This is a genomic window from Enterococcus sp. AZ141 (genome assembly GCF_051714385.1).
Classification (GTDB): domain Bacteria; phylum Bacillota; class Bacilli; order Lactobacillales; family Enterococcaceae; genus Enterococcus_D; species Enterococcus_D entomosocium.
On record NZ_JBIORT010000001.1, the window covers coordinates 410,001 to 640,686 of the forward strand.

A 230,686-nucleotide genomic window follows, 5' to 3' on the forward strand; every position below is an offset into this window, starting at 1 on the left:
CTGAGAGAAGCTTTAAGAGATTAGCTTAGCCTCGCGACTTCGCAACTCGTTGTACTTCCCATTGTAGCACGTGTGTAGCCCAGGTCATAAGGGGCATGATGATTTGACGTCATCCCCACCTTCCTCCGGTTTGTCACCGGCAGTCTCGCTAGAGTGCCCAACTAAATGATGGCAACTAACAATAAGGGTTGCGCTCGTTGCGGGACTTAACCCAACATCTCACGACACGAGCTGACGACAACCATGCACCACCTGTCACTTTGCCCCCGAAGGGGAAGCTCTATCTCTAGAGTGGTCAAAGGATGTCAAGACCTGGTAAGGTTCTTCGCGTTGCTTCGAATTAAACCACATGCTCCACCGCTTGTGCGGGCCCCCGTCAATTCCTTTGAGTTTCAACCTTGCGGTCGTACTCCCCAGGCGGAGTGCTTAATGCGTTTGCTGCAGCACTGAAGGGCGGAAACCCTCCAACACTTAGCACTCATCGTTTACGGCGTGGACTACCAGGGTATCTAATCCTGTTCGCTCCCCACGCTTTCGAGCCTCAGCGTCAGTTACAGACCAGAGAGCCGCCTTCGCCACTGGTGTTCCTCCATATATCTACGCATTTCACCGCTACACATGGAATTCCACTCTCCTCTTCTGCACTCAAGTCTCCCAGTTTCCAATGACCCTCCCCGGTTGAGCCGGGGGCTTTCACATCAGACTTAAGAAACCGCCTGCGCTCGCTTTACGCCCAATAAATCCGGACAACGCTTGCCACCTACGTATTACCGCGGCTGCTGGCACGTAGTTAGCCGTGGCTTTCTGGTTAGATACCGTCAAGGGATGAACGTTTTACTCTCATCCTTGTTCTTCTCTAACAACAGAGTTTTACGATCCGAAAACCTTCTTCACTCACGCGGCGTTGCTCGGTCAGACTTTCGTCCATTGCCGAAGATTCCCTACTGCTGCCTCCCGTAGGAGTCTGGGCCGTGTCTCAGTCCCAGTGTGGCCGATCACCCTCTCAGGTCGGCTATGCATCGTTGCCTTGGTGAGCCGTTACCTCACCAACTAGCTAATGCACCGCGGGTCCATCCATCAGTGACGCAAAAGCGCCTTTCAACTTTCTTCCATGCGGAAAATAGTGTTATACGGTATTAGCACCTGTTTCCAAGTGTTATCCCCTTCTGATGGGCAGGTTACCCACGTGTTACTCACCCGTTCGCCACTCTTTTTCTTTCGGTGGAGCAAGCTCCGGTGAAAGAAAAAGCGTTCGACTTGCATGTATTAGGCACGCCGCCAGCGTTCGTCCTGAGCCAGGATCAAACTCTCATAATGATTTGTTTGAATGACCATACGGTCATTAAGCTCATAAAAACTAACTTTGCTAGCTATTGCTTGCATGTATTTGTTTCAATAAATTGAAACGTCCTACACATTGGTTCGTTTGCTTGCTTTGTTCAGTTTTCAAAGGTCTACAGTGCTGTGTTAGCAACTTTTATATCATATCAGAGCGACAATTGATTGTCAACTCTTTTTTAAAAGTTTTTTTCGCTCGTTGTTTTTCAACTTCGCAGCGGCTGTCTCAGCGACTTCATTAGAATAACAAATGATTTGTTATTTGTCAACAACTTTTTTTAATTAATTTTGTTGATGTATCAACATCGATTAACTATTTTATTATTGCGACTTCGTTATAATATCATCTGTTTCATTTTTGGTCAAGCTTTTTTTTGAAGTTTTTTCAAACGCTCTTTTGACCCGCTGACTCAATTGCCAACGTTGACTAATTTACCATTCTTCTTGACTTAGGTCAAGGAAATATTTCATTTTATTTACAAAAAGTTTTCAATAAAAAAAGACCGTTGTAACGGTCTTCAGTCTTTTCGCTAGTATTCAGGTGCTAAAAGAACGGAACGCCTTCGATCTTATAGTCTTCAATGATCTTACGAAAGATATTGGGCTCTTCCCACGCATACCCCTCTGGCAGCTGTTGCGTTTGTCCTGCTTCTTGTGTTTCAAAAACAAATAAAGGAATATTTTGCGTATCAATATTTCCGTTTGTGAGTTCAACGAGTTCGATCGCTGTCACATCAAGGTGAATACGGTCTTTAAACAATTGTAAGATCGTAGCCAAGCCGGTTTTATCTTCAGAAAAATCCGTTGACGCTAATTCCGCAGTGCCTTCGTGTATTTGCATCAAAAATCGTTTCGAACCATTTGTTAAGTGCATCATAACTGTACCCGCTACTTTTTTGGATCCCAAAATACCCACCTCAGTTATTCATCTGTTTGTAAACTAATTTTAGCACATTTTCAGAAAATATGCACGATTATCTGTTGCTGTTTTCTTTTTCTAACATTTCTTTAGCTTCTTTCACCCACACTGGTAAAGCTTCTCCAACCGTACGGAAACCAATCCGCTTATTCTTATTTGTAAAGTAGCGTTTACGCTTAAAGGGTGGCTGAACAAAACTTGTTTCCAATGTACGGCGGGACAAACTGATCTTTTGGCTGTATTCGTCAATATCAATGATTTGTACACGGATTTTTTGGCCGATCTGTAAGACTTCATGGATATTTTTAGTAAACCCGGATTGGATCTCTGAAACATGGATCAAGCCTTGCGTTTCTTTATCTAACGAAACAAATGCACCATAGGGTTGAATCCCAGTGACTGTTCCTTCTATAATGTTCCCGATTTGATAATTCATAGTCTTTCCTCTCTTTTCCACTTTCATTATACTTGAACTAGTGGTAGATTTGAAGCATCAGAAACAACGTTACACAATATAGGAGGGAAACGCATGATCAATTTTGACAAAGTTCATCCGCGCTTAAATACCAATAGCGTCAAATGGGATACAATTGCAAAAACCTATAAGGAAGAAAACTTATTGCCGCTTTGGGTAGCCGACATGGATTTTCTGGCACCAGAACCAGTGAAAAAAGCTTTAGAAAAAGCAGTTGCCCAAGGGATCTATGGGTACTCCACCATCCCTGATTCGCTGCTTGAATCCATCATCGATTGGCAACAAAGACGTCATGGTTATACCATCAATAAAGAAGCGATCCTTTTTAATAGCGGTGTCGTTCCTAGTATTGCACTAGCGATCCAAAGTTACACCCAAGAAGGAGATGCCGTATTGATCCACGATCCGGTTTACCATCCCTTTGCCCATGTTGTCAAAAACAATCAGCGTACCTTAATTCAAGAACCCTTATTGGAAAAAGATGGACGCTTCGTCATCGATTTTGATGCGATGGAACGAACGATCATCGAAAAGAAGGTAAAATTGTTTCTTCTATGTAATCCGCATAATCCTGGTGGCCGGGTATGGTCCAAAGAAGAACTACTGGCGATCGGCCGTATTTGTCAAAAACATCAAGTGATCGTTGTCAGTGATGAGATTCATCAAGACATCGTTTTTGCGCCAAATCACTTTGTTTCTTTCCAAACAGTTGAGCCAAACTTTGCCGATTTTTCAATCATCTTGACTTCAGCAACCAAGACCTTTAATTTAGCTGGGATCAAAAATTCGATGGTATTCATCAAAGATAAAACCTTGCGCAGCCAATTTGCAAAAACACAGGAGCGTAACGTTCAAGGGGAGATCAATACGTTTGGATTGATCGCTACTGAAGCAGCGTATCGTGAATCTGAAGAATGGTTAGAAGAACTATTGTCCTACTTAGAGGCAAATCGCACCTTTGTCTGTGACTTTTTGACTGACCAACTGCCAACCGTGTCGTTTCAAAAGCCTGAAGGAACTTACTTGATCTGGCTAGATTTTTCTGCCTATGGCCTAACGGACAATCAGCTACATAGAAAACTGATCAAAGAAGCCAGCGTCGTGTTGAATCAAGGAAGTATCTTTGGTCCCCACGGGAGTCACCATATGCGGCTAAACTTTGCCTGCCCTAAAGAGCTATTAGAAAAAGCACTCAATCAAATCGCCGCCGCGTTTAAAGACCAACCGATCGATTAACGCTTACGTGTAAAAAAAGAACCCTAAAGCTGCCATTTCAACGGTCTCCTGAGGATGACCGTTGAAACTGCTTTGGGTTCTTTTGTTTTATTCGCTGATTTCGATCGTTTCGATCACTACATCATGCACTGGACGATCTTGTGGTCCCCGTTGCACGCCAGAGATTTCATCAACAACTGACATTCCTTCGATCACATGACCGAAGACTGTGTGACGGAAATCTAACCAAGGAGTACCACCTGCTTGATAGGCTTCGATGATTTCAGCTGGATAACCAGCACCTTCTAATTGACCTAACATGTTGCTAGGAACATTTTGATTGTTGACGATGAAAAACTGACTGCCGTTAGTATTCGGACCAGCGTTTGCCATGGATAAAGCGCCACGAAGATTGAACAATTCTTTTGAAAATTCATCTTCAAAGCTGCCGCCATAGATGCTTTCGCCGCCCATTCCTGTACCAGTTGGGTCACCGCCTTGAATCATAAAATCAGGAATGACACGGTGGAAGATGATCCCATCGTAATACCCTTTTTTCGCTAATTCAACGAAGTTTTTGACTGTTTTTGGTGCCAATTCTGGGAACAATTGTACAACTACATCCCCACGATTGGTTTTGATGACTGCTTTATGGCCAGTTTGTTTTTCTAATGCTAACTGTGGAAATTCAGACACATTAACTCCTCCTTCTCTCTCATAAATCCATGATAGCAGAAAATTGAAAAAATGCTAGTTTGGATAATTTTTGCTATAATGAAGCTATTCGTACAACACGAACATGCTTCACCCCAACGTGCTTAGAAAAGAGGAATAACATGGATATTTTTGATATAACGATTATCGGCGCCGGACCTAGCGGGATGTTTTCTGCCTTCTATGCCGGTATGCGTAACGCCAAAACCAAGATCATCGACAGCTTGCCGCAATTAGGCGGTCAGCTTGCTACTTTATACCCAGAAAAATACATCTACGATATCCCAGGTTATCCGAAAATCAAAGCGGGCGATCTTGTCCAAAACCTGGAAAAACAGTTGACGACCTTCAATCACCAATATTGTTTAGAAGAAACCGTCTTGTCGGTCGAAAAACAAGAAGACTATATCGAAGTCACTACCGACAAAGGAATCCATTACTCGAAAGCCGTGATTTTGGCTTTAGGAAACGGCTCCTTCCAGCCGCGCAAACTGACTTTGCCAGAAAGCGAGCGGTTTGAAGGATACGGCTTAGACTATTTTGTCACCGATTTGATGAAGTATGCCGGACGCAAAGTAGCGATCGCCGGTGGCGGCGATTCTGCCATCGATTGGGCATTGATGCTGGAGCCGATCGCTAGTGAAGTCTACTTGATCCATCGCCGTCCTGAATTTCGTGCTCATGAACATAGCGTCAGCAAATTACAAGCTTCTGCCGTCAACATTCTGACTCCTTATGTGATTCAAGAGCTCCAAGGAGAGCAACGTTTGACTGGTGTCTCGTTGCAGCAAGTCAAGGGTGATGAAACGGTCAGCCTTTCATTGGATGCTTTGATCGTCAATTACGGTTTTTCTTCCACATTGAACATCAAGGATTGGGGCATGAAAAGCAGCCGCCAAGGAGTCTTCGTCTCTTCAGATATGAGCACGTCTGTTCCTGGGATCTATGGCTGTGGGGATGTCGTTTTATACGATGGAAAAGTCGACCTGATCGCTACTGGTTTCGGGGAAGCCCCAACTGCGGTGAACAATGCACTCCATTACATTGATCCCAAAACGCGGACGCAACCCGCCCACAGTACGAGTCTTTTTAAGGAGTAGCTGAGATGAAACAAGTTGGTCTTGCCACCTATACTCTCCCTTTACAGGGGAAGACCCTCACTGAGCAAATGGTTCAGTATCTGGAAGCCTTCGATCATGCCGAAACGGCGGTCCACAATCTAGCCGTTGCCCAAGAAGCCAAAGGATTGGCAGAACGGTTTCAAGTCAACGCGGACAAAGCTTACTCAGCAGGACTGCTGCACGATGTCAGCGTCGTCATCCCTAATGACCAGCGAATCGCCTTGCAGATAGCGGTAGGCGAACCGATCTTAGACGCGGAGCGGCAAGCACCTTTTTTGCTGCATCAGCAGCAATCCGCTTTGTTGGCAAAAACGGTTTTTCAGGTGTCTGACCCAGAGATTCTGTCCGCCATCAGCTGTCATACCACCTTAAAGGCCCAATATAGTCGTCTCGATCTGATCGTTTTTTTAGCCGACAAAATCAAATGGGATCGCAAAGATCAAGCACCTTTCTTAACCGGTTTATTAGAGCGCCTCGATGATTCCTTGGAATCTGCCGCTGGCTATTATATGGACTGGCTCTTTGCCGGTGACTTAGTGGTCCCCCATCCTTGGGCAGTGGCAGCCAAAGCAAAATTAGCAAACACCTAAATGTCAGAAGGGACTAAACCCAAACGGCATGGGCTGCAACTGGAATAGGGCACTACTTATGATTGCAATCCATCAGTCGCACGTTGACTTTTGAATAAACTATTTTTACATGGAGGGGAACTATATGGTATTAGAAAGCAAAACACTTGAAGACAAAGCAAGAGAATTGTTGGCCGACCGCGGTGTCTCACTGCAAGACATCGGCGAATTGGTGATGTTCTTGCAAAAAGATTACATTGAAGGCATCACATTGGAGATGTGTATCGAAAGCGTCAACGCTGTCTTAAGCAAGCGGGAAGTCCACAACACGATTTTGACGGGTGTCCAATTGGATATTTTGGCAGAAGAAAATCAACTGCTGCATCCACTGCAAGAAATCGTCAAAGAAGACGAAGGGCTTTATGGGATCGATGAGATCCTCGCACTATCCATCGTCAATGTGTACGGCTCCATCGGTTTTACTAACTACGGATACATTGATAAAGTCAAACCGGGCATTTTGAAAGAACTGAATAAGCACGACGGTCCCCGCGTTCACACCTTTTTAGATGATATCGTAGGTGCCATTGCCGCTTCTGCCGCAAGTCGCTTAGCCCATCAACACCCAAGTAAATCTCATTACATTACGCAATAAAAAAAGACCGACGATCCGCCTCCTTCAAAGGAAGTGGATCGTTGGTCTTTTTTTCATTACGCTGTTTTTTTCAAGCCTCGTTTGCCCCACCAATAGAAAGCAAAAAAGAAGACTTCAATCAAGACAAAAAAGAGAATAAAGCAATGCATGAAAAACGTTTCTGGCAATACGTTGATGATCGGATCGGTGGCTGGATTAAATAGCCAATCGTCGTTACTGAAGAAAATCTCATGGAACGTAACGAAAAAGCGATCAAAGCCGACTGCCATCAAAAACCCGAAAATCAGCGGCAATATCATCCCCCATTGAAAAGGACGAATCAAGCGCCATTGCTGTTGGTTTTGTCGTAGCCGATTGACGAACCAGATACTGGGCAGCACCGTGACGATCATCACGGCATAATTTAATAGAAACAACTGCTTCACATCGTAAAAATGCCCAGCGCCAGCTTCAGACATTGGAAAATCGGGCAAGGCGAGCGTACTTGCAAAGGGATTGTTTAGAAAATCTAGCAATAAGCCATAGTTCTTCAACAACTCTTCTCTTGTTAGCGAGGTATAATCCAGCAGATTTAAGTGATCGACATCAAACCAATATAACGGTCGAAAATTGATCGTTAGGGTGATCGCTAGACTGACCAAAAACAAAAACAAGCAGACAAATCCTAAGCGTTCAAGCCACACTTGTTTTTTCATTGTTCAAAATCCCACTCATCTAAAGAATCAACCACATAGGTTGGTGCTACTGGTAATGTCGGAACTGCCGCTTTCGGGGTAAAGCCAGATAATACGAGCAAAGAATCGATCCCGTTTTGGATCCCCGAACGGATATCCGTTTCATAATTGTCCCCCACCATCAAGACCTCTTCTTTTGATAAGCCGATGTGTGCCACCGCTTTTTCCATAATGATCGCTTCTGGTTTGCCAATAAAAATCGGTTGCATTTGGGTGGCAGTCTCCACCATTGCAATCAGTGAACCCGCACCTGGCAACAAGCCTCTTTCCGTCGGGATATTTTTGTCTGGATTGGTCCCGATAAAGGTAGCTCCTTTTTGGATCGCTAACGTTGCTAAAACAAATTTTTCATACGTCACGTGGTTGTCTAAACCAACCACGACATAATCCGGATTGGTTTCTTCCCACTCAAACCCAGCAGCTAAGATCAAATCGATCAACCCCGCTTCGCCGATCACAAACACTTTGCGGCCTTTGCCATGGTCTTTCATAAAATCGATCGTTGCCAAGCTTGCGGTATAGATCGTTTCTGGTGCCACGTGAATCGAAAATTCATCCGCCAATCGCTGTGCCACGACTTCGGGACTGCGGGTCGTATTGTTGGTCACAAATAAATAAGGCAGTCCTTCTTCTTGTAAGGATTCTATGAAGCGTTTCCCAGCAGGGATCGGCGCTTTTCCTAAATAAATCGTGCCGTCTAGATCAATCAAATAGCCTTTATATTTCATCTTATTCTTCCCTTTGTCGAATCGTAAACTCTTTTTTGCCTTTTTTCACCGTAGTTGTTTCGGTTTTTTTGACGTTTTTTTCTTTTGGTTTACGATTTTTAATCGTTGGTTTGCTTTTCTTCTGCGGAATTGCTTCACGCTTTTCTTCTATATGTGCGTTTTGTTGTGTAGTTTGATTTTGATTCGTTTGAGCTGGCTTTTTCTTACGTCTTCGGGAGGTACTTTTTTCTTTCTTGCCGCCAACCCTCTGGATCACGAAATAGGCACAACCGAAGTTGCAATACTCATACAAATAGTCTTCCAGCATGTCAATGCGCTGATCGGGTAATGCTTTGCGGTTATCCTTTTCAAAAAAGCCTTTCAAGCGTAGCTGTTCATAACCCCAATCACCTACGATATAATCATAGCGTGCCAAAACTTCACTGTAACGCTCACCAAGTTTTTCAGGATCGAAGCCTTCACGATAATCCATGACCAATTTGTATTGTCGATTGCCAATCATTAATTCTTCATCATTCAACAAAGTCACCAACTCGCCTTTTTGCGGTTGTTTCGCTGGTTCTTCAATAATTTCTTCTAGTACAGATGTCATTTCATCTGTGATCGTTTGTTTTTCGGTCATTTTTTCACCACCTGCTGTTTATTATACCTTGTTTTATTCCTCAATGATAGTCGCGGTTTTCCTCAAAAAACCACTGGAGGAGTACCAACTACTGAATAGGGTATTTCTGACTCAAGTAATCACCGACCACCGTCCGAATAAAGTCTGGAAAAAGAAACTCAACAGTTCCAGCAATCTCGATCGTCGGGAAAAACGGAATAAACAAGTAGTGATCCACAAGAGTCAACGTGTAGCTTTGAGCAGGATCGACGGGCTCTTGTTTCCACAATACTTGGTGGTTTTTTTCATCAAAGCGAATGCCTTCATAAACCAGTTCGCCAAAAATCTTCCCTCGAAAGCCCATTCCCATAATTGGGAAATTGCGCAAAAAGTTGCGATTTTTTTCCATTTCTAAGACCAGTCGAATGACATCTGCGCCTTGCAGCGTCACCCGAATCAAATGCATCGGATGGGGTAAAATCGTGTGCAGTTGATCTTGATCGACCCGTCCTTGCGGCAAATCATCTAAAAATAGCCCCGTATTTAAGATGGCGGCATCCGTCTGTCCTTTGGCACATAATGCCAAAAGTGCCTCCCGAACCAAGGAATGTTGACTTTGCCAATCCCTCGTAAACGCTGCTGGAATTTCTGCCACCTGATTTGCCCGCAACAAGCGATGACCGATCGATAGATATTCGGCGATCTCTTCCTCATCTTGCGGAAAAGCCACCAGCGAATCAGTCGGAATCACACGTGCACGATGCTTGATCGGGCGGTGGTGTTCATCTAAGACCACTTCGACTTCGCCAATGTTAAAACCAAACTTGCCAGCTGCACCAATTTGAACCCCATTGATGACTTCGCCCTTTTCAAACAAATGGTGCGTGTGGGAACCTAAAATAACATCTAGTTCTGGAAAGTCCCTCGCAATCTGACGGTCAGCATTGATGCCTAGATGGCTCATCAAGACCAGCAGATCGACCTCGGGGCGCAAATGCTGCACCAATGAAGGCAAAATCTCCAAGGGTTCGCGAATGTCCCAACCGTTGGGGGCATATGTTAGCGGAAACGGTGCCGTAAAAGCGATCAAGCCGATTTTGGCTCCTTGATTGCTTTCCATGATTTTGTATTCTTGTGCCCACTTTGGCGGACGCAAATCCTTTTTATCAAATAAGTTGCCTAAAATGACCGGAAATGCTGCTTGGTCATACAGATGCTGCAAGACCTCTTTGGGATTGCCGACTCCCTCATTGTTCCCAATCGTCACCGCATCATAATGCCCTTGATTCATCAAGTCGACATTCGCCTTGCCGTCAGTTGCTTCTGTCAAAGGATGCCAGCGATCGACAAAGTCGCCTAAGTCGACCGCGATCACTGTCTCTTCGGTCGTATCCGCTTCTCGTTTTCTTTGATCCAAATAACGCCGCATCTTCGGCCAATGTTCTAGGTGGGAATGCAGATCGTTGGTATGGATAATCGTAATTTTTTCCATTGTGCGCCTCTTTTCAAATACGTCGCCTGAAATCACTATCCGTTTCTCTTGGCATCAAGGGTTGCCAGTAGAAAGACGACGGAATTCTCTACAAAATAAGCATAGCATAAAATCTCTGGGAAACCATTGGAATGCTTGGAAAAGAATGGTGACTTTTTGTAAAAAAGAAACAGTTACAGTGACAGTTGTTCAAAAGAAAAAATCACTTTTCTGACTGTAAAAAGGAAAGTGATTTTTTCTGGTTATTTGGGGGAATTGCAACCGATAACACGGCGGCGGCAATTTGTTGAAGCGAAAATAAAGAGTTCTTGAAACGACGATTCTATCGAATATCGAGAGCAGGTATTCCATGTTTCAGTTCGTCAGAACTACTGATTCTTTGAGAGTACAAAAATCGCCAACGGAAAAGTTATCAGAGTAAGGTTCTAAACAGGAATAAAGCCTTTGTATCAAAAATACAACTTACCCCTCTGAGAGCTGCTATCGATTGCCTAGATTTAAAGCAGAATACAATTAGAACAGCCCTTGGTGTCACAAAGACTTTCAGACAATAAAAAAACCTAAGACAGTCTGTCTCAGGGTTGAATGATCATCGATTCAATTAGTACTACTGCTTTCTTCAAAAGCAGGCAGTTTTTCAATCAGACACATGGAGAATCCTGCTTAGTGCTGCTTCCTTCCGGATCTGACACGCTTCACAAGACCTCCATTGTCCTAGCCTTTCGGCAAAACTTAGTATAACGTATTTCGTTAGAGATTGCCAGCCTTTTTTTGTTTTTTCTTTTCTCGTAATGCTCGGAAAAAATCTGTTAGCAGCTGGCCGCATGCTTCTTCTAAAATGCCGCCTTCCACATAGGACCAATGGTTGAAGCGCTCATCTTCCAATAAATTCATCAATGTACCAGCAGTGCCGCCTTTGGGATCGTAGGCACCAAAATACACTTCTTCCACCCGTGCCAATAACATCGCCCCACTGCACATCGGGCATGGTTCCAAGGTCACAAACAGCTGCGCTTGTTCTAAGCGCCAACTTCCGACAGTGCGACAGGCTTCCTCGATCGCAAACATCTCCGCATGCGCTGCGGCTTGTTGCTGCGTTTCTCGTAGATTGTGCCCACGCCCAATGATTTTGCCATCCAAGACGACGACAGCACCGATCGGTACTTCTGCCACACCTTCTGCTTTTCGGGCTTCTTTGATTGCTTCTTCCATAAAGAACGCTTTTTCCTCGGCAGTCAAGGTACTTGTTTTTTCCACGACTTCACTTTCACTCCTCTACCTCGCACCATTTCGTGCATTTCCTTGTTAGTATAACGAAAAACGCTTAGAAAGACGAGAAAAACTCGCAAAGACCGATGTCCCTGCGAGTTTCAAATGGAATGATTGGCTTAAAAGACGGAATCAACAAAGCTCGTCAACTTGTCTTTGACATGTTCTGTCGAATCTTTGATGTTGTCTCCGTAAACAGAGATTTTGTTGCGGCCCTCATTGACTTTTTTCATCACACCTAACAACGAATCCAATTCATTGTCAGACAAGCCGTCTACGACATCCAACAATTTTTCATTGCCGTTGAATTTGTCATCGACAAATTTCTTTACTTTGTGTCGGTTGCAAGCGAAGCGTACTTTATTGAATACTTTGTCTGATACAACGACGGCAGTAGTGATCCCAGCGATCGCTGCAATGCTTAATCCAATCGTTACTTTTGATGATGTTTTCATATCGATCAGCTCCCTTATTTTGCTACTTCCATCATAGCACGAGGACTGAAATAAAAACACTATTTCGTTTAAATCGCTTTGAATCTTAATCCTTTTGGAAAGAAGTTTTTCACAGTTCCTTGGACTTGTTTTCCAAAACCGACGGGGATCTCATCGACTGTCAAAATCACCCATCCAGCATTTCCTGGCACGCTCATGGTTTCACCTGCCACATACTGCTGCCATTGCGGCAAAGTGATCGGCACTGTCGGTGCCCCTTCTTCTGCATGGATCGCCAATGCCAACGCATAACTAGGTTCGATCCGATTCTTCTTAACGACGCCGACATGCAAACCTGGGCGCATAAACTTGATCCCTTTTAAAGAAGGCATTTCTTCAGGAACGAGCCAGAGGTTTTCTCCTAGCAGCTGAGGTGTCGCATTCAGTGCCTGTAAAAAAGGAAACTCCTTGTGAAAGGCTTGCCACAACTTTTGAGTCGTTGCATCCAATGGGCTCTTGGCTGTCGCTCCTTTGCCTTTTTTCTTCTTTTTCACTGGCGCTGCTTCTGCTTGGGAGGTCAATTTCGCAGCGAAATGACCTTCTCCTTGGTTTAAATGCGGCCATAAGCGGATGGTTTTCTCGATCCCAGATGCAGCTCCCCACTCGCTGCGCCCATGAGATACATTGGCCAAGTCGATCGCTTCTATTGTGAAGGGATACTCCTCCATTAACCAAGCCATCATCGCTTCGTTTTCTTCAGGGGCAAAGGTACAGGTGGAATAGATCAGCTGGCCCCCCGGTTTTAGCATCGCAACGGCTTGTGCCAAAATGTCTTTTTGCCTGATCGCACACTGATCAGGTGTTTCTGCCTGCCATTCTTCTAAGGCGACGGGATCTTTACGAAACATCCCTTCACCAGAACATGGGGCGTCCACCACGATCTTGTCAAAAAACTGAGGAAAATGGCGGCTCAATTCTTGTGGAGCCTGATTGGTGACGACTACATTCGGAAATCCCCAACGCTCCACATTTTCTGATAGGATTTTGGCACGCTTCGGGAAAATCTCATTTGCTACAAGCAGCCCTTTTCCTTGTAATTGGCTTGCCAGCTGCGTTGTTTTGCCTCCCGGTGCCGCACATAAATCTAAGACCCGCTCCCCTGGTTGAGCGGCTGCGATCGTTGCCACGATCATCGCACTAGGTTCTTGGCTGTAGACATAGCCAGCTTGATGGAGCAACGAACGGCCTTTGACTTCGCCAATATAAGCCGCTTCTGCATAGGGGGCGGGTACAGCAGCTGGTCCATATTTTGCCAGCATCGCTTGTGCGTGCGGCTTAGCAACATTCAAGCGAAAGCCTTTGACTGGCTGATTATCGGTTAAAGCGGTAAAAAAAGCTGGTGCTTCTTCTCCTAGCAACCGTTGGTATTTTTCAATAAATGGTGTTGGTAATTGCATACTACCCCTCCTCGGCTTTTTTATTCTAGCGACTGAGAAGCAATTATGCAAGAATTCCTTGAGCAAATGGCAAAAAAACTGCAGCTGAGTGAAGTGGGCGACTAAATCGCTTCGACTTCTCTTTGCTGCAGACCTTTTTTTATTTAAAAATCGCTTTTTTGACACTGCTTTCGATAAATGGCTGAGAGACACGGTTGTCCCAGAATTTGATCAGTGGGCCCACTAAAAAGGCACTGATGAAGGTTCCGATCCCGATTGGCCCGCCTGTGAAGAGCCCAATCAAGGCAAAGGCAACGTCTTGAATCACCCGCACCACTCGATAGTTGGCTTTCGTCTGATCGACGATGGTTGGGGCGATCGCGTCGTAGGGGGCGCTACCCAAATTCGCTGACATATAAAACGAAGCACCGAAGGTAAAGAAGATGATCCCGATCAACAAGAACAAGCCTTGCTGCCACCAGTTATTTGGACCGACGGATAACCAATCAAAAACGTTGGTATAAAAGTCGATGAAAAATCCTGTCAGCACCATATTGATGACCGTCCCGATGCCGATATGGCGACGGCCAAAGATAAAAATCAATACTAGGACAGCGATATTGATCATCAATTGATAGACCCCAAGGGATAACCCTAGCAGCTCGCCGACACCGATATTGGCTGCTGTGTATGGGTCTAGCCCTACTCCGCCAACCCGCAGCAATGCCGCCCCGAATCCTAAAATGGCGACACCAATCAACGCATAAAGCGAGCGTATTCCTGTTTCTTTTTTCATTAAAATTTCCCCTTTTTTCTCATCTGTTCTTTCAAGTATAACGAGAAAAAAGCAAAATGGGAATTTCAACGCTTCACAGGGCTTTTTGTATGGAAGGGATCTGGCTTAGTCATCTCCTTTGCTTCTATATGAAAAGCCAGCGGCAATAATCATTGCTATTGCGTATCTTAGTTTTCGTTTCTTACTGATACGCGTGCCTCGTACATTACTCGGGCTTCACTGGAACCATCACTTCAAATATCTGCAATTCTTTTTGTGTGGTAAAGACTTCATCTTGCCATAACAATTCCCAAACATCGCCATCGATTTTCAACTGCTTCTCTTTTAGAAAGGCTTGGATGCGGTGGGTAAAAGCGGCAATTTGTTCTTCTCCCTCACTGACAAATCCAGAAACATACGTACCAGCGGGACGTGTGATGATCAGCTTTTCCGGATAGAGATGTAGCCGATCTTGGGGAATCAAGATCAATGCCCGATAAGGCGATGCGTGAAAAGTCTGATCCTCCAACGTCGTTCCTGCACTTAAAAAGCCGATGGGATAGCCACTGAAGGCATCTTTATAATCCACTAGCGGATAAAAACGGGCGTACACTTGATAAGCAGATTCTGGATCATCGCCAGCGATCTCTTCGGAAACGATAAACGCCTCTGCTTCGTGCTGCGCTATCGTAAAGGTCTCAAAATCGGCTTTCTGTACTTTTTCATAGCGCTGGATGTAGCGATCGAAGGTTCGTTCCAATTCTTGTAGCGCAGCGATTTTGTCACGGACTTGTCCTCGCCGTTCCACAAGTTCCTTTTGCGTGTATTCCGGGTTGCGGTTTTTCAAAAATTGGCGAATGTCTTGCAAGGGCATGTCTAAAGAACGCAACATCAAAATCACGTCTAACTCAAGGCATTGTTCAAAGCCGTAATAGCGATAGCTGTTTTCACCAATCGATTGCGGTTTGAACAAATCGATTTGATCATAATAAATCAATGTGCGCCGACTCACGCCAGCATAAGCGGACATCTCACTGATGGTCAATTGTTTTTTCAAAAAAATTTCACTCCTTGCTTGACTGTAACGTAACGTTACAGTTTATTCTACCATAGAACGACATTTTTGGAGGGAAATCATGAAACAATTACAGTTATTTTATAAAGAAGAAAGACGCTTCTTTTTCAGTTTATTTCTTTTGATGCTAGTCCAATCCTTCGGCACACTCTTGTTGCCGTATTTTTTGGCAAAAATCATTGATGAAGGGATCTTAAAAGTCGACACGACGGCCATTTGGCACAATGGCTGGTGGATGTTTGCCATTGCCATCGGCACCGTGATCGTCTCGGTAGGCGGTAGTTATTTATCTGCCCACCTTTCAGGAAAATTCGGGCATTTTTTGCGGATGCGCTTTTTCAAAAAAACACAAGAACTCTCTGTATCCGCTGTTGATGGCTATGGTACACCCACTTTGCTGGCACGTACCACCAGCGACATCAACAATATCCAACAAATTTTGATGATGGCGCTGCAAATGATTTTGCCAGCCCCAATGATCGTCGCAGCTTCGATTTTTCTAACCGGCACCGTCTCTTTACGGATGATTTGGGTCCCAATCGTAGCGATCCTATGTTTTTCAATGATCGCTTATGGGGTGATTCGCAAAGCGATCCCATTATCACAAATCACGCAAAAACTAGTCGATAACATGATGCGGATCTTACGAGAAACCTTTACCGGCGCTCGGGTGATTCGGGCATTTGACAAAGCGGCTTACGAAAAAGAACGGACAGATCAAACCTTATCCGAATATGCGAAAACCATGATTAAAGTCAATCGCCTCTTTGCTGTCTTGAATCCGACCGTCAACTTAGTAATGGGACTCTCGATTTCGACCATCCTAGTCTACGGCGGCTATCAAAGTCTTCAGGGCCACCTAGCTATTGGTAGTATTACTGCCATTATCGAATACACGATTTTGAGCCTTTGGTTTTTGACCATGGCAGCGATGGTGATCGTGATGGTGCCTAAAGGCTTGACTTCCTTACAACGAATCGAAGAAGTCTTAGAAGAACCAATTGATTTGATTGACGGTGACCAAACCTTAAACAAATCCGCCTTGTCAGAAACGATCGCCGCTTTCAATCACGTGCAATTTACGTATGAAGGCGCCGAAGAACCTGTCTTAGAAGATATCAGCTTCGAGATCCACCGAGGCAAAACGACAGCGATCGTTGGCGGAACCGGCTCTGGAAAAAGCACCATTGCCAAAGCCTTGCTGCGTTTCAAAGATGTGACTGCTGGTTCGATTACGCTTTTCGGCCGCAACATCAAAGAGATCTCTCAAGCCGAATTACGGGACCAAATTAGTTATGTCCCGCAAAAAGCGCTCTTGCTTAGCGGCACGATTCAAGAAACCCTGCGTTTCGGCAATCGTCCGGCAACCCATGAGGCGATGGCAAAAGCCGCTGAAGTTGCCCAAGCCAAGTCATTTATCGAAGGCTTGCCTGAAGGTTATGGAAGTCTAGTTGCTCAAAAAGGCAGCAATTTCTCCGGCGGTCAAAAGCAACGGCTGAGTATTGCCCGAGCGCTGACAAAGCCCGCAGAAATCTACTTCTTTGACGACAGCTTTTCTGCTTTGGATTATCAAACAGACGCCAACTTGCGGCGTGCATTGAAAGAATACACGAAAGATGCCGCCGTCATTATCGTGGCTCAACGGGTATCGACCGTCAAAAATGCCGATCAAATCATTGTCTTGGATAACGGCAAAATGGTCGGTAATGGAACCCACGAAGAATTATTACGCACTTGCCAAACTTATCAAGAGTTTGCCTCATCTCAAGGAATGGGAGGAATGAAGGATGAGTAAACAAACAATGGATACACCAAAAAACATGAAACATACAAGCCGGCGCCTACTTCGATTACTAATGGAACAAAAAGCCCGCTTTCTGCTGATCATCGTCTCTGCCTTGTTCTTTTCCTTACTAATGTCCATCGCCCCTTTGATCTTGGGACGTGGACTGGATAATCTGATCGCCTTGTTTCAACAAGAAGGCTGGCAAATCAATGATTTTTGGCAAAGTATTTTAGGCCCGGTCGTCCTATTAGCGGGAACATGGCTTTTGATCAGTCTCTTTTCCTTGCTGCAAGAGTATACGATGGCCAGTGTCAGTGAAACCCTGACCTTGACTTTACGCAAACAAATCAGTGACAAATTCAATCGCCTGCCTATCAGTTTTTACGACAAACATCATACTGGCGATATTTTAAGCCGAGTGATTCTCGATTTAGATAAAGTATCTGAAGTCTTGCAAGTCGGTTTGATGCAGTTGATCACCGCAACCATCAGCATTACCTTCGGCTTGATTGCCATGCTTTATCTCAGCCCATTACTGACGATCGGCGTGGTCCTGATTTTGCTTTTGAGTGCTTTTGTGACCACCGTTCTCGCACGAAAAAACTTGAGCTACTTTACCAAAAACCAAGAAACATTAGGTGCAGTCAGCAGTCGTGCGGAAGAGTTTTATACCGCAAATCCGCTGATCAAATCCTACAACCAGCAAATTGCCGTTGAAGCGGAAATGGCGGAATTGAGCGAAGCTCAATTTAAAGCTTTTCGGAAAGCACAGTTCGTCAGTGCAGCTATCAATCCTTTCGTGCGCTTTATCAATCAAATCGGCTTTATCTTAAGCGCCGTCGTTGGTGGTCTGATGGTGTTGCAAGGGCAATTATCCATTGGTCTTGTACAAGCCTATCTGCAATACATCAACCAAGTGTCTGAACCGATCACGCAAGCTTCTTATATTATGAACACCTTGCAAAGTGCCTTAGCATCTCTCGAACGAATTTTTGAGATCCTTGATTATCCTGAAGAAGAAACAGCGACCCAGCAACTGCCAGTTCCACAAACCATCAAAGGAAAAATCGATTTTCAACACGTCTCCTTTGGTTACAACAAGGAAAAACTCCTGATGGAAAACGTCGAATTTTCCGTCAAACCAAAACAAACGGTTGCGATCGTCGGACCAACAGGCGCTGGAAAAACCACCATGATCAATCTTTTGATGCGCTTTTATCCTTTGAACGGTGGAAAGATTTTGCTGGACGATCAAGACATGATGTCCTTTTCGGCACCGGCAGTACGGAAAAAATTCGGTATGGTGCTGCAGGATACATGGCTGTTCGAAGGAACCATTGCTGAAAATATCGCATATGGCAATCCCGATGCCACTCGGGAAGACATCTTGGCTGCAGCCAAAGCCGCCCAATGCGACCACTTCGTGCGGACCCTGCCCAACGGTTACGATACCGTCATTGGCTCCGAAAGCGAACTGTCTCAAGGACAACAACAATTATTGACGATCGCCCGGGCGATTTTAGCGGACCCAACGATCCTGATCCTTGATGAAGCCACCTCCAGTGTCGACACTCGGACGGAACAAATGATCCAAACGGCAATGGATCGTTTGACCCAAGGAAGGACCAGTTTTATCATCGCCCATCGTCTTTCTACCATCAAAAATGCCGACTTGATTCTAGTGATGAAAGACGGCTCCGTCGTCGAAAAAGGCTCCCATACTCAATTGCTGGCACAAGATTCCCTTTACGCCCAACTATATAACAGCCAGTTTGCAACAGCTTGATGAAAAAGCCGAAAGGTCCAACGATGTCTATGACGAATCGTTGGACTTTTCGGTTATTTGCTTTTCATCCCTGAGTAGCACAAGTGTTCCTGTACAAGAAACACTTGTTACCTACTAAAAACCTTTCCCTTGCCTTGCCAGTATCCATATTCCATAATCAGACGTGAGAGACGATCCACCAAACAGACCATATGGGAGTGTTATGAATGAAAAATTTTCAGATGACGTTTATTACTTCTACTACCACCATTCGTTGGTTGAAACTATTGAATCTCTTGGAACGGCATAAGACCCTTTCGAATCGTGAGTTATCAAAAGCTGTCCAGAGTTCGCGGCGCACGATCATTTATGATATGGAGGGGCTACGGAGCTACTTTGGAAGTACTTTAATGATCGAATCCACGTCGAATGGCTATTCTCTTCACGAATTACTACCGAAGGAATATCTTGAACGAAAACGAGCGCTCCTTCAGAATGAACCATTATTCGTTATTCTTGAGCATCTGTTTAAGGGAGAATATCGGACAGTTTCCGAATGGGCAGACTATTTTTATCTTTCTGAAAGTTCCCTTTTACGCTATTTAACGCTTTTTGAAAAAGCCCTGAGGCCCTTTCAGTTATCTGTTGATCACAAGAATTTCCGTCTGATCGGATCAGAAGCGGATATTCGCAAATTTTTTCATACCTTTTATTATGAGTCAGACGCTACGCCTCATACGGTACGTCCAACGATCGCTGTGCAAAACATCGTCTTAGATTTTTTTCGAAATATACGCGGCAAAACCAATAATACGGCTTCATTTTGGTATATCAGTTATTGGTTGTATATTGTCCTTGAGCGTACTCAAGCAGGAGAAACTGTCATTGTCTCCGATCAATTAAAAAAGATCGTCTTGGCAGATGAGCTCTTCCAAGAAATCCAGCCCCTCAATCAACGACTCCAAACGGCTTTTTCCTTGTCTTTACCGTCAGAGGAGCTGGTCTACCTTTTCGCTCTACTAGCAAGTAACCGTGGGATAAACAACTATCTCAGGGAAATATCATTTGTTAACCGCTTTGACCATTGGCCTGAGCTAAAAGAACTGACTGCCAATTTTTGCCAGTTTCAGCAAATATCCGATCATGATCAGTCCCGAGAGTTTATTTTTCTCCATTCTTTCTTTATAACAGAAAAAATAAAACAGCTGATTTCCCCTACCTATAATCTAAGTATGGAAGAAATTTCCAGTTACGCACAAACGCAATACCCTAAAGAGTATGAGGAAAATACAGAGTTTCTTTTTAGGCAGCCCCTCTTTGAAGCAACCGCTCTGTCAGCAATCAGTGCCCGCTTCACTTTATACTTTGAAGGATTAAAAGAAAAATACTGGGGCAATCCACGCCGAATCGCTTTTCTTTTAGAGGGGGATGCGCATATTTGTCTTCACATCAATGCTTTTGCCGTAAAATATTTTGGTCGATATCATATTTTGCAATTTCCTGATTCCAGTGAGTTTTCTTTAGATTATGTTGAACGAAACAAGATTGATCTAGTCGTGACGAATTACGCAGAGTATTTGGAAGAGTATATTTTAGATGTTGAATGCCTCCTGATAAAATCGATCCCAGATGCAGATGATTGGAACAATTTCTTGAAAATCATCAACCCAAAAATCATCCATAATTTTGCGTTGCGAAACATCGAAAAAAGCACCTTTTATAAGTGAAAAGACGTGTGCGGCACTTGAACGCCGCACACGTCTTTTCCATTCGTTTCTTATTGCCGACTAGTATTCTTTCTTCACTCTGGCACACTACTTAACGACCATTCAATCGTTGCACGGTACCATCCCAACTTGGGATTTGCACCAGCAGGCACTTCCAAGGCGACACTGGTGGCTGCCGTCTCTTGATCACCAAAACGATAGACCCATGTTCCCGTACTCTGACTGTCGCCAGTTAGTAGAGGCTGCGCTTCACCTGGCGTCAAAGTTACACTATCATTCACCGTGGAAAGCTCTGGCATACTGGCATTGGAATTTGCTGAGGTCGTCATAAGCCGTTGATTGGCTAAGCTGATTTGAGCACCGATCAAGGGCTCATTGTCTTCATTTTGGAAGCCCTGCGAATCAAGAGTCGCCGATAAACGCCAACTCGTCTCTTCTGCATCGTTACGCTGATCCGTGATTTGCACATAATTCGGACGTTCCTTAGTTTCGGTTGCCCCTTCGGCAAGATTCATATGCTGAGGCAGTGCGTGATACGTTCCTTTGGCACTGCGGATCGGCACCTGACCAAATCGGAACTGGGAAACAAAATCAAGACTGAGCAACCCTTGGTTCTCAGGAATGACCGACGGATTTTCTGGATTCACTTCTACATCCGGTTCTAATGGATCAACCGGTGGCAGTGGTCCAGTCTGGGCGATTCGCAGGGTAGTTGCAGCGGGAAACACAGCGTCCCGAAAAACAACTTCTGAGGCTGGATTCTGATTGCCGTGTTCGTCATTCGTTGTCGGCGGATTGATCACTCCAGCTTCTTTTGCCGAACCAGCAGAATCTCTCAGAAAGACTTGGATCTCATCCCCCGCTTTTAACTGCCGATCACTTACATCAATCGTAAATGTTCCATCTTCATCGATAACCACCGCCTCTGTATCAAACCAGGCACCATTATGTGCAGCACTTAGCTCAACCTCTTTGTCTTCCGTGTGGCCATGGATCTCAGTTGTTTCTTCAAGAAGTACGTAGGAAGCAAAAGCTGCGGGCGTTGGCGGCAAAATAGGGAAAACCTGCACAGACTCGGTCCGTATTTGATGTTGGGCACCTTCTGTCAGTTCGCCGCTGGTTAATTCGACAGCGACGACTCGGACGATGGTTCCTGCTTCCAAAGGAGCCTCAAGAGGAATCTCAAAAATCCCTCCTTGCGGCTCTTCTCCATAGATACTGATCCCCGGTGTTTCTTCTGTATGTCCGACGGTTTTCGCAGTGACTTCTTCCTTCTCACCATCTGCTGTTTCAATTTCAACGGTCACTTTCGCTTCATCATCCCAAGCAGGGCGAGTGCCATCAAAACCAACAGGCAAGCTGACTCGCCCATGAATTTTTTTGTCCGCATTCGTCGGCACCCGTAACTCATCGACGATCGCCCAACGCGCATTGTTTGAACTTACGCGAGAATACGCTGTCAGTCCCTGATTGCCAAATGTCTCCGTATTCAATATCTCTGGCTTATTCGTCAAACCTAACGTGCCAAAATCAGCTCCTGAAAAAGCAAAATCGAGGGTTGGGAAATTTAGATCGGGATCTCCTAAGAGATTTGACCCGTTTTTCCAAACAGCTAAGTCACTATTCGTCGCTGTTAAAGTTGAAAGATTAGAAACACTAAAGATGTTTCCTCCATCAAGCCGCTCATTACGAAAATCAAAAAAGACTGGATCGTTCAAGAAGACAGATAGTTTACCTGAACGAAACACGCCACCATTCGGGGTACTTGTCCGCCCTTCCACTTGGAAATATCCTTGTTCAACGTAGATCGTTGAATTGAAGTAGGTATGCATGTCAATCCCCGGACCACTATCTGCTACACACATAAATTTACTATCGACACCTACGATTGAAAAATTATTCTCTGTCCCGTTATCATGGATGCCTCTCGCATAAAAAATTCCTTGATTTCCTCCAGCGACATTCCCATCATGCGCGCTGCCGTTTCCCGGATTATAAAGGTCAACGATGCCGCCTTCTGTGATCTCAAAAGAATTTCCTCCACTAGGAATTCGGATCAAGGGTGCGCTCCCCCCTATTTTACGAACTTTTACTATTCCACCATCCGTTACATGAAAGGTCACCAAACCAAAGTATAAAAATCGAATCACTGCATGGTCCCCGTCAGCCTCATGGCTGCTAGCTATTAATTGCCCATTGCTTTTAACTTTAAAAGTAAAGTTCAGACTAGTGATATTGATCGCACTAGCAGTGATGCTTTCGACCTCTAAGACTGCTGATTCACTTAAAGTAAGAGCCCCAGCTTCTGCCGCATTCGACGGTGTCGATAAAACAAAGGATGCTGCTCCTTCTGCCGCTGCAATCTCACTGAAAATCCGTACATGTGTCTCTTCGCCACTAATGGTGACGTCGGCATTTTTCCCGTTGACCCGTAAAGCATTCGCATTTTCGGCGGTCAAGCGTACTTTTGAGCCGTTCTGGATCGTCAACTTAGGATTCTCACCAGTCAGAAATACGCCGCGCCTTCTTTGTGTCGTTTCAATCTGCAATAAGGCAGCATCCCCCACAACCATTGTTGGATCCGCCCCCTTCATAAATAGTGCAATATTTTGTTCCTCCGACATTGCTGTGGCTGCTCCCTGACTTTCTACAATGAGCGTACCACCGTCAAAAAGATAAAAATTGCTGTTGTCTCCTACTAGTTCGATCGCATTGGCATCTGCCGCCGTCTCATTGTTCACCCGTACTTGTGTTTCATCTCCTGCGATCGTAGCAGAAGGAAAGAAACCATTTAAGAGAATGGCGCTCGCATTCATTGTGTTTATCGTTACGTTTGCACCAGATTGGATCGTCAATTCTGGCTGCTCTCCAGTCAGAACAAGCCCGCGTTTTCTTTCTGTAACCTCGATTGAAAAAACTGAATTCTCTGCTGCGATAAAGCGAGGATTTCTCCCAGACAGAATAACGGCATTATTATTACCATTGGTCGGAGCAGCAGTCGTTCCTGGACTGCGAATAGTTAAACGAGCACCATGATTGAGTTCCATTTGACCATTATCGCCACGTAAATCGATTGTATTCGCATCCCCTAGTCGCGTAGTAATGCTCACTTGCGCACCCTCATCGATCAACAACCTAGGATCTTGAATATCTGGTGCTGTATAAAAAATCCACATATTCGGCTTATTAATAATCACTTGCGCTTGATTTCCGACCTCCACTTCTTTCAGATTGAACAAGGTATCGGAAGCCATCGTCATTGCTTCGAAGCGATTGATCCCACCAGTAAAGTGAACCTTCGCTTCTCGTGCTAAAATAAAAGGTGACCGATTCTCCGAGGCTTCTTCTACTTCCTCTAGTTCAACGACCCAGTTTTTACTCAACGCATTGGTGGTCTGGATCAAAGCAGTATTGCCTGTTTTTTGGTATGTGAGATTTTCGATACGAAAAATCGTTTCTTCGTTAACGGTTAATAATTGAAAATAAGCACTATTGTTATTGAGGGTCAATGCATGACCATTTCCTTGAATCATTATCGGACGATCGATGGTCATTATGCTGGAAGTAGATTGGACAAGGTCCGCTTGTAAGGAAAGAATGGATACGGCTGGATCTTGTAAAGCACTAATAAACTCCGCCATGGTCGTTACGTAAGCTGTGCCACCATCAAAGGCGCTTGGTACGATCTCACTAGCCGCCTGTACCGCTGACTCCTCCTGCGGACGCTCAATGTCTGCTACTTTTTCAGCAGGATCACTATCCGTTTCTTGCGATTCTAAGGACTCATTTTCCAAGTCTTTCGGTGTTTCCTCAGTGTCTGTCTCTGCAGCAGCTATTTCAACGATCGCTTCGCTCCCTGCACTGGCTATAACAAAACTTCCAGGAAGTTCGGCAACGATCAAAACAGAAAATGTCTGCCGTGCTTGACTTGCTTTGATCTGCCAGCATTGATCGCTTTGTTTTGCTGCTGTTTGTCCGGGTGCCAATACATCAGTCATCAGCTTGACTTCTGCTGGTAATTCTAGGAAGATTTCTGCCACCGCTTGGTCGCTGACCAAATCGATCGTAAGCGGTTGACCTACCGTACCAGCAAATTTAGGCTCTTTGAACTGCACCGTCCCTTCAGGCTCAGATGTTCCTGTGGCAAACTCCCCCAGAACTCCCTCATTCGCTAGCGGTTGTGCGAGGTATGGCGGCTCGGTTTCAGCAAAAACAACGATGAGGGGGACACTCATCAAGCGTAATCCCATAAAAACAAGCAGCAAGCGAATCCAATATTTCAAGTTTTGCTTTTTCATTCCATGCTCTCCTTTACTTCTTACGTATCCATGGTCGGCTTTTTGTTCTTCCATAACAGCCAAATGATTATTCCAAGAAGGAAGATCACTAGTCCTAATGCGCTGATCAACCACCAGTTTTGCCCCTCTTCAATGGTGACATCCTCACGATTCAACTGTTGTGCTGTGTCTGCTTCCACAGTAAACGGATATTCCCATGTCCACTCCTCACCTTCAGCTCGAGCTGTTAAGCTCATTACATATTCTCCGCTGTAAAAACGATCCCCCTGTAATGAAACGGGAAAATGAAAATGTGAATTTGGCGCCATTTGCATCCCTTCACGCTGCGCCTCATATAAGACTTCTTCCTGATCCGCTCGTCGAACAGTTGCCTCTACCTCTAGTCGATTGACAAAACGCGGCAACGGATTTTGTAGCGTTGCCCGAAACGCATTGCGATAATTGACTTGACCGGCAAACACATCCAATAACGCAAGCTCTGGTTCAATAATAGACGCTTCATTGCGGACAACAACGCCTAGGATATAAGCAAACCGATTTTGGATCGCAACACCTTCTTCCTCTGATCCAGTCGTTTCTGCGATGACCTCTCGAATACGTAAACCGCCGACTAGACTACCAGTAAAGGCTTCTTCAGGCATATGTATGGGTAACTCGATCGTCTTTTTTTCCTTAGCTGACAAAATGATCTCTCCAGGTAATTCGATTAGATCAGCTATCGAATAAGGCAAAGTCGGATCAGGTTCTGCGGCATCTTTGCCATATTCCACGACGCCATTTCCGTTAGTGAACGCCGTATGTGCGGAAACTTCGATCGTGATTTCCTTTTCCGCGCGATTTTGAATCGTCACCCCCAGAACATCATCGGTCCCTGGTGCTAGTTCTAGATCAAAATAGCCACTATTCCCATCTGGCAATTGGCTTTTCGGCAAATTGGGGACCACATGAAATGGCAATTCTGATTGTGTTTCTGCCCAACCTGTCATCGGCAATCCAACGAGTACCATCACCAGTAAAACAAAACCAGCTACTAGCCTATTCTTGATTGATCTCTTGCTTTGTGTCTTCATAATGAATCATTCCTTTCAAAATAGGCAGGAACAACTCGTCTCCTGCCTATTCCCTATATCCCTTGCCCACTTCCTGATTCGTTTTTCCCTAATCGCAACACGCGTATCATTCGCTATCGTGCTCACTGGTAAAATGATCCGTTAAACCGATGTGTTTTTATTCGTGCTTTTGAGCCAAGCTAAAAGACTGGCTTCTTTGCTGTGTTCTTCCAAAAAACTTATCCCTTAATTCCCAGGAGTGGCACTTAAATGCCAAGTCAGAGTAGCCGTATAAGCAGTTGCTTGCGGATTCGCTCCTGTCGGTATATGGAGCCAAATCGCTTCATTGAGAATATCCTCTTCCCCAGCTGCATGCTGTTGATTTAGCAGGGTTTGATTGCCCCATTGAACCGTTGAAAGTCCCGCCCCTTGGCCAGGAGCCGCAGACATCAAGGTGTTGCCTTCCGTTCCAACATCGATGGTTTGATGGTTAAATTGATCGCTAGGTGCTGTTGGGAAAGTCGCCGAATCTAATGCATTCGAACGAATCTGTGGATTTTGAAATTCGATATAAGCCCCACGTAATACATGATTCGAAGTGGCATCTGTACTTGTAAATTGATCCAAATCGACATTTAACGTCCAGCCGTTGTGTCCACCACGGGTATCCAATACTTGAGCAAAAGAGACATATGGCGCGGTTCCTGACCCATCAGACAGTCGTTCCAGCTCCGCAAGCATTGCGGATTTTCCAGGGCCTGTGCTGATCACTTGGGTTCCAAAATCGAAGCGCTTTGGCACATGCACCAAAGTGAACGGACCGGTTACCTCTGGATCGATCGGATCAATTTCTACCTCTGGCTCTTTTTCAGGTAACTCAACATCGATCTCTTCCTCCTCCCCAGGGATGAAATCTACTTCATTTTCGGTATTTCCTTCCAGGATGGGGGTTGCTGCTGCGGTCACTCCCCCAGATAACACAGCGATACTCATGACACCGATTGTTGCTAAATAAATACGTTTCATAAAAAATTACTCCTTTTACTATTATTATTCGCAGAAAGAATCTACGATGATTACTATTGATTGATGCGTAAACCTTTTTTCGCTAGAACTGATTGCCAGTTGGCTTACTAATCCTCTCACTTCTTCAAAAACCACAACAGTCGTTTCCTAAAACAAGCGTGCGACCGTATTGCCTAAAGGCTATTTTTCTCACGATCTGATCGTCGTGTGCTTAATTTCAAGTAAGCGACCACACTCAAGAGGACGAGCAGCAGACCTATCCAGCGAATAAGCAGTCGTTGGTGACTGTTCGTTTGCGGAAAACGATCATTTTTTGCGTGACCAGATGAATCATCTTCAGGTACTGGCCATTTTCCTGTCGGCGGTTTTGGCTCTGGCTTTGCAGGTTCCTGACCACCAACAAAACGGATGACCCCTTCTGTTCTAGCGGTGGACACTTCTTTGGCTTCTACGAAATCAGCGACTAGCAGACAACTTAAAACCAACATCGCTACAATGAAATACCTCAATTTATGAAGCGGCATGTATTCCCCCTCATTTTCCTTTCGCCCCTTTTTCTCTTTCAAAAAACATACTTCAGACACAGACGAAGTCCTCCAATCCTTCATTTAAGATGGAGACAACCATTTTAATCGCTTCTTTATACCCAATGTATTTAGGCAAAAAAAATACCTGCGGTTGCTTTTCTATGGAGTAATCAAATGGAATGATATTGGTGATCAAAATATCACAGTCAAGCTGGTTGATCTGTTCCGATGTTAATTGTTCTTCATAGAGCACAGCCATTCGACCACTAAAATGATGTTCAAAAATACTGTAGACCCATTCATCGATCACATAATTATTGGCAAGCAACACCACGATTTTTTGTGAAACCCGGATCAATTGATTGCCAAAAAGATAGAGAACGAAGGAACAACAAAAGTCCCTCAAAAATTGATTTTTGAAACATTGCGGAATCTCATTCACTTCCATAAACCTAATCAAAGGCTCATATAGATCAAAAGGCAAAGAAAACACAAATTGATTCGTACTATCCGGATTTTTTAAGTAGATAGGTGCTAAGCCAACTTTTGCATATTGCCGGACTAAAAAATCTTCCACAACCTGTTGAATTCCACAAGGCTCGTCAAGGTAAGTATTGTGCTGTTCAAAAAAAGCAACAAAGAGTTCAACGAATCGCTTACTCGTTTTTGAAAAGGTATTGAGAGGAATCCTCGTTTTCCCTCGAAGCGCCCACTGCGCATAAAGCATTAAGTAAATAAAGCACGCTTCCTGAACGAGCCGTTTTTTCGCAATGGGTTGGAGACTGCTGCTTTCTTGAAGTGTTTCACTGATCGTCAAAAAAAGCGGATCTTGCTGGATCAATGCTAGGATCTCAGGATCAAATATCAAGGTTCCAAAAGTGGCACGCTGAACAGACAAACGAATAATATTGATGACCTTTTTTCTTGAAACGATCCCCACGTTTTGCTCAATTCTTCTTAAAAGCGTTTCTTGAAGCTGATGTTCAATGACCGGCAACTCAAAATAGTGCGTTTCGCAATAAAAATCCCAGAAGAACTTTCGCTGATTGATCTCTTCTCCCATCAGCCCAATCGGTGCTTTGGTTACCACCAAACCGTATTCATCAAGAATCAGCTGTAATTTTTTTATGAGTCGATTTGCCGTTGATTCTGAAATATGCATGGCTCGAATCCAAGCTAAAAAAGGAAACGTTTGTCCCGCATAAAAAGCTTGTACTAATAAAATAAGTGGTTCTCGCTCATAGAAGGAGCGTCGTTTTTTATAGTATTCACCATGATCATTGATTACCAACTTCATCCCGTGATGGGTCCCTTCAAGAGAGATCGCATCACCAAAAAATGTGCGTAGTGCTTTTAAGTCCGTTAAGATCGTCCGCCGAGAAATACTCGCTTTTTCTGAGAGCTGTTTGACACTCAAAATCTGTTCGTTTTCCATGTACGCCAATAGTATAAGGCTTCTTCGATTCACTGAGTTCGTTACCAATTGGAATGTAAGACTGTTCACGGGCGTAATCTCCTTTAGCAAATTTCCTATAAATTTTTCATCAAATCGTAGGTCCCTCCTTTAGTGCTGCCTTCGAGTCATTGCAATGTTTCTTGTTTGATTCTAACAAAATTACCACCTATTTTTTATCCAGCATTTGCACACGAGGGTGCAAAAATATTGACTTTCCGCAAAGAATCATTTGTTCTGCGGGCTCTCAACGGTAAATATTAGGTGTTATTTTAAATAGTTCAGACACATTTTTGTTTATTGTTTCTCTTTTATAAATTGCTAGCTGTACTCACCAATAAGCCGCAGCTTTTTTAGTAACAGCGCCGATTTCAACTGCCTAAAGCACAAAAAAACAGCTAGACACTTGTCTAGCTGACTTTATAGAATTATAAGTTAGAGCTAACTCCTATTTCCTTTTCAGTACTCTTGTAAACACACCGCCTACCATGATTGCGCCTAGAATCACCAGCCATGCAGCTCGTTGCTCATTCGTTTGAGGAAGAGCCTTTGCTTTTTCTTGACTGGAAGATTTCGTGGTTTCGCTACTAGCACTTGTTTCAGTAGACTGGCTCTCATGGGGATTTACTAGCGTGGCACCGTCATGGTTTGTGGTCGTTGTACTTGGTTCTGCTATACTTGGCTCGGTCGTACTTGGTTCTGGGGTACTTGGCTCCGTGATACTTGGCTCTGTGGTACTTGGCTCCGTCGTACTCGGTTCTGTGGTACTTGGTTCCGTGGTACTCGGCTCCGTCGTACTTGGTTCCGTTGTACTTGGTTCGGTAATGCTTGGTTCTGTGGTACTTGGCTCCGTTGTACTTGGCTCCGTCGTACTTGGTTCCGTTGTACTTGGTTCCGTTGTACTTGGTTCGGTAATGCTTGGTTCGGTTGTGCTTGGTTCTGGGGTACTTGGCTCCGTTGTGCTTGGTTCCGTTGTACTTGGTTCGGTAATGCTTGGCTCCGTTGTGCTCGGTTCGGTTGTGCTTGGTTCCGTGGTACTTGGCTCGGTTGTACTTGGCTCCGTCGTACTTGGTTCCGTTGTACTTGGCTCCGTTGTACTTGGTTCGGTTTCTTTTTTTGTATTGGTGATTACAAGGGTATCTCCCTCAGTCGTCACACTGCTTTCGAAGCCGTCGGGGATATTGACTTCTTCAACCTGATACACGAAGTCTTCCCCTTGATTGTTGTATTTTGGTAAGTCTGCCATTTGACCAGCAACGGGTATCTTTGTTAATGATGCTTGAAAATCATTGGCTTTTTCAAGGGTCAAACGGTCTGACTGCTGCCAACTGTCTGCTGCCGTAGTGGTGGTTCTTTTGACTTGATAATCGATTTGGTCTGGAATCTCAGCTGCTGAGACATTGACCCACTTTTTGAGAACAGCAAGGGAAACATTGGGTGCCTTGATGGAAGGTATCGGAAAATCCAACGCTTCATCATCGCTTGCTGGTGTTAAGGTCGTACGGCCATTGCACAACACCCACGCCTCTCCTTTAAAATCTGGGGCTTCCGTATTCAAGCGAACTTGGTAGATCAAGGTCAATTTTTCATTTTCACCTAAGGCTATCCCACTGACGGTAATAGTCTGATCCTTTTCAGAAACGGTTACTCCAGTTGCAACTTCCGGCGCCTCGACCCACTCTCCTTGCGCATTTTTGCGCCATCCGACTAACTGATACTGATCAGCATCAAAATTACCTGCCCCTTGCAAAAGAATGCCCTCTCCCATCGGATCTGTAATCGTCCCGTCAGGGATGGTTTTATCGATATGATTGGCGATTTCTGTCAATGCTGAACCCAATCCGCTCAGGTTTTCATCCGTTGTTAAGTAATTGCTCGGTGCAGACGCCAGATTGCGCCCAATGTATTCCCCTCGTGCGGAAGGCGCCGTTGCTACCGAATAATAGGTAAAACCAGATTTTTTAAGCGCGACGATCGTGCCAAGGGTCTCGTCTGTCACCACAGTGTTGCTAACAGGAATGGCTTGCGAATCTGATGGATTTTTACTTGTCGTATGGTAAGCAGTGGCTGACGTTTGAAATTCTTCAATATAGCTTTCCGTGTGATAACCGTTATAGTCACTGATTGCGCCGGTATTTTGATAAACCGCTGCCTCATCTACTGGCAAATAACTACGATTAGCACTGTCGTCACCGATATGAATAAACAGCTTTTCCGCTTCTGGACGACTTTCTTCCAGTAACAGTTGTTGTCCAGCCAATAAGCCTTTTTGCATAAAAGTTCCAGAATGGGATTCGGCCGTCTCACGCAGAAATTGTTCCAAGTAGGCGATATCGGTAGAAAAACCGTTGGTAGTGTAAACTTCTCGATTGTAGGCAACGATCCCGATCCGAATGGAGCCATTCGCTAGCGAATCAGCTAATTCATTTCCAAACTGTTGCAGCCCCAACAAGGCGTTGGTTAATTTTTCTCCAGTCATGGAGGAAGAATAATCGATCACCATGACCAGATCAACAGGGGTACTGGTCTGATTGCCTTTGACAGCTAACGTTACATCAAATAGTCCTTGGTCCGCAGCTTCTTTGACACTTTTTTTCAGATACGCTTCATCTGCATAATTGACATAGTTCTCTTCATCAAAAGCAACCCCCGGCGCCTGTCCATACTTGTAGTTGTACGTATCTCCTTGCGCCGTTCCATTTGTCAAATACTGTCCGGTCGCATCAGTTTGATAGTCAAAATCATACGTGGTGGTTTCACTGTTTACAGTCAGACTGCCCATGAGAACCCCCATCAACAATAGGAAAAAAATCCCTGCATACTTTTGCCAACCTCTTTTGTGTTTCATCACTTTCGCTCCTTTATTTCCGCACTGCTTTCCTCAGCATTCATGGATCTGCTGAGGAAAGCGAGTCTTTGTCAGAAAACAGTATAGAAGGTTTTGCTGCGAAAAGGAGACAAAAAATTGCTGATTTCATTTACAAAAAAATCACGTTTTTTGTGCTATCATAAGAGAATCGAGTACATAGAGAAACCTTTAGAACGGAGCTTGAATTATGGAACGGTTTTATCCATTTTTTGGACACACTCTCAAGAGAGATATCGACCTGTTGCGGTTTTTGTATCTTCAAAAACGTTTTGTTCCCATTGAAGAGATCAGTCAAGCGTTGGCTTTGGATCGCCGCTCCATCCAAAAAAGCTTCGACACTTTAAGCAAACGCTCGCTTTCCTTACAAGACGATCCCTCACCGCTTTTGGTTGCCAAACACGGCTTTGGGTTATCCTTCATTGGGACTAAGCGAGACTACAAGCGATTGAGTCGGCAGTTGCTGGAAGCGAATCCCTTTTTTTATTTACTGGAAACCCTTTTGCTGCAAAATGAGATCAATTTGATCCAATTCGCCGCTGACCATTACTTCTCCGAATCAACCGTTCGTAAACGAATCTATGCGTTGCAAAAACTGCTTGCTCCATTGGGATTTCAGCTGCAAAAGCAAAAAGGGACGGTTCGACTCGTAGGCAGCGAAGCCCGTATCCGCTACTTTATGATGGTCTTCTTTTGGCGAACATTTGCCGGTCTGCATTGGCCCTTTACTGGTCTTTCCCAGAAAAAATGTGAAACCATCGCACAAGACTTCTACCAAAACAATCAGATTCCCTTTAACCCGATCGAATTGAAAATGACCACATACATTTTGGCTGTCACTATTTTGCGGTTTCGCAAAGGACAACGGATTTCAGCAGAAGCAGTAGCGATCGAAGCCCCTTTGATTGGGGAAGATCTTTCCCTGTTTCAATCCCTGATTGATGAAGAGACCGCCATCTACAACCATTTATCGTCAGAACTAGCGGAACACTTCTTTCTTGATGAGAATGAACGCCGCTTTTGTTTTCTATGGCTAGCATCGAATCTCGATCGAACGTTTGCCGATGCGCAACTGGACGCTGCGTTTTCCCCAAAAAAACCAACGACGAGCATCCAAAAACTTCTCTGGTCGATGACCGCGTTCGCACCAAAATCCGAGTTGACCCGCCCTTGCAAAAGTAGGATCGTGAATACTCTCTTGAATGGGCTTTTGACTGTCGAATTGTTTGGACCGGTCGACCATACATTAGCCGGCTATAATACTGCACAGTTTTTAACAGAACATTTTCCTGATTTGCAAAAGCAAGCCGAAAAGCTAGTGACAAAAACTTCGTTATACCAAAAAGAGCCGCTGAAACGAAGCGGATTTTCTCTTCATGTCGCTATGGCGTGGACGCTGATTTTACCGCCAGCTACTTTTCAGCAGAAAATCAAGATCAAACTGGAAACAGACTTGCCGCTGGCGATTTCGCTGACCATCAGAGAACTGATCAAAGCGCCCTTTCAAGGGTTCTACAACCTTGATATTCGTGATCAGTTTGTCGACGACGACTACGATCTCTGTCTAAGCACCACTCCATTGTCTGAAACCTATGAAAAAGCACCGGTCCTATTGATCAATGCACAAGTCACCGTCCCTGATTTGTTAGCAATTCATCAGGCGATTGAAGTATTCCAATCGCAAAAATAATGATTGCTCTGCTCAAATCACTCCAACAAAACGAGACGACGAAGTAATGAAAGCAGGTACTTCGTCGTCTCGTTTTGTTTCATTCATTCAATACAGTATTACTTTTATACAACCAATAGTTAAATCTGTTGCTAGTTCCTTTAACGAAAAGGAACACTCGAGTGTTGCAACTGGATTCGAACGTTGCCGTCTTCATCCAACATATACCCAAATGTATATTCGACCTTTACCTCTTCTCCGGTCTCACCGGATGTAAAATAATAATTTCCTGAAGAAAGTGCTGTATCACCATTTAGAATCGTATCGTGATTGTCAAAGCGTACATTTGTCCACGGCTCTAAAGCAAACCCGCTGTCTTCTTCAATATCACCACCAACGAAATAAGACAAAGCTTCTTCCTTTGTTGAGCGGAAAGGAATTTCAGCAGCTTTCGTTGGTTTAAAAAGGACTGTTCCTTCATCAAATGCATACAACGTATCAAGGGTTTCTTTAGCTTGTTCTTCTGCAGCTTCCTCACTCTGCGTACTTGCTTCCCCAATAGCTACGATGCTCTCAGCCCAAGCTTCTTGTGCTTCTTCGATTGCAGCGAGGGTGATCGTTGGCACTTCAACCGTATCTGCTTGTGCTGTGTCGTCTTCATTTTGAGCCCCACACCCTGTTAAAGTAACTAAGATTATTGGTAAAACCAGTGTTTTTTTATTCATTTTATTCCTCCTTCTTTATCAATCAGTCTAATAAAGAATAGGTTTAATTGAAATAATAATCATAAAATCTTAACAAAAATAGAAAAATACTCGTATTTTGATTATTAAATGCATTTATCGCAGCTGATAATGAGAGCTCATTTTTCAATCCGTTGTCTGCTTTTCTGCATATGACAAAAAATACTGTTTATACGGACGCCCAATTTTTGTATACACATTTTCGCTGCGAATGGCTTTGGTCTTTTCTAAGTGGGCGACATACTTTCTTACCGACACATGGGAAAATGCGCAAGCTTGCGCCAATTCTTGGACTGTAAATGGCTGTTTAATGGTACGAATCGTTTCTTGGATCAGCTGAAGCGTGTCTTCTGTCAACCCTTTTTCTAGTTCGATCCACGGACCTTTTTGGTTTCCCTGCAGCAGCAGATCGATTTGTTGCTGAGCGATCCGCGGATGTTTGAGGCTTTCGCGTCGTTGCTGAAATACTTGGATACTTTGGGCAAATCGTTCGAAGGAAAACGGCTTGATCAAATAATCCAGCATCCCCAAATGTAGGCTTTGGCTGATCAATCGTGTTTCATCGGCAGCCGTGATCATGATCACATCCACAGCCTGTTGTTGTTCCCGTAATGTTTGCAACAGCTCCAAGCCATTGCCATCTTTCAAATGGATATCCAACAAGAGCAGCTCAATGGTTTCTTTTTGCAGCATTTCTTGTGCTTCTTCCACTGTTTCCACCGAAAAAATTCGCTCAAAAACCGCTAAACGTTCTAAATAGCTGCGATGAATAAATTGAACCATCGGATCGTCTTCAACAATCAAAATATTGGCTTTCATAGCTGCTCCTTCCGATAATCATTCGTGATCGTCACTTCTAGGACGCCTTGCGCTTCCTGAAAAGTGATGGTCCCATTGACTTCATGCAGTAATTGCTGAAAATAGCCTACTTGTTGTAAAGTCACTTGTTCCGCGGGTGTCAACATTTCTTCCGCTAGCTGCCAACTCGTTTGCAACTGATTTTCTTGGTACTCGATTTTCATAAATACCTCTTGAGTCAAATGCTTTTGCAGCAAAAGATGATGAATATATTGATAAAGGTTTAATAAGACTTTGGTTTCATGTGCAACGGCCCCTTGGGGAATCTCTGGAAAAATTTCTAACAACAGCTGGCATTTCTTTTCTAAAAATTTTTGCCGCTCGCCAATCAAAAACCCTGCCAACAAAGGGTTTTTAATAAGAATCGCTAGCCGATGAGCAAATTCTTTCTCTGGTTTCAAAATATCATCCAAATAGATCGTCAACTCTTCATAGGCTTCTAAATCCACCAAACCATAGATGACATGCAGCTTGTTCATAAATTCGTGGGCTTGACTTTGCAGTGCCGTCGCATAGGCTGTCGTATTTGCCAACTGATCCGCAATAAATAAAGACTCTGTCGCATTTCTTAGAAAAATAATATGCCCTATCTGCTGATTTCTCACGATGATCGGCGCCGATGAAAAGACATAGTCCTGCCCTTCTTGCTGTACTAACCGCTCTTGCTTCTTGTCAAAATCGACGTGCTGCAAAGCAGGCAAGATCGTTAGCAGGGATTGGCCAACCAAGCCATCTTCTGATGCAGTAGCAAGCGGCAATGCCGTGGCAGCTCGATTTGCCAGCAAGATATTCTTCGCTAAGTCTAAGACAAAAACAACATCCTTGGTTTCTTCCAGCATACTATTGCGTTCTTCTAACAAACGTGAGATTTCTTGCGGTTCCAGATTATGCAGTTGTCGTTTCAAATAAAATGCCACGAATAATGCAATCCCCCCGCCTAATAGCAAACTGATGAACAATGCTTTCCGATAGCCTTTTTGCGATAGTAAGATTAGCGATTGCAGTGAAGTCATTTTAATCCCTAATGCCACGACGCCAAGTTGTTCTCCATCTTCTTTCACTGGAACGAACCCACGTAAGGACTGTCCTAAGGTGCCGTTGCCAATGGAGAGAGACTCCTTGCCTTCAATTGCCGGTGTTTCATCGCCACCTGTAAAAGGTTGACCAATCTTTTCAGGGTCTGGGTGCGTGATCCGAATAGCGTCTTGATCCATCAAAACAATAAAATCCAACCCATAATTTTTTGCTAATTCATTGGTATATGATTGCAACTGGGGACTGGCTTTCTTTTCCCGCAGTGCTTGCTTGACCTCCGCTTCTGATGCTAACTGACGACCGATCGATAGCAGCAGCGTTTCTTCATCCCGGTGCATTTGCTCTTTTTGTTCCATCATCATCAGTACATAAAATAATGTTAGAACGATACATAAGGTACTGGTAAAAATTCCTACTAACAGCACCCACAGCCGAACTGGCCGCTCTCGCATAGTCGTTCCTCCTCAATTGCTAATAAGCGTTCATTACACGCTCATTTTAACATAGGAATCTTTTTCCGAAGGTCTTTTTTTAAGTTGTATTTAATTAAATTAGTTAAATAATCTTCTTTGTTTGTGAGCGCTTCCTTATACTGGAAACATCCAAAGGAGGTATTTGAATGAAACAAGTCGTCGCAAAACAACCCGTTGTTGAAAAAAAGCAAACCAAAGCAAAGTGGTGGTCTTTCTATGTTGGTTCCGTTCCTTTGCCCGTCTATCTGGTAATGTCTGCCATTATCTTGATCACTGCTTTTCTACAGCAACTGCCTGTCAATATGTTGGGAGGGTTCGCCGTTATCCTAAGTTTAGGCTGGTTATTAGGAACGATTGGTGCCAACATCCCCATCATCAAGAATTTTGGTGGTCCCGCTATTTTTTCTTTGTTGATTCCGTCAATCCTGGTCTTTTTTAATCTCATCAATCAAAACGTATTGGAATCAACTAATATCTTAATGAAGCAAGCAAACTTCCTTTATTTCTATATCGCCTGTCTGGTTTGCGGCAGCATTTTAGGTATGAATCGCAAAATCTTAGTCCAAGGGTTGATGCGAATGATCATTCCTATGATGTTAGGCATGGTCTTAGCGATGGGCGTAGGTACCCTTGTCGGTGTACTGTTAGGGCTAGATTGGAAACACACTTTGTTCTTTATTGTGACTCCTGTTTTAGCCGGCGGTATTGGAGAAGGAATCTTACCGCTTTCCTTAGGCTATAGTGCCATCACTGGTTTAGGTAGCGAGCAATTGGTCGGTCAGTTGATTCCAGCCACTATCATCGGCAACTTTTTCGCGATCGTTTGTACTGGCTTGTTGACTCGCTTAGGGGAACAAAAACCGCAGCTTTCAGGAAAAGGCCAACTCGTCAAAATGAGTGATGGGGATGATTTGAAAGATGCGTTGGTTGAAGATCAATCACCGATCGACGTCAAATTGATGGGTGCCGGTGTGCTGACCGCTTGTACGCTCTTTATTCTCGGCGGTTTGCTGGAACACGTCACTGGGTTTCCTGGACCTGTTCTCATGATCGTAGCAGCCGCTTTCTTGAAATACTTGAATGTCGTACCAAAAGAAACACAAAAAGGATCAAAACAGCTTTACAAATTCATCTCTGGTAACTTTACATTTCCACTCATGGCAGGATTAGGACTGCTTTATATTCCTTTGAAAGATGTCGTCGGTATGCTGACCTGGCAATACTTTTTAGTCGTTATTAGCGTCGTTTTCACTGTGATTGCCACGGGATTTATCGTTTCTCGCTTTATGAACATGTACCCTATCGAAGCAGCCATCGTTTCTGCTTGTCAAAGCGGAATGGGTGGAACCGGCGATGTCGCGATCTTAAGTACCGCCGACCGCATGAATTTGATGCCATTTGCCCAAGTAGCTACACGTTTGGGTGGCGCGATCACGGTTATCTCAATGACCGCACTTTTACGACTATTATTTTAATTGTTTGAAATCGGAAGGGAGAAATCAAGAATGTCAACGATGAATGTCAAAGAAGCAGCTATGAAACAAGCCGAGGAAAATGGGGGCAAATTAGCCGTCGTTTCTAAAGTCACTATTGATTCAAAAGAAGATTTAAGTATCGCCTACACCCCAGGAGTCGCAGCTGTTTCATCAGCAATTGCTGAAAACGAAGAACTCGCCTACACCTTGACCACCAAGAAAAATACTGTCGCCGTGATCAGCGATGGCTCAGCGGTGTTAGGTTTGGGCAATATCGGTGCCAAAGCAGCTATGCCGGTCATGGAAGGCAAAGCGGCCTTGTTCCAGCGCTTTGCCGGAATCGATTCGATTCCGATCGTCCTAGATACGCAAGACACCGAAGAAATCATTCAAACGATCAAAGCGATCGCACCAACCTTTGGTGGGATCAACCTAGAAGATATCAGCGCCCCTCGCTGCTTTGAGATCGAACGACGCTTGATTGAAGAATTACCGATCCCCGTGTTCCACGATGACCAGCACGGAACTGCCATCGTGGTATTAGCCGCTTTGATCAATAGCCTGAAGCTGATCGAAAAATCCTTTGAAGAGGTCAAAATCGTGATCAACGGCGGTGGTTCTGCTGGCCTTGCCATTACCCGAAAATTTTTGGCTGCTGGCATCAGACACATCACTGTTGTCGACAAAGCAGGGATCATTTCAGAAACGAACCATGAACTTGCGCCCCATCACGCAGAAATTGCCAAAGTCACCAATCGTCAACATCTAACAGGAACACTAGAAGATGCCCTCAAAGGAGCAGATGTCTTCGTAGGCGTTTCAGCTCCCGGTGTGCTGCACCCTGAGTGGATCAAAACGATGGCAGAAAAACCAGTGATTTTTGCTATGGCGAATCCAACGCCAGAGATTTTCCCTGATGAAGCACTGGCAGCTGGCGCCTTTATCGTCGGTACTGGTCGCAGTGATTTCCCTAACCAGATCAATAATGTCTTGGCCTTTCCGGGAATCTTCCGAGGCGCATTAGACGCTCGAGCAAGAGACATCACGATCGAGATGCAGATCGCAGCAGCACAAGGGATCGCTAGTTTGATCCCCGAATCAGCTTTGACTCCAACCACTATCATTCCAGATGCGTTTCAGCCTGATGTCGCTAAAGTCGTGGCAGAAAGCGTGAAGAATGCGGGGAAAAAAGATTAAATAGATTGGTATCATTAGTGACTGCAGCGCTAGTTGTTTGATACCAATAAAATGAAAAATAGCTACAAAAATGTACCGACTATGAAAACTAGTCGGTACATTTTTGTGTCGGATTTTACAGATAATCGAAAGTTTCCTCCCAGAAGACAGTCCGAAAAAATCCTCCCTAACTTCCCATTCACTATTGCTTCACTTGGTTCACTTCACAGAGGGCACTCTTTAGTTTGAGGATACAATCGACAAATCACACGCTCCCAATCTTTCTTCGTTGGTATGCTACTTAACAAGATATAATCATCCGTCAAACCATAATCCAGGATATAGGGACGATAATTTGTGACGATCAAAACCTTCTGGTCCGCTTTTAATCGTTCTTCTGTTAATTCGTGCAATGAAAGAAAAATGACTTGATACTTGTTTGCAAAGAGCCGAATTGCTTGTAGTCGAATCATTTGAACGACCATTGAGTCCCCTTCTATAAGAAACAAAATATTTTTTTTCGGCTGATAATAGTCGCGCAGTAAATCACTTACCGTTGTAAAACTGATAGCAATATCTTCCATAAATTCTGTCGCAAAAGCTAACTCTTCTTTGTACTTTTCCAAAAATGCTTTATTTTTGTAGTAAGACTCTCGATGGTATGTTTTTATTGAGGCGACTTCTTCAGCTTGTCGCTTGTTCAAAGATGGACAAATCACTTCATTAAGTTTTCTAGACACCAGAAAGGAGGTTAGATAATCTTCTAGCAGTGACTGATCCCAGCCCTTAAATTCGGCACCAGCAAAATACGCTTTTACGATCGGCTTCACTTCTGGCCAGAAATTAAATCGAGCTAGAAAAGTTTTTTCTCGATCGTATTGATTGATTGTCCGCGTACATATAATCATGTAGTGAAGCCAAGCAAGTTCTTCTTTGGGTAAAGATACCCCATACTCTTTGAAAATGACTTCTTTCAGAATCTCTAGCAATTTAAAATCATTTTCTTGATAGACAAGCTCTTTTGCCCAGTCAGGAATCGAAACATAGTGCTCCTTTTGCGCCCGTACAATCGTTATATACAGCAGTGAATAAAAAGCCGAGATCGTCAAGCCAGTCCCTACTTCATATTTTCCCAATTTATCAGAAAGTCCCTTTAGAATTACATGATGCAGGCCTTCTGGTGGTCTGATCGTATAGGGGGTGGGCTCACCTACATAGTAAAAATCAAAAAAGAATTTACGAATATTTGCTTCATCGCCTACCAAAGTAACCGGTGTGAAACTTAGAGAAAGTCCATACTCTTTTAAGGCTGGTTGCACACGTGCAATAAACCTTCGTAATGTTGTTTCCGCATAATTGTATCGATAAGCCAATTCATTCAGATCAACTACTTCTCCATAAAAAATGTTCCCAATGATTTCAAATAAAACTTCCTGATTTAATAGCTGCTCTTTTTTTTCTTTAAAGAGAACACGATTTCGTTCTTCGAAATGAAATCCGCTATTACCTGATACCAATTCAATACATTCGCCAAAATGCTCTTTGATCAAGCGTAGGTCTTTCACCAATGTCCGCTGAGAAATAGCCAATCGCTCAGAAAGAATCCCAACTTTAAAAACTTGTTCTCGTTCAATAATCGTTAATATCTGCATCCAACGCTTTGTACTCGGACTTGTAATAAAAGACATCTGAAGTTCCCTCATGCCATTTCTTCACTCATTTCCTTTTCTGACTTGGCTCTATTCATTCTACCATACAACAGAAACCCCTTTCTTCGCTACGTCAAATGAACTTCTTTCTAAAAACATAAGATGTGGCACGAAACATCCATTGTCAGAAAAGTTCGCTTTCGCTTTTTTGAACTTGCTGCGGGCTTTCTTTCAATCCATAGCAAGGCAAGCACCATTCTTTTCCTGGATCAAATGATAGCACTGCGACACGCGACAAATAAGAAAAGTGCTGACACCCATGTATACACACAACCTTTTGCCTGTGCGCAACAGATTTTCTATTGCAGATTCAAATAAAAAAGCTTAACACCTCGTAGATGTTAAGCAGAATCAGCTATCATTCTATGTTTGTTCAATACTCGGTGCCCGATTTTCATTTGGCATTCTTCTCTGGATCGGATTTAAAACCTCATAACCGCTTTGACCAACGGATCATCTTCTAACGTTTGGCGTTCTAGCGCCTCTTGCAGTTTTTCCAATGGGTATTCATCCGTGATATATTTTGTGGGATCGATCATGCCACTAGCAATCAAATCGATCGTTTCTTCAAACTCTTGGCGGGTGCATGAAACGCTGCCGATGAGCTTGATTTCTTGCAAGACCAACCGATTTAATGAAAAAGGAATTTCGGGAGCAACGGAATTTCCGATCGCCACGATCGTTGCGCCAGGACGAGCAGCCTCAATGCATGTCGCTAAGGAACTGCTGGAACCGACCGCTTCAAAAATCAAATCGAACCCACCAGCAGACGCGTCTTTCAATACTTCCCCGCGGTTTGAATCCTTAGCGTCAAAGTAATCGTCAAAGATTCCCAATTCCTTGGCTTTCTCAATTTTTGTATCGTTGATTTTGGACATGGCCACATAAGAAGCCCCAGCTTTTTTTGCCAATTCGCCAATCAATTGCCCGATGATCCCACTTCCAGAAACCAAGACTTTGTCATTTAACTTAATATTGGATTTACGGATGGCATGATAGGCAACCATCAAGGGATCAATCAAGCTAGCTGCTGTATCTGAAACTGTATCTGGCAATTTATAAGCATTGGACGCTTTTCCGACAAACCGTTCGGCATAGGCGCCATTGCAGACAAAGCCGATATAATTGGTGCCGTTTACTTCCCGACACAAATGCTCTTGCCCTTTTTGGCACATCTCACATTTTCCACAATAAAGATTTGCCCAAAAAGCGACGCGATCGCCGATTTTAAAGGAACTATCGCCTGCATCCGTCACGACACCGCAAAACTCGTGACCCATGATAAAATCGGACTCCCCTGTTTTGCCCCAACCTTTCCCTGCTTGCCACATATGCACGTCACTGCCGCAGACGCCGCAAGCTGAAACTTGGATCTCGATCAGTCCTTCTTCCACTTTCGGCACAGGTACTTGTTTGACCTCGATCGTTTCTGGTCCTTTTAATACAGCAGCTTTCATGTTTTTTTCTGTCATCTCTGTTTCCTCCTCATTGCTTTTTCCTTTGCTTACTGTCATACTAACATTAAAGTTAACTTTAAAGTCAACGTTAAGGAGTGAAAAAAATGACCTATACGATATCCCAAGTTGCGAAAGCCTTAAATATCCCCACGTCAACCATCCGCTATTACGACAAAGAAGGCCTTTTGCCGACGTTAGCGCGCAAAGAATCTGGCTACCGTTTATTTTCAGATACCGAAATTGAGATGCTGGAATTGATCGAATGTCTGAAGGAAACAGGCATGACCATTAAAGAGATCAAAGATTATGCACAATTGACACGCCTTGGTGATGACTCGCTGCAAGAACGCCATAAAATGTTTCTTGAACAAAAAAAAGCGCTGCAAGCGCAGATAGACGCTTTGCAGCAATCAATGGCGTTGATCGACCATAAGTGCTGGTATTATGAATCAGCGATCGCAGCCGGTACAGAACAAATCCATTTCCCAATCAAAATGTCGTTGAGAAACAAAGAAAAGTTTCAAGCGATCACCGCCCAAAGCGAAGATCGCTAACGTTATGTAACGTTCACAGTACTATCTGCCTGCTTCTAGTGATCCGAAGCAAACCTATTCTTGGTACTTTTCAAATACTTGCTTGTCTGCTAGTGAATAGACTTGTTCATACAAATAATCAAAGAGAGTATTCATGTTCTCTTTCGTATCGCTCACTTCATCAAGGATCTCTTTTGCCGTACGATGGGCGATATTCAAGCGCATTTCGGCGTTGTAGATCATCCGTTCTGCTTCAACCTGCGCTTCTTCAAGTGTCCGGTCTGCTTTCTTTCTAGCAAACAGCAAGATCTCTCGCATCTCCGCTTGAAACTGCTGATTTTCTTTTTGTAACTCTTGGTTTTCTTTTTGCAGCTCATTGACCGCTTTGCGAAGCGCAGCGGCTTCTTCTTCCTGAGGGCCTCGATCCTGCTCCTCCAGCTGTGCTTCTTTTTCAGCGAGTTGGTTCGCCAAATTTGTGATGACCTCTTCTTTTTGGAGCAGCAGCTGTTTTTGTTCTTGGGCTTTGCTTTCATACCATTGTTTTTCTCTTGCCCAATCCAAGCGTTCAAAAATCGCTTTTTCTTTCACTTGCTGGATATCCGACTGTGAGCGATGCAAGGTTTCTGCATGGAGCCGCTTTTCAAGTTCTGTGATTCTCGTTCGTGCCAACACTAACTCTTGATGGGTTTGTTCAAAGCTCATATCTGCTGGTGAGACAGGCGCCAGCTCCATCTGCTCCTCGTTCGCTTCCGCGGTAAACGCTTCAAAAGAGCGTTTTTCTTGATAGCTAGGCAAGGGCGCATTGACAGTTTCATTACGCTTTTTGGTGCTTTTACGCTTTCTCTTCCCTTTACTGCTTACTGGATGTGGCATGCCAGTTTCTGAGGACCAGGGTTGCATCGAGTGCTTAGGCGATCCTTCTGGCTCCAATCGTTCCTCTAGTTCCGCTTGTACTGAAGGAGACGGTGCCGGCGCCTGTCCACTTCGTTGCCCTTGTTTTTTGCCTTTTTGGGGTTTACTACTGGTACCCGTCATTTCTTGATCATTGCTAGTAGCTTTCTTTTTTGCGGTATCGGCGAAGGCTTCTTTCGCCGGTCCATTGGCAACAGCTGTCTCAGCGGTTCTGTTTTCTTTCTCATACGTTTCTTCAAATCCTTTTAATTCTTTCAATGACACTTGGTTCATTTCGTCGAATAGCGTCTGAGCAGAAAACCACCCACGTCCCTTCTTCTTACTCATCCCTTGAATCCCTCCCTTTCGTCAATAACTCTTTTGATTGTTTCATTCTAAGTTCCCGTGTCTGAAGCTTGGACAAGCTCTTTTCGGTTGAGTACTTGCCACTGTCCCTGAGCATTGCGGACGATCGTTTGTTCAAATGACGTATCGGGCGTATCTGCTACTTGCAACACGAAATGGCACCGTTTCACGCCTTGCGCCTGCGATAGATCATCGATGATTCGCTGCAAATTAGCTTCCCAAGCAGGAAAGTCCGCAGAAGAGTTCAAATGACTTGAACTCGTTAGGGTGATTTCTTGCAGCGGTTGGTCAATATGGATCAGCACGACTGTCGGTCCTAAAAAAGGCGTCACTTGCGTCCCAAATTCTTCTTCTAGCTGAAAACGCGCTTCTCGATCATCCGCCATCAGCAGCGTCTGCCAAGCAAGATTTTCAAAAGGGAGACCTGCAGACGGGTACACCGATAACGGTCGTTGCGTCCCTTCAATCTGTTCTTTTTGTAAATGTAAGATTTCCTGTTTCATCTGCTCCCTTTCCTCTGCTACCCTGCAGCTTTGCGCATGTATGGAAACATGAGTAAAAGTCAAAAGCAGCAAACTCATAAGAAACAGACCACTCACCATCAGTAACGCTAACGGATGTTCATTACGAATCTTATGCTTAAAAAAAGCCAGTTTTCTTTTTTCCAACTCCGTCATATTTGTTCGTCGCTCAAGTCTTCGAACAAAGATTTCGAGGTATCCCCGTTGAGCAAGCACCCCGATCGCCACAAAACAAAGCAGCAGTATGCTGACATAAACAATCTTCACGGACATCCCCCTTTCCATCTTTTGTCCATAATTGAGCCTCGATTTTCAAACAGACACGCTGACTGACCACGTTGAATCCTTAAAAGAAATTCAAGACGACCCCACGAAGCGCCTCGCTCGTCACCATACCAAATTCACGACTATCGATCGAGTGCATGATCGCATCCCCAACGACGAAATACTCTCCTGGCTGCAAGATGCCTCCGACCGGCAATTCCCTCGCCGTTTCTTGCGTCAGTGTAAAGGTATAGGAAAAATCATAATAGGACCCTGATGCCCCCAATAGCAAACGATTGCCACTGCGCGCATAGGAATCCCCAGGAACCCCGATCACTCGTTTTACGATCAGCAGCCCTTCATGCTCAAAAGCGACGAGATCATAACGATGCGGCAACTGATTCTTTTGAATAACGACTAACTCGTTGTTTTGAATAATGGGGGCCATCGAATCACCGCTGACACGAGCCATTTTGTAGTTTGAAAAGAAATAGAACAGCAGCAGTAGCAGACAACTTATCCCCAACACACGAAGTACCAATTGCTTTTGGAATCGACCCATGATACCTGTTGCTCCTCTACCATAATTTTACGTCGTACGTAGCGTTTGACTGATTCTACCGTTGGCTCTACCGTTTTTAGCGAGAGGCAGACGCTGCTTGAAGCTCTTCACTAGGAACAGAGCCTTTACATTGACCAAGAAAATCGGCTAAAATCGCCTTGCCGAGACGTTCAATGGAATTTGGCTCAATCGGTCGTTCCAACCGATAGATGGGCTGTTCCAATTCCAGCAAAAAGAGCGGTTGATCAGTGACTACCACCTGGCGGGCGGTGAAAATCGACAGCTCACTCGTAGTCTCGACGACGACATCCACTCCTTGGGCAGCCAGCCAATCACTCAGACGTTGTTTGATCCAGCCTTTGATTTTCTCATTTCCACACAAATGATAGGTGATCATCAGCTGGTTGTTTTTTAACTGCTGGTTCTTTAGATAGGACTCGCCTATTGTCAGCAAATAGTGAGAAGCAGCGCTAGAAAGTGCCTTCGTCTTTCCAATACCAGACACTTCTGGCTTTCGACGATCCCGCAGCAAAGGAGGTGGCACATGGAAGAGCCGATCCAGTAACATGACTGCTAACGTCACTTGCACGAATACGCGATCTTCTCTCAATGTCTCTGCTTGCTTGGGAAACGTCTCTCGCAAGCTATCGATTGGATCAAAGGGCACCGTTTCTTCGACCCACGGATGTTTCAATAAAAACGAAAGTACCCCTTCATCTGCCATCATCAAAAACAATAGGACACACCGTTCTTGCTGCGACAAGGACCTGCAGACCTCCAAGCCTTCGATGACAAAACCCGTTTTTTCTAGAAACAACCGACAAAAGTCAGCCATTTCCCAATTTTCTTCCAAGCGTCCACCTTGTTGCGCCCGTAAAAGAAAGACCTTCGTCCACTGCAACGAAACCACTGGATCGATCGGCAAGGACGGACGATACCGCAGTGTCAACGTTTCAGCCAGCTGCTCAAAGATTTGGTAGGGCTGTTCCTCTTCTTCAAAATAAAAGGCTTTATAAAAATACCGTATGTTTCCTTCTGCCCCTTCTAGGCACCACTGCTTTTTATTCAAGGTCAGTTCATAAGCAGCGAACAAGGTCTGAAGCTGACGACATTGTTTCAAAAAGGTTTGATTGCCTAATCCGGTGATTGCAACAAGTTTTTCCGGTATCGCCGTTTCTTGCTGACACAAGAAATGCAGAAACAACAGATTCGGGTCATCCGCCAACAATGCTCGCTTTTTTTCCTGATACTCTGCCAATTCTTGGATCATCAATTCATAACCATTGCTGGCAGATGCGAGGATCGTCGAAGCCCCAAAGAGTTGGCGCAGTTCCTCAATGTCTGAAATAATCGTCCGCCGAGAAGCGCCGCAAGCATGTGCCAGCTGTTGCCCACTTAAAGGACCGCAACATTCCAACTGCCGCAAAATCGTCAATTGCCGCTTGCACGTCATTGAAAATAAACTGTTCATCAATAAAGACGGCTTGTTTCTCATCGTTTCACCTCCCCACACATTCGAAAGAAGAGAAGCTGCAGGCGACTTCCAGCAGCTTCTGCTTCCTTCTTATTCAAACTTTTATGACTCAGGTCTCGGAACAAAGCTTAATTCCCAATAAATCGTGCCGCGATAAGCAGTTGCTTGGGGGTTGGCACCAATCGGGACTTCCAGTTCCACACTGTTTTCCATTGTTTCACTTGAGCCATAATGTTGGATCCACGTCCCTCCACCATGATTCTCTTGAGCCGAAGCCAAGGTTTTACTTTGACCTGCAATAAGTTCAATGGCTTCTTGATAGTCTGGCGTCTCCGACTCATTCGAACCAGTGGTTACCATATGGATATTTGACAAATAAACGCTTGCCCCTCTTAGTCGTTGCCTTTCATCATGCGTACCCACAAAACCCTCTTCAGATAAGCGAGCACTCAGTGTCCAACCAGTAGTAGCGATCCTCCGATCCGATACTTGGATATAATTGGGACGGTCCCCTTCATGCACATCCTCATAAACTTCCCGCAACGCCTGCGGCTTTGCTGGATATCGAGTGGTACTTGAAAGAATTGGTACTTCTCCAAAATCGAATTGAGAAATAAAGTCGATGCTGACAAATCCCTGGTTTTCTGGCAAAACAGGAGGATTCACAGGATCGACCGTTTCATCCGGGCGAAAAGGATCCCGCGGGTCCACAATGTCGATTTTCTCTACAATCACCGAATCCTTTCCCCATCTCCCATTCAAAAACGCCTCGGCTGTCACTAGCTCTTCGTGACGAAAATGTTGGAAGTTTGGAAATTCGGATAAATCAAACTGAAAGTTTCCCTCTTCATCAGCTTGGACGTGAAAGAATTCTCTGCGTCCATCTGGATCCGTTACAGTACCAAGGGAAGGATTTGGTTCGGGCATAAATGCTTCCCGCTCAAAACGAATATAGCTATTGGGATTTGCTCTTCCAGAGATGATCCGAGAATTTGATAAGGTCGGATCTTCCGTTAATGGATTCAACTCTATTTCAACTTCAGAAACTTGCTCGAAAAGCAATCGTTGGCTATGAGTCGAAAAATGACTACGTACCCCTTGTTCCACTGTTGGATCCAAAGTTACGACACTGTTGATTGTTGGATTGATCCAAGTAAAGTTGGTACTCATATGAATCAAAGGCATCCACTCATGGGTAGGCTGCACCTCATCAAACTCACCGTATTGCCATTGTTTGATTCCTTGAAATTCGATTTCCAGTTCATTGGTTCCATTTAAGTTGATCAAACTTCCGTTATTAAAAGAAAGCGGCGCCGTTCGTTCTAAATTGACCTTTCGGGCCTCATTGAACGTCAACTTCGAAAGATTTCCAAAAAAGATCAAATTTTGAGAATCATTGCGACTGTCCGAACGAATATCTAAAACAGCATCTTTACCAACAGTGATACTGTTTTGAGGTTCCCAGAAGCCAACAACATGTGCCGATAAGTTGGGTTGATTTTCCGCATCAATTTTTAACATACTACGTTCCTTTAGATTGATATGGGTGTTGCCTCCTTGAAATGAAAGAATATTCCAATTCCATCCATTCGTGTGGCTTCGATTCTCTAAGGATTGGATATGCACTTTGCTGTCTTCCAAGAGATCGATGGTATGGTTTCCATGAAGTGTGGAAATCGCAGAGGCGTTGATCTGAGTGTCAAGTTTTAATTCTGCTCCCTTGCCAACAGTCAGATTCCCACCACCATTTCCAAAATAGACATTCACACCATCGGCTTCCCCTCTAGTCCCTTCAAAATTTGCTTTCATGGAAACTTTGGCATTCTCTCCAATAATCAGTTCTGGATGATTCAAACCATGATAAAATAAATTTCCTGAACTGATGGTCGACAATTCTACTTCTGCATTGGGACTGATCAAAAGTCGATGGACTTCAAAATTTGCTTGATTCCAAGCATTGATCTGCCAATTTTCATTAAAAGTCGAACGGTAGCTTCGTGCTTGATGTGAGGTAACCTTTCCTGAAAGCACTGCGGTTGTACCAACGGAATGCAAAAGCTGATTCCCAATGTTTTCAACATTATGGTACCGCATGGTCGATATGGCTTGATTGTTAACACCCAAAGTAGTAACGTTCATAGGTCCGTAATAATTCCCATGATAAAGGGTAATATTTTGATACGAAATATCCCAAGGAGATTCTGGTACCATCGTACTATCCAAGAAGCCAACAGCAACCGCACGAAAATCAATTTGGTATTTTCCTTGTCCATCAATAATAAGAGTTCTTGAGATTCCCGGTTGGCTGATATAGACATAAGAGTCTCCACTCGAAATATTAATTGTACTTCCTGATACGCCTGAAGCTATACCTTCAATCGGATTATCACTAGATTCAAAGCTGTCGATCAACTTTATATGATTCACCTCTGGGTCCATGACAGCTTCTAAAAATTCTAGCCAGGAGCCTACTTCTTGTTCTCTTCGCCTATCTTCCAAAAGATCAAGATTGCCTTCATCCATCTCGATGTCATCAAAAAATGAACCATCTGATGTGACAGGATCCGCTGCTAAGTTAGTGCCAATCGGGTGGTCGTCCGTTTCCATAGGGGGCCTCTCCCCCTCATCTCCGGATTTTCTTTCTTCCACGTTCAAGGTAAGCACTGTCTCTGCCACCGTTATTTCATAAGTACCTACGGATTCTATCGTCAGTGGTAGACTAAACGACGTCAACGGCACTTCGGAGTTCAGAAGCCATTGCTCGGGATCCTCGGTTTGGGTGATCACTATTTCTTCCATTAAAAATGTTTCTTCTATGATCGTGGCTGCAGGCAGCTGGATGTCGATGCTTGTTAGTGGGCGGTTTGTTAAAAACATGATCGGAAACACTTCTCCAACATATGCTTGCTGGATTTCTTCCAGAAAAGAAACCACCAACTCCTCTTGATCCTCTAAAGATTCTTCAAAAGAAGATCCAGTGAACACCTCGCCTAACGTACCTTCTCTTCCTTGCCATGCATGTAGTGGTTCAAAAAAGAACACACGAATAGACGAAAAAAACAAGTAAACACTAAATAGTCCTACCATAAGTGATAGTACTATCTTTAGTGTTTTCTTTTTCATTTTACTGATCCCCACCTTCCTTTGTCTTTTTTTTCTTGTTAATGATTAAAACAACAACGATGATCAATAACAAAACAAGTGCGGCAATTCCGCCAATCAGCCACCAATTGGTTTCTGGTTCCAATGTCACGTCTTCCTCATTTAAACGTCTCGCATCAGCAGCCGCAATCGTGAAGGGCTCTTCCCAATGCCATTCCTCCCCTTGTGAACGGGCCGTCAGAGTCAGGACATAGTCTCCCGGACGGAAACGCTCGCCATTTAGCGGGATCGGAAAATCCATCTGCGAATTTGGTGCCATCTGCATACTTGTGCGCTGTGTTTCATACAAGACGGTGTCGCTGCCGCTGGCACGAATCTCAGCATCAATTTCTATGTGGTTGACGAAAGTCGGTGTGTAATTTTGAATCTTGGCACTGATCACGTTCCGATAATTGACTTGACTGGCAAAAACATCCAGCAATTCAAGTCCTGGATCCGTTGACGAGCGGTTGTTGCTTACGACGACTCCTAAAATAAAGGCAAACTCATTACGAATCCCGATGCCTTCTGTTTCCGACTCTGCTGCCGTAGCATCGCGAACCTCTTCAACTCGGATCGATCCTGCCAGTACCCCATCAAATTCTTCCTCAGGCATCGTCAGAGGAAGTGTAAGGATCCGTTCTTCTTGGGCTTCTAAAGTGATGACCCCAGGTGTTTCAATCAATTCGGCAATCGAGGCAGGCAATGTCGGGTCAGGAGCTTCGGCATCACGACCGTATTCTACTACTCCGTTGACGTTGGTGAAGGCAGTATGAGCCGATACTTCGACATCAATGGTTTCTTCCGATGTATTTTGGATGCGTAACTGCAATTCCTCTTGTTCCCCTGCGCCTAAATTCAGATCAAAATAACCGCTAGCACCGCCTTCGATCTGACTGTCAGGGAATATCGGGGTTACAAAAAAATTCAACTCTGATTCAATGTCATCATTTGCTCGTACTGGTGTCGGCCAAGCAATCAATGAGCATAGCACGATCATTGCAGTCAAAAGCCGCAGCCAGCGTTGGTTTGTTGGTTGTTCAATCACTGTTGTTTCTCCTTCCAAAAAAGGCAGGAATAACGGTCTACTCCTGCCAGTTGTTTCACATTATTGTTGCGTTGCTTTGAAGATTAATCTTCTGGATTTAAAACGTTGTCGTCTCCATCGCCGCCATTACCACCATTTTCACCATCTACACTAACTGTGGTAGCTAGTGTCCAGGTCAAGGTTGCTGTATAGGTGTCTTGTTGCGGCGTCGCAGCTGATGGAAGATGCAGCTGAATACGATCATTCAGAATCGTTCCGGTAAAATCATTACCCTCAAACTCATCCATCATTTTGTCTTGGTCTCCCCAGAAGACAGAGGAGCGTCCTTGTCCTTGATTGGGTCCTGCGGTCATGACTGGAATGCTCGATGCTATATTCGTATTAGCATTTAAAATCACACGATCACCATCAGTTATTGATGCTTCAGGCGCTTCTTCAGCAGGCCCGGTACCATCATTGTGTTTGATCTGCGGATCAATAAAGTGAAGTTGGGCGCCATAAAGGATATCCCCTGTATCTTGACCGACAAACTCTGTCAAAGCAAGACTTAATGTCCAATCTGCCGCACTGTTTCCTCGTGTATCACTGACTTGTGCCAAGGAAACGTAAGGAACTGTGTCTGGAAGTCCGACCGCAAGAGGATGGTTTTCATCTACGTTTTGCATTTCAGCAATCACAGAATATTCAGCTGCAGATGAAGTAATGGCTTGTTGACCAAAATCGAATTTTTCTGGCACGTAAACGATCGTTAATGGACCTTTTACTGGAAGCGGATCAATGATAACGGGTGGGTAAGGAACTGGATTTTCAACGTCATCCACGTCTTCTTCCCCTTCGATAAAGTTAACCTCATTTGGTGTCTCTACTTCAAAAAGTGGTGTTTTTGGTTGATTATTTTCTTCCTCTGCTGCTACTACTTGTACACCGCCTGCGAAGATCGTAGAGGTCAGTGTTGCGACTGTTGCTAATCGAATCCATTTCATTTTTATTCCTTCTTTCTTTTCTTTTAGTTTGTTTCATCGGCTTGCGCCGTTGGAACTGTTTCTCCTGATTGCGAGGTAGTGGTCGTCAATTGCCACTTCAAAGTCGCCACATACAAGGCTGCATCTTTAGCAGTCGCTCCCGGGACGAACAATTGGATCGCCTCATTGCGAACCACCGGCGCCTGGGCTTGGACTTGCGCATTCAACTCATCTTGGTAGCCCCAAACGACGGATGAAGTGCCTGCCCCTTTGCCGGCATCAGCAGTCAGAACAGCTTGTGCTGAACCATTGGCATCCAAACGCAAGCCGGCTTCATGTGCGTCCGGTGCGTTTTCTTGATTGTGGCTATTGTAGTCAACTTCTCGTGAGGCAAAGATGATTTGTGCCCCTCGCAGTTCGTTGTGTTGCGTCCCTGATTCAAACGCACTTAGTGCTACAGTCAAACGCCAGCCAGCATTTGACCCACGGGTATCTTGTACTTGGGCGAAGGAAACATACGGTACTTGGTTTTCTTCCCCTTGGGTATCCGCTAATTGTTGCTTTTCTGCCACCATCGAATAGACGGCATCTCGGTTGGAGATTTCTTGGGTACCAAAATCCAAAGTCGGCGCATAAGCGATCGTCAATGGTCCTGTTTGTCCATCTGGTCCGATCGGCGGTATCTCCACATCGGGGCCATCGGGGCCTGGATCAGGCGGTAACACTTCCGTCGGGTCTCGATCATTGGGCACAAAACTGACTTGCCCATCGGTTTCAGCGACTCTTACTTCAGCGGCGGTCCCTTGGATCCCGCCAGTCAAAAGGGTTGCGGCAAGTACGGTGCTCGTTGCAAATCGCAAAAATCTCATAAGATCATTCCCTTATTCTCTATTACTCAACTTTTCTTGTGTTCTTGAGGTTGTTCGTTCTTTTTGGTACCTGCGTGTCTTCTTCACTGTTGAATAGCCAGCGATCAATAGCAGCAATGATCCGAGTGCCGTGGCACTGGAACTTTTTCGGGTATTCGTCTGCGGCAAACGTCCCCCATCCCCGCCAGGTTGTGTCGGTCCGGTCGGTGGTGAAGGTTCTGGTTTGTCTGGTTCATAGACACCCGTGAACTGGACTGAGCCTTCTGTATCGACGGAACGCTCCTCTTGTGCCGAAACTAAAATCGTCGAAGCACTGATCACTTGAAAAAAAGCAGCGAAGATCATCAGTTTGACCCAAAAATTCCCCCTCGCTCTTTTCATTCTCCCTCCCCCTTTTTGACATCATCAAGCCTAAAAACCACCCTTTTTTAGACACCTTTACTTAGACGGTAACCTTGAACAAAGTCGATTGGTCTTTGTTTCAGTTGGCTTCCAAAAACGCTGGGTTTTATCCTCGATATACTTCATTATAGCTATCTTTGTGATGCGGGAAAAATCAATAAATTCACTGGCTGATGAAATCTATGCCTAAATAAAAAAACAAACCCCCGTTTTAAATAAATTATTCACCATAGAATCTGGCTAAAACGAGAAATCCTTAACATACACCAAAACGCTTGTTACCATAGAAAAATCATATATCAATCTCCAAAGCACTTGCAGTTCTCCATTCTATAAAAGCCACAATAAAATAACGGTAAAAAAAGAGGGGGGGACTATCCTTATTAAGAACGTTCCTCTCTTTTCATCTGATCCCCCAAGCTACGTTTGGCGGGTATTCTTTCTTATATGTTGTTTTTCTTAGAATCACTAAACTGATAAGAACATGAAGCATGCCTGTCAGTGATCATCTCCTGCTCGTTTGGTATTTCTCTACGGAAAACAGTTGGGTGGTTCCTCGACGATTGGCGGATCGTCAGCTATGGTTCTTCTTTTGGAGCGCCACCTTTCCCATTCATTTTCACTTATCCAGCCCTTTCCCGGTACTCTGTTGTTGCCAATACAGATGCAGGCAAACCAACGCATACTCCAATAGCTATTGCAGCGCTAAAAACTTTGGCGTCTCTGTCCATTGCTTTATCTTCTCTATCTAATATCCTTCGGTACTCCCTTGAAATGCCGCTTGGTTAAATCAGCCATTCCTCCATGAAGCATTTTATTGACTCTCTCGTATGTAGTTCTTCGGTCATCCATTTTTTGATTACTATTTACAGAACGAATCGATTCTTCCAGCCTCCCCCTTAAGAATTTTTCATTTCCTTGAAAAAAGCTCTCCACTGGATATTTGAAAACAGGCCTATTTGTTAGCACAAAAAAACAGCAAACGATCCCTTCTTGGTTTCACCAAAAGAAGCAAACGTTTGCTGCAGATTTTTTTATGTTAAGTAAGAGCCCGCGAAAGGCTCGTCTCGGTCGTACTATTTATGTATACTTTTGCTTACAAACAAGCGATTTCTTCCTATGAAAAAACGCTTCTTTACTGATCATTGCTGTTTAATTCTTGATCATTCTCCTAAAGATTGCTTCTCTTTCCTTGTTCTGCCACGCTGGACCCAAAAATACATAACCAGCAGAAAGAAATAGCCAAGCAAAAGAATGGTTTGCCCCAATTGAAACCAGCTGCGAAGGATCGCAGATATGCTGAGAAGAAATCATACATGCCGTATTGTGCCACCGATATGCCTACCGACAAGGAGGCAAAAATAATAAAAAGTTTCATTCCGTTCATGTCCTACCTTCAAGCGCTTTTTGCTTTTTTTCACGTCTTACACAGTAATTATTTTAATGAAGAGAAAAAAACATTCGTCTTTGTCGTTGACTTTAGCGGTCAATCTGTTGTTTCTTAAAAACAACTCTTACTCAAGCAAGGAAGACCAACCAATTGCCTTCCCCACTGCGTTGTTTGAGTAGTCCATCTGCTCTCTGTCATTCTCAAGGGTACGTTCCACCTGAAAATCATCCTTTTAGCCCCACTACTACTCTCCATTTATTTCTCCAAAAAACTATCTATAAAACTTCCCCAATAGTCTATTGAACATCATCGTTTCCCATTTATCTCAATTTTTTTCCTAACTCTCAGGTCTACTCGACGTATTAGACATAAAACTTCAGGACTCCGCTAAGTGTTCACTCAAATAAATCAAGCCCATTTTGGGTTTTTGCGTTAACTTTGCCCCCGTGATCTCACGGTAAAAATACTTATGGTCATTTTCTATCATTTCAATGACTTCTTCCTCACTCATCCCAAGGTCATCTAGCAATCCCTCTTTGCGATTGTTGCTGATTTCCATCAATATTTGCAATTGTGCATCAATCGCCAATAAGTGGCCCCACTGAACAAACAGGTTTTCTTCCTTGCTATGAAAAATCGTTAAAAACTCTTTTGCTAACCGATGATAAAAGGCATTTATTTTTGGAAAAAAGCGTAACACCCCTTGTTTTTCTAGCTCTGTTTGAAAATGCGCCAAATATTCTTCTGCTCCCGCTATCTTTTCTGCCAGCATATTAGCCTCCTCGTAATCTATCTGCATGTTCGTTTCCAGTTTACACTTTCTGGTAACCGTAGATGTTCTTCAACCAATCAATGTCTTCTATTTTCTTTCTCTCTCATTCGTGGATACCCCTCAAGTACACTGCATTTCTAGGTATTGATGGCACATTCACTCATTTGCTAGTTACATTTACTGTTTATTTTCTCCCTTTTGATCCAACCAACAGTTCACAGGTTTCCTCTTGAGAAAAAACAAATACTCCTAAGCATCGGACTATGGTCTCACTATAGCGTCAAATATCCTTAAAAAAAAATAGCAATTTTCACCTGTCGGTGAAAAAACCTACATTGTATCAATTCGTTTCAACCGTTTACATCCACCAGAATAATAAAAAATCGAATATTTAGTCAAATAAAATAAAATTAAACATAAAAATTGAAGTTTTTTAACCAATTGTTTATAATGTGTTTAATTCTTTTTTAAATTCAACGGGGGCAACTATGAAAAATTTTCAGCTAAAATTTATCAAAAATCGTTCTTTAATCCGACGATTGCAATTATTAAATGAATTTGAGAAGAATCCATCTGCAACATTGGGCGATTTATCAGAAGTAACAAAAAGCAGTACCCGTACGATCATTGCGGATATTGCCATGATTCGCGAACATTTTAATGATGCGATCGAAATCTATTCCTCTAAGTTTGGGTATTTATTTGAAGAACTTGATCCCGAGGGGTATATCAAACAAAAACAAAATTTAGTTAAAGACGAGCCATTTTTTATGATTTTGGAGAGTATTTTTTTTGATGAATTACAATCTGCTCTGGATTGGAGCTTGACCCTTAATCTTTCTGAACAAGCATTGCTCAGTTACTTAAAAAAAATGAACGAATTATTAAAGCCCTTCAAACTTCGTCTATCAACAAACCCTGTCACATTGATAGGTTCCGAAATCGATATTCGCCGCTTTTTTTGTCTGTTTTATTATGAGTCAGATATCAATGTCAATACGATCTTCCCATCGCTGGATGTCCAAGATGCTGTCATTGAGATCACCAATCTTTTGCATTCAAAAAAGCAACCGGCTTCTACTTTTTCTTACTTTTCCTATATTCTCTACATTACACTGGAACGCAGCAAGAAAGGGTTACAAGTCGAACTTTCACCTGAACTAAAGGACATCTTTTATGCTTATCATTCATTGATTGCTCCAGATACGTTAAGAGAGATCCTTTATTCCTATTTTCATTACCATCTGCCAGAGGACGAAATCATTTATTTGTTACTTTGTCTCATCTGTCGCCGAAAAATCAATCATCCTTCGATCGAAGAATTTTGCCGAAAGTATAATCGCTGGCCTGAGATCCAACAAGTGACAAAAGATTTCTATGCCCTAAATCAAGGCAATTCCTATGATGAACAAAAAGATTTACACTGGTTAGAATCATTTTTTACGATTGTGAAAATACGCGATATGCTCTCGCCCATCATGAATGTCAATATTGACGATCTTACGCAATTCGTCAAAGAGAAGTTTTCCTACGAATATAAGAGAAACTATGCATTTTTGGCAAAACACAAGCTAGTCAAAAAGCTGTATTCATCCTCCTATCTTGACGATTTCTGTGCCAGCTTAACGATTCATATGGAAGCGATCAAAGAAGAAAATTGGGGATCACAACGGACGATCGCCGTGATTTTTGAAGGAAACGAATATGTTTGTGAATATGCCGAAAGTATCGTGCGAAAATATTTGGGTCGCTTCCATACATTGTATTATCCTAATGCCAGTGAACTCTCTCCAACCTATTTAAAAGAAAAGCAAATTGATCTATTAGTCACCAATTATTCGGAGTATACGACAGAATACTTACTGGAAGTAGAATGCGTTCTTCTAAAATCGTTTCCAGATGCGACAGATTGGAATCGATTACTTAATCAAATCAATCCACGGATCTTGCGTCTGGTTGTGTTGGACAATGCGTAAGTCAACTTGCTAGACACTATCTTGTGGAATCATTACGGTCACAAAGCATTTCGAAGTGTTATTTTATAAAAACCATTCTTACCCAACGAGTGGTTGACACTCTGATTTATCTCAGCGATCACAGTGTTCATTTCTCGCTGAGATAAATCAAGCCATGGGGCGCTTTCTGGTTTGTGCCGATCCCTGCCATTTGTCGGTAATAGACATTTTTGTCCTTTTTGATCATTTCGACGATCTCTTCTTCTGCTAATTCGATTTCTTTAAAAAAGTCGTGTCGGAAAAAATCTAAAAACATTTGCAGTTGGGCATCGATTTCTAGCAAATCCGCCATTTGTTGTAGCACATTATCGTACTCGGTATAGCAAATTTCTTTGAATCGTGTTTGCAACTCTGTACATACTTGTTTGATTAAGGGAAATTCCTGCAAGTAACAAAGTTCGCTGTAATTTTTTAAATAGGCTTCTGGTGTCATATGTCCTTTTTTCATCATGATTGCATCATTCCTATCTTTCATCTGAGAATTATTTTGCACCTGGACCATTGTTAAAGTTTAAAGTCGATCAATGACATGAGTCTGCGCCAATCGGTTGAGTTCGGGATTTTATTGAACAATAAATACACGCCAGAACAAGAAAAATTCGACATATGCTCATTATAATTTGTGACGACGATATCAAATTGGTTCGCCTCAAAATAGCCGGGATTGATATCTAATACATTCGGAAAAAAGAGTTTCTGATAACTGCCTAGATACTTACGAGCAGTGACCTGAATTCGTTGCGAGATAAATTGATTCCCTTCTAACAGGAACGCAATTTTTTTAGGCTTCCCCCAGTACAATTCTTTCACACAGTCCATATGAATGGTAAACACTGCGCTGATATCTACGATCATGTCTAAAGACAGACACTTCAGTTGTTTGAATTGTTTTTGTAAGAACGCTGTGTTTTGTGCCATTTCCTCTGGAAAATGTTTTTTTACAAATGAGATCAAATCGGGAATCACTTTGTTCAAGACCGGTGAAAGTTTATTTTTTAGTAAGATCGTCGCAAAAAAAGACTGGATCAAAACCGTACTATATTCCAGCGCATACGGCGGTACGCCTGCCTCCTTTAGATAACGTTGGGTTAGTTGCAGGATCTGCGAGTCTTTGCCTAACTTGTTGCAAAAGTCCCTTTCCATATCAATATCAAACACCGTCCGTTTTCCCATCGATAACGCATAAAAGTAGATGATTTCTTTTTCGGCGATCGTCGTTTGCAAATGGTTCGATAGCATCGTCTTTAATTTTTTCAGCTCAAGATAATACTCTTTACGAAACTGCTTGACGATGGCTGGATCGATCGTGACGTAATGGCCATGAGAGGTTCGCTCTAAAATGATATAAAGCATGTAACTGATTTCCTCAAAGGCAAGATTAGAGAAATTGCTATCGAATTCTTCTTTTTTCAAGTTTAAACCGATCTCATGAATGATCAACGGCGGAAATACGGTATGCGGCGTACTATCGGATTCATAATAAAAGTTCAGAAAAAAATGGCGAATATTGACTTCCTCACCAATAAGATCAACGGTGGTTTTGTTTAATGTCAGTTGGTACTGTGCTAAAATTGGGTCGATCTTTCGAAAATACCGCATCAACGTGGCAGGGGAAATAAACAAAATGTCTGACCACTCATTGATGGTCAATATTTCCCCTAAAAAAATGCTCTCAAAGATGCGAAACAACGGCTCGTTACTGATCAAATTCCGTTTTTTTTCTAAGTAGCTTTCTGTATCGATGACTTGTAGCTGATAGCCACTATTTGACGTTTCCATTTCGATAGCATCTTCGAAATACTCTTTAATGTTTTGTAAATCTTCAATGATGGTTCGGCTAGAGCTTTTGATCACTTTTGACAACCCACGGATCGGTGTATGAGAAGCGTGCTCCATATGTTCTAGCAAATGTAGCCACCTTAGCGTCGTTTTACTAATGACAAAAGATGATTGGAATTGTCTCATAGATTCGCCTTCCTCTACTCGAAATAACTTTTTAATTCAGCCACGATTCGCTCACTGGCTTGTCCATCTCCATAGGGATTTTTGGCTTGCGCCATCTGTTTGTATGCTGCCTCATCAGACAATAAATGAACGATTTCTGAATACACATGCTCCTCATGGGTACCAATAAGTTTCAAAGTCCCTGCTGCCACCCCTTCTGGGCGTTCCGTCGTTTCACGTACGATCAAGACAGGAATCCCCAAGGAGGGTGCTTCTTCTTGAATCCCTCCTGAATCGGTCAAAACAAGGTAGCTGCCTGCCAGTAACTGATAGAATGCAGGGGCATCCAATGGTTCGATCAGCTCAATATTTTGCTGCCCTTCTAAATAGCGCTTGGCTAGTGTACGGACACGAGGGTTTTTATGCATCGGAAAGACCATCGTCAGTGCGGGATAAGCAATAGCGATGCGTTTTAGTGCACGAAACACTTGTTCCATGGGTTGCCCAATATTTTCTCGCCGGTGCATCGTAACTAAAAGGATTTTTTTCTCACTGATTGGTTTTCGGTCTTTTTTTTGTGCCAAGGTGTGGTACAAAGCATCAATAGACGTATTGCCAGTAACGACGATGCGGTCTTGTGGATGATTTTCTTTTAGCAGATTTGCCTGGCTTTGATCTGTAGGGGCAAAGAGAAAATCTGCTAGTTGATCAATCAACCGGCGATTCATTTCTTCTGGAAACGGATCATTCTTGTTACCTGTTCGTAGCCCAGCCTCCACATGACCAATCAAGATCTGCTGATAAAAAGCGGCCAGCGCAGCTGCCACTGCCGTCGTCGTATCGCCATGGACCAACACTACGTCTGGTTCTTCTGATTGAAAAATACCTTCGAGTCCTTCTAAAATACGACTGGTGATACTAGACAAGGTTTGATTTTCTCGCATGATAGCCAAGTCGTAATCAGGGGTCAGCTCAAACGCCGCTAATGTTTGCTCAAGCATTTCTCGATGCTGCCCTGTCACGACGATCTTTGATAGAAAGCGTGGATCATTTGCTAGTTTTTTTATGACCGGTGCCATCTTGATGGCTTCTGGTCGTGTACCAAAAATAGATAATACCTTTATTTTTTGCATCGTACTTCTCCTTTTTTTCAGCAATTTGAGCATTAATCAAGTTGCTTTTTGTAAATCTTCTGCCAGCGCTTCATATACGACGTTAAGGCATACTGTTGCTCAATCGTTGCTCTGGCTTGTTGGCTGCTTTTGATTCGTTCTTCCTCGTTAGCTAACAGACCGCTCAACGTCTCGATCATTGCTTGAATATCACCGGCAGATACTAGGTAGCCGTTTTCACCCGATTGGATCAACTCTGGGATTCCCCCAACCTTCGTCGTTACATTGGGGATACCTGCCGCCATGGTTTCTAAGATCGCCATCGGCAAGCCTTCGTGATAAGAAGGGAGAAAATGGATGGCTGCCTTACGAAAAACAGCTGGTAACGCATCGGTTGCTACCCACTCATTTAAGAACACATTGGTGAGAGCCTCTTCTTGGAGCTGTTGGGCAACCTGTTGATTTTCTTGATCGCCAAATAACATAAAGCGAATCTCGGGAAAGGAAACAGCCATTGCTTTTGCAACTGCCAACAGATCAAAACTGCCTTTTCTTTGCCCGATCCTGCCAAGAGTGATGATCCATTTTGCGGTGGGGTCATAAAAGGATTCCTCCGGCACCGCTACGGCATTTGGCAAGACCTCGATTGAGGTATCGGTAATCGTTTGGTAAAATGCTGACCAGCTACTACTTAGCACTACGAGCTGATCCACCCGAGCTAAGGTAAAACGGACCCACCACTTTGCCCACGAAGGACTGTTTTGATAAAACTGGTCAAATTGCGAAGCATGCATATGAAAAATCGTCTTGCAATGTTTTGGTGCTAGCAACAACAGCAAACTCTTGCGATAGAAACTGCCCTTTTGCGCAACGTGGAAATGAAGGATCTGGCACCTTTCTTTTTTGATGTGCCGACGAAACGTAAGAAACGCTTTGATCTGCGTCCAATATTTTCCTTTTTCCGACCAAGTCTTATGGACGACGAAACGCACGTCCTCTGGCGCTTTTGCTTTTTGGAAATTATGAATGACCGTTGCGATCCCCCCTTTTGCTGCTGGATCTGGACCGATAAGTAAGATATTCATGCTTTGTTGATTTTCCTTTCTTGTACAAATCTAGTTACCTGCTTTAGTTCCTTGCGATAAAGAACAACGACGAAGAGCATCAGCAGCAAAACGAGGCTCTTTTCCAGCCAAAGAGTCCGATTGAATGCCGTAAACAGCGCAAAGCAATACAGCATGATCGAAAGGCTGATTTGGCGTTTGACTGAGAACCCCTGCCAATAGGTCATCGAAAAATATGTACGGGCAAAAAAGAAGACCAAGTACCCTAATGCCGTAGCACAAGCCGCTCCTGTGGCGCCAATTGTCGGTACGAGTAGGAGATGACCAAGGGATGCGGCTAAGACCGCCAGCAAAGAGGCAGCAATATTCAAATGACTTTTCTTATAAAAAACGATCCCGAGATTGGTCGTTTCACTGATCGTCATCATCAAGGGATAAAAACATAACAAGGGAAACAAGTACTGGGCCTCTAAGTAGTCTTGCGACAATAAGATGACGATCGTTTCTTTGAAAAAGACCATCAGTAAAAAGAAAATCGACAAGACGAACATGATAAAGTGACTGACTCGTTCGTAATAAATCAATGGTTTGCCTTTTTTGAACCATTCATAGGAGGTGGGAATCCAAAAATTGGCAAAACTAACTTGTAGAATCATCAAGGCACTTGCCACTTTGAATGCAGCCGTGTAGATGCCCAAAGCGGCAAAATCAGCAAAATAGCGCAGCATCATTTTGTCGATAATCATTAACAGGCTATAGAGGAACGTTCCCACCACCGTCGGCAAGCCAAAACGACTCAGCTTTTTGATCAGGTTGCGATCGATTTGGCGAATGAGCGGCATAAAAAGCGCCAGGTTTGCCAGAATCAACAGACAATCACCGATAATCTGACCGAAGAGCATGCCATAGACCACCGTAATAAACGTCGGCGGACCAAAAAAGAGAAACAGCAACGTGATGAACAAGACCATTAATTTCACCAAAATACTGTAAACGGAGAACTGGATCGCTTTGTTTTGCATTCGAACCGTTAACAAAAGAAACCGTTCAAAAATCAGCAGTCCCGACGAAAGAGCAAATAAATAAATCGCACGGGTGTACTGTGGAGATTCAAATAAAAGCTGCGAAAAATCTGCCGCAAAAACCACTAGGATCAGCTGAAAGAAAAATGAACCGAGCAACGGGACGAGCATCGCTTGTTGCAATAACTCGCGTTTGTTTTCGTGGTCATGGTATTCCCTCGTAAAGGCTTGGTCGAAACCGAGATAGATCACGTATATCAAAAAGGTCTGTGCAAGGAAAAACATACTGGTCTTCCCATATTCTTCGGGTGTCAAAAAGCTGGTCGTTACGGGCAAAAGCACCAAGTTTAAGACCGCCGAACCTAACGAACCGAGGGAGAAAAAGCCCAGCCTCAAAAGTAATTTTTTCAATCAGTTGTTCACTCTTTCTCTGTTAAAATAATGCCTCCACAAATCAATCCTAAAAAGGTGGAAGACAATGCCGAATACAAAACATGCCCGGCAAAAAAACTATAAAAAAGCACCACGATCAAGGCAAAACTATAAACCGATCGTTTTCGTGGCTGAAAGGCCAAATAGACAAAATAGGCGAGCATTAGCAGCAATAACGCTATTCCCAGTAGGCCTTGCCCGAAAAGGGTGTCGAAGAAGTCCATTTCAATTAAGCCAAGACGACCAAAGTGTGCCAAACGGTATTCAAAGCCTTGGCCAAAGATCATGGTAAAGTGTCGGGCCTCATCATTTAAGAAGGCGTTCATCCCACCAATCAAAAAATCACTTCTTGAACTAGAAAATAGCCGGATCAAGTCCCCGTCGAAAAGATGATAAAAATACACCATGCGAAGATAGGTTCCTTCGACGGCTTGGATCAGCAATGGTAGTCCTTGAATAAGCAGCCAAGCAATCGTAATAAAACTCATAAACCAGATAAACAATTGTTGCAGAAATGCTTTACGTTCAATGCCTAGCACCAATCGGATTAAAAGATAGAACAACACACCGACACCATAAAACACGCCGGTTTTCGTACCGACCAAGACCAAACAGACGAAATTTCCAGCGAATAAACTAGCCAAAAACAGTGAAAACTTATGGGTCTGTTCTTTGATCGAAACAATTAGTGCCTGGACTGTAAAGGTGATTGAAACAATAAAGGCAAAGCTCGTATCATTATTGGCAAAGAAATAGCCTTTATACCCAGCATCAGAATTGTCATAAGTTTGGTAGCCTAGCCCTAAAAAATAAGGAATCAGTAGCCCCAAGGTGAAGCAGACACTGATAACAATAAACAAGCTGTCGTAGTGCAGTTTGGAGAAGTCGTTTTTTCGTTGATAGACATAATAAGGAATCAGTACCCATAAGAGGTATTTGATATACACCGATAGATCCTCGATCACCCACTGCCAGCTGTACCCTAGAAAAAGTGCTTGTAACAGAAAAATCGTAAGCGTCACAGCGATAAAACCATACGTTAAATATGTATAGTAGCTATGGGGAATCTTTTCTGTCACGATCATAATCACTAAGAACAAAAAGAACAGCAAACGGTAGAACACGCCAATGGGAAAAGGAATGCCCAGACTTAGAAATAAGCCGTTTAAGACGTCGATTATCGGAAAAATGGCCACAATCCCCAGGAAGAAGCGGTGATGGCTTTGCTGTTTTGATTTCATGCGTTTCTTCTTTTTTCTCCCCACACATACTGTAAAAAGCGTAAATTTCCTATGATATAGCGATCAAACATCCTGACTGGCTCTTGCGCAAAGCGATAAAACCATTCCAAACCTGCCCGCTGCATCCACAAAGGCGCTCGTTTGGTTTTGCCTGCGACGATATCAAAGCTGCCGCCAACGCCCATCGCAAATGGCACTTGCAACACTTCGCTGAATGTATCGAGCCAAATCTCTTTTTGCGGGCTAGAAAAAGCGACAAACAGCAAGTCTGGTTGCGTCCGTGCAATCTCTTTTGCCACGTCCAATGATTCGACTTCGGAAAAATAGCCATGGTGAAAACCCGCTATGTTCAGGTCGGGATAGAGCTGTTGGTCATGTTTGACGACGGCTTCTACGACTTCGGCAGTTGCTCCTAAATAATAAGGACGCCAGCCTTTTTCTGCTGCCAATTTGACCAGCTCGCGAAAAAGATCGATGCCTGTTACCCTTTCTGGTACCGGGCACCCTAAATATTTCGCTGCCCAGACAATCGACTGCCCATCAGCCGTGATCAAAGCTGCCCGATTGACGATCGATCGCAACGAGGGATCTTTTCGCATCAAGTTTATTTTTCCCGCGTTAATTGAAACATGCTGTGCGGGCATCCCCTGTTCGATCATTGCCTCGATCTTAGTAATGGTTTCCTGAAAGTTTAAGGAATCGAGATTGCTGCCTAAAAGTGATACACGTACTTGTTGCTCCATTAGAATGCTCCTTTGGGTAAGAAAACAACGCCAATCGTTTTCATAATTATTTTCAAGTCCAATAACCAGCTCAGGTTATTGATGTAATAGAGATCCAATGCGACCATCTCTTGAAAGCTCAATTCGTTTCGTCCACTGACTTGCCACAACCCTGTGCACCCGGGTGTGACACACAATCGTTGCTTGTCTTTTTCTGAATAACTGACGACTTCTCTTTCTAAAGGAGGACGGGGGCCGACCAGTGCCATCTCCCCTTTCAAGACATTGATCAATTGGGGCAGTTCATCAAGACTCGTTTTTCTTAAAAAACGGCCTAAGCGCGTCACTCGCGGATCTTTCTTCAGCTTGAACATGGCCCCTTCAATTTCGTTTTTATCAAGGTATCGCCCTAATAATTGATCGGCATCAGGCACCATCGTTCGAAATTTGTACATCACAAACGTGGCCTCATTTTTGCCAACACGAACTTGCTTAAAAATAATCGGTGCCTGCCAGTTAGAAAATTTGATCCCTATACAAATCAGCAGTAACAGCGGGCTAAGGACGACTAATAAGCCCAAGCTAAAGATAGCTTCTATCGTGCGTTTCCAACGTAAATAGCTAGTCGCTTGAACCCTTGACTGCTTGTCTAAAGCGGGTCTTTCCACAAAGTTCCCCTCCTTAATAATAGTAATTTTCACCCGTGTCCGTGCCATTCGCAACGACACCTAAGATGTTTGCGTTAACTAGGCGTAGCTTTTTGACGGCATTTTTTGCGGATTGTTTGTTCGTTTTATCCGCATGAACGACTAAAAGTACACCGTCGACTTTCTTGGCTAGGATCAAGGCATCCGAAACGACATTGACTGGTGGCGTATCAATAATGACCACATCGTATAGTTGTTTGACCTCTTGCAAGGCTGCGGTCATTTTCGAAGAAGCGAGCAGATCATTAGGGTTTGACATAATGGCTCCACTAGTGATGATTGAAAATTCGCAATCTTCTAAAATCACTTGTTGGACACAGCTTTCGATCGAGATGTCCCGTCGGATATAGTTGGACAAGCCCACGTGCATTTCTTGTGAAAACAAATAATGTTGGGTGGGTTTACGCAGATCCGCATCGATCAATAAGGTTCGGTTCCCTTTTTGGGCATAGGCGACCGCCAAATTTGCCGAGACCGTGGATTTTCCCGTACCGCTTTCTCCTGAAGTAATCAAAATCGTTTGAGCATCTTGTTGTTGGCATAAATAGTCGACATTTTCGCGAATCAACTTGACTTGTTCGCTGATGATGGAATAATTTTCCTTCATGCTACGCATCACACACGCTTCCTTCCTCTAAAGCTTCTCGACTGGATGGTTTTAAACGAAGCAACTCGTTTTTCTTTGCTTATCTCTCCGATGACCTTTACCCCTAAGACCTCTTCGATTTCCGTATTCGAAGCAAAACTGCGCTCAAAAACCAACAGGAGGAACACATACGTAAAAGCGAAAAGAAGACTTAAAAAAGTGGTCAAACTGTACAACAAAAACTTGTTTGGACGAGCAGGCGTTTCTTGTGGCAAAACGGTTCCTTCTGCTAAGATCGTGACATTATCAATGTTCATGATTTTAGGGATCTCTTCACTAAAAACGCTGGCGGTCGTATTGGCGATTTCGGCTGCGATCTTCGGACTTTGATGGTAAGCGTTGATTTCGATGATCTGCGAGTTGGTGGCATTGGTAACACTCAAAATCTCCGACAATTCAGACACATCGTAGCTTTCCTCTAGCGCCTCACTGACTTCATTTAAGATGCGAGGACTCATGATGATGGTGCTATAGGTACTGACGAGTTGAAGGTCTGCCTGAATCGTCTGGTTTTCCAGACGATTGCCAGCTATCGTTTCTGACTGACTAATCAGCAACTGTGCACTTTTTTGATAAATGGGTTCAGCAAACAGGGTTAGATAAAGCAACATCGCTAGTAAGGGAATACTAATGATCATGAGGATCCAGCCTATTCGTTGCTGAAGGACTTGCTTCAATTTTTTCATATTTATTTCTTTATTCATTGGTTTTCCCTTTCAATAACAGAAATAGCAATCAAACCATTTACTGGGCGCTTGGTAATGACCCAAGAGAATAGGCAGCCTCGAACCTCGTTTTACCTGTCACAATATTTTTCGTGTCAAAAACGATTTTTTGTTTCATCGCTTGAATGGCTGCCGGCGCTATGTCTTTAAAGGCATCATGGTCACAGAGGATCAATGCCAGATCACTGTCTGTTAGTGCTGCTTCAATTTGTGCAACATCAGAAGTGGCGACATAAGGATCATAGATAGTGACTTGCAGAGCTTTCTTTTGTTTCAATCTTTTGGCGATCTCAACAGCCGGACTTTCTCTGGCATCGTCAATGTTGCCCTTATACGCCAACCCTAGGACCGCGATTTTGTTTCCACCATGAATCGCTAAGATCTCTTCGACTTTTTTTATAATGAATTCAGGCATCTCTGTATTGATCATCCGCCCCAATTGAATTAACTTCGCGTCATCAGGTGCTGCCGCGACAACAAAATACGGATCGACTGCTAAGCAATGACCGCCGACACCAGGTCCCGGTTGATGGATATTGACCCGTGGATGCTGATTGGCTAACTCAATCACTTGGAGTGCATCAATGTTTAGGCGATCCCCAATTTGGACCAATTCATTGGCTAGTGCAATGTTCAAGTCGCGATAGGTGTTTTCCATCAATTTCGATAGCTCAGCGATACTTGCAGAAGTCTCCAGCACGTTTCCTTTGACGAAGGTCTTATAAATGCGTTTGCCTTGTTGGGTGCAAGCGCTCGTCATGCCACCAATGATTCGATTGTTCATCACCAGCTCTTCAAAGATTTTCCCTGGCAAAACTCGCTCTGGGCAATGCAACAAATAGAGATCTTCTCCAATGGTATAACCTGCTTTTTCAAAAAATGGTCCAACGATGTCTTCCATCGTGCGGGGTTGAATGGTCGATTCAACAATGACTGTGTTGCCTTTTTCAAGATAGGGTAAGATAGCAGCCATCGCCGCTTTCACGTAGGACAAGTCGCAACTACCAAATTGATCGGCGATATTTGGCGTTGGTACGGCAATAATAAAGACATCCGCTTTTTCTGGAACCAACTGTGCATTGAATGTCTTTTTCGCTAAAGCTTGTGCTAGATAGCGATCAATGTCGGGTTCTTCGATTGGTGCCTGACCTGCTTGAAGTGATTGAACGACTGTTTCTGACACATCAACCCCAACGACTTCAATCCCATGGTTTGCAAAAGTAAGTGCTGTGGGCAGCCCGATATACCCCAATCCAATAACGTTTACCTTCATTCGCTCTTAACATCCCATTCTGCTAATTGTTCTTCACCGGGTTTATAAATCAGTTTTTTCGCCACTTGTCCTTCTTCTAAAGCAAAGGAAACTTGTCCAGTGATGGTTTCACCTACAGCGATCTCATTGCCAAACATCGCCATGGTATGATCAAGTTCAAGAAATTCTCCCTCTTCAGTTTCTAAAAGAAAATCAATCGAACCTAATCCAGCGGCAACTGACCCCATATTTTCTGCTGTGATGGTAAATGTATGTAATACTTGTTCCCCATCTTCTGTTTTCTTTTGATTGATTTCTTGTTTGTCGATGATGATCTTTAATCCACCAATGATCGATTGCGGCTCGGCATTGCTTTGATCCGTGATTTGTTCGATTGGTTCGCTGCCTTGGGTAGTATCCGTCTTTGCTTGGTCATCCGTCGAGCAAGCCGCTAAAAAACTCCCCATGAGGGCAAGGCTAAAGAGGCTAACGATTTTTTTCTTCATGTTCATTTGCTTTCTCTCTTTCTATCAATGAAGAGCCCCTTGCAACAGGCAAGGTACAAGGGTCTCTCATAGTTTTTGTTTCTTATTCTGTGATCGAAACGGTTGCTTGTGCGATTTCTCGTGTGCTTAAGTCAGCAAAGCGATGCAATGCATGGATCGTCATCTTGCTGTCTTTCGTCACGCTGTTGGCTTGTTCTTGGTTCAAATAAGCGGTAAACGTGCCATCCGCAAAACCACTTACCCACAGAATCATGCCATCAATTTCAAGTCGTCCAAAGTTGATGTCATCTCCTGTATAGGTTCCCGTAATGGTTCTGTCACCCAGCTTGTATGGGTCTGGTGTAATCGTACCAATAAATTCTTTATCGATAGTGACTACACTGCGATCCAATTCGGTGTCCACTGGACGGCCATTAACAACCTCCCGATGGTAAGCAACCAATTCAACTGTTTCCGCATCGCGAATTAAATTACGTGTATCTTGATTGACAAAGTAAGTAAAGGTTTGGTCTGTTGTGTTAAAGGTACCACCCCATGAAACTGAACGCCCATCAACGATCAAGTTGGCGAAATTCACATTACCAGTAAAGGTTCCGGTAATTTCACTCTCTGTCACTTTGAAGGCTGCTGGTTGAATCGAACCTGTTGCTTTGACAATTTCTACCGGCTGCAACACCAGCTTATGATCAATCGTTTGTCCATCGACTGTTTCACGATGGTAAGTTTGTAATTCAACTTTCGCTGCTGTTCTGATCTGGTCTCTAAATTGTGCGTGAACAAAGAATTCAAAGCGACCCGTCTCTTTATTGAAGGTACCACCCCAGTTACCTACCGATTGTCCATCAATCACCAAGTTGGCAAAATTGATATCCCCCGTAAAGGTTCCCGTAATCGTGGTATCAGTGTAATTGTATTTATCTGGTGTGATCGTCCCTTGAAGTTGATCAATCACTGTTACTTCTTTGGTTTCTAGCACTTCGATGGCTTCCGTGTTGCCATTGATTTGACGATTCAACGCTTGGATCTCAACTTTGTCGCCCGCTTTGATCCCAAGGTTCGCTACATAAAACGAGAAGGTGCCATCGGCATTGAAGGTACCACCCCATGCATTAGAAGGCGTGCCATTGATCACTAAACGTGCAAAGTTGACATCACCCGTAAAGGTCCCTGTAATCATGGTTTCACCAACTCGATATTGATCCGGTGTGATCGAACCAGCCAAATCTCTAGTTAATTCAACGGTTGTCCGATCAAGTACTTTGCCATATTGATCCAAGGCTTCGATTTCTACGACATCATCTACGGATTGGATGCGATTGCCGATAAAGAATTCAAACGAACCATCAGCAAAATTCCCACCACGAACGGATGATCCATTTACATACACACGGGCAGATACAACATCACCGGTATACGACCCTCTCAGGAACTGATCGGCCGAAGAAACATTGTAGCTTGCTGGTGTAATCGTGCCTTCGGTGTTTGCTGGATCAGTGACAACGATCGTTGAAGCAATATTTGATTGCAATCCATCGATGCTTGCTTGAGCAGTAATAATTGTTCCCGCTGCTTGCGGATCAATCTCTACTTCAAAATTGCCATCACTGTCAACAGTGGCATTTTTCGTTTCAGAATCGCCTATAGTAATTTCCACATGTGCATCTGGTTCGGCTGTTCCGCTAACGGTAGTGGATGTGGTTGTCACCTCATTCAATGTTGTTTCGGCGATCGTTGCTCGATCAACCATGGTTTCTGCAATATTTGATGAAATGCCATTTAAGGTTGCTTGGGCGGTAACTACCGTACCAGCTTGTTGTTTCTCAATCGTCAATGCATAGATGCCATCACTACCCACTCGTCCATTCGCAATGATCGTGTCACCGGCTTTGATCGTAATCTCAGCATTCGGCTCAGCCGTTCCCGTCACACTTGTGGAGTCAGTATTTAGCTCGGAAATCGTTGTTTCGGCAATCGTTTCTTTTTCACTATCCTCTACAACTGTTTCTGCAACCGATTGAATACCATTGGACGTTGCGGTAACAGTCACTTTTGTTCCAACTGCTAATGGTGCGTTCGGAATCGCAAATTGATAAGTTCCATCACTTGCAACGCGTCCCGTTAAACTTCCTTGTCCTTCAATAGTGACTGCTAAATCGGCATTTGGCTCAGCTCGCCCCGTAATGTGCGTTGAGCTTGTGGTTAAGTCGTCAATGGTCGTTTGTTGAATCGTTGCGGTATCCACAAAGTCACCAAAAGCGATTTTTCCGATTTGAGAACTATTGAATGTTGCGTTGAAGATTGAGTCATTGGATTCAATCCGCGAAGTAACTTGTTTGTTCGTATAAGTATTTAGTGAGAAAGAACCTTGTCTAAACTCTGGATAATTAAAGCTGGGCTCTCCTGAAAAATCAGCTGATCTTCTCCAAGTTTGCATTCCTGTCGATGAGTGGATCGTGTAGTTCGTTGTTCCTGGATAGGACCCAATTGCGGTTCCATTCGTATGATTGTTTTGGATTCGAACATTTGATCCTTCGTGGAAAGTGCTTGATTGTCCAACGTTTACCGTTGAATACGTGCTTCTTCCCACGACATCCAGTGTTCCCCCAGATAATACGGTCAAAGCACCTCGCAACCCCAATGCTTCTTGTGTTTTTTGCGTATTTGGCGCACTTGTGATCTTAAACGTTGCATTCGAATTAACTACTACGCTTGAGGCACTTCCTTCGATCAAGACTGCTTTTGCTGTATTTGAAGGATTGTTTTGAGTAACGTCTAATAAACTGCCTTCACCTAAATCAATTCGACCACCACTTGCAAGATAAATCGCACGAGCTGTTCCATTGTTATTTGCAACTACAGAAGCACCACTGCCGATATTCATTCGGACATTCGAAGTAGCCCAAATCAAGGAACCTGCATTTAATCGGTTTTCGCCAAAGAAATTAGCTGAAGAATTGCTAGCGGCTAAATAGAGTAAGCGCCCCGTTGCATGACTATTTTCATGAGTAACGTTTGTGAAGGAAACACTGGACGTTCTATTTTGATAGATCGTATTTGTTGCATGAGCCACGATTCTCACATTTCTGATACTTAATCCTTGATTTACCGTATTTCCATACAACCGAACATTATTCCCGAAGGTTAACGTATGACCATTACCTTCAATCGTTTTGGTCGTCCCTGTCCATGTCACACTACTGGTCATCGTGATGTTATTGGCTAAGCTGATTTGTGTAACCGTCGCATTGGCTAACGCTGTCCGTAATTCAGCATCAGATGTTACTTGGACACTTGCCCTTGTTGAACGGGTTTCAGCAGCGTCTTCTGATGATTCGTTAGAATTACTTTCTGAGGTTTCTTCATTTGGTGCATCCGCTTGTTCATCATTTTCTGCGACTTCATTATTTTCTGAAGAGTTCTCAGTAGAAACTTCTGTTTGAGCTTCTTCACTTTCAGTAGGAGAACCCTCTGTTTCCTGAACTGCTTGCTCATTGGTTGCTGTATGGTCATTTTCTGTGCTTTGAGTTGCTTCACTATCTGATAATAAATTTGGAGCTTCTATTCTCTCTTGTGTCACTCCTGAAGAATTATCAGTTTTTTCTGTCGCCATCGCATTTATTGGCAACGCCGATAAAGTTAAATGACTAATCAACAATAAACCTGTGACTTTTTTACTAAATTTGTTATTCATAAGTAACTCCTTTTTCTCTATTCTTTCTCTTGTACTTTAAAGATTCATTTCACGTTTTTATCAGTCACCCTTTCTTACTCCCTCGAAAAAAATCAGTTATAGCTCTTATCGGAACAACCTATTCGATACAAACTCTCTAAAAACCTAAATTAGAGCTATAAAATAATGCTTTTTTGACGAAATTTTATCGTTTTTAACGAGATTAAATTTACCATGGTTGATCATCAATCGATAAATCAAGATTTGCAAACCTGTATGAATAAATTGATTTTCATTTTCTTTTTAAATAAGGCATTTTAAAAGTTTGTGCAAAAAAAAGTGTTATAAAAAAAAGACGATTCCTTATCATTTAAAAAGGATCGTCCATTTTTGTTATTACCTGTAACCACTTGACTCAATACGATGGATACAAGGTTTCTGCCTACTAATTCTTAGTATTATCACAAACATTTTTAACAACAGTTCCTTTCAACAGAACGCTTCTTTTCTTCAAAAAAGGTCCCAAAAAAAGCAAAATAAAAGAAATTGTATGTAATTTTACACATCTTCTAAAAAAATTCATTTTTCTTTGGTATACTAAACATAGATCTGCATATCATTAGATTTACGTTGCCCGTTAGTGAAGTTTCAGGCAACGTTTCTTTATGGGGGATAGATAAAAATGGAAGAGAAAAAGATTTTTGAGAAGCGGTGGTTATTAGCTACCAGTGAACAACGAGAGAAATACCATGCCTTGATTGCCTCTTACCCTTCGATCGAATGGACATTCAAAGAAAAAAGCTACCTTTTATGGCTTTGTCAGTTAGATAGTGATACGTTCAAAACCTTTGAAGCAATTTTTGATAAACTAGTAAATGCCAACTAACTGTTTCAACGTAGGCTGTTCTTTCACCAAAATAACCCAATCTTTTGGTATTCAGGAACAGTGGGCCTATTTTCAGATAACTCCCTTTTTTATTAGATGAACGAATAAAAGCCGCAACCGTCGATCGCAACGGTTGCGGCTTTTCTCTTTGATTTATCCACACATGTCCTCGTCATGCTCTTTTTCAACACGTATATTAGGCTGTGGGAGCGTTTAACGCTTGCCCTAACTGAGGATCGATTTTTTCAATCACTCTTTGCCAATCTTGATAATCGGGGATTGCTTTGAGCAAAAGATAATCTGTCGATAAGATGAACTCTGATAAATATTCGCTATAATTTGTAACCACAAGATCAATGGCATTTCCCTTCAAATAATCGGTCGTCAATTCATTGATTTTTGGAAAAAATACCAGATGATCATTGCCGACATAACGCAAAAAGCGCGCACGAATCGTGTGACAGGCATAGAGATCGCCTTCTATTATCAATGCGATCCGTCTGACTTTTTGAGCATAGAGCTCCCTGATTGCTTCACTGTAAAGGGTCAGTGCCGCACAAATATCTACCAGATACTCCTGCTTGATCCCAAGAATCGCTTGGTGCTGCTTCATAAATGCCAGATTCCTTTGATAAGCGGCAGAACGATGCTTCTGCGCTTCATTTTTCACTTCTGTTAGCAAGTGATTTAAAACGGGCGCCAGTTGCTCATTGATTTTCTTTGACAGGAAAAAGGCGTGGATCATCGTCTTGACCCGTTGGGGCTCTTGAAAGGAAATGCCCCATTCTTGAACGAAGCGCTGACTCAGTTCTTCGAGTTCAGGATACAGTCCAAACGATGCAACGAATTGCTGCTCTTTTTCAGGCTCGGTTAAAGTCCGTTTCATCACGGTCACTAAATAAAGCCACATAATTTCTTGTTGCGGCAGTCTTACTCGGTATAGCGCTTCGATTTTAGGTGCTAAGTCATTCATTACGGCAAATGCCTCATGGGTTTCGATGATTTTTGCCAACGATTGAGGAATCTGAACCGTCTTTCCCAATTGGTAACGCTTGATCGCAATATACAAACTATAATAAAAATCACTCGGAGAAACGCCTGTATTCACCAGCTCTGCGGGAATTTCTGAGAAAACATCACTGACTAGTGCAATCAGTTCTTTGGGGGGCAAGAGCGTATGAGGGGTGACATCTGATTCATAATAAAAATCTTTAAAGAACTTGCGAATATTGGCTTCGGAGCCACTCAAATTAACCGGTTGCAAGATCCACTCCACATGATACTTTCGCAACGTCACAGAAGCAGTATTCAAATAACGACGCATCGTACTTTCTGATACATACAAGCGCTGCGCCCACTCTTCAACCGAACAGAATTCACCGTGGAAAATGGCTTCCACGATTTGATACATTCCTTCTTCTGCAACAAGCTCCTTTTTTTGGGACAAGTATTTTTTCGGATTCGTTTCCCTAAAATGATAGCCATTGGCTACAAGCGAAAATTCGGCTGCCTCTTGTAGATAGGTTTTCAATTCTTTGATATCCGAGCTGATCGTCCGTTGGGTCACATCAAGTTTGTTTGCTAAACTTGCGATGGAACAAGTCCGTTCTCGCTCAAAAGTATTTAACATTTGAAGCCAGCGAACGGTCGTCTTATTTAGCATAAAATTTAACTGCAATTCTCTCATTTTCCCCTCCGTGTTTCTTCCTCACCGACTAGTGTCTTTACTATAGTACAATATTTAGGTGCATAAAAAAACCTTCCTATTTCCCAAATTCACATTAAGAAGCTTCTTGAATGTGTACTTAAGTGAACAAACAAGGTATTCTCTATGTAGACTTATTTTTGTGCAACTGGAGGAATTCGTATGACAAATATGGTTTATGGGTACGCACGTGTCTCCACAAGACAACAGGATCTCTCGCGTCAGTTAGATTTACTTGACCGGTATGAGTGCAATAAAATTTATACGGAAAAGATCAGTGGTGTTCGTGCGAATCGTCCTGAATTAAATAAATTAAAAAAACGAGTGAAAGAAAACGATAAAATCATCATTGAAAGTTTCTCGCGACTAGGAAGAAGTACCAAAGATCTCATTGATCTTGTCTACTTTTTTGAAAAAAAAGGAGTAAAGCTTATCAGTATCAAAGAAAATTTTGATACGCAAACCCCACAAGGGAAATTGATGATGACTGTTTTCCAAGCCTTTAGCCAATTCGAACGAGACATCATCGTCGAACGGACCAAAGAAGGCTTAGAATCCGCTCGTGCTAGAGGAAATATCGGTGGTCGCCCACGAATCGATCCTGGACTGATCCAACACGCATTGAACCTTTATCAAAAAGAAGGAAAAACCGTTGTGGATATCTGTGCCCAAACAGGGTTAAAACGATCAACTTTTTATCGTTATCTTAGTCTGGAAAAAGAAGAGATCGTTTCTTGAAGGAATAGGTTCTTCTAGATTTTTAGTTCAAAATCAGGGTAGATCAGAAAATTTATTTAAATATGGGTAGCAAAAAATCACAGGAAGAGAACTATCTCCTAACTCTTCCTGTGATTTTTTCGATTATTTATTGTTCTTTCCTTTATTTGGAATGAAAATTGTTAAATGATCGTACTCTTTATCGTTATGATCATAGGCTTTCACATTCGTTAGTCCAAAGGTGATGATTGTCTTAAATCAGCGAGAATCTCATCGTATCGCTCGCTATTCAAAAACTCATCTACTGACTGAAAATGCGCAGACGGTGCAGCTTTTTTTGCTCTTTCTTGAAGCTCTTTTTGAGTAATCACTAATGACGTTTCATCTGCTGATAAATCACGAATAGCAACATTTGTAACCTCAATATCATAACCTAGTTCTTGAACTTTTTTTCTAACAATCGCTGCCCCCATTGCTGAAGAGCCCATTCCTGCATCACAAGCAAATATAATTTTTTTAATTGAAAAATCTTTGCTAATTTTCCCTTTTCGCTTCATTTCCTTGGTCTTTTCTTCTGCTAGGAGAAATTCTTCATTGTTCTTATCCGACGTTCGATTTGTTAATTTATGAACAAGGGAAGCACCAATAAATGTGACCGCAGTTGCAACAGTGATTGCCAATAAAATACCAAAGTGGCTCCCCCGAGGAGTCACAGCCATGAAGGCAAAGATAGAGCCGGGCGAAGCTGGGGAAATCATTCCTGCTCCAGTAATCATTAGTGTTGCAACGCCACTCATTCCTCCTAATATAGCTGGAATCAGCAATAACGGATTCATCAGTACATAAGGAAAGAAAATTTCTGCTATTCCTCCAAAAAAATGGATAACGATGGCCCCAGGAGCGGTTTTCTTAGCTGTTCCTTTTCCAAAAACCATATATGATAACAAAATACCTAGCCCAACACCTGGATTATCAATTGCAAACATCATGGAACGACCATTTTCAGCTACTTGCTCTAAACCGATTGGTGCAAAAACACCAAAGTTAATGGCATTGTTCAAAAACAAGACTTTTGCTGGCTCCATAAAGATGCTTACTAAGGGCAAAAGATGGTTTTCAACGAGTACATTGACTGCATCAGTCATCATATAGTTCAATGTATTGAATATTGGACCTACTAATACATAGCCAATAACTGTCAAAATAGCAGCATAAATGCCCCCACTAAAGTTTTTAACAAGCATTTCAAACCCAGTTTTTACCTTTTCTTCATAAAGGGAATCGATTTTTTTCATCCCCCAGGCAGTACTCGGTCCTACTATCATTGCGCCTAAAAACATCGTAACATCAGCACCTACGATCAACCCCATAGTCACCATTGAGGCTACTACTGCCCCTCGAGTGCCATACACTTGTTTCCCACCTGTATACGCTACCAGCAATGGTAGCAAATAGTTTAGCGTAGGTGGCACGATTTCATTAAATTTTTCATTAGGAAGCCAACCCGTGGGAATAAACAATGCCGCTAATAGTCCCCAAGCTATAAAAGCTAGTATGTTCGGCATGATCATACCGCTTAAAAATGAGCCCATTTTTTGCAGTTTTACCCGGATCCCAGCACTTGACACCATATTTGTCCTATTCATCTTCTTCTCCTCTATCCTTAATTTTTAGTGACTTCGTCTTCCGCTATATCTTGATAACTAAAATATTCAAAAGTAGCTTCTTGCCTCATCCCTGTTAAATCATTGCAGTGAACGCCTACAAAAGCACCCGTAAATGCACTTCCTGTAGGTCCCAAGAATGGTTTTGCAATGTAATCATCTGAAAGTTTGTAAGTATCAAACATGAAAGAAAGTTCTTTCCAATTCTTCCTATCCAATGAATAAAAAAACTGATAAAAACGAGCATTGACCTTAACTCTCAGATACACATTCCCTTCTTCAGTTAAAACGATCGGAACTCTCAAGGGCCAACTAAGTTTTGCTCCTTCACATTTTAAAATTGTCAAAACTTTCCCTAATTGCTCGTTAGCCGTTACCTGTAGTGAGGTCCAATTCTTACTGTTGTAGTAACAGACCAAACCAGCACTTTGTTGAAAATACGAAGGGGAAAAATCAACCGCCGTTTCAGCTATAAAATTTACAGATTCAAATCTACGGGCAAGTAAGGATTGTTCGAAAACTGAATACAAGGATTCCTGTCCGTATAAAATCAATCCTTTCTTTGTTATCTGCCCCATTTTTTGGCTAAACGGAATTCTTAGGGTTTGAAACTCAGAAGGAATCCCCGAAGCGAAATAATTCTTTTTAGGTTTGCTGGACCAAGGGCACTCTGGTAAGTTTGGTTTGGGTACATACTTTTGCGCAACTTTTCCACCAGTCACGATCGGCCAATCGTCTGGTGTCCATTCAATTTTTGCTAATGCCGATTCACGCCCTAAGGTACAAAATCCTCTTTCTTCAAATAAGCCTTTTCCTTTTCGTTTAATTGGACGGCTTGCTAAGTATGCGATATACCATTCCTCACTATCCGTTTTAATTAATGACGCATGTCCCGTTTTTTGCAAATCATTTTCGGGAGAATACCAAGCGGTCAGGATAGGATTATCAGGGTGTACTTCATACGGTCCATACAATGATTTCGAGCGGGCCACAGTAACTGAATGCCCCCACTGGGATCCTCCCTCCGCTGTGAAAAGATAATAATAACCATTGATAAAATAAATATGTGGCCCCTCTGTTTTCTCTAAATGGGTTCCTTTAAAAATAATTTCTGGTTTTCCTACCAATTGTTCTTTTCCCTCATCAAATTCCTGAATAGCGATTCCGTAATTCCAAGGATGATCATTTCTAAAATCATAGATCATATTCAATAGATACTTTTTCCCGTCATTATCGTGGAAAAGCGATGGATCAAAACCACTCGCATTTAGAAAGATTGGTTCACTCCATGGACCTTCTATATCATCAGCGGTTACTAAATAGTTGCGGACATCTTTAAAGGCACGGTGTTCACGCATAATTGAATACACCAACCAAAATTTTCCGTCTTCGTATGTCAAACAAGGAGCCCAGACGCCACCACTATCTGGAACACCAACCATATCCAGCTGACTTATTCTATTTAACGGACGAACAAGTAAACGCCAGTTCTTTAAATCTTTCGACTCGTATATCTGTACACCGGGAAACCACTCGAATGTCGATGTGGCAATATAATAAGTATCCCCCCTTTTACAAATTGATGGATCTGGGTTAAAGCCTTTTAATATTGGATTTTGAATCATAAAATCATCCCCTTTTTTTGAAACCACTTTCATTCAGTTCCTATCTAAAGTATACTTTTATTAATAAATTTAGAAATGGTTTTTACCACGTTAAACTTACCAAAAACCACGGAGATCAAACTATGAAAAAGAGCTTATATAATCATCTAGCGTTTCTACCGAATTTAGATACTAGTGTCCGTTTCTTTTCTGCGCATACACAAAAAGTTCCTTATGGCTGGACTAGCTACTTAGACTCTCATAATGCTTTTGAAATCCTACTTATTTTATCTGGGAAGCAGAAAACCACGATCAACCAAAAGGAGTATTTATTGGATGCAGGAGATATCTTGATTATCCCTCCGGGTATGCTCCACTTAAATGCCTGTTACTCAGAAAATGGCTTACGCTACTTTACCGCACATTTCGATATCGATGAACCCGTTTTACGCTATGTACTAATGAAGAATATTCCCTTGATCTTCGAAAAAAACACAGCTGAGAACACTACACTCCAAGTAATCATCAATGAATGGATCGATCTCTATGATAAAGCACCTAGTTTTTCACTTTCTGATAAAATCTTAACCATTCAAATTTTAACAAAACTGATTTTTGAACTTATAAGATTCACTGAACTGGATCCTAAAAAAAATGCCAACATTCAAACGCTTAGTATCGCTAGAAGTATTGCAGAAGTTATCAATCACAATTTTCATCACTTTTTTGAAAGAAAAAATACTGAAAAGATCGATATCTTGATTAAAAAAATTTATGCTGAAGCGAATGTGTCTCCAAGTTATGGTCTTGAAGCTTTTAAAAAAATTTACGGTATTTCACCAAAAAATTATTTGGACTCACTTAAATTAAAAGAAGCCAAACGACTGTTAACTATCCCTGATATTACGATAGAAAGTATCTCGGAAAGACTTGGCTATTCGCACCCCGCACACTTTAGTCGACAATTCAAAAATTGGGTAGGCGTTTCACCAAACAGCTATCGCAAAACGAATATTGCCAATTTTGTATCCTGAATCATTTGTTACTAACAAATAAGGAATAGCGTAACAGCACCTTTATCTGCTGTCACTCTATTCCTTTAATATGCTTTACTATCGAAGTTGTCATTCCTCTAAACTATCTACCCAAATGCGTGTTGAAAATATTTTTCAACAATCCCTTTATTAGAAAACTATCATAGCAGATAAATGAACAAGTTAAAATTCAGTAGCCATTTGGATTACACTTTTATCTAGTTCTAATTTAGCAAGTTGTTTTGTTGATCCAACTGCTATTTTTTCTGTGATTTTTTCGATAAAAAAGGATCACCCCACCGATTAAAAATACAATCCCGGTAACGCTTAGGAAGACACTACTTATTTCTCCTGTTTTCGGCAGTTGCTTAGCTGTTGAGTACTTTCTTTCTTTCAGTGGTGGTTTACGGCCGGTAGCTGAGAATTCATTTGATTGTTCTGATGGACCATTTTCATTTTTTCCCACACCCGCTGTTTCTGATTCCCCGGTCTCAGGTCCCAACTGTATTGGCTCTTCAGTCGCTGAATTAGATTCTTCCGTCTCAGGTATTTCTGTCTCAGGACACTCCTCTTCTGGAAGATCCGTTTCTGGTGCTTCGGTTGGTGGTGTTTCGTTAGGCGCTTCGCTGACTTTTGCTTGTACAGTAATGACAGCACGGGCGGTCACTGCTCCGTAATGGTAGGAAACCATGTATTGACCAATTTTATCGGTGTTCACTTTGCCCTGAACTTCTACTTCTGAGTACGCTACTTCTTCGCCATCACGATCAGTGGCAGAATCAAAGTTTGTTTCTGGCTGCCATTCATCACCTTGATCCATCGTTGAATCGTGAACGTTCAGGGACGTTTGATCCGCCTTGACGGTAATAAGGGCTTTGCTTTCTATTCCGTGATAGCTGTAAGTGACCTCGTACTTGCCAGCTTTCGTTGTATCGACTGTTCCCGTGGCAGTGATATCCTCAAAAGCAACAGGTTTACCATCCCGATCTGTTGCGCTGTCGAAGTTGTCTTTGGCTGTCCAGTTTTCCCCTGTGTACAACTCGCTATCGTGGACTTTGACTGTAGTTTGATCGGCTTTGACGGTGATAAGGGCTTTGCTTTCTAAGTCATGATAGCTGTATATAACTTCATACTCGCCTACTTTCGTCGTATCGACAATCCCTGTGACAGTGATATCCCCAAAATCAACAGATGAACCGTCTCTATCTGTTGCATTATCGAAATTATCCTTAGCTGTCCAGTTATCCCCTGTGTACAACTCACTATCGTGGACTTTGAATGCCGTTTGGTTGGCTTTGACGGTGATAGTGGCTTTGCTTTCTACGCCGTGATAGCTGTAAGTGACCTCGTACTTTCCTGCTTGCGTTGTATCGACAGTCCCCGTGACAGTGATATCCCCAAAATCAACAGATGAACCATCTCTATCTGTTGCACTATCGAAATTATCCTTAGCTTTCCAGTTGTCCCCTGTGTACAACTCGCTGTCATGGGCAGTCACCTTGGTTTGGTCGGCTTTGACGGTGATCACAGCTTTTGATGCTACTCCATCATAACGATAAACTACCTCATATGACCCCGGTTTTTTAGTATCTACGCTTCCTTCAACGTTCACATCCGCAAACGAAACTGGGCTGTTATCCCGATCTACGGCTTGATCAAAGTTATCTTCTGCGGCCCAGTCATCGCCGACGTATATCGAAGAATCATGAACCTTAATCGCAGTGAATCGTGGTTTTACGAGTATCGTTACTTCTTTACTCACCTGATTCAATTGATAACTGATTTTATACGTAGCGGCTTTGTTAGTATCTACTTGTCCGGAAACACGACCACCCTCAGCAATAAATTCCTCATAAGTCAAAGTTTTGCCTTCTTTTGAAATAGCTTGCTCAAAATTATCCGCCGCTGTCCATGTATCCTGTTCATAAATCGTGGTATCTTTCACGGTCAGATCGGTATAGTCAGTCGGTGCTTTTTGATAGACGTACGTCACCGTTACTTCGCCACGAGGAAGAACACCTTTTGCATTCGTTGGCAGTTGACTGGTATCAAGGATGTACCCCGGAATTTGTGGAATAAACGCACTTGTAGAGACATCATAAGGCTCATTGGTACTATCATTGATCGTTTGGGAAGGATAGATTTCCATACCAGTCTCATCCACATATTTAATGGTCAGATGGCTATTTGTAAAGCGAATATTATATGTTGCTGTAAACAAAAGGTTACCGTTAGCGTCGGTATATTCTAAAACCGCTGTTAAACCGTAGTAGTTGATCGTAAAACCTGTGAAGCTTGTCCAAGATATATTTAATTGATTGGTACCAGTCACTTCATTTGTATACCATAGTCCCACCAGCATGTATACCTTATCCGTTTTGTAGACATAAAAATCTTCTGTCAGCTGCGGGTCTTGGTATAGTGTTTGGTGTGCGTATTTTTCCGGGATTGGCAAATCCAAAACCAGTGCTTTATACTTGATCGGATCATATTCTACAGTCAGATCGTAGTTGAAACTCTCGATACTCTTCGTTGATTCTGCAGCGAGAGGTTGACTATCCGTAGATTCTACATTGGTTTCAGCAGATGGGGCAGTAACTGAAATTTGAGTTTTTTCTGCAGCATCAGCTGCGTTAGATTGATTTGTTTCTGAGTTTGAAGTGGTGGTCACCACTTCACTTTCGATTGTTTCAGAAGATATGACGTCAGCATTTCCTTCTTGGGTATCTGTCTTTTCTCCTGTGTTCATGCTTCCTGTTGAATCTGCCAGCAAGGGAACCGATGAGTCTATGAATGGTGTTTGCTGCTCTGTTTGTTGTGTTTCTGTTGCCTGAGCGATCGGCCATGTGCTTGGAAAGGTTGTCCCTAAAATCAGCATCCCTATTAAACCGCTCTTAATTATAACTACGCGTTTTTTCATTTTTACTTTTTCTCCTTTTTCTTTTTCCAAACTTTATTCACACTTACTTCCGTTCCAATCTGTCCAAATTTTGGTTGACTGCAACTGGCAGGGGTGTTTTCTATAAAATAACTCCCTTAAATGACTGTCCTTCGCAAAAATATGTGGGCGCCGCATCTTTAACATGAATTCCTTCAATTTTCAAGGGATAAGACTTCTTGAATGGCCCAGAGTATTATATAATTTACTTAAAACGAATGGTTTTTATATTCGATCGCTGATCGCTCCCACAGGGTCTTGAAAGAGGTGGTGACATCAATGTTAGAAAATTTATCCATCAACTTACATCGAGATAAGGCATTTTCTCGTCAAGTAAAAATTCTGCAAGTGCTAAATGCAGCACCCGCAGGATATCACCCGCAAGAGTTGGCGACATTATTGGGACTTTCCTTGCCTACAGTCTCTAAAGAATTAAGTATTTTAAGCGACAGTTTGCCGAAAGATCTGGTCAAGATCAAACTTTCTGGATCCAACATCGTTTCGATTGAGTATGCACCAAATGCTTCAATCAATTCTGCCATTCAGCTTTTGGGCATGGAAACGTTGGAGTTTAAAATCATGTCTAGTATCATTGATAATAAAAAATACTCTATTCACCGAGCAACGATCGAATTTGGCTATTCCCGCAGTCATCTGTTGCGAACGATCAGTTATATGAACAAATCTTTACAAACCTATTCTGTGACCATCGCAACGAATCATCTTGATTTTATCGGTACCGAAGCCGATATTCGCTTTTGTCTGTTTGTCTTTTTCTCCGCTTATGGCGATAGCACGATCTTAGATAAAGACAGCCCTGCAGATGCGCGTCTTCTGGTCCAAAAAGCAAAAGAAGCCAACAAAAAAGATTTGCATTACAGTCATTATCGACTTGCCCTATGGCTAAGTATTGCCAAGCGTAGGTGGCGCTATTCTTACTTTTTGACATTGCCACCGTCTTTAGAACGCAATCTATTAGAGAAAGAACGCTTCGCTGTTTTCTCAAAAATATTAAACGAACATTATTTAAAAAAATACCGGATCATCCACTTGCCGCAACAAGAACTCCTTTGGATCTTCCTCAATGCTCTCCACTGCATTTCGTATAGTACGATGGATATTAATGGGGAAAGCGAGGCGGATTACATTTTTCACCATACAGAGAAACCAGAAATTCTCGCAGAAGTTGCTGCCTTTTTAAAGAAACCTGGAATAGCTATCCTTCCTGCAGCATCACACAAAATCATCGCATATCTCGTAAATCTCCGCTTGTTAACGATGATTTCTGCGAATTACGAATTTGCCGATCCCCAGATCAAAACCTTTGTTGAAGCGACATTCAAGACGGACTACCTTGCTTGGAATAAATGGTTGAAACAGTTTAATGAACAAAGTCGTTTCTTTTCGTTTACTCACTTAGAGCATGTCGCAGTTACGTTGACCTTGTTAAGCGAACTTTCTTCTAGCAATCAGTTGAAAAAACATCTCAAAGTGGCCTTTGCTTTTCAAGGTGGTGCTGGATTAGATGCCTTTTTAGCCGCATCAACAGAGCTATTCAAAAATGACCATACAGAAATCAGTTATTTTTTTGAAGTGGCTCCTGATGAACAAGAATTGATCCATCGAGAAATTGATTTGATCGTTAGCAATTTTGACTTGCATCTGAAAAGTAACCCCAAATTTCAGCAACTACGAATTTCCAATGTTCCTACCCTTTCGGACTGGACGATCATCCACAAAACGATTGAACAGCTGATTCAGCCAAGAATCACACCGATTCATTGACCTAAGGAAACTGTCGGCCTTCTTGAAGGAAGCGCCGTCAGTTTTTTCATTGCATGGTTTGCTATTTTAGTCCTTTCCTAAGTATCCATTTTTCATTTCTCTTAGCGTGTCTATTTTTTTCACATCAGAAAAAAATCAGACCTTTTTTCAAGATTCCTCTCCTAACAAATGCTTTTCTTTTCAAGCGCAGCGTAAAAATTCATTGTCTTGTTTTCGTGTGCTGCTCGTAATCCCTGAAAAGTTGGGATGTTTGGTGTATTTTTTTATGATAGAAATTTTAGCAGCTACTCTTAGCACCAAATGTGAAAAGCGTTATTTTAAAAGCAAAGAAACATACGATCAAAACAGACTGCATGTTTTAAATAACTTTTGTATCTATTTTTTTTATTTACTAGAAAAAAAAGAAATCTTCTCCCCGCTCCTTTTTTGTATAATAGGTAAAAAGAGAGGGGGACCAATGTGGATTTTATCAAAGAGCTGCACTCCTTTAAAACGATCGTTGAAGAAGGTACGTTTACGAAAGCTGCTGCTAAATTAAACTATGCCCAATCGACGGTTACGAACCATATCAAAAAGTTAGAAGAAGAGTTAGAAGTAGCGTTATTTTTGGAAGGAAAAAGCAATGTACTCACGTTGGAAGGTGAATTGTTGAAACAGGCGGTTCCTGGTCTGATCGCTCAGTGGGAGGAGGTCAAAGAACAGTTGCTCAATGCTTCGAACACAGTCGAATATTCTTTACGGATGGGCATCGTCCCCCCTTATGACATGTTGATTTTACCGGAGCTTCTCCATGTATTTTCCCACCAATACCCAAAAATAAAATTCGAGATCATGGTGGGATCCACGCTGGCATTAGCCGATGCATTAAAAGAAAATCGTATTGATTTTGCGTTATGCTCACTTCCTCACGAAGATTCCTTTGTCTATGAAGAACTTTTCCAAGAAGAAATCTGCTGCATCACTTCGATCACGAACCCATTGATCATTAAGGAATTAGCCGACCTTACAGGAATCCATCTATACAGTTCCGGCGGTGACTGTCCTGCACTTAGAAATATCGAGGGCTACCTTGACCAGTGTGTACCTTCGCTCCAATGGGAATATGTCAGCAGCAGCACGACGATTCCTTATTTGATTGAACAAACAGGCTTCTGCGGTCTAGTCCCGCGTTCGATCATTGATCAAACATGCGCTCAAGTAAAAATTTTATCACTGCCTTTACCGAATCTCCGCATGACGATTGGCTTACTGTCAAAGCAATCATTGACACTTTTCCCGAATATTACAAAAAAGTTTGTCTTTGAGTTAAAAATGCGCTTACTGTCATTGTGATAAAATCAGTTTGATCACGATCGATTTTTATGCAGTTATTCTTCAAAAAAAAATGATAGTATTTATTCTAGCAGCAAAGAAGCAGCGTGAAAACAAATAGCCGCACAACCTCTTTCTGTTCTACAGACGTTGTGCAGCATAGCTTTTCATTTCGCTTATTATTATTCAATCAGATGATTACCTTTTGTTTCGCCACTCACTTTTTGTTATCATTTTACTTTTTTTATGCAAACTGGTACGATTATTCATGCTATCCGCAGGAGATAAAAAAGCCACTGTTGTTCTTTACATTTCAGAATTTTTTACCGATTATAAAAAATAGAAACGTTCTTTCATCCTTTCCAATGTATACTCTACTTTGGAAAAGAACAATCACCAAAAAAGGCTGGACTTGAAAACCGTTCGATCATGTTTTTAGTAGCAGGCAGTTATTGCTCAAGGAGCCTATTTTTGCAATTGTCAGAAAAAATAGACGATGAGAAAAGGAGGAAAAACTATGTTTATCATTGAAGCGATCTTCAGCTTTCTAAGAGACACATTAGGTGTGATCCTGGCCATTCTCTTAGGGACGCTTTGTTTGTCGATGGTGATCAATCTGATCGTTATCGTTGTAAAAAACACCTATTCAAAATTTAAAAAGAATTATTAACGAATCGCTGTCTTCTAATAGATAGCTTTTTTAGATAGTTTTTTCAACCTCTCAGGTCTCTTTTTTGCCTTTGTAATATCTTTTTTCAAACTCAATCCAAGATTTGCTGAATTCATGGTTGGAAAAGGCACTTTTTAAGCCTGAGCGCTGCTTAAAGCGAAAGACCTCTTCGCGGTCCATCCCCAATTCCTTGGCAATTCGTTCATCCGACCACTCGTTAGCAACCAACTGCTGCACGATGTTTCCCATCTTCTCGATGCCATGGGTACCACGTGCTCGATTGTGGCGAATCGTTGAAGCGATGCGATTCTCAAAAGGCTTATCGATCACTGTGACCGGAACGCTTGGCAATTCTAAGCGATCTTTTGCTACGACATACCGATGAAACCCATCGATCAAAATATACTTGTCCTGCTCCTTATCGTGGTAACAAACCAGTGGCTGCGTAAAGCCATCTTCCCGAATCGACAGTTCCAGCAAATCCATCTCTGGAGCAGCCACGGTGTTGGGATTATACGTATTCGCGTGAATCTTGCTGACTGGGATCAGCTTCGCCGCTAACACTGGAAAATCGATATCGCTCATGAGGTACTACACTCCTTTTTAGAAATGAATAATTTTTTGTTTGTCGATAGACCGCAAACCCTTTTGACTCCAAAAGTGCAATTTCACTAGGCTGGTTACTAGAAGCGAGAATCTCTGCTTCTGGGTAGTTGCGGCTGATATCCACCAACATTTTCCGTAAAAGAAACTTTTTAAATTGAGCAGTTGGATCTTTTTCATAAAATTCCCCTAGCTCCACTTTATTGACGCCTTTTTCATAATAAGAAAAAGCGGTCACCCGTTTTTCGTCATCAAGAATCACATACCAGTAGCAGTTCTCATCATTGACTAAGTACGGAAATTGCTGCTGATACACCCGTTCCGCAAAAAATGCCCCCATCAATTGATAGAATTGGCTTTTCTTATACGGTGGAAAAAATAAAACCAATCGTTCGTTCACAAAACCCTTCCTCTCTAGGGACACATTCGTCCATCGTTAGGTGATTTTTTTCGTTAAATACTCATATTTGGCATTCAATTTTTTTAACTGATACTTGGGTAAATGCTCGATTCCCAACGCCGCCCCAAAATCGACCGCCAACTCATACAATTCCGTCTCATCTTTTTTCGTCAGACTGTATTGTCGCGTGCTCAAAGAAAAATCATTTTTTTCTAACGCACGAGCGATCCCTTTCCAGTCATGCCAGAGTACTTCGTTTTTCAGCCACTCCTTACGTTTGGTCACATCGGGAATGTCTTCCACTTCGATCCCGTGCTTTTCTCGATAATGATCAATCAAGATTGTGATTTTGCGGTAATAATGGTCCTGTAATTTCTTTGAATAAAGTCCAATTGATTCCAGTAAAAAGACCGCATACTCTTGCCAAGTCATATGACTTGGCTTTCTCGTATTGTAATGCGCCAATAATCCCGTCTGGGCATACAATCGACCAAAATTGGCTCCTGACACGCGGTTGACGACGCGTTCCCACGTTTCCGGTTCCACCAGAGCATATTGGTATAAGCCTTTTCGTTGTTGCATACCATAAGGCTGACAGATTCGCATTTGATGAATCGGAACGCCATGATCATATAATTTTTCATAAAAGCCATTGATCGGCCAGTCAAAATGGGCATAGGCGCCCCAGACATCTTCTGTCTTCCAATCATAGATGGGGTAAAAATTGACGACCATGGAATCTGCTACTTGCCGTTTGATCCAGCATTGCTTCCGAAAGTTATACTTTGGCGAAGTTATCGACCGATATCGGTATAGACTTTCCTGTGTTCGGATGCCAACGCCACAAGCAACGGGTTCACACTGATGATAGTTTGCGTACCAGTGAGCAAAGTTTCGTAAGAACTTATCTGGATTCATATTTGCACTCTGATAGATTTCCATCAATGATTCATCTAAATCAGCAAGTGAAATTGCATCTTTTGGCATCATCTGTACCCACTTCTCACGTTCTTGTTCATCCCACATCAGCCATTGTGGCTGAAATACGCTAGTGTTGTTGTCCTCGTAAAAGGGCAAACAGAAGTGAAAGGTTTGATTGATAGTTGGTAACGCTTTGATTTTTTCCATGAACGTTCTCGTAGCATCATAATTTGCCTCGATATCTAAAATCAGCAGATCAAAAGTTTTCTTTTTTTGTCGGGCGACTTGGTCAGCCAACTGAATCATGGCACCGCTATCTTTTCCACCACTGAAAGAGAAATAAACATGGGGAAAGGTATCAAAAATATATTCCAGGCGCGTCATCGCCGCTTCCAGCACATTATCCTTACAATATTTCTTCATAAAAGCTCATGTCCTCATTTTATTTGTCCTTTTTTTGAATAAGTATTACATTCTAGTATAAAGTTTCACTTAGCTTCTTACAAGGACTTAAGGGAGATTTTGCATTCGATACATGCAAATAATTGTTAGCTATCATTGCAATGTGTTCCCCATTGCTCACTACTATTCCTAGTAATCAAGAAAAATAGTAGAAAAATTCCTTCTGAAACAAGTTTTATTGCTTTTCTTGATTCATTCAGCCAAAAGGGTTTGAAGGACTTTTTCAATACGCTTCACTTGTTTTTCATTGAAGTGGGACAGCCATTCTTGATCCGCAAGTAAACGCTGAATCTCTTGCTGAAGGTCTTTGTATCGACTGGCTTCCTGGATGTTTTCAGTCATTTTCAAGAAATTACTAATTTTTTCTCCTTTAGGCAGCAGTACATACTCTTGCTTGATCCCTTCAAACTTGTCTTCATGATCAATCACCAAAAGTTGAGTGATCAAATCATGAGCGATCCACCGATGATAGGAGTTTTTATGGGTATGCAATGCCCAGATCCGTTCCCATTCATCATAAATCAGCTCAGGGTTTTTAACGGCTACTTCTTTAATGATCAAATAACTATTAAAATACTCATTGATATGATTTTGACCATCAACGATATTCTCCACTAGCCTCTCTCTTACCTTTCGATCATCGATCGCCGTTTGCACAAACGGTTGGGGATCAAAGGATGTTGTCTGGAAATGACCTGCGATTTCTGGGTAGTCCATGCTTTCACCTTCTTTAAAAATTATAAGATTATTTTACAGGTTTGAACCTCTAAGTTTATTTTAACAGAATCTATGTGCGAAAAAAGTGGCTTTTATATTCCCCTTCTTTTATCAATCATCCATTCTGATAATGTAGGTAGACTAACGCCACTTTGAATATCATACTTTTTGGAAAACCCAATTTAAAATTGAAAACAGCTGGAAAGAATCCTTTCGATCCTTTATCCACTAACACTGCTATCTATTGATTTCTTCCGTTCGTCTATTGAGCGCTAGGAAAAGTGCAAGCTTCCTTTTATATCCTTTTCTGAAAGGAGCCCTTCACAAGAGAACCTGCTGGCAACTACTTTCTCGTTAAATTCCCAATGTCACTGACACAAAAAAGGAAGTCCCGCGTTCGGGACTTCCTAACGTTCTTTTCTCTTCAAATACTATTTCACGCATAGCTGCGAGATGCTGGATCACGCGTCCTTTCTCCGAATACCTCGGTCGGTAGGCATTTTGATCCATTGTTCTGGTGGACGCTTTCTGATTTTTTTTGGTGCAAACATCAGTTGAATAGTTCTTTTGACAAAGTTATTTCGGTATACGTTTTCCATAACTTCCACGCCCTTTTCAATTGATTTAGGAAGCGGTGACGTCGATCCTTCTTCCTATTTTTATTATAAGCCCCAATCCGGTACAAAACAAACAATTCAGCTGCTGTTTTCTCCCATTCGTTTAGATGAAATCTGTGGTTGCTGCTAAAAAAAGAGGCACATATTCTTGAATAAAGTTCAATAAGCCACCGCATATTTATTGAAAAAAATAATGAAAAATTGCAGAAAAAGATCGAAACTACTCGAGACAAACGCCAAAGGGCTGTGTTTTTGAATGAAAAATCGTTTCACTTTACTTTTTCTTAAATTTTAATTATTATTCTTTTGAAATAAGAATAATGAAGGAGATAAAAACATGGAAAAATACCAAGTGTTCCCTGGTCAAAACTATCAGGCAAATGTTATTGGCTTTACCGGTTTACAAGAAGTTAGTGTGATTCATGTTTACGAGAATACTGCAACTGTTCTAATCAAAGAAACAGCTGAAACAGGTGTTGCTAAGCTATGTAATTTTCTAGTTGGTGCCACACAATTAGTTAGTTGATCCTCTTTTATTAACCAAAACATGAGGAGCCATTTGCCATCCAACATGTTGTAGGAAAACGATTTGAAAGTAGTCCTTTGTGAGCTTGCTCTTTTCCTATTCATCAATTACAGCAGTATTTTTATTTATCTACTCAATATCTCTCTACTTTATATATAAATAGTGTTAGAATGAACAAAAGGAAACGTATCAGGCTTCCCCCAAGAGAATCTTCCCCAAGTACTCTTGTCTGATACGTTTCCTATTTTTGTGGCGAAAAAGCCACAGACCAATGGTAGCCCTTTACTCTGTGAAAAGCAAGCATTCAAAATTGATTTTTTCTTTATTTTTTTATTTTATCTCCTCAAATTCCCTTTAAAAATCAGGCAAAAACACACCTCTCGTAATAAGGTGTGTTCTTTTTTTGACAATGATTATTCACGAATAATAAGTTCATAAGGCAGAATGATCTGTTCTTGTTTTCTTTCTTGAAACAAGCGAAAGGCTTCTTTGCCGCACTGATTCAGATGAAACTCAACGGAAGAAAAATGCAGCATTTGACTGATAAGCAGGTTTTCTTGTCCAATCACGATGGGTGCTGTCCCGTGGGAGTATTGATTCAAAATCATTGCTGCGATTTCGTCTCCATTTGTGATCACCCCATCGATTCCTCGTTCTTTAAAAAAGGCTGCTGCGGAAATCCCGTCTTGTGCTTTGATACAATCCCAATAAATATCGGCTTCCGAAAAAGCAGGAAACAGCTCCTTGGCTTTTGCGATGGTATTGACTGAATTGCAGCTAAGACGTTTGCTGCGCCCGAGCGTCAGTCCCAAACGTTTTACGCCTTGTTCTTTTAAATAATTGATACTAGCTGTCACAGAGCCGACCAAGTCGATCGCAACGAAAGGAACAGCAGTACCGGTCGAATTTTCACAAAAAACGATCGGTCCTTTTTCCATGTAGGGATAAAACGTCTCGATATGATTTGCGCGGGTAATGACGATCAATCCGTCAAACCCTTTTGCAGCGAATTCTTCTAGATATTCTAGTTCCAATTTCCGATCAAAATTGGTCGGCAATAACGTCACTTTGTATTTTTTAGCAAAGGCTTCTTCCATAATGCCATTTAGAATCCCATCAAAAAAGGCGTGATTGACAAACGGCACGATGACCCCAATATTATAGGTTTTCCCCGAGCTGAGCTTTTGGGCGATCTTATTCGGTTTGTAATCCAGTTCTTCCATCACCGCCAAAATCGCTGCTCGCTTTTGCTCATCGACATAAGGATGGCCATTGATCACACGAGAGACTGTCGTGATCGAAAAACCAGTGATTTTTGCTATATCGCGTATCGTTGCCATTTCCTTCATTCCTATCTGTTTGTTTTACGATTGACCTAAGTCTACCATAGAAAATTTACTGATTCACTTTCGATAAATTTTCTGAAAAGGTCCCTTGGTTGATTGTACGGTATGAAACGAGTTTCATAGCAAGACTTAGACTCCTTGAAAATAAAAGAAATTTATTTATAAACAAAAACTGATTGCTTAGCAAGCTACAAGCGCTACTTAAGCAATCAGTTTTTCTACTGTTTACTGAATCATTTCTTTTGATAAGCTTTTACGTTTCTTCGTATACCTTCGCATCAGTAACTCGATGCCCTTATCCGCAAAGCGTTGCATATAGGCGGAAAAATTCAACAAGGCAATCAAGAGAATGAGGTTGAGATAGCTGGTATTGCCTAGGTTAAAGAGGTCACGACCGACGATCAAGGCAACAAAGTACAAGATCTGGGTGCTGAAAAAAATCATCGTTCGATAGCTGTTGATAGCTGGATAGACCTTTTTCTGGATCAAGCGATAGTTCCAAGCGGTAAAAATAATGCTCATGATCGATAGAGCTTTGCTGCTACTGTTGAACCAATAGCCAAAGTTGATGATCAGCAGAGTTCCTACCGTAATCGTCAATGCTGTTGGAAAAGCATTTTTGAAAATCGTTGTCATAAATTCCCCTTTGATCCGATTGAAGTCTGGTTCAAAGTTTAAAAAGAAGGTCGGAATGCCGACAAAGCAGGCATTGATGATCGTTAATTGGATCGGCTCAAAAGGATATGTCGTTCCTGATAACAACGTCCCCATAGTGATCATGATGGAGAATAAGACTTGCACTAGCACCAATGAACCTGAGCGAGTAATGTTATTGATTACTCGGCGGCCTTCATCCATGACCGATGGCAAAGCATCGAATTGATTTTCCAAAAGCACCAAATTTGATACTTGACGCGCAGCATCGACACCGGAAGCCATCGCGATGGAACAGTCGGCTTCTTTCAGCGCCAAAACATCGTTGACGCCATCGCCAGTCATCGCGACAGTATGCCCTTGTTCTTTCAAGTAGAGTACCATTTCTTTCTTTTGTTGCGGCGTCACTCGACCAAAAATCTGATAGTTGCTGACAGCTTCTTTTAATTCGGCTGCAGTTAATTTTGATACATCGATAAAATCAGCAGCCCCTGGTAGATTGACTTTTTTCGCGATTTGACTGACTGTCACTGGATCATCGCCAGAGATGATCTTGCATTGGATTGCTTGTGAACGAAAATACTCCAAGGTCTCTTTGGCATCTTCACGGATCGTGTCTGACAGTAAATAAAATCCTAACGGTTCAATATCCGTCGGCAGTCCTGCCTCCTCATAGCCTTGCGCACTGTGCGCCAAAACGATCACCCGATAGCCTTCTTCTGCCAGCTGTCTTTCCTGTTTTAAGACAGCTTCATGGTTGGTTCCCAGTAAAATCGACGCAGCTCCGATGAAATAAGTGCCTTGCCCTTCAAACGTGACACAACTGAATTTGCGGTCAGATGAAAAGGGGATGACTTGCTGCATCTGGTAAGTCGTTTTTTCTGAAAAAAAGGTTCGTAGCGCCATTGCCGTTGGGTTCTGATCGGGTAGCTGAGCCATTAAGTTGCCGGTGATTTCTGCCAACGGTGTTTCCGATTGTAAGGAAATCGTCTTTTCCACCGTCATCTTGCCTTCGGTGATCGTGCCGGTTTTGTCTAAGCAAAGAACATCGACCCGTGCCAAAGCATCAATGCAGTTCAATTCCTGCACCATCACTTTTTTGCGCGCCAGATAGACGGCACTGATGGTCAATGTGACACTGGTCAATAAAAACAAACCTTCGGGGAACATCCCTACAGCTGCCGCCACCGTCCGTAAGATGGCGGTGTTGAAAGCCGCATGAGAGAAATAGAACTGTTTGACAAACAAGAGGGTACATAACGGTACCAAAATCAAGCTGATCCAACGAATGATTTTATTCAAACTGCCTTGGATCAAGTATTTTTGTCGTTTGATGGTCTTGGCTTCTTTGTTGATTTTTGCGATATAGTTATCAGCGCCTATGTGGATCACTTGGCACAACGCTTCACCAGCAGTGATAAAACTGCCAGAAAACAACTCGTCTGCTGGCTGTTTGTGGATCGTATCCATTTCACCAGTCAGCAAGGATTCATTGACTTCTAAAGATCCTTGAATGACTTTGGCATCCGTCGGCACTTGATCCCCGCTTTTCAGTCGTAACACATCATCCATTACGAGTTTGTGGATCGGCAAATTCTCCAGCTTACCATCTCGATAGACATCGGCTTTGGCCACTTTTAGCAGTGCCAGCTTATCCAGGGTTCGTTTAGAACGAACTTCTTGAAAGAGATTGATGATCACATTGCTGAAGACAACAAAGACAAACAAGCCGTTTTGATAAGAACCCGTCAAACAGACGAGAAAGAATAAGACACAGTTGATTAAATTAAAAAAGGTAAAGATATTGGTAAAAAGGATTTTCGGGTACGTATTCGTTGTATCCTTTTTTGTCTTATTGACTTGACCGCGCTGCACCCGCGCCTTGACTTCTCCTGACGTCAAGCCAATGGTTTGGTTGTTTTCGATGATCCTCACCCTTTCTATTCATAGTCATTTACTTTTCGTTTGCTGAATATTCTGCAAACGTGCATTGGACTTGGGAATGGTTATGTGTTTTTTCTATAAAACCAATTGGCGGCGATTGCGTAAGTTACGCCATCATCTATCGGCTTTTTTCCGTAAAAAAACAAGTACTGTCTAAAATATAGCATACCCTTTTAAGTAATGGCGTTTCATTTTTGTCACCTTCGCGTCACTTTAGCAATTAAAATAACAGTTTATTTTGTTAACTCAACCCACTACACATCAAGCGATCACAGGCTTCATCGGTTGTTTCTTACGATGACACAAAACAAAAAAACAGCTGATCTTCACAGATCAACTGTTTAACAATTCTTTAAGTCAGCTTTTTCTAGCAGCTATTAGCAGCATCATTGGTCGGCGCATTTCGTCTTTCATTCCCGGTACTTCCAGTAATTCTTCTGGCGGCTGCGGCTCAATCACTTTTTCTAAAATGAAGCCGTTTTGCAATAAGGTCATTAAATAGGTTGTCAGGGTACGATGGTATTTGGTCACCGTTTCACCTAAAAATTGCGCTTCCCGCTTGCCTTCATAATAGTAATGATCGACTGGGAAATGCTGGATTCCCCCCTGCCTATCATACTGCCAATCTTGCGATCCTTCCGCAGTATAAACCGGATGCTCCACCGAAAATACGAGTACACCACCAGGTTTCAGCCAGACCGATATGCTTTTGATCAATGTTTCGAACGTTGCCACATAGTGAAACGCCAATGAACTTAAAACAACGTCTATTGTGGCTGGAGGAAGTGTCACTTCTTCCATTGCGACACATTGATACGTTATTTTCGGATCAGGGTGCCTTTTCTTGGCCTCCTCGAGCATCCGTTGAGATATGTCAGTTCCTAGTACTGCTGCCGCTCCATGGTTTACAGCATATTGGCAATGCCATCCATACCCGCAGCCTAAATCAAGTACCTGCTTTTTTTCGAAATCAGGCAACATTTTTTCTAGCGTCTGCCATTCCCCAGCTCCTTGCAGGCCTTTTTGCGAACGAGTCATTTCACTGTATTTCGTAAAAAACGTTTGGTCATCATATTTGTTTTCTTTCATCATTTGTTCCTCCCATGTAAATCGTTTTTTGCTGGTCTTGATCTACATGGGCTTAGGCAATTTTTTGGGAAATAATGCCACCACACATCAGCTTTTTCCTCCTTGCTCTGATTAACGCCATCATAGCACGATTTTCAGTCTCTCACAATTGATAGCAAGTCGCTGGCGCTTCTTTGCCATTGTTTCTCAATAAACCGTTTTTTTATGTACAGCAAAAAATCACACTATGAAAAGGGTGTGATTTTCCTGTTCGATTCATTCATTTCTCTATTAATCAATGCAGTGCTTCCTTTTTCCATTTTCGGATTTTCGTTCGGAAATTGGTAAAGGGTGCTACTGTATTGATATGGATCCATTTATAGACTGGCCACTGTGCTTTGGTGGTTGCCCAATCCCGTTGCCCTGCTTCAAACAATTCCTGATCGGATAAGCCTTCGATCCACTGGCAAAGTGCCGTCACCTTTTGGTCTAAGAGCTCTTGCTGCTGTGCTAAGGTCAAACTGCCATATGTCTGATAAAAGGATTGATACAATCCACCAAGGTTGTTCCATTTATACCCTTCAGCAGGTGTGTGAACGCTCATCCCTTGTTGTTCCTGTGTTTCCCATGACAATAACAAACTGACCCAGCCGATTTGGTAAGACAAATTTTCTGAAGGGGTCTTGTCGACACTTGCTATCCGTTGATTTCGTAACGCTTCGGGAATTTCAACAAATTCTTGGCGAAATTTTTGGTAACGTTCTGTGATCTCTTGGATCAAGTCTGCTTTGCTTTCGTACTGTCTCATTGACTGTCCTCCTATTCAGGAAAATGGTTACTCTTTGTCGCTTTCTTCAATGGCGATAAAAATCGTTACTTCGCCGTCTGGCGCATACTGTTCGAAATCAAAGGAATACCTGCGCTGCAACTGCTGGTTTTCTTCCTCTGACCAGACTTGACGCCAAGTAGTCAGAATGCCCTGCGCATCGCGCCGATCGACCGGATACTTTTTCCAAGTATATTTTTCTGTATCAAAGTCTGCTTGCTCCGTTTCTTCGAAACAAAGCGAAACGGCATAGTCTCCTTGATAGTTTGACTCATACTCGTGGTAAACGCAAGCGATGACCGTTCCTTTTTCTGCGGCTTTCTTGACCGCCTCGCTGTTTTTCTCCCATAAGCCAGTGATTTTTGCTTGAATCGCTGGATCAGTAAAATTATTGGTTCTTTCCGTTTCTATTATCGAAAATTTCATTAGTGTTCCTCCTTCTTTGTCTTTATGATACGATAGAAACCTAGACACCTTCTGTCAGTGTTTTATCATCTTTTTATAAAAGGAGTAAACCAAGTGAGCACGACACGCCTGTTCGGCCTTATCTACCACCTGTTGAATCATGAAAAAGCAACCACTTCTGAATTAGCCAAACAATTTGAAGTCTCGACTCGCACCATCACCAGAGATATCAATACCTTAAGCAGTATTGGCGTACCCATCTATACCGAAACGGGTCGAAATGGCGGCGTCTATTTGTTAAGCAGTTTTGTGTTGGATAAAGTGTTATTATCAGAGGAAGAACGGAAAAACCTGCTTTTGGCGTTGAAAGGGATTCGCCAGCTGACGCCACAGATCAGCGGAGAATCATTGGCAAAACTGCAATCCTTATTCCAGCAAAACGATGCAGACTGGCTAGAAGTTGATTTTTCCACTTGGCATCGGCGAGAAAACGGCAACGACACGTTTGATTTATTAAAAAAGAGTATTTTAAGGAACCACGTGATCACCTTTGACTATATCAGTAAACAGGGACCGCAAAAACGCGTCTGTCAGCCTTACAAACTGCTTTTTCGTTCGCAAGCATGGTATCTGCAAGCCTTCGACCAGCAAAAGAATGCCTTTCGGACATTTAAAATCAGCCGTATGAGTCAGGTCCACGTCACTGAACAGCATTTTTTTCCGGTCACTGCGCCTAATTCTGCCATTGAATTGACTGTTGACACCTATCCCGCTCGTCTATTCTTTCAAGCCGACGTTCTTTATCGGGTATATGATGAGTTCGATCATCAGGATATTACTTTGACGGAGGAAGGCACTGCTGTGGTTACCGTTGATTTACCCGAGGAAAGCTGGGTGGTGCCCTATTTGTTCTCTTTTGGAAAAAGCCTACGCATTTTAAGTCCCCCTCGACTAAAGAATCGTTACCAAGAAGAAGTTGCTGCGATTTATGCCAATTTGACTGAGAACGAGGGTGCGAACTGATTTTTCAAGAAATGGATCCCTATTGAAAGGAGTGTTTGATTTGAAAGAAGTGATCGTAGACTATGGCGGGGTTTCGCTAGCCCGCCTTTGCCAGCAGTTGGAAGAACAGCAGATTCACTTAAACGCGTATGCCAACCAGCTCTTGCGCCATCCCCACCTCTCCCTCAGTGCCGATAAACAGCGTACTACTTGTGTGATTGTTTCCCTTAAAGAACTGGGACTCACACAAGGTGGCTCGTTGACGGAGATTTTTGCAGCTGCACCTTCTTATGGACTGACCGATTGTACATTGGAAATGGCCTTACACTTTCGCCTCAGTTATCATCAACTGGCAAATAGCACCGGACTGAAATCCCAAGGAAAAGCGCCAGCTGCCGCAATCACGATCGCTTCTATGCCTTTGGAGAAAACCGATGATTTCCCCAAAGGATTCTACGTTCGCCGCATCGATGGTTGTGACTGGTTGCGAGGCTATACTTGCGATGCACGCCACCAGTTTGCACCGGATGACCTGTTTTTGTTTCAACGACGAGACCCGCTGTCAGAGACCTTCAACTGAAGGGGGAACAAATAGTTACCAATCAAGCGTCCCCATTTCCCCTTACTGCAATCATTCTGCAAGATAGGGAGAATCCAAAAGGACGAAAGGAGAAATAGATGAACTTAATACCAATGAAAGACAGCGACTACGCTGCCTACTTAGCCAATGCTGTTTTCGAATACGCCAATGACAAAATCCAAGCAGGCACATGGGCCAAAGACGAGGCCCTCTCCCTCGCCAAAGAAAGCTTTGCTTCTTTACTTCCTCAAGGGACTGCCACTGAAAACAATCACTTGTTTTCTTTATTTGCAGCTGATTTTAGTGAACCGATCGGGGTGATTTGGATCAACACAGCTGCCCAGAAAGCCTTCATCTATGACTTTATCATCGAGGAAGACCAGCGAGGAAAAGGCTATGGAACCAAAGCATTACAAGCTTTGGAAAAGTGGGCGATCCAGCAAGGCATCACTGAGATCGGCTTGCACGTTTTTGCCCATAATCAATCTGCGTATCAGCTATACAAAAAAATGGGCTATTTGGAAACAGATATTACGATGGTTCGACGTTTCGCTGAATGAGTAGTGTTGAATAGGCCCGATCATTAGTACGAAAAAATTGATCGATCAGTTCCGAGCCAAACAAAAAGAAACGACGAAAAATCATCGTTTCTTTTTGTTTCTATTTACAGAAAACTACTCTTTCAGTTGTGGCTTCTTCAAAAGTATCGCCATTGTTGAATCTTCTTCGCTATAAGGACTGCCTTTAGCATCGCCAAATACCTCACAGATATCAAAGCCTGCAGCCTGAACTTCCCTCAGCAATGCATCTTTTGTAAAATAGGTCGTCCATAAGTAATAATTTGTGGTCTCACCTTCTGCTAAAATCGTTGTTTGCTCCAGCAAGACGTGATCAGGATATTTCCATCGTTGATATAGCACAAGATGGGGCTCCCCCCTCCAAAACCCTTCTGATTCGTGACTTTCCCAGGTCTGCTCTTCATTAAGCGTTAAAAACTGTGCAATCGTAAATACATCGAACAAAAATTTGCCACCCGGTTTTAGATGCGCCAGCACATTTTTTAGCAGTAGTTTGCGTTCCTCTGGATTTAAGGCACCATAGTCGCAATAAATCAAGGTAATAAAATCAAATTGCTGAGGCAATGCCATCTCCAAATAGTTATCAAATAGATAGGTAATATTTAGTTCCCGCTTATTCGCAGAATCTCTCGCATAGGTAAGGGATCTTCTGGAGTAATCAACGCCTGTCACTTCATAGCCCAGCGCTGCAAATTTTTCCGCGTAGATCCCTGGTCCGCAGCCGATATCAAGAAGTTGCGTCTGTTTTTCTGGCGGAACAAGGCGACTGATCCATCGAACGGATTCGTTGATAAAGTCAACCTTTCTACTCGCTCCCTCAAAATCAGGATCCAAATGAGCCTTTAACATTTGCTTGGAAATATACGCATCGTCCCAAAACGCCTCTGCCATTTTTTTATAGAGCGGTGGCCGCTCGATTGCCTTTCTCAATTCTTGGTACATCTTATTTTCCCCTTTCAAAATAATTGAAAAACAAAAAAGACCGCAGATTTCACTCTGCGGTCAACCTTCAAACGATGAAGATCAAAAAGCGAAGAGTAAAATAAAATCAATGATAGGCACTTCAAATAAAACTGCATGCAGTCAATTTTTTGCCTATGAAATTGATTTTATTTACTCTTTTCCAGTCCTACCCCTGTTAACGAAGGAATAACAGCAGATAGGCCGGAGCCATCACCTTTTTCTCTTGTTTTTCTGCTTTTAGTTTAGAAGGCGCCAGTCGATTTGTCAATGGGAATCGCCTGCTTTCCTTCGATAAAAGAAGTTCTTACTGCAATTCACACCTTGCCTAACAAAAAAACTGCATCAAACTACGTCTCTGCTTACTGTCGCCTGCTGATTTTTTCAACAGGAAGATGGATCTCAGTCAGCCATTCCTCTTCACTTTCTTTCTTCCAAATGCCATCAATATAGCTTTCACGAAAAGGCCTTGTGATTCGTTAGCCGTTGTTTTCAACAAACTGGATAACTGCAGCATAGGCTTTCGGAAATTCTGCATAGGCTCCTCTATGGACCGTACAAACTGCTTCTGGTACTTCTTCTATCTGCCACTATCTTGTGATGTATAAGAAACAGCCCCCCTCACTTTATCTCCACCAATCCTATTGGTCAAAAATAGTACGACCAGCGGTATTCCAATACCAAAAAGGTCAGTTGATCAATTGTTTTGCGTCCATTGATTTCTTTTGACAGCCCAGCAACCTCGATCATTTTCTACAGAAATCGCCCTATTCTACTAAAGCATACTGGCTCCTCTTGAGGGAGAGTCAATAGCAGATTCGCTTTTTTCATGACGAACAAACTCATGCTCATTGGTTAGCCAAACGTGTCTTTTTCTTTTTTGTACCTATTCGCATCAATATTTAAATCACAATTAACTATTTTTAATTCCTGACCTTGTTTTTTTCTTCTATCTCCACTATATTTGTGGGTAACCCTATTTATTTCTATGTAGAGAGGATGTTTCCCTTGAATTATCCCTTATTAAATGAACAAATGCCTCAAACCATCATTCGTGTTTGGCGGTTGCGAAGGATTACGTCACTGATTATTTTCAGCCTGATTTTCGCTGCTTCTTTTTGGTTTCTAGCCACGCAAAACTGGCTGCATTTCTGGGTGATCACCCTTTGGTCAAGCTTATTGGCGCTGACTTTGATCAGCCATCTGCTTTCTTTTGTGCTAATGAGCTACCGTTACACATTCCATCGCTACGAGATCCAAGAAAATGATATCGCCATTCAACACGGCTATCTATTCCGCAGCACCACGTATATTCCGATCCGCCGAATCCAGCATATCGAAACAGACCAAGGGATCTTTTTGCGAAAATACTCCTTAGTCTCCTTACAGATCCATACGGCTGCCACCAACCACACCATTGAAGGCCTACCAGTGGCGCAAGCCGAACGCTTGCGAGAAACCATTATGACTTTAGTCGAGGTGGTCAAAGATGATCTATGAAAAACAACGACTGCCGTTGCTGTGTATCGGTCTTTATTGGTTCAAAAATTGCAAAAATTTTCTGGTACTAGCGTTTCTGCTTGTATTCAAATTATTCAACGACGCCCCTTCTTTGCCAATGATTCTGGGCGGCATTCTGCTATTTTTACTGGTCTGTTTGATTTTTGCGGTACTGTCATACACCCGCTTTACCTTTCAAATCGATCAAACGAGTGTGCTAGTCAACAAAGGACTCTTTATCCAAAAACAAACGATTTTGCCGTTTGAACGCATCCAAACGATTCAAGAGAATCATTACTTTTATTTACGTCCGTTTAAACTAGCTGAAGTGAAGTTGGAAAGCGCCGCAAGTTCGAGTGGCGAAGCCGAAATTCTTTTCCCAGCGTTGCCGCTGGCTCTCATTGCCTCCATCGAAGCGTCAAAAAAAGCGGCTGCGACACCACAAGAGCTGACTGCCCAAGCAGCTAGTGGAGAAGAACCAACCAATAATTACGCTACTGTTTTTTCGGGTGAGGAAACAGCAAATCCGCCGTTAGAAACATTCACTTTGAAATTCAAGGAGATTTTCTTGTTTTCTCTCACTGATTTTTCTGTTTTCACCTTGGTTCTAGTCATCGGCTACAACGTGATCGACAACATTCCCAATCTCTTTACCTATGCATCGGATTTGCAGCAACTCGGCCTTTTATTAGGTGCTGCGCTTTTGCTAGGACTGCTGATTTTGTTTTTCTTTCTTGCGATCGCTAGAAATCTTTTCCGCTATTATGGCTTTACGGTGGAAACGAACCAACAACAGCTGCTGATCACGCAAGGCTTGTTTTCTAAACGACACCAAACGATTCCCCTCGCTAGGATCCAAGGGCTAAGTGTCGAACAAAATCTTTATCGCCGAATCTTTCATCTAAGCTCCGTCAAGTTACTGCTGGCTGCTGGCAGTTCTTCAGAAAGCGATGATACGGTCTATCTGTTCCCCATTTTGAAAGAGGCGCAGCTGACCGAAACATTGGCCCGCTTTTTACCTGAATGGTCGTTTCAACAAACCGCTCTAGTGAAAAATCCGCGACCCAACTTTTGGTACTTTTGCCGTTGGCCACTGCTTATCGGGCTGCTTGTTGTAGGAATCTCCGCCTTCTTTTTCTGGTGGTTAGCGCTGATTTTCTTCGTGTCCTTTGGCTCCTTCGTGTTATCAAGCATCTGGCGGGGCAAAATACAAGGGTATCAATTTTTAGATAACCATGTATTGTTGTGTCAAACGATTCGCGGCTTAACAAAGGTGACCGCTTATCTGAAGAAAAATAAAATCCAAGATTTCACCGTCACCACGACGTATTGGCAGCACAAAAAAGGTCTGGGCAAGTCACAGTTGACCATCAAAACCGAAGATACCTTCACCGAAAGTAAGCTGTTCTACTTCCCATTAACCGAAGCAGAAAAGTTACGGCGCTGGTTTTTGTCGTAGTTCATAAAAAAACGTCAAACAGCAGAACTGACGCGTTGTTTGACGTTTTTCGCAAGACCTGAAATAAATGAGAAGGAAGCACCAACCATTGATTCGTTGATGCTTCCTTTTTCTATCCCCTGACCTTCCCCTCGACGATTTGCTGCTTTATTGAAGCAGCATCTAAGCCATATTCTTTTTGCAGGAAATCGGGTGTGCCGACTTGGCCAAATCGTTCGTTGACACCAATACGTTTTAAGGGAACAGCACTGCCAGTTTCAGCAAGCACTTCGGCGACGGCACTCCCTAGTCCACCGGTGATAGAATGATTTTCGATGGTGATGACTTGCCGTTTTCCCTGAACTTCGCGGATGATCAATTCTTTATCGATCGGTTTGATGGTGAACATGTCGATCACTTCGCAGCTGATTCCTATTTCTGCAAATTCTTCTGCCACTTGCAGTGTTTCAGAAACCAGTTGGCCACTGGCAATCAACAACAGTTCATCGCCTGGTCTTAAAACATTGCCTTTCCCTAGTTCAAAGGTCGAGCCTTTTTCATAAATCGTCGGAACCGCTTTCCGATTGCCTCGTACGTAATGAACGCCGGATAATTGGCTAAAGGTTTTTATGATCCACGCCATTTGGACTTCATCCGCTGCATCGCAGACGATCGATTGGGGAATCATTCGCATCAAAGCCACATCTTCCCATGTCGTATGGGTGCCGCCGTTGTGTCCGACTGCAAACCCCGGATCAGAACCGTAAATATTGATCGTATTGCCGCCATAGCCGCCAGAAATAAACAGCTGATCGAATACCCGGCGCGTTGCAAATGGCCCAAAAGTGTGGATAAAAGGTGTATAGCCAGTTAAACTCAAGCCAGCAGCGACGCCAACCATATTGGCTTCCGCGATCCCCATGTTGATAAAGCGTTGGGGATGTTTGTTGGCAATCGCTGTCCAGCCGCTGGCAGAGCCAAGGTCGGCATCCAACGCAACTAGCTGGTTATTTTCATCCATGAGTTCCACCAATGTGTCAACGACACATGTTCGCAGCTCTTTACCAGCAGCAGTGGTTTTGCTTAATGTAAACATGCCTTAGCGTCCTCCTTCGATTTTTATCGTCAACTCTTTGATTGCCGCTTCTGCCGCTTGATTGATTTCATCCGTGGTAAACTTCACGGAGTGATTGGCATCTAATTCTTCAAAGAAAGGAATGCCTTGTCCTTTCACGCTGTCCAAGACAATGCAAACTGCTTGGTCTTCGATCGCTTTGCAGCGCTCGATTGCCTCATCAATGGCTTGCATGTCTGCTCCTGGAACTTTTTCTGTATAAAAGCCAAATGCAGTCATCTTCTGCTGGATGTCAAAGGGATCAAGAATGTCTTTGGTTGGCCCATCTAGCTGTTTTTTATTGTCATCAATAATGACGATACAGTGATTCAGTTTGAAGTGGGCAATGTATTGGAAGGCTTCCCAGCACTGTCCTTCATTTAGTTCGCCGTCCCCGACGATCAAATAAACAAAATTGTCCTTCCCTGCCAAGCGCAGACCCGTCGCGATCCCGGCAGCCATGGAAGTCCCCTGCCCCAGTGAACCTGTGGTGGCATCAACCCCCGGCGTTTTCCAGCGATCCGGATGGGAAGGCAGTCTCGTGCCGCCCTCATTGATCGTCCATAACCACGACCGATCAAAATAGCCCGTATTTGCTAATGCACTGTACAGTGCGGCGCCAGCATGTCCTTTTGATAAAACGAGTCGGTCACGATCCGTCCACTGTGGATCTTGTGGATTGACCCGCAGCTGTTTGCCGTACAAAACGGCTAATAATTCAACAATTGAAAAGGAACCGCCCAGATGGCCTTGCCCCATTTTCTTGATGCTGCAAAGGGTATCTAAACGAATCTTTGCCGCTAAACTTTCGAGTTCGTGGTATTCTTGTTCACTGATTGCCACTATTTATCCCTCCATCCTCTATTTATTCAGAAACAGATTTTGCTCGGCTGTTTTTCTTTAAAATCGTCAATCCGATCAAGACCGCGACTACCGCAATTATCCCTGAGAAGATGGCGATTTGACCGCCCATATTGGCTAAGTTTCCTAGGAAGATCCCTGCAACTCCATAGTCGGTATCAGAGAAAGTTGATCCTTGGAACCCAAGATCCCCCATGACTGGCATCAACAAGATCGGCATGAAGCTGATAATGATCCCATGAATAAAGGAACCAATCACGGCGCCTCGCACACCACCCGTTGCATTGCCGTAAACACCTGCCGTTGCGCCACAGAAGAAATGGGGCACGACACCTGGAATAATAACGGTTGTTCCTGTGAAGACCATGATGATCAAACTAACGATTCCACCGACAAAGCTGGTTAGAAAACCAATCAGAACAGCATTTGGCGCATAAGGAAAGACGATAGGGCAATCCAATGCAGGAATTGCATTAGGAACAAGCTTTTCGGAAATCCCTTTAAAGGCTGGTACGATTTCTGCCAAAATCAGACGGACACCAGCTAAAATCACAAAGACACCAGCGGCAAACGAACCGGCTTGCTGCAACGAATAAATGATCGAGTTCGTGCCATTGCTAAGATTTTCTGTAATAAATTCACTCCCAGCAAAAATTGCTACGATCACGTATACAACAGCCATCGTAATCGTGATACTAACAGTAGAGTCCCGCAAGAAAGACAGGCCTTTCGGAAAATTAATGTCTTCTGTGGATTTTTCCTTATTGCCGACGTATTTCCCAATCAACCCGCTCAATGCGTAGCCGAAGTTCCCCGTATGCCCCAATGCGACGGAATCATTTTTAGTAATTTCTCGAGTAAACGGTTGTGCGATCGCTGGGAAAATCGTGTTACAGATCCCTAACGCTAAGCCGCCAAATAAAACTAGATTAAAAGTATTCATTCCAGTAACGCTCAAAATCACCGCAATCATGCAAGCCATATACAACGTGGCATGCCCAGTCAAATAAATGTATTTAAAGCGAGTGATACGGGCAATCAAAATATTGAAGGCCATTCCGGCTAACATAATAAGTGCGGTATAGGTGCCGTAAGTCGTCAACGCCAGCGCAACGATCGCTTCGTTATTTGGGACGACCCCTTGCATGTTAAAGGCTGCTTGGAACATCTCCCCAAATGGCGCCAGAGAGCTTTCGATCACCCCAGCCCCGGCAGTGACCACGAGAAACCCAACAAAGGTTTTGATGCCCCCTTTGACGATCGTGGCAATGTCTTTTTTCTGCAGCACATTCCCCAAAACGGCGATCAGCGCAACTAAGATCGCTGGGGTACTCGCGATATCAACAAGAATATCTAAAAATTCGTTCATGACTGTCTACTCCTTTTTATAGTAATCCTTTTTCCTGACAAACGGCTTGAACCTTTTGCTTCAATTCATCGAGATCGATAATACTGTCTAACACCACGATCTCACCTAGATGCTGCGCACTATCGGCTAAATCGCCACCAACAAAGAAAACATCCGCCATATCGGGTGCGGCACTTCCTAAATCATAATGGGACACTTCCACACCTGAGACACCCAATTCATTTAAAACAGAATTGATATTCATCTCCACCATAAAACTTGATCCTAATCCTGACCCACACACTGCTGCAAATTTCATTTTTCATCTTCTCCTTCTCTGATCACTTCAATTATTTGATCCGCATTGGTTGCGGAAAGTAACGCAGTTAGTTTTTCATTATTCGACAAAATTTTTGTTAAACTCGCTAACGCTTTTAGATGGAGCTCATTGTCAACTGCTGCCAAACATATAAACACTTGAATGGGGTGTTGCGGATCATCATTTAAAAGCACTGGCTCTTTGACTTTTAATAACGACATCCCGATCGCATTGACCCCATCTTCTGGACGCGCATGAGGCAAAGCGATGCCTTTTCCAATATGGATAAAAGGCCCATGATCCACCACTTTATTGATCATGGCGGTTATATACTGTTCCTCAATTTTATTGGTCTTTTTTAATGGCGCAGCAGCTTCTCGAATGGCTTCTTGCCAAGCCAGCGGCACCTCAGTAAATTGGATGGTTTCTGCTGTTAATAAATCTGATAACATCGGACGTTGGTCTTCCCTTCTATTCAATTCTCGATTGATTTTTCTTTGCAAAATTTTTCTCAGCTTTTGCTTACTGATGCCTGCTTTTAAATCAACATAGGGCAAAATCACTTCTAACACATCGTCAATGGAATGCAAACCAGTTTTTGAAGGAAAGAATGCCGCTTGTACGTTTCTAAACAGTTCATCCTTCTCAATGGGGGTCATAATCGGATTGATCACATAACATGGTCGTTTGGTTTTGATCGGGGCACTGGAAAAAATCAGATCAATCTCTTCATTGAAACGAACATTTTCATACTCTTCGATCGAACGAGCCGGCAAAAAATGGATCTGGGGAAACAGTTCCTTTAATTCTGATTCCAAAATCAAGGATGAACTGATGCCGCTTGGGCAGACAACTAATGCATTCAATTGGAAGTAATCGCGTTTGGCCTTTTGTTTACTGATTTCCCCACCAAACAAAATCGTAAAATAACCGATTTCTTCATCAGGGATCGTACCGACTAGGTCTTCTAAAGAACCCAGTGCTCGTCTCGTCAGTTCAAACAACTCATTGTATTGCAGCTTGATTTCTTCAATCAGTACATTCTCCAGTGGAAAACCGTAGCGGATTCGAAAATACGCCGGGACAAGATGATAGAATGTGTTCATCAAAAGGGTGCGATAGTCCACAAACTCGATAGCTGCCAGCCGTTCCATTTCATGAATGATCTTACTGGCACATTCCAATAAAAACTCTAATGAAGTATCTTCGATATCTCCTTGCAGAATCGTTTTCAACAGGATCGTTACATAAAGTTCTTCTGTTTTCCGATTTTTGATGGCAGGAAATTCTGCTAAAAACTGCTGACTAACTTGATGGACATGCAGCGACTGTAGCAGCGATGTTTCTGTCTCCGCTAAAGAAACAGCCGTTTCTGCCATCCGAAAGGATAAATAATTAAGAAAATAAAGCATTTCTTCGAAGCGGCTCGGTACGATCACCAGATTGAAGGCAGTCAATGTTGCGGACAAACGATCTCTTATTTGAATATATATCGTTTTATTCTGCTCATAGATTCCCTCAAATAAAAGCAAATTCCCATTTTTCGTATTGGATAACGCACTGACTTTTCGAAAAGCAAGAGCGCGAATCTGATATTCCTCTCCCTCTAGATAAAAGCCATATTTTCGAGAGTACAATAGTTGAATCTTGAAAGCTGCAAGTTCCTCTCTGATCCCCTTTAAATCCTTCAAAATCGTATTTTTACTGACATAGAACAGCTCTTGAAACTGGTAGACGGATAAGTCTTTCACTGCTGAAAAAGTCAGAAGATAAATCATGGACCGCCGCTCTTCTTCCGAAAAAAACAACGTGTTCTTCTGGACATCGAAAAGAATTTCCGGCCATTTTCGTTGAATCAACGAAGGAATCAAAACTTCTCCCTCATGCATCGTGATTCGTTGATTCAACCGCTGTTCAGTGATTTGATTGATCTTGGCAATCTCCGCCAGAAATTCCTCATCCCTCCACTTCGTCAACTGAAGAAACGCCTCAATATTTGGTTCTGAAAACAGATACGTCAATTTGAAATGAATCATATTTGCTACCCCCACCTAAACTATAGCTTGCACAAAATGAAATCGCCATCATTTATCGGTACAACTGAAGCTCCGTTTTTTTTAAACGATGGACCGAAGAGGAGATTTCAAGGATTACCATAACATTTTTAACATAAAAAGAGGATGTGCGATGACCATTATTTGTTTTTTAACGCAAAAAAGGCGAATCAGCTTGATGATTCGCCTTTCAAAAGTGATAAGTAATAGAAACAGATGGAAAAAGTGGACCAATCGTTAGGAAAATGAAATCTAGATTGCTTATAAGAAACAGGTTCCCTTCGCATAAAGCACGCCTTTTCCGCCAATGATTACCCGCTCATCTGCTAAGGTACACTCAAGAAATCCTCCTCGTGCTGAGAGTTGCTGAGCCGTCATTTTGATCTTATTCAATCGGCTGCTCCAATAAGGGATCAAATTCGAATGGGCCGATCCGCAAACAGGATCTTCGTCAATCGTCAATTTTGGAAAGAAGGTTCGAGAAACAAAATCGACCGTTTCCCCAGGAGCTGTCACGATCACGCCAACCCCTTGCTCAAAGGTTTTTATTAAAGAAAAATTAGGTGTTAACTGTTGAATCTGGGTTTCATTATCCAATACAAAGAAAAGATCTCTTGCCAAGTAAGCCTCGTTGATTTTGGCACCGATCGCTTCTTCATATATAGGCAATGTCGGCGTTTTTTCTGGGAGAATCGTTGGAAAATCCAGTGATAAAAGCTCCCCTTCCTTCGTCACCCGCAGCTGTCCGCTGTATTTTGTCTGAAAAACGAGAGAAGTTCGTTTAGGTTCATAATAATGAAACAGCACAAAGGCAGTTGCCAACGTTGCATGTCCGCAAAGATCAATTTCACGATCCGGCGTAAACCAGCGAAGGCTATAAGAATCTGTTTCTTTTACGGCGAAGGCCGTTTCCGATAAATTGTTTTCGATCGCGATTTTCTGCATCAGATCTTCTGGCAGCCATTCTGGCAAAATAAAAACGGCCGCTGGATTTCCTTCAAAAACCTTTGTAGCAAAAGCATCTACTACATAATACTCTAAGTTCATTTTTCTACACCCTTTCGTTTATTGTATACGTACTCTGCGCAATAGAGATCTTCTACTGCGAGTCCCACCGCATCAAAAATCGTGTATTCTTGTTCTGTTTCTCGTCCGTGACATTTCTGAGTAACCAATTCTCCTAACGAACCTTTGATAGCAGAAGGATGAAAGGATTGTTCTGCAATTGGAATCAGAAGATCGCCACTTTCTTGCAGCGCTGCTTGATAGTCATCCACATATACACTGGCCGCAGCCACTAAATCACTGGTGAGTTCACGTGTTTCTGGGGTAAAGGTTCCGATCGCATTGATATGAGTGCCAGGTGAAACCATATCTTTATCCAAAAACGCCTGCTTGCTAGGTGTTAAGGTACAAATGATATCGGTCTCACGTGTTGCTTCCATCAGATGGTTACAGGCAATAACCTGCAGCTGCGGATAAGTTTTTTGGACTGCTTCAACAAAGTTCACTAGTTTTCTTTTATCTAGATCATAAACAAATACAGTGTGGATCGGACGAATAGTCAGTATCGCTTGTAGATGGGAGGAGGCTTGATGTCCTGCACCAATTAGTGACAATTTGGTCGCTTCTTTCTTTGCTAAATAATTCGTTGCTACAGCTGATACCGCTGCCGTGCGAATCCAAGTAATACTATTTGCATCCATTAACGTAAGTGGCGCCCCATTTTGGCTATCAAGCAAAAGAATTTGTCCTAAATGAGTCGGCAGCTGTAACGTTCCGTTCTCTGGGAAAAAGGACATGATTTTTGCGCCATACACCCGGTTCGGACCTAAGTAAGCGGGCATTAAAGCAAAGAGATTTCCTTGCTTTTGATCTGGCAACGGCAATACCGCTCTTTGCCATTGAGAAACAGCTTGCTGCTCAAAATCACGAAAGCAATTTGTCATAGCTGTAATGGCTTCAGGAAATGTCAGTTCACGTAAAATTTCTTGCTCTGTTATAATCTCCATAAAAATTCCTCCTTTTTTCATTATCCTACCCTCAGCAATTCATACAATCAATGATATAATTGTATGGAATACAATTTAGGAGGTGTTTTTATGCCTATTAATTCTTATGAAGATTATGCCCTTAGTTGGCGTCCAGATAAAACGCAGCTTACCCGTCCCTATTATCGTTCCTTGATCAAGCGCTTAGAAGAAGATATCCTCTCTGGCAAGCTCGCCAAAAATACCCGCTTACCCTCCCAAAGAGAGTTAGCGGATTTCTTAGATCTTAATTTCACTACGATTGGTCAGGCCTATAGATATGGTGTCGAAAAAGGAATTCTCTATAGCCAGATTGGCAGCGGTACTTATGTTTCTGCCAATGCATTCGACTCGATCTCTATTTCTACCAGCAATGTGGCTACGCACATCATTGATCTGGGACTCGTCAGTTCCTTTGAAGAATGCAATTCCTTGATACTGCCCACGATTCAAAAAGTCGTCAATCATTCAAATATTGTTGGGATCATGAATTATCGAGAACCTCAAGGATCCGATTATCAATTGACGACCGCCAGCAACTGGTTAAAGACGCAAGGAGTCATCACAGACAAAGACACGACTGCGATTGTTTCTGGTGTACAAAACGGCTTAGCGATTGCCTTGGCAGCCTTATTTTCTCCCGGAGATCGGATCGCAGTTGATCGTTACACGTACTCAAATTTTATTGAATTGGCACACCTCTTCCATTTAGAAATTGTTCCTATTGATTACGATCAGGAAGGAATGCGTCCGGAAGTACTTGCACAAGAATGCCGCAAGAAAAAAATACACGGACTCTTCGTGATGCCTTCTTGCAACAATCCGATTGGTTTTCAAATCACCGAATCCAGACGAAAAGCGCTCGCAACAATTATCGAAGAAGAATCCTTGTGGGTGATCGAAGATGATATTCATTCTTTTTTAACGACGTATCAACAAAATAAAGTGATTGCTCCCTTTCAAGCACTGCTCCCTCAACAAGTCATTTATCTTGCTGGAATGACTAAATTTATCTGTTCGGGGCTGCGGGTCGCTTATCTTGTTTTTCCAGAAGCGGTCCGAGGAAAAATCGAACAAGCCATTTTCACGATCAATGTAAAAACCTCTCCCTTGGAGGCAGAGATCGTTACCGAGGTTTTGAACAGTGAAGTGGCGCAAACCATCCTTCAACAAAAATTTGCTCTTACGAAACAAGCGAATGCACTTTTTGACGCGATCTTTGACTGCCAATCAAAACCAGCAGTCTATCCCTATTACCGTCATTTACCGATCCGCTCAGATGTTGCTCAATTCGACATTGAACAAGACTACTTGGCAAAAGGCGTGCGCATCTATCATTCCAATCGTTTCACGACCCAAAAGCAAAGTGACCCGTTTATTCGATTGTCCCTGTCATCGAATCACTTAGAGGTGTTAGAAAAAGGATTGCGTATTGTAAAGGGCTCCTTAAAGACCTACCAGTAGCTGTCTAAAAATCAGCAATCCATTGTACAGCTCCTATTTATTTTTTATAATACTCATGTAAAGAGGAGTTGTTGCCACGACTCCTCTGCAGCTCCGGTTAAAACGGTGACAGTTTTTTCGTCTTTTTTTCTGCGTTGATGATGTCAAAGATCAGTATTTCATCAACTAGATTGGAGTTATGTATGTAAATGGTAGATTCGATATGTTTTTTACTTTGATGCAACTAAAGATTCGGGCATCACTAGAAAGTGATACCCGAACCTGCTTTTCATTTTCTTACTTCCCCAATTCATTCCTTACAATATGACTCGTTCTTAGCGGTCCATTTTATTCAAGGCAGGAACTTTTCTTAGTATAAAGGTTCCTGCAATGGTCACGCCGATACTGATTCCCATACCGATAAATACGAAAGCCCACTTATCAAATGGAAAAGATAAAAATCCAGGTAAACCACCGACACCAACGCTCAATGCTTGAGTATTAGTGACCGTAATAAACATTGATGCACAAGCTGAACCAATCATCGCTGCTACAAAAGGATACAAATATTTCAAATTGATCCCAAACATTGCAGGTTCTGTTACACCCAGATAGGCAGAAATCGTAGCTGGAATGGAGATTTGTTCTTCCTTTTTATCTCCCCTGTGTAATATATAGATTGCTAAAACAGCGGAACCTTGAGCAATATTTGACATCAGTACCATCGGCCACCAACTGGTTGTGCCAAAATCTGCAATTAATTGATAGTCAATAGCGATTGCTGCATGGTGTAATCCTGTGATAACCAGTGGTGCATATAAGCCGCCAAAAAGAAAGCTGAAGAGCCAATTAAAACTAGAACTCAACCCGTAATTGACCACTAACGAGATCCAACCACCAATGACCCAGCCGACAGGTCCCAAGATAACATGCGCTGCTAAAATCGTTGGTAATAAAGAAAACAATGGCACAAAGATCATCGATACTGCTTCTGGAATCCGTTTACGGAAAAACTTTTCTAAATAGACGAGCATAAATCCTGCGAGCATCGCCGGAATCACTTGTGCTTGGTAACCGATCATATCGATTTGGACAAAACCAAAATCCCATACTGGGATATCCGAAGCAGCTGTCCCAGAAACTGCATAAGCATTTAGCAATTGCGGAGAAACAAGGGTGATTCCTAAAATAATCCCCAAAATTTGGGTTGTTCCCATTTTACGGGTGATGCTCCACGTAATGCCAACCGGTAAGAAATGGAAAATGGCTTCTGCCGGTAACCACAGAAAGTCATTTACTCCACTCCAAAAAACTGAATTAGAAACAATCGTGCCACCACCAAAGTCAACATCACCTAAAACATTTCGAAACCCTAGAATCAATCCTCCGACAATGATTGCTGGCAATAAAGGGGAAAAGATTTCTGCTAGAATACCTACAATTCGCTGAATCATATTCTGCTGTTGGTTGGCGATCGCTTTACCTTGCTCTTTCGATACCCCTTCTACTCCTGAAATTGCTACAAAATCATTGTAAAAAGTTGGCACTTCGTTTCCAATAATTACTTGAAATTGACCGGCGTTGGTAAACATCCCTTTCACACTAGGTAACTCAGCGATTTTCTCTTCTTGTGCTTTTGCAGGATCACTTAATACAAATCGCATACGCGTAGCACAATGAGACACTGCTGCTATATTTTCTTTCCCGCCAATATAACTTAAAAGCTTCTTCGCTTCTTCATGATATTTTCCCAAAATGAAAACTCCTATCTCTACTCATTTAATTTTTATTGATAGGGATTCACAGTCAATTCTGACTGATCCGCCATCTTATAGGTACGTTCAAAATACTGACCGGCTTTTGTACCGTGATAAACAATACTGCAATTTTTTAGGCCTTTGGTTTGGACAATCATTTCAGTTCCAGAGTAAGAAACTGTGACACCACCAATCTTTTCCCCAGAAAGGCTATATACCGTCTCTTCAAGACTCCTATTTTCTGAGAGCTCATACACATGAATCGTCAAATTTTTTGAGTAATCATAGACAGCTTGCCTTCCTTCTCCTGTGATCAAAAGGGAATCTTGGCGAATGAACATTGGTAAATGAAAATAGTCATAGACACGATGAATCCACCGATTACCTTCAACAACCTCATTATCCAAATAATTGAACCAACGTCCTTCCGGAAGATAGATCCACACGTTTCCTTCTTTATTGAAAATCGGGGCAATCAAAATGCGTTCTCCAAACATGTATTGTGTATCAATGTTTTTTACACCTGGGTCTTTTTCAAATTCCAAAATCATTGGCCTAAGAAAGGGGAGTCCTTGTTGCACACATAGACATGCTTCTTTCCATATATAAGGCATCAGCTCTATCTTCAATTTTGAAAAACGCCGTGTAACCGCCACTGCTTCTTCCCCATATAACCAAGGTACCTTGTATTCTTTACTGCCATGGTATCTCGAATGGGAAGACAATAGACCAAATTGTGTCCATCGCTTATAAATATCTGGATCACATCCAGATTCAAACCCGCCGATGTCATGACTCCAAAATTGAAAACCGCTCAGTCCAAAAGAAAGCCCTGCTCGTAAGCTATCGTGCATTGAATAATAATCTGGAGTACAATCCCCGCCCCAATGTACTGGAAACTTTTGACAACCACTTGTTGCCGAGCGAGCAAAAACCACAGCTTCGCTTTCTCCCAATTCTTCTTGCAGCACTTCAAAAACTGCTTCATTGTACAAATACGTATAATAATTGTGCATTGCCTTTGGTGATGAACCATCAAAATATCGAACATCTGTCGGTATCCGCTCTCCGAAATCTGTTTTAAATGAGTCAATCCCCATCTGAATAAGTTTCCGCAAATAACTTTGATACCACTCTTTTGCTGCAGGATTGGTAAAATCAACAATCCCTTGTCCTGCTTGCCACTTGTCACACTGCCAAGTATTCCCTTGCAAATTTTTTAATAAGAATCCCTTTTGATCCCCTTCGACAAATAAAGGTGATTTTTGTGCAATGTAAGGATTAATCCATAAACAAACTTTTAGGTTGCGCTGCTTAATCTTTTGAATCAATCCAGCTGGATCTGGAAACATTTGTTTATCCCAAGTAAAATTACACCATTCAAAAGGTTTCATCCACATACAATCAAAATGAAAGACATCGAATGGCAGATCTTGTTCAATCATTTTATCAATAAATGTTAAAACCGTCGTTTCATCATACTTAGTCAGAAAAGAAGTACTTAGCCACAAGCCAAACGTCCATGCCGGCGGCAAGACGCCTCCTCCAACTAATTGTGTATATTTTCTCAGTACATCTTTAATTTGTGTCCCAGGAACAAAGTAATACTCTAGTACTTCTCCTTCTACTGAAAATTGAACATTTGCGGCTTTTTCACTGCCGACTTCAAATTCAACATTTTCTGGGTGATTCACAAATACGCCATATTGCTTACTTGTCACATAGAAAGGAATGTTTTTATAGGCCTGTTCGGTTCCTGTACCGCCATCTTCATTCCATATTTTTATCGATTGTCCGTTTTTAACGAATTCTGTAAACTGCTCACCAAAGCCATAAATTTTCTCGTCGATCCCGATACTCAACTGTTCTGCTACATATGATTTTTGACTCGTCGTCTCCTCCACGTAAAGTTTACTCTTACTGCGGCTTTCAGTTTTCAAATTTCCATCATAATAATATTTTATTGTAAGATCTTCTTTAATGATTTCAATCTTTGTCCGTTGGTTTCTCAAAATCAACATGGAATCTGTTTCCTCGAAATCCAGAGTCGCATGCTTTTGAACTAACGGAAATTTCTTTCTTTGTTCAATTCCCGATTGATGGTGAAACATTCTGATTCCGATAATTTCGTCTTGATAAGCACAAAACTCAATTGTCATCATTCCCGTATTCAACGTTTTTCCTTTATCAACGATGTGGCGAAACGGACAATAAATCATAAGCTGGTCATGATCAAACGTCCAGTCAAAAACTTCAACAGGAAAATCCGCTTTCATTTTTTCTTTGATTCCCCAGTTTCCTTCAAAAAATTTCACAATATACCCTCGCTTTTTCAAAAAAATCTCTATATAATGAAGCAATAATTGTTTCCCATAAGGAGTGTTGACAATAAATCGATTGCCAAGGATCACCAATACTATTCTCATTTTTGGTGCCCGAAAAACAACATTTGATTTTGGTTGGTCTATTCCAGACGAATCTCATACAGCATTTGAACTTCTTTTTGTTCTTGATGGCTGTCAAGAAAGTACAGTAGATGGAAAAAAATACTTCGTCCATGCCAACGAACTTATTTTTATTCCTCCAAGTTATCGGCATTCCAATCGTTGTGTTTCTAAAGAAGGAATGACCGTTTTTGTCATACATTTCGATATCAATGACCTAAACTTGCAGCAGCGTTTAATTCAACATGTCCCTACTTTTATTGATGCTCATGCAAACCAACATGGAGCAATCTCAGCAATCATGCAAGAATTTTTAGCCTATAGCCAATTTGAAACATTTTCTACGGAGGATAAATTATCCATTGAAATTTTATTGTTTCAGTTAGTCCAAAAACTTTTGACGTTTACACCACCTGAAGATGATACAGTCATTCAAGATAAAACTGCCCTAGTCTTAGCAAAAAAAATCGCTGATTTGATCGAGGCAAATTTTACACAATACACATTGAATCCATTTGAATTCGAGCCAAATATTTTATCAATTAAAATGATTGCTCAACAGCTAAATATTAGCAACAGCTATGCAACAAACGTTTTCAAAAAAGTATATGATAAAACGCCAAGCCAATTTCTCAATGAATTGCGCTTTAATCATTCAAAATACTTGTTACGTCAACCTGATTTGACCATTCAGCATGTCGCCTATCTTGTCGGTTATGAAAATGCCACTCACTTTAGCCGTCAGTTCAAAAAGATGTCTGGTCTAACGCCAAAAGAATACAGAAGATAAATTAAGTTCGAACCATTTTTTTAGAAGATCTTCGCTTCTGTAAATCAATAGTATCATGGCTTCTACTCGGTAAAAACTCAGTAAATATTCAATTCTGACCATTTTTTTCTACACAAACCAGAAAATGCATACGTTTTCAAACACATGCATGATTTCACTTCTACTTTTCTGATAATCTCACGATAACGGATAACTTTACTAAGAGCAGAATCGTGGTCATAAAAAACTTGCACCTCCCTTACCAAGAATAGTCTGAATAACGAGCTTCACATACTTTATTTAAAATGCTTAAATGAGAGAATTTTGCATCTTGTTTAACAATCTATCTAGAAGTGTTATTCTCTTATGATGATCCGCTATGCCAGCCCCCCGTTGAACAGATCCTGCAATTTTGTTACACGCTCCATATAAAAAGGAGTTGCGTCAACAACTCCTCTTTCGCACCTTTTAAGAAGGCGACAGGGTTTTATTAGTAAAAAAATAACCGTTTCCTTGCTAAAGTCGACGGTTATTTTTTTGTTATTTTTCACTGTGGCTAGGATACGAAAGAGCAGCACGGCAATAAATGTACCAGAATTTATCTGGAACTTATTAGCCGCTAGTTTCGATAATAATGCTTCCCTTTTCTTTAAACATTGCATTCGTTTTTAGATGTTCGAACACTTTTCAAAAATGACTACATCGAACACCTTATTCCAATTGAGAATAAGGTTTTGCCTATGTCGCTTATCGATTTTGTTTGAAAATATCCTTGTTAAAGTTGAAAAATCACTCTCTTCTTGCTATACTAACTATGTAAAGAGGAGTTGTTGCCACAACCCCTCTGCAGCGCCATTTAAGACGGCGACAGGTTTTTTAACTTAAAAGATAACCGTTTCCCTGTTAAAGTCGACGGTTATTTTTTTTTGTCATTTTTCACTGCGGCTAGGATACCAAAGATCAGCATGGCGGTAAATGTACCAAAACTGATCATTAGCCCGATTGCTTCCGCTGTGGACAAAAAGGCTTCTCCTTTCTGAAGAGTTAGTACTTACATTCATAAGCACCACCACCTTTCAAAGATAGCCACCGTCACAAACTTTACTGCAGTCAAATGGTACCATACTTCCATCAATAAAACTTTCAAATGCCAAGGATTTATCGTTATTTTTTTCACGGTGCATGGTCTATTTGCTTTGATTCATTCCATAGAATCGTCAAAATAACCTGCTGTTCTTTCTTCAAGGCTGATCCGCTCTTTCCCGACATTCTCCAGTCTCTTTTCTCAGTCCCAATCAAGGGCCTCCATCAAGAAAAATAGTCAAAAGTCAATATCATTCTATTCACCAAAAACCACTTTTGTTATAGTAACAAAAAGGAGAATGCAGATGAGAAATGAACGAAAAATCATTCAAGATAGCACCCTTGGTGTAGAGGCTTTATTATTTAACGGCATCCAGCAGGAGTTTCCCAACCATTGGCACGAATATTATGTGATTGGCTTGATGGAAGCTGGGACGCGTCAATTCACCTGTCAAAATACCTGCTATATCGTTGAAGCAGGCGACTTGATTTTGATTCCGCCAAAGGCTGCCCACCGCTGCCAGCAACTCACAGAGGAAAAGCTGGTTTACCGCAATATCCACTTAACCCCGGAGAACATGGCGGTACAAGTACAAAAAATTTTTAACACTCAATTGACGCCCCACTTTCCTGAACCGGTCATTCGCCAAGTGAAAGAAAAAGAGGAATTTCATGCAGTGCACCAGCTGTTGCTGTCGGATCGCGGCGATGAGTTTGAAAAACAAGAACGCTTTACTTGTCTCCTTCACGACCTGCTTGTTCAGTATGCGGATTTCACCCACGAACAAACAGATCCGGTTTCAAATAAAGCCGCAGCGGCAAAAGCCTATATCGATCAACATTATGCCGAAAAATTGTCCTTGAGTGAATTAAGTGACGTTCTTGGAATGAATCAGTACGTCTTGATTCGACAATTTACCAAAGCGTATGGGCTGTCGCCGTTTCAATATTTAAGTACGGTGCGCATCAGTGCTGCCAAGAAAAGACTAGAATCACAAGAAGCAATTGCAGAAGTCGCTTTTCTGACAGGTTTTAGTGACCAAAGTCATTTTACCCGTATCTTTAAAAGCTTGATTGGGGTCACCCCGAAAGCTTACCAAACAATTTACCAAGAAGATGGAGTGAGAACGTATGAATAACCAAGAAAAATGTGTCATGATTATCGATGAACAATTACCGATTGGCTTAGTTGCAAATACTGCTGCAATTTTAGGCGCAACCTTGGGCAAATTGTTTCCCGAAGGAATCGGAGAAGATATTTACGATTCGACAGGCAGAAAACACCTTGGCATTGTCAACTTTCCCATTCCTATCTTAAAAACGAACAAGGAGCAGTTGCAGACCATTCGTGAATCGATCAGTCAGCAAGCAGATCCAGAAGTAACCATCATTGATTTTTCCGATGTTGCTCAGACCACCAATTCTTACGAGCAATACCGTCAGACGCTTGAGACAATTCCCACAGAAACACTGGCTTATTTTGGTCTTTGTTTAAAAGGCAAGAAAAAGAGTATCAATAAAGTCGCTGGCAGCTTACCGTTGTATCGGTAAAGCGCTAGTAAGAAAACGGTCGTTTAAAACAAGTTTTCTTTTTGTCGGCCGAACAGTCTTCTTGCTATATACGTTTTTTATAAACAGTCTTACAAAAAAACAAACACTTTTGAGGTGTTTGTTTTTTTGTAAGAGATTTTCTAGCATACATTTTCTTGCTCTTTGATTTTGCCAAGATCAATTGAAAAAATGACTTACTCTCCTTGATAAATATTCAACCCCACTTCAGTATCTTCTACACAACTGTTCGCTGGTGCTTTAACAATCAGAAAAAGAAAGTAAAAGTCTCCCACACAAGAAGCGGCATGTGCGGCAGCAATCAAGGTGAAAAGAGATGCCGTCAACCAGCCAAATAAATAAAATAGAAAGAGACCCACAGAAATGCCAAGGAATGGCGCCAATAAAATGATGGCAAATTTCCCTTTTGAATAAAAGGAATGGGGACTCGTGGCATACGCTACCCCATTTTTGAACCCAAACTTTACCTTCCCTTTAGGGTCAAAAAGCTTGAAGAAGGCACCATGGATCAATTCATGAATAATGATGAGAATAAAATACGCAACCATTAAGAGCAAAAGATCGAAAATAAACGAAGTTTCAGCATTTGACCCATGACCACCTAAGACAAAGAGTGTAAAGAACACATAGAAAAAAATAAAACTAGGGATCGCCGCGAGATTCAATCTCTTTATTGTTTTTTTATCATCCATTAAATTAATTTGTTTGAGTAATTTCATCGCTGTTCTCCTTTTCTTTTCGACATTCTTCTTAGTACTTAATTTCTATGAATTCCCTTTACCCAACCAACAAGAGCAGCAAACACAAAACCAGTGCCGTTAAAACGAAGAGGAAATTGATCGTTTCTGGCGCACCTTCGATCCTTCTCTTTAATGGCGGAGGACGAAAACTTGGATTCATGCTTTTCGTTTGGTAGTCCACACTGCTTGATAAAAAGCTGTCGGAAGGGATCATAAACACCAAAAGAACGCCATAAATAATGGATGCAGGAATCAGGAGTGAGCATTTGGCTAAGTAGCCAATCAGTAGACTCACGATCAAAGGAATAGCTACGTACAAAACACTTTGGTACAGTATTCGCCGAATTGGTTTCATAGGGAAGTCTCCTTAGTCAATCTTCGTTACACACAGGCACAAAATAATTTTATTTACTTATCAAATAAATATACCATTGCTTTTAAAGACTGTAAACACGCCAGAAAAACAAGTCGATGCTGCCAAGTGCGGCTACCCAATGCTTGGTGCAAAAAAAGGAGTGGTTTCTTCCCATTTCTTAAAAAGCACTCTCCTTGCCTTTCTATCCTCGCTTAACCTCTCAAGATAATCGGAAACCGTTTAGTAAACCGTTATACTTACCAGATTGCTTCCCCTCTTCCTTTTGAAAAAGCTACGACGCTGGACAAAGAAGCCTGCGAACATTGTCTCTTTATTAAAACTTCTTCTGAAAAGCATTCGTCTAAAAAAATCATACGGCCTTGTCTCTCCTTTTGGCTTCCTACAACACCTATCCACTTGAGAAAAGACTGCTGAACCTTCTTTAGAAAAGAAAACGTCTCAAGAAAATATAATCGTGCGGTTTCTGCCCTTCCTTTTGGCTTCGTACAATGCTTGATCCGCTTGATAAAAGATTTCTGAAATGTCTAACGTAGGACCTGCTTCTGAAATCCCTGCTGAAAAGTAAAGGGTCAGTTGTGTTCCCTCTAGTTTCAACTGTTCATTGCTTAAGAACAAATGAAATTCTTCAATAATTTTTTTCACTGACACGGAAGTATTCTCTTTAAATAGGACTAAAAATTCTTCGCCACCATACCGATAGACTTCGATTAAATGGGAAGGACTTTTTTGATAGAGAAATGTCGTCAGTTTATCCGAAAAGAAGGTTAAGGCTTGATTGCCGATTTGATGTCCATGGTGATCATTGATCTGCTTAAAATGATCTAAATCCATCATCACCACGACCAGCTGATCCTTCTCGTTTATCACCAATTTTGAAATATCTTCGTTCAAACTACGGAAATTTTTTACCTTCGTCAACTCATCATAATTGCGCTCAATGATCTTCGTATTGATTTTTTCGAGAAAGTTTTTTTGATTCTGCAGATAATACTTCCATAAAGAAACGATTGCCACTGATCCAATCCCTAAAGTGACAGCATCCCAAAGACCAACTTCACGGCGATGAAAAAGCAATGCATTGACCATCGGCGAGACAACCGTAACCACAATCGAAAATAGATAAAAGACAGTATGATTTGTCTGTCCGTAAAATCTTTTCTTTAATAAGCAAGTAATGATTAAAATGATGTAATTTAATCCGATAATAAAGAGCATGGCTCCCCATTCGAATTTATTGATCAATGCAAAAAAAGTTAGCAAGATGACGGGGACCAGCCCAATCAGATATATTTTTTCTTTGAGGATACCAAAATAATAAATAAAGATTGGAATCGTATATTCATACGCAACATAACCGATACTGTTCAAAGAAAATGATATAATAAAGTAGACTTGCGAAATGAACAGAACGACACCGATAAGAATTTTAAATGACAAGCGTAAATTCAATTCTTTGAAGTTCTTGATAAACAGATCATACGAAATGAGCAAGCTTACAACTAAAACAGAATAGATCGCAGCATAAATCAGATGGACAAACACACTATTCCTTCTTTCTTTCATAGATTTTTCTTTAAAATCCTTCGCCCATGATTTTGAAAGGCTCGATTCTTTAACAATGCAGGTAAAGAACTCGATCTTCCTTTCCTGCACTTCATGAAACCAAAAATAAAACTACCCCAGAAAGGAGCAGAAACCAATGTCTGAGAAAATAGAACAAGAACTCTTATCGATATTTCCTCAATTATATTTTGATGCCCAGCCTATCTTTCAAATGAAAGCAGATAGTCAGAAAGTGATTGGCTACGAATTATTATTGAGAAGTACCGAAAGAAATAGGTTTCCCCTTTCCTTCTTCCAGCAAGTGATCAAATACAAAAAGCTACACACTCGCTTACTGCAATGGTACCGAAATGAAATTTTCAGCTTACTTCACCCGAATGAAGAAACAAAAATCAGTCTTAATATCCACCCGCAACAACTCAGCTACCCAGAAACCTTTCTGATGTTAGCTGACTTAGCACCCTACCATGATCGTATTTTGATTGAGATCACCGAAGACGATACGGAACCTTCTATCGCCTGTGATCCCAAGTCTTTTCTTATGAACAAAATCAACCAAATAAAAAAGATGCGCTTTTCTGTCGCATTGGATGATGTAGGGACAGGCATTCATTCACTGACAAATATTGCACCGATGCTGGATAAAATCGATGTGATCAAATTTTCGCCTATCTCGTTGCGAGTGCTGTCCCAAAAGGAGATTTTCTTTTTGATCGACTTCTGGCGAAATATCGCCAGCAATCGTAAAATCCAATTTATTGTCGAAGGGGTCGAAACCTCGGATATCCATGAGTACTTGCTTGAAGAAGAGATTTTTCTTCAACAAGGGTTTTATTTGGACAAACCTTCCCCAGCTAATCAATTAAAGCGAAAAAAATAGCCATCGCGTCGTTTATTTTTCTCACTATACGCGATTAAAAATAAACGAATATTAAAAAAATGAACAGATGCCCTTCAAATATAACACAAATAATTTTATTTGCAGAATTTTTACTGATTCGGCATCGTTTTAACGGTGATTTTACATGAGAGGGAGTAGAAACCAAAGCAAAGACCTTTTTCAGATAGATGAATAGACAAAAAGCATTCAAGAAACCAATTCCTGAATGCTTTTTGTCTATTCACCCTTTTTTTCGATACAAACCTTCTATTTCAATCGCTCACCTTTACTAATTGCAGAAACATTAAAAATACTCATCACTTCTTACCAAATCGTTTTGCTAGAAGTGATTCCGACTATTCCCCTCCTTGATTTATCTCACGTTGAAAACCAGAGAATGCTTCGTTTCCATTCCTAGATTGTAACCGCACAATTCTTTCAGATAAAAGCGATAATCTTTTTCGACGATTCGGATGATCTCGTCATCGGAAAAATCGTCAAATCGCATCATTTCTGTGACTAAAACCAGTTTGGCATCGATTCCCAGAATATCTGGGGTGATCGCCCAAAATGTTTCTGGAGAAATCCCTGCTACCAATTGATCAAGTAACGTTAATTGCTTTTCTACATAAGAGGCTAAGGCACCATTTTCACGATTGGAATCCGTAAATTTCTTTTGAAATCCATCAAGATATTCTATCTTTGAAGTAAATACAGTCAAGCTTCTTTGCTCCTTTCTTTGAGGGGAACAAGCCCCCTTATTTTCTTCCTAAGTCTCAGCCTATTCTTTCTCGTTATCTATTCACTACTTTTTCTAGCTACTGAAAAACACCAAGGTCCAGTAGTCAATGAAGAATATCCAGCAACCCTCTGACCAGCTGCCTGTAATGCTCTTTTTGATCCTTCGCCTCATCTTCTGCCTTGATTGAAAGACTTTGCTCAATTGCTTCTTGAGGCATCAACAAATGGGTGTTCAAATTTGAGATGTACGAGACGCATTCTTCCAACAACTGATACTCTTTTTGTAGGACACTAGGTACTTTATACGTACGAAAAATGAACAAATAGCGAGCATTCGCTTTTATTTCTTCTATGTGATTATTTTCTAATAAGTAACGCATCTTATCTATTTGTTCCCCTTGGGGATAGGGGCTAGAATCTGCAGTCAGCAGATGATAATAGTAGCCAATATATTCACTATTTATGATGGTTCTTTCAAACGCTTCTTTCCTGATCTTCATCTTCTGTATCCTTTCAAAACTATCACTGACCTCACTTATACAGCGTTTGTGGTATCACTAAGGACTGCTTACCTTTTTGATTCATTTTTTATCCGCTCTACTCTTTCATTAAAAAAGAGAAACTGTAAGTTTTCCTCACAGTTTCTCCTTTACGCTTCTAGCGATGACGATAGTTAAGGAGCGACGCTTTCACCGTGCTTCTTTTTTCTTGTCGTTGCAATGACAAACAGTACTAAGAGTGCATACCCAAGGATGATCAAACGAGTGGTGTTTGAAGAACCTGTTTGCGGTAATTTCCCTTGTCCGATTTGAGAAGCATCTGCGACGATCGTTTTCTTATTGTCATCGTCTGCTTCTTCCTCTTCCTTCGCTGTTTCACCAATTCGACCAGTCACAGTGACCTGCCCTGTTGTCGCCTCTGCGACAACGGTTTCTGATAGCTCCCAGACAGTCAGAGCCAGTAATGCAGCGATGAAAAAAATGATTCTTTTTCGTTTTTTCATACGATAGATCCCTTCTTTACTGGGATTTCAGTTTTTAGTCTTCCTCTACATCCGGCGCAAAACTCAAGACCAATTTGAAACTTGGGTTTGATTCTTCTGATGCATTGACAGGAGTTGCTTCACCAGTGAACGCAAACGTCCCTTCATTCGTTCCTTGGTTGCCTTCAAGGGTAAACAATTCTGTTTCTGTTACAGTTGGTGTGCCGTTTTCAAACAACTCAATCCCGTTTACGTTTAACAAGTCTACTTCAGACATATTCAATGGTGTATCAACACCTGCAACAGAAGCGATCACACCAACTGCTGAGTTATTTGTCACCGTGTACGTAGGCGAAACGATCTCTGTATGACTTGACGCTTCTGTCGTATAGAACAAAGCAGTCGTTGGAATCGTTACATTGATCCATTGGTTCAAATCATCGGGATTTGGTCCAGGTGTTGTATTCTCGAATTCACCGATGATCCCGTTTACTTGGACATCTCCTGACGTATCGCCTTCACGTCCGTCAATAGTTTGTGTCGCAAAAGCGGTGGTGCCGCTTGCGATTACTCCTGCGATCGTTGCTGTACTTAGAATAGCTGCTACAAATTTTTTCATTTTTATTTCCTCACTTTTCCTTTTTTTAATTCTTAACGATAATCGTTAATTCAGCTTCAGTGACCCCTTGTTTTTCTTTGCTTTCAGGGTCGTAAATATTGATGGTGGCTTTGGCAGGATACTCGCCTTTTGCCAATGGTGTCGCTAAGGCGACATTTTCAACAAATTGATTTGGATAGATCGCACCGGAAGAATAGATGACTTCCCCGCTCGACAGTAAAGAGATATCCACGGCGATTGGGTACACATTGGTGCCTGGATTAACGATTTCGATGGATCCCGTGCTTTGACCATCTTCAAAAATGGCTTCTGGATTGATTTGCAGGGTGAAATAATTCGCATCTGCAATTTCCTGCGCCCGTTCAGATAATCGCTGATCGGTGGCATCGCCAGATTCAGGCAAAAGGTCTGCACTGATCAACGGAACTGCTTCTTTTGATTGATAGAAATAGTACCCGAGTCCACCGGCAAGTACTGCCAATAGCAACAACCACCAGAGCCATTTCCGTCGTTTTTTATTTTCGGTTTGATTCGTTTGCTCCAATGGATTCACCTCCTTCACGTTTGGTACGATCTTTTTTTCTTAGTCTCGTGGAACAAAGCGTAAGACGATGCGATAATTCGGTACAAGCAAGTCTTCATAATACCCGCCTTGATCGGCTTCTGAATCAACGACCCACTGGGGATAGTCCCCATAGAAATCCCCCGTTAAGGAAATCGGCACGCGGCTTCTTTCTTCTAAGCGAACCAAGTGTTGTTCTTCCATCGCTTCATAGAGTTGAATCTGGGTTTCTTCCGTTTTTAGGTTCAGTCGCAACAGCGGGGTTGAGATATCGTCATAAGTAAGGGTTGGGTCTTCCTCTTCGCTTTCACTTTCAGCGTAATCGAGGGGATCTTCTCCCTCTTCTAACAAGACGATTCCGGCATGATCATCGATCGCCAATTGATTGATATAGGTATCCACAGCAAGTGGCGATTGATTGCGGATCTCATACGTTTGGCTTTCAAAATTACGATTCGATTCCGCTGTGTTGTACAAGGATTCGAAGACCATTTTGGTTGGGATCGTCACCCGCATATGCTCCAGTTTCGATGTCACATCGATACCGACTGTCAGCTGGTAGGCTTTATTCCCCACCTCAAGAACAGCAAAGTAGCTGCCGTCTTCGTCCACTTCTCGTGTAAGATCCGTTTCTACGATGCGAAAGTCATCCGTCATATCCGCTTCCGTCAATACATTTGCGGCTTGCGCGCGACTTTCTTGAAGGATCAAAGCATCTAATTCTTCTTGCGTGCTTAATTCATTAATTTTATAGCGATCTAAGGTGATATTGTATGCTTCAAAATTCACACCTTTAATCACGGTTTGACGAGCGGTCACATCGACATAGGTCTCAATCGAAGGTTTCGATAAGAAAATCGACACTTCTGTCTCTGTTTCCAATCGCTCATTTTCTCTTAAGGGAATGCGGAAATAGCGATACAGCTGATTTTCATCCCGATAGTCGCCCCATTCGATTCGTTCAGAGTTTTTGTCCAATTCGACGATTTCTCCATCGGTATTTGTATAGGAGATCAAGGTGATATCGGTATCCTCGTACATGGAACCAGTGATTTCAGTCGACTGATCACTCAATGCATCGATTCGGGCAATGAGGCCTTCTGGTTCTGAAAAACGAATCTTATTGAAGTTATTCTTAGCAATCACTTGGTAAATGTCCGTTTGTTTTTCCAGACTTTCCAAAGAACCCTCTAATTGCTCGCCACTCAGTAATCTGGAACGCGCTTCGCCATTTCCTGTGCCGCCATAAGGGAATGTATTCCCCCCATTTCGATTGATTCGCATCGTTCCGGAAATATTGATAAATTCTTCTGTTGGTTCATCTAAAGAAGCATTTTCCCAAACTGCTAATTTTTGACTCGCAACATTGATTCTCAAACCGTTCGCAACCGTATTTTGTGCAGATCGGATCAAACGCTGCAATTGTGCATTGGCTTGACCAGTTCTTGTCGTAGGATGACTAATTTCAAACAAATTCACATTGTTTATATTCAATCGTGCATTGGCAAGTCTGAAATAAAGAACTTCAGATTTATTTCTTATGGTTTCCAATACAACCGTAGAATCTTCTCCTGCCGAAAATGAATTCCGCACATTGACTAACGGGCGATTGATAAATTCCGCCGATGTTCCCATACCTGTCCGATTATCGGTCATGGAAAAATTAGCTCTGGCCCCTACTGTGATATTCGCAAATGAATTCGAATGATTGCTTGAGGCATTGCCTCCCGCCTGAGTATTTAAACCTCTCGCAACACCTTTAAATGTTGCCTCATCATTGAGAATGAAATTAGAGGAAGTCGTTACTCTAAAGATTCCTCCAGATTGATCCACGTCGAGGGTAGCCCCTTTACCAATCCGAACAAATGAATTACTAGCAGTCAACCAAATAAATCGGGAATCTGAAGTCGTTCGATCTCTTCTTGACGTCATGGTAGCATTGTCTTGCAACTCCACTCTTTGTGATACTCGGATTCTGGAATAATTTTGACTTGTTGCTGAATTTTGAATCGCCGTCGTTGTTGGCTCTGTCAAATGCACTTCAGCATGTTGCGCAAGCGTAACTGAACGAACAGTGGTGTCTCCTGTCATTCCTCTAGCAGCGTTTATTCTCGTATAGGAATTTTCGCCGAATAACAGATCTGTTGTTCCGACTCCCTGTAGAAATCGTCCACCAGTATCAAGTTCGACTTTACTTCCTTCTTCCATCGTAAATTTCGAATTCGCCAAGGTTAAACGAAAAACGGCTCGTGCAGCTTGTCGCGTTGTATGATTGACCGTTACTTCCGCTTCACGACCTAGTTTGATTTCTTCTCTAAACCGGAAAAAATCAACATTTGCATTGCTTCGTCCAGAAACGGTGATTTCGGAGTGATCGCCCACATGCAACCGGCGAATGGTTGAAGAAGCAGCAGATGAGGTACCACCGGTAAAGCCTTGTGCGGTTTGTAGGCTGATCGTATTTGCTTCACCAATATAGATATCTGTTGTGCTGCGACCAGTCACCAATGGTCCTACTTGATTGAGGGTGATGGTTGCATTTGCTTCTGACAAAAATTGTGAAGCCGTCGACGTTGAACCCAGTGCAATGAAAGGATTGGCTGCTGATGATGTGCGAGAATAATTGATCGCTGCTTTTTCTCCTAGGAAGAAACGTCGTTGCACGGAAAAAGAATTGGCTGCTGTGCTCGTTGAATGCTCAGCAACATTGATTTCAGCCCCTTCAAGCAGCTCAAATTGATCGACCATCGTTCCAGCGGTAAAGCCATTCCCTAATACGCCCGTTAGTTTTGAGTATTTCCCTAAAGTGACATGGGACAAACTTGCGTTGACAAACGCCCCTCGCTGGTTCACGGCTATTTCAGAATAGTCACCAATGGTGATTTTCCCGTTGCTTGATGCTAAGCCGATGACGACATTCGATGTACTTGCTGAAGAGGTCGTTCGCGTTCTCGGCACGTCAATTGTTGTATGACTTCCGATTTGAACCGAAGACGTTGCGAAAAAGGTTCGATACGCTTGACCAACAGTGGCATTACTAGGTTCACTTATGGTTATATCCACCTGATCACCAATCGCAATACTGTTGACTGCTACGTTGCCATTAAACCCGTTGCTATGCTGATTGTTCATTTTCACGTGGTCTTGAATCACTATCGTGGTACTAGCCACACCCGTAAACATCGGTCCATGCTGCGATATTCGCGTTTGTGTATTCTCCCCAAAATCGATGGAGGAATTTGCACTTTGGAGCTGGATAAAAGCTCCGGTCGTTGTGCCCGTCCGCGTTCCTTCAATAATGGTAGGTTGGTCCGCGGTACTATTTTCAACGATGAAGCGGTGTCCGACATTGATGGCGGGCGTCCCGCTGACCGTCCCGTACTCAGATAGTTTTAACTGACTCCCTGCTTGTAACCTTACTTCGCCTAGCGTGCTGGTGGAATTACCAGAAAGCCCCTGTCCCGTGCCAACATCTAGTGTTGCCCCGGTTGCTAGCGTCAACCGACTATCTTGATTGGCATTTGGTAGGGAAACCATTGCGCCAGATTGGCGAATCGTGGTCATACTTCCTTGACCAAAATCAAGGCTTGCTGCGGTACCTGTCATGTGAAAGACAGTGCCAGTATTGCTGTTGGTACTTCGGGTGACAGAAATTTCAGCTTGGCTAGCGACTGCTACTTGATTCATTTCAAAGATTGGTGTGGCATTTGATGAGCGATGATTGATCGTCAATTGGCCTTCGACCAAGAGTCCTTCAGCCGTGAATAACGTTGGAATGGAAGACGTCGCTGTCGTCACCACATTGGTTCCTTTGAAATGAAGATGTGCTTGGTTGTTATTCACCACGCGTCCTGCGGTAGTGGTCAGCTCCAGTTGGGTATCTTCAAAGGTAATCGTTGAAGCCCCAGTTGTTTGAGCCAGCCCTTGCGCCGACTGAATGCCTTGTTGTTGCACCCCTTGCCAAGTCAGTTGAACAGGTGTCGCAAACTGCATCAGGTTCTCTGCCACCGTCTGCGAAACGATCACAGGTGTATCTTGACTACGAAAAGTAACGTCTGCCCGTTGGATACCACTGATTGGCTCAGTTAATGCCAAGTTGTTGGCAAAAGTAAGCACCAAGGATTGATCATTGGCGATTTCTTCGTAATGATACTCCGTGCCATCTTCATCGGTGAAGGATTCCCCAAGTAAAATTGCCCGCAATTGCGCCTCACTTGCTACAGTCAATGCGACCGCTGAAGCTTCAGCATCAAACCTTTCGACTTGCTCATTCTCAGCTTCTGTTTCCGCTTCATCTTCTGAGCTATCTGGCGTTTCTGCTTCGGGCAGTGCTTCATTTTCCTCTGCTTCTTCTTGGCTAGCTGTCGTGGAATCATCCGTGGCTTCCGAAGAAGATTGTTCTTCACTGCTTTCTTCGGTTGTTTCTTGGTCTTCCGATAGATCAGCAGAATTAGTGGTTTCCTCAGTTGAGGAGTGTTGCGTCTCTTCAGAAAGTGACTCTGTTTCTGCATAAGCAACTTGCTGGAACGCCAGCGTCGTGTTGACCGCCGTGCTGCTTAGTAGGAATACTGCAGAAAACAATGTAAGTAGTTTCATCATATCCTCCTTTCTTCAAGTCTTTGGTGCGTCAAGAAGGTTGAAGCTAAGAAACAGCCTCCTCCTTTTCACACAAAGTTGTCTCAATATTCTTCGTTTTTGGGGGAACGACAAAAAAAGACATTTGGACGAATCAAATGTCTGAAGAAAGTTGTTAGATTGGGTTTTTGTAAAATAATATCTACATACGAGTTCCTATTTCTTAAAAACGAAGGTTATTGAGACGAAAAAAACTGTAAGTGTATCACGCGTGGTCCTTACTAAACTAAGAATAGCGTGGTCCTTTAGCAAAAGAAAATCATTATTTTCATAAACACCTGAAATAGATGAATAAATAACCTACCTCTTTCACTGTGTGAAAGGTACGGGAATGGGTTTAAAAAAGCGGTTTTTGATACGGGTTTATTTTCCGTTCAAGATGTTCCCAATCTCGATCATCTGGAAGAGATTTTAATAATAAATAATCTGTTTTGACTTTGTAATCGACGAGATAGCGATTGTAATTGGTCACGATCAAATCAATATGTGATCCATTTAGCGTCTTCTTTGTTAAATATTGCAGCTGCACAAAGGTCAACTCGTGCTTGCTGCCAAACCGCTGGATTGCTCGAGTTTGAATGTGCTGGCACACAAAATGATCTCCTTCTAGGAGAAAATAAATGGTTTTTGCTGGTGCGTAATAATCGAAAATCAACTCGCTATAAATTGTTAAACTGACACAGATGTCTTCTAAGTAAGCACTAGACAAAGAGAGCTTTTTGCTCTGCTCCTTAAGAAATTGTAAGTTCTTTTGATAATTCTCGCTGTTGGAACGCATGATCACTTCTTTGATATCATCCATTTCCTTGTTCAAAACCGGCGCAATCGCATGGTTTATTTTCCTCGATAAAAAGAAAGAACGTAAAAACGTCGCCACCGTAATGGCTTGCTCTTTGGGCACATCATGGTTCTGCAGAAACAATTCGGCCACGTTTGCAATCGCTGTACCTTGATGAAACTGACGGTAAAATTTTTGCTCTCGTTCTTCTTGATCCAAGGTTCGCTTACACAGGGTGACCAAGTAAATCCAAGCAAATTCTTCTTTGGGCAACTGGGTCTGATAGATTTCTTCAATGCCTTTTTTCAAGGAATAAAGTTTGGCGAAACTATTCCCTTTATACGCTTGCCTGACCAGTTCTTTGGGCACAGTGATATGATAGCCAAGGCTCGCGCGTTTGATGGCAATATAAAACGTATAGTAAAACGCTGCGGGGGTCGCCCCAGATCCGATTTCATAATAGCCGAACTTGTCATCCAATTGCCCTAAAATCAAGTCATGCAATGCTTGGTCTGGGACCAATGTATAGATCGTTTCGACCCCTTCATAGTAAAAATCTTTGAAAAACTTACGTAAGTTGGCTTCGCTTCCTTCAATCGTTAAAGGATTGGAGGTCCATTGTAAGCCATAGCTTTTCAAAATAGGGTTGCGCTGATTGAGTAAGCGCCGAAATGTACTCTCTGAAAAATGGTAATGATGTGCTAGCTCATCCACCTTAGCTAACTTGCCATGAAAGATATTCCCGATAATTTCAAATAAGCATTCATTTTTTAACAAACTTTGTTTTCTTTTTTGATATTCTGTAGGCTTTTTCTCTTCGAAAACAAACCCGCTATTGCCGGAAACAAGGACTATACTGTCCCCAAAATATTCTTTCATGTATTTGATATCATTGGCAATCGTCCGCTGAGTTACTTGATTGCGCTCAGCTAAGTCGCCAATCGTAAACACCCGATCTCGCTCAATCGTACTCAACAGCCGAAACAACCGCGCGGTTGTGCGGTTGCTGATGAAGGCCAATTGCAGCTCTCTCATCCACTCCACTCCTTTTTTCAAGAGATTCTTTTCTATACTATTACATAAATAGACCACTATTTGGTAATTATATACTCAAATTTACAGTATTTTTATCAAAAAACCTACTAATAATGAAAAAAATAGCGTTCTGAATTTTATTTTCTAACTTGTAATCGCTTCTTCGATGGAATGAAAAAAAGCCGCAAGCAACACTCGATGAAAAGAGCTGCTTACGGCTAGTCTTGGTTTTTTCGTTAAAATAAATACTGCGCAGTAATCGACGATTGACAATTGATCAGTTGTTCTGGGGTTCCTTCGTACAAGATTTCACCACCGCGAATCCCACCATCAACACCGACATCGATCAGCCAATCCGCTGCTTTCATGACCTCAAGATTGTGTTCGATCACGATCACCGTGTTGCCTTTTTCTACTAATCGTTCGATGATCGCCAAGATGCTTTTGATGTCGGCCATGTGCAATCCGGTCGTTGGTTCATCCATAATGTAGATATTGCCTTTTTTGCTTAATTCTTTTGCTAACTTCAGTCGTTGGCATTCACCGCCAGACAAGGTATTTAATGGCTGTCCGAGGGTCATGTATCCTAGACCTACAGCCAAGATCTGTTTTAGTTTTCTTTGAATCGCTTTTTCCTCAAAAAACTCCACCGCTTCCGTGATACTCATGGCAAGGACTTCATCGATCGACTTGCCTTTCAAGCGATACTGGTAGACTTCTTCTTTAAACCGTTTGCCGCCGCAGGCCTGACACAAAACCTCGACGGAATCCATAAAGGACAGCTCCATCTTGATGGTCCCGTGGCCCTTACATGTTTCACAAGCACCTTCGGAATTGTAGGAAAAAAGACCTGCTGAAACCTTGTTTTCTTGCGAAAACAACTTGCGAATGTCATTCATGATTCCTGAATAGGTTGCAGGATTAGAGCGAATATTCCCCGCCACCGCTGATTGATCGATCGTAATGGCTTCAGGGTATTCTTTGGCAAAAACACCATTTACCAAACTGCTCTTTCCAGAACCAGCGACACCGGTCACCACCGTAAATACCCCTAATGGCACCCGCAGTGCTGTATTTTTCAAGTTATGCAGCGTCGATTTTTTCGTTTCGATAAACTGTTGGCTTCTGCGAGGGGCTTCTTTGAAATCCAGCATCTGTCCAAAGGCTTTGCCAGTCAGTGTATCTGAGCGCAGCAATCCTTCAAAGGTTCCTTCGTAAGTAATATAGCCGCCATTTTTTCCAGCTTTAGGACCAACATCGATAATATGGTCGGCTGCTTTAATGACATCTGGATCATGCTCCACTACGATGACGGTGTTCCCTTTGTCCCGTAGTTTGACTAACAATTCATTCAATCGGTGGACATCCCTTGGATGCAGCCCAATACTCGGTTCATCAAAAATGTAGATCACATCGTTCAAGCTAGAAGACAAGTGTTTGACCATTTTTACCCGCTGACTTTCCCCACCAGAAAGCGTCGTTGTTTCACGGTCTAAGGAAACATAATCCAACCCGATATTGATCAGATCAGTGATTCTCGCTTGGATGTTTTGAAGCAGGGGTTGGACACTCTCCTCCGAGATTTCTTGAAGAACCGTCAATAGTTCATCCACTTGCATCGCCAAAACGTCCGCAATCGAATAGCCCGCGATTTTACACGCGAGTACTTGTGGATTGAATCGTTTTCCCTGACAGTCAGGACACTTCTGCTCATTCATGAAAGAAGCGATTTTCTTCTGCGTAGCAGCGGAGCTTTCATTGCCGCCTTTGATATTGGAGCGATTAAAACGAGCGACTAAGCCTTCATAGGTGGAACTCATGCCTTCCATATACAAGGAATCGATTTTTTCTCCTTGGACATACAAAAAGCGGTTCATTTCTTCTTCGCTATATTCTTTCAACGGCTTGTCATTGTCAAAAAAGCCCGTATTGGTGAAGGACTTCAGTAGCCAAGAGCCGACTTTGTAGCCAGGAAGCAGGATCGCCCCTTCGTTCAAGGACTTTTCAAGATCCAGTGCCTTTTCTAAATCTAACCCGACGATCCGCCCAATCCCTTCGCAAGTGGGACACATCCCATGAGGGTCATTGAAGGAAAAATTCCATGCAGGACCTAAATACGGTTGACCAAGACGAGAAAAAAGCAAGCGGATCAAGGGGTTGATATCCGTGATCGTCCCTAATGTAGAGCGGGAATTGCCGCCTAAACGGCTTTGATCAACTACTACCGCCATCGAAAGATTGTCGATGGCATCCGCATCGGGCTGGCTGTATTTTGGCAAAAAGTTGCGGACAAATTTCGAAAAGTTCTCATTCAGCTGTCGACCTGCTTCTTGTGCGATCGTGTCAAAGACGATCGATGACTTGCCAGAACCAGAGACACCCGTGAAAATCGTGATTTTTCTTTTGGGAATCTTCAAGTCAAAGCCCTTCAAATTGTTCTGCCTGGCGTTGTGGATCGTAATGTATTCCTGCATGCTATACCCTCCCAGATTCTATTGAATTTTTACAGTGAGCGATCATTATAGCACAAACATTCTCGCTGTTTCTCGGAATTTTGCAAAAAAACTATGTTTATTTTTTGTTTTGTTCTCAATGTTGGAATAGCAATGGTGGGGGCTTATGCGATTTTTCGATAACTGTTGCATAGGAAGGAATTTAGCGTGCGAACGAAGTTAGAAGATAGAGCGAAGAAGGAGTATTTTGAATGACCTTAAATTGCTAAAAGGTAAAAAACAGTCCATTTCCCCTTGCTTGCAAAGTGAAATGGACTGTTTTCATGAAACAACCTTTAATCGTTTGAAGCCGAATGTTAGAGATCAGCCAGATCAGCTCACTACAGTTGACGGAAACGTTTTGATCAATGTCACCGTTTCTTCTGCCCCATAATCCCCTTCGGCATATAAAGCAAGATACTCTTCCAACAAATAGTCAGCAAGGTCTTGGGTAGATTGCGTAAAACCAGCCTTTTCGTAAGATCTGACTGCAGGGATATTTTTTCTCGACGGCCGCATCATCAATTTTTGAATGCCGAATGTTTCATGTAAATGATCACCGAGGGTGACGATCGCATCGGTACCAAATCCTTTGCCGCAATGAACTTCCCGATTCAACCAGATATCCAGTTCTGCTATGCCGTCTGTTAGATGAAACGAGGAGTAACTAATAAAGCCAATCGGTTCACCTGCATGTAGAATCAAAAAGCCTCTGCCATTTTGCGGTTGAGCACCAGTAAAATAATACTCTTGATAGTCCTCAAAAAACTCTGCTTCTGTGGCGATCGGTGCATTAGGATAAGAAGGTGGTCCAGAATGATATTTTGTGGTTTCAGAGTGAAAACACCATTGATAGACCGCTTCTTTATCTTTGATTTCCGCAGGGTTTAAAGTGATTTTATTGCCTGTTAGCATGTGGTATACTCCTTTCGCTCTTCCTAATGTTCCCCCCAATTATAGCGGAGGATGTCCCTTAAAAACAAACCGCGTTTTTTCTTTACTTGAATCGAACATCGACATTGCTTAAATTTTCATTGTTGCGCCAACAATCTTCCGATTGATTCCTCTATTTTTTCATCCTCTAAAAATTAAATTCATTTTCCCAATTAAAATCAGCAGATTCTTCTAAACTGTTCGGCCAATGATGGCACCAGGAAGGAACTCTGGGCACTTCTACTCGATCCAAACTTGGTGTGTACGGTTTGATATCTATTAGTGGCGTTTGGTCGTTTGCATCAATATAAGGAATAGAAAGAATTCCTTTCTCAACATCGACTGATAATACTTGAACAACACTTAATTCAATTGGATTTGGTCGGATGGGTGATCTCGTAGCAAAAATCCCCATTTTTTCAGGCGCATGTTTATAGGGTTGCTCAGCATCCAAAATCATTCGATACTTTGCATCCGCAAAATCACTGAACCACCATACTAATTGTAGGTGACTAAATCCTTCAATCCCTGCCAAAGCTGGAACATATTCTTTCTTTAGCTTGAGCAAGCATCCGTCCTCATTGTTTTGAATGATTCCGATCGGTTGTAGTTTATATTCTGTCATTTTCTTTCCTCCATTTCCTCTTTGTGCTCTTAGAATAGTGTCTGACACAATGTGAGAGTCAAGAAAAAATAGAAAAAATCTGCTACTCATCGTTTTATGAGTGGTATTTGTATTTCAGTCAAATAACTGCTTTCCTCCTGCTCATTCCAAGGACCGCGATGCACGATTTGCCTGTCTGGTCCGTCCATTTGGTAATAAGGATGTTCTTGTAGCCACTCAGCCAAGGACAAATAGACGTTGGCTATGTTGGAGAATGCACCGTACACCATCGTGCACGCCATAATTGGCACTGCTTCCGTTTCGTAGATGGAAAATACTTTGGAATCTACTTGCAGGCCTGCTTTCACTTGCACACACAATTCAACATCGACATTTTTTTCTTTAAACTCTTGGTCGTGATAAATCGAAAATGATTGTCCGAAATTCTTTATTTTATGAAGCTCCATAAAAGTGGCTAGTTCTCTCCACAGTTCCTCTTCAGCAAAATAATTTGGTATGACTTTGCGAAGGGAGAGCACATGATAACTCGGGACTGCTTTCATTGTGACCTGATAATGGCGCTCTGTTCGTTCCTTCGTCAATACTAATTTAGCCACTTCTAGTTTGATTAATTTTTGTTTTTCCGCCTCTATAGTTGTCTCAATTTCATCTTTTTTTCTTTCTAATTGTTCTGCAAGGAAGTCCTGCTCTTGGTTTTTCAGTAACACCGCAATTTCTGCTACACTAAAGCCGCTATCACGTAAATAGAGTATTTTATTGAGTTCAGGCAATTGAACAGCCGAATACAGTCGATAACCAGTAAACATATCAATCCTATTGGGCTTTAATAGACCCATCTCATCATAGTAACGCAATATTCTGATACTCACTTGAGAGAGCTTTGAAAATTCACCTATCTTAAACATACGCACCTCCGATAGATTTATTATAAAAACACTTTATCCACACTTCAATGCTACTCACTATAAAAAACCGAAACAAAGAGTTCACTCTCTGTTTCGGTCTTGCTTCATTATTCAACACTCAACGAAAAATTCTTCTAACAATTCTTGCCTTTCATAGGCATGTGACCATTTGTTCCACCTAACGGTTCACTGAGACGGCCATTCGGTGATAGGTATGGCGCTTGCCTCTGATGGCGATCGATAGTTGCAAGATGTTCTCGGGATCAGCGGTCCCAGAAAAACCCGCATCTCCGATATGATGAAGGTCGCAGCCGGCACGTTTGCTAGTCAATGCCAAGGCACGGATCGTGCCTATATCTGCACCTTCTTGTGTAGTACCGATGGTGCCCATGACCAACTTCCCTTTTTGGTGGATAAAGGCTACAAGATCACTCATGCGGTGTTCACTCAGACCAGGAATCGTGCCTGCAATGGGTACAAGAATAACATCGGCTCCCGCTTGAATGAATGCAGACGCAATTTCTTCATCCAACACAGGTTCATTGACACCAGCTCCGTGCATTTTTCCAGCAATAATGATCCCAGAGAAAACGGCTCTTGCTTGTTGGATTGCCGCTGTGATTTCCTTATTTGAAACGCCAGTGGAAGGATTTCCTGTCAGACAGATAAAATCAAATCCAAGTGCTTCTGCGCGTGCCATGTTTTTCTTTGTTGCCAAACGCCCAGTAGCGATAGTTGTCAACTGTTCCATCTGTTCCGCACAATCGTCGACAGGTTCAAGATTGACCCCAACAGGCCGCCCCGTTAAGCACTGCAAAAAGCGAATGGGGTCATCCGTTGTCGGTAATCCTTTGATAGCGCCGTTTTCGAAATCAAATAGGTTCAGCAAAATCAAATCCGCCCCAAATGCAGCGACGAATTCAGCATTGGTGATTCCTCTAGACATTGGATCGATCTGGACGTCATTTTCTGCTACGATCGTCCGACCGGCACTTCCTCGAATACTTTCCAATAGCTGGTCTTTATCAAATGATTTAAAATCAGCTGCCGTGCAATTCAATAATCGTTTTGTCTTCATTTTACGCCCCACTTTCTGAACCGAGTTCACTGGCTAATGTCCGATTATCCAGCATTTTGAAGAATGGATAATAGATGGCGATAGAAACCGTCAGATTCACCAGCTGTAAGATTGCCCCCGAAATATGTCCGCCTGTGGCTAGATAACCGCCGATGATTGGCGGCATCGACCAGGGCACCAAAACGACGGCAGGTCGAACGATCCCCATGGCAACTGTCGTATAAGAGATGATATAGCAAACGACCGGCGTCAGAATATATGGGAACAAAATCAATGGATTCATGACAACGGGCAACCCAAACATGATGGGTTCATTGACATTAAAAACCGTTGATGGAAATCCGAGTTTCCCCAACTCTTTTAAATACTTGCTTTTACTTCTGACTAAGAGTAAGATCGCCAAGCCCAAAATCACGCCACTACCGCCAATCCAGACAAAGGTATTCATAAAGGTATAATTGATGATATGCGGAATCGTTTCGCCGTTTTGAAAAGCGATCCGATTTTCATCGATCATTTGAATCCATGTCGGCTGCAGGACGCTCAAGACCAAGTCCCAACCGTGGATGCCCACTGACCAAAACAATGACGTAAACATAATGGCAAATAGACCACCTATAAAGCCTCCGCCAATGATCGATAAAGGTTGTCCCACAAGGCTGTACAGCAGATCATGAACATTCGTATTGCCGAATGATTCCACTAATAAACGAATCACCCAGAAAAGCGAGAGGCAAAAGAATGAGGGGATCAATGCAATAAAGGAGCGACTGACCGCCGGGGGAACGTTTTCTGGCATGCGAATCACGATATTCTTTTGTACGAATAATCGGAAAATCTCCGCCGTGATCAAACTGGTGATGATTGCTACGATCAGCCCGCGGCTACCAAGATAAGACATTTGAATGCCGCCGTCTTCAATCGGAGTGACTAAAAGAAAAACCGACGCTGCCAATACACCGGCAGATAAACCGCTGACGCGGTATGTGGTTGCTAAACTATACGCAATAGCAAAGGAATTGAACAGCGCCATCACACCAAAGGTCACTTGGACGACAAAGTCTAATTTGCTGCGCCATTCCCCGCCAAAAATACTCGTAACAAATAGGTTAAAGCCTTCCCATGGAACGTTAGATAAAATAACAAAAATGGAGCCGATAATAATCAAAGGCATCGTGGTGACAAGTCCATCACGGATGGCAACCAGATGCTTTTCACCGCCAATTTTCATTCCCCATGGCAGCATTTTTTCTTCCATAAATTTCTTTAACGAATCCTTCATAAGCTTCCTCCTTAACCTTAAAAGATCGCTGAAAGAGTGCGTTCAGGTATCTTTTCGAAGTGTGAATAGAAACCAAGGCTTGCCACCTTCAAGAACCTAGGATTGAAGTGCTGATCGCCAAAACGCTATTGCTATGAACACAGTAAGAACGCAAGGCATTGGATTTCTCAACTATGACTGCCTATTTTCCATGCAACTGTTCTCAACTGATCTTCACACCTTTTATTTGCCGCAAACGATCCTGCGCATGAACCGTTTCAAACGACAAAAAAGGCATTGGACAAGATTGTCCAATGCCTTTGGCATAGCAAAATAAGCGTCCAGCATCCCACGGTTTTTGCCCAAAAACCTGCCTGAATCTACTAGAAATCGACAAGGAAATCGGGTACAATAAACACGTTGATGCCTTTGGCGATCAACTATGGCAACTTGATTGGTCATCTGTCTAAAGGTTGTGACTGATCAGGGCCTCGTAAATCTGTTGGCGCAGAGATACGAGGTGCCTATTTTTTTGGTTTCTATTCGCTTACATTTTATAGAATGTTTTTGGGAAAAGCAAGCGAACATGGCAACAAAATTGTAAATAATGGTCAAAAAAATAAAAAACTATTGTGATTTGTTCGATTTAAACAGAAAATAGTAATTACTTTGCGTATTTATAAAAAAAGGAGGACCGAATCATCCATGATTCAGTCCTCCTTTTCGCGTTAGACAAATACAAACAAAATTCCAGAGCAGATCGTGCCTACCAATAGCCCACGAATACTGCCTTCCCCTTCATTGGGTAACTCAAATTTGATGATATTCACCAGCAAAGCGCCGGTGATCAAGGCTTCAATGATGACCACCAAATAGTAGGGCAATGAAACAAAGAGGGAGAACGCAGCTCCCGCGAAAATACTGAAGGAAAGCACAAAACGACCATATTTGTTATAAAGGGCACCATGATGGTGATAGAGCAGCCAATCGTTCATGAGAAAGTGCAAACCAAAAGCAATAAAGTAGGTCAAAATGTAGAAACGCTCTGATAGCGTATTGGCAATCACGATATAACCGATCATAATATTATAAATCACATGAAAAGCGATATCCGACCAAAAAAAGGCGTTTTTGGCACTGGTGATGTCTTTCTTTTCTAACACCATAAACGTGCGCTCATCGATTTTGTAGATCACGTAACTGAAGACTAAGCCAAACAAAACGATGCCATAGACCCCATGACTATAAAAAATCCCCGAATCCCAGCCAAATTCATCGATCAACACCGTTTGAAAATAAGCCAAATGGGGCAATAGATGAACGATCGCATAGGAGATTCCTACCCCAGCGGCAAAGGAGCTCATGTATTGCACGTTTAGTTTTCTGGATGAGATAACATTTGAAAATAGATGGATGAAGATAAACCCTAAAGTGATCATGCAATTCACAAAATTGTTTGTTAAATACGTCATTGTTTTCTCCTTCTTACATTCCGTTTACAGCATCGTTTAATCGCAATTTTCAATAACAAAGTCTTTTTAATTAGTTATTTTTGGTTATTTTCATGAAATATTCTTGTTTACTATACAGTAAGTGGGCTTGGGGGGCAATAGGTTTTTTAGGTTTTTGGGGGAGAAATATTTTTGATAGAAAACGACCTTCATTGTTGCCGATTTTTTACCGATGATCTTGTCTTCATTTTCGGATAGGATAATCTTGTTTTTGCTCTAGCAGATACTAGGTCTAACTTCATTTTTTATCAAAAATTGCGCTTATTTGAAGTTAACTTCAAATTTCCGAAAAATTGTAACCAATTTGAAGTTATCTTCAACTTTCTCAATTATGACAGATTTTTGACGTTCGTAACCAATCGCAGATGAATTCAGAAAGCCGTTGCTGCTCCTATTCCATCAAAAAAAGAAGCAAGAACCTGCAGCGTCCTTGCTTCTTTTTGTTACAATTCATTATACTTCTTTTTCGAATCTTTACTTTCTTTCACCGGATACTTCATGTTGTTTTTTTCCAGCTTTTCTTTGATGATCTCATCAATATCAAGACCCAAATTGTCTGCCAGCATATAGGAATAAATCAGAACATCGGCAATTTCTTCTTTTAGATGTTCGAAATCTTGAGTGGCTTCTTCAGGTGTTTTCCATTGAAAAATCTCCAACAATTCGGCGGCTTCGATGGAGATAGAAATAGCTAGATCTTTTTCATTATGAAATTGTCGCCAATTGCGATCATCTCGGAATTTATTGATCCGTTCCATTGAAGAGGGTTGGTTTTGCATGGTAGGCCTGGCTCCTTTCGTTTTGTAGGGTTAAGAGTTTTTGGCGCAGATTGGGATTGATTGCATAGATGTAAAGCCCTTTGATTGCTCGTTTCATTAATACATTCAATGAATTAAGGATGATCGTTTCTTTGGCTTTCTTCGTCAATTCTTGGTTCATATCGTCACGTCCCGTAAACGCCCCTTTGTCCTCATATTTATCGATATCGATGACAAGCTGGTCGGTCTCTGGATCGTAATCAACGGAAGGGCCAATGACGACTCCTACATTGTTTAAATCAAACCCTTGGACGGTGTAGATTGAACCGACTTCACTGATTGTATCTGGTCGCTCCGCCCATGTTCGCTTCGTATCGGTCGTATTCCATGGCAGGTTGATCCCACCAGGATCTACAAGATATGAAGCTCCGTCTTTCTTATGAACATAATCGAATGTTGAGATGATCCGTGACAGACCTTCCTTTTTATCGAGAGAAAAGATTTTGTTCTTCAACGCATCATGGGTTTCCATAATCTGAAGCTCAAAAGATGCTGTCGATTCTGGAATCGGTGTTACACGTTTTTCTACGATATCATCGATCCATTGAATAATTTGTGGACTACTTTTCATTCTTAATTGATCTTTTAGCTTAAAGCGAGAAGCATTGTACCTTTTCTGAAACTGATCCAATTTGTCCTGATCCCAATAACTTTTGATTTTCAATACTTGCTTCGGATCAAAGATACAAATCGTGATTTTTGCTCGCTTGATAATCTCTTCTAGTTGGTTTTCATAGTGAAAACTGTTATAGCTGTCTTTCTTCGTTAAAAGCAAATGGGCCTCATCCACAATAACGATGTCTGGGTGCAACTTCTGATTATCTGTTTTATTAATAAAGGAAGTTGGCTTTAGCATATGATTCTTTTTTAAATTTGGCAAACTTTCTGCCATTGTATGATAGGTTTTTAACATTTCTGAATGGTTGACCAACAAATAGTTATCGGTGCCTTTTAATACAGGCTCTGACTTTGTATAGTCTTGAAGGGTGTTATAGAGAGATGCCAAAAGGACGCTCTTTCCCGTTCCAGCTTCTCCTTCGATCATCAAGACTTTTTGTGTCTCATCCTGCTGAATCGCTTGTTTACAGTACTCAATGATTTCAAGTTTTATATCTAACTGTTCTGGCGTCAGTTCTTTAAAAGGGGATAATTTATATACATCTTTGTTGCGAATCGTATCGATTGAGTGCTTCGCCAATTGACGCCTTTGCAATTCTTCCCATAACTCTTGGAAGACCACTTCATCATAATACTCTTTTTCATAATACTGATGCATCTGCACCTGTCTTGTTTGACTGACATTTTGTAACTGAAACTGCTCATCCCCAATGAAGTGATTGATCAAATTGGTTTCGATATTGTAGGTCGCTGATTGATTGAATTTTTCATGTCCAATCAGCAAGACTTCTTTAATTTCTCTGCGCTTAGAGTTATTCAAGTGCTGCTTCAATCGTTTGTTCACTTGAACCGTTTGACCAATGTACGCAACAGGCCTTTTCTTTTCATTTCGGTTGTAGAGTATGTAAACGACTGGGTACTGATCGATATAAGCCGTCGTTATGCTAGATAGCTCACCTTTCTTGAAATGATGATCTTCTATGATTAGTTGGTTGGTCATATTTTAGAGTCTCCGTTTAGTGTCTATTCCATTAAGTTTATTTATTTTAGTATATCATTGCATATTTTGCTCTTAAAGCATTAAAGACAAAATTGGTAATTTTTTGTTTTAGCAAAATAACCATTATCTAAAAAAATCGCTGTTGATTAATCTACTAATTTCGTCCAACGTGCATACTTTGCTAATGATTTAATAGACTAACTTATTATCCTGAAACTCTTTTCAAACGAATCCTCTCTAAGACGTTCTAAAATAAATAGCTGAAAATCCCATTTGACAATTCATTAAACATCCTCTGTTTAGGATATTTATAAATTGTTTAGTAAATTAAAAGAATTTATTTTTCAATATTAATATAAATAAATATTTTATAATTTTAATTTAACCAAATCATTCAATATGAGATAATCATTTACGAAAGGATGATTTGATGAACTATACAGTTACCAGCCTAAGACATCTGCGGATCGCTCAAATTTCTTTGTTAACATACTATATTTATTTAGCCTTCCATGACAATATTTTCAAAGCAATTCCATTACTGTTTATCAGTGGTATTTTAGATTCCGTATATCCGCCAGACTATGCAAACCAGTCATTTTGGTTTCCTTATAAAAACAAAACGATATTTTTAAAAAACAACAATTTATTTCTGGAAGGAGCATTAGAAATCTTAATCATAATTATTCTTGGTATTTTCCTATCTCTTGTTTTTTAAAGTAAAGGAACAACTTGTGATTGCTGGTTCCCTTCTACCCAACAACTGATTTATTTTTCTATTACTCACTACTTTTTTATCCATGTGTCTATTAAAATGGATTTACCAGATAAATAACGAATTCTTGACTGTTGAGATGACGCTAGTATCTAATCGAAAGGAAAGATGATTTTTTATGAAAAGAATTTGTTTTGTCTTAGTGTTGAGCAACGGATTATCTTACACACCATTAACTCCAGGTGTTCTTTATCAAAGAGACACAAGCCTCAAAGACTATTTTTCACCGTTTTACGATGTTTCAATCAATTATCTGAGAGATAAAGATACTGTTGATTACTTGGTACTTCCTGAGCCATTTGCTCCTTTTGATAATGAAAATAACCTCCCTATCATAAAAGTTCCTTCAAAATTTTTTCTGACTAAGGACTTTGAAAAAATTAAGGATTACATTGATGACTACTTTAAAGAAAACGATGCTAAGTAATACTAATCTTCGATCGTTTTAAGCTCTTACTGATTGATACCGTTACCAATCAGTTTTTTCGTCGGATTGTCAACTTATTTTGGGATGAGAAAACAGTCCGAATATTCTAAATTTATTCTTTTGCGATAAAATTATTCCAATATAAATAATAAGGTAATATTTATTTGGTGGCTCTCAATTATTCTTATACTTACTGAGGGCATCACTTGCTTGACCAAAAAATTCAATGATCGAATACGGGCTAACGGTTTTAATCTTACTTAAAGGGGTTTTAGTTTTGACAGACGAAAGATGGTTCCAAATAAGAAAAAGACGAAAAATAGAATTATATGTTTGTTTTTTAGTCGTTTTCCCAATGGTCTATGGGCTATGGTTCAACATAGTTTTTCTTGTACAATATACTGCACTACTTTTTTGTATCGCAGTTTTAACAGCAATTTATGAACTCGGAAAACTATTAATTGATAAAACTCTAAGAAAAAGGTAGTAATGTTCAATCTATATTTTGTAGGTTGGACATTACTACCTTTTTCTTGAAGGAATTTAATAACAATAAGCCTAAAGAAGATACAAAAAGGAGCACTCCTTAGAGTACTCCTTTTTTATTATTTAATGGAAAACAGTAAGATACTAGTCAAGTCAACAGAGCTCTGAAAGTAGTGGTATACACCTATTACCCCACAGACCCTTCCATCTCATAACTAATCAACCGGTTCAATTCGACTGCGTATTCCATCGGTAATTCTTTGGTGAATGGTTCGACGAATCCCATGACGATCATTTCGGTTGCTTCGCTTTCGGAGAGGCCGCGGCTCATTAGGTAGTACAGTTGTTCTTCTGAGATTTTGGAGACTTTGGCTTCGTGTTCTAGGGACACTTGGCTGTTGTGAATCTCATTGAATGGGATGGTATCGGATTTCGATAGGTCATCCATGATGATAGTGTCACACTCGATATGGGAGATAGAGCCTGCGCTCTTCTTGCCGAAGGTGACTTGTCCACGATAGTTTACTGCACCGCCGTCTTTAGAAATTGATTTTGAGACGATGGAGCTGGAGGTATTTGGTGCGTTATGGATCATTTTTGCACCAGTATCTTGGATTTGGTTGGCACCTGCAAAGGCAATGGAAAGCATCGTGCCTCGTGCGCCTTTGCCATCAAGATACACACTTGGGTATTTCATGGTTGTTTTGGCACCTAGGTTGCCATCGATCCATTCAACGGTAGCACCTTCTAAAGCTTTGGCACGTTTGGTTACTAGATTGTAGACGTTGTCTGACCAGTTTTGAATGGTGGTGTAGCGGCAGTAAGCGTCTTTTAGGGTGAAAATTTCAACGATGGCTGCGTGCAAACTATTGCTTGAATAGGTTGGGGCAGTACAGCCTTCAACGTAATGGACGCTGGCGCCTTCGTCAACGATGATCAATGTTCGTTCAAACTGACCGGTATTTTCGGCATTGATCCGGAAATAGGTTTGTAATGGCACATCGACACGAACGCCTTTTGGTACATAGATAAAGGTACCACCTGACCAAACGGCTGAGTTTAAAGCAGCAAGCTTGTTATCGGTTGGTGGGACTAATTTTGAAAAGTATTGTTTGAACAGCTCAGGGTATTCCTTCAAGGCTGAATCGGTATCGGTAAAGACGATGCCAAGTTTTTCAAACTCTTCTTTCATGTTGTGGTAAACGACTTCTGATTCGTATTGGGCAGAAGCGCCAGCCAGGTATGCCCGCTCGGCTTCTGGAATGCCAATGCGTTCAAAGGTCTCTTTGATTTTTTCTGGTACGTCATCCCAATCACGGGCAGGACGATCACTTGGTTTTTGGTAATATTTGATGGCATCAAAATCGATGTCAGACAGATCCGGGCCCCAGTTTTGCATTGGCATCTTGTTGAAGGCTTCAAGAGACTTCAAGCGGAACTCAAGCATCCATTCTGGCTCTTGCTTGACCCGTGAGATTTCACGGACGATGTCTTCGGTCAATCCTTCGCCGGTACTAAAAACAGGCTGCACGTCATCGTGGAAGCCAAATTTATATTCTTCTAATTCGGGTACACCCATGGTTCTCACTCCTTTTGTAGTGCGGTTTCTTCAGTGTCAGATTCATTGGCGTGGCTGTGACTGACAGATGCTTGTGTACTGTCGGCAGCAATGGCTTTTTCTAATGCTTTCCAAGCTAAAGTCGCACACTTGATGCGTGCAGGAAACTTCGCCACACCTCCAAGCATGGAAGCATCGCCTAAGCGATCGCTTTGGGGAATGTCGTTTCCTTGGACGAGCTCAGAAAACAAGCCTGATAGTTCGCCAGCTTCTGCTAGTGTCTTACCGATGATCGCATCCCCCATCATGGATGCACTGGCGGTACTGATGGAACAGCCTTCGCCAGTAAAGGCGATGTCTTTGATGGTGTCTCCTTCGACAGCGAGCTCCAAGTGGATCACGTCGCCACAGGTAGGGTTATTCAATTCGACTTTGTACGTTGAATCATCCAAGGTGCCCCGATGATGTGGGTGGCTGGAATGATCCAGAATGACTTGTCGATACAAATTATCTAATTTCGTTAGTGCCATGTTGGAAAAACTCCTTCGTCAGCTTGATGGCGTCAACCAGTCGATCGGCGTCCTCTCTTGTATTATACAGGTAAAAGCTGGCCCGTGCAGTCGCTGGGACTTGCAAATAGGTCAAGAGGGGTTGGGCACAATGATGACCTGCCCGTACCGCGATGCCTTCCATGTCTAAAGCGGTGGCAACATCATGAGGATGGATGCCTGCTAGATTAAAGGCGATCACTCCCGTGCGTTTTGCTGCTTCTTGGGGACCATAGATGGTCAAGCCTTCAATGGCTTGCAGTTTTGGCAAAACGTAGGCAGCTAAGTCTGCTTCATGGGCGTGGATGTTTTCTAAGCCGATTTCTGTTAAGTAATCGACCGCTGCACCTAAGCCGATCGCGCCGGCAATATTTGGTGTGCCCGCTTCAAATTTCCACGGCAGTTCTTTCCACGTGCTTTCTTGCAGATGGACAAAATCGATCATTTCACCGCCAAATTCGACGGGCTCCATTTGATCCAGCCATTGCCGTTTGCCGTATAAGACACCGATGCCAGTTGGTCCGCACATTTTATGGCCAGAAAAGGCATAGAAATCACAATCCAGTGCTTGGACATCAACTGCCATATGTGGAACAGCCTGAGCACCATCCACCACCATGACGGCTTGGTGCTGATGCGCCAATTTGGTTAGCTCTGCAATCGGATTGATCACGCCTAAAACATTGGAAACATGAGCGATCGAAACGATGGCGGTTTTGTCTGTGATCTGTTTCTTGGCATCTTCCATGTCCAAGGTGCCTTCTGGTGTCAACTGGATATATTTCAAGATAGCTTTTTTCCGAGCAGCTAATTGCTGCCAAGGGATGATATTGGAGTGATGTTCCATATAAGAAATCACGATTTCATCGCCTTCATTGACAAAACGGTCGCCGTAGCTGCGGGAGACCCAATTTAAACCAGTGGTCGTCCCTCGAGTAAACAGCACTTCCGCCGTTTCATTCGCATGGATAAAACGGCGAACTTTTTCTCGTGCGCCTTCATAGGAATGGGTCGCCCGTTCTGCGAGGGTATGGACCCCACGATGAACGTTGGCATTATCTTGATGGTAATAATCGGTGATCGCCTGCAGCACCGCCTCTGGCTTTTGCGTAGTGGCGGCATTGTCGAGGTAGATCAATGGTTCGTCATTTACGAGCTGATCCAAGATGGGAAACGCTTGTTTCACTTTTTGGGCATCGATCATGCGAGCAACTTCCCTTCGATAACGGCAACCAATTCTTGTTGCACTTCTTTGACTGGGATCGCGGTCAAGACGGATCCTAAGAAACCACGAATCACCAAACGTTCCGCTTCTGCTTTGCGCAACCCACGACTCATCAAGTAGTACATTTCTTCTGGATCGACCCGTCCCACACTGGCTGCGTGTCCGGCTGTTACTTCGTGCTCATCGATCAAAAGGATTGGGTTAGCATCGCCACGAGCCTGGTCAGAAAGCATTAAGACTCGGCTTTCTTGTTGCGCGTCCGCCCCTTTGGCTCCTTTTAAAATGTGTCCGATACCGTTAAAGGTTAAGACGCCGCGTTCTCTGATAACACCGTGTTGCAGGATATGACCAATAGAATGCGGTGCTTTGTTGGTTACGCGGGTATCGATCCCTTGTGTTTGGCGTCCAGCACTGATTGCGACCGCTTTGACTTCCGAATGCGCGCCTTCGCCTACAAGATCAGAATCAAAGTCTGCCACGACGTCGCCGTCATTCATGACTCCGATCGCCCAATCTACCATCGCATCTCGTAATACGTAGCCGCGACGATTCATATACGTAGTAATGTTGACACCTAACTGATCAATCGCAGAGAATTTGACCTTCGCGCCTGCTTTGGCAATTACTTCCACTACGATATTGCCTGACAGTTTTTTCGCTTGGTCGCCTTTGGTTTGGAAACGTTCCAAATAGCTGAACTCACTGTGCTCATCAGCAACGATCAAAATGTGTTTGAAGAAATGCGCTTGGCTATTGCCATTGTGGTAGAAAATCGCTTCAAGGGGTTCTTCGATCACCACGTTTTTTGGTACATACAAGAACATGCCGCTATTCATAAACGCCGCATGTGCTGCGGTCATTTTGTCTTCGTCCATTGGCACTGCTTTGGTCATATAGTATTGATTAACCAACTCTGGTACTTCTTTCATTGCTGTAAACAAGTCGGTAAAGATCACGCCTTTGTCGATCAACTCTTGCGGTAATTGCTCAAAGATCGTAGTGTCATCGAACTGAACGAGGGTCGGATGGTTATCCATCGCGTCAAAGGCGGGAACTGCGCCTGCCACTTCTTCTTCTGACAAAGCGTACTCACCAGCAAGTGCTTGTTCGTCGATATTGAACAATGGCCAACGCTCGTAACGCACCCGCTCGATTTTTGGAAACGCAAGTTCATCCACTTTCGCAAGGGCTGCTTGGCGTAATTCCAACATCCATTCAGGCTCTTCTTTTAACGCTGAAAAAACGTTGACTTGTTCAAGATAATCCTGTAATTTTGCCATTTACCTTGCCTCCTTACGCTTCTTCTTCTTTGTAGTCGATCCCTAACTCTTTACTGATCCCAGCATAGCCTTCTGCTTCTAGGCGTTTGGCTAAGTCTGCCGAACCGGTCATCACGACACGGCCTTCCATCATGATATGAACCACGTCTGGTGTGATGTAGTTTAACAGACGTTGGTAATGGGTGATGATCAAAGCGCCAAAGCCTTCGCCGCGCATTTCATTGACGCCTTTTGCTACGACTTTCAAGGCATCAATATCTAGACCAGAGTCGATCTCATCCAAAATCGCAAAGGTTGGATCTAGCATCAACAATTGTAAGATTTCATTTCGTTTCTTTTCTCCACCAGAGAAGCCTTCATTCAAATAGCGTTCCGCCATTTCTTCTGGCATATTCAATAAATCCATTTTTTCATCTAATTTTTTCAAGAAATCCATGACAGAGATTTTGTCGTCTTCGTCACGTTTGGCATTGATCGCTGCCCGCATAAATTCCGCATTGGTGATGCCTGGAATTTCACTTGGGTATTGCATCGCCAAGAACAGACCTAAACGAGCCCGCTCATCCACTTCCATTTCCAAGACATTTTCGCCGTCGAACAAAATTTCCCCTTCTGTCACTTCATAATTCGGGTTACCCATGATGGCAGCGGACAAGGTTGATTTCCCTGTACCGTTTGGTCCCATGATGGCATGGATCTCTCCAGTTTTTAACACTAAGTCAACGCCTTTTAAGATCTTTTTATCTTCGATTTGGACGTGTAGATTTTTGATTTCTAAAACTGACATTTCTTTCCCTCCAGTATCTTTTCTTTCTCACTATTTTAGACTAATTGAGAATGAACTTCAAACGCTATTCCCGACTTTTTTAAAATATTTCTAATCTGTACATTGGAATTATTATAAAGTATTACATAGAGATAGTACATGGTTATTGTCTGTAATGCTAGAAATTTTTTTGATTTGTTGTAAAAAAGAAAAAGGAATACGACATTGGCTGCCGTATCCCCTACCTTCACTTCTGCTGTGCCCATTCTTCTCGCAAGATGCCATACTTGATGGAATCATAATAGGTGCCTTCCCAGAAACGGACTTTGCGGATCTGGGCTTCTTTGGTCATCCCTAGCTTTTCTCCTAGTTTCATCATGCGGTGATTGCCGGACCATGTGGTATAACCGACACGCTGGATATGAGGCTGTGCATCAAACAACTCATTGATCCACTGGCGAATTGCTTGGCTGCCAATGCCTTGATTCCAAAGGGAAGCATCATAGATGGCTATCCCGAATTCCAACCACTGCTGCAAGGTATTGTCTTCCCAATAAGCGGTCGCGATCCCCACGATTCTACCTTGATAGCTGATCGCTTTACGTAACGGGTTGTCGATACAGCTAGCGCCAAACCCCGTTCGAAATTCTTCCCACGTCAACTCGGGGTCTTGGAAATACGGTCCGTCCCATTTTTTCCATTCTAAATCCGCCTTTGGTCCATAGCTGATCGACCAAAGTTCAGCAAGCATTTCTTCGGTAATCGGTTGAAGTGTGACTGTTTCTGCCATCTTCAAACACCCCTTTCTCCTAAAGAAAGTCGTCTCCTTAAACGGTTCTTCACACATTGTGAAGTGCCGTTTTTTTTGTACAAGTGATCCATGTTTTGATCGACGATCAGTGCTTATTTCCCAAAAAGCTTTTGGAGAAACCCTTTTTTCTCAGGGACTTCCTTTGTTTCAGTCACCTGAAGCGGTCCAGTTTCCTTCACGACTTGCTGAAAGCCACGATTGTCTTGCAGCAACAGACCGTTTAGTTCCAGGATCCCAGACAGACTGCCAATCATCCGCCGCACTTCTCCCGCACTTTTGCCAAAAAAGCGCTGGTCGTCGTTTGCTTCGGCTTCTTCCAAAATAACCAACAGCTGCTGGATGCTTTGATTTTGTTCACCTAAGACGTACGACAACTGGTCAACCTCCACTGTTGTAGTGGCCGCTGACGGTACTAAATCCGTTACGAGCTTTAAGCTATCTAAATAATCCTTTAAGTCAAAAATGAACGTTTGTGCCGCTTCATTATTCATTAATTGGCTTTGACTCAATTTTCTTTGTAGCGCTTCCAATTCACTTGAACGTTTAGAAAGTTCGCTTACGATCGTTTCTGTATCCATATGCCACCTCCTAATGACATTGTCCCGTTTTCTCTTTCATCCGTCAAGAATTCGTCGGACTTTTTTCTGCGTTTTTACCGATAAGACCTGCCTATTGCTCCTGTTGGTACTTTGTCGGTGCACAGCCATAGCGCTTCGCAAAGAGCCGATTAAAATGGTTGATGTTTTGGAACCCAGATTGAAACGCCGCCTCTCGAATCGTCAGTGTTTCGTTGCTGCGTAAATAAAAAAACTTTTGAAACCGAGCTTGCAATAAATCTTCTTTGGGCGTGGTATGAAAAAATTGTTGATAGAGCTTATAGAATTGGCTTTTACCGATGGAAAGCTCTCGGCTAAACTGGTAAAAATCCCATTGCTGTTCGCAATTGACTAACATTTTCAACCGCATCGCTTGAAACAGTTGATAGTGTTCGTTTTGTGGTTGCGGGATGCTTTCTTCAAAATTGCGTTCAAGTAAGACCAATAGGTTTGTCATATACGCCGCGATCAATTCTTCCGTGTGCCGTTGTGGCAACAAGGATTCATGATTGATCTTTTGGATCAATTTGTTGATTTGTTGAATATTTTTCGGCTGGAACAGTTGGTTACAAGGGATCGCATAGGTTTCTTCGATCACTTGATCCGTTTGAAACTCAACAAAGCTATTAAAAAAATCTTCTTTGCCACGATAATCTTGATAGACGGTTGGAGGAAAAAGAATGCAGCTACCTTTTTCACTAGTTTCTTGATGACCATCTTCAAAAGTGAAAACCATTGGAGACAACGTCAACACGAAAAGATAATGCTTTAAGCCAGAGGGTCGATAAATATGATCGGAAACAGCATTGTGCATTTGAAATCCTGAATAGGTTACGTTCAACTTCTCACTCCTTCCTACTTGCCTTTAGTATAAAGAAAACGGACAAAACGTCAATAGAATAAGACAGAATGTAGTGTTTATTTTCATGGACTATCGCTACAATGAAAGAAAAGAAAGGGGTTGCAACATTGAAGAAAACTACGATGTATTTAGACAAACACTTTATTTTGGCACCAGTCGACGAACGGATCTACGGCTCTTTTGTGGAGCACTTAGGGCGCTGTGTGTACGAAGGGATCTATCAACCAGAAAGTCCTTTTGCCGATGATCAAGGCTTTCGTCAAGATGTCGCTGCCTTGATCAAGCAGTTGAATGTGCCGATCGTCCGTTACCCAGGAGGCAATTTCGTCTCTGGGTATAAATGGGAAGATAGCGTCGGCCCTAAAGAGCAACGGCCAGCAAAAATCGATTTGGCCTGGCGGGTAATCGAAAGCAATCAGTTCGGCTTAAACGAATTTATGGATTGGACCAAACAAGTCAATACGGCACCGATGATGGCGATCAATCTTGGGACACGAGGAATCGAAGCAGCGAAAAACTTGATCGAATACACCAATTTAAAAGGCGGCAGCTATTATAGTGACCTCCGTCGTGCCCATGGGGTGTCCGATCCTCATGACATCAAACTTTGGTGTCTAGGCAATGAAATGGACGGTCCTTGGCAAGAAGGACATAAGACAGCCGATGAATATGGCCGTCTCGCAGAAGAAGCTGGCAAAGCGATGCGTCTGGTGGACCCAATGATCGAAACCGTCGCTTGTGGTAGTTCTTCTCTCACGATGCCGACCTTTGGCATGTGGGAAGATACAGTATTAAGTCATTGTTACGATCAAGTCGACTACATTTCCATGCACCAATATTATGGCAACCGTAACGGCGATAGCCAAGATTATCTAGCAAGCAATGTCGCAATGGATCAGTTCATCAGTCAAGTCGCAGCAATCTGTGATGCAGTGAAAGCCAAACGCCGAAGCAAGAAGACGATCAATATTTCCTTCGACGAATGGAACGTCTGGTATCACTCAAATGAACAGGATCAAAAAATTGAACCTTGGAGTCAACACCCACCACAATTAGAAGACGTCTATCACTTTGAAGATGCGTTACTCGTCGCAAGCATGATGATCACGATGCTTCATCACGCAGATCGCGTTAAAATCGCCTGCATGGCACAGCTGGTCAACGTGATCGCACCGATCATGACTTCCGATACTGCCGCTTGGAAACAAACGATTTTTTATCCCTATGAAATGATCAGCAACTATGGTCGCGGTCACGTGTTGCATAGCATCCTTCGAGGGGCTGATTTCGATAGCAGCCACGGAAAAGCTTCTTATGTGGATGCCATTGCGATCGAAAACGAAGATGACTATTTGACCTTTTTCTTGGTAAATAAGGATTTGCAGGATGCCAATGAATTCACTTGCGACTTGCGTCAATATGATTCATTGCAAATCGCTACCCACCAAGTCTTGCACCACCCAGACTTGCATGCCGTCAATACCGAAGCAACCCCGAACAACGTTGTGCCCGTCAATGGAAAAACAGCGGAATTGAATGACGGCATTTTGCGTGTCGGCTTGGAAAAACAAAGCTTCCAGATGCTACGCTTGAAGAAAAACGTCAGCAAGTAACGAGCGTATCTGTTTGAGCAAGAAAGCAGCCGCCTTGGCGATATCCTGAAAAAACGAGACTTTTACGGAGTGGAGAAATCCACTCCTTTTTTTATGATCCCCCCTGTTCAATTGTTATTTTTCGCATTCTTAACTGATCTGGGCAAAAAGGCGGCAACTGCCAGCTTGTTTTTCAAAAAAAGAGACGACAAAAGAACACCCTGCGGCAGCTAAGATACCGCAGGGTGTTCTTGATTCATTGTTTAGCCGTTATAGGCATCAACGATGATTTGTTTCAATTCAGAGATTAGTGGTTCTTTTGGATTTGCTGTTGTACATTGGTCTTCGTAAGCCAATTCAGCCATGCGATCAACTGTTGTATCTAGTGTTTGTTGAGTGACGCCTTGCGCTTTCAAGCTCATGTCGATACCAACAGATTGTCCTAATTCGTAAACAGCTGTTGCCAACGCTTCAACCAATTCAGCCGTTGTTTTGCCTTTAAGGCCTAAGAATTTCGCAATGTCTGCGTAATCTGTATCGGCACGGAAGAAGTCATATTTAGGGAACATTGCATGTTTTTGTGGGTCTTTGGCATTGTAACGGATGATGTGCGGTAAAAGAATCGCATTTGTACGTCCGTGAGGAATACCATATTCACCACCGATTTTGTGGGCTACTGAGTGACAAATACCTAGGAATGCATTGGCGAAGGCCATACCTGCCATTGTTGAGGCATTATGCATTTTTTCGCGAGATTCCATATCAGGTGTTTTCACTGATTTTTCTAAGTAGTCAAAGACTAACTTGATTGCTTGTAAGCTCAATCCACGAGTGTAATCAGATGCCATTACGGACACATAAGATTCGATCGCATGAGTCAAAACATCCATTCCAGTATCTGCTGTAACAGAAGCAGGTACTGACATTACGAATTGAGGGTCAACGATTGCAACATCTGGTGTCAATGCGTAATCAGCTAATGGGTACTTCACGTGTGTTTCACTGTCAGTGATAACCGCAAATGGTGTTACTTCAGAACCAGTACCAGACGTTGTTGGGATACAAACGAATTGCGTTTTTTCTGGTTTGTCGATCTTGTATGTCCGTTTACGGATATCTAAGAATTTTTGTTTCGCGCCGAAGAATGAAGTATCTGGGTGCTCATAGAACATCCACATGCCTTTGGCAGCATCCATTGCTGATCCACCACCAAGAGCGATCACTGTATCTGGTTTGAAATCAACCATCATTTTTGTTCCAGCGTAAACGGTGTTTGTTGATGGGTTTGGTTCTACATCAGAGAAGACTTCGATTTTCACGTCATTTTTACGACGAGCAAGTACTTCACGGACCGTATCGCAATAGCCGAATTGAACCATACCAGGGTCACAAACGATCATGACACGTTCAACGTTTTCCATTTTCTCCAAGTACATTAGAGAGTTCTTTTCAAAGAAGATTTTTGGTGGCAATTTAAACCATTGCATATTATTTCTCCGTTTCGCTACAGTTTTCACGTTGATCAAGTTCACGGCAGAAACATTTCGTGATACAGAGTTTTTCCCGTATGAACCACAACCAAGTGTCAATGATGGAATCATTTCGTTGTAGATATTTCCGATACCACCTTCTGCAGATGGTGTGTTAACTAAGATACGGCAAGCTTTCATGCGTAGGCCGAAGGCTAATTGCAAGTCTTCGTTTTCAGTGTGGATCACCGCTGTATGGCCTAATCCGCCTAAATCAAGCATTGCTTCACATTTTTCGAACGCGTCTTCTGTGTTGTTTGCTTTGATCATTGCTAAAACTGGAGAAAGTTTTTCTCTTGATAGTGGGTAATCAGCACCGACACCGTCAAGTTCAGCGATCAATAATTTTGTTCCTTCTGGTACGTTGATGCCTGCTAATTTCGCGATTTCCATTGCTGAATGTCCAACGATTGCTGGATTTACGGCATATTTTCCTTCGTTCATCACGGCATCTTCAAGTTTTTGTAATTCTTTTGCTTTTACAACATATACTTGATGTGCTTCAAATTCTGCTTTCACAGAGGCATAGACTTCTTTATCAACGATCACTGCTTGTTCAGAGGCACAGATCATTCCGTTATCAAAGGTTTTTGATACGATCAAGTCATTGACTGCTCGTTTCACTTTCGCTGTTTTTTCGATATAGGCAGGTACGTTCCCTGGTCCAACACCTAATGCAGGTTTACCAGTTGAGTATGCTGCTTTGACCATGCCAGCGCCACCAGTTGCTAATACGATCGCAATTCCTGGGTGGTTCATCAATAAGCCAGTCGCTTCGATTGATGGATGTTCGATCCATTGCACACAGTTTTCAGGTGCCCCAGCAGCGATGGCCGCATCACGAACGATACGTGCAGCTTCTGCTGAACATTTTTGTGCAGATGGGTGGAAAGCAAAAACGATCGGGTTACGTGTTTTCAAAGCGATCATTGCTTTAAAGATCGTTGTAGATGTTGGGTTGGTTGTTGGTGTTACCCCACAAACGACACCAACTGGTTCAGCGATTTCGATCAAGCCTTTTTGTTTGTCTTCATTGATCACGCCGACTGTTTTGTCATGTTTGATACTGTTCCAAATATATTCTGAAGCGTACATGTTTTTGATTGCTTTATCTTCATAGATACCACGGCCAGTTTCTTCTACTGCCATTTTAGCTAAAGGCATGTGTTTGTCTAATGCTGCCATTGCCATTTCATGAACAATGTGGTCCACTTTTTCTTGATCAAAGCTTTCCATTTCTTTTAACGCCACATTTGCCTTCGTTGCTAAATCGTCGATCATTGCTTGTACGTCGATTGTCACTTCTTTTTCCAATGTCTTAGCCATTGTTTGTCCTCCTAGTTTTTAAACATGTTTTGTTTGTTAACTACTTCACATACAAATCATACAACATCTTTTTTTGTTTGTAAATAGTTTTTGTGATTTTTTTCACAGTTTTATTAAACTCCTTTTAAATTAAGCGTTTTCAAGAGCTTTTAAGGAAAAGAAGTGGACAAAAGTTTCGGTTTTTATTAAGAAAAATGTCATGTGCTAAGTTGAACAATGGAGGGATTTACGAAAACACCTTATCCCTACTAAATATGATCATCTGCTCTTTTCACTTTTTCTGTCAAACGTCATATGATCTGAAAGGATTATTCATAAGAAGGGTCCTCTAATACATCCCATTTCATTAGGCGTTGGCTTCTTGCCGTAAATGCCTTCTGTTTAAACACCTCACAAGCTTTTATTACAAGAGGTGATGCATTTTGTTCATTTAGCTGCTCGATGGGGAAAAAAACTGCTCCCAATGAATCTTGGCCTGTAAATTGAGGAACATTCTTCTCAAGACTTCCAACGGTTGTTTGAATCTCATAAAAGACACAGATGTGATTATTCATAGATGTTCCTTGATAGTGTCAGGGGTAAAGAAAATTAATTGCCCCTAATTGATGATAGCTAGTGACGGTCATGCCGGTTTCTTCTTTAAATTCTCGGCACAGCGTGTCTTCCAGCAATTCACCTGCCTCCATGCTGCCGCCTGGCAAATCATAGCGGTTTTGATAAGGTCCCGCCTTCTTTTTGATGACGGCCAAGCAGTTGCCTTGAAACAAAATTCCATATACTCCAAATGCGGTATGGTACAACCGAATCCCTCCTAACTTGTATCTATTCTACGTAAATCAAAATAAATCATCAACAGGCTTAGTCGATTTATGTCTTACATCGAACATGCTTGGCTTGATTCATAAAAAAACGACCAGCCAGCGCTGATCGTCTTTCTCTTTAAAACAAATCTTCTTGGTCTGCTTCTGTTAGAGGCTTCCCGTGGGCAAGCTGGGAAACAACATGCGCCATCTTTTTGTAGGAATCATTCAATCCGATTCCGCCTTTTTTCGGCATCTTCAAGATATAGATATCTTTGGCATAGATTGCCACTGCTGGGTTTTCCTCTGACATCGCTGCAGCCCCTGGAATTCCTTGTGCATTGAATACTTTCGTCAATCCTGCTGCCATTTCGCCAAAATTAGGATAATGCATCGCAGGTCCGCAAAGAACGGCATCGGCGTCAAATTTTTTAGCAAACCCCACAAATTTTTTATTCACTTCTTCTTGATGCTCGTGATAATATTGGTCACCACAATAAAGCGTTGCAACGATTTGTGCGTCTTGCTCTTGAAAAAGTGGATTCAAGGTTCGACCTGGACCAAGGGCAGCTTTTTTGCCGCTTGGCGGCAACTGAGCATTTTCATCACTTCCCATCCCTGCAGTGACATGATTGAGAATCAAAATTATTTTTTTCATGAGCGGTGCCTCTTTTCTTACAGATCATCAAAATCGAAATCATCAAAATTGATTTCCTCTTCTTCTTGTTCAACGGCATCCGCTTCTTCTTTTAGATATTGATTATCTAAGACTTTGATAAACGGGTAATAAATAGCCATTCCTAAGAGGATCAACAAGACTTGTAACACGGCCGCTTGCCAACCACTGACTAAGAAACCAGAAATAATCGGTGGCGTGGTCCATGGCAGCTGAATTCCATTGGTATAGTTGACTAACCCAAGATCCATACAGAAGTAAGAGATAATAATATTGATCGTTGGCACTAAAGCAAAAGGAATCAGCAGAACTGGATTCAAGACGATTGGTAACCCAAAGATGATTGGTTCATTGATCCCGAAAATACCTGGGATTAACGATAACTGTGATAGTTTTTTGACCCTTTGGCTTTTACAGACTAAGATCATGACTAAAATCAAAGATAATGTCGAACCGCCCCCGCCAAAGGTCGCGAACATGTCTTGAAATTGACCGGTGATGATGTTAGGAATTTCTGCGCCATTCTTGAAAGCATCTAAGTTTTCAATAGATAATGCCCGTAAGATAGGGTTGAAGACGGCACCGACCACACTGGAACCATTGATCCCAAAGAACCAGAAAAAATGCAAAAATAGGTAAGCTATGATCATGGCACCTAAAGTATTTCCTAAACTTAACAACGGTGTCTGTAAGAACTTAAAGAGGATCTCTTGGAGATTGCCATAAGACGTCAAGTTGGCTAACCAGTTGGCGATCATAAAAACCGTCACGATCACAAAACTAGGAATCAATGCCTCAAAGGATTTCACCACGGTTGGGGGAACACCGTCAGGCATTTTGATCGTCCACCCTTTGCGTAATAACGCAACGAACATTCTGGTGGAAATCAAGGCAACGACCATCCCTAAGAACAAACCGCTGGAACCCATCCACCGTAATGGCAGGCTGCCAACTTCATACACTTCCGTAGAGCCTTCTGGTGTGAAAACGGTCGTAAATGGTGTCACGATAAAAAAAGAAACGAGTGAAATAATGGCTGCTTGCATGGCATCAACTTTAAACTGTTTTGCCAAACTATACCCGATCCCACCAACGGCTAAAATCGTCATAATGTCAAAGCTGGCTGTTGCCGGCATATTCAACATCGTTGCCCAGTTGTCTCCCAGCAAACTGCTCATCATCTCGTTCCAATTTGGAATCGGAAAATTGGTCAAGACTAAAAAGAGTGACCCCACGATCAACAACGGTGTGGATAATAAGAAACCATCACGAATCGCAATCAAGTATTTGTTTTCACCGATCGTCTTTGCCATCGGTGTTAACACTTTTTCTAACCAGTTTAAAAATTTCTGCATTTTTCTTCCTCCCATCTGCGTGCTATCTGGCAGATAACACGTAGTCCCCTGTTACTCCAACACTTTTATTACTTTGCTTTGGCTTTTTTGATCAAGCTTAAGGCATCTTTCAATGCTCGTTCGCCATCCATCATGCCGTATGCTTCTGTTGCGATCGTGCCGACTGGAATCCCCATTGGCTCGAAAGTTGCTTTCATTTTGCTATCTAAGTGTCGTACTTGTGGACCTAACAAAATAGCAACTGGTTTTTCTTGTTCGACTTTTTCTTCTGCATGGATTGCAGGGAATGCTTCGATCGTCAAAGGCATGTTGTGCTTTTTGACGACTTCCATCATTTTATTGACCATGATACTCGTTGACATTCCAGCTTCACAAAACAAATAGATTTTTTTCGTTGCCATATCCATTCCTCCAATGTTTGTTTTTCTCAATCGCGGTTGTTAGACCGGCGCTTTGATTCGTTCTTCATACGCTTCCAACCATTCTTTCGTAATAGGCTCGATCATGGTTGTCTGCTCAGGTCCTGGCGTTGCCATAAAAATAGCTGGCGCTTGATTGGTGGTTGCGACACTAAAGGTAAATTCTACATTGGTTGCCACGCCCCAGCGCCCCTGTTTATCTAAGGCGATCAGCGAGAAGGCGCCGGCTTTGCCGTAGCGCTTCTTCAATCGCGCTTCAAAGTCGTAAACGGCTTGATCACATGCTTCTTGCGGTGCTAGCCCTTCTCCCATCAAACGGACGATTTCGTAGGAAAGGCAGCCTTTCATCAAGTCTTCCCCTAACCCTGTGGCAGCGGCACCGCCGATTTCACTATCCACATAAAAACCAGAACCAGATAAAGGTGAATCGCCGACACGACCGCTTTTTTTCATAAATAAACCAGAGCTCGAGGTTCCTGCTGCCATGCTTTGGTGTTCATCCAGCGCAACTACTCCCACTGTATCATGGCCGTCATAGGGATCGAGGTTGTTGGCAGCGATCTCTGCTTTGCGCTTTTCCCAAATGGTTTTGGCTCGCGGTGTCAGCATCTCTTTGGGCTGGAATCCTTCGGCAAGCGCATAAGCGACCGCTCCTTGGCCGATTCGAAAACTATTGAATTTTTCCTCACTTAGGCGGCGTGCCACGGAAATAGGATTTTCCACATCGACGATCCCAGCGACGGCACCAATTTTGAAGGTATCACCATCCATGAAGGCAGCGTCCATTTCCAACACGCCTTCTTCGTTGGGCAGCCCGCCATACCCCACCGATTTATAAAATGGATAATCTTCCACTGCTTTAATGGCTGTTTCTACTGCATCTTGGCAGGAGCCTTGTTGCTCTAATAGTGCTTTAGCAGCGAGCACGCCATCGTGTGCCATCCGCCATGTAGCAATCATTCCCCACATAAATATCCCTCCATTTTTCATAGCGCTTTCAAGTATATTCTATACGGTATATACTACTATGTCTATACTAAAAAAAGAGTTTCTCAAAAAAAATGGAAAAACTCTTCTTCGTTCGTGTCTTCGCTTATTTTGTCAGTGCTTGTAAACTGCGCAAATAAATTTCAAGATTCATCCGCAGATCGGCAACCGCCATGTACTCATCTTGGTTATGAGCGATCCCTTTTTGCCCTGGAAAAGACGGACCAAAAGCAAGGATGTTTGGCATTTTGCGGGCGTAGGTTGCTCCTGTGGTGGTCACGGGAGTTGGATCATTGCCCGTTACTTGGTGATAGATCGTCGATAGCGTTTGGATTTCGGGGGCATCTTTTGATCGGCAGAACCCCGGAATGCTGCGAAGGATCGTAAGGCTTGCCCCTTCTGGCAATGCCTTTTGCACCCCGGCGAGCACTTGTTCCTCCGTTACCGATACAGGATAGCGAAAGGCCACTTCTAACACTAGTCCACTGGCGGATTTTTGGAGAACCACAGGTGTCAAGATCAATTTTCCTGAGTCGGCATCTTCTAGTACCAAATCAATGCCTTCGCCATAGTGCTGCTGGTGAAAACTTTGGGCGATCCACTGCAAAGCTGCTTGCACGGACGGTGTCGCCGCTAGTTGCGGTGCTGCTTGCTGCGCAAGTTTTGTAATGGCGTTGTCCCCTAGCTCAGGGGCATTGCTAGGGGAGCGTTTGCCTAGTGCTTCAAAGGACTGGCTGCCTATGGTTACCGATAGGTGGTCTGGCACATGATCGCGGAATTGATCGCCAGAAAACGCCGCTAACAGCTACTGTTCTTGGGAGGGCAATGGAAAATCAAGTTGCACATTGACGACACCTCGTTCGCCGTAAACTACTGGATACTTGCAGTCTGGCGTAAAACCAAAACGCGGTGGCTGCTCAACCGCTAGATAATGCGGGATATCCGACATGCCGCTTTCTTCATCTGTACCGAAAATGATCCGCAGCGGTAATTGCGGTTGATGCCCAAGGTCTTTCAACAATTTCATGGCAAACAAACAGCTGATGATCGGGCCTTTGTTGTCTAAGATCCCTCGGCCATAAAAGTTGCCGTCCTTTTCAGTTAGTGCAAACGGTGGGTAGCTCCAGCCAGAACCTGCCGGGACGACATCCAAGTGTCCTAACACACCGATATAGTCGGTATCCGTTGGTCCCCAATGGGCATAGCCGATCGCATCATCAATGACCGTTGTTTGAAACCCGTATACTGCGCTTTTTTCCATGATGTATGCTAACACTTCTCGTGGTCCCTTGCCATAAGGCGCATGGGGCCACGGCTCACCTTTGACGCTTGCGATCTGCATCACTTCGTCCAAAAGCGTGAGAAATTCTGGCCAATTGGCTTCAATACTTGCTGTGAGTGGATCCATTGTCTTCACCTCTAAAGGATTGATTTTATTTTTGACGCACTAATATATTTTTGAAGGTATATTTGTCTGCTCGGTAATAGGATGTATCGTATAAGATCGGTTTGGCTGATGCGGAATAGGTCATCGAATGGACCAAAAGCATCGGTTCCTCTTGAGGCACCTGTAAAAGTTTCGCAATATCGGCAGGACTTTTCACAGCTTCCACCTCTTGATGGGAATAACCAATCTCGATGTTGGCTTCAATGACTTGATATAAAGACGACTCTAATTGAGCTTTCGTGAGTTCTGCGGTGCCTTCTTGCAGATAGCGTTTCAGTACGTAAAGATTTTCCACCGTCATCGGCTCATCATCAAAGTAACGCAAGCGCACCAAATAAACGATCGGTTCCTTGGCGTAATCACCAAACAACTGACCAATCTCTATCGGGAGCTCTTTGACGGTTTCGATATGCAAAACTTCCGTACGGGTCTTTTTCCCTTGGATCTTGGCGGTCTCGGTAAAACTTTGGAGGCCGCCAGAGCCGCTTTGGATCTTGGGCTGTTTCATGACATAGGTTCCTTTGCCTTTTTCTTTCACTAACAAATTCTGGGCAATCAATAAATCGATGGCTTTGCGCACCGTTAAACGGCTGCACTGAAATTCCTCTGCTAAATCATAATCGGAAGGAAGTTTTTGGCTCGTCACGTACGTACCTTCATGAACCCGTTGCGCAATCTGCTGGGCAACTTCTTGAAATACTGCTTGTTTTTTCAACGTCTCTCCTACTTTCTTTCACTTTGCTACCATTCATAAAACGATCGATTGGCACTGACGCCAGAAGAAACACTGACAAACGCTTGTTCATCGATTCCTTGGATCATGCCTTCGACGGTCTTGAGTTCTCTATGGGAAATGACAAGTAATAATAGTTTTTTCTGTTGATGATCAAATCCACCTTCGACATCGTTGATGACCGTGATGCCTCGCTGCAAGGCACATTGCAGCGTCGTAATGACGGATTCTGCTTTTTCTGTAACGACCAGCAGCTGCACACGCCGCTGCTTCAGGTTGACGTAGTCGACCATCCGCCCACTGATGAAGAAGGAAATGGCACTATAAAAAGCATAGGGCCAGCCAAAGATCAGCCCGGCTGCTAGCTGCAAACTAACATTGAAGCCGATAAAGAAACTACCGATACTTCTACCAGTGGCTTTTTTCACTAAAATCCCTAAAATATCAAGCCCACCCGTTGAAAAATCGTCGTTCAATGTCAAGCCCACCGACACCCCGTGCAGCAATCCGCCGAACACGGCACAGATCACCGGATCGGTCGTTAAAGCAATGACCGGTACCACCTTCATCATAACAGAAGACAGGACGACGGTACAAACCGTCATGATGGTAAATTCTCGATCGATTTTGACCCAAGCAACCGCTAACAATGGCGCATTAAAAAAAAGCACCAAAAGCGGGATCGAAAGCTGCAGATTCAACTGCTCGTCTAAAAGCTGCGACAACAATTGCGACAAACCAGTGATCCCACTCGCATAAATATTTCCCGGCAGCCAAAAGAGATTTAAGGCAATCGACGACAACAATGCATAGATCAAAGCAACAAGCATTCGTTTTCTATAACGTGCCATGTTTTTCCTCCTCCACTTCACTTTTAGTATATATCATTAAGTATATACTGTCACGCGAAAAAAGCAGGCGAAATGAGGGGGGGAACGGAAACGAAGCAATGTAAAAACACGCTAAAATTAAGGAGTAAAATGTTGGTATCAAAGGTTTTTAAAGATTTTTTTAAAGTGAGTAAATCACTTGAGATTCTCTGAAAAATGAATAAAATAAAAAGTGTAAAAACAAAAGAACAAAGAAAGGATGATTCTTATGACACATGAGATTGTGCCACGCCGCTCAGATTCATACAGTATGACACCTTTTGATTTCTTTGAAGATTTTGGCCGCAGTTTTTTTGATGGGTTTCCATCGAACCTGATCAAAACCGATATTCACGAGAATGACAATGAATTTCTCGTTGAAGCAGAACTGCCTGGCATCCCTAAGGAAAATATTCAAGTAACCTATGAGAATGGGGTTTTAACGATTACGGGACAACACCAGACGGATCATGCGACCGAAGATGAAAAAGGACGTCTGGTTCGCAGCGAACGCAGCTTGACAAGCGTTCGGCGGCAGTACCTGTTAGAAAACGTCAAAGAGGATGAAATCAAAGCCTCTTACGCTGAAGGAATCTTGAAATTGACGTTGCCAAAAGACCAAGGCAAACAAGCGTCAAAGAAACTGATTCCGATCGAGTAGCGAAGGCAATCAAAACACCGCAGCAAAACGAGCGATCTCTGTTTTGCTGCGGTGCTTGTTTTATTTTAGAAACTGTCCGACTACTAAAAAACGCACCATCGCTTCTGAGAAAGCGACGGTGCGTTTGTGCTTATTCTTTGGTTTCGTCTTGGATGCTCGTTGCGTCTTCGACATCAGCTGGTTCGATTTGTGTTTCAACGGATGCAACAGTTCCAGGTTTCACTGTGCGGATCGCTGAACGATCAAACTCTAAGAAAATTCCTTCACAGTCGATGATCACGGTGCTTTTTTCTGTGTTGACTTCAGAAAGAACGCCGTGGAGTCCGCCGATGGTTACGACTTCATCGCCAGCTTTCATATTTTCTAAAAGATTTTTACGCTCTTGCTGTTGTTTCTTTTGTGAACGACTCATAAAGAACCACATTGCCACTAAAGCAACCAGCATAAAGAGCATTGGTAAAGATTGTGCCATTTTTTTCACCTCGATTTATTTTCTTTCCTATAAGATACTTTATCAGAATTCCTCTATTATTCCCACCATTTTAGTAGAGAATGTTAGAAATTCCTCGCATTTTCCTTGTTGAACCCATACTCTTCAATAAAATGCTCACGGAACTCCAACAAGTTGTCGTCCATGATGGCTTGACGGACATTTTTCATTAGATTCAATAAGAAGTAGACATTGTGGTAAGACGTCAAACGCATACCAAAGGTTTCATCACATTTGATCAAGTGACGAATATACGCACGAGAATAGTTTTTACATGTATAGCAATCACACTTCTCGTCGATTGGTCGAAAGTCACGGGCATATTGCGCATTTTTCACGACTAAACGACCTTTTGAAGTCATACAGGTACCGTTTCTTGCGATCCGTGTTGGTAAAACGCAGTCGAACATATCGACACCGCGAATCACGCCATCGATCAAGGAGTCGGCTGCCCCAACGCCCATCAGGTAACGTGGTTTGTTTTCTGGAATCCAAGGGGTCGTAAATTCCAACACGCGATTCATTTCCGCTTTTGGTTCGCCAACTGACAGGCCGCCGATAGAATAACCTGGGAAGTCCATACTAATCAAGTCTTGGGCACTTTGCTTGCGCAAGTCTTCAAAGCCTGCACCTTGAATGATCCCAAACAAGCCTTGACGATCTGGATTGGCATGAGCTTTCAAGCCACGTTCTGCCCAACGAGATGTCCGTTCCACCGATTTTTTGACGTAGTCATAGCTTTCATCAAATGGCGGACACTCATCAAAACTCATCATGATATCTGATCCTAATTTGTTTTGGATATCAATCGCTTTTTCAGGAGATAAAAACATTTTCGACCCATTCAAATGGTTTTTGAAATGGACACCTTCTTCGACGATGTTGCGCATTTCGGCTAATGAAAAGACTTGGAAACCACCTGAATCTGTTAAGATCGGTTGATCCCAATTCATAAATTTATGTAAGCCGCCTGCTTCTGCAACAATGTCTTCTCCTGGACGCAACCACAAGTGATAGGTATTGCTTAAAATGACGCCTGCACCCATTTCTTTCAACTCTTCAGGGGCAAGGGTTTTGACCGTTGCTAATGTGCCGACTGGCATGAACATTGGCGTTGGAAAGGTTCCGTGAGGCGTGATCAGTTCGCCTAAACGGGCACCGGTATGCTTTTCTTTCTTTATCAGACGATAACGAATGGCTGGTTCCGTCATTCATTTCCCTACTTTCTCTCTAAACTCAATTAACTGTGCAACCCTATCTATGATAAGGGTTGCCCTTACATTTTGCAAGGAAGTTTAAAGAAACTAAGAGTATTTTCTCCTAGTTATGCGAAACATCTATTACTTTTTTTTGAAGATTTAGCGAAAGTTTGCTATCATGTTATTTATATTGAAGGGAGGTTTTTTGAAATGAAATCAAATAGAGAACTAAAAGCAGAAGCAAAAGCAATCCTGCGAGGACGCTGGAAAGACAGTGTTTTGATGTGTATTGTACCGACTTTGATCTCGATCGCTATCGCACTCGTCATTATCGTTCTTGCTGTTATTCCATTGTATCAAAGCGGTATGTTTAATGATCTTGGTTCTACCGATGCAGTCAATTCCGCAGGAGGAAGTGGCAGCGGCAGTGGTGGCGGTTTGATCAGCGGTCTATTTTCTGCCTTATTCGGTGCTGGGATCTCTTGGACTTTCCTTGACATTTTACGCGGTAAGAAGCAATCGATCCAGCCTTTTTCTGATGTCTTTCGTGGCTTCAGTGGCGCTTTCGTGTTAGGGATCATCGTCATCTATATTCTGTCGACTATTTTCACGACACTGTGGACATTCCTGTTTATCATTCCAGGGATCATTAAAGCTTATTCTTATTCTCAAGCGTATTTTGTCTTTTATGATACCTATGAAGAAACCGGCATGCGGCCAGATTTTCTCAGCTGCATCACAGGTAGCCGTCATTTAATGAGAGGCTACAAAGGTCAACTGTTCATCCTTGATCTGAGCTTCATCGGCTGGCACATTTTGGCCATCATGACTGCAGGAATCGGCTACTTATGGCTGACACCTTACATCAGTGCAACCAAAGCAGCTTTTTATGACAATCTGCCTAAACGAGCACTTGCTTAAAAGATCGGTTCGCCGGTCTTTTTTTTTGAGGAAAAGAATCGTTTTCTTTTGCAAACGCTTCCGTTTCGTGTTATAGTATAAGTGTAAGGAAGGTAGCAACTCTGTTGGTGGTTTTCGTAAATATCGCAAACTCAATCTACTAAAAGTTGTTGAACGTACAAGTTTCACCTAGTACCAAACGTGTAAAGTAACAAGAAGAAAAACGTAACAAGGATCGAACATTTCCATATCGAAAAATGATACGTCTCATTTTGTATCGGAATACACGAAACATGTGTAAGTTTGTAAATGAAAACAAATTTTCGAGAAACATTGCTTTGCATGGACCACAAAAAGCGACCACCACTTATACCTTCCTCTAGTAGTAAGCTGGGCGACAAAAAAAGCAGTTCTAAAAGTTGAGAAATTGATTCAACTTAAAGAGCCGCTTACGTCGCTCAGTTTTTTTGTTTATTTTAAGAACATCGCATCGCCAAAGCTAAAGAAGCGATATCGCTCATCGATGGCATGCTGGTAGGCAGAAAGTGTTAGGTCGCGTCCTGCAAAGGCACTGACTAACATCACTAAGGTTGATTTTGGTAGGTGGAAGTTGGTAGAAAAAGCTTCCACGATTTTAAACTGATAGCCTGGCGTGATAAAAATACTCGTCCACCCACTATCGGCTTTGATTTGCCCATCAAACTTGGTCCCAATGGTTTCTAATGTACGGATCGAAGTCGTTCCGACTGCAACGATCTTGCCACCATTTGCCCGAACATCGTTCAATTGTGCGGCAGCTTCTTCTGTCAAACGGTAAAATTCGCTGTGCATCTCATGATCAGCGATATTATCGACACTGACTGGACGAAACGTTCCTAAACCAACGTGCAAAGTCAGATAAACCAGCTTGACGCCTTTCGCTGCAATCTGCTCTAGCAATTCTGGGGTAAAATGCAAGCCGGCAGTTGGTGCGGCCGCTGAGCCGTTTTCTTTGGCATAAACCGTTTGATAGCGGTCTGGGTCTTCTAGCCGTTCTTTGATGTAAGGCGGTAACGGCATTTCGCCAAGTGATTCCAGAATCTCTAAAAAGATTCCTTTGTATTGAAAACGAATGATCCGGCCGCCGTGATCGAGCTCTTCTTCCACCACTGCCTCTAATCGTCCGTCACCGAAGGTGATCTTCGTGCCGACTTTGGCTCTTTTGGCTGGCTTGATCAAGGTTTCCCACGTATCCCCTTCAATATTGTTCAGTAAAAGGATTTCCAGATGGGCACCTGTTTCTTGTTTTTCGCCATAGATACGAGCTGGTAATACCCGCGTATCATTCATCACCAAGGCATCCCCTGGTTCCAATTCATCAATGATGTTATAGAAGTGCTTGTCCTCAAATTTGCCAGTCTCGCGGTCAACCACTAATAAACGGGAACTTGAGCGATCGCTTAATGGCGTTTGGGCGATCAGTTCTTCCGGTAATTCAAAATCAAAATCTTCAGTTGTAAGCATGTTGTTCCTCTCTTTCCCTAAATTCTTCTCTATTCTAGCATGTTTTTATAAAAATTGAAAAAACAGCTTTTAATTCTGCCCTTTCTTAGAAAAAAATAAAGAGACTGCTGCCAAGGCGTTCAGCAAAAAAGCCCCCTTTTTCCCAATGAAAAATAACGACATATTTCCGCTGCTTCTTTTCTCTATGCATCGCTCCTTAATTTGGACTTGCTTATGGCGCTATTTTCAGTTTTGTCTATACAATTATGAAAAAAATGGGCAGATTATTTGAATAACACGTGACTTTTCGGCATACTTAGTACAGATTATAAGCCATTATTCAGATTGCTTAAATAAAAATAGAGGTGACATCATGATTGAGTTTCAGCAGGTATCCAAAATTTACAAAGGTGGTAAAGTCGCTGTTGAAGATGTGAATCTTTCCTTTGAAAAAGGCGAATTCATTTGCTTCATCGGGACAAGTGGTAGTGGAAAGACGACTTGTATGCGGATGATCAACCGTATGACGGATCCTTCTAAAGGAAAAATCTTGATCAATGGAAAAAGCGTTACAGAGATCAACCCCGTGGAATTACGCCGTCAAATCGGCTATGTGATCCAAAGCATCGGTTTGATGCCTCACATGACGATTCGGGAAAACATCACATTGGTTCAAAAATTGTTAAAAGTCAGCCAAGAAGAACGCAACAAAACTGCCGAGCGCATGATCGACTTGGTGGAATTGCCGCGAGAAATGCTCGACCGTTACCCCAACGAATTGTCTGGGGGGCAACAGCAACGGATCGGTGTTGTCCGTGCCTTGGCAGCTGACCAAGATGTTATTTTAATGGATGAGCCTTTTGGCGCACTAGACCCAATCACTCGTGACTCCTTACAAGATTTGGTTAAAGACTTGCAAGAACGGCTTGGAAAAACCGTCGTCTTCGTTACCCATGATATGGACGAAGCATTGAAGCTTGCTAGCCGTATCGTGATCATGAGTGAAGGAAAAGTCATTCAATTTGATACACCAGAAAATATTCTGCAACACCCAGCAACACCGTTTGTGGAAGAATTGATCGGTGAAGACCGCTTGTTACAAGCAAAACCTGACACAACGCCAGTCAAAGACGTAATGTTAAATACCCCGATCGCTATCACACCAGAAAAATCCATACAAGAAGCGATTCACTTGATGCGGGAAAAACGGGTCGATACCTTGCTTGTTACCGACAATAGCAACGTGCTAAAAGGCTACATCGATGTCGAATCCATCGACCGCAACCGTGGCAAAGTTACTAGTGTCGGCGATATCTTGAACAAAGATGTCTTTTTCGTTCGCGAAACCGCCTTGTTGCGGGATACCTTGCAACGCATCTTAAAACGCGGCTTAAAATATGTCCCAGTAGTAGATGCCGACAAACATTTAGTTGGGATTTTGACCCGTGCTTCCTTAGTTGATATCGTTTATGACGTGATTTGGGGCGATGAACCATCGATCATGGAAGCCATTGAGTCGGCGAAACCTGAAGAAACTGAGGAGGTCTAGCGCATGCAAAGCTTCTTTAATGAATATGGCGGCCAATTGGTCACCAAAAGTCTTGAACATTTGTATATTTCCTTTGCGGCTTTGCTCTTAGGGATTCTTGTTGCCGTACCGATCGGTGTGATCTTGACCCGTTTCCCCAAAGCAGCAACGATCGTGATCGGCATCACCAGTGCGTTGCAAACCGTGCCTTCTTTGGCACTATTGGCATTGATGATCCCGATTTTAGGTGTCGGAAAAGTCCCTGCTATCGTCGCTCTTTTCATTTATTCCTTGTTGCCGATTTTGCGAAATACCTACATTGGAATGAAAAAAGTCGATTGGAATTACCGCGATGTTGCCAAAGGGATGGGGATGACCAACTTGCAGTCGATCATCAGTGTGGAATTACCCCTAGCGATCCCAACGATCATGGCAGGGATCCGCTTATCGGCCGTGTATGTTTTAGCCTGGGCTACCTTGGCTTCTTACATCGGTGCCGGTGGACTTGGTGATTTGATCTTTAGCGGACTAAACAACTACCAACCGCCTTTGATTTTTGCTGGGACGATTCCAGTGACGATCTTTGCTTTATTAGCTGACTGGTTACTGGGTTTGTTAGAAAACAAACTGACACCAGCTGCCTTAAGGGGGGATGCGTAATGAAAAAAACTTCAAAATTAGCGCTGTTGTTTTCCTTAAGTGTCGCTTTACTGTCCGGCTGTTCCTTTCCCGGTTTAGCATCGACTTCTGATGAGAATACCGTGGCGATCACAGGCGGGATCACTTCCGAAGCCCAAATTCTTGGCGCGGTGGTTGCCGGTATGGTCGAACACTATACGGATAAAAACACAACCGTCATTAACAACTTAGCAACAACGACCATCAATCACCAAGCGATGATGAATGGCGATGCGTCGATCTCAGCTGCCCGCTACACAGGAACTGACTTGACCACGACGTTAGGGTTGGAGCCAGAATCTGATCCGCAAGCCGCCTTTGACAAAGTCAAATCAGAATTTGAGAAACGATACCAACAGACTTGGTTCCCATCTTACGGCTTTGATAACACATATGTCTTTCTTGTCAGGAAAGACACTGCCGAAAAATACGGATTGGAAAAAGTCAGTGACTTGAAAGATGTCGCAGATCAATTGGTCGCAGGGGTCGATACCGCGTGGATCACACGGGTCGGTGATGGGTACGATGGCTTCCAGAAAGCCTATGGATTCTCTTTCCAAAATATCCTACCGATGCAGATCGGTCTTGTCTATGATGCTGTTGATAACGGAAAAATGGATATCGTTTTAGGGTACTCAACCGACGGCCGGATCGGCAGTTACGATCTCGTGATGCTGGAAGATGATCTAAACTTCTTCCCGCCTTATGATGCCGCACCGATCGTCGATGACAAATTATTGAAAGAAACACCTGAAATCGGCGATGCTCTGAACAAATTAGCAGGCAAAATCGATACCGAAAAAATGCAAGAATTGAATTACCAAGTGGATAATGACCTTCTAGAACCAACGGTAGTTGCCGAACGTTTCTTAGAAGAAAATAATTACTTCGAAGGAGAGTGACGAAATGGCAGACATGAATTTATTCCAACAATTTCTTTTCTATTTTCAAGAAAATGGCGGCTATGTTTTTGCCCAGTTCATTCGTCACTTCTTGATTTCAATCTACGGGGTACTTTTTGCCTCGATCGTCGGGATTCCAATCGGGATCTTGATTTCTAAAAAACTGCGTTTGGCAGATTGGGTGATTCGTTTCGCCAATATCATCCAGACGATTCCATCTTTAGCGATGATCTCGATTTTAATGATCGGCATGGGCTTAGGTGTGAATGTCGTGATTTTAACGATTTCCCTTTATTCTTTGTTACCGATCATCAAAAATACCTATACCGGCATGCGCCAAGTCGACCGCAATACGTTAGATGTCGGCAAAGGGATGGGGATGACTAGCTGGCAACGATTGTATATGATCGAATTGCCATTGTCTGTTTCGGTGATCATGGCAGGGATTCGAAACGCCTTAGTCGTGGCGATCGGTATCACCGCTATTGGGGCTTTCGTTGGTGCTGGTGGACTGGGGGACATCATCATCCGTGGAACCAATGCGACGGATGGTGCATCGATCATCTTAGCCGGTGCTTTACCAACTGCCTTGATGGCGATCATTACGGATCTTGGATTGAGCTTTATTGAACGCCGCTTAGATCCAGCCAGCCGTACGTCACGCTAAACTTATTTGCAAAAAGCAAAAGCCGTTGTGACCATTTATTGGTCGCAACGGCTTTTTGGGTTTGGTCATTTTTCAGAAAAGCATGCTTCAGACGCTTCCCTTCTTAGGTTTAACGCCCTGCTCTTTTTCGCTATTTATCCATTCCGTATACTTCGACTTCATAGATTCGGGCTGCCGAATCTGCTCCTTGTGTTGGTTTATCGATACTGATTTTTACATATTGCACCTTCTGGACGGCAAACGTATTGGTGCTATTGCCGGCTTCATTTTTCAACGTTCGTGAAACTGGCTCATAGTCTTTGCCATCTTCACTGACGAGCACCGTATACGCCCGCGTATTCATGTCTGGACCTTCTCCACCAGCCTCCGCATGAGCGAGGCGTACTTCACTGACCGTTTGTGGTCGACCGAGATCGATCATCAACTCATGAGGCGCATTGCCTGTCGCACACCACTTCGTACTCAAATCACCATCGAGGGCAAAAGCCGGTGCTTCGGCATCATTGACAAACGATGAAGCAGTTGCTTCGGCATCTTTTGAAAGCAGCAGCAACTCTTTCGGCGCATCAGCAGAAATCGTGATCAATCCCGCCATTTCCAGAGGGGTCTCTCCTGCTTCATTTTTGGCAACAAGCGTGACTTTGTAGGTACCTGGTTCCGAATAGGTCACTTGGGGATTTTCTTCTGTACTGCTCGTGATATCGCCGCCTTCAAACGTCCATTCGAATGCTTCAGCATTCGCAGATGAGGTATTCGTGAAGGTGATCGTTTCACCCGGTGCCGCCAAGGTTTTAGAGGCTGTAAAGGCCGCTTTTGGCAGCTGATTGTTCGGCCAAGTGATCTCCACCGTATCTGATAGCTTGCCACGATTGCCATAGCGATCCACTGCCACCACCGCGAACTTGGTTTTCGTCCCTTTTGGACGTTCAACGGCATTCAAATAGTGGTTGGTTGCTGGCGTAGCTGCTAAGAAAGAGCGTGAGCCGTCATCGTTCAATTGGTAGATCTCATAAACCGCAGCTGTCTTGTCCTTGGCAGCTTCCCACATTAAACGGACACCCGCATAGTTGCCCTCTTCCTCATCAAAGAGCACATCCTCAACCGTCAATGCTTCGGCAGCGAATTTCTCCGCTTTCTGATCTCCGATCGTTAATTGCCCTAGATTCAACTCATAGACATCACTGGTCTCTTCAGTGGTTATGTCATAACCGATCGCTGTCACTTCCCCTTTGATGTCTTTCAATGAGTAAGTAATCGTCGTCCAGTCTGCTACGACCTCTTTGTCTCCTTTGATTGTTTGTGTCGAACCATCGGCTAAGGTCACGACCAAATCAAGAGTTGTCGGTACCGTTGCTTTGACAGTCGTCGTCAGCTTCGTCTTTTTCGTCACAGGAAATGCTGTCTGATACAATGCCATGTGACTGGTACTGCCTTTTGTCATCTGTCCACGTAGTTTCAGTGCATTTCCGCCATTATAGGCATCCGCATAATTGATTGATACAGCCAAATCATTGTCTTTTCCATGGTCAAAGACCCAACGATAGGTCGGCAAAACAGCTTGCAAGCTTCGGTTGTTCCAATTGCGGCTGGACACTTTTTCTCCCTCGATAAAATAGTTGTAGCCATTCCCCAGACTAAAATTCGTCACAAAAGGCAGCTCTGTGATAGCGGTCTGTTCTAGGGCATAGGTGGAGATCCCAGGCCACTCTGTCGCTTCTGGCAGCTGGCTTTCCCGAGGATCACCCGTGTTATTGACCCAAAAAGCATTCTCTTTGCTTTGGAAATCATCCGGCGTACTAGCAGAAGAATAGGTCCAGCTAGGTACATACAGGCCCAATGAGGTATAAGGAACGCCTTTTTCATCCGTAAACAGATCCCAGCGCACAGGCGTTGAATAGCCATTTTCTTGCACATCGATCCCAGCAAAAAGATCGTAAGGATCGACACCGATTTCACGGGCTTTTTCATTGGAGGCCTTCAACAGCTCTTTGTCCGCCAGTTTGTCAGTGGTCCACCAGAAATTCAAGAACATACTATCTGCCAATGGGTTCATCTCTGCATCCACTAAATAGGCTTTGTTCTTATCCGTCAAAGCGTTTTGCCAATCCATTTTCCCATCACTCGTCATGGAATCATACCACATGATCTCTAAATGCTCGTCGGTTTGTTCTTTGAATTGGGCGATCAGTTCTTGCATCGCTTTGGCGTGGCTTTCATTTAGTCCTTTACCATCAGTCCCCGATTGTTCAACACCTTCCGCTGCATCATCAAAACTAGTGACCGCCGTATCGGTTTCTTGGTTGATGAACCAGCCATCAAAGCCATACGTATTGGCAACTTCGATCATTTTTTCTACGATCGGAAAATTGCCGTCCTCATCCTTAGCTAAAAACGTATCTAGCCATTCCAGCTTCCCACCATGGGCAGTTTGCGGAAAGAAGATCGTTCCTAAAACCGGCACGCCATTCCTATGAGCAGCATCTGTCACATCAGGACTTGGTGGTACGATGATCCCTTCGCCAGAAGAGCCGCCCCAATAAACCAATTGATCAATGTATTGCCAATAAGAAAAGACATTGGCATCAAAGGTATTGATCCCACGTGGTGCATTGCCGCTCGTACTGCTATTCATGATCGAAAGCGCCACGACTTTGGTTTCTGCCGTTTGCGTGTCATTCATCTTCGGCAACGTCTCTTTAGCTGCCCGCTGCGCTAATGGAACAACGCTGGTATTGTATTTCGCATCTGGATCTTTTTCAAAAGACCATGCCAACAAATCCTCTGGGAACCAATAAGACGACTCCGGCTGATTGTCCATCGCTTTTTCCAACGTACTTTTGGCTGTTTCCTGGTAAACGACTTTTCCAGTTGTCTTCGCCTCACTTTGGGTGCAGCCGCCGATTGCCGTTGCCGCTGCCAACACCAACAAAGATGCGCCAACTTTACTGATTTTCCTTGTCACACTTCTTCCTCCTTGTTTTACATAAACCCGCCAACATTCCTACACTAAAACGATAACGCTTTCAAAGGTAGGAATATAGGAACAAATTAAAGAAATCATGCAACAAATCCAAGAAGGTTGAGTTTAGAAAAAAAAGAGCCTCCTTTTTGGGAAGCTCTTTGGCCCTGCTTACTTCTTACTCCTTTCCAACGAGCGGCAGCCAAACGCGCATTTCGCCTATGCCCCGATTGCCCCATAAATGGTATGGGATCAGTTGCCACGTACGAGGTATGACCGTTTCCGCTCGTTCTTCGTAAAGGGTTGTTCCCGACCATTCTTCGCTTTGGTAGCCTTTGATCGCCAAACGTAAAGTAGTTGGCAACAACGTATCCTCTTTCGCAAAGGTCGCCTCCAGCGCCTGTGGGTCGATGCGGCAACGCCAGAGTGCTTGACCATTGTCGGCTTCTTCTATGCAATACACGAAGGGGCCACGTTGCAATGCGACTTGATTGATGTCTTGAATAACTTGAGGATTCGCACGCAAGATTTGCAATGGTTGTTCAAAACGGATATTGACCGTCACGTTTTCGACTGCCTCAAAGATGATTGCCTCGTTCGTCTCCTGCCATTCGTGTTCACTATCGATTTGAAACTTACTTAGTCCGTTAGGTTTGTGGATGATGAGCGTCTTTGGAATGCCTTGATAGCGAATCGTGAGGTCCTCTGTAAAAGGAAACCCGCCCGTTTGTTCAAACGTAAATTGGTCAGGTTCTTCTAAACGGCTTGCTACAAATAAATTCACGTAAAGCTTCTCTTGATCGCAAGTGTAAACCAAGCGCTGCAGCGAAGCGACCATCCGTGCAAAATTGGGCGGACAACACGCACAACCGAGCCAATCGGGTCGTTGGGCTTTGACGTGGCCTTTGTCAGGATTTTCTTGATCTCGTTGGGGATTGACCTCCAAAGGATTCACGTAGAAAAAGTGTTTGCCGTCAATTGCCGCACCAGAAAGGACGCTATTATACAACGCTCGTTCCATCGTCGCTAAATATTTTGGTTCATTGGTTAGTTTGAATAGCTCAAAAGAAAATTGGACCAATGCAATGGCTGCACAGGTTTCACAATACATCGTATCATTTGGCAAATCATAGGGACCGACAAAGGCTTCCCCGTGAACGGTTGAGCCGACGCCACCGGTCACATACATTTTCTTACAGGCGATGTCTTCCCAGATCGCTTCGCAAGCATCGATCAATTCTTGATCTTGGGTATGCTGGGCGACTTTTGCCATCCCGCTTGCCATATACAGCATTCGTACCGCATGACCTTTGGCTTCATGCTGCTTTTTAGGTTGATCGTAGGCTTGTAAATAGGTGAGGTCTACCCTTGGCGTTTCATCTGATAAGCCATCCGCTTGGTTTTTCAAAATTTCTTTTTCGTAAAAGGCAGGATCTTCCCCACGTACTTCAAGAAAAAAATCAGCTAATGTCAAATAGGTTTGTTTACCAGTGTATTCATACAAACGCACCAGCACCAATTCGATCTCTTGATGGCCATCAGCACCTTGAATTTTTCCAGACTCCCGCCCAAAATACGTGCAAATATTGGCGATATTTTTCTCTGCCACGGTCAGTAATTTATCCTTGCCTGTTGCTTGATCATAAGCGATAGCCGCTTCGACTAGATGCCCGGCACAATAAAGTTCATGACTGAAATACAGCTGACGGTATTTTAACTTCGGTCGGGTCAATTGAAAGAAGGTATTTAAGTAGCCGTCCGCTTCTTGCGCAGCAGCAACTAAGTCAATCACTTCATCTACTGTCTTTTCCAATTGCGGATCGCTAGTATTCAACAAGCTATACCCAGCCGACTCGATCCATTTGTAGACATCACTATCTTGGAAAAACCAGCCAAAATGTTCCCCTTCTATTTGCCCTGCAGCGATGCGAAAATTCGCCAATGCATGGCTTTTCCCAGCTGGCAAATTGGGATCTTCCCGTTCTGCTTGAACATCTACATCGATTTCATCATTTAGGACTTGGTATTGGTAAGGAATCGTTTCTTTGCGAACAAGCTCTTGGTATCCTTGCCAAAACTCGTCCGTGAGCTGGATCTTGTTTAATGCGAATTCTTTCATTTCGTTCTCCTGTTCTTTTATTTTTTTATGTTTGATCATTCGTTCTATATTCACTTCATTAATAGAAAGGCCGAATCATCTCCTGTGATATGTTGCCCTGCCTCCTCTTTGATCGTTTGCTTATATAAGAGCTGGTAGGCTTTAGGACTCATGCCTTTTTTCTGTTTAAAGGTATTGGTAAAGTGCTGCCTACTGTTGAATCCTGCTTGAGCGGCAATTTCGACGATTGGTAGCTGACTATTGCTTAGTAAAAATGCTGCCTGCTTCAGACGCTCACTGGTGAGAAAATGGTTGACCGTCACTCCCAGTTGCTCATGAAAGAGTTTATGCAAGTAGGCTTTCGTAATCCCCACCGCCGTTGCGATTTGGGAGACTTGAATATCTTCATCAAAATGCTGTTGAATATAGTCGATCGCAGCGTTCACATAGCAATTGCCCCGTTTGGTTTCTTTCGTACGTAATGAAAAGGCTAATTCCATCAGCATCCGCTTAAACAAGAGCTCGATCGTAAATTGCCGTTCAGCAGACGGTTGCTCCTGAGTATCATCGATCATTAGCAGTTGTAGCAATGACTTGATCGCTTGTCCAAATTGGCGGACATCGCGACTTTTCGCGTAAGGCTCATTCCATTGTAAATTTCCTTTGATGTATGCAAAAACATCACGAACACAAAGGGCGGACGGCGTCTCACTCAGAAGAAATTCAATATTCAGTAATGTGCAGGAATCTCCTTCAACGAATAAGGCGTGTTCCACAAACGTATTTATGAAAACGAAATCATTTCTTTCCAGAACAATCACTTGATCTTGAACCTTTATCTTACACTTTCCTTTGGTCACAAACATGATTTCACACGCTGGGTGTTGATGTGGATCCATGGAAAAACGCTCAAGGGCAACACTATAGTATGCTGTAATCTTCGCATAATTTGTTTCTTGTGGAAACACCATTGAACAACTCCTTTTTCATTCGTTGACGATTTCTTTCTTTTTTATTTCTAGTAGACAAAACTTTCCCTCTCTTTTTTATTGCTTACTATACTATAAGAAAAACGTACTAGGAGGAAATCGATGTCTTTTTTACATTTTGCACAAACACCCCCAATGGGATGGAATTCTTGGGACTGCTATGGCGCTTCTGTGACCGAAGCAGAAGTGATCGCCCATGCTGATTTTATGGCAGAGCATTTGAAAGCTTATGGTTGGGAGTATGTCGTCGTGGATATTCAATGGAGCGAACCAGAAGCAAAGTCTACAAGGTACAATGATTTTCATCCATTGTGTATGGACGACTATTCTCGCTTGATTCCTGCTGAGAACCGTTTCCCTTCAGCAAAAGATGGCGCTGGTTTCAAAAAACTTGGTGACTATCTGCATCAAAAAGGGCTGAAGTTTGGTATCCATATCATGCGCGGCATTCCACGACAAGCAGTTCATCAAAATACGCCGATCAAAGGAACGGATAAACGGGCACGGTACATTGCTATGAATTCAATCTGCCCTTGGAATTCCGATATGTATGGGGTCGATGTTTCATTGCCTGAAGGACAGCTTTATTATGATTCTTTGCTCGAATTATATGCTTCTTGGGGTGTTGACTTTATAAAGGTGGATGATATCGGCGATTCGAAAATTTACGGTGATGCCCATAAAGCAGAAATCAAAGCGATTCGCCGTGCAATCGATCGATCCGGTCGAGAGATCGTCCTTTCTTTGTCTCCCGGACCCGCTGCCCTCAAAAATGGTAGTTTCTTTCAAAATCATGCCAATATGTGGCGCTTGACGGATGACTTTTGGGATCATTGGGACGCCCTTTACGCCATGTTTGACCGAGCAGCAGAGTGGGCACCTTTCGTTCGTCCAGGTAACTGGCCTGACTGTGATATGCTACCGTTGGGTCATATCGGCATTCGAGCAGTTGATGGAGGCGGTGGTGACAGCTGGACACGTTTTACGGAAGACGAGCAATACTTATTGATGAGTTTATGGACGATCTTCCAATCTCCATTGATGTTTGGTGGTACTTTACCAGACATCGATCTCTTTACCTTAAGTTTATTGACGAATACTGAAGTCTTAGAAATGTATCGAAGAATTTATACGAAAAAAGAGTTCTATCGTGATCAAGAGTGGATCATTTGGGAGGCGTTGAGCGACACAGCAGTCTACTATGCCATTTTCAATGTTTCTGATCAAACGCAAACCATCCCAAAATCGATCGCTGCTTTACTACCAATTAAAAGCGGCACTGAGTTATGGCAACAAAAAGAACAAACAATTGCCAATGCTGAGGTTCCTACTCATGGTGTCCGATTATTCAAAGGCAGTATTTAGTAAAACCGGCAGCAGTATACGTTTATAAGCAGCACAATGCAACCTGCCCATTGTGCTGCTTATTTTTTATTCTTCGTACACTTTTCGACCAAGAAACGCAACGCCTTGATCATTGATTCCAGATAAAAACAACCTTTCTTTTTGGTCGATGTACTCATAATATGGGACAAATTCATTTTCTCCCCACAAGTAACTTCGTCCTTCTTTTTTTAATGCTGTTATTTCTTGCTGTTGAGAAGATATAACTTGAGCCTCGTGATCAAATTGGATGATTTCCCACTTTCCTAACAGAGTTTCCTGCTCTGGCATTCGTGAAACACTTCCCTGATAGATTGAAGCAGAGATTACTGGCCAACCTGATTCTAGCCAATAGAGTTTACGTATTTGTAAATAGAATTGGTCACTGAAGGGTTTTCTCCGTACATGATGCACAACGAAGCTTTCTTTATTGGATTGCGTAAAGATCGAATTATGACCAGGAGCGTATACAACTGGTTCTTCTGAGAACTGATAACTGCCCAACAGTTTGGTTCCTACTTCGGTTGGCGTCTTCTCTTGATCCGTCATGGCCGTACCATGCCAGTCCAGATATGGCCCCGTAATTTCTTTTGCTCGGGCGACACGGATATTATACGAATCGTTAAGGGAATCGAAAGAAACAAACAAATAATAATAATCGGTTTCAGGATGATAATAGACAAATGGGCCTTCAATAGCAGTATCAACTGTTTTCGGACGAAAAGCAATCCGTTGGCCATAGCTCTTTTCTTGAAGTTTGCCAGTTTCTTTGTTCAATGGAGCAATATAGATTCCGCCAAAGAAAGAACCATAGACAAACCACTGTTCACCCGAGCGGTCAAAAGCAATATTGGCATCGATCGCGTTATGCTGTGCAAGAGTAGCATTGGTTTTAATAACCTCTCCTTGATCTTCCCAAGGGCCCAAAGGATCTGTTGCTGTAGCTAAGCCAATAAAAGAAGTGGTACTGCCGAATGTCGAAGCAGAATAATACATACGGAATTCGTCCTTATAGCGAATAACTTCCGGTGCCCATAGTCCTTGAGCCTTGCTCCATTTTACTGCTGGTTCAGGCATTTCTGACAATGCCTGTTTCTCAAATTGCCAATGGATCAAATCTTTTGAACGACGAATTGGTACACCAGCCGTTTTGGGCTGTTGTGTGTCCGTTGAATATAAATAAAAGGTGCCTTCATGTTCAATAATCGTAGGATCATGAACCCCATTGATCGCTGTCATGTCTTCCCTCATCTCCTAATTGATTTATTCTATTTTATAAAAACAGGACAGCTACTTGACGAGCTGCCCTGTTTGTTCCCACATTCCTGCAGGACAGTTTTTCTTAGCTAAATTTGCGCGAAACCGATAAAAGCAGCCGCATTTGGTACAGGTATGATTCAATCGCAATGGACAAGTCTCACAAACAACGATTCTCCTACTGACGATCTCCGGCGAAGCCAAGTCGCTTTCTAAAGAAAGTTGTTCTGCAATCAAGGATTCAATGTCTTCCTGTGCTGCTGCCGCAGCATCTTTCACTTCGCATCCTTTACAAGTCATGGGTTCAGACTGTCAATGAGATCGTGAGAACACTCATTGCTGGCACCCGCAAGCTGACTTTGTTCTCTTCAACATCGTAAGCGGTGAAGTCTTGGATCACCACATCTTCAGGATGATCAAAATCATTGTGTGCGTTCATTTTGTCCCCCACGATATAACGAGCTTCTTTCACTTCATTGACCGCTGTTTCAAGGGAGAAAGATAATTCTTCCATGCCTTGGGTAGCAAAATTACAAACCGATAGATGGATCGTATCTTCTTTTTTCGAAATCGTATACGTAATGGTATCGCTGCTAGTTCCATGGCTATCAATGGTTTCAGCATCTTGATGGACTTTGTACAAATCAAAGACATGATAGCTTGGGGTTTTCACCATTTGTTCGCCATCTGTCAAAATCATCGCCTGCAGGACGTTGACGGTTTGTGCGATATTTGCCATATGCACTCGCTTGGCATGTTTATGGAAAATATTCAAGGTGATCGCTGCGACCATGGCATCACGGATCGTATTTTGTTGGTATAAGAAGCCTGGATTCGTACCAGGTTCTGCTGAGAACCAAGTGCCCCATTCATCAACAATGATTCCCACACGCTGTTCTGGGTCATACTGGTCCATAATCGCGCTGTGGCGGGTCAATAATTCATCCATGTAGGCTGCTTTTTCACAGGTCACTTGCCACTCTGCCTCATCAAATTCCAAGGCACTACCTTTTTCTTCCCAGCCTTGCGGATGAACGTAGTAGTGCAAGCTTAGGCCGTCCATCAACCAATGCGCGTTTTTCATCAGCGTTTCTGTCCAATGATAGTCTGCGACATTCGCTCCGCCGGCGACTTTGTAGATTTTTTTGTCGCCGTATTGGCGGACATAGGTTTGATAACGGCGATACAGATCCGCATAATACTCTGGCCGCATATTGCCGCCGCAGCCCCAGTTTTCGTTTCCTACGCCAAAAAATTTCATTTCCCACGCTTCTTCATGGCCATTTTCTCTGCGAAGATCAGCCATCGGAGAAATGCCATCCATCGTGATGTATTCCACCCATTCCGACATTTCTTGTACCGTTCCGCTGCCGACATTGCCGTTGACATACGCATCACATTCCAGTTGCTTGATCAATTCAAAAAATTCATGGGTCCCGAAATGATTGTTTTCAGTCACGCCGCCCCAGTGGGTGTTGACCATCGTTTTGCGGTTTTCTTTAGGACCAATCCCGTCTTTCCAATGGTATTCATCGGCGAAGCAGCCGCCTGGCCAACGTAGCACAGGGATTTGAATGTTTTTCAGTGCTTCAACCACATCAATCCGCATCCCATTTTTATTTGGGATCGGCGAATCTTCTCCAACGTATAATCCTTCATAGATACAACGGCCTAGATGCTCTGCAAAATGACCGTAGATATATTTACTGATCGTTGTTCCTGATTTTGTGTTTTGAATGTTAATCGTCAATCAGTTCACCTTCATCTCTAATTTATTGTTTGCGACCGGCTCACCAAAGACTGGGAATCCTTTTTCATCCCAAGTGAATGGTTGTGCAACTGCATGTCGATTCGGGTTTGCCAGAGGATCGCCTGCCTGATTTTTTTCTGGTCTTGCATGATAAACTAAAATGTCCTCACCATCTGCCCCTTTTGTAAAAGAGTTATGCCCCGGTCCATATTGAGAATTCCGTTCTGACGTTTGAAAGACTGGATCTTGGGATTTTTGCCAAGAAAACCCATTTAATAAATCACTATTTTCGTCTGTCCACAATAATCCCATAGCGTAATTTTCATCTGTAGCACTGCCCGAATAAGTGATAAAAATCTTACCATTTCGTTTAAGCACGGCCGGTCCCTCATTCACCATGAAACCAATCTGTTCCCAAGGGTATTCAGGGATCGATAGTAAAAGCTGCTTCCCTTTTAGTGTCCATGGATTTTCCATTTCTGATAGATAAAGATTAGAGTTTCCTGGAATTCTTGGATCTTGTTGCGCCCAAACATAATAAAGTTTCTCCTGATGTTCAAACACAGTTGCATCTAAACTAAAACTTTCAAATTGCGTGATGACTTGTCCTTTTTCTTCCCATTCCCCTTCAAAAGGGTCACTTGAATTATTTTCGATCACGAACATTCGATGATGATGATTTTCATTTCTGATCTCTTCATTATCACTAGCGGCAAAATAGATATACCACTTATCAGCGATGAAATGAATTTCTGGTGCCCAAATCAATTCACTCATTGGTCCCGATTCATGTGCCTGCCAAACCGTCTTTCTCTCTGCATCTTCCAGTTCATTGAGGCTTTTCGCTCGTCTAAGTTCAATCGACTGATATCCAGGAACTGAACCTGTAAAATAATAGTAACCATCGGAATGTAAATATACCCAAGGGTCTGCTCGTTCATACACGATTGGATTTTGTATTGTCTCTGCATTTGCTTTTGCCATACCTTACTCCTCATTCCTAACAATAAATAATGGTACTCCTGCTTCTGAGGTACCTGTAAATGTCATTACTTGCTTTTGCTGATTTTCATCCCAGCCGGAAAGAAACTTCCCTTTATAAACAGTGCCATCGATAACCACACTTGAATCTTCTTGACTATTCTTTTCCGCTAGTTCCCATGTTCCAGTGCGATCACCATTGATCGGGCCATTTTTTTCAACTGTAATTTCCTGTGGTTCTTTCAAATCATCCGTTAAAAACTTGTCAAAGGAAATCAGCGTATAGGCACCCGTAACTTGATTCTTTGTATAATCAGCAATCGTTTCTTCGCTGTATCTCAATGGAGAAACAACCGGCCACCCTGCTTCTGTGAAAAACATTTGATGGATTCTCACAGAATGATATTCTCCGCTATTTGGAAAACGTGTATGGAAAATCAAGTAATATTGATTGGTTTCTTCATCATAATAGGTCGAGTTGTGACCTGGCGAAACATAGCCAACCCCTTCATTGCTCGTATTTTCGGTATATAGGAAGTTCCCCATAATCTTAGTTCCGAAGTCTTGAATACTTGCGTCATCAAAAACCGTTCCAAATTTCCCTTTGACCTCAGCCATTGGATTTCCTTGGCTGTCTTCATAAGGACCATCGGGATTCTTTGACCGCGCGACTCGAAGGTTGTATCCACCGTCTGCATCTAGCCCACCAAATGAAGTGAACAAGTAATAGTAGCCATTTTCTTGATTATATTGAATGTATGGTGCTTCGATGCGACTGTGATTTCCGCCCATCAAATGTGTTCCGTAAGAATTGCGATCTTTAGGCAAACCCGTTTCATCATCCATTTCTAGGATAAAAATCCCGCCTGAGTATGATCCATAGACCATCCATAATTTCCCTTCATTGTCATAAAAAACATGAGGATCGATCGCATTTGGATGAATCGCTGCATTGTACGCTTCACCAAACTGCGGAGAAGTTCCTGAATAAAGAAAAGATTCGACTTTTTCATAAGGACCTTCAATAGAGTCAGATACCGCCACTCCCATTACGGATAGCGGTGAAGTTCCTTGACACAAACAATAGTACAAATAGTATTTTCCATTCTTAAACTGTTGGATATCACTAGCCCATAACGTATCTGTCTGTGCGTACTCAAATTCTTCCGCCAATTCTTCTCGAATATTCTCAAATAGAGTATCTTCAGATACTGAATTAGATATCTGCTCCCACTTCAACAAATCCTGAGACTTGGCAAATTGCATATGTGAACCAATAATATAAAACGTATCATCCGCTTTGATCACCGATGGGTCATGGACACTAACATCGGCAAACTCAGGAGGGGATAAGACTTCTTCAACTGCAGAAGCAGTACAGCCAGATAAAAGAATCATTAGAGGAACACACGAGAAAAGAAATTTTTTGATCATGATTTTAACAATCCTTTCTTGCTATAGCCTGACAACAAGCACTTGCTGGCACTGTACAAAAAGATTGAAATTGCGACAAAAAAGAACCAATGATACGCCATGCTAACAATTGAAAATGTAAGAACCATCAAAAGACAAAGAAAAGATTCTTTTGGTAACAAGAATGGACTCGTCAATGAAAAAACGGCTTTTTTCCGCCACTTATCTTTACTCAATCGAGTAACTAAGGATAAATTGATCAATACTAAAATCACATAACTGAACAAAAACAAAAGTGGCCATTGGAAAAATGCTCTCATTAGATCACTTTGCTGCACAATCAGCAATTCCAAATAGAGAATGCCTAGAATAAGTGGAAATATAAAGACCCGCCATTTGTATAAGCGAATAGCTGACACATAGTTTTTCCAAAATAAAGTCAATACTTCTATATAAGAGTAATAGCCTGTAAATAGATCCTCTTTATTTAGAATCGTTAAGACAGCAACAGTACTTGGAACAAAGCCGACCACAAAAAAACCAGCTAAAATACCTAGAAGCCACAAAATATTTAGTTCTATCAGAAGTACGAATGCATTTAGCCAGTTCATTGCTTTTAGAAACATCTACTCACCCTTTCATTCCAGAAAGTGCAACTGATTCGATAATTTGCTTTTGGAAAATAATAAATACGATCAAAACCGGAAGTAATGAAACAACGGAAGCTGCCATAATCAACGGATAATCCGTTTGAATAGCATAGGCGGCATTTAGGTTTGCGATCACTACTTGCAATGTTTGTTTTTCTGGACTATTCAAGTAGATCAATGGTGCTAAGTAGTCATTCCAAGCGCCCATAAACCATAAAATAAATTGAGCAGCAACTGCTGGACGAATCAACGGGAAAATCAATTGGATAAAGGTTTGTAAATAGCCCGCACCATCAATTTTTGCCGCCTCAACGATCGAATCAGGAATATTAGATAAATATTGTCGCAAAAAGAAAATCATCGTGATATTTCCAAACATTCCCGGAATGATCAATGGTAATAACGTATCAACCCAGCCAATTTGGGAGAACATCATAAATTGCGGGATCATCACCGCTGGATAGGGAATCATCAAAGCGGCTAAAAGGATTAGAAATAGCGCATCTTTATGCGGCATCCGTAATTTGGCAAATGAGAAGGCAGCTAAACTGGATGTCAGAGTACCTACAACAGTTACAGAAAGTGAAACGATCACTGTATTTTTAATCCCTGAGAACAAAGTGTCCAGCTCAGATAAACGTTTGTACGCATCAAATTGTACTGGGTCTGGAATCCATTGAGGTGGCAGCTGGAAGACGCCAGCTCGGTCTTTTAGCGATGTTGAGATCATCCAAAGTAACGGCCCCACCATAATAACTGCTCCAAGGGAGAGAATTAAAATAATGAGTACGTTGCTTATTTTCAGTTTTTTCATTCTTTTCCCTCCTAATCTAATTTATAGCTTGAACGATTGTTCATATAGAATTGGAATGCTGTTATCACAAAAACCAATACTGCTAGAATCAACGCCATACTGCTTGCATAACCCATTTGCCAATTTCTGAAAGCTTTTTGCCAGATATACCAAACGACCGTAGCACTGCTATATTGTGGTCCGCCAGTTGGTGTCATAATGTTTATTTCCGTAAAGATTTGTGAGCCGCCGATAATATTCGTAACGACTAAAAAGAAAGTGACTGGTCTAACCATCGGCCAAGTGATATTGCGAAACTTTTGAAAAGAAGAAGCACCATCTAATTCTGCTGCTTCATAAAAGGTTTTTGGTACACTTTGAATCGCTGCCAAGTACAAGAGCATAGAATAGCCCAAGCCCTTCCAAACAGACATAATAATAATTGCCGGTTTGACTGTTGATGGGTTTTGCAACCAGTTAGGGCCGCTGATACCGAAGATATCCAAGACCTGATTGACTAAACCAAAATCACCATTGTAAGCCCATTGCCACAAAATCGAAATGGCTGCTAATGATGAGATGACTGGAATATAATAGATTGTTCGAAAAATCGTCGTTCCTTTAATTCCTCTGCTCAGTGCTGATGCTAGCATAAATGACAAAATCAAACCGATTGGAATCCCTAACATCAAAAAGACGGTATTAAACATCGTCTTATAGAAGTACTCATCTCTAAAAAGCTTCTGAAAGTTCTCAAGACCGATAAAATTCATTTGCCCTAGACCGTTCCAATCTGTAAAGGCAGCATAAACCGAATAGCCTAAAGGTATCAATGAAAACAAAATAAATCCTAAAACTGGAAGTAGAACGAACAAGAAAGCAACTTTGTGCTCTTTTGCATAAAGACTATTTTTATTTTTTGTTTTTTTTATTTCCACTTGTTCCATTACGCGTCCCTCCATAAAAATCTTTGGGGTCACATAGATATGTGACCCCAGTGAGTCTATCTTGCTGTTTCTTGTTGGCGAATTGCTGAGTCTAGTTTTTCTTGCATCTTAGGTTGAACTTCTTTCAAATAATCCGCTGCCGTTTGATCTCCATCTAACACAGGTTGGATATTGATAAAGAATTCATCGTACCATTCTGCATTGTAGGTGGTTGCCACTGGCAATGCGCGACCATAATCTTGGACGATATCAATAAATTCCTGTTTATTATTAGGTACACTGTCCTTATCAGAAGCCCATTCTTCAGCCATATCAATCAGGTTAGGAATTTGAATCTGTGCGTCTACTAATTGTTGTTGACCTTCTTCAGATGCACTTAAATATTCAACTAATTTCACTGCTTCTTCTGGATGTTTGGTTTTGCTAGCAACACCAATACCTAAAGAACCGATATACGTTGCAGATTCACCTGTAGAGCCTGCTGGCCAAGGCATCAAGTCATACTCAAAATCCAATCCTGCATACGTACTCATATCCCAAGGTCCTACAGGGAAGAAAGCAATCTCACCATTCATCCATCTTTGATACGTATCCAATGTTTGTGCATCAGAAATTGAAGGGGTGAGTTCATGCACATTTTGCAGATCCGCAAACCATTGCAATGCTTCCGCAAATTCTGGTGTATCTACAGTAACGGTATCTTTGGCTTCGTTGATCCAATCTGCTCCGTTACTCCAAACAAAAGCTTGTAAACTCCAGTTTACGTTAAATCCTGTTGCCCATTGGTCAAGATTTCCATCTCCATCAGAATCCTTCGTTAACTGTTTAGATACTTCAACGAATTCATCCCATGTATAAGGCGTATCTGTATCAGGCAAATCAATACCAGCTTCCTTAAACATGTCTTTGTTATATCCTAAAGCAAATGGTCCAACATCTTTTGGTAATCCATACAAAGCACCGCTACCAACTTTTTCACCATCATACCGATAACTATTTACCCCATATTCCCAGATGTTTGAAAGATCAAAATCTGAATTCTCAATTTCATCCGTAATATCTAGCAAAACACCATTATCAACGTAAGCCATTAGATTGCTTTGTTCTACATAGAAAACATCGGGCATATTACCGCCTGAGATTGCCGCTTGTAGCTTTGTTGCATATTGATCAGCATCTGTAGCAATAATCTTAACGCTTACATCATTTTCTTCCTCAAATTGTTTAATTGCTGTTTCATAGGCTTTCTTCTCGTCCTCGCCGCCTCGAAACATAAACGTAATTTCTTTACTTCCGCTATCATCACCAGAACTATTATTACTGTTTCCGCAGGCCCCTAATACCAAACTACTTAAACCTAGAACTGCTCCCGAAAAAATAACCTTTTTGATGTTCATCTTTTCCATCCTCTCAAGTTTTATAGATATTTGCAGGTACGTTATCACATTTGTTCATTGACCTCTCTAAAAAAAGACCTTACTAACTGCTCATAATAATTCCTAACACCTAAGATATTTCCTATAAAGAAGCCTATAAACAATTCACAAAAACAAAACATAGAAATTGATGTTTGCAAACACTTTCAATTTACAAATAAATCATAACTTGATTTGTAATCGCTGTCAACAATATTTTGATTAATTTATCAAGGATAATATCTATATTAATTAATAAATATATTAATAACTAGCGAAATAAACAACGCTATTTACACAAATTAGCAAATATGTTAACATTCAAGTAAATCAAACAGTTTAAGCGGAGGTGACACGATGCAATTAGAAATCAATCAAGAAGCATTGCCTGTCTATGAGGCACTTGCCAGTAACGTGCGAATCAAAATCATTCAATTGCTGGCTAAAAACAAGATGAATGTCAAAGAGTTGGCACAAGAGTTAGGCTTAAGCAGCGCTATCATTACGATGCATATCAAAAAATTAGAAGAAGCCAAAATCATCAAAACAGAGCGTGTAGGGCAAAAAAAGATTTCCAGTTTGAGAGTGGATCATATCGATATCAACTTTCCTGAGAAAATCTTTAATGCCTTTGATACGAAAGAAACGGCGATACCGATCGGTCATTATACAAATTATTCGGTAGAACCAACGTGCGGGCTTGCTACTTCAGCTGATTTTGTGGGAATGGTAGATGAACCGAAGTTTTTCATGGATCCCCGACGAATGGATGCCCGCATCTTGTGGTTTACGAAAGGATTTGTCGAATACCAATCGCCAAACTTCTTAGCAAAAGAAGAAAAACTCGAAATGATGGAGATCTCAATGGAGGTGTCGTCTGAATTTCCTTTTTCCAATAACAACTGGCCTTCAGACATCACCTTCAGCTTAAATGGTGTGGAGCTTGGTACATGGACTAGCCCAGGGGATTTTGCAGACATTCGTGGAAAGTATACACCGGATTGGTATCCAGACAATCTTAATCAGTACGGGTTATTGAAGACGATCCGCATCATGGATCATGGAACCTACATGGAAGGTGTTCCTCTTTCCGACATTACGATCAAGGATATACCTGCCTACGAAGATACGTGGCATTTAAAAGTGGAAGTCAAAGAAGATGCCGAGCATGTCGGCGGTTGTACCCTCTTTGGCAAGGGGTTTGGGAATTACGATCAAGATATCAAACTAAAAATGTTTTATAGCTAAAAAAAAACGCTAGTCTTAGCGGCTGACCCAAACATTTCTTTTGGGAATCAGGTCGCTAAACTAGCGTTTTTGTTATTTCTTCAAATGGTAACTGTACGTACTTACAATGATGTTTTCACGCCAAGAGAGTCTGAAACGCAAGCGCAGACTTGTTTGGTTGTGCAAAATATTTTGCCAGCGACGTCTTGGGACAAACTGTGGAATGATGACGGTCGTTGTGTAATTGTGTTTGGCTGCATTGCGGCTGACTAGATCCACATAACGTAAGATGGGATTTTCAATCGAACGATAAGAAGAATGAACGACGGAGAAACGCACGTCTGGGAATTTTTGCTTAAATTCTTGTTCGATTTCTTTTTCTTTCTTCACATCTTCATCCAACGATACGTGCATCGCTACGACATAATCACCAATCGATTGGGCATAGTTCAATGCGCCGATATTTACTCGGGTAACATTTCCGACTAAAACGATCACAGTATTTCCTTCATAAACATGTAGTGCTTCTTGTTTTTCCAACCGCAGCTGTTCTGCGACTTTCTTATAATGATCATGGATCTTGTAAAAGATATACAAGAGGATCGGCATGATAATAAAGAATGGCCAAATATCGCCTAAGCGATACACGAACAAGATGGCAATGATCGCAAAGGAAATCAAAGCCCCAACGATGTTGGCGATCGATTTAAAGAACCAGCCTTTGCCTTCTTTTCTCCATTTGATCACCATTCCGCTTTGGGACAAGGCAAAAGGAATAAATACCCCAATGGAATACAAAGGAATCAAACGCTCGGTCGATCCTTGGAAGATAAACAATAATACGATGGAACCAGCAGCCAAGGTGATGATTCCGTTCGAATAGCCAAGACGGTCCCCACGGTCTTGATACATATGCGGCATATATTTGTCTTTCGCTAGGTTATACGCCAACACGGGGAAAGCTGAAAATCCGGTATTTGCGGCAACTGCTAAAATCAGTGCCGTAGCAAATTGCAAAACGTAGTACATAAACCCATGACCAAAAACGGCAGTACCGATTTGAGATAGGACGGTCACTTCTGTTTCTGGTACGATACCATACCAATAGTTGATAAAAGTGATGCCGACAAAGAAGAATCCTAAAATCGACGCCATGATTGTCAAGGTCGCAGCTGCATTTTTCGCCCGTGGTTTTTTGAAAAACGGCACCGCGTTACTGATCGCTTCGACCCCTGTCAAAGAAGAGGAACCTGATGAGAAAGCCCGTAAAATCAAGGCCACGGATACCCCAGGTACGACCGCTCCCGGTAGTGCGGTTGCATTTAACGGTTGCGCACCCGTTACGATATTGTACAAACCGACCACGATCAAGACTGTGATCACTGCGATAAAGGTGTAGACAGGAATCATCAAGAAGCTAGCTGATTCTCGCAACCCTCGCAGATTCATCATCATGATCAAGATTACGATCACGACAGAAATGGCCACTTGATGACCGAACAACGCCGGCACAGCTGAAGTGATGGCTTCTGCCCCTGCTGAGACGGATACTGCCACTGTCAGCATATAATCGATCAATAGAGAGCCGCCGGCAATCAGGCCCGCATTTTTCCCTAAATTTTCACTACTTACTACATATGCCCCACCGCCGTGAGGGTAAGCATGAATGATCTGGCGGTAAGACAAGGTCAATGAAATCAAAAGAATAATAACAAAAGCAGCGATCGGCAATGAATACCAGATAGCAGCAGCGGAAAGTGCCACTAATACGACAACGATCTGCTCTGTCCCATAAGCAATCGAAGACAAAGCATCAGAAGATAGCAACGCAAGGGCCGCCGTCCGGCTCAGTTTTTGTTCATCATTCTCTGCGGATTTCAATGGACGTCCGACCAACAAACGTTTCAAATACTCCACTTTTTCTACACTCCTTTTCATGAAAAAATCCTTCGTTAAACTTGTAACGATATCCTCACAAATATTGAATTATCAAGACTGTATGCTACTCTTGTAACCGCGAAAAGTCAATGAAAATCAGATGAAAAAACGACCCTTTTTCCCTCTTTTGATTATTAGAAATTTCACGTGATGGCACAAAAGCAGAAAGAACAAATGCTCTTTCTGCTTTAAGATTTTAGTGGAAGAAATGACTTTCTTTGGAAATGTCACTTAGTTTCTTCGTAGAGTTGACTAGATAAGGATACGCGTACGTACCGACGATCCCAAAGACTAGGAACAAAATCGTTAAAATGATCAACTGCGGGATAGCATTTGGCCAATAGATCCCACCGGCTGATTCTCTTAACAGATTGACCGCATGAGTAAACGGCAGTAGCGGATTAATGAATTGGAAGAACTTCCCAGAGACTTGGATTGGGTAGTTTCCTCCCCCACCTGAAATGGAGAGAACCAAAATAATGATGGCGATCCCTTTCCCGAGGTTGCCGAACAGTCCCGCCAGTACGTAGACGATCATCATAAAGGCGAGTCCGACGAGTAATGCGAAGAAGACACTGTACACAGGGTTGTGGACATCGACGCCTAATAAAAACATATTTCCTAGGGTCACGATCAAACTTTGGGCGACTGCCATCGTCAAGAACGTCAGCATCCGTGCCACAAAGGTTTCACGTTGTGTAAAGCGTTTTTTGTCTTTCTTCTCTAAATGATACTCCGTTGTAGCGACACTTGACAACAATAATGCCCCTACCCACAAACACAATGCGGTATAAAATGGTGTGCTAGCTGAACCATTGTTGGCGATTGGGTAGATTTCATTGCTTTTTAATTCCACTGGTTGTTTGAAGAAGTCGGCTTCATCCGTGGCATCAAGTTTCAATAATTTGATGACCTCCCCAAGATCGACTTCATTTTCTCCTGCTCGGATCGCATCAGCGGCTTTGTGGATGCCTGCTTTGATACTTGGCCAATCGTTATTGATTAAATCAACAGCCGCATCCAAGGCTTTTTCAACTTCTGGCAGTTTTTCATCCACCATCGCCATCGTAGAACTGATTTCTGATTTGATGGTTGGCCAATCGTTTTGCAAGAAGTCTACGGCCAACCCTAATTTTTCTTCGACAACTGGCAATTCGTTGTTGTACAGGTCGGCTCCTTTATTGATGGCATTGACGATTTCATCCATATGACCATTCAGCATCGTATTGGCATCGTGCAATTCTTGCTTGATGGCAGGCAATTCTTTTTGGTATTTTTCCAAAATCGTCACGGCATTGCTGACCACTGATTTGGTGGAAGACAGCAACGAGTCAAAATCGATTTCTTGGGCTTTTTTCAAGACATCTTCGGCTGTGGTGATGGTTTCGATTAGTTTGGTTAGGATGTCGTTGATGGTTGCAGTGATTGAATCAACATTGATGCTGTTCATAAGATCAGCGATGTTTTGAGCAGCTGCGGTAACTTGATCGAGGTACGCTGTAATTTCATCAACAGACCCATTTTGAACAAGGTTATTCAATTGCGATAAGCGGTCAGATAAAACTCCTAGCGATGTTTTAGCATTGCTTAGTTGCGTAATGATACCTTCTAAATCGGCGTTACTACCGGAATTCTGAATATTGGTTAAAAAGGCAATCAAGGAATCCAAGGCTGCTTGTTGTTGCTGGATGTTCTTTTGAAAGTCAGTGATCGTTGCACTGATTGCTTGACGCTCTTCATCCGTTAGTTCATTGTCAGCTAGTGCTTGACGAATCGTACTTGTCAGCCCAGCGGTAGTTGTTGCCACTTGACTGATCGACTCAATCGTCACCTTCACACTGCTAGAAATACTTGGCAGGGCATCTTGCAACTGTTGGGCCCCATCTTTGGTCGCTGTGGCGAAGCTGGCGGCTTGGTCGCCTAGTTGTTCGATCTGTGGTAACGCGGCTTGAACTTGTTCGATGACTTGCAGTCCTTGTTTGGCGGTATCGATGCCGTCCGTCATGGTGCTGGCAATGTCATCAAAATCATCATCGATCATCTTCAATTGTTTGCCGGCATTTTGGATCTCTGGGATCTTCTCTTGCAAGGTCAAAATGATGCTGGCTTCTTTCTTCAATGTCGGCAGCTTATCGTTTAGGCCAATCAGTTTTTCCCCCATGGCATCCACTTGCGGAATATAATCGGTAAATTCTTCGGCTTTTGCGATCTTTTCTTTGATTTCTGGAAACTTATCGTGCAAGGTGACGATCTCTTTCGTATAACCGTCGATCGTAGCCAAATTGTCATCGGTATCTAAGATCATGGATTTGACTTTGTTGATGCTGACTAAGTTGGAATCAATGTCATAGCCGATTTCATTGAAGACTTTTATTAACGTAGAGCTGGCGGTTTCAATAAAGTTCTGTGAGATCTCTTCTTGAAGACTACTGGCTCCTTTCTCGGTGATTTTTGGTGCGATGGCGTTGATTTTTTGGTTGCTGTAATACTCAATGGTCGGTTTTTCAATTGTCCCGCTGGTAAAGCTGATCAGATCATCTGAAAAATCAGCTGGCAGATAAATACCGGCGTAATACTTTCCTGATTTGACTCCTTCTACCAAGTCCTCTTTTGAATCCACGAAACGCCAGCCTAACTGTTTGTTATCATGGAGGGTGTCGATGACTTCATCACCGATATCGATATGCTTGCCTTGAAATTCTGCCCCTTTATCCGCACTATACACGGCGATTGGCAATTCACTGGTGTTGCCATATGGATCCCAAAGTGCTTTGATATTGAACCACGCATAAAGCGAGGGTAAGATCATTAAGGCAATGATCAAAAATGCAGAGATTGGATTGCTGAAAATTCGTTTCCAGTCCAGTTTATATAAATAGAAAACATTCTTTAGTTTATTCATTTTTTTCTTCCCCCACTAGTTCTTCGTCGAAGGATAATTTACCATGTTTTTCCCCCGCCGCCAACGGCTACGATCGACCAAGAAAAGTCCTTTTGACAAATGGACGTTTTTGTCAAAATGAAACCCCTTTACTTTTTGTTTTTTTTCGCTTATTGTTAAACTTTCTTTAACTTTACCATGATGGCGAAAAACAAACCACTCATATCCTTTGAACTGTTTTTTTTACCGGTCTTTTCTTCACAAAAAAAGCTTCCTTTTTCTGCAACGAAAAGGAAGCTTTTTTAGGTGTTATTTCAGTTGATCCTTTGCCAATAAATCATACACATATTTCAGTGAGGTGGCTTCGCCATATAACTGAAGTCCGGCCTTCTCTTCTGGGGAGTAGACTTGATCAAAACTTTGATCGGGAATCAACACGACATCGATCTCCGCACGCGTCGCAGCTGTTGCTCCCACAAGAGAATCTTCCATGACTAATGCTTTTTCTGCTGCGACTTGCGCTTTTTCTAAAGTCAGCAAGTAAGGTGCGGGATCAGGTTTATGGGCGGAGACATCATCGCCAAAGGTCTGATAGTCAAAGGCCTGCAACAAATCGAAATGCGCCAACAATTCAGAGGCTCTTTTTTTCATCGTCGAGGTGGCTAGTGCCGTTTGGAAGCCTTTCTCCCTAGCCAATGCGATGGTTTCTTTCGCATAGGGTTTAGTTTTGAAGGTGCCATCAGTTATTTGCTGGGCAATATAGACTTCCCGTTCTGCTCGTAATTCCTGCACCCGCTGCTGACCGCCTACGAGGTCGGCTAATTTACTAGCCGTCTGTTGCCAACTTTGACCACGCCAACCAAAAATATCAGCGGCTGTAATCGGAAGCTGATACTTTTTAAATAGAGCCAACCACCCATCAAAATAGACTTTTTCAGTATCGACTAACAATCCATCAAAATCAAAAATCAAAAGTTCTTTCATAAACGCTCCTTCGTTTTGCTAAGATTTTCCCCTCACTCACTGGGTATCAAGACATTTCCCGACTTTTGTCAGCAGCTGCTTGCACTGCTTTGATGACAGCCGCACGAAAGCCATTTTCCTCTAAGGTTTTGACTGCTTGGATCGTTGTGCCCCCTGGCGAGCTGACACGATCCTTTAAGACGCCTGGGTGTTCCTTCGTCTCTAGTACCATCTTTGCTGCGCCTAATACCGCTTGAGCAGCAAATTCATACGCCATCGGCCGCGGCATTCCTTCTGCCACTGCTCCATCTGCCAAAGCTTCAATGAACAAATACGTGTAGGCTGGCGAAGAACCACTGACACCAATGACTGCATCGATCATGCTTTCTGGTACTTGCTCGGCTTTCCCTAGGCTTTCAAAAAGCTGTTTGACTTCGTTGGCTTCGGCTTCCGTCACTTGACCGTTGGGACTGATAGAAGACATCCCTTCCCCCACCAGTGCGGGGGTATTTGGCATGACCCGCACGATTTTGTGCGCACCGATGATTTCTTCCATTTGCGCAATCGTCACACCCGCGGCAATAGATACTAGCAAATGCTCCTTGGTCAAGCCGTCTTTTAAATCAGCAAGCAAGCGGGGAAAGACAAAAGGTTTGACTGCTAAGACGAAGATTTCTGCTTTTTCGGTGACATCCGTTAGCTTAGTTGTCCCAGTGATCCCGGTTTCTTTTTCTAATTGTGCCAAAGTCGGCTCGTAGCGATGATTATAAACCAAGATCTCTGCTGGTTCATACAGCTTTGCTGCAATTAAGCCATTAATGATAGCTTTTGCCATGTTACCGGCTCCTAAAAAGGCGATTTTTCTCATGTATTTCACGCTCCACTTCTGATTTTGATACCACTTTTTGCTAAAAAAGCCTAATCAATGACTAGGCTTCAAATTCGATCATATACGGATGCAAGGCAGTGTTATAGATCCCTTCTGTATATTCTACCACTTCTCCTTGTAGATCATACGAATAACGGGTTCGTTTCAAGGCAGCGACCTCCGGCGTGATCATAAACTTCTGTTGCTCTTCAGTCAACGTCGTTGCCACAAACGCATCTTGAAAGCGATCGATGATCATTCGATGTTCATCCAATAGGCGATACAATGATTTTTCTTCAAAGACCTCGATGGAGGTTCCCTTTAGTTGCTTTGGCAAATGGTACTCATAGTAAATAAAAGGTTGGTGGTCAAAATAGTACATGCGACGTAAACGCATGACTTCTTTGCCCATCAAAGAATACGCAGGGTGTTCAGGCGCAAGTTCGACTAATTCATAGCTGAGGTTTTTCTTTGTGTATTCCTTGCCGGTCTTTTCAAGCAATTGGCTAAACGTCGTGCCTTTTGACAGCTTGTTGTAGGGGCGATTGCTTAAAACCGTCGTCCCACGTCCGCTGCGTTTTTCCACATACTCATCTGCCGCTAACAATTCGATGGCTTTGCGGACAGTGATCTTGCTGACATTGAAGGTAGCTTCCAATTCTGTTTCCGTCGGTAAAAATGAACCAATCGGGTAGCGACCCGACATGATGTCTTCTTTGAGCTTATCGGCAACATCACGGTAAAGAATGTGTTTGCGTTTCATTGCTATCTCGCCTTTCTCTCATTGGATTGGTCTGGTGTTCTCCTTATTCATCAAAGGTAGGAATGTCTTCTGGTTGCGGCTCGATCAAGACTTTCCGTGGCTTGCTGCCTTCAGAAGGGCCAACGACGCCTTGATCTTCTAATTCATCCACTAACCGAGCCGCTCGGTTATAGCCGATGCGAAAACGTCGCTGCAAGAGAGAAACGCTGGCGGTCTGCATTTCCACCACAAGGGCTTTGGCGTCTTCGAACAGCTCATCTTGCGGTTGTCCGCTGCTGCCGGCACTCGTTTCTTCCTCAGTGACCATCATTTTTTCTTCATAATTAGCTTCTTGCTGATCTGTCACGAATTCAACCACTCGTTCGACTTCTTGGTCGGAAATAAAGGCCCCTTGGACCCGAATCGGTTTGTTCTCACCCATCGGCAGATACAGCATGTCGCCGCGGCCCAGCAGTTTTTCGGCCCCGTTCCCATCAATGATGGTCCGAGAATCGACACCGCTGGAAACAGCAAACGCCATCCGTGATGGAACATTGGCTTTGATGATCCCTGTAATGACATCCACACTTGGTCGTTGCGTTGCTAAGATCATATGGATACCAGCTGCCCGCGCCATTTGTGCCAAACGAATGATGGCATCTTCGACTTCGTTGCTAGCAACCATCATCAAGTCAGCTAACTCATCAACGATCACCACAATGAATGGCAAGATCGGACGATTTTCGCCATCTTCTAAATTCTTATTGATTACTAAATCGTTGTAGCCAGTAATATTTCGGACCCCAGTTGCCGCAAATTTTTCGTAGCGTTCTTCCATTTCCTTGACCACTTTTTGCAACGCTTGCGCCGCTTTGCGAGGATTGGTCACAACGGGTGTCAAGAGATGGGGAATCCCATTGTAAACATTTAATTCAACCATTTTCGGGTCGATCATCATCAGTTTGACTTCATGGGGTTTTGCCCGCATCAAAATACTGGTGATGATGCCGTTGATGGCTACGGACTTCCCGCTCCCGGTCGATCCGGCAATCAAGAGATGGGGCATTTTCGTTAAGTCTGCCGTTTGGACACGGCCAGAAATATCGCGTCCTAAAGGTACTTCTAATAGTTTATCTGGATGATCTGGTTGGGCTTCGATCACTTCTCGGAATGAAACCATGCTGACTGCGCTGTTTGGAACTTCGATCCCAATCAATGATTTCCCTGGGATCGGCGCTTCCATCCGCACATCTTTGGCGGCCAAGGCTAAGGCGATATCATCGGTCAACCCGACGATTTTGCTGACTTTGACCCCTACTGCTGGTTGAACTTCGAATTTGGTTACTGCTGGTCCTAAGCTAGCTTTGACGACTTTTGCGTCAACACCGAAGCTTTGGAAGGTGGTTTCTAACACACCAATATTTTGTTCGATCTTTTTGTACTCGCTGCTTTGATCCGTTGAAGGGATCGAATCGAGTAATTGCGCTGAAGGCAATTCATAATCACGATTTTCAGCTTCTTCCGAAATCTCAAATTCCAATACTTCACCATCGTCATCGAGGATCTCCCCGTCTTCGTTGACCTTTTTGCTTGGTCCCGGTTTGTTTCCTGCTGGATGCGGTGCTTGAGCGGCCTCTGGTGCCGCCGCTTGCGGCAATTCTTGGAAGTGGTCGATGGGTACAAAGCTCAGCTGCTCTGGTTCAAAATCAACTGGCGCTTGCATCTGCTGTTCTTTTGCTGATTTTTCGTCTTCTGTCATTGGTCGGACTTGATTCTTTTCTTTGATCTCCGCCATGACTGCTGCTCGCTCGGCTTCTTTTTTGGCTTCTTTCGCCGCTTGTTTCTCTGCTGCTCGTTCCGCTTTGCGGGCTTCTCGTTCGGCTTGCTTTTCTGGAGAGCCTTCTAACAACCGCTGCAGCTTGTCACCAGCTGCTTGCAGGTGCTCCACTAACTCGTGGCTGCTCATTTGGCTGAACAAGAACGCCCCGATCAGCATGAGTAAAACAGCGATGATGTAGCTGCCGATCTGGGAAACAAGAAAATAGGTCGCCCCATAAAGCATGGCGCCAATCATTCCGCCCCCGACATTTTGGGTCACTTGGCTGCGCCGGATATCGCCTAACAGCGTCATCCACGTCGTTTGGAAGACATTGGCTTGTTCTCCCACCACATTACTAAAGATTTGCGCATGGAGGATGATCAGTAAGCCAAAATACACCAATACACAGCCAATCACTCGCCGAATACTCTTAAACCGAGCATCGGTCGTTTTGATCGCTAACCAGACACCATAAGCGGCTAGGGCAACACTCAAAAATTGGTACGTGTTTCCGCCAACGATCCGAAACCCGTTGGCAATCAAGGTTCCTAAAAAACCTAAATGGAAAAAGCCAAATATCGAAAACAAGACAAAGAGCAGGCCGACGCCGACCAGCATTAATTTCTCTTGCTGTTTTTGTTGTTTTTTTGTTTTGCGTTTCTTTGCGCGTTTTTTTTGCGCCATTTCTATCCCTCTTTTCATCTTTCCCTATTATAACGAAAAAAGAAGGCGAACAAAAGTTTTCCTGTGAGAAATTTTGGTTAGGTGCTAGAACTTACGCGAAAATTTCTTAAATGATGAAAAAAACACCAGCTGCTAAGCAGCCAGTGCCTCTTGTTGACTTGTTTTAGTTTGGTGTGACGTCTTCGCCAAACCACTTTTCAGAGATTTCAGCAAAGGTACCATTGTCTTGCAATTCTTTCAAACCATCATTGATTTTATCTGCCATGGCTTGATCGTCTTTACGCACACCTACAGCAAAATCTTCTGCTTCAAAGGGGCTTTCGATTTCGTTGAAGTCATCGGTTTTGCCTGTTTGAGTCAAATAATATTCTGCGTAGACACGGTCGATCAAAAGACCGTCGATCCGACCGTTTTCTAGATCGATAAAGGCTTCATTAAAGCTGGCATACAAGGTTGCGTCATTGCCGTCTACGAGATCCTTCAAAACTTCCGGTTGGTTATTGAAGGTCTCATAACCAGAAGAACCTTCTTGGGCACCTAAGACTTTGCCCTCCATATCATCAAAACTAGTAATGCCGCTTGATTTCGCTGTGACCAAGACTTGTTTATTTTCCATATAAGTATCTGTAAACAATACTTTTTCTTCACGAGCTGCGGTTTTGGTATACCCGTTCCAGATCATATCGATGGTGCCATTGCTTAGTTCGGTTTCTTTCATGGACCAGTCGATTGGTTGAAATTTGACTTTGGTTCCTGTTAGATCCAAAATCGCTGTGGCTAAATCCACATCAAACCCAACGATGTTGCCTTGGTCGTCTTTAAAGCCCATCGGTACGAAGGTATCGTCTAGGCCGACGATCACTTCTTCTTTGTCAGCGGCACTGGTTGTGGTGTCATTGCTGCTGCCGCACGCCCCTAATAAAAATACACTTGCTGCTGCGATTCCCGTTAATAGTAATTTTTTCATTTTGTTCTCCCCCTTATTCTCCTGCTACTTTTAATAATTGATCGCCGATATTTTCGGCAAAAACCAAATCATGGGTCACCACGATCTGGGTCACTCCTTCTTTTTTCAGATCCAAGATCAGCTGTTCGACTTGCTGTCTCAAGCCTGGGTCTAAGGCGCTGGTAGGCTCGTCATAGGCCAACACTTTGGGATTCATCGCCATCGCTCGTGCGATAGCCACCCGTTGCCGCTGCCCCCCGGACAACTGGAAGGGGTATTGAGCTAATAGGTCACTTAACCCTAGTTTTTCTGCCAACTGTTCGGCTTTTGCTGTATACGCGGCTTTGTCTTGTTTTAGCACCATTTTTGGTGCCAAAGTGATGTTTTCAAAAACCGACAAGTGCGGAAACAATTGGAAGTCTTGGAAGACGACACCGACGACTTGTTCTTGTTCTTTTGTGTCGGTGGGATCAAAGGCTTTGCCATCCAGTAAAAAGCTTCCAGAATCGATCGTTTCTAACCCAGCCAGTGTCCGAAGCAAGGTGGTTTTCCCGCCACCGGAAGGACCGACCACCGCTAAGATACTGCCGTCTTCGATCGTCAGGTCTAGCTGATCGATGACTTTTTTAGCGCCAAATGATTTTGATACTTGTTTTAGTTCTAACATACGTGGTTCCTCCTAACGGTAATAGTCCAGTTTGGTCTCGATTTGTTTTAACAATAACGTGAAGACGCCCGTCATCACCAAGTAGATCAAGCCGACCCCAACTAACGGAAGCAAGGTACTGTCTCGCTCCATGGCGATTTTTCCGATTCGCATCACGTCTGACAAGCCCAAGATGTAGACGAGGGATGTGTCTTTGACAAGATTGATGACTTCATTGCCGACAGATGGCAGGGTGATCTTGACGACTTGTGGGATGATGATTTTTTGGATCGTTTGGATTGGGGATAAACGCAAGACTTTCGCAGCTTCGTATTGTCCGGCTGGAATCGATTGGATCCCCCCACGGAAAATCTCAGCAAAATAAGCAGCGTAATTGATGATAAAGGCGATCAAGGCTGCTTCAAAGCGATCAAAGACGATCCCTAAAATCGGCAGACCGTAGAAAACAAAGATCAACTGCAGCAATAGTGGCGTTCCTCGCATCAACCAAACGTAGACTTGCACGATCAATTTCAAAATACGCAGGCGACTGGCTAAAACAAAGGCAAACAAGATGCCTAAGGGAATGGACCCGATTAAGGTCAGTGCGAACAATTTAACGGTGATTCCGGTTCCTGAAATTAGTTGGGGCATAACATTGACTAAATACTCAAACATGGTGACTTCCTCCTTGATAGGTTTCAATTTCGCTTGGCAGAAAAACAGCTTAGCGACGGCTTACTCCGACGCTTATGTGGCGCTGTGCGTTGGATGGTGAGGGCAACTGGCAAGTTTCATTTTTCTAAAAAAGAAAAACAAAAAAAGCGCACACTGGCATTTGCCAGAGGACGCTAGATACGTGGTTCCACCTCAATTTGCCTTTCCTTCACAGGAAAAGGCCTCGTGCAGTCTTTGTGATCCTTCCACTTTCGGTTTTCGGTGAGCCGCAAAAAAAGAGAAAAAAAAACGTCCCCTAGCCATTACAGCTAAAGGACGTTATCAACGCGGTTCCACCTTTGTTTATCAGTGCTTCACAGCAACTGAACTCAGAAAGTCATCAATCAATGACTGCTGCTGTAACGGGCAAACCCGGTCTCTCCTACTTTTCTTTCGGAAAAACGACTCCAAGATGTGTTTCACAACCATGCGTTATCTCTTTGCACCAACCAGAGACTCTCTTCAAACAGCAAGCCTTGCTACTCTTCTTTTCGATGTCTGTTTCATTAAGTTGTGTCTTACTTTACTCGCTCTTAAAGAAAATGTCAAACATTTTTTCTGAAATTTTCGAAACTTTGTCGCATGCACCGATTTCGAGGGGAAGATTCAGGGAAAAGAAGACGCAACTGCTTAACCGAAGTATGCTTCAGCTAAGGCTTGCCCTTGCTTGATTTTTGCCCATTGCTGCTCAGTCGAAAGCTCATTGCCGCAGTCACAAGAGGCAAAGCCACATTGATGAGAAAGATAAAGCCGCTCCTTAGGAATGATTTGACTAGCTTTGTCTAATAAGGCGATCACTCGCTCTTCATCGTCTAATGTGGCGGTTTTGCTGGATAATAAGCCTAAGACAACCTCCACTTCTGGGCGATCTTTCAGCGCTTCTAAAGCCGAGATATCACCGGCACGGTCATCATCCCACTCTAGGAAAAAGCGGTCATAATGCTGATCACGTAAGAATTTTTCGGCGATCGCTTTGTAGGTACCACTGGCTGCCGCGCGGCTTTGGTAATTGCCGCGACAATTGTGGGTCCAGACTTTTAATCCTAATTCGTGGGCGTAATCAGCGACTTCGTTGTTGATCGCCACGAATTCATCGGCTAACGCTTCTAAGCCGTCATTGCCTTGGGTGAAGAAGCTCTTGTCATTGTCTTCGGCAAATAATTCCCATAAACAATCATCGAACTGAACGATCTCACCACCGGCTTCTCGGTATTCCTGCAAGAATTCCTTGTAGGCGTTAAGCAGTCCTTCCCGCAAGGCTTCTTTCGTTGGATACACCTGACCTTCACCAACGAGGTCGTTAAAGACAGTCAGCTCGGTAAAGGCGTGGGCAGCCCCCCAGACGGTGATTTTGACTGGCAGGTCGCCAGCTTGGCGTTTGGTTTTTTTAAACAACGTCAAGTAATGATGGTTTTTGCCAGATAATGGTTCTGTGATTCGGATGCCGATGTCTTTACGTGTCTCAAAATGTCCACCGTCCAAATCTTCAAAGGCATACCCATGATCGGAGATATAGCGCTCAACGCCTTTTAATCCCCAGAGAAAATCCAGGTGCCACATCGAGCGGCCGTGTTCGCCGTCTGTGATGACTGTGATGCCGTGTTCTTTTTGCGCTGCAATGATGTCAGCGATCGCTTTTGCTTCCGTTTCTTGGTAGCCAGGAAACGCATCATAAAACGGGTAGCGGATGTCCTCCCGATGCTCGATTTGATTTTTGTAGTCCAATAAATCTTGTGGTCGTAACAATGACCCCACAAGCTGAAATTTGTCTGTTGCCATATCCATTCCTCCTATACAAAGTTTTCAAAATTGTTAGATTTATTCTAGCAAACATCTTATACTATAGATAATACTTATAAACTTATATATTCCATAGGCAATACCTATAACATAAAAAGGAGGTTGCATCCCATGCGTATCCAGCAGCTTGAATATTTGGAAAAAATCGTAGAAACTGGCTCTTTCAATGAAGCCGCTAAACAGCTTTTCATCAGTCAGCCCTCCCTCTCTCAAGCCATGAAAGAGTTGGAAAAAGAGTATGATCTGCAGCTGTTTTACCGCAGTAAATTAGGGGTGACCTTGACCGATGATGGCCGTTCCTTTCTCAACTATGCTCGAAATGTTTTAGACCAAGTCAATCTCTTGGACGAACGCTTTCGCAAAGACAGCCATCGCAAGCATGTTTTCAGTGTTTCCGCACAACACTATGCCTTCGTCGTCCACGCCTTCGTGGAGCTGGTCAAACAGTTAGGGGAAGATGAATTTCAATTCACCTTGCGGGAGACCCAGACACAAAATGTACTGGATGATATCCAGACGTTTAAGAGCGAATTGGGGGTCATTTATCTGAATGATTTCAACACGACAGTCTTGACCCGTTTGATCCACGAAAAAGACCTGCACTTCATTCCTTTATTTGAAGCCAAACCCCACGTCTTCATCGGCCGAGAAAATCCCCTGACTCAGAAAAAAAGCATCACATTAGCTGATTTGGAACCTTATACCTATTTGTCGTACGAACAAGGGGAAACCAATTCCTTCTACTTTTCTGAAGAGATCTTAAGCACTTTACAACGCAAAAAACACATTCGCATCAGCGATCGTGCCACGATCTTCAATTTGATGGTGGGTCTCAACGGCTATACCATCAGCTCTGGGATCATTAGCAGTGAGCTGAATGATGAAAAAATCGTTGCGATTCCTTTGGAAGTCGATGATGCGATGACACTAGGTTACCTCAAACACAAGAAAATGGAACTGAGTGAGATGGCTTTGGACTATCTCGCCTTGTTGAAACAGCATATCAAAAATTACGGTTTCGACGTCTTTTAAAAAAACGATCCGCAGACAGTCGGTCGGGCTTCCTTGGTAAGGCGTCCCGACCCTGTTGCGGATCGTTTTGTACTTATTTTGTTCTTAAATTGTCTTACGTTGGTGTTATGGAGAAAAAATCAACGCAATGGTTTCCATTCCCACTCTTCGACTTCGGCGATATCATAGCCGTTTTCTCGAATAAAGTCATGGTGATACGCAACGGTGTCTGCCATTTTTTTGGCAAAGTCCGTTGCTTTTTCTCCATAGACCCATTCGGCGGCGTCTTTGGCTAAGTGGAAGCGATCCAATTCAGAAAGGATCCGCATATCAAACGGTGTCGTGATGTCGCCATTTTCTCGGTACCCATGAATATGAAGCTGTTGGTTGCGACGGCCAAAGAAGATGTCGCGAATCAGTCCTTCATACCCGTGGAAAGCAAACACGATCGGTTTGTCTTTCGTAAAGTAGGCTTCAAATGCTTCATCGCTCAACCCACGAGGATCGACTTCTGGACGACGCAATTTCAATAGATCGACCACATTGATGAAGCGGACTTTCAACTCTGGGAAGGCTTCAATCAGCAAGGAAACAGCAGCTAATGCTTCCAAATTCGGTTCCGTCCCGGCAGCTGCGAGCACGATGTCCGGTTCTTGTCCTTCATCTGTCGATGCCCAGTCGATGACTTTCAAGCCATCTTTGACAAGCACTTTCGCTTCATCCGCCGAATAAAACTGCGGACGTGGGTGTTTCGAAGAGACCACTAGATTGATCTTTTCTTCAGAAGCGAGCGTTTCTGCCATGACAGCCATCAAGCTATTGGCATCGGCTGGCAAGTAGACCCGCACAAAGTCGGCTTTTTTCTCTGCAATATGGGTCATGATCCCTGGATCTTGGTGGGTGTACCCATTATGGTCTTGTTGGAAGACCGTTGATGAAGCGATCAAATTCAATGAGGGGTACGGGTTGCGCCAGTCAAGATCATGGGCTTTTCGTAACCATTTGAAGTGCTGCGTGATCATAGAATCAACGACTCTTAGGAATGACTCGTAGCTGGCAAAGAAGCCATGACGCCCCGTCAGCACATAGCCTTCCAAGAAGCCTTCTGCTTGATGTTCTGATAATTGTGAATCAATCACACGGCCCACTGAAGACAGCCATTCATCATAATCAGGATGTTTTGGCTCCAACCATTGGCGGTCCGTGACTTCGAACACATGATTCAACCGATTGGATTTGGCTTCATCTGGGCCAAAAATGCGGAAGTTGTCAGGATTTTCTTTGATGATGTCACGGGCAAATTTCCCAAAGACCATCATATCTTGGGCCGTCGTTTCCCCTGGTGTCTCAATCGCAATGGCATGTGCTTGCCAATCTGGCAAGCGTAGCGGTTGCGGATCGATCCCCCCGTTGGTGATTGGGTTGACAGCCATCCGTTGCTCCCCTTTTGGCGCCAATTCTTGAATCTCAGCGTTGATGCGGCCGTTTTCGTCAAAAAGCTCTTCTGGACGATAAGACTGCAGCCAATCCGTCAAAGCATCCACGTGTTCCATATGTTTCGCATTGACAGGGATCGGCACTTGGTGGGCACGGAAGCCCCCTTCAATCGGCTCGCCATCCCAGACTTTCGGTCCAGTCCACCCTTTTGGTGTGCGAACGATTAAAACAGGCCAATGAGGCATAGCGGCTTCTTCCGCAGAACCTTTGCGGGCTTCTGCTTGGATCGCGTGGATCTGTTCGATGGCTTGATCCATCTTCTGTGCCAATTGCGGATGAACCGCTTCTGGATCGTCCCCTTCTACAAAATAAGGGGTCCAACCCATGCCTTCAAAATATTTCGTGAGATCTTGGTCGCTTTTACGAGCCAAAATCGTTGGATTGGCAATTTTGGCGCCATTCAAATGCAAGATAGGCAAAATTGCGCCATCATTGACTGGATTGATAAAGGTATTTGAAAACCAGCTGCCCGCTAATGGTCCGGTTTCGGCTTCACCATCACCGACCACTACTGCTGCAATGACATCGGGATTGTCTAAAATAGCTCCGGTAGCGTGGGCGATGGAATAGCCTAGCTCGCCGCCTTCATGGATCGAACCTGGCGTTTCAGGTGCCGCATGAGAAGCGATCCCACCTGGGAAAGAGAAAGTTTTGAATAAATGTTTCATCCCTGTTTCGTCTTGGGTGGCTTTTGGATAGATCTCGCTGTAGCTGCCGTCTAAATAAGCATTCGCAACCATGACTTGTCCGCCATGGCCCGGTCCTTCGATATAAAACATGTTTAAGTCGTACTTATTGATGACGCGATTGAGATGGGTGTAAATAAAATTTTGTCCGGCGATCGTTCCCCAGTGACCAATTGGATTCACTTTCAAATCTTTTTCTTCGATGGGGCGGCGCAATAAGGGATTGTCTTTCAAATAGATCTGACCAACGGAAAGGTAGTTGGCTGCTCGCCACCAAGCGTTCATTTTCTGATAATACTCTGGTGTATCGTAGGTTGTCTTCATTGTGCTCCTCCTTTTAGTCCATTGTTCCACTCTTACATAAAAGTCTATGCCCCCTATATTTAAAAGTCAATTTTGCTGATTGCTGGTGCTTTCAAGGGTTTGCTTGCCCGCACTTTACAGCCAGAAGGCAAGAAAGCTTAAGAAAAACGCAAAGAAACCGCCGGCATAGCCAACGGTTCCTTTTGTGATTGTGTACTTATTTGATCGTTACGTATTCTAATCCTACAAGTTTCGCCCATGTTTCGATCTGATCAGAATTTAAGGCAAGTGAGACAACGGTGTGATGGCCACCGCCTGTTTCGATCCACTGTTTGACGCCATCGTGGAAGTTTGGTTTTGGCGTCCACATTACTCGTGCAACCGGTAGTTTTGGTGCTTCTTCAGTTGGCTCAAAGGCATCGACTTCATTGATCAATAATTTGTAGTGAGTGCCAAAGTCGGCCATCGAAACCACGACACCTTCGCCGCCTTGGCCGTCAAAGACGAGCCGGGCTGGGTCTTCACGATCCCCCATCGACAATGGCGAAACCACGATTTTTGGATTGCTGGCTGCTAATACCGGATCGACTTCCATCATGTGGGATTGCAAGATGGCTTCTTTTCCTGGTGTCAGCTCATAGGTGTAGTCTTCCATAAAGCCAGTCGCTTTATTGTGAGCCATGATTTTCATCAAACGGTCAATAGCGGCTGTTTTCCAGTCCCCTTCACCGGCAAACCCATAGCCTTCTGCCATCAAGCGTTGTACAGCTAAACCAGGCAACTGCTGCATACCATACAAGTCTTCAAAGTTCGTGGTGAATGCCGTATAGCCGCCTGCTTCAAGGAAGCGGCGCAGACCGATTTCTTGTTTGGCTTGTGCTTTGACATGACGTGCCCACTCTTCTTTGTCGTAATCGCCATAATCGAAATCATACAGCTGGCTGTATCCTTCAAAGAGTGCATCGATTTCTTCGTCAGTCACCGCATCGACAACTTGTACCAAATCGCCGATCCCAAAATAATCAACGGTCCAACCAAATTGGATCTGTGCTTCGACTTTGTCGCCTTCCGTCACCCCAACGTTACGCATGTTGTCGCCAAAACGAGCGACTTTAATTTGGAAGCTTTCATTGTAGCCGACTGCCACGTCCATCCAAGCAGCAATTTCTTTTTGGATGGCTTCATTTTTCCAATAACCGACAACGATTTTGTTTTGCTTTTTCAAACGGGCATTGATAAATCCGTATTCTCGGTCACCATGAGCCGCTTGGTTCAAGTTCATAAAGTCCATATCGATGGTTTCCCATGGAATTTGTTCATTGTATTGAGTGGCAAGGTGCAGCAATGGTTTTTGTAATAATTTCGTGCCGCGAATCCACATTTTTGCTGGTGAGAAGGTGTGCATCCAGGTGATCACCCCAGCGACTTCATCCCGATAGTTGACTTCTTTCATGATTTTCGTAATCGTATCGGCAGTAACAGCGAGTTCTTGTAAAACGACTGGATAAGGCAGCTTTGAGCTGTCATTTAAGCTTTTGACCATTTCTTCTGCATGGTCCCGTACTTCTTGTAATGCTTCTTCTCCATATAAGTGCTGTGATCCTACGACGAACCAAAATTCTTTTTTCCCGATTTCTAACATTCTGCTTGCTCCTTTTTCGTTATTTTTGCCCGTAATAGGCATTTTCTCCATGTTTGCGTAAATAATGTTTGTCTAAGACCCGCTGCGGCAATTCGGGTGCGTAACTGTTCAGCTGGCGCGTGATAAAATTCATCTTGGCGACTTCTTCTAAGACCACTGCGTTCATCACCGCCGCATCCGCCGTTTTGCCCCAGGTAAACGGTCCATGACCGTGAAGCAAGACACCAGGAATTTCTTCTGGCGTGATGCCGCGTTCCTTAAAGGTTTCGACGATCACCTGTCCTGTTTGTGCTTCATAGCCTTCATCGATCTCGGCTTGCGTCAAAAAGCGGGCACAGGGGACTGCTCCATAAAACGTATCGGCATGGGTCGTGCCCATCGCTGGCAGATCGAGTCCTGCCTGAGCCCAGCTCGTCGCCCAAGTAGAATGGGTATGGACGATCCCACCAATTTCTGGAAATGCTTTGTATAAAACGGCATGCGTCGGCGTGTCGGAGGAAGGATTTTTCGCTCCTTCCACTACGTTGCCCTCAAAATCACAAACCACCATATCACTGGCTTGCATGGTTTCATAGTCAACACCGCTAGGTTTGATGACAAACAACTGCTGTTGGCGATCCACTGCTGACACATTGCCCCAGGTGTATTTGATCAATCCTTGCTTCGGCAATGCCAAATTGGCCTGAAAGACTTCTTCTTTTAATCCTTCTAACACAAAATTCCCTTCTTTCTTTTTAAATCAACGCATCAATTGCCGCTTGCTCGATCGGCAACCCTGCTTGGTAACGTTGGGTAAAGACGGTAAATCCCTGAATGTCGGCTTCCGTTGGGGCTAACGTCACGCCGTGGTCATTTTTAAACACTTGATCTGCTAAAAATGCGGCCAAGGATTGTTCTGGCGTATGACGGCGAAGGTACGCTGCTAAAAGGGCGATCCCCCAGGCGCCGCCTTCACCAGCCGTTTCCATGACCGTGACTGGGGCTTCCATGACAGCTGCCAAGACACGTTGGGCAACTTCTGGCGTTTTGAAGATCCCACCGTGACCAACGATTCGATCAATAGCGACGTCTTCGGCTTCCAGAATCTTCATCCCGATCTTCATCGCACCAAAGGCACTAAACAGATGTAAGCGCATGAAATTTGCTAAAGTAAAAGAACTCTCTGGCGATCGGACGAAAAGCGGCCGTCCTTCAGGGATCTTAGTGATATTTTCACCAGAATAATAGCCATAAGAAAGCATCCCGCCACAGTCTGAATCCCCTTTCAATGCTTCGTTGAATAAGGTCGTAAACAATTCTTCCGTGGAGAGTTTCATTCCAGCTGCGTCGGCAAATTCGCGGAAAAGTTTGACCCAGGCATTGATCTCCGAGGTACAGTTATTCGTATGGACCATCCCCACCAAATCACCAGAAGGCGTCGTGACCAAATCGATCTCTGGATACACTTTAGTTAAGGGTTCTTCTAAGACGATCATGGCAAAAGCAGACGTCCCGGCTGAAACATTCCCGCTTCGCTGTGCCACACTATTCGTGGCAACCATGCCAGTGCCCGCATCGCCTTCTGGCGGACATAACGGGATGCCAGCTTGCAAAGTACCAGTTGGGTCGAGTTTTTTTGCCCCTTCTGCCGTCAATGTGCCGGCTGGTTCGCCTGCTGTCAACACTTGCGGCAAAAGGTCTTTGATCTGCCAAGGATACCCCTGACTGCTGATTTGTGCATCAAATTGCTGCAGCATATTCGCATCATAGTTTTTTGTCGTACTGTCGATTGGGAACATCCCTGATGCATCGCCGATTCCGATAACTTTTTCCCCTGTCAGCTGCCAATGGACATAGCCGGCTAAGGTAGTGAAAAAAGCAACCTCTGGGATGTGGGCTTCTTGATTCAAAATCGCTTGATACAAATGCGCGATACTCCAACGCTGCGGAATGTTGTATTGGAACAATGCCGTCAAGGCTTTTTCTGCTTCTTCCGTGATCGCATTGCGCCATGTCCGAAAAGGGACCAACAGCGTGCCTTGCTGATCAAAGGCCATATAGCCGTGCATCATTGCAGAAAAACCGATACTGCCGATCGTCGTCAAAGGCACCTCGAATTGCTGCTGAATGTTGTGCGCTAACTCTTGATAGCTGGCTTGCAGTCCTTGCCAAATCGCCTCTAGTGAGTAGGTCCAGATCCCTTGTTCCAATTGATTTTCCCATTCAAAGCTGCCGGAAGCGATCGTCTGAAACTGCTCATCGATCAAGACAGCTTTGATCCGTGTCGAGCCTAGCTCGATCCCAAGAGACGTGCGCCCGTCAATAATTGCTTGCCTTACTTGTTGCGTCATCTTCTTACTCTCCTTTTTGGTTATTGACTGAACCGCGAACGATCAGCTCCGGTTCAAAATAAAAGCGTTGCGCTTCTGTTGCCTTACCTGTAGTGATCCATTGTGCTGCCAATTCCCCCATCGCTTCTTTTGGGTGAGTCAGTGTGGTGATCGTCGGTGTGGACAAGGTGCTAAGGGGCGAATCATCGTTACCCACGATCGAAAAATCAGTAGGAACGTTCTTCCCCGCAGCCGTCAATGCTTGAATCAAGCGATGCGCGATCTCATCGTTGTAACAAACGATGCCTGTGACTTGATTATCGGCAGCCGTCAAGCGCTGGATCGCTTGTTCAATAACGGCTTCTTTTGACTCCGTCGTATACGTCAAGACGTCTTCTGCTGCAAACGTCCGCTTGGCTTGGGTCAACGCTTTGACAAACCCTTTCATCCGATATTTCCCTTGTAAGTCATCGATTTTCGTGATCATCATCAACTGCTGATGCTGTTGCTCTAATAGATAATTGGTTGCTAAAAACCCAGAACGTGTATCGTTGACACAAATATGCGGCAAGTCTAGTTCTTCGTAATAGGCATTGATCATGACGAGAGGAATCCCAGCTTCTTGAAGGGCGACATAATAGGCAAGATTCGGGTTGTACTGGCTGCTCTTCGTTGGTTCAACGATCAACCCATCTACCCCTTGATCCATCATTTGCTGCAAGCACGCTCTTTCTTGCTCATGGTCATTGTTGGTTGAGCCTAAAAGCAGTGAGTAGCCTTGCTCCCGCAATGTCTGCTCCACGCCACGCATGATCGAAGGGAAAATATAATCAGACAAATAGGTCATGATGATCCCGATCGTTTTGCGGTTTTTATGATTGACAGTCTCAGGTTTTGAAACGTAGGTGCCTGAGCCCCGTTCTTTTCTTAAATAGCCTTCATTGACCAAAACAGCGATCGCTTGGCGCACCGTGTGGCGGCTATAATGAAATTCTTCCTGTAAGGTTGCTTCTGAAGGGATCGCATCGCCTTCTTGATAGGTGCCTAAGCGGATCTTTTCTCTTAAGATATCCGCAAGTTGTTCGTACTTATTCGCCATTTTAATCCCATCTTTCAAAAGTTGTCCGTACATCTAAGATACCAAGAAACCGCTTCCTTGTCAATTACTGCTATACTAATTTTTCTGAAAAAGTAATAGAGAAAAAATTCCAAACGATCATTCACCTCGATTTTACTCATAATAAAAATAAATAAGATTAAATTTGTTGTATAATTGAATAAATAGTTAGTTATTTCTATGAAGGAGGCAAACACTTTGACGAGAAATATGAATGAAAATCGTGAGGCGCCAATCATTCTTTATTCAAAAAAATATCGAGAGAATCGCAAACACGAGGCTAGTTGTCGCTGGTTTATTACCAGTAAAGGTGTTTTGATAAACCATACCCATCCAAAAATCCCAGATGAAAAGATTCCCATGGCAAAAATTGCCGATGTGGAATTACATATAGGCAAAGGTCTCTTAGTGGACTACCTCCGACTGCAGGTACCAGGTAATTCTCATCTGCTTTATTTCACCAATCGCATCGATGCCCAAAAAGCCTATGAATTTTTAACGGATCATTTGGCAGCACTTGGCGGACAATCAGCCAAAAGTTACGTGGATGAAGAGGCTGGTAAAATCAAATTACTGTCTTATCATTATCGTGATGCTTGGATCATCGCAGAAGATACCCTCACGATCATCGACTACAAAAAGAAAGAAAAGCAGGTTTTGCAGATTCCCCAGATCACCAGTGTCAGTCTGAAAGAAGTTGCCGAATCTGGTCTTTGGAAAGGCAATGGCTTCTTGGAACTGTATATTGGCGGCGGGGCAATCAGAGAAACCCATTCTCGCAGAAGGACGGAACCAAACCACTCCCTTTGCTTTGCCGAAAAAGACCTGCTGATTGCTCGGATCATACAGCGCTATCTCACTAACTTCCCCCGTAAGCATGCGATACTGCCCCCGCGACCAACTGTAACCCCGACGGAACAGGTCATTGCTGATCTTCGCGAACTGAAAATGTTGGTCGATGAAGGAATTTTGACTGAAGAAGAATTTGCCTTAAAGAAAAAACAACTGTTAGGATTATAGAAGCAATCGCTTCGGGAAAAAAGCAGTCCTCCTGCCATGCAAAGGCAGAGATTTCGGTGAAGGGCTGTGCTTTTTTCTGGGAAAATTTTGAACGGTTTTTTTAGAACATGCTATACTAAATGAAGAATACGTAGAGTATCTCAAAGGAGGTCTTTCTCATTTTTTCTTTTAATGACATCAAAGCGCGTTTCCCCCAGGCAACGCTGCATGACAAAGTATCCACAACGAAGGACATCGAATCCATCGCTTTCGGCAAAAAATATATTTGGCTGCCAACTGACCAATTAAGTGACAGTGAAAAACTGCTGATCCAACTGGGAAACGGCTCTTTGCAACCAGAAATCGATAACCGAAACCATCCATGGTATCCGATTTTATTTGAACATCAGCCCGTTCAAGACCAAACGTGGGTCCGAATTCTGCAAGTTCATTTCACCCGAACCATTGACTCCTTGCAATCCGAATGGCTCGCAGAGATCCAGCAAATGCTCCCTAGCGTGGTGGATCTTTTTTTCCTCACCGAAGACCATGCGGTGATCGTAGAAAAACAAGACGACACTAATTTACCCATCGAAGATCTCGACGGCTTATTCGTGGCTTTGGATATGGATTTCGACTGCTATTCCCAGCTGTTCGTTGGCCCCTTCCATCACCCACGCCACGACTTCACTACCTTATGGACGAGTGAATCTACCCTGTTTAAAAATGAGTTAAAAACGAAAACTACCAGTAAAAGTATGGATCTGCCCAAAGTGGTCTTCGCTCTTTTTCGCAATGGCTTTTCCGAGTATATTTCCTTGTTTCGTACCTTGTATCTAGATTGGTTTGAAGAAGAGACCGAAACGATCATTCAATCACTGTGGCGCAATCAAGGCAATGCGAGTTCCACTGCCAAAGAACTGTTTATGCATCGGAATTCTCTCCTATATAAGATCGATAAGTTTCAAACACTGACACGTTTAAATTTAAAAAATATGGATGATCTGCTGCTTTGCTATTTACTGATCGACCAATTCACCCATCAGAGCAATTAAACAACCTGCACAAGAAAACGTTTTTTTCTTGTGCAGGTTTCCGTTGCGCATTCGAAGCGTTTTCATTTATGCTATTCATGTAAACTAAATGGAAAGAGGTAATCCCAATGGTAGAAATGGCCTTAAAAAATATCCACAAAAAATATGACAATAATGATGCGTATTCGGTAACTGATTTTAATTTAGATATCGCGGATCGCGAATTTATCGTTTTCGTTGGACCTTCTGGTTGCGGAAAATCAACAACCCTTCGAATGATCGCTGGTTTAGAAGATATTTCTGAAGGCGAATTGAGCATCGGTGGAAAAGTAATGAACGATGTAGCACCAAAAGACCGCGACATCGCGATGGTTTTCCAGAACTACGCATTGTATCCCCATATGACTGTTTTTAACAACATGGCATTTGGTTTGAAATTGCGTAAATACGACAAAGAAGAAATCAAAAAACGCGTAGAAAATGCCGCTGAGATCTTAGGTTTGACAGAATACTTAGATCGTAAACCTGCTGCCCTTTCAGGTGGTCAGCGTCAACGGGTTGCCTTAGGCCGTGCCATCGTTCGTGATGCCAAAGTCTTCTTAATGGATGAGCCGTTGTCAAACTTAGATGCGAAATTGCGGGTTGCCATGCGTGCGGAAATCGCAAAATTACACCAACGTTTAGAAACAACGACGATCTATGTAACCCATGACCAAACAGAAGCGATGACCATGGCTGACAGGATCGTTATCATGAAAGATGGTTTCATTCAACAAATCGGTTCACCAAAAGAAGTCTACAACACACCGAAAAACATTTTCGTTGCCGGCTTTATCGGTTCACCAGCAATGAACTTCTTCAATGTTACGTTGAATAACGGTATGATCTCTGATGGTCAAAGTTTGAATTTACGTATTCCTGAAGGCAAGAATAAGATTCTTGTTGAAAAAGGCTACGAAGGCAAACAATTAGTCTTTGGTATTCGTCCAGAAGATATCCACAGTGAACAAATCGCATTGGAAGCTTCTCCTGAAGCAACTGTACGTGCCGAAGTGGTCGTATCTGAACTATTAGGTGCAGAAACAATGCTTTATACACGTGTAGGTGCGACTGAATTTATCTCGAAAGTTGATGCCCGCGACTTCCACCGTCCAGGTGAAACAGTTGATTTAGCTTTCAACATCAACAAAGCGCATTTCTTCGACAAAGATTCAGAAAATGTCATCACACTTCCTTAATTTGTAGTTACCATGCACTGTTCTCGGATTTGCCCCCTAGGCAGTCGCATTTAACTAATATCCACTTTTATTCCTTATTTGTATCCCTCAAAAACAGACAGTCAGCCGACTGTCTGTTTTTGGGTTACTTTATTCTTCCTGAGGCACATAGCGCGCGGCCATGGTTTGAATGATCGGTGTTTGCCGAACTTGAGTAAAAACGATTTTGACAGCAGACACGCCGACCGCTTCAAAGCTGATGATTTTTTGATAGCCGATCGTCACTATTTCGGTCAGTAACTGTGGTCCTGCTACAGTTTGCAGAAAAATTTTTGCTTTTTCTACCCGTTGCCCATATTGAATCGCTTCCTTCAATACAAGTGAATTGATGACGACCGGTTCTGCAAAATGTAGGGTCAGCCATGGCCGTTTGTCTTCCAAGTCCGGTTTCCAATACTGGCCAAACGCTTGAGATAGTTGGAGCTTATCCATTCTGCTGGACACACTGGTTGAAGAGCTCACAAACGTGCCGTTCCTTTCAGTCGTCACCTCTTTCAATTGTTTAATCGAGTGACCTAATTGCTGCAATGCCTTTTGATCCGTTGGATGGATCATACCATCCGGCATCGGCGACACATTAAGTAGAAAAGAACTATTGCCCCCAACGATCTGCTTGTAAAAAGACCAGAGCTCAGCGCCGCTTTTTACTTGTTGGTCTTCTGATGGATGATAAAACCAGCCGGGGCGAATCGATAAGTTGACCTCAGCAGGGTACCAAGCCAATTCGGCAGCTTCTTTAATGCCGTACTTTTTCAGCGCTTGTCGGCTTCCTAAATCGATTTCCATACTGGAAATCGATTGCCGAAACGCTGTGCTATCGGCTTTTTGCGAATGACTCGCTGTTTTTTCAGCATCCTTTAATGCAGCTGGCACCACACTCCATTCTTGAAGTCTGGTTTGCCCCGCTTCGTTTCCTACCCAACGGACATCCGGTCCGCAAACCGCAATCACTGCATTGGGTTGCAGCTCACGAATCACTTGATAATACCGTTCCCAATCATAGTTTTGGCGTTTTCCATTGGGTCCTTCACCATTGGCCCCATCTAACCATATTTCGAATATATCACCATAATTGGTTAAAAGTTCTGTCAACTGCGCCGTATAAAAATCATCATAGACTTGCCCCATTCCATAACAAGCTTCATGCTGATCCCAAGGCGATAAATAAATGCCGAATTTCAGGTCTGCTTGACGGCAAGCATCAGAAAGTTCTTTCACTAAATCACCTTGACCATTGCGCCAGGGCGTTGAAGCGACTGTGAAAGCAGTGTGCTGGCTTGGCCATAAGCAAAAGCCGTCATGATGTTTGCAGGTCAAAATGATTCCCTGCATACCGCTTTGCTTCATTGTGGAAACCCATTGATGACAGTCTAGCTTTTGCGGGTCAAATACCGTTGGCGACTCATTGCCGAGCCCCCATTCACGATTGGTCATCGTATTGAGACCAAAGTGGATAAAGCCATAAAATTCCAACTGCTGCCACTGTAGTTGTCGTTTACTGGGGCGAATCTGGGTAAGTTCTGCTGGTTCGATAATCTGTTCCTCCATTCTATGAGTTGTTTGCTGCTTTAAGGAAACAGATACAAGATCGATTCTTGACTGTTTCCTCATTGGAAAAGATCCAACGCCTTTACTGTACTTCCGTCATCTGTACGCTCACTGGCAAACGAAGTACAGGAACTGACTGAAGCACCATTCAATCGACGGGTCTTCCCTATCAGGTGATCAAACTACTTTACGATAAAAAGAGTAGTGCTTGCTTGGGGGATTCGCAAGGCACTACTCTAAACAACATATTCAAACGCTAAAAGACACATCTTTTTACGCGAGCCTAGTGATCGTTTTGTAAGAGGGTCAGGCTGTCTGTAAGGACAGCTTCGCCATCTAACAGCTCGTAATCTGTTTCTTTGATTAATTTATATGGCACCGCTTTGACCATGAGAAAGTCTTTTAATCGATTGACTTCGTACTTCGACTGCGGACCGATCAACAAAGCATCGACTGTTTGCTGCTGCAGGATCTGTTCAGCAATGATGGCTGGTGCCGAATAGATATGCACAGCTAGCCCTTTTTCATCTGCGGCCCGCTGCATGTTTTTCACTAAGAGACCCGTAGTGATGCCGGCGGTACAAATCAATAAAATCGTCTTTTGTGCTTGGTCCTCCATAAACAGGCCCTCCTACGAAATTTTCTTTTTCTTATTGTAGATATCCAACACGACAGCCAGCAGCAAAATCAACCCTTTGATGGCTTGCTGCCAATCGACACCGACCCCTAAGATCGACATCCCATTGTTTAAGACACCCATCACGAGACCACCAACGATCGCCCCCATCACAGTACCAATACCGCCTGAGGTAGAAGCACCGCCGAAATACACTGCGGCCATTGCATCTAATTCCATTGACGTTCCCGCTTGTGGTGTAGCTGCATTCAACCGAGCCGCTAAAACCAAGCCCGCCAAAGCTGCCATCATCCCCATGTTCACGAAGACCCAGAAGGTGATTTTCTTCGTCTTGATTCCCGAAAGTTCAGCTGCTTTCTTATTGCCGCCGGTTGCATAGATTTGACGACCAGCGACGGTTTTGTTAGTCAAAAAGCCATAGGCAGCCACGATCACCCCTAAGACGATCAAAATGATCGGATACCCTTGGTAAGAGGCAAAGATGTAGGTAGCGCCGAGAAATACGACCGCAGTAAAGACGGCTTTAAAGGTAAAGGCTGCCATTGATTCCACTTCAAAAAGATTTTTTTTGCGACGCTCACGGGTTCGCCATTGGCCTAAAATCAAGATGCCCGTGATCACTACACCTAAAATCATGGAAAGTAAATGGATCTGACCGCCTGCAATATCTGGCAAATAGCCGGTGGAAATTTGTTGGAATGCCTTGGGAAACGGTGCCAATGATTGACCGCCTAAGACGACTTGGGTCAGTCCTCGAAACATCAGTAAACCAGACAAGGTCACGATAAATGCTGGGATACCGACATACGCGACCCAGAAGCCTTGCCAAGCACCGATCACTGCGCCCATCAGTAAGCAAAGAGGCACTGCCAGCCAAGGACTGATGCCGTTATTGACCATTAAGACACCTGCAATCGCACCGACAAACGCCATCACGGACCCTACGGATAAATCAACGTGTCCTAACAAGACGACCAAAAGCATACCAGCTGCCAAAACGAGAATATGACTGTTTTGCAACACGAGGTTGGTGATATTCAGCGGCCGCCAGAAAATCCCGTCGGTCATGAGCTGAAAGGCCACCAGCAGCACTGCTAAGATAATGATCATACTGTATTTGCTAAAGATTTCCAGTGCCTTTTCTTTCAGCGAATGGCTGCGTTCTTTTTTTAATTTATTGGTTGTTTCCATCTCAAACCCCACTCTCTTCTAGTGTCATTAGATTCATCAATCGTTCTTGGTCGGCCTCTTCCCGTAACACTTCGCCCGTGAAGCGGCCTTCGTTCATCGTGTAGATCCGGTCGCACATGCCTAATAGTTCTGGTAACTCCGAGGAGATGATACAGATGGCTTTGCCAGCTGCTGCCATCTCTTCGATGATCGTATAGATTTCGTACTTCGCCCCGACATCGATCCCGCGGGTCGGTTCATCTAAAAATAAGATATCTGGTGTGGTCATCAGCCACTTTGCCAAAACGACTTTTTGCTGATTCCCACCACTCAAGCTGCCGACGTTTTGATAGATTGAATTGGTTTTCGTCCGCATTTTTTTGCGGAATTCTTCTGCCATCGTGACTTCTTTTTCTTTATCGATGACCCCTTGGCGGCTGATTTTGGCAAGACTAGCGATGGTGGTGTTCTCGCGAATATCCATCAGCAGATTCAAGCCAAGCGCTTTTCTGTCTTCCGACACATAGGCTAACCCATTTTTGATGGCGGTTGGCACGTCTTTGACAGAAATCGGTTGGCCGTCTTTATAGACTTCCCCCGAAATCGAACTGCCGTAGGAATGACCGAAGACACTCATGGCAAACTCAGTCCGGCCAGCACCCATCAAACCGGCGATGCCGATGATCTCTCCTTTGCGGATCATCAAGTTCAAATTTTCATTCACCACACGGGTATGGTCGATTGGATGATGGACCGTCCAATTTTTGACTTCAAAAAACGGTTCACCAATAGTGGGTTTCCGCTCTGGGTAGCGATTGGTCAAATCTCGCCCAACCATGCCCCGAATGATACGCTCTTCAGAGATTTCGGCCCCGCTCAGCGTCTCGATCGTTTGCCCGTCTCGTAAAATCGTGATGCGATCCGCCACATTGACGATTTCATTCAGCTTGTGGGAGATGATGATCGAAGTGATCCCTTGGTTGCGAAACTCTTTGATCAGCTCTAACAGATTGGCACTTTCTTCTTCATTCAACGCTGCGGTTGGTTCATCTAAAATCAACAATCGGACGGATTTTGAAAATGCTTTGGCAATTTCCACCAGCTGTTGATGCCCGACACCGATTTGTGAAACCAGCGTATTCGGGTCTAATTTTAAGCCAACGATCTTTAAGAGATTGTCCGTTTTCTTTTCGGTCAGATCCCAATCAATAATGCCGTGCTTGGCTTGTTCATTTCCTAAAAAAATATTTTCTTTGATCGACAGGTAAGGACTTAAGGCTAACTCTTGATGAATAATAACGATTCCTTTGTCCTCGCTGTCCCGCAAATCTTTGAACTTGCATAACTCCCCTTCATAATAGATCTCTCCATCATAACTGCCGTAAGGATAGAGTCCGCTTAAGACATTCATCAGCGTGGACTTGCCAGCGCCATTTTCTCCACACAGTGCGTGGATCTCTCCTCGCTCGATCGAGAGGTTGACGTTATCAAGGGCGCGAACCCCTGAAAACTCTTTGACGATGCCTTTCATCATCAAAATATTATCTGCCATGTTCTTTCACCCTTTTCCTTTTTATGTAAAAGTGATGCGCTCCCTTTGTAAGAAAAGCGGAAAGAACGAATACTGGGGATGATTCGTTCTTCCCTGCTGCTTTAGGGGAAACTAGCATCTTTTCTCGTTGGATCTGCACTCCTTGCTTAAATGCCCAGCTCTTCTTCTGTATAGTAATCGGTATCGATCAATTCTTCTTTGTAGTTGTCGCTATCCACAGAAACGGGATTTGACAAGTAGGTTGGTACGACTTTGACGCCATTGTCATAGGTTTCAGTATCGTTGACTGGCACTTCCTCGCCATTGGTGATGGCTTCGATCATTTCGATCGTGTTTTTCGCTAACACCCGTGTATCTTTAAAAATCGTTTGGGTTTGTTCACCCGCGATGATTGATTTCACTCCTGCCACCGTCGCATCTTGACCGGTGATCACAGGCAGTGGTTTATCAGAGGAACCATAGCCCACACCTTTAAGCGATGAGATGATTCCTAGGCTGATTGGATCATAAGGTGAAAGAACAGCATCCAATGTTTGATCCGTATAGTTGGCACTCAACAAGTTGTCCATCCGAGCTTGCGCGGTTGAACCATCCCAACGCAAGGTAGCGATTTGGTTGAAGTTGGTTTGACCGGAAGGAACGACTAGCTGTCCGCTATCAAAGTATTGTTGGAAAACCGAAAGGACCCCATTATAATTGATCAGTGCATTGTTATCATCTGGAGAACCGCCGAATAATTCAATGTTAAATGGTCCTTCACCGTCTTTGAGGCCTAATTTGTCTTCAATATAAGACGCTTGCAGCACGCCGACCCCAAAATTATCAAAGGTGGCATAATAATCGACGTATTCCGAGTTCATCAGTAAACGGTCATAGGCGATGACTGTGATGTCTTCGTTATGGGCTTTTTCCAACACGTCCGTCAGTGCCGACCCATCGATCGAGGCGATCACTAAAGTATCAACGCCTTTGGTGATCATGTTCTCAATTTGTGCCACTTGGTTTTCTACTTTGTCTTCTCCATATTGCAGGTCAGTTTTATAGCCAAGCTTCTCTAATTCCTCTACCATATTGTCGCCATCTGCGATCCATCGTTCTGCCGATTTGGTCGGCATCGCAATCCCAACAAATCCTTTGTCTCCGTCACCGTTTGCCCCGCTATCTGATCCATTCCCACAAGCTGCTAACAATCCACCAACCAATAAGGTGGATGCTAGGACGACCAATTTACCAAAAGTACCTTTCATTGTGATCCCTCCATGTCTTTTTCTTACATACTCAGTATAGCCAGTTAAGGAATCGCTTACATTTAGATTTTTTCGAGATTTCTTGGATTTCTTGAGAAAGGTCGGCCCAGTTGTCGCTTTTTCTTTTCGTAATCTTGGATTTTTTAAGATTCCCTTGGTTTTTATTTGATTTGATATTTTGTGTAAAGCGCTTCCGTATTTTTTAGTAGAATAGACCATAGAGGTGAAAAAAATGAGGAATAGAAAAATTGGGTTACTCCTTTGTTTGTATCTGTCTTTCTTGGCTGGTTGCCAAGCAAACAAAGAAACAACCACTGAAACAGCGGAAGAAAGTATTGTGATCGGTTTTTCCCAGTCGGGAACGGAAAGCAGCTGGCGTAAACGCCATACGGAATCGATCCGCACTGAATTAGAGAAGGAAGGCTATGAAGTCCTTTATCGTAACGGTTATATGAATCAAGAGCGACAGATCCAAGATATCCGTAATTTTATCGTGTATCAAGTCGATGCCATCGTCTTTACCCCCATTCAGGAAAACAATTGGGAACCGATTTTGGAAGAAGCGGCCCAAGCTGGGATTCCCGTTTTCGTGGTAGATCGACATGTCAATGTCAGCGATCCCTCTTTATTTTTGACCCATATCGGGCCAAGCTTCAAAGCCGAGGGCAATCGTGCAGGTCTCTACGTTAGTAATTATTATAAAGAGCATGAGAACAAAACAGTCAATATTTTAGAATTGACGGGACTGGATGCTACGTCCCCGACGTATTTGCGCTCAGAAGGGTTCCGAGAAACCATCAAGCGTGATTATGCCCATAACAATGTGACGATCCAAGTCGTAGACGAATTAAACGGCGATTTCATCCGCCGTAAAGGCAAAGAAGTCATCGAACAATACATCGCAGCAGGCAAAATGGAACAGATTGATGTCTTGTTCAGCCACAATGATGAGATGACGTTGGGTGCCCTAGAAGCCTTAGAAAAAACCGATATTGAGCCGGGGAAGGATTTAGTGATCGTATCGATCGATGCTCAAAAAGAAATGATCGATAAATTGAAGCAAGGAGTGGTCAATTGTGTCGTTGAGTGCAACCCAGATGCCGGGGTGTTCGTCAAAAATGCCATCTCTCGCTACTTGGCTCGCGGCGCCGATGCCATCCCTCGTGAAATCTATGTCCATGAAACGGTTTTTTCCAGTGACATGGATTTCGATCAGATTCCGCCGAGAAATTATTGAGGGGATGAAGATGAAAACAAAAAGTATCAAGGGCATCTTTCAACAGACGAATAAACTGATGATCCTCGTCGCCTTTATTCCCCTCGTACTAAGCAGTGTGTTTTACTCGCGGCAGATTTTCATTTACCAAAATACCATTAACAATATTGAAGAAGCCAATCAATTATCGGAAAAAGTCGATGCCATTGTCTTGGAAGAAATGTGGGATTTAGTCTTTGGTCAAAAAACCGTCGCACAAGTTCAAGAAACCAATGTGATCGATGAACTAAGGAGCGATCTGCAGCACATTCAAGAAAATACCAGCACTGCGAAAGAGCTCAATATTTTAGCAGTCGCCTTTCGGACGCTCGATTCTTTAGAAACCTATCAGCAACAGTTGATCGATAATATTCTCAACGATGAACCGGTGGAACAAAACCAATACGTCATGATCCAACTGGATTCGGTGATCGATTTGCTATCCGATATTTTGCAGCAATTCGTCGGGGTAGAGATCAGCTTAGCCAGCCAAACCAATCACGAACTAGTCCAATCGGTATTGTTACTGATCCTTTTTCAAGTCGTGTTGCTTTTGATCATCTTTGCGATCATCAATAAAAACCGGCGCTTTGTTCGGGACAATCTGCAAGACCCATTGGATCGGTTATTAGATCTTTCTAACGAACTATCCCAAGGACATTTGAGCTACCGAGCAGAACTGCCCGAAACCCCAGAGCTGCGGACTCTGACGAGTAGCTTGAATCGGATGGCAGATGACTTGACTCGGCTCTTGGAAGAAAATGCCTTGAAGCAGTATCACTTAGCCCAAAGTGAGGTGCGGGTCTTACAAGCCCAGATCACTCCACATTTCATCTATAATAGTTTAGATGCGATCGTTTCTTTGATTGAAGCTGCCCGTTACGAGCAAGCAACCGAAATGACTTATGCGCTGTCAGATTTTTTCCGCATCTCCTTAAGCAAAGGGCAAGACTGGATTCCGCTGGAAAAAGAATTGCGGCATGTGGACGATTACTTGAAGATTTTGCAGATCCGCTATGGCAGGATGCTGTCTTACACCATTGAAGATCAAACTGTCAGTCCAGAACTACAGGTCCTGAAAATGGTCCTGCAGCCCCTTGTTGAAAACGCCGTATATCATGGCACCAAATTTGTCCGTCGTGTCGGCATGATTCGAATCACAGTGTCAGAATTGCCTCACCAGATTCAAATGACCATCAGTGACAACGGTGTTGGAATCGACCCTGAGCGTTTGGAGGAGATTCGTCGTAACCTTAAAGAAACCACTGATCCCGCCTCTGAGAGCGGCTATGGCCTATATAACGTCTATCGCCGTCTCCAGCTGAACTACGGCAGCGAAGCGCAACTGACGATCCACAGTCAATACCAAGAAGGCACCACGATTAACGTCACAGTACCAAAAAGGGAGGAACCCAACCATGTACAAAGTGTTCATAGTTGAAGATGAACATCTGATTCGCGATAGTTTGCGCCACCAAATCATGACTCTTGCCAAACAATACCCGATCGTTTATAGCGATGAAGCCGCAGATGGCGAATTGGCGCTGGCTTCGATCCTTGATCTGCGTCCTGATATTATTATCAGTGATATCAAAATGCCGTTTATGGACGGCTTGGTCTTTGCGAAAGAAGCCAAGAAATTATTGCCGCAAGTTCGCATTATTTTCGTTAGCGGCTTTGATGATTTTGACTATGCAAAAACGGCACTGCAGCTGCAAGCAGACGATTACTTGCTCAAGCCCATCAAAAACGAAGAATTAGAACAAGCCATCAAAACCGTCGTTCAACATTTAGATGAACAACAAACCACCCATCAACAATTATCCAAAGAAGACGATTTATTCGAAATGGAAATCAAAAAGAATCACTTTCTGAATCACCTCTTTAAACAAAAGATCACGATCTCAGAAGCCTTTTTGCAAGCAGAAGAACTGGGCCGGCGCTTTTCAGGCAAACAGTTTTGTGTGCTCTTAGCAAAAACCCCCTTCAATCAAAGCTTTTCTGACTACACTCGCTTTAGCCAGCAGCTGACCAAAGCCTATGAACAAGACGATGCCGTCTTGTTCTCCAGTGTTTCTAGCCGCTTCATCAAGTTTTTGCTTTTTGACCATGACCGAGAACAAGTTTTAGAAAAAGCCTATCAGATCGCTCAAAGCCTCGTTCATGGTTCTGGGGAAGAAGTAGCAGTGGCGATCGGACCGGTAGCAGATCGCTTCTCGGGTATCTCTCTTTCTTATCAGAAAGCTCGTGATATGCTAAAAACCTATGGCAGCATCCGCAAGGAAAAAATCATCAGCTATGAAGACGACATTCGCGAAGGGGAACTGTCCCCCACCAATCCTTTCAAAACCGACCTTGCTTCACGGCTGGCAAATGCTAGGAAACAGACGATCCCTGAGCTGATCGCTGAATTGATGGCGCCTCAAGGAACCGTTGAGCGAACGCAAATGTACCGTTTGTTCGTCTTGGTCGAATTGCTGGCATTATTGAAGAAAAAAGACAGTCATTCGCTTCCCCAGATCGTTCAGCACGCCCATGACTTAGACTATCTAGCGGCATTGACCCATGAGCCAGAGAACTATCAAACGACTCTGGCAGAACTGTTGCCGCTATTGACCAAACAACCCATCAATCCTGCAATGGCGAAGTATCAAAGCGTCATCAATCAAGCCAAAGCCTTTATCAGTGAGCACTTTTCTGATCCCAATATTTCCTTAAATGTAGTTGCTGAAAAAGTTCATTTGAGTCCGGCGCACTTCAGCACCATCTTCTCGCAAGCCACTGATTCTACGTTTATCGAATACTTGACCGAGCAACGATTGACCTTAGCTAAGGAACTGCTGTTAACGACAAATCTACGGCTATCTGAGATCGCCTTTGATGTTGGCTATAATGACCCAAATTATTTTTCCTTTTTGTTCAAGAAGAAAGAAAGTATCTCACCGAAAGAATACCGTCAAAAAAATGCTTAAATGAATGAATGGATACAAAAAAAGAGTGAGAGACAGCAAAATCGTCCTCACTCTTTTTTATTTTCTACCTCATTCAGTTATTTCTTCTCCATAGCAGCTTTTAAAGCAGCTGCTAATGGGCTTTCTTGCGGTTCTTCTTGATTGATTTTATTCATCAAGCGGCGTTCTTCGTGTTTCGACAGCTTTTTGCTGCGCTCTTTTTTATCCGCCATTTTTTCGGTGGTCCCATCGAATTTACAGCGGAAATAGGCGCCATTTTTGCCCTCAATGATCTCCATCTTTCGGTGACATTGCGGGCAACGTCGGTTTGAAACTTTCGGGTCTTTCCGACGACGGTACTTGCAGGTGCCACTGGAACAAACATAGATCTTGCCATCACGGGTATTTTTCTCCCGCAATGGTTCGCCGCATTCTGGACACCGTTTTTGGGTCAATGAGAAATCTTGGTACTTGCTCTCACTTTGCTTGATTTCTTTAACCAATTGTTTAGTGTCTGCTTCGATTTGCGCGAGGAAGGTTTGGGCAGAGTAGGTGCCTTTCGCGATGGCTTCCAGTTCCTTCTCCCATTTTTCCGTCAACTCTGGTGTCACCAAGGAAGGATTGACTAAGACTAACAACTGCTTGCCTTTTGGCGATACTTGCAAGCCGCTTGGGGTCCGCTCCATCAGCTCAGATTTGATCAGCTTTTCAATGATCTCCGCACGGGTTGCCGGCGTACCAAGACTGTGTTTTTCCATTTTGCCTAAAAGAGTTCCTTCATTCAACGGTTTCGGTGGTGTGGTCAACTCTTTCTGGATGGTAAAATCAGGCTTGACGATACTGCCTTTTTGCCAAGCCACATCACTGGTTTCCTCTTCGGAAGTCGTTTTCCATCCCGCTTCTAACACGGTATTGCGGTTGAACACAAAGGTCTCAGAACCAAAGGTCACTGTCACTTTCTGTTGCTGTTTTTTATGAGGTTTCGCAAAGAGCATTAAGAAACGACTAACGATCATTTGATAGATTCGTTGTTCATCGGTAGTTAATTTTTCATAACGTGCCCGCTGTTCCGTTGGCAGTAGGGCATGGTGATCCGTGACTTTTTTATCGTTGAAGACAGCTTGCTGCACCACTTGTCCACCATTCTTCAAGTATCCTTTGACTTCTGGGGCAAAATCCGCAACTGCCTGCAGGCGTTCCTTCATGGTTGCCTTCATATCATTGGTCAAATACTTGGAATCCGTCCTTGGGTAAGTGACGATTTTGTGGGTTTCATACAAGCTTTGAACAAGCGACAAGGTCTTCTTGGCTGAAAACCCATAACGCTGATTGGCTTCTCGTTGGATCTCGGTCAAATCGTAGGGCAGTGGTGCACTTTCTGTTTTGACCTTTTCTTCGATCGCTGTCACGCGACCATTCTGTTGACTCACTTGTTTGACCAATGCTTCGGCGTCACTGCGTTCTTTTAGTTGATAAGGATTTTTTTGTTGCAGGCGGGCCTTGGCATCGCCTACGTTTAGGGTAATCACATGATAGGTTTGCGGACGGAAACTCTCGATCTGCATTTCCTGACTGCGCACCAAAGCTAAGGTAGGGGTTTGGACCCGACCCGCACTAAGATTGTCTTGATATTTGACCGTCAATGCCCGCGTGACATTCAATCCTACCAGCCAGTCGGCTTTTGCCCGCGCAAGGGCGGAGTAGTAAAGATTGTCGTAGTGCTTGGCTGACTGCAATTTTGCAAAGCCTTCTTTGATGGCTTTAGGGGTTTGCGAAGAAATCCACAAACGTTTGACTGGTTTGTCAAAACGAACCCACTCCAAAATCCAGCGAGCGACTAGCTCCCCTTCTCTTCCCGCATCGGTGGCAATCACGACTTCCCCGACATCTTTTCTTTGAGCCAATTGTTTGATGGCTTTTAGTTGATGACCGGTTTTTGGCAACGGCTTGATCCCGATGGACTTAGGGATCATCGGTAATGTTTCCATCTGCCATGATGCCCACTCTTTGTTTAAATCTTCAGGCATTTTCAAGCCCAATAAATGACCAAGGGCCCAAGTAACAATCGCCTTGGGTCCTTCGTAATAATTTTTATGTTTTTGCTCACAGCCCAAAACTTTGCTGAGGTCTTTGGCAACGCTTGGCTTTTCCGCTAGAATTAGTTGTTTCATAAAAATCTTTCCTGCTTTCATCGACGACTTGCTGATATTCTTTAAGCAATGCCAGTCCAATATATTGTTGGAGGTAATCGTCGCATTCTTCGCACCAGCGTTCGTCTTCTTCATTCCAAAAAGCCGTCATAAAGTTTGATT

At 43.0% G+C, this 230,686-nt stretch carries 188 protein-coding genes, 1 rRNA gene, 1 other RNA gene, 3 pseudogenes and 1 other annotated feature (2 of these 194 only partly in view); of the genes and pseudogenes, 47 read left to right on the forward strand and 146 right to left on the reverse strand.

Features of this window, described 5'->3' with window-relative positions; translation table 11 throughout:
* From IGI89_RS01955 to IGI89_RS01965, 3 genes are all read right to left on the reverse strand, one after another.
* A 16S ribosomal RNA gene (locus IGI89_RS01955) occupies positions 1–1,317 on the reverse strand; it reaches 243 nt to the left of the window's first position.
* A gap of 565 nt (positions 1,318–1,882) precedes the next feature.
* Positions 1,883–2,245 (reverse strand): hypothetical protein, encoded by a 363-nt coding sequence (locus tag IGI89_RS01960; RefSeq protein WP_008378091.1) that lies wholly within the window; start codon positions 2,243–2,245, stop codon positions 1,883–1,885.
* 67 nt (positions 2,246–2,312) lie between these two features.
* Positions 2,313–2,693 (reverse strand): CvfD/Ygs/GSP13 family RNA-binding post-transcriptional regulator, encoded by a 381-nt coding sequence (locus tag IGI89_RS01965; protein ID WP_008378090.1) that lies wholly within the window; start codon positions 2,691–2,693, stop codon positions 2,313–2,315.
* Positions 2,694–2,786: 93 nt separating this feature from the next.
* Here IGI89_RS01965 and IGI89_RS01970 point away from each other — a divergent pair, with 93 nt between their 5' ends.
* Entirely contained in the window at positions 2,787–3,968 is a 1,182-nt protein-coding gene (locus IGI89_RS01970; RefSeq protein ID WP_086299139.1) for a MalY/PatB family protein, read from the forward strand.
* 87 nt (positions 3,969–4,055) lie between these two features.
* Here IGI89_RS01970 and IGI89_RS01975 read toward each other — a convergent pair whose 3' ends face one another.
* A complete protein-coding gene (locus IGI89_RS01975) occupies positions 4,056–4,643 on the reverse strand; it encodes a peptidylprolyl isomerase (RefSeq protein ID WP_438735235.1) in 588 nt (195 codons plus the stop codon).
* Positions 4,644–4,783: 140 nt separating this feature from the next.
* Here IGI89_RS01975 and IGI89_RS01980 point away from each other — a divergent pair, with 140 nt between their 5' ends.
* From IGI89_RS01980 to IGI89_RS01990, 3 genes are all read left to right on the forward strand, one after another.
* On the forward strand, positions 4,784–5,761 hold the full coding sequence (locus IGI89_RS01980; RefSeq protein ID WP_008378083.1) for an NAD(P)/FAD-dependent oxidoreductase: 978 nt from the start codon (positions 4,784–4,786) through the stop codon (positions 5,759–5,761).
* A gap of 5 nt (positions 5,762–5,766) precedes the next feature.
* Positions 5,767–6,372 (forward strand): bis(5'-nucleosyl)-tetraphosphatase (symmetrical) YqeK, encoded by a 606-nt coding sequence (gene yqeK / locus IGI89_RS01985; protein WP_016619942.1) that lies wholly within the window; start codon positions 5,767–5,769, stop codon positions 6,370–6,372.
* A gap of 124 nt (positions 6,373–6,496) precedes the next feature.
* On the forward strand, positions 6,497–7,006 hold the full coding sequence (locus tag IGI89_RS01990) for a phosphatidylglycerophosphatase A family protein (protein ID WP_005227653.1): 510 nt from the start codon (positions 6,497–6,499) through the stop codon (positions 7,004–7,006).
* 56 nt (positions 7,007–7,062) lie between these two features.
* On the opposite strand, the gene IGI89_RS01995 is transcribed toward IGI89_RS01990, so the two are convergent.
* The 10 genes from IGI89_RS01995 to IGI89_RS02040 form a co-directional block, all read right to left on the reverse strand.
* On the reverse strand, positions 7,063–7,701 hold the full coding sequence (locus IGI89_RS01995; protein WP_438735236.1) for a TIGR01906 family membrane protein: 639 nt from the start codon (positions 7,699–7,701) through the stop codon (positions 7,063–7,065).
* Complete coding sequence (locus IGI89_RS02000; protein ID WP_438735237.1) at positions 7,698–8,468, reverse strand: TIGR01457 family HAD-type hydrolase; 771 nt, start codon at positions 8,466–8,468, stop codon at positions 7,698–7,700. The genes IGI89_RS01995 and IGI89_RS02000 overlap by 4 nt, the downstream gene beginning before the upstream one ends.
* A 1-nt stretch (position 8,469) precedes the next feature.
* On the reverse strand, positions 8,470–9,090 hold the full coding sequence (locus tag IGI89_RS02005) for a YutD family protein (RefSeq protein WP_005231988.1): 621 nt from the start codon (positions 9,088–9,090) through the stop codon (positions 8,470–8,472).
* 88 nt (positions 9,091–9,178) lie between these two features.
* Positions 9,179–10,561: a bifunctional metallophosphatase/5'-nucleotidase gene (locus IGI89_RS02010; protein ID WP_438735238.1), complete on the reverse strand. Its 1,383-nt coding sequence runs from the start codon at positions 10,559–10,561 to the stop codon at positions 9,179–9,181.
* A 634-nt stretch (positions 10,562–11,195) separates the two neighbouring features.
* Positions 11,196–11,282: signal recognition particle sRNA small type (gene ffs / locus IGI89_RS02015), an RNA gene on the reverse strand.
* Between the two features lie 29 nt (positions 11,283–11,311).
* Complete coding sequence (gene tadA / locus IGI89_RS02020; protein ID WP_005231990.1) at positions 11,312–11,818, reverse strand: tRNA adenosine(34) deaminase TadA; 507 nt, start codon at positions 11,816–11,818, stop codon at positions 11,312–11,314.
* Positions 11,819–11,949: 131 nt separating this feature from the next.
* Complete coding sequence (locus tag IGI89_RS02025; RefSeq protein WP_005227636.1) at positions 11,950–12,285, reverse strand: hypothetical protein; 336 nt, start codon at positions 12,283–12,285, stop codon at positions 11,950–11,952.
* A gap of 68 nt (positions 12,286–12,353) precedes the next feature.
* Complete coding sequence (locus IGI89_RS02030) at positions 12,354–13,721, reverse strand: RsmB/NOP family class I SAM-dependent RNA methyltransferase (protein WP_034878061.1); 1,368 nt, start codon at positions 13,719–13,721, stop codon at positions 12,354–12,356.
* A gap of 139 nt (positions 13,722–13,860) precedes the next feature.
* Complete coding sequence (locus IGI89_RS02035) at positions 13,861–14,496, reverse strand: YczE/YyaS/YitT family protein (RefSeq protein ID WP_228100639.1); 636 nt, start codon at positions 14,494–14,496, stop codon at positions 13,861–13,863.
* Between the two features lie 205 nt (positions 14,497–14,701).
* Complete coding sequence (locus IGI89_RS02040; protein WP_016611256.1) at positions 14,702–15,505, reverse strand: MerR family transcriptional regulator; 804 nt, start codon at positions 15,503–15,505, stop codon at positions 14,702–14,704.
* A gap of 106 nt (positions 15,506–15,611) precedes the next feature.
* Here IGI89_RS02040 and IGI89_RS02045 point away from each other — a divergent pair, with 106 nt between their 5' ends.
* From IGI89_RS02045 to IGI89_RS02055, 3 genes are all read left to right on the forward strand, one after another.
* Positions 15,612–17,345 (forward strand): ABC transporter ATP-binding protein, encoded by a 1,734-nt coding sequence (locus IGI89_RS02045; RefSeq protein WP_086316921.1) that lies wholly within the window; start codon positions 15,612–15,614, stop codon positions 17,343–17,345.
* Complete coding sequence (locus tag IGI89_RS02050) at positions 17,338–19,122, forward strand: ABC transporter ATP-binding protein (RefSeq protein WP_438735239.1); 1,785 nt, start codon at positions 17,338–17,340, stop codon at positions 19,120–19,122. Before IGI89_RS02045 ends, IGI89_RS02050 begins: the two co-directional genes overlap by 8 nt.
* A 206-nt stretch (positions 19,123–19,328) precedes the next feature.
* Entirely contained in the window at positions 19,329–20,828 is a 1,500-nt protein-coding gene (locus IGI89_RS02055; protein ID WP_086316919.1) for a helix-turn-helix domain-containing protein, read from the forward strand.
* Between the two features lie 74 nt (positions 20,829–20,902).
* Here IGI89_RS02055 and IGI89_RS02060 read toward each other — a convergent pair whose 3' ends face one another.
* From IGI89_RS02060 to IGI89_RS02085, 6 genes are all read right to left on the reverse strand, one after another.
* Positions 20,903–25,126 (reverse strand): WxL domain-containing protein, encoded by a 4,224-nt coding sequence (locus IGI89_RS02060; protein ID WP_438735240.1) that lies wholly within the window; start codon positions 25,124–25,126, stop codon positions 20,903–20,905.
* A gap of 20 nt (positions 25,127–25,146) precedes the next feature.
* Positions 25,147–26,196: a WxL protein host-binding domain-containing protein gene (locus IGI89_RS02065; protein ID WP_087665102.1), complete on the reverse strand. Its 1,050-nt coding sequence runs from the start codon at positions 26,194–26,196 to the stop codon at positions 25,147–25,149.
* A 225-nt stretch (positions 26,197–26,421) separates the two neighbouring features.
* Positions 26,422–27,201, reverse strand: a complete 780-nt coding sequence (locus IGI89_RS02070) for a WxL domain-containing protein (RefSeq protein ID WP_008378042.1) — start codon at positions 27,199–27,201, stop codon at positions 26,422–26,424.
* A 173-nt stretch (positions 27,202–27,374) separates the two neighbouring features.
* Positions 27,375–27,725 carry a cell wall protein gene (locus IGI89_RS02075; RefSeq protein WP_228100637.1) on the reverse strand — a complete coding sequence of 117 codons (351 nt, stop codon included), beginning with the start codon at positions 27,723–27,725 and terminating at the stop codon, positions 27,375–27,377.
* A 52-nt stretch (positions 27,726–27,777) separates the two neighbouring features.
* Complete coding sequence (locus IGI89_RS02080; RefSeq protein WP_008378039.1) at positions 27,778–29,232, reverse strand: helix-turn-helix domain containing protein; 1,455 nt, start codon at positions 29,230–29,232, stop codon at positions 27,778–27,780.
* Between the two features lie 397 nt (positions 29,233–29,629).
* Positions 29,630–32,029 carry a VWA domain-containing protein gene (locus tag IGI89_RS02085; RefSeq protein WP_438735242.1) on the reverse strand — a complete coding sequence of 800 codons (2,400 nt, stop codon included), beginning with the start codon at positions 32,027–32,029 and terminating at the stop codon, positions 29,630–29,632.
* A gap of 208 nt (positions 32,030–32,237) precedes the next feature.
* On the opposite strand from IGI89_RS02085, the gene IGI89_RS02090 reads away from it, so the two are divergent.
* Entirely contained in the window at positions 32,238–33,737 is a 1,500-nt protein-coding gene (locus IGI89_RS02090; protein WP_438735244.1) for a helix-turn-helix domain-containing protein, read from the forward strand.
* Between the two features lie 140 nt (positions 33,738–33,877).
* Here IGI89_RS02090 and IGI89_RS02095 read toward each other — a convergent pair whose 3' ends face one another.
* The 3 genes from IGI89_RS02095 to IGI89_RS02105 form a co-directional block, all read right to left on the reverse strand.
* Positions 33,878–34,441 (reverse strand): hypothetical protein, encoded by a 564-nt coding sequence (locus IGI89_RS02095; RefSeq protein WP_086372633.1) that lies wholly within the window; start codon positions 34,439–34,441, stop codon positions 33,878–33,880.
* A 144-nt stretch (positions 34,442–34,585) separates the two neighbouring features.
* Positions 34,586–35,278, reverse strand: coding sequence for a response regulator (locus tag IGI89_RS02100; RefSeq protein ID WP_438735246.1), 693 nt, complete (start codon positions 35,276–35,278; stop codon positions 34,586–34,588).
* Complete coding sequence (locus IGI89_RS02105; protein ID WP_008378028.1) at positions 35,275–36,804, reverse strand: Spo0B domain-containing protein; 1,530 nt, start codon at positions 36,802–36,804, stop codon at positions 35,275–35,277. The genes IGI89_RS02100 and IGI89_RS02105 overlap by 4 nt, the downstream gene beginning before the upstream one ends.
* Before the next feature lie 167 nt (positions 36,805–36,971).
* Between IGI89_RS02105 and IGI89_RS02110 the strand changes: the two genes are divergently transcribed.
* Together IGI89_RS02110 and IGI89_RS02115 are read left to right on the forward strand one after the other, a co-directional pair.
* On the forward strand, positions 36,972–38,300 hold the full coding sequence (locus IGI89_RS02110; protein ID WP_008378026.1) for a 2-hydroxycarboxylate transporter family protein: 1,329 nt from the start codon (positions 36,972–36,974) through the stop codon (positions 38,298–38,300).
* 30 nt (positions 38,301–38,330) lie between these two features.
* Positions 38,331–39,497, forward strand: coding sequence for an NAD(P)-dependent malic enzyme (locus IGI89_RS02115; protein ID WP_087665098.1), 1,167 nt, complete (start codon positions 38,331–38,333; stop codon positions 39,495–39,497).
* 203 nt (positions 39,498–39,700) lie between these two features.
* Here IGI89_RS02115 and IGI89_RS02120 read toward each other — a convergent pair whose 3' ends face one another.
* Both IGI89_RS02120 and IGI89_RS02125 read right to left on the reverse strand, forming a co-directional pair.
* On the reverse strand, positions 39,701–41,179 hold the full coding sequence (locus IGI89_RS02120) for a helix-turn-helix domain-containing protein (protein ID WP_086372631.1): 1,479 nt from the start codon (positions 41,177–41,179) through the stop codon (positions 39,701–39,703).
* A 428-nt stretch (positions 41,180–41,607) separates the two neighbouring features.
* Positions 41,608–42,657: a zinc-dependent alcohol dehydrogenase gene (locus IGI89_RS02125; protein WP_260605115.1), complete on the reverse strand. Its 1,050-nt coding sequence runs from the start codon at positions 42,655–42,657 to the stop codon at positions 41,608–41,610.
* Positions 42,658–42,746: 89 nt separating this feature from the next.
* Here IGI89_RS02125 and IGI89_RS02130 point away from each other — a divergent pair, with 89 nt between their 5' ends.
* The gene (locus tag IGI89_RS02130) at positions 42,747–43,196 is read left to right on the forward strand and encodes a MerR family transcriptional regulator (protein ID WP_008378019.1); all 450 of its coding nucleotides are present in this window, start codon (positions 42,747–42,749) and stop codon (positions 43,194–43,196) included.
* A 54-nt stretch (positions 43,197–43,250) separates the two neighbouring features.
* On the opposite strand, the gene IGI89_RS02135 is transcribed toward IGI89_RS02130, so the two are convergent.
* The 11 genes from IGI89_RS02135 to IGI89_RS02185 all read right to left on the reverse strand — a co-directional run bounded on the left by IGI89_RS02135 (position 43,251) and on the right by IGI89_RS02185 (position 55,837).
* Positions 43,251–44,414 (reverse strand): hypothetical protein, encoded by a 1,164-nt coding sequence (locus IGI89_RS02135; RefSeq protein WP_008378017.1) that lies wholly within the window; start codon positions 44,412–44,414, stop codon positions 43,251–43,253.
* Between the two features lie 47 nt (positions 44,415–44,461).
* Positions 44,462–45,226 (reverse strand): hypothetical protein, encoded by a 765-nt coding sequence (locus IGI89_RS02140; protein WP_035006577.1) that lies wholly within the window; start codon positions 45,224–45,226, stop codon positions 44,462–44,464.
* 73 nt (positions 45,227–45,299) lie between these two features.
* Positions 45,300–45,779: a signal peptidase I gene (gene lepB / locus IGI89_RS02145; RefSeq protein WP_008378013.1), complete on the reverse strand. Its 480-nt coding sequence runs from the start codon at positions 45,777–45,779 to the stop codon at positions 45,300–45,302.
* Between the two features lie 76 nt (positions 45,780–45,855).
* Positions 45,856–47,274: an HTH domain-containing protein gene (locus IGI89_RS02150; protein ID WP_008378011.1), complete on the reverse strand. Its 1,419-nt coding sequence runs from the start codon at positions 47,272–47,274 to the stop codon at positions 45,856–45,858.
* Between the two features lie 81 nt (positions 47,275–47,355).
* Positions 47,356–50,376 carry a WxL domain-containing protein gene (locus IGI89_RS02155; RefSeq protein WP_008378010.1) on the reverse strand — a complete coding sequence of 1,007 codons (3,021 nt, stop codon included), beginning with the start codon at positions 50,374–50,376 and terminating at the stop codon, positions 47,356–47,358.
* Between the two features lies 1 nt (position 50,377).
* Positions 50,378–51,442: a DUF916 and DUF3324 domain-containing protein gene (locus tag IGI89_RS02160; RefSeq protein WP_008378007.1), complete on the reverse strand. Its 1,065-nt coding sequence runs from the start codon at positions 51,440–51,442 to the stop codon at positions 50,378–50,380.
* 83 nt (positions 51,443–51,525) lie between these two features.
* Positions 51,526–52,425 (reverse strand): WxL domain-containing protein, encoded by a 900-nt coding sequence (locus IGI89_RS02165; RefSeq protein ID WP_008378005.1) that lies wholly within the window; start codon positions 52,423–52,425, stop codon positions 51,526–51,528.
* A gap of 23 nt (positions 52,426–52,448) precedes the next feature.
* Positions 52,449–53,273, reverse strand: coding sequence for a WxL domain-containing protein (locus tag IGI89_RS02170; protein WP_008378004.1), 825 nt, complete (start codon positions 53,271–53,273; stop codon positions 52,449–52,451).
* Positions 53,274–53,285: 12 nt separating this feature from the next.
* Positions 53,286–53,654 carry an LPXTG cell wall anchor domain-containing protein gene (locus tag IGI89_RS02175; RefSeq protein WP_008378002.1) on the reverse strand — a complete coding sequence of 123 codons (369 nt, stop codon included), beginning with the start codon at positions 53,652–53,654 and terminating at the stop codon, positions 53,286–53,288.
* A gap of 1,192 nt (positions 53,655–54,846) precedes the next feature.
* Entirely contained in the window at positions 54,847–55,062 is a 216-nt protein-coding gene (locus IGI89_RS02180) for a hypothetical protein (protein ID WP_237714952.1), read from the reverse strand.
* A 379-nt stretch (positions 55,063–55,441) separates the two neighbouring features.
* Positions 55,442–55,837: a DUF7006 family protein gene (locus tag IGI89_RS02185; RefSeq protein ID WP_008377999.1), complete on the reverse strand. Its 396-nt coding sequence runs from the start codon at positions 55,835–55,837 to the stop codon at positions 55,442–55,444.
* Positions 55,838–56,325: 488 nt separating this feature from the next.
* Between IGI89_RS02185 and IGI89_RS02190 the strand changes: the two genes are divergently transcribed.
* Positions 56,326–57,813: a helix-turn-helix domain-containing protein gene (locus IGI89_RS02190; RefSeq protein ID WP_008377998.1), complete on the forward strand. Its 1,488-nt coding sequence runs from the start codon at positions 56,326–56,328 to the stop codon at positions 57,811–57,813.
* Positions 57,814–57,940: 127 nt separating this feature from the next.
* On the opposite strand, the gene IGI89_RS02195 is transcribed toward IGI89_RS02190, so the two are convergent.
* The 13 genes from IGI89_RS02195 to IGI89_RS02255 form a co-directional block, all read right to left on the reverse strand.
* A complete protein-coding gene (locus IGI89_RS02195) occupies positions 57,941–58,303 on the reverse strand; it encodes a DUF7006 family protein (protein WP_008377996.1) in 363 nt (120 codons plus the stop codon).
* A gap of 53 nt (positions 58,304–58,356) precedes the next feature.
* Positions 58,357–59,817 carry a helix-turn-helix domain-containing protein gene (locus IGI89_RS02200; RefSeq protein WP_008377994.1) on the reverse strand — a complete coding sequence of 487 codons (1,461 nt, stop codon included), beginning with the start codon at positions 59,815–59,817 and terminating at the stop codon, positions 58,357–58,359.
* A 14-nt stretch (positions 59,818–59,831) separates the two neighbouring features.
* On the reverse strand, positions 59,832–60,929 hold the full coding sequence (gene wecB, locus IGI89_RS02205) for a non-hydrolyzing UDP-N-acetylglucosamine 2-epimerase (RefSeq protein WP_061053768.1): 1,098 nt from the start codon (positions 60,927–60,929) through the stop codon (positions 59,832–59,834).
* A 32-nt stretch (positions 60,930–60,961) separates the two neighbouring features.
* On the reverse strand, positions 60,962–61,993 hold the full coding sequence (locus tag IGI89_RS02210) for a glycosyltransferase family 4 protein (protein WP_438735253.1): 1,032 nt from the start codon (positions 61,991–61,993) through the stop codon (positions 60,962–60,964).
* Entirely contained in the window at positions 61,990–63,405 is a 1,416-nt protein-coding gene (locus IGI89_RS02215; protein ID WP_438735255.1) for a lipopolysaccharide biosynthesis protein, read from the reverse strand. The genes IGI89_RS02210 and IGI89_RS02215 overlap by 4 nt, the downstream gene beginning before the upstream one ends.
* An 8-nt stretch (positions 63,406–63,413) precedes the next feature.
* The gene (locus IGI89_RS02220) at positions 63,414–64,667 is read right to left on the reverse strand and encodes an O-antigen ligase family protein (RefSeq protein ID WP_008377986.1); all 1,254 of its coding nucleotides are present in this window, start codon (positions 64,665–64,667) and stop codon (positions 63,414–63,416) included.
* On the reverse strand, positions 64,664–65,410 hold the full coding sequence (locus IGI89_RS02225) for a WecB/TagA/CpsF family glycosyltransferase (RefSeq protein ID WP_008377984.1): 747 nt from the start codon (positions 65,408–65,410) through the stop codon (positions 64,664–64,666). The genes IGI89_RS02220 and IGI89_RS02225 overlap by 4 nt, the downstream gene beginning before the upstream one ends.
* Positions 65,410–66,057, reverse strand: a complete 648-nt coding sequence (locus IGI89_RS02230) for a sugar transferase (protein WP_042890094.1) — start codon at positions 66,055–66,057, stop codon at positions 65,410–65,412. The genes IGI89_RS02225 and IGI89_RS02230 overlap by 1 nt, the downstream gene beginning before the upstream one ends.
* A 13-nt stretch (positions 66,058–66,070) precedes the next feature.
* Positions 66,071–66,712 (reverse strand): CpsD/CapB family tyrosine-protein kinase, encoded by a 642-nt coding sequence (locus IGI89_RS02235; RefSeq protein WP_008377979.1) that lies wholly within the window; start codon positions 66,710–66,712, stop codon positions 66,071–66,073.
* Positions 66,712–67,446: a YveK family protein gene (locus IGI89_RS02240; protein ID WP_086316894.1), complete on the reverse strand. Its 735-nt coding sequence runs from the start codon at positions 67,444–67,446 to the stop codon at positions 66,712–66,714. The genes IGI89_RS02235 and IGI89_RS02240 overlap by 1 nt, the downstream gene beginning before the upstream one ends.
* Before the next feature lie 40 nt (positions 67,447–67,486).
* A complete protein-coding gene (locus tag IGI89_RS02245) occupies positions 67,487–68,740 on the reverse strand; it encodes a nucleotide sugar dehydrogenase (RefSeq protein WP_438735259.1) in 1,254 nt (417 codons plus the stop codon).
* Positions 68,737–69,231 carry a hypothetical protein gene (locus IGI89_RS02250; protein WP_008377972.1) on the reverse strand — a complete coding sequence of 165 codons (495 nt, stop codon included), beginning with the start codon at positions 69,229–69,231 and terminating at the stop codon, positions 68,737–68,739. The genes IGI89_RS02245 and IGI89_RS02250 overlap by 4 nt, the downstream gene beginning before the upstream one ends.
* A gap of 76 nt (positions 69,232–69,307) precedes the next feature.
* Complete coding sequence (locus IGI89_RS02255) at positions 69,308–72,916, reverse strand: immunoglobulin-like domain-containing protein (protein ID WP_438735261.1); 3,609 nt, start codon at positions 72,914–72,916, stop codon at positions 69,308–69,310.
* A gap of 661 nt (positions 72,917–73,577) precedes the next feature.
* Between IGI89_RS02255 and IGI89_RS02260 the strand changes: the two genes are divergently transcribed.
* Entirely contained in the window at positions 73,578–73,781 is a 204-nt protein-coding gene (locus tag IGI89_RS02260) for a hypothetical protein (protein ID WP_005232004.1), read from the forward strand.
* Between the two features lie 196 nt (positions 73,782–73,977).
* Here the strand turns inward: IGI89_RS02260 and IGI89_RS02265 are convergent, their stop codons facing one another.
* The gene (locus IGI89_RS02265) at positions 73,978–75,468 is read right to left on the reverse strand and encodes a helix-turn-helix domain-containing protein (RefSeq protein ID WP_086299113.1); all 1,491 of its coding nucleotides are present in this window, start codon (positions 75,466–75,468) and stop codon (positions 73,978–73,980) included.
* Between the two features lie 180 nt (positions 75,469–75,648).
* Here IGI89_RS02265 and IGI89_RS02270 point away from each other — a divergent pair, with 180 nt between their 5' ends.
* A complete protein-coding gene (locus IGI89_RS02270) occupies positions 75,649–76,224 on the forward strand; it encodes a recombinase family protein (RefSeq protein ID WP_139960435.1) in 576 nt (191 codons plus the stop codon).
* A gap of 209 nt (positions 76,225–76,433) precedes the next feature.
* Here the strand turns inward: IGI89_RS02270 and IGI89_RS02275 are convergent, their stop codons facing one another.
* Positions 76,434–77,849 carry a PTS mannitol transporter subunit IICB gene (locus IGI89_RS02275; protein ID WP_430619319.1) on the reverse strand — a complete coding sequence of 472 codons (1,416 nt, stop codon included), beginning with the start codon at positions 77,847–77,849 and terminating at the stop codon, positions 76,434–76,436.
* Between the two features lie 17 nt (positions 77,850–77,866).
* Positions 77,867–79,492 (reverse strand): glycoside hydrolase family 43 protein, encoded by a 1,626-nt coding sequence (locus tag IGI89_RS02280; RefSeq protein ID WP_430619318.1) that lies wholly within the window; start codon positions 79,490–79,492, stop codon positions 77,867–77,869.
* 122 nt (positions 79,493–79,614) lie between these two features.
* Here IGI89_RS02280 and IGI89_RS02285 point away from each other — a divergent pair, with 122 nt between their 5' ends.
* A complete protein-coding gene (locus tag IGI89_RS02285; RefSeq protein ID WP_005232009.1) occupies positions 79,615–80,505 on the forward strand; it encodes an AraC family transcriptional regulator in 891 nt (296 codons plus the stop codon).
* Between the two features lie 229 nt (positions 80,506–80,734).
* Here the strand turns inward: IGI89_RS02285 and IGI89_RS02290 are convergent, their stop codons facing one another.
* A complete protein-coding gene (locus tag IGI89_RS02290; RefSeq protein WP_438735264.1) occupies positions 80,735–83,425 on the reverse strand; it encodes a bacterial Ig-like domain-containing protein in 2,691 nt (896 codons plus the stop codon).
* 297 nt (positions 83,426–83,722) lie between these two features.
* Here IGI89_RS02290 and IGI89_RS02295 point away from each other — a divergent pair, with 297 nt between their 5' ends.
* The 3 genes from IGI89_RS02295 (at position 83,723) to IGI89_RS02305 (ending at position 87,209) form a co-directional block, all read left to right on the forward strand.
* Positions 83,723–85,228, forward strand: coding sequence for a helix-turn-helix domain-containing protein (locus IGI89_RS02295; RefSeq protein WP_016611300.1), 1,506 nt, complete (start codon positions 83,723–83,725; stop codon positions 85,226–85,228).
* A gap of 459 nt (positions 85,229–85,687) precedes the next feature.
* The gene (locus IGI89_RS02300) at positions 85,688–86,560 is read left to right on the forward strand and encodes a LysR family transcriptional regulator (protein WP_438735266.1); all 873 of its coding nucleotides are present in this window, start codon (positions 85,688–85,690) and stop codon (positions 86,558–86,560) included.
* A 496-nt stretch (positions 86,561–87,056) separates the two neighbouring features.
* A complete protein-coding gene (locus IGI89_RS02305; protein WP_008377957.1) occupies positions 87,057–87,209 on the forward strand; it encodes a hypothetical protein in 153 nt (50 codons plus the stop codon).
* Positions 87,210–87,260: 51 nt separating this feature from the next.
* Here the strand turns inward: IGI89_RS02305 and IGI89_RS02310 are convergent, their stop codons facing one another.
* The 4 genes from IGI89_RS02310 to IGI89_RS02325 form a co-directional block, all read right to left on the reverse strand.
* Complete coding sequence (locus IGI89_RS02310; protein ID WP_005232014.1) at positions 87,261–87,794, reverse strand: IbrB-like domain-containing protein; 534 nt, start codon at positions 87,792–87,794, stop codon at positions 87,261–87,263.
* Positions 87,721–88,212, reverse strand: a complete 492-nt coding sequence (locus IGI89_RS02315; RefSeq protein ID WP_050790962.1) for a hypothetical protein — start codon at positions 88,210–88,212, stop codon at positions 87,721–87,723. Before IGI89_RS02315 ends, IGI89_RS02310 begins: the two co-directional genes overlap by 74 nt.
* Before the next feature lie 36 nt (positions 88,213–88,248).
* Positions 88,249–89,556, reverse strand: coding sequence for a DUF3440 domain-containing protein (locus IGI89_RS02320; protein WP_008377955.1), 1,308 nt, complete (start codon positions 89,554–89,556; stop codon positions 88,249–88,251).
* 231 nt (positions 89,557–89,787) lie between these two features.
* A complete protein-coding gene (locus tag IGI89_RS02325; RefSeq protein WP_016619925.1) occupies positions 89,788–90,312 on the reverse strand; it encodes a hypothetical protein in 525 nt (174 codons plus the stop codon).
* Between the two features lie 954 nt (positions 90,313–91,266).
* Between IGI89_RS02325 and IGI89_RS02330 the strand changes: the two genes are divergently transcribed.
* Positions 91,267–91,455, forward strand: a complete 189-nt coding sequence (locus tag IGI89_RS02330) for a hypothetical protein (protein WP_005227564.1) — start codon at positions 91,267–91,269, stop codon at positions 91,453–91,455.
* Between the two features lie 413 nt (positions 91,456–91,868).
* Here the strand turns inward: IGI89_RS02330 and IGI89_RS02335 are convergent, their stop codons facing one another.
* From IGI89_RS02335 to IGI89_RS02355, 5 genes are all read right to left on the reverse strand, one after another.
* Positions 91,869–92,795, reverse strand: coding sequence for a LacI family DNA-binding transcriptional regulator (locus tag IGI89_RS02335; RefSeq protein ID WP_008377949.1), 927 nt, complete (start codon positions 92,793–92,795; stop codon positions 91,869–91,871).
* Positions 92,796–93,026: 231 nt separating this feature from the next.
* On the reverse strand, positions 93,027–95,390 hold the full coding sequence (locus IGI89_RS02340; RefSeq protein ID WP_438735270.1) for an HAD-IC family P-type ATPase: 2,364 nt from the start codon (positions 95,388–95,390) through the stop codon (positions 93,027–93,029).
* A gap of 366 nt (positions 95,391–95,756) precedes the next feature.
* A complete protein-coding gene (locus tag IGI89_RS02345; RefSeq protein ID WP_061053754.1) occupies positions 95,757–96,488 on the reverse strand; it encodes a class I SAM-dependent methyltransferase in 732 nt (243 codons plus the stop codon).
* Positions 96,489–96,762: 274 nt separating this feature from the next.
* A complete protein-coding gene (locus IGI89_RS02350; protein ID WP_061053753.1) occupies positions 96,763–97,275 on the reverse strand; it encodes a ClbS/DfsB family four-helix bundle protein in 513 nt (170 codons plus the stop codon).
* A 27-nt stretch (positions 97,276–97,302) separates the two neighbouring features.
* Positions 97,303–97,719, reverse strand: a complete 417-nt coding sequence (locus tag IGI89_RS02355; protein WP_061053752.1) for an effector binding domain-containing protein — start codon at positions 97,717–97,719, stop codon at positions 97,303–97,305.
* Positions 97,720–97,812: 93 nt separating this feature from the next.
* On the opposite strand from IGI89_RS02355, the gene IGI89_RS02360 reads away from it, so the two are divergent.
* The 3 genes from IGI89_RS02360 (at position 97,813) to IGI89_RS02370 (ending at position 99,840) form a co-directional block, all read left to right on the forward strand.
* Positions 97,813–98,721: a helix-turn-helix transcriptional regulator gene (locus tag IGI89_RS02360; RefSeq protein ID WP_086333005.1), complete on the forward strand. Its 909-nt coding sequence runs from the start codon at positions 97,813–97,815 to the stop codon at positions 98,719–98,721.
* Entirely contained in the window at positions 98,711–99,280 is a 570-nt protein-coding gene (locus IGI89_RS02365) for a hypothetical protein (protein ID WP_035006572.1), read from the forward strand. Before IGI89_RS02360 ends, IGI89_RS02365 begins: the two co-directional genes overlap by 11 nt.
* Before the next feature lie 98 nt (positions 99,281–99,378).
* Positions 99,379–99,840 carry a GNAT family N-acetyltransferase gene (locus IGI89_RS02370; protein ID WP_008377933.1) on the forward strand — a complete coding sequence of 154 codons (462 nt, stop codon included), beginning with the start codon at positions 99,379–99,381 and terminating at the stop codon, positions 99,838–99,840.
* Between the two features lie 114 nt (positions 99,841–99,954).
* Here the strand turns inward: IGI89_RS02370 and IGI89_RS02375 are convergent, their stop codons facing one another.
* The gene (locus IGI89_RS02375; RefSeq protein ID WP_086316882.1) at positions 99,955–100,800 is read right to left on the reverse strand and encodes a class I SAM-dependent methyltransferase; all 846 of its coding nucleotides are present in this window, start codon (positions 100,798–100,800) and stop codon (positions 99,955–99,957) included.
* A gap of 1,026 nt (positions 100,801–101,826) precedes the next feature.
* Between IGI89_RS02375 and IGI89_RS02380 the strand changes: the two genes are divergently transcribed.
* Both IGI89_RS02380 and IGI89_RS02385 read left to right on the forward strand, forming a co-directional pair.
* A complete protein-coding gene (locus IGI89_RS02380) occupies positions 101,827–102,318 on the forward strand; it encodes a PH domain-containing protein (RefSeq protein WP_086299101.1) in 492 nt (163 codons plus the stop codon).
* On the forward strand, positions 102,308–103,777 hold the full coding sequence (locus IGI89_RS02385; protein WP_438735275.1) for a PH domain-containing protein: 1,470 nt from the start codon (positions 102,308–102,310) through the stop codon (positions 103,775–103,777). Before IGI89_RS02380 ends, IGI89_RS02385 begins: the two co-directional genes overlap by 11 nt.
* A gap of 112 nt (positions 103,778–103,889) precedes the next feature.
* On the opposite strand, the gene IGI89_RS02390 is transcribed toward IGI89_RS02385, so the two are convergent.
* The 7 genes from IGI89_RS02390 to IGI89_RS02420 all read right to left on the reverse strand — a co-directional run bounded on the left by IGI89_RS02390 (position 103,890) and on the right by IGI89_RS02420 (position 111,464).
* Positions 103,890–104,852, reverse strand: coding sequence for a transketolase family protein (locus IGI89_RS02390; protein WP_196043737.1), 963 nt, complete (start codon positions 104,850–104,852; stop codon positions 103,890–103,892).
* 3 nt (positions 104,853–104,855) lie between these two features.
* Positions 104,856–105,713, reverse strand: a complete 858-nt coding sequence (locus IGI89_RS02395) for a transketolase (RefSeq protein WP_438735277.1) — start codon at positions 105,711–105,713, stop codon at positions 104,856–104,858.
* A gap of 22 nt (positions 105,714–105,735) precedes the next feature.
* Entirely contained in the window at positions 105,736–107,100 is a 1,365-nt protein-coding gene (locus IGI89_RS02400) for a PTS ascorbate transporter subunit IIC (RefSeq protein WP_413159430.1), read from the reverse strand.
* 16 nt (positions 107,101–107,116) lie between these two features.
* Positions 107,117–107,398, reverse strand: a complete 282-nt coding sequence (locus IGI89_RS02405) for a PTS sugar transporter subunit IIB (protein WP_005227537.1) — start codon at positions 107,396–107,398, stop codon at positions 107,117–107,119.
* On the reverse strand, positions 107,395–109,434 hold the full coding sequence (locus IGI89_RS02410) for a BglG family transcription antiterminator (RefSeq protein ID WP_438735280.1): 2,040 nt from the start codon (positions 109,432–109,434) through the stop codon (positions 107,395–107,397). Before IGI89_RS02410 ends, IGI89_RS02405 begins: the two co-directional genes overlap by 4 nt.
* Before the next feature lie 279 nt (positions 109,435–109,713).
* Positions 109,714–110,499 (reverse strand): PhzF family phenazine biosynthesis protein, encoded by a 786-nt coding sequence (locus IGI89_RS02415; protein WP_438735282.1) that lies wholly within the window; start codon positions 110,497–110,499, stop codon positions 109,714–109,716.
* Positions 110,496–111,464 (reverse strand): ornithine cyclodeaminase family protein, encoded by a 969-nt coding sequence (locus IGI89_RS02420; RefSeq protein ID WP_438735284.1) that lies wholly within the window; start codon positions 111,462–111,464, stop codon positions 110,496–110,498. The genes IGI89_RS02415 and IGI89_RS02420 overlap by 4 nt, the downstream gene beginning before the upstream one ends.
* Positions 111,465–111,554: 90 nt before the next feature.
* On the opposite strand from IGI89_RS02420, the gene IGI89_RS02425 reads away from it, so the two are divergent.
* A complete protein-coding gene (locus IGI89_RS02425) occupies positions 111,555–112,946 on the forward strand; it encodes a PLP-dependent aminotransferase family protein (RefSeq protein WP_194187925.1) in 1,392 nt (463 codons plus the stop codon).
* A 320-nt stretch (positions 112,947–113,266) separates the two neighbouring features.
* Here the strand turns inward: IGI89_RS02425 and treP are convergent.
* Positions 113,267–114,679 (reverse strand): annotated as a pseudogene (gene treP, locus IGI89_RS02430) (PTS system trehalose-specific EIIBC component); the annotation flags it as partial.
* Positions 114,680–114,711: 32 nt separating this feature from the next.
* Positions 114,712–116,997 (reverse strand): alpha-xylosidase, encoded by a 2,286-nt coding sequence (yicI, locus tag IGI89_RS02435; RefSeq protein WP_438735287.1) that lies wholly within the window; start codon positions 116,995–116,997, stop codon positions 114,712–114,714.
* A 67-nt stretch (positions 116,998–117,064) separates the two neighbouring features.
* Here yicI and IGI89_RS02440 point away from each other — a divergent pair, with 67 nt between their 5' ends.
* On the forward strand, positions 117,065–117,916 hold the full coding sequence (locus IGI89_RS02440; RefSeq protein WP_194187922.1) for an AraC family transcriptional regulator: 852 nt from the start codon (positions 117,065–117,067) through the stop codon (positions 117,914–117,916).
* 895 nt (positions 117,917–118,811) lie between these two features.
* On the opposite strand, the gene IGI89_RS02445 is transcribed toward IGI89_RS02440, so the two are convergent.
* Positions 118,812–118,916, reverse strand: coding sequence for a putative holin-like toxin (locus IGI89_RS02445; protein ID WP_017144486.1), 105 nt, complete (start codon positions 118,914–118,916; stop codon positions 118,812–118,814).
* A gap of 367 nt (positions 118,917–119,283) precedes the next feature.
* Here IGI89_RS02445 and IGI89_RS02450 point away from each other — a divergent pair, with 367 nt between their 5' ends.
* Both IGI89_RS02450 and IGI89_RS02455 read left to right on the forward strand, forming a co-directional pair.
* Positions 119,284–120,117 (forward strand): helix-turn-helix domain-containing protein, encoded by an 834-nt coding sequence (locus IGI89_RS02450; RefSeq protein WP_074934353.1) that lies wholly within the window; start codon positions 119,284–119,286, stop codon positions 120,115–120,117.
* Positions 120,110–120,529, forward strand: coding sequence for a DUF2000 domain-containing protein (locus IGI89_RS02455; RefSeq protein ID WP_005232083.1), 420 nt, complete (start codon positions 120,110–120,112; stop codon positions 120,527–120,529). The genes IGI89_RS02450 and IGI89_RS02455 overlap by 8 nt, the downstream gene beginning before the upstream one ends.
* 194 nt (positions 120,530–120,723) lie before the next feature.
* Here the strand turns inward: IGI89_RS02455 and IGI89_RS02460 are convergent, their stop codons facing one another.
* The 3 genes from IGI89_RS02460 to IGI89_RS02470 form a co-directional block, all read right to left on the reverse strand.
* Positions 120,724–121,266 carry a DUF3267 domain-containing protein gene (locus IGI89_RS02460; RefSeq protein ID WP_016611343.1) on the reverse strand — a complete coding sequence of 181 codons (543 nt, stop codon included), beginning with the start codon at positions 121,264–121,266 and terminating at the stop codon, positions 120,724–120,726.
* Between the two features lie 58 nt (positions 121,267–121,324).
* Positions 121,325–121,642: a hypothetical protein gene (locus IGI89_RS02465; RefSeq protein ID WP_196043732.1), complete on the reverse strand. Its 318-nt coding sequence runs from the start codon at positions 121,640–121,642 to the stop codon at positions 121,325–121,327.
* A gap of 459 nt (positions 121,643–122,101) precedes the next feature.
* On the reverse strand, positions 122,102–123,226 hold the full coding sequence (locus IGI89_RS02470) for a GGDEF domain-containing protein (protein ID WP_223273077.1): 1,125 nt from the start codon (positions 123,224–123,226) through the stop codon (positions 122,102–122,104).
* Between the two features lie 136 nt (positions 123,227–123,362).
* Between IGI89_RS02470 and IGI89_RS02475 the strand changes: the two genes are divergently transcribed.
* The gene (locus IGI89_RS02475) at positions 123,363–124,106 is read left to right on the forward strand and encodes an EAL domain-containing protein (protein WP_005232094.1); all 744 of its coding nucleotides are present in this window, start codon (positions 123,363–123,365) and stop codon (positions 124,104–124,106) included.
* A gap of 373 nt (positions 124,107–124,479) precedes the next feature.
* Here the strand turns inward: IGI89_RS02475 and IGI89_RS02480 are convergent, their stop codons facing one another.
* The 16 genes from IGI89_RS02480 to IGI89_RS02555 form a co-directional block, all read right to left on the reverse strand.
* A complete protein-coding gene (locus tag IGI89_RS02480) occupies positions 124,480–124,827 on the reverse strand; it encodes a DUF7006 family protein (protein ID WP_016611346.1) in 348 nt (115 codons plus the stop codon).
* Positions 124,828–124,951: 124 nt separating this feature from the next.
* Positions 124,952–125,347 carry a hypothetical protein gene (locus tag IGI89_RS02485; RefSeq protein WP_301389758.1) on the reverse strand — a complete coding sequence of 132 codons (396 nt, stop codon included), beginning with the start codon at positions 125,345–125,347 and terminating at the stop codon, positions 124,952–124,954.
* A 173-nt stretch (positions 125,348–125,520) separates the two neighbouring features.
* Complete coding sequence (locus IGI89_RS02490) at positions 125,521–125,850, reverse strand: LPXTG cell wall anchor domain-containing protein (protein ID WP_301389759.1); 330 nt, start codon at positions 125,848–125,850, stop codon at positions 125,521–125,523.
* 34 nt (positions 125,851–125,884) lie between these two features.
* Positions 125,885–126,448, reverse strand: coding sequence for a hypothetical protein (locus IGI89_RS02495; protein ID WP_430607988.1), 564 nt, complete (start codon positions 126,446–126,448; stop codon positions 125,885–125,887).
* A 25-nt stretch (positions 126,449–126,473) separates the two neighbouring features.
* On the reverse strand, positions 126,474–126,992 hold the full coding sequence (locus tag IGI89_RS02500; protein ID WP_034871937.1) for a hypothetical protein: 519 nt from the start codon (positions 126,990–126,992) through the stop codon (positions 126,474–126,476).
* Between the two features lie 39 nt (positions 126,993–127,031).
* On the reverse strand, positions 127,032–131,609 hold the full coding sequence (locus IGI89_RS02505) for a hypothetical protein (protein ID WP_438735292.1): 4,578 nt from the start codon (positions 131,607–131,609) through the stop codon (positions 127,032–127,034).
* 373 nt (positions 131,610–131,982) lie between these two features.
* Positions 131,983–133,458, reverse strand: coding sequence for a helix-turn-helix domain-containing protein (locus IGI89_RS02510; protein WP_016620737.1), 1,476 nt, complete (start codon positions 133,456–133,458; stop codon positions 131,983–131,985).
* Positions 133,459–133,694: 236 nt separating this feature from the next.
* Positions 133,695–135,932: an ATP-binding cassette domain-containing protein gene (locus IGI89_RS02515; protein ID WP_438735294.1), complete on the reverse strand. Its 2,238-nt coding sequence runs from the start codon at positions 135,930–135,932 to the stop codon at positions 133,695–133,697.
* Positions 135,933–136,283: 351 nt separating this feature from the next.
* Positions 136,284–136,865, reverse strand: a complete 582-nt coding sequence (locus IGI89_RS02520) for a GNAT family N-acetyltransferase (RefSeq protein ID WP_438735296.1) — start codon at positions 136,863–136,865, stop codon at positions 136,284–136,286.
* A gap of 166 nt (positions 136,866–137,031) precedes the next feature.
* Positions 137,032–137,508 (reverse strand): SAM-dependent methyltransferase, encoded by a 477-nt coding sequence (locus IGI89_RS02525; protein WP_438735297.1) that lies wholly within the window; start codon positions 137,506–137,508, stop codon positions 137,032–137,034.
* Positions 137,509–137,594: 86 nt separating this feature from the next.
* A complete protein-coding gene (locus IGI89_RS02530; RefSeq protein WP_438735299.1) occupies positions 137,595–138,413 on the reverse strand; it encodes a MerR family transcriptional regulator in 819 nt (272 codons plus the stop codon).
* 178 nt (positions 138,414–138,591) lie between these two features.
* Positions 138,592–139,491 (reverse strand): DUF7916 family protein, encoded by a 900-nt coding sequence (locus IGI89_RS02535; protein WP_438735300.1) that lies wholly within the window; start codon positions 139,489–139,491, stop codon positions 138,592–138,594.
* A gap of 1 nt (position 139,492) precedes the next feature.
* Positions 139,493–140,773, reverse strand: coding sequence for a PTS cellobiose transporter subunit IIC (gene celB, locus IGI89_RS02540; protein ID WP_077453683.1), 1,281 nt, complete (start codon positions 140,771–140,773; stop codon positions 139,493–139,495).
* Between the two features lie 707 nt (positions 140,774–141,480).
* Positions 141,481–142,224: a hypothetical protein gene (locus IGI89_RS02545; RefSeq protein ID WP_008377866.1), complete on the reverse strand. Its 744-nt coding sequence runs from the start codon at positions 142,222–142,224 to the stop codon at positions 141,481–141,483.
* A gap of 482 nt (positions 142,225–142,706) precedes the next feature.
* Entirely contained in the window at positions 142,707–143,042 is a 336-nt protein-coding gene (locus IGI89_RS02550; RefSeq protein WP_061053736.1) for a nucleotide pyrophosphohydrolase, read from the reverse strand.
* On the reverse strand, positions 143,005–144,699 hold the full coding sequence (locus IGI89_RS02555; protein WP_087664882.1) for a DUF2075 domain-containing protein: 1,695 nt from the start codon (positions 144,697–144,699) through the stop codon (positions 143,005–143,007). Before IGI89_RS02555 ends, IGI89_RS02550 begins: the two co-directional genes overlap by 38 nt.
* Before the next feature lie 430 nt (positions 144,700–145,129).
* Between IGI89_RS02555 and IGI89_RS02560 the strand changes: the two genes are divergently transcribed.
* Positions 145,130–145,417, forward strand: a complete 288-nt coding sequence (locus IGI89_RS02560) for a hypothetical protein (protein ID WP_244732977.1) — start codon at positions 145,130–145,132, stop codon at positions 145,415–145,417.
* A 175-nt stretch (positions 145,418–145,592) separates the two neighbouring features.
* The gene (locus tag IGI89_RS02565; protein WP_008377858.1) at positions 145,593–145,901 is read left to right on the forward strand and encodes a hypothetical protein; all 309 of its coding nucleotides are present in this window, start codon (positions 145,593–145,595) and stop codon (positions 145,899–145,901) included.
* Positions 145,902–146,574: 673 nt separating this feature from the next.
* Here the strand turns inward: IGI89_RS02565 and sufB are convergent.
* The 8 genes from sufB to IGI89_RS02605 all read right to left on the reverse strand — a co-directional run bounded on the left by sufB (position 146,575) and on the right by IGI89_RS02605 (position 154,012).
* The gene (gene sufB, locus IGI89_RS02570; protein WP_005232103.1) at positions 146,575–147,966 is read right to left on the reverse strand and encodes a Fe-S cluster assembly protein SufB; all 1,392 of its coding nucleotides are present in this window, start codon (positions 147,964–147,966) and stop codon (positions 146,575–146,577) included.
* A 5-nt stretch (positions 147,967–147,971) separates the two neighbouring features.
* Complete coding sequence (sufU, locus tag IGI89_RS02575; protein WP_438735304.1) at positions 147,972–148,475, reverse strand: Fe-S cluster assembly sulfur transfer protein SufU; 504 nt, start codon at positions 148,473–148,475, stop codon at positions 147,972–147,974.
* Positions 148,453–149,697 carry a cysteine desulfurase gene (locus IGI89_RS02580; RefSeq protein ID WP_016611351.1) on the reverse strand — a complete coding sequence of 415 codons (1,245 nt, stop codon included), beginning with the start codon at positions 149,695–149,697 and terminating at the stop codon, positions 148,453–148,455. The genes sufU and IGI89_RS02580 overlap by 23 nt, the downstream gene beginning before the upstream one ends.
* Positions 149,694–150,998 carry a Fe-S cluster assembly protein SufD gene (gene sufD, locus IGI89_RS02585; RefSeq protein ID WP_086299074.1) on the reverse strand — a complete coding sequence of 435 codons (1,305 nt, stop codon included), beginning with the start codon at positions 150,996–150,998 and terminating at the stop codon, positions 149,694–149,696. The genes IGI89_RS02580 and sufD overlap by 4 nt, the downstream gene beginning before the upstream one ends.
* A gap of 13 nt (positions 150,999–151,011) precedes the next feature.
* Complete coding sequence (gene sufC / locus IGI89_RS02590; protein WP_005232112.1) at positions 151,012–151,785, reverse strand: Fe-S cluster assembly ATPase SufC; 774 nt, start codon at positions 151,783–151,785, stop codon at positions 151,012–151,014.
* Positions 151,786–152,011: 226 nt separating this feature from the next.
* Positions 152,012–152,554, reverse strand: coding sequence for a GNAT family N-acetyltransferase (locus IGI89_RS02595; protein WP_016619702.1), 543 nt, complete (start codon positions 152,552–152,554; stop codon positions 152,012–152,014).
* 113 nt (positions 152,555–152,667) lie between these two features.
* The gene (locus IGI89_RS02600; RefSeq protein WP_194187902.1) at positions 152,668–153,153 is read right to left on the reverse strand and encodes a hypothetical protein; all 486 of its coding nucleotides are present in this window, start codon (positions 153,151–153,153) and stop codon (positions 152,668–152,670) included.
* Between the two features lie 91 nt (positions 153,154–153,244).
* Positions 153,245–154,012: an AraC family transcriptional regulator gene (locus IGI89_RS02605; protein ID WP_015508907.1), complete on the reverse strand. Its 768-nt coding sequence runs from the start codon at positions 154,010–154,012 to the stop codon at positions 153,245–153,247.
* A 101-nt stretch (positions 154,013–154,113) separates the two neighbouring features.
* Here IGI89_RS02605 and arfA point away from each other — a divergent pair, with 101 nt between their 5' ends.
* A complete protein-coding gene (gene arfA / locus IGI89_RS02610; protein ID WP_438735306.1) occupies positions 154,114–155,646 on the forward strand; it encodes an arabinosylfuranosidase ArfA in 1,533 nt (510 codons plus the stop codon).
* A gap of 242 nt (positions 155,647–155,888) precedes the next feature.
* On the opposite strand, the gene adhE is transcribed toward arfA, so the two are convergent.
* The 9 genes and pseudogenes from adhE to IGI89_RS02655 form a co-directional block, all read right to left on the reverse strand.
* A complete protein-coding gene (gene adhE, locus IGI89_RS02615) occupies positions 155,889–158,480 on the reverse strand; it encodes a bifunctional acetaldehyde-CoA/alcohol dehydrogenase (protein ID WP_010748754.1) in 2,592 nt (863 codons plus the stop codon).
* A gap of 308 nt (positions 158,481–158,788) precedes the next feature.
* Positions 158,789–159,280: pseudogene (locus IGI89_RS02620) on the reverse strand (NUDIX hydrolase).
* A gap of 139 nt (positions 159,281–159,419) precedes the next feature.
* Positions 159,420–159,938 carry a GrdB-related putative oxidoreductase gene (locus tag IGI89_RS02625; protein WP_005232156.1) on the reverse strand — a complete coding sequence of 173 codons (519 nt, stop codon included), beginning with the start codon at positions 159,936–159,938 and terminating at the stop codon, positions 159,420–159,422.
* 17 nt (positions 159,939–159,955) lie between these two features.
* Positions 159,956–161,311, reverse strand: coding sequence for a PTS cellobiose transporter subunit IIC (gene celB, locus IGI89_RS02630; RefSeq protein WP_034872054.1), 1,356 nt, complete (start codon positions 161,309–161,311; stop codon positions 159,956–159,958).
* Positions 161,312–161,379: 68 nt separating this feature from the next.
* Positions 161,380–161,712, reverse strand: coding sequence for a PTS sugar transporter subunit IIB (locus IGI89_RS02635; RefSeq protein WP_005227348.1), 333 nt, complete (start codon positions 161,710–161,712; stop codon positions 161,380–161,382).
* Between the two features lie 39 nt (positions 161,713–161,751).
* Entirely contained in the window at positions 161,752–162,699 is a 948-nt protein-coding gene (locus IGI89_RS02640) for a N(4)-(beta-N-acetylglucosaminyl)-L-asparaginase (protein ID WP_438735307.1), read from the reverse strand.
* 124 nt (positions 162,700–162,823) lie between these two features.
* Positions 162,824–164,125: pseudogene (locus IGI89_RS02645) on the reverse strand (Sapep family Mn(2+)-dependent dipeptidase).
* A 25-nt stretch (positions 164,126–164,150) separates the two neighbouring features.
* Positions 164,151–164,879: a GntR family transcriptional regulator, LSA1692 subfamily gene (locus IGI89_RS02650; protein WP_438735308.1), complete on the reverse strand. Its 729-nt coding sequence runs from the start codon at positions 164,877–164,879 to the stop codon at positions 164,151–164,153.
* Positions 164,880–164,905: 26 nt separating this feature from the next.
* Complete coding sequence (locus tag IGI89_RS02655; protein ID WP_438735309.1) at positions 164,906–165,748, reverse strand: YitT family protein; 843 nt, start codon at positions 165,746–165,748, stop codon at positions 164,906–164,908.
* Positions 165,749–165,995: 247 nt separating this feature from the next.
* Here IGI89_RS02655 and IGI89_RS02660 point away from each other — a divergent pair, with 247 nt between their 5' ends.
* Positions 165,996–166,427, forward strand: a complete 432-nt coding sequence (locus IGI89_RS02660; RefSeq protein ID WP_008376072.1) for an Hsp20/alpha crystallin family protein — start codon at positions 165,996–165,998, stop codon at positions 166,425–166,427.
* A 130-nt stretch (positions 166,428–166,557) separates the two neighbouring features.
* Here the strand turns inward: IGI89_RS02660 and yajC are convergent, their stop codons facing one another.
* Complete coding sequence (gene yajC, locus IGI89_RS02665; RefSeq protein WP_005232170.1) at positions 166,558–166,899, reverse strand: preprotein translocase subunit YajC; 342 nt, start codon at positions 166,897–166,899, stop codon at positions 166,558–166,560.
* A gap of 83 nt (positions 166,900–166,982) precedes the next feature.
* The gene (gene tgt, locus IGI89_RS02670) at positions 166,983–168,128 is read right to left on the reverse strand and encodes a tRNA guanosine(34) transglycosylase Tgt (RefSeq protein WP_005227333.1); all 1,146 of its coding nucleotides are present in this window, start codon (positions 168,126–168,128) and stop codon (positions 166,983–166,985) included.
* 198 nt (positions 168,129–168,326) lie between these two features.
* Here tgt and IGI89_RS02675 point away from each other — a divergent pair, with 198 nt between their 5' ends.
* The gene (locus tag IGI89_RS02675) at positions 168,327–169,037 is read left to right on the forward strand and encodes a DUF975 family protein (protein WP_438735310.1); all 711 of its coding nucleotides are present in this window, start codon (positions 168,327–168,329) and stop codon (positions 169,035–169,037) included.
* A gap of 450 nt (positions 169,038–169,487) precedes the next feature.
* Here IGI89_RS02675 and queA read toward each other — a convergent pair whose 3' ends face one another.
* Positions 169,488–170,519 (reverse strand): tRNA preQ1(34) S-adenosylmethionine ribosyltransferase-isomerase QueA, encoded by a 1,032-nt coding sequence (gene queA / locus IGI89_RS02680; protein WP_438735311.1) that lies wholly within the window; start codon positions 170,517–170,519, stop codon positions 169,488–169,490.
* Between the two features lie 352 nt (positions 170,520–170,871).
* Here queA and IGI89_RS02685 point away from each other — a divergent pair, with 352 nt between their 5' ends.
* The 4 genes from IGI89_RS02685 to IGI89_RS02700 are packed head-to-tail and all read left to right on the forward strand — an operon-like array spanning position 170,872 to position 174,273.
* Complete coding sequence (locus tag IGI89_RS02685) at positions 170,872–172,047, forward strand: betaine/proline/choline family ABC transporter ATP-binding protein (protein ID WP_008376079.1); 1,176 nt, start codon at positions 170,872–170,874, stop codon at positions 172,045–172,047.
* Positions 172,048–172,050: 3 nt separating this feature from the next.
* Positions 172,051–172,686, forward strand: a complete 636-nt coding sequence (locus IGI89_RS02690; RefSeq protein WP_005227319.1) for an ABC transporter permease — start codon at positions 172,051–172,053, stop codon at positions 172,684–172,686.
* Positions 172,686–173,606, forward strand: a complete 921-nt coding sequence (locus IGI89_RS02695; RefSeq protein ID WP_016619676.1) for an osmoprotectant ABC transporter substrate-binding protein — start codon at positions 172,686–172,688, stop codon at positions 173,604–173,606. Before IGI89_RS02690 ends, IGI89_RS02695 begins: the two co-directional genes overlap by 1 nt.
* Positions 173,607–173,610: 4 nt before the next feature.
* Positions 173,611–174,273, forward strand: a complete 663-nt coding sequence (locus IGI89_RS02700) for an ABC transporter permease (RefSeq protein ID WP_438735312.1) — start codon at positions 173,611–173,613, stop codon at positions 174,271–174,273.
* A 130-nt stretch (positions 174,274–174,403) separates the two neighbouring features.
* Here the strand turns inward: IGI89_RS02700 and IGI89_RS02705 are convergent, their stop codons facing one another.
* The 3 genes from IGI89_RS02705 to IGI89_RS02715 form a co-directional block, all read right to left on the reverse strand.
* A complete protein-coding gene (locus tag IGI89_RS02705) occupies positions 174,404–177,235 on the reverse strand; it encodes an endo-beta-N-acetylglucosaminidase (RefSeq protein WP_086316841.1) in 2,832 nt (943 codons plus the stop codon).
* Positions 177,236–177,410: 175 nt separating this feature from the next.
* A complete protein-coding gene (locus IGI89_RS02710; protein WP_438735313.1) occupies positions 177,411–179,351 on the reverse strand; it encodes a glycoside hydrolase family 127 protein in 1,941 nt (646 codons plus the stop codon).
* Positions 179,352–179,401: 50 nt separating this feature from the next.
* The gene (locus IGI89_RS02715; protein ID WP_438735314.1) at positions 179,402–180,301 is read right to left on the reverse strand and encodes an AraC family transcriptional regulator; all 900 of its coding nucleotides are present in this window, start codon (positions 180,299–180,301) and stop codon (positions 179,402–179,404) included.
* 120 nt (positions 180,302–180,421) lie between these two features.
* On the opposite strand from IGI89_RS02715, the gene IGI89_RS02720 reads away from it, so the two are divergent.
* Complete coding sequence (locus IGI89_RS02720; RefSeq protein ID WP_438735315.1) at positions 180,422–181,684, forward strand: alpha-galactosidase; 1,263 nt, start codon at positions 180,422–180,424, stop codon at positions 181,682–181,684.
* A gap of 66 nt (positions 181,685–181,750) precedes the next feature.
* Here the strand turns inward: IGI89_RS02720 and IGI89_RS02725 are convergent, their stop codons facing one another.
* From IGI89_RS02725 to IGI89_RS02765, 9 genes are read right to left on the reverse strand one after another with little or no spacing between them, the layout of a single operon-like run.
* Positions 181,751–182,941 carry an arabinan endo-1,5-alpha-L-arabinosidase gene (locus IGI89_RS02725; RefSeq protein WP_438735316.1) on the reverse strand — a complete coding sequence of 397 codons (1,191 nt, stop codon included), beginning with the start codon at positions 182,939–182,941 and terminating at the stop codon, positions 181,751–181,753.
* A gap of 51 nt (positions 182,942–182,992) precedes the next feature.
* Positions 182,993–183,259, reverse strand: coding sequence for a DUF6171 family protein (locus tag IGI89_RS02730; RefSeq protein ID WP_005232191.1), 267 nt, complete (start codon positions 183,257–183,259; stop codon positions 182,993–182,995).
* Between the two features lie 4 nt (positions 183,260–183,263).
* Positions 183,264–184,709, reverse strand: a complete 1,446-nt coding sequence (locus IGI89_RS02735; protein ID WP_438735317.1) for an alpha-N-arabinofuranosidase — start codon at positions 184,707–184,709, stop codon at positions 183,264–183,266.
* Positions 184,710–185,693 carry a glycoside hydrolase family 43 protein gene (locus tag IGI89_RS02740; protein ID WP_005232195.1) on the reverse strand — a complete coding sequence of 328 codons (984 nt, stop codon included), beginning with the start codon at positions 185,691–185,693 and terminating at the stop codon, positions 184,710–184,712.
* Positions 185,694–185,696: 3 nt separating this feature from the next.
* Positions 185,697–187,124 (reverse strand): glycoside hydrolase family 43 protein, encoded by a 1,428-nt coding sequence (locus IGI89_RS02745; RefSeq protein WP_438735318.1) that lies wholly within the window; start codon positions 187,122–187,124, stop codon positions 185,697–185,699.
* Positions 187,121–187,729 carry a DUF624 domain-containing protein gene (locus IGI89_RS02750; RefSeq protein ID WP_005232198.1) on the reverse strand — a complete coding sequence of 203 codons (609 nt, stop codon included), beginning with the start codon at positions 187,727–187,729 and terminating at the stop codon, positions 187,121–187,123. Before IGI89_RS02750 ends, IGI89_RS02745 begins: the two co-directional genes overlap by 4 nt.
* A gap of 4 nt (positions 187,730–187,733) precedes the next feature.
* Complete coding sequence (locus IGI89_RS02755) at positions 187,734–188,567, reverse strand: carbohydrate ABC transporter permease (protein ID WP_005232200.1); 834 nt, start codon at positions 188,565–188,567, stop codon at positions 187,734–187,736.
* An 11-nt stretch (positions 188,568–188,578) separates the two neighbouring features.
* Positions 188,579–189,493, reverse strand: a complete 915-nt coding sequence (locus IGI89_RS02760; RefSeq protein WP_034872060.1) for a carbohydrate ABC transporter permease — start codon at positions 189,491–189,493, stop codon at positions 188,579–188,581.
* A 56-nt stretch (positions 189,494–189,549) separates the two neighbouring features.
* On the reverse strand, positions 189,550–190,890 hold the full coding sequence (locus tag IGI89_RS02765) for an ABC transporter substrate-binding protein (RefSeq protein WP_176374312.1): 1,341 nt from the start codon (positions 190,888–190,890) through the stop codon (positions 189,550–189,552).
* A gap of 375 nt (positions 190,891–191,265) precedes the next feature.
* Here IGI89_RS02765 and IGI89_RS02770 point away from each other — a divergent pair, with 375 nt between their 5' ends.
* Positions 191,266–192,156, forward strand: a complete 891-nt coding sequence (locus IGI89_RS02770) for an ArsR/SmtB family transcription factor (protein ID WP_008376111.1) — start codon at positions 191,266–191,268, stop codon at positions 192,154–192,156.
* A gap of 72 nt (positions 192,157–192,228) precedes the next feature.
* Here the strand turns inward: IGI89_RS02770 and IGI89_RS02775 are convergent, their stop codons facing one another.
* The 10 genes from IGI89_RS02775 to IGI89_RS02820 form a co-directional block, all read right to left on the reverse strand.
* Positions 192,229–194,052, reverse strand: a complete 1,824-nt coding sequence (locus IGI89_RS02775; protein WP_438735319.1) for an APC family permease — start codon at positions 194,050–194,052, stop codon at positions 192,229–192,231.
* A 217-nt stretch (positions 194,053–194,269) separates the two neighbouring features.
* Positions 194,270–196,975, reverse strand: a complete 2,706-nt coding sequence (locus IGI89_RS02780) for a YhgE/Pip domain-containing protein (RefSeq protein ID WP_081118311.1) — start codon at positions 196,973–196,975, stop codon at positions 194,270–194,272.
* Positions 196,976–197,263: 288 nt separating this feature from the next.
* The gene (locus tag IGI89_RS02785) at positions 197,264–197,938 is read right to left on the reverse strand and encodes an HAD family hydrolase (RefSeq protein WP_005232216.1); all 675 of its coding nucleotides are present in this window, start codon (positions 197,936–197,938) and stop codon (positions 197,264–197,266) included.
* A 46-nt stretch (positions 197,939–197,984) separates the two neighbouring features.
* Positions 197,985–198,785 (reverse strand): pyrroline-5-carboxylate reductase, encoded by an 801-nt coding sequence (proC, locus tag IGI89_RS02790; RefSeq protein WP_438735320.1) that lies wholly within the window; start codon positions 198,783–198,785, stop codon positions 197,985–197,987.
* A gap of 61 nt (positions 198,786–198,846) precedes the next feature.
* The gene (locus tag IGI89_RS02795; RefSeq protein WP_005232219.1) at positions 198,847–199,548 is read right to left on the reverse strand and encodes a GntR family transcriptional regulator; all 702 of its coding nucleotides are present in this window, start codon (positions 199,546–199,548) and stop codon (positions 198,847–198,849) included.
* Between the two features lie 43 nt (positions 199,549–199,591).
* Entirely contained in the window at positions 199,592–202,030 is a 2,439-nt protein-coding gene (locus tag IGI89_RS02800; protein WP_087664838.1) for an FtsK/SpoIIIE family DNA translocase, read from the reverse strand.
* Positions 202,031–202,193: 163 nt separating this feature from the next.
* Positions 202,194–202,997 carry an amino acid ABC transporter substrate-binding protein gene (locus IGI89_RS02805; protein ID WP_005232224.1) on the reverse strand — a complete coding sequence of 268 codons (804 nt, stop codon included), beginning with the start codon at positions 202,995–202,997 and terminating at the stop codon, positions 202,194–202,196.
* 13 nt (positions 202,998–203,010) lie between these two features.
* The gene (locus IGI89_RS02810; RefSeq protein WP_005227272.1) at positions 203,011–203,643 is read right to left on the reverse strand and encodes an amino acid ABC transporter ATP-binding protein; all 633 of its coding nucleotides are present in this window, start codon (positions 203,641–203,643) and stop codon (positions 203,011–203,013) included.
* 12 nt (positions 203,644–203,655) lie between these two features.
* The gene (locus tag IGI89_RS02815) at positions 203,656–204,300 is read right to left on the reverse strand and encodes an amino acid ABC transporter permease (protein ID WP_005232226.1); all 645 of its coding nucleotides are present in this window, start codon (positions 204,298–204,300) and stop codon (positions 203,656–203,658) included.
* Between the two features lie 308 nt (positions 204,301–204,608).
* Positions 204,609–204,843, reverse strand: a binding site (T-box leader).
* Between the two features lie 126 nt (positions 204,844–204,969).
* The gene (locus IGI89_RS02820; protein WP_205684915.1) at positions 204,970–206,124 is read right to left on the reverse strand and encodes a cobalamin-independent methionine synthase II family protein; all 1,155 of its coding nucleotides are present in this window, start codon (positions 206,122–206,124) and stop codon (positions 204,970–204,972) included.
* Positions 206,125–206,250: 126 nt separating this feature from the next.
* Here IGI89_RS02820 and IGI89_RS02825 point away from each other — a divergent pair, with 126 nt between their 5' ends.
* Positions 206,251–207,171: a LysR family transcriptional regulator gene (locus IGI89_RS02825; protein WP_061053693.1), complete on the forward strand. Its 921-nt coding sequence runs from the start codon at positions 206,251–206,253 to the stop codon at positions 207,169–207,171.
* Positions 207,172–207,290: 119 nt separating this feature from the next.
* Here the strand turns inward: IGI89_RS02825 and IGI89_RS02830 are convergent, their stop codons facing one another.
* From IGI89_RS02830 to IGI89_RS02850, 5 genes are all read right to left on the reverse strand, one after another.
* Complete coding sequence (locus IGI89_RS02830) at positions 207,291–209,657, reverse strand: phosphoketolase family protein (RefSeq protein WP_061053692.1); 2,367 nt, start codon at positions 209,655–209,657, stop codon at positions 207,291–207,293.
* Between the two features lie 196 nt (positions 209,658–209,853).
* Positions 209,854–211,278, reverse strand: coding sequence for an L-arabinose isomerase (gene araA, locus IGI89_RS02835; RefSeq protein WP_061053691.1), 1,425 nt, complete (start codon positions 211,276–211,278; stop codon positions 209,854–209,856).
* Positions 211,279–211,297: 19 nt separating this feature from the next.
* Positions 211,298–211,993 carry an L-ribulose-5-phosphate 4-epimerase gene (locus IGI89_RS02840; RefSeq protein WP_008376133.1) on the reverse strand — a complete coding sequence of 232 codons (696 nt, stop codon included), beginning with the start codon at positions 211,991–211,993 and terminating at the stop codon, positions 211,298–211,300.
* 19 nt (positions 211,994–212,012) lie between these two features.
* The gene (locus IGI89_RS02845; RefSeq protein WP_061053690.1) at positions 212,013–213,608 is read right to left on the reverse strand and encodes a xylulokinase; all 1,596 of its coding nucleotides are present in this window, start codon (positions 213,606–213,608) and stop codon (positions 212,013–212,015) included.
* A gap of 4 nt (positions 213,609–213,612) precedes the next feature.
* On the reverse strand, positions 213,613–214,719 hold the full coding sequence (locus IGI89_RS02850) for a GntR family transcriptional regulator (protein ID WP_087664833.1): 1,107 nt from the start codon (positions 214,717–214,719) through the stop codon (positions 213,613–213,615).
* Between the two features lie 165 nt (positions 214,720–214,884).
* Here IGI89_RS02850 and IGI89_RS02855 point away from each other — a divergent pair, with 165 nt between their 5' ends.
* The 3 genes from IGI89_RS02855 to IGI89_RS02865 all read left to right on the forward strand — a co-directional run bounded on the left by IGI89_RS02855 (position 214,885) and on the right by IGI89_RS02865 (position 217,975).
* Entirely contained in the window at positions 214,885–215,724 is an 840-nt protein-coding gene (locus IGI89_RS02855; RefSeq protein ID WP_061053689.1) for an SHOCT domain-containing protein, read from the forward strand.
* 329 nt (positions 215,725–216,053) lie between these two features.
* Positions 216,054–216,758 (forward strand): helix-turn-helix domain-containing protein, encoded by a 705-nt coding sequence (locus IGI89_RS02860; protein ID WP_225869340.1) that lies wholly within the window; start codon positions 216,054–216,056, stop codon positions 216,756–216,758.
* A gap of 107 nt (positions 216,759–216,865) precedes the next feature.
* A complete protein-coding gene (locus IGI89_RS02865) occupies positions 216,866–217,975 on the forward strand; it encodes an ABC transporter ATP-binding protein (protein ID WP_008376142.1) in 1,110 nt (369 codons plus the stop codon).
* A 129-nt stretch (positions 217,976–218,104) separates the two neighbouring features.
* Here IGI89_RS02865 and IGI89_RS02870 read toward each other — a convergent pair whose 3' ends face one another.
* From IGI89_RS02870 to chvE, 5 genes are all read right to left on the reverse strand, one after another.
* Positions 218,105–219,625, reverse strand: a complete 1,521-nt coding sequence (locus IGI89_RS02870; protein ID WP_061053687.1) for an alpha-L-fucosidase — start codon at positions 219,623–219,625, stop codon at positions 218,105–218,107.
* A 220-nt stretch (positions 219,626–219,845) separates the two neighbouring features.
* Positions 219,846–220,181 carry a PTS sugar transporter subunit IIB gene (locus IGI89_RS02875; RefSeq protein WP_005232241.1) on the reverse strand — a complete coding sequence of 112 codons (336 nt, stop codon included), beginning with the start codon at positions 220,179–220,181 and terminating at the stop codon, positions 219,846–219,848.
* 12 nt (positions 220,182–220,193) lie between these two features.
* On the reverse strand, positions 220,194–221,390 hold the full coding sequence (gene mmsB, locus IGI89_RS02880) for a multiple monosaccharide ABC transporter permease (RefSeq protein WP_034872066.1): 1,197 nt from the start codon (positions 221,388–221,390) through the stop codon (positions 220,194–220,196).
* A 1-nt stretch (position 221,391) separates the two neighbouring features.
* Positions 221,392–222,921 carry a multiple monosaccharide ABC transporter ATP-binding protein gene (gene mmsA / locus IGI89_RS02885; RefSeq protein ID WP_061053686.1) on the reverse strand — a complete coding sequence of 510 codons (1,530 nt, stop codon included), beginning with the start codon at positions 222,919–222,921 and terminating at the stop codon, positions 221,392–221,394.
* A 146-nt stretch (positions 222,922–223,067) separates the two neighbouring features.
* Entirely contained in the window at positions 223,068–224,168 is a 1,101-nt protein-coding gene (gene chvE / locus IGI89_RS02890) for a multiple monosaccharide ABC transporter substrate-binding protein (protein ID WP_005231478.1), read from the reverse strand.
* 232 nt (positions 224,169–224,400) lie between these two features.
* On the opposite strand from chvE, the gene IGI89_RS02895 reads away from it, so the two are divergent.
* Genes IGI89_RS02895 through IGI89_RS02905 form a run of 3 tightly spaced genes read left to right on the forward strand, consistent with a single transcriptional unit; the run spans position 224,401 to position 228,395 of the window.
* Positions 224,401–225,405 carry an ABC transporter substrate-binding protein gene (locus tag IGI89_RS02895; RefSeq protein ID WP_061053684.1) on the forward strand — a complete coding sequence of 335 codons (1,005 nt, stop codon included), beginning with the start codon at positions 224,401–224,403 and terminating at the stop codon, positions 225,403–225,405.
* 10 nt (positions 225,406–225,415) lie between these two features.
* Positions 225,416–226,864: a sensor histidine kinase gene (locus IGI89_RS02900; RefSeq protein WP_061053683.1), complete on the forward strand. Its 1,449-nt coding sequence runs from the start codon at positions 225,416–225,418 to the stop codon at positions 226,862–226,864.
* A complete protein-coding gene (locus IGI89_RS02905; protein ID WP_061053682.1) occupies positions 226,842–228,395 on the forward strand; it encodes a response regulator in 1,554 nt (517 codons plus the stop codon). Before IGI89_RS02900 ends, IGI89_RS02905 begins: the two co-directional genes overlap by 23 nt.
* 77 nt (positions 228,396–228,472) lie before the next feature.
* Here the strand turns inward: IGI89_RS02905 and IGI89_RS02910 are convergent, their stop codons facing one another.
* Together IGI89_RS02910 and IGI89_RS02915 are read right to left on the reverse strand one after the other, a co-directional pair.
* On the reverse strand, positions 228,473–230,545 hold the full coding sequence (locus IGI89_RS02910) for a DNA topoisomerase III (protein WP_061053681.1): 2,073 nt from the start codon (positions 230,543–230,545) through the stop codon (positions 228,473–228,475).
* Positions 230,478–230,686: the 3' portion of a DUF1033 family protein gene (locus tag IGI89_RS02915; protein WP_005227251.1), read on the reverse strand. The gene runs 169 nt beyond the window's last position; only the last 209 of its 378 coding nucleotides appear in the window; its start codon lies off the right edge, out of view; the stop codon is at positions 230,478–230,480. The genes IGI89_RS02910 and IGI89_RS02915 overlap by 68 nt, the downstream gene beginning before the upstream one ends.

What these genes read in the sequence shown, in the direction of transcription:
- sufD (WP_086299074.1), bottom strand. Translation starts at nt 150,998, where the DNA reads ATGGCAAAATTACAGGATTATCTTGAACAAGTCAACGTTTTTTCAGCG.
- IGI89_RS01995 (WP_438735236.1), bottom strand. Translation starts at nt 7,701, where the DNA reads ATGAAAAAACAAGTGTGGCTTGAACGCTTAGGATTTGTCTGCTTGTTT.
- IGI89_RS02245 (WP_438735259.1), bottom strand. Translation starts at nt 68,740, where the DNA reads ATGAAGGTAAACGTTATTGGATTGGGGTATATCGGGCTGCCCACAGCA.
- IGI89_RS02400 (WP_413159430.1), bottom strand. Translation starts at nt 107,100, where the DNA reads ATGAACGAATTTTTAGATATTCTTGTTGATATCGCGAGTACCCCAGCG.
- IGI89_RS02370 (WP_008377933.1), top strand. Translation starts at nt 99,379, where the DNA reads ATGAACTTAATACCAATGAAAGACAGCGACTACGCTGCCTACTTAGCC.
- araA (WP_061053691.1), bottom strand. Translation starts at nt 211,278, where the DNA reads ATGTTAGAAATCGGGAAAAAAGAATTTTGGTTCGTCGTAGGATCACAG.
- IGI89_RS02450 (WP_074934353.1), top strand. Translation starts at nt 119,284, where the DNA reads ATGAGAAATGAACGAAAAATCATTCAAGATAGCACCCTTGGTGTAGAG.
- IGI89_RS02850 (WP_087664833.1), bottom strand. Translation starts at nt 214,719, where the DNA reads ATGTACGGACAACTTTTGAAAGATGGGATTAAAATGGCGAATAAGTAC.
- IGI89_RS02025 (WP_005227636.1), bottom strand. Translation starts at nt 12,285, where the DNA reads ATGAAAACATCATCAAAAGTAACGATTGGATTAAGCATTGCAGCGATC.
- IGI89_RS02710 (WP_438735313.1), bottom strand. Translation starts at nt 179,351, where the DNA reads ATGAAAGAATTCGCATTAAACAAGATCCAGCTCACGGACGAGTTTTGG.
- IGI89_RS02035 (WP_228100639.1), bottom strand. Translation starts at nt 14,496, where the DNA reads ATGAAAAAAGAAACAGGAATACGCTCGCTTTATGCGTTGATTGGTGTC.
- IGI89_RS02870 (WP_061053687.1), bottom strand. Translation starts at nt 219,625, where the DNA reads ATGAGGAAACAGTCAAGAATCGATCTTGTATCTGTTTCCTTAAAGCAG.
- IGI89_RS02295 (WP_016611300.1), top strand. Translation starts at nt 83,723, where the DNA reads ATGTTAGAAAATTTATCCATCAACTTACATCGAGATAAGGCATTTTCT.
- IGI89_RS02510 (WP_016620737.1), bottom strand. Translation starts at nt 133,458, where the DNA reads ATGAGAGAGCTGCAATTGGCCTTCATCAGCAACCGCACAACCGCGCGG.
- IGI89_RS02010 (WP_438735238.1), bottom strand. Translation starts at nt 10,561, where the DNA reads ATGGAAAAAATTACGATTATCCATACCAACGATCTGCATTCCCACCTA.
- IGI89_RS02220 (WP_008377986.1), bottom strand. Translation starts at nt 64,667, where the DNA reads ATGAAATCAAAACAGCAAAGCCATCACCGCTTCTTCCTGGGGATTGTG.
- IGI89_RS02155 (WP_008378010.1), bottom strand. Translation starts at nt 50,376, where the DNA reads ATGAAAAAGAAAACACTAAAGATAGTACTATCACTTATGGTAGGACTA.
- IGI89_RS02805 (WP_005232224.1), bottom strand. Translation starts at nt 202,997, where the DNA reads ATGAAAAAATTACTATTAACGGGAATCGCAGCAGCAAGTGTATTTTTA.
- mmsB (WP_034872066.1), bottom strand. Translation starts at nt 221,390, where the DNA reads ATGGAAACAACCAATAAATTAAAAAAAGAACGCAGCCATTCGCTGAAA.
- IGI89_RS02240 (WP_086316894.1), bottom strand. Translation starts at nt 67,446, where the DNA reads ATGAATAAAGAAATAAATATGAAAAAATTGAAGCAAGTCCTTCAGCAA.
- IGI89_RS01990 (WP_005227653.1), top strand. Translation starts at nt 6,497, where the DNA reads ATGGTATTAGAAAGCAAAACACTTGAAGACAAAGCAAGAGAATTGTTG.
- IGI89_RS02535 (WP_438735300.1), bottom strand. Translation starts at nt 139,491, where the DNA reads ATGAAGACAAAACGATTATTGAATTGCACGGCAGCTGATTTTAAATCA.
- IGI89_RS02830 (WP_061053692.1), bottom strand. Translation starts at nt 209,657, where the DNA reads ATGAAGACAACCTACGATACACCAGAGTATTATCAGAAAATGAACGCT.
- IGI89_RS02125 (WP_260605115.1), bottom strand. Translation starts at nt 42,657, where the DNA reads ATGACAGAAAAAAACATGAAAGCTGCTGTATTAAAAGGACCAGAAACG.
- IGI89_RS02800 (WP_087664838.1), bottom strand. Translation starts at nt 202,030, where the DNA reads ATGGCGCAAAAAAAACGCGCAAAGAAACGCAAAACAAAAAAACAACAA.
- IGI89_RS02515 (WP_438735294.1), bottom strand. Translation starts at nt 135,932, where the DNA reads ATGCAGGAATACATTACGATCCACAACGCCAGGCAGAACAATTTGAAG.
- IGI89_RS02530 (WP_438735299.1), bottom strand. Translation starts at nt 138,413, where the DNA reads ATGTTTAAGATAGGTGAATTTTCAAAGCTCTCTCAAGTGAGTATCAGA.
- IGI89_RS02475 (WP_005232094.1), top strand. Translation starts at nt 123,363, where the DNA reads ATGTCTGAGAAAATAGAACAAGAACTCTTATCGATATTTCCTCAATTA.
- IGI89_RS02060 (WP_438735240.1), bottom strand. Translation starts at nt 25,126, where the DNA reads ATGAAAAAGCAAAACTTGAAATATTGGATTCGCTTGCTGCTTGTTTTT.
- IGI89_RS02210 (WP_438735253.1), bottom strand. Translation starts at nt 61,993, where the DNA reads ATGAATATCTTACTTATCGGTCCAGATCCAGCAGCAAAAGGGGGGATC.
- IGI89_RS02170 (WP_008378004.1), bottom strand. Translation starts at nt 53,273, where the DNA reads ATGAGATTTTTGCGATTTGCAACGAGCACCGTACTTGCCGCAACCCTT.
- IGI89_RS02050 (WP_438735239.1), top strand. Translation starts at nt 17,338, where the DNA reads ATGAGTAAACAAACAATGGATACACCAAAAAACATGAAACATACAAGC.
- IGI89_RS02225 (WP_008377984.1), bottom strand. Translation starts at nt 65,410, where the DNA reads ATGGAGCAACAAGTACGTGTATCACTTTTAGGCAGCAATCTCGATTCC.
- IGI89_RS02740 (WP_005232195.1), bottom strand. Translation starts at nt 185,693, where the DNA reads ATGGCAAAAGCAAATGCAGAGACAATACAAAATCCAATCGTGTATGAA.
- IGI89_RS02110 (WP_008378026.1), top strand. Translation starts at nt 36,972, where the DNA reads ATGAAACAAGTCGTCGCAAAACAACCCGTTGTTGAAAAAAAGCAAACC.
- IGI89_RS02410 (WP_438735280.1), bottom strand. Translation starts at nt 109,434, where the DNA reads ATGATTCATTTCAAATTGACGTATCTGTTTTCAGAACCAAATATTGAG.
- IGI89_RS02785 (WP_005232216.1), bottom strand. Translation starts at nt 197,938, where the DNA reads ATGAAAGAACTTTTGATTTTTGATTTTGATGGATTGTTAGTCGATACT.
- IGI89_RS02345 (WP_061053754.1), bottom strand. Translation starts at nt 96,488, where the DNA reads ATGAAAGAAAACAAATATGATGACCAAACGTTTTTTACGAAATACAGT.
- IGI89_RS02105 (WP_008378028.1), bottom strand. Translation starts at nt 36,804, where the DNA reads ATGCGAGAGCGGCCAGTTCGGCTGTGGGTGCTGTTAGTAGGAATTTTT.
- IGI89_RS02260 (WP_005232004.1), top strand. Translation starts at nt 73,578, where the DNA reads ATGGAAGAGAAAAAGATTTTTGAGAAGCGGTGGTTATTAGCTACCAGT.
- IGI89_RS02065 (WP_087665102.1), bottom strand. Translation starts at nt 26,196, where the DNA reads ATGAAGACACAAAGCAAGAGATCAATCAAGAATAGGCTAGTAGCTGGT.
- IGI89_RS02130 (WP_008378019.1), top strand. Translation starts at nt 42,747, where the DNA reads ATGACCTATACGATATCCCAAGTTGCGAAAGCCTTAAATATCCCCACG.
- celB (WP_034872054.1), bottom strand. Translation starts at nt 161,311, where the DNA reads ATGCAGAAATTTTTAAACTGGTTAGAAAAAGTGTTAACACCGATGGCA.
- IGI89_RS02330 (WP_005227564.1), top strand. Translation starts at nt 91,267, where the DNA reads ATGGAAAAATACCAAGTGTTCCCTGGTCAAAACTATCAGGCAAATGTT.
- IGI89_RS02200 (WP_008377994.1), bottom strand. Translation starts at nt 59,817, where the DNA reads ATGAGACAATTCCAATCATCTTTTGTCATTAGTAAAACGACGCTAAGG.
- IGI89_RS02900 (WP_061053683.1), top strand. Translation starts at nt 225,416, where the DNA reads ATGAAAACAAAAAGTATCAAGGGCATCTTTCAACAGACGAATAAACTG.
- IGI89_RS02385 (WP_438735275.1), top strand. Translation starts at nt 102,308, where the DNA reads ATGATCTATGAAAAACAACGACTGCCGTTGCTGTGTATCGGTCTTTAT.
- IGI89_RS02455 (WP_005232083.1), top strand. Translation starts at nt 120,110, where the DNA reads ATGAATAACCAAGAAAAATGTGTCATGATTATCGATGAACAATTACCG.
- IGI89_RS02760 (WP_034872060.1), bottom strand. Translation starts at nt 189,493, where the DNA reads ATGGAACAAGTGGAAATAAAAAAAACAAAAAATAAAAATAGTCTTTAT.
- IGI89_RS02150 (WP_008378011.1), bottom strand. Translation starts at nt 47,274, where the DNA reads ATGAGAAACAAGCCGTCTTTATTGATGAACAGTTTATTTTCAATGACG.
- IGI89_RS02470 (WP_223273077.1), bottom strand. Translation starts at nt 123,226, where the DNA reads ATGAAAGAAAGAAGGAATAGTGTGTTTGTCCATCTGATTTATGCTGCG.
- IGI89_RS02335 (WP_008377949.1), bottom strand. Translation starts at nt 92,795, where the DNA reads ATGGCAACGATACGCGATATAGCAAAAATCACTGGTTTTTCGATCACG.
- proC (WP_438735320.1), bottom strand. Translation starts at nt 198,785, where the DNA reads ATGAGAAAAATCGCCTTTTTAGGAGCCGGTAACATGGCAAAAGCTATC.
- IGI89_RS01970 (WP_086299139.1), top strand. Translation starts at nt 2,787, where the DNA reads ATGATCAATTTTGACAAAGTTCATCCGCGCTTAAATACCAATAGCGTC.
- sufB (WP_005232103.1), bottom strand. Translation starts at nt 147,966, where the DNA reads ATGGGTGTACCCGAATTAGAAGAATATAAATTTGGCTTCCACGATGAC.
- IGI89_RS02290 (WP_438735264.1), bottom strand. Translation starts at nt 83,425, where the DNA reads ATGAAAAAACGCGTAGTTATAATTAAGAGCGGTTTAATAGGGATGCTG.
- IGI89_RS02520 (WP_438735296.1), bottom strand. Translation starts at nt 136,865, where the DNA reads ATGCTAACAGGCAATAAAATCACTTTAAACCCTGCGGAAATCAAAGAT.
- IGI89_RS02660 (WP_008376072.1), top strand. Translation starts at nt 165,996, where the DNA reads ATGACACATGAGATTGTGCCACGCCGCTCAGATTCATACAGTATGACA.
- IGI89_RS02695 (WP_016619676.1), top strand. Translation starts at nt 172,686, where the DNA reads ATGAAAAAAACTTCAAAATTAGCGCTGTTGTTTTCCTTAAGTGTCGCT.
- sufC (WP_005232112.1), bottom strand. Translation starts at nt 151,785, where the DNA reads ATGTCAGTTTTAGAAATCAAAAATCTACACGTCCAAATCGAAGATAAA.
- IGI89_RS02320 (WP_008377955.1), bottom strand. Translation starts at nt 89,556, where the DNA reads ATGAAGAAATATTGTAAGGATAATGTGCTGGAAGCGGCGATGACGCGC.
- IGI89_RS02185 (WP_008377999.1), bottom strand. Translation starts at nt 55,837, where the DNA reads ATGCTGGCAGAAAAGATAGCGGGAGCAGAAGAATATTTGGCGCATTTT.
- IGI89_RS02235 (WP_008377979.1), bottom strand. Translation starts at nt 66,712, where the DNA reads ATGCGTAGCATGAAGGAAAATTATTCCATCATCAGCGAACAAGTCAAG.
- adhE (WP_010748754.1), bottom strand. Translation starts at nt 158,480, where the DNA reads ATGGCTAAGACATTGGAAAAAGAAGTGACAATCGACGTACAAGCAATG.
- IGI89_RS02795 (WP_005232219.1), bottom strand. Translation starts at nt 199,548, where the DNA reads ATGAAACGCAAACACATTCTTTACCGTGATGTTGCCGATAAGCTCAAA.
- IGI89_RS02490 (WP_301389759.1), bottom strand. Translation starts at nt 125,850, where the DNA reads ATGAAAAAACGAAAAAGAATCATTTTTTTCATCGCTGCATTACTGGCT.
- IGI89_RS02465 (WP_196043732.1), bottom strand. Translation starts at nt 121,642, where the DNA reads ATGAAACCAATTCGGCGAATACTGTACCAAAGTGTTTTGTACGTAGCT.
- IGI89_RS02375 (WP_086316882.1), bottom strand. Translation starts at nt 100,800, where the DNA reads ATGTACCAAGAATTGAGAAAGGCAATCGAGCGGCCACCGCTCTATAAA.
- IGI89_RS02000 (WP_438735237.1), bottom strand. Translation starts at nt 8,468, where the DNA reads ATGAAATATAAAGGCTATTTGATTGATCTAGACGGCACGATTTATTTA.
- tgt (WP_005227333.1), bottom strand. Translation starts at nt 168,128, where the DNA reads ATGACGGAACCAGCCATTCGTTATCGTCTGATAAAGAAAGAAAAGCAT.
- IGI89_RS02095 (WP_086372633.1), bottom strand. Translation starts at nt 34,441, where the DNA reads ATGAATAAAAAAACACTGGTTTTACCAATAATCTTAGTTACTTTAACA.
- IGI89_RS02045 (WP_086316921.1), top strand. Translation starts at nt 15,612, where the DNA reads ATGAAACAATTACAGTTATTTTATAAAGAAGAAAGACGCTTCTTTTTC.
- IGI89_RS02545 (WP_008377866.1), bottom strand. Translation starts at nt 142,224, where the DNA reads ATGACGTATTTAACAAACAATTTTGTGAATTGCATGATCACTTTAGGG.
- IGI89_RS02845 (WP_061053690.1), bottom strand. Translation starts at nt 213,608, where the DNA reads ATGACGCAACAAGTAAGGCAAGCAATTATTGACGGGCGCACGTCTCTT.
- IGI89_RS02640 (WP_438735307.1), bottom strand. Translation starts at nt 162,699, where the DNA reads ATGTGGGGAATGATTGCTACATGGCGGATGGCACACGATGGCGTGCTC.
- IGI89_RS02250 (WP_008377972.1), bottom strand. Translation starts at nt 69,231, where the DNA reads ATGAACATGAAGAAAAAAATCGTTAGCCTCTTTAGCCTTGCCCTCATG.
- queA (WP_438735311.1), bottom strand. Translation starts at nt 170,519, where the DNA reads ATGCTTACAACTGAAGATTTTGATTTTGAATTACCGGAAGAACTGATC.
- IGI89_RS02865 (WP_008376142.1), top strand. Translation starts at nt 216,866, where the DNA reads ATGGTAGAAATGGCCTTAAAAAATATCCACAAAAAATATGACAATAAT.
- lepB (WP_008378013.1), bottom strand. Translation starts at nt 45,779, where the DNA reads ATGGGTCGATTCCAAAAGCAATTGGTACTTCGTGTGTTGGGGATAAGT.
- celB (WP_077453683.1), bottom strand. Translation starts at nt 140,773, where the DNA reads ATGAAGGATTCGTTAAAGAAATTTATGGAAGAAAAAATGCTGCCATGG.
- mmsA (WP_061053686.1), bottom strand. Translation starts at nt 222,921, where the DNA reads ATGGCAGATAATATTTTGATGATGAAAGGCATCGTCAAAGAGTTTTCA.
- IGI89_RS02725 (WP_438735316.1), bottom strand. Translation starts at nt 182,941, where the DNA reads ATGACAGCGATCAATGGGGTTCATGATCCTACGATTATTGAACATGAA.
- IGI89_RS01980 (WP_008378083.1), top strand. Translation starts at nt 4,784, where the DNA reads ATGGATATTTTTGATATAACGATTATCGGCGCCGGACCTAGCGGGATG.
- IGI89_RS02270 (WP_139960435.1), top strand. Translation starts at nt 75,649, where the DNA reads ATGACAAATATGGTTTATGGGTACGCACGTGTCTCCACAAGACAACAG.
- IGI89_RS02115 (WP_087665098.1), top strand. Translation starts at nt 38,331, where the DNA reads ATGTCAACGATGAATGTCAAAGAAGCAGCTATGAAACAAGCCGAGGAA.
- IGI89_RS02560 (WP_244732977.1), top strand. Translation starts at nt 145,130, where the DNA reads ATGAACTATACAGTTACCAGCCTAAGACATCTGCGGATCGCTCAAATT.
- IGI89_RS02255 (WP_438735261.1), bottom strand. Translation starts at nt 72,916, where the DNA reads ATGAATAACAAATTTAGTAAAAAAGTCACAGGTTTATTGTTGATTAGT.
- IGI89_RS02765 (WP_176374312.1), bottom strand. Translation starts at nt 190,890, where the DNA reads ATGAACATCAAAAAGGTTATTTTTTCGGGAGCAGTTCTAGGTTTAAGT.
- IGI89_RS02070 (WP_008378042.1), bottom strand. Translation starts at nt 27,201, where the DNA reads ATGAAACGTATTTATTTAGCAACAATCGGTGTCATGAGTATCGCTGTG.
- IGI89_RS02745 (WP_438735318.1), bottom strand. Translation starts at nt 187,124, where the DNA reads ATGATCAAAAAATTTCTTTTCTCGTGTGTTCCTCTAATGATTCTTTTA.
- IGI89_RS02780 (WP_081118311.1), bottom strand. Translation starts at nt 196,975, where the DNA reads ATGAATAAACTAAAGAATGTTTTCTATTTATATAAACTGGACTGGAAA.
- IGI89_RS02305 (WP_008377957.1), top strand. Translation starts at nt 87,057, where the DNA reads ATGTTTATCATTGAAGCGATCTTCAGCTTTCTAAGAGACACATTAGGT.
- IGI89_RS02655 (WP_438735309.1), bottom strand. Translation starts at nt 165,748, where the DNA reads ATGGCACGTTATAGAAAACGAATGCTTGTTGCTTTGATCTATGCATTG.
- IGI89_RS02140 (WP_035006577.1), bottom strand. Translation starts at nt 45,226, where the DNA reads ATGTCCGTGAAGATTGTTTATGTCAGCATACTGCTGCTTTGTTTTGTG.
- IGI89_RS02425 (WP_194187925.1), top strand. Translation starts at nt 111,555, where the DNA reads ATGCCTATTAATTCTTATGAAGATTATGCCCTTAGTTGGCGTCCAGAT.
- IGI89_RS02875 (WP_005232241.1), bottom strand. Translation starts at nt 220,181, where the DNA reads ATGGAGGACCAAGCACAAAAGACGATTTTATTGATTTGTACCGCCGGC.
- IGI89_RS02525 (WP_438735297.1), bottom strand. Translation starts at nt 137,508, where the DNA reads ATGACAGAATATAAACTACAACCGATCGGAATCATTCAAAACAATGAG.
- IGI89_RS02100 (WP_438735246.1), bottom strand. Translation starts at nt 35,278, where the DNA reads ATGAAAGCCAATATTTTGATTGTTGAAGACGATCCGATGGTTCAATTT.
- IGI89_RS02485 (WP_301389758.1), bottom strand. Translation starts at nt 125,347, where the DNA reads ATGAAGATCAGGAAAGAAGCGTTTGAAAGAACCATCATAAATAGTGAA.
- IGI89_RS02280 (WP_430619318.1), bottom strand. Translation starts at nt 79,492, where the DNA reads ATGATTCAAAATCCAATATTAAAAGGCTTTAACCCAGATCCATCAATT.
- IGI89_RS02355 (WP_061053752.1), bottom strand. Translation starts at nt 97,719, where the DNA reads ATGAAATTTTCGATAATAGAAACGGAAAGAACCAATAATTTTACTGAT.
- IGI89_RS02325 (WP_016619925.1), bottom strand. Translation starts at nt 90,312, where the DNA reads ATGGACTACCCAGAAATCGCAGGTCATTTCCAGACAACATCCTTTGAT.
- IGI89_RS02390 (WP_196043737.1), bottom strand. Translation starts at nt 104,852, where the DNA reads ATGTTTACATTAAGCAAAACCACTGCTGCTGGTAAAGAGCTGCGAACA.
- IGI89_RS02700 (WP_438735312.1), top strand. Translation starts at nt 173,611, where the DNA reads ATGGCAGACATGAATTTATTCCAACAATTTCTTTTCTATTTTCAAGAA.
- IGI89_RS02055 (WP_086316919.1), top strand. Translation starts at nt 19,329, where the DNA reads ATGAAAAATTTTCAGATGACGTTTATTACTTCTACTACCACCATTCGT.
- arfA (WP_438735306.1), top strand. Translation starts at nt 154,114, where the DNA reads ATGAAAGAAAAGAAAGGGGTTGCAACATTGAAGAAAACTACGATGTAT.
- IGI89_RS02085 (WP_438735242.1), bottom strand. Translation starts at nt 32,029, where the DNA reads ATGAAACACAAAAGAGGTTGGCAAAAGTATGCAGGGATTTTTTTCCTA.
- IGI89_RS02555 (WP_087664882.1), bottom strand. Translation starts at nt 144,699, where the DNA reads ATGACCAACCAACTAATCATAGAAGATCATCATTTCAAGAAAGGTGAG.
- IGI89_RS02175 (WP_008378002.1), bottom strand. Translation starts at nt 53,654, where the DNA reads ATGAAAAGAGCGAGGGGGAATTTTTGGGTCAAACTGATGATCTTCGCT.
- IGI89_RS02755 (WP_005232200.1), bottom strand. Translation starts at nt 188,567, where the DNA reads ATGAAAAAACTGAAAATAAGCAACGTACTCATTATTTTAATTCTCTCC.
- IGI89_RS02420 (WP_438735284.1), bottom strand. Translation starts at nt 111,464, where the DNA reads ATGGAGATTATAACAGAGCAAGAAATTTTACGTGAACTGACATTTCCT.
- IGI89_RS02195 (WP_008377996.1), bottom strand. Translation starts at nt 58,303, where the DNA reads ATGATGAAAAAAGGACATATGACACCAGAAGCCTATTTAAAAAATTAC.
- IGI89_RS02810 (WP_005227272.1), bottom strand. Translation starts at nt 203,643, where the DNA reads ATGTTAGAACTAAAACAAGTATCAAAATCATTTGGCGCTAAAAAAGTC.
- IGI89_RS02165 (WP_008378005.1), bottom strand. Translation starts at nt 52,425, where the DNA reads ATGAAATGGATTCGATTAGCAACAGTCGCAACACTGACCTCTACGATC.
- IGI89_RS02120 (WP_086372631.1), bottom strand. Translation starts at nt 41,179, where the DNA reads ATGAGGGAACTTCAGATGTCTTTTATTACAAGTCCGAGTACAAAGCGT.
- IGI89_RS02820 (WP_205684915.1), bottom strand. Translation starts at nt 206,124, where the DNA reads ATGGATATGGCAACAGACAAATTTCAGCTTGTGGGGTCATTGTTACGA.
- IGI89_RS02690 (WP_005227319.1), top strand. Translation starts at nt 172,051, where the DNA reads ATGCAAAGCTTCTTTAATGAATATGGCGGCCAATTGGTCACCAAAAGT.
- IGI89_RS02275 (WP_430619319.1), bottom strand. Translation starts at nt 77,849, where the DNA reads ATGAATAGGACAAATATGGTGTCAAGTGCTGGGATCCGGGTAAAACTG.
- IGI89_RS02415 (WP_438735282.1), bottom strand. Translation starts at nt 110,499, where the DNA reads ATGAACTTAGAGTATTATGTAGTAGATGCTTTTGCTACAAAGGTTTTT.
- IGI89_RS02600 (WP_194187902.1), bottom strand. Translation starts at nt 153,153, where the DNA reads ATGGATACAGAAACGATCGTAAGCGAACTTTCTAAACGTTCAAGTGAA.
- IGI89_RS02350 (WP_061053753.1), bottom strand. Translation starts at nt 97,275, where the DNA reads ATGAGACAGTACGAAAGCAAAGCAGACTTGATCCAAGAGATCACAGAA.
- IGI89_RS02285 (WP_005232009.1), top strand. Translation starts at nt 79,615, where the DNA reads ATGAAAAAGAGCTTATATAATCATCTAGCGTTTCTACCGAATTTAGAT.
- IGI89_RS02815 (WP_005232226.1), bottom strand. Translation starts at nt 204,300, where the DNA reads ATGTTTGAGTATTTAGTCAATGTTATGCCCCAACTAATTTCAGGAACC.
- IGI89_RS02090 (WP_438735244.1), top strand. Translation starts at nt 32,238, where the DNA reads ATGGAACGGTTTTATCCATTTTTTGGACACACTCTCAAGAGAGATATC.
- IGI89_RS02750 (WP_005232198.1), bottom strand. Translation starts at nt 187,729, where the DNA reads ATGTTTCTAAAAGCAATGAACTGGCTAAATGCATTCGTACTTCTGATA.
- IGI89_RS02730 (WP_005232191.1), bottom strand. Translation starts at nt 183,259, where the DNA reads ATGACTTGTAAAGGATGCGAAGTGAAAGATGCTGCGGCAGCAGCACAG.
- IGI89_RS02495 (WP_430607988.1), bottom strand. Translation starts at nt 126,448, where the DNA reads ATGAAAAAATTTGTAGCAGCTATTCTAAGTACAGCAACGATCGCAGGA.
- yajC (WP_005232170.1), bottom strand. Translation starts at nt 166,899, where the DNA reads ATGGCACAATCTTTACCAATGCTCTTTATGCTGGTTGCTTTAGTGGCA.
- IGI89_RS02550 (WP_061053736.1), bottom strand. Translation starts at nt 143,042, where the DNA reads ATGCAAAACCAACCCTCTTCAATGGAACGGATCAATAAATTCCGAGAT.
- yqeK (WP_016619942.1), top strand. Translation starts at nt 5,767, where the DNA reads ATGAAACAAGTTGGTCTTGCCACCTATACTCTCCCTTTACAGGGGAAG.
- IGI89_RS02720 (WP_438735315.1), top strand. Translation starts at nt 180,422, where the DNA reads ATGTCTTTTTTACATTTTGCACAAACACCCCCAATGGGATGGAATTCT.
- wecB (WP_061053768.1), bottom strand. Translation starts at nt 60,929, where the DNA reads ATGCAAAAAATAAAGGTATTATCTATTTTTGGTACACGACCAGAAGCC.
- IGI89_RS02635 (WP_005227348.1), bottom strand. Translation starts at nt 161,712, where the DNA reads ATGGCAACGAAAAAAATCTATTTGTTTTGTGAAGCTGGAATGTCAACG.
- IGI89_RS02405 (WP_005227537.1), bottom strand. Translation starts at nt 107,398, where the DNA reads ATGAAATTTGCAGCAGTGTGTGGGTCAGGATTAGGATCAAGTTTTATG.
- IGI89_RS02040 (WP_016611256.1), bottom strand. Translation starts at nt 15,505, where the DNA reads ATGTCCGCTTATGCTGGCGTGAGTCGGCGCACATTGATTTATTATGAT.
- IGI89_RS02675 (WP_438735310.1), top strand. Translation starts at nt 168,327, where the DNA reads ATGAAATCAAATAGAGAACTAAAAGCAGAAGCAAAAGCAATCCTGCGA.
- IGI89_RS02310 (WP_005232014.1), bottom strand. Translation starts at nt 87,794, where the DNA reads ATGAGCGATATCGATTTTCCAGTGTTAGCGGCGAAGCTGATCCCAGTC.
- IGI89_RS02855 (WP_061053689.1), top strand. Translation starts at nt 214,885, where the DNA reads ATGAAGGAGGCAAACACTTTGACGAGAAATATGAATGAAAATCGTGAG.
- IGI89_RS02505 (WP_438735292.1), bottom strand. Translation starts at nt 131,609, where the DNA reads ATGATGAAACTACTTACATTGTTTTCTGCAGTATTCCTACTAAGCAGC.
- IGI89_RS02180 (WP_237714952.1), bottom strand. Translation starts at nt 55,062, where the DNA reads ATGAACGGAATGAAACTTTTTATTATTTTTGCCTCCTTGTCGGTAGGC.
- chvE (WP_005231478.1), bottom strand. Translation starts at nt 224,168, where the DNA reads ATGAAAGGTACTTTTGGTAAATTGGTCGTCCTAGCATCCACCTTATTG.
- IGI89_RS02265 (WP_086299113.1), bottom strand. Translation starts at nt 75,468, where the DNA reads ATGAGAGAATTGCAGTTAAATTTTATGCTAAATAAGACGACCGTTCGC.
- IGI89_RS02625 (WP_005232156.1), bottom strand. Translation starts at nt 159,938, where the DNA reads ATGAAAAAAATAATTTTGATTCTCAATCATGTCACTGCAGGGATGGGA.
- IGI89_RS02580 (WP_016611351.1), bottom strand. Translation starts at nt 149,697, where the DNA reads ATGATCGATGCCCAAAAAGTGAAACAAGCGTTTCCCATCTTGGATCAG.
- IGI89_RS02595 (WP_016619702.1), bottom strand. Translation starts at nt 152,554, where the DNA reads ATGGCAGAAACAGTCACACTTCAACCGATTACCGAAGAAATGCTTGCT.
- IGI89_RS02685 (WP_008376079.1), top strand. Translation starts at nt 170,872, where the DNA reads ATGATTGAGTTTCAGCAGGTATCCAAAATTTACAAAGGTGGTAAAGTC.
- IGI89_RS02075 (WP_228100637.1), bottom strand. Translation starts at nt 27,725, where the DNA reads ATGCCGCTTCATAAATTGAGGTATTTCATTGTAGCGATGTTGGTTTTA.
- IGI89_RS02135 (WP_008378017.1), bottom strand. Translation starts at nt 44,414, where the DNA reads ATGAGTAAGAAGAAGGGACGTGGGTGGTTTTCTGCTCAGACGCTATTC.
- IGI89_RS02460 (WP_016611343.1), bottom strand. Translation starts at nt 121,266, where the DNA reads ATGAAATTACTCAAACAAATTAATTTAATGGATGATAAAAAAACAATA.
- sufU (WP_438735304.1), bottom strand. Translation starts at nt 148,475, where the DNA reads ATGGCACTAACGAAATTAGATAATTTGTATCGACAAGTCATTCTGGAT.
- IGI89_RS02895 (WP_061053684.1), top strand. Translation starts at nt 224,401, where the DNA reads ATGAGGAATAGAAAAATTGGGTTACTCCTTTGTTTGTATCTGTCTTTC.
- IGI89_RS02190 (WP_008377998.1), top strand. Translation starts at nt 56,326, where the DNA reads ATGAAAAATTTTCAGCTAAAATTTATCAAAAATCGTTCTTTAATCCGA.
- IGI89_RS02825 (WP_061053693.1), top strand. Translation starts at nt 206,251, where the DNA reads ATGCGTATCCAGCAGCTTGAATATTTGGAAAAAATCGTAGAAACTGGC.
- IGI89_RS02910 (WP_061053681.1), bottom strand. Translation starts at nt 230,545, where the DNA reads ATGAAACAACTAATTCTAGCGGAAAAGCCAAGCGTTGCCAAAGACCTC.
- IGI89_RS02905 (WP_061053682.1), top strand. Translation starts at nt 226,842, where the DNA reads ATGTACAAAGTGTTCATAGTTGAAGATGAACATCTGATTCGCGATAGT.
- IGI89_RS02565 (WP_008377858.1), top strand. Translation starts at nt 145,593, where the DNA reads ATGAAAAGAATTTGTTTTGTCTTAGTGTTGAGCAACGGATTATCTTAC.
- IGI89_RS01965 (WP_008378090.1), bottom strand. Translation starts at nt 2,693, where the DNA reads ATGAATTATCAAATCGGGAACATTATAGAAGGAACAGTCACTGGGATT.
- IGI89_RS02770 (WP_008376111.1), top strand. Translation starts at nt 191,266, where the DNA reads ATGCAATTAGAAATCAATCAAGAAGCATTGCCTGTCTATGAGGCACTT.
- IGI89_RS02715 (WP_438735314.1), bottom strand. Translation starts at nt 180,301, where the DNA reads ATGGTGTTTCCACAAGAAACAAATTATGCGAAGATTACAGCATACTAT.
- IGI89_RS02030 (WP_034878061.1), bottom strand. Translation starts at nt 13,721, where the DNA reads ATGCAATTACCAACACCATTTATTGAAAAATACCAACGGTTGCTAGGA.
- IGI89_RS02005 (WP_005231988.1), bottom strand. Translation starts at nt 9,090, where the DNA reads ATGACCGAAAAACAAACGATCACAGATGAAATGACATCTGTACTAGAA.